Annotated in this window: 214 protein-coding genes, 2 tRNA genes, 1 pseudogene and 2 other annotated features (2 of these 219 running past the window's edge); of the genes and pseudogenes, 160 read left to right on the forward strand and 57 right to left on the reverse strand. The window is 39.4% G+C overall.

Annotated features, from left to right (window positions below; translation table 11 throughout):
• The 19 genes from DBT50_RS03880 to ald all read left to right on the forward strand — a co-directional run.
• Positions 1–730, forward strand: partial view of a phage major capsid protein gene (locus DBT50_RS03880; protein ID WP_111853322.1) — the 3' portion only. Its footprint begins 182 nt before the window's first position; the window shows 730 of its 912 coding nt (coding positions 183–912); its start codon lies off the left edge, out of view; the stop codon is at positions 728–730.
• Between the two features lie 16 nt (positions 731–746).
• On the forward strand, positions 747–1,142 hold the full coding sequence (locus DBT50_RS03885; RefSeq protein WP_111853323.1) for a phage Gp19/Gp15/Gp42 family protein: 396 nt from the start codon (positions 747–749) through the stop codon (positions 1,140–1,142).
• Positions 1,129–1,467 (forward strand): hypothetical protein, encoded by a 339-nt coding sequence (locus DBT50_RS03890; protein ID WP_111853324.1) that lies wholly within the window; start codon positions 1,129–1,131, stop codon positions 1,465–1,467. The genes DBT50_RS03885 and DBT50_RS03890 overlap by 14 nt, the downstream gene beginning before the upstream one ends.
• A complete protein-coding gene (locus DBT50_RS03895) occupies positions 1,460–1,717 on the forward strand; it encodes a hypothetical protein (RefSeq protein ID WP_111853325.1) in 258 nt (85 codons plus the stop codon). Before DBT50_RS03890 ends, DBT50_RS03895 begins: the two co-directional genes overlap by 8 nt.
• On the forward strand, positions 1,714–2,058 hold the full coding sequence (locus tag DBT50_RS03900) for a hypothetical protein (RefSeq protein WP_111853326.1): 345 nt from the start codon (positions 1,714–1,716) through the stop codon (positions 2,056–2,058). Before DBT50_RS03895 ends, DBT50_RS03900 begins: the two co-directional genes overlap by 4 nt.
• A 4-nt stretch (positions 2,059–2,062) precedes the next feature.
• Positions 2,063–2,629 carry a phage tail tube protein gene (locus DBT50_RS03905; RefSeq protein ID WP_111853327.1) on the forward strand — a complete coding sequence of 189 codons (567 nt, stop codon included), beginning with the start codon at positions 2,063–2,065 and terminating at the stop codon, positions 2,627–2,629.
• On the forward strand, positions 2,629–2,892 hold the full coding sequence (locus DBT50_RS03910) for a hypothetical protein (RefSeq protein ID WP_111853328.1): 264 nt from the start codon (positions 2,629–2,631) through the stop codon (positions 2,890–2,892). Before DBT50_RS03905 ends, DBT50_RS03910 begins: the two co-directional genes overlap by 1 nt.
• A gap of 98 nt (positions 2,893–2,990) precedes the next feature.
• Positions 2,991–3,284: a DUF5361 domain-containing protein gene (locus tag DBT50_RS03915; protein ID WP_224783875.1), complete on the forward strand. Its 294-nt coding sequence runs from the start codon at positions 2,991–2,993 to the stop codon at positions 3,282–3,284.
• The gene (locus DBT50_RS03920; protein WP_111853330.1) at positions 3,281–5,734 is read left to right on the forward strand and encodes a phage tail protein; all 2,454 of its coding nucleotides are present in this window, start codon (positions 3,281–3,283) and stop codon (positions 5,732–5,734) included. The genes DBT50_RS03915 and DBT50_RS03920 overlap by 4 nt, the downstream gene beginning before the upstream one ends.
• Positions 5,735–7,393, forward strand: coding sequence for a distal tail protein Dit (locus DBT50_RS03925; protein WP_111853331.1), 1,659 nt, complete (start codon positions 5,735–5,737; stop codon positions 7,391–7,393). It begins immediately after the preceding gene.
• Positions 7,390–12,081 (forward strand): phage tail spike protein, encoded by a 4,692-nt coding sequence (locus DBT50_RS03930; RefSeq protein ID WP_111853332.1) that lies wholly within the window; start codon positions 7,390–7,392, stop codon positions 12,079–12,081. Before DBT50_RS03925 ends, DBT50_RS03930 begins: the two co-directional genes overlap by 4 nt.
• On the forward strand, positions 12,082–13,974 hold the full coding sequence (locus DBT50_RS03935; protein ID WP_111853333.1) for a DUF859 family phage minor structural protein: 1,893 nt from the start codon (positions 12,082–12,084) through the stop codon (positions 13,972–13,974).
• Positions 13,974–14,408 carry a hypothetical protein gene (locus DBT50_RS03940; RefSeq protein WP_111853334.1) on the forward strand — a complete coding sequence of 145 codons (435 nt, stop codon included), beginning with the start codon at positions 13,974–13,976 and terminating at the stop codon, positions 14,406–14,408. The genes DBT50_RS03935 and DBT50_RS03940 overlap by 1 nt, the downstream gene beginning before the upstream one ends.
• Positions 14,398–14,610: a hypothetical protein gene (locus tag DBT50_RS03945; RefSeq protein ID WP_111853335.1), complete on the forward strand. Its 213-nt coding sequence runs from the start codon at positions 14,398–14,400 to the stop codon at positions 14,608–14,610. The genes DBT50_RS03940 and DBT50_RS03945 overlap by 11 nt, the downstream gene beginning before the upstream one ends.
• Positions 14,611–14,647: 37 nt before the next feature.
• Positions 14,648–14,947, forward strand: a complete 300-nt coding sequence (locus DBT50_RS03950; protein ID WP_111853336.1) for a hypothetical protein — start codon at positions 14,648–14,650, stop codon at positions 14,945–14,947.
• Complete coding sequence (locus tag DBT50_RS03955; protein WP_111853337.1) at positions 14,948–15,154, forward strand: phage holin; 207 nt, start codon at positions 14,948–14,950, stop codon at positions 15,152–15,154.
• 47 nt (positions 15,155–15,201) lie between these two features.
• Positions 15,202–16,575 carry a peptidoglycan amidohydrolase family protein gene (locus DBT50_RS03960; protein ID WP_111853338.1) on the forward strand — a complete coding sequence of 458 codons (1,374 nt, stop codon included), beginning with the start codon at positions 15,202–15,204 and terminating at the stop codon, positions 16,573–16,575.
• 15 nt (positions 16,576–16,590) lie between these two features.
• Positions 16,591–17,634 (forward strand): hypothetical protein, encoded by a 1,044-nt coding sequence (locus DBT50_RS03965; protein WP_111853339.1) that lies wholly within the window; start codon positions 16,591–16,593, stop codon positions 17,632–17,634.
• Between the two features lie 380 nt (positions 17,635–18,014).
• Positions 18,015–19,118, forward strand: coding sequence for an alanine dehydrogenase (gene ald, locus DBT50_RS03970; protein ID WP_060778112.1), 1,104 nt, complete (start codon positions 18,015–18,017; stop codon positions 19,116–19,118).
• Between the two features lie 69 nt (positions 19,119–19,187).
• Here ald and DBT50_RS03975 read toward each other — a convergent pair whose 3' ends face one another.
• Positions 19,188–20,015, reverse strand: coding sequence for an undecaprenyl-diphosphate phosphatase (locus DBT50_RS03975; protein ID WP_111852595.1), 828 nt, complete (start codon positions 20,013–20,015; stop codon positions 19,188–19,190).
• A 104-nt stretch (positions 20,016–20,119) separates the two neighbouring features.
• On the reverse strand, positions 20,120–21,133 hold the full coding sequence (locus tag DBT50_RS03980) for a lactonase family protein (protein WP_111852596.1): 1,014 nt from the start codon (positions 21,131–21,133) through the stop codon (positions 20,120–20,122).
• 100 nt (positions 21,134–21,233) lie between these two features.
• Between DBT50_RS03980 and DBT50_RS03985 the strand changes: the two genes are divergently transcribed.
• The 11 genes from DBT50_RS03985 to DBT50_RS04035 all read left to right on the forward strand — a co-directional run bounded on the left by DBT50_RS03985 (position 21,234) and on the right by DBT50_RS04035 (position 31,903).
• Positions 21,234–22,478 carry an AI-2E family transporter gene (locus DBT50_RS03985; RefSeq protein WP_111852597.1) on the forward strand — a complete coding sequence of 415 codons (1,245 nt, stop codon included), beginning with the start codon at positions 21,234–21,236 and terminating at the stop codon, positions 22,476–22,478.
• Between the two features lie 139 nt (positions 22,479–22,617).
• The gene (locus tag DBT50_RS03990; RefSeq protein ID WP_111853340.1) at positions 22,618–23,973 is read left to right on the forward strand and encodes a Mur ligase family protein; all 1,356 of its coding nucleotides are present in this window, start codon (positions 22,618–22,620) and stop codon (positions 23,971–23,973) included.
• Complete coding sequence (locus DBT50_RS03995; RefSeq protein WP_111853341.1) at positions 23,970–24,617, forward strand: type 1 glutamine amidotransferase; 648 nt, start codon at positions 23,970–23,972, stop codon at positions 24,615–24,617. Before DBT50_RS03990 ends, DBT50_RS03995 begins: the two co-directional genes overlap by 4 nt.
• Positions 24,618–24,772: 155 nt before the next feature.
• Positions 24,773–25,393, forward strand: a complete 621-nt coding sequence (locus tag DBT50_RS04000; RefSeq protein WP_060778118.1) for a thymidine kinase — start codon at positions 24,773–24,775, stop codon at positions 25,391–25,393.
• Positions 25,394–25,408: 15 nt separating this feature from the next.
• A complete protein-coding gene (prfA, locus tag DBT50_RS04005; RefSeq protein ID WP_111853342.1) occupies positions 25,409–26,491 on the forward strand; it encodes a peptide chain release factor 1 in 1,083 nt (360 codons plus the stop codon).
• On the forward strand, positions 26,475–27,353 hold the full coding sequence (gene prmC, locus DBT50_RS04010) for a peptide chain release factor N(5)-glutamine methyltransferase (RefSeq protein ID WP_111853343.1): 879 nt from the start codon (positions 26,475–26,477) through the stop codon (positions 27,351–27,353). Before prfA ends, prmC begins: the two co-directional genes overlap by 17 nt.
• Position 27,354: 1 nt before the next feature.
• Positions 27,355–28,386 (forward strand): L-threonylcarbamoyladenylate synthase, encoded by a 1,032-nt coding sequence (locus DBT50_RS04015; RefSeq protein ID WP_070558093.1) that lies wholly within the window; start codon positions 27,355–27,357, stop codon positions 28,384–28,386.
• Positions 28,387–28,458: 72 nt separating this feature from the next.
• Positions 28,459–29,676, forward strand: coding sequence for a serine hydroxymethyltransferase (gene glyA, locus DBT50_RS04020; RefSeq protein ID WP_111853344.1), 1,218 nt, complete (start codon positions 28,459–28,461; stop codon positions 29,674–29,676).
• Between the two features lie 35 nt (positions 29,677–29,711).
• On the forward strand, positions 29,712–30,353 hold the full coding sequence (upp, locus tag DBT50_RS04025; protein ID WP_060778123.1) for a uracil phosphoribosyltransferase: 642 nt from the start codon (positions 29,712–29,714) through the stop codon (positions 30,351–30,353).
• A gap of 54 nt (positions 30,354–30,407) precedes the next feature.
• The gene (gene murA / locus DBT50_RS04030; RefSeq protein ID WP_070558088.1) at positions 30,408–31,721 is read left to right on the forward strand and encodes a UDP-N-acetylglucosamine 1-carboxyvinyltransferase; all 1,314 of its coding nucleotides are present in this window, start codon (positions 30,408–30,410) and stop codon (positions 31,719–31,721) included.
• Positions 31,718–31,903, forward strand: coding sequence for a DNA-directed RNA polymerase subunit beta (locus DBT50_RS04035; protein ID WP_111853345.1), 186 nt, complete (start codon positions 31,718–31,720; stop codon positions 31,901–31,903). Before murA ends, DBT50_RS04035 begins: the two co-directional genes overlap by 4 nt.
• A gap of 74 nt (positions 31,904–31,977) precedes the next feature.
• On the opposite strand, the gene rnjA is transcribed toward DBT50_RS04035, so the two are convergent.
• From rnjA to trhA, 3 genes are all read right to left on the reverse strand, one after another.
• Positions 31,978–33,651: a ribonuclease J1 gene (gene rnjA / locus DBT50_RS04040; protein WP_111853346.1), complete on the reverse strand. Its 1,674-nt coding sequence runs from the start codon at positions 33,649–33,651 to the stop codon at positions 31,978–31,980.
• Positions 33,651–33,869, reverse strand: a complete 219-nt coding sequence (locus DBT50_RS04045; protein WP_060778127.1) for a DNA-dependent RNA polymerase subunit epsilon — start codon at positions 33,867–33,869, stop codon at positions 33,651–33,653. The genes rnjA and DBT50_RS04045 overlap by 1 nt, the downstream gene beginning before the upstream one ends.
• Before the next feature lie 133 nt (positions 33,870–34,002).
• Positions 34,003–34,680, reverse strand: a complete 678-nt coding sequence (gene trhA, locus DBT50_RS04050) for a PAQR family membrane homeostasis protein TrhA (RefSeq protein WP_111853407.1) — start codon at positions 34,678–34,680, stop codon at positions 34,003–34,005.
• Between the two features lie 174 nt (positions 34,681–34,854).
• On the opposite strand from trhA, the gene DBT50_RS04055 reads away from it, so the two are divergent.
• Positions 34,855–36,012, forward strand: a complete 1,158-nt coding sequence (locus tag DBT50_RS04055; protein WP_111853347.1) for a YcjF family protein — start codon at positions 34,855–34,857, stop codon at positions 36,010–36,012.
• Positions 36,013–36,131: 119 nt separating this feature from the next.
• Here DBT50_RS04055 and DBT50_RS04060 read toward each other — a convergent pair whose 3' ends face one another.
• The 3 genes from DBT50_RS04060 to DBT50_RS04070 form a co-directional block, all read right to left on the reverse strand.
• Complete coding sequence (locus DBT50_RS04060; RefSeq protein ID WP_111853348.1) at positions 36,132–37,727, reverse strand: ABC1 kinase family protein; 1,596 nt, start codon at positions 37,725–37,727, stop codon at positions 36,132–36,134.
• Positions 37,728–37,938: 211 nt separating this feature from the next.
• A complete protein-coding gene (locus DBT50_RS04065) occupies positions 37,939–38,205 on the reverse strand; it encodes a hypothetical protein (RefSeq protein WP_111853349.1) in 267 nt (88 codons plus the stop codon).
• Between the two features lie 20 nt (positions 38,206–38,225).
• Positions 38,226–38,519, reverse strand: coding sequence for a HesB/YadR/YfhF family protein (locus tag DBT50_RS04070; RefSeq protein WP_111818648.1), 294 nt, complete (start codon positions 38,517–38,519; stop codon positions 38,226–38,228).
• 202 nt (positions 38,520–38,721) lie between these two features.
• On the opposite strand from DBT50_RS04070, the gene DBT50_RS04075 reads away from it, so the two are divergent.
• The 3 genes from DBT50_RS04075 to DBT50_RS04085 are packed head-to-tail and all read left to right on the forward strand — an operon-like array spanning position 38,722 to position 41,604.
• Positions 38,722–39,477 (forward strand): acyl-[acyl-carrier-protein] thioesterase, encoded by a 756-nt coding sequence (locus DBT50_RS04075; RefSeq protein WP_111853350.1) that lies wholly within the window; start codon positions 38,722–38,724, stop codon positions 39,475–39,477.
• Between the two features lie 15 nt (positions 39,478–39,492).
• Positions 39,493–40,425, forward strand: a complete 933-nt coding sequence (coaA, locus tag DBT50_RS04080; RefSeq protein WP_111853351.1) for a type I pantothenate kinase — start codon at positions 39,493–39,495, stop codon at positions 40,423–40,425.
• 12 nt (positions 40,426–40,437) lie between these two features.
• The gene (locus DBT50_RS04085) at positions 40,438–41,604 is read left to right on the forward strand and encodes an AI-2E family transporter (protein WP_111852608.1); all 1,167 of its coding nucleotides are present in this window, start codon (positions 40,438–40,440) and stop codon (positions 41,602–41,604) included.
• 114 nt (positions 41,605–41,718) lie between these two features.
• On the opposite strand, the gene DBT50_RS04090 is transcribed toward DBT50_RS04085, so the two are convergent.
• A complete protein-coding gene (locus tag DBT50_RS04090) occupies positions 41,719–43,518 on the reverse strand; it encodes an ABC transporter ATP-binding protein (protein WP_111853352.1) in 1,800 nt (599 codons plus the stop codon).
• On the reverse strand, positions 43,508–45,244 hold the full coding sequence (locus DBT50_RS04095) for an ABC transporter ATP-binding protein (RefSeq protein ID WP_111853353.1): 1,737 nt from the start codon (positions 45,242–45,244) through the stop codon (positions 43,508–43,510). The genes DBT50_RS04090 and DBT50_RS04095 overlap by 11 nt, the downstream gene beginning before the upstream one ends.
• Positions 45,245–45,627: 383 nt before the next feature.
• On the opposite strand from DBT50_RS04095, the gene DBT50_RS04100 reads away from it, so the two are divergent.
• The 6 genes from DBT50_RS04100 to DBT50_RS04125 all read left to right on the forward strand — a co-directional run bounded on the left by DBT50_RS04100 (position 45,628) and on the right by DBT50_RS04125 (position 50,124).
• Positions 45,628–46,635, forward strand: a complete 1,008-nt coding sequence (locus DBT50_RS04100; protein ID WP_070558060.1) for a uroporphyrinogen decarboxylase family protein — start codon at positions 45,628–45,630, stop codon at positions 46,633–46,635.
• Positions 46,625–47,479, forward strand: coding sequence for a transporter substrate-binding domain-containing protein (locus tag DBT50_RS04105; protein WP_064293130.1), 855 nt, complete (start codon positions 46,625–46,627; stop codon positions 47,477–47,479). The genes DBT50_RS04100 and DBT50_RS04105 overlap by 11 nt, the downstream gene beginning before the upstream one ends.
• A gap of 158 nt (positions 47,480–47,637) precedes the next feature.
• Positions 47,638–48,330 carry an amino acid ABC transporter permease gene (locus DBT50_RS04110; protein WP_070558058.1) on the forward strand — a complete coding sequence of 231 codons (693 nt, stop codon included), beginning with the start codon at positions 47,638–47,640 and terminating at the stop codon, positions 48,328–48,330.
• A 4-nt stretch (positions 48,331–48,334) separates the two neighbouring features.
• A complete protein-coding gene (locus DBT50_RS04115; protein WP_070558056.1) occupies positions 48,335–49,024 on the forward strand; it encodes an amino acid ABC transporter permease in 690 nt (229 codons plus the stop codon).
• 12 nt (positions 49,025–49,036) lie between these two features.
• Positions 49,037–49,774: an amino acid ABC transporter ATP-binding protein gene (locus DBT50_RS04120; RefSeq protein WP_111853354.1), complete on the forward strand. Its 738-nt coding sequence runs from the start codon at positions 49,037–49,039 to the stop codon at positions 49,772–49,774.
• Between the two features lie 134 nt (positions 49,775–49,908).
• Positions 49,909–50,124, forward strand: a complete 216-nt coding sequence (locus tag DBT50_RS04125; RefSeq protein WP_111853355.1) for an ATP-binding cassette domain-containing protein — start codon at positions 49,909–49,911, stop codon at positions 50,122–50,124.
• Between the two features lie 72 nt (positions 50,125–50,196).
• Here the strand turns inward: DBT50_RS04125 and DBT50_RS04130 are convergent, their stop codons facing one another.
• Positions 50,197–51,828 (reverse strand): ABC-F family ATP-binding cassette domain-containing protein, encoded by a 1,632-nt coding sequence (locus DBT50_RS04130; protein ID WP_111853356.1) that lies wholly within the window; start codon positions 51,826–51,828, stop codon positions 50,197–50,199.
• Between the two features lie 191 nt (positions 51,829–52,019).
• Here DBT50_RS04130 and DBT50_RS04135 point away from each other — a divergent pair, with 191 nt between their 5' ends.
• On the forward strand, positions 52,020–52,667 hold the full coding sequence (locus tag DBT50_RS04135) for an HAD family hydrolase (RefSeq protein WP_111853357.1): 648 nt from the start codon (positions 52,020–52,022) through the stop codon (positions 52,665–52,667).
• Between the two features lie 105 nt (positions 52,668–52,772).
• On the opposite strand, the gene DBT50_RS04140 is transcribed toward DBT50_RS04135, so the two are convergent.
• Together DBT50_RS04140 and DBT50_RS04145 are read right to left on the reverse strand one after the other, a co-directional pair.
• Positions 52,773–53,342, reverse strand: a complete 570-nt coding sequence (locus DBT50_RS04140; protein ID WP_111853358.1) for a low molecular weight protein-tyrosine-phosphatase — start codon at positions 53,340–53,342, stop codon at positions 52,773–52,775.
• Positions 53,332–54,240: a Cof-type HAD-IIB family hydrolase gene (locus DBT50_RS04145; protein ID WP_111853359.1), complete on the reverse strand. Its 909-nt coding sequence runs from the start codon at positions 54,238–54,240 to the stop codon at positions 53,332–53,334. Before DBT50_RS04145 ends, DBT50_RS04140 begins: the two co-directional genes overlap by 11 nt.
• Positions 54,241–54,347: 107 nt before the next feature.
• On the opposite strand from DBT50_RS04145, the gene DBT50_RS04150 reads away from it, so the two are divergent.
• Complete coding sequence (locus tag DBT50_RS04150; protein ID WP_111853360.1) at positions 54,348–55,022, forward strand: uracil-DNA glycosylase; 675 nt, start codon at positions 54,348–54,350, stop codon at positions 55,020–55,022.
• Between the two features lie 4 nt (positions 55,023–55,026).
• Here the strand turns inward: DBT50_RS04150 and DBT50_RS04155 are convergent, their stop codons facing one another.
• On the reverse strand, positions 55,027–55,461 hold the full coding sequence (locus tag DBT50_RS04155; protein ID WP_111853361.1) for a BlaI/MecI/CopY family transcriptional regulator: 435 nt from the start codon (positions 55,459–55,461) through the stop codon (positions 55,027–55,029).
• A 13-nt stretch (positions 55,462–55,474) separates the two neighbouring features.
• Positions 55,475–56,434, reverse strand: coding sequence for an alpha/beta hydrolase (locus DBT50_RS04160; protein ID WP_111853362.1), 960 nt, complete (start codon positions 56,432–56,434; stop codon positions 55,475–55,477).
• A gap of 165 nt (positions 56,435–56,599) precedes the next feature.
• Here DBT50_RS04160 and DBT50_RS04165 point away from each other — a divergent pair, with 165 nt between their 5' ends.
• A complete protein-coding gene (locus DBT50_RS04165) occupies positions 56,600–57,760 on the forward strand; it encodes an ATP-grasp domain-containing protein (RefSeq protein WP_111853363.1) in 1,161 nt (386 codons plus the stop codon).
• 222 nt (positions 57,761–57,982) lie between these two features.
• Here DBT50_RS04165 and DBT50_RS04170 read toward each other — a convergent pair whose 3' ends face one another.
• Entirely contained in the window at positions 57,983–60,451 is a 2,469-nt protein-coding gene (locus tag DBT50_RS04170) for a transglycosylase domain-containing protein (protein WP_111853364.1), read from the reverse strand.
• Between the two features lie 7 nt (positions 60,452–60,458).
• Positions 60,459–61,067, reverse strand: a complete 609-nt coding sequence (recU, locus tag DBT50_RS04175; protein ID WP_070558038.1) for a Holliday junction resolvase RecU — start codon at positions 61,065–61,067, stop codon at positions 60,459–60,461.
• 292 nt (positions 61,068–61,359) lie between these two features.
• Here recU and tig point away from each other — a divergent pair, with 292 nt between their 5' ends.
• The 21 genes and pseudogenes from tig (at position 61,360) to DBT50_RS04280 (ending at position 84,727) form a co-directional block, all read left to right on the forward strand.
• Positions 61,360–62,640 (forward strand): trigger factor, encoded by a 1,281-nt coding sequence (gene tig / locus DBT50_RS04180; RefSeq protein ID WP_111853365.1) that lies wholly within the window; start codon positions 61,360–61,362, stop codon positions 62,638–62,640.
• Between the two features lie 113 nt (positions 62,641–62,753).
• Positions 62,754–64,010, forward strand: coding sequence for an ATP-dependent Clp protease ATP-binding subunit ClpX (gene clpX, locus DBT50_RS04185; protein ID WP_111853366.1), 1,257 nt, complete (start codon positions 62,754–62,756; stop codon positions 64,008–64,010).
• Between the two features lie 171 nt (positions 64,011–64,181).
• On the forward strand, positions 64,182–64,784 hold the full coding sequence (yihA, locus tag DBT50_RS04190; RefSeq protein ID WP_111853367.1) for a ribosome biogenesis GTP-binding protein YihA/YsxC: 603 nt from the start codon (positions 64,182–64,184) through the stop codon (positions 64,782–64,784).
• Positions 64,785–64,896: 112 nt separating this feature from the next.
• The gene (gene dnaG / locus DBT50_RS04195; RefSeq protein WP_111853368.1) at positions 64,897–66,762 is read left to right on the forward strand and encodes a DNA primase; all 1,866 of its coding nucleotides are present in this window, start codon (positions 64,897–64,899) and stop codon (positions 66,760–66,762) included.
• A complete protein-coding gene (gene rpoD, locus DBT50_RS04200; RefSeq protein ID WP_070558029.1) occupies positions 66,763–67,968 on the forward strand; it encodes an RNA polymerase sigma factor RpoD in 1,206 nt (401 codons plus the stop codon).
• Between the two features lie 183 nt (positions 67,969–68,151).
• On the forward strand, positions 68,152–69,516 hold the full coding sequence (locus tag DBT50_RS04205) for an aspartate kinase (protein WP_111853369.1): 1,365 nt from the start codon (positions 68,152–68,154) through the stop codon (positions 69,514–69,516).
• Positions 69,517–69,745: 229 nt separating this feature from the next.
• A complete protein-coding gene (locus DBT50_RS04210) occupies positions 69,746–70,480 on the forward strand; it encodes an amino acid ABC transporter ATP-binding protein (RefSeq protein ID WP_111853370.1) in 735 nt (244 codons plus the stop codon).
• Positions 70,481–70,728: 248 nt separating this feature from the next.
• The gene (gene mreC / locus DBT50_RS04215; protein ID WP_111853371.1) at positions 70,729–71,667 is read left to right on the forward strand and encodes a rod shape-determining protein MreC; all 939 of its coding nucleotides are present in this window, start codon (positions 70,729–70,731) and stop codon (positions 71,665–71,667) included.
• A 14-nt stretch (positions 71,668–71,681) separates the two neighbouring features.
• A complete protein-coding gene (gene mreD / locus DBT50_RS04220; RefSeq protein WP_111853372.1) occupies positions 71,682–72,203 on the forward strand; it encodes a rod shape-determining protein MreD in 522 nt (173 codons plus the stop codon).
• A 72-nt stretch (positions 72,204–72,275) separates the two neighbouring features.
• Positions 72,276–72,488, forward strand: a binding site (T-box leader).
• Positions 72,489–72,657: 169 nt separating this feature from the next.
• Positions 72,658–73,362 (forward strand): annotated as a pseudogene (locus DBT50_RS04225) (amino acid ABC transporter substrate-binding protein); the annotation flags it as partial.
• Between the two features lie 39 nt (positions 73,363–73,401).
• Positions 73,402–74,031 (forward strand): amino acid ABC transporter permease, encoded by a 630-nt coding sequence (locus DBT50_RS04230; protein WP_258455471.1) that lies wholly within the window; start codon positions 73,402–73,404, stop codon positions 74,029–74,031.
• A gap of 27 nt (positions 74,032–74,058) precedes the next feature.
• Positions 74,059–74,730 carry an amino acid ABC transporter ATP-binding protein gene (locus DBT50_RS04235; RefSeq protein WP_111853374.1) on the forward strand — a complete coding sequence of 224 codons (672 nt, stop codon included), beginning with the start codon at positions 74,059–74,061 and terminating at the stop codon, positions 74,728–74,730.
• A 288-nt stretch (positions 74,731–75,018) separates the two neighbouring features.
• On the forward strand, positions 75,019–76,098 hold the full coding sequence (locus DBT50_RS04240; RefSeq protein WP_111853375.1) for a carbamoyl phosphate synthase small subunit: 1,080 nt from the start codon (positions 75,019–75,021) through the stop codon (positions 76,096–76,098).
• A 42-nt stretch (positions 76,099–76,140) separates the two neighbouring features.
• Positions 76,141–79,317: a carbamoyl-phosphate synthase large subunit gene (carB, locus tag DBT50_RS04245; protein ID WP_111853376.1), complete on the forward strand. Its 3,177-nt coding sequence runs from the start codon at positions 76,141–76,143 to the stop codon at positions 79,315–79,317.
• Between the two features lie 47 nt (positions 79,318–79,364).
• The gene (locus tag DBT50_RS04250) at positions 79,365–80,279 is read left to right on the forward strand and encodes an aspartate carbamoyltransferase catalytic subunit (RefSeq protein WP_111853377.1); all 915 of its coding nucleotides are present in this window, start codon (positions 79,365–79,367) and stop codon (positions 80,277–80,279) included.
• Positions 80,279–81,577 carry a dihydroorotase gene (locus DBT50_RS04255; protein WP_111853378.1) on the forward strand — a complete coding sequence of 433 codons (1,299 nt, stop codon included), beginning with the start codon at positions 80,279–80,281 and terminating at the stop codon, positions 81,575–81,577. The genes DBT50_RS04250 and DBT50_RS04255 overlap by 1 nt, the downstream gene beginning before the upstream one ends.
• Positions 81,570–82,481, forward strand: coding sequence for a dihydroorotate dehydrogenase (locus DBT50_RS04260; protein ID WP_111853379.1), 912 nt, complete (start codon positions 81,570–81,572; stop codon positions 82,479–82,481). Before DBT50_RS04255 ends, DBT50_RS04260 begins: the two co-directional genes overlap by 8 nt.
• Before the next feature lie 87 nt (positions 82,482–82,568).
• Positions 82,569–82,651 (forward strand) — a sequence feature (ribosomal protein L21 leader region).
• 15 nt (positions 82,652–82,666) lie between these two features.
• A complete protein-coding gene (rplU, locus tag DBT50_RS04265) occupies positions 82,667–82,975 on the forward strand; it encodes a 50S ribosomal protein L21 (RefSeq protein ID WP_013668659.1) in 309 nt (102 codons plus the stop codon).
• Between the two features lie 2 nt (positions 82,976–82,977).
• Entirely contained in the window at positions 82,978–83,313 is a 336-nt protein-coding gene (locus DBT50_RS04270) for a ribosomal-processing cysteine protease Prp (RefSeq protein ID WP_070558008.1), read from the forward strand.
• A gap of 18 nt (positions 83,314–83,331) precedes the next feature.
• Positions 83,332–83,613, forward strand: coding sequence for a 50S ribosomal protein L27 (rpmA, locus tag DBT50_RS04275; RefSeq protein ID WP_111853380.1), 282 nt, complete (start codon positions 83,332–83,334; stop codon positions 83,611–83,613).
• Between the two features lie 73 nt (positions 83,614–83,686).
• Positions 83,687–84,727: a class I SAM-dependent methyltransferase gene (locus DBT50_RS04280; RefSeq protein WP_111853381.1), complete on the forward strand. Its 1,041-nt coding sequence runs from the start codon at positions 83,687–83,689 to the stop codon at positions 84,725–84,727.
• Positions 84,728–84,788: 61 nt separating this feature from the next.
• Here the strand turns inward: DBT50_RS04280 and DBT50_RS04285 are convergent, their stop codons facing one another.
• From DBT50_RS04285 to DBT50_RS04300, 4 genes are all read right to left on the reverse strand, one after another.
• On the reverse strand, positions 84,789–86,588 hold the full coding sequence (locus DBT50_RS04285; RefSeq protein WP_111853382.1) for an ABC transporter ATP-binding protein: 1,800 nt from the start codon (positions 86,586–86,588) through the stop codon (positions 84,789–84,791).
• Positions 86,588–88,315: an ABC transporter ATP-binding protein gene (locus tag DBT50_RS04290; protein WP_111853383.1), complete on the reverse strand. Its 1,728-nt coding sequence runs from the start codon at positions 88,313–88,315 to the stop codon at positions 86,588–86,590. The genes DBT50_RS04285 and DBT50_RS04290 overlap by 1 nt, the downstream gene beginning before the upstream one ends.
• Before the next feature lie 14 nt (positions 88,316–88,329).
• Complete coding sequence (locus DBT50_RS04295) at positions 88,330–88,761, reverse strand: MarR family winged helix-turn-helix transcriptional regulator (protein WP_111853384.1); 432 nt, start codon at positions 88,759–88,761, stop codon at positions 88,330–88,332.
• A 117-nt stretch (positions 88,762–88,878) separates the two neighbouring features.
• Complete coding sequence (locus DBT50_RS04300) at positions 88,879–89,238, reverse strand: YolD-like family protein (RefSeq protein ID WP_111853385.1); 360 nt, start codon at positions 89,236–89,238, stop codon at positions 88,879–88,881.
• Between the two features lie 343 nt (positions 89,239–89,581).
• Between DBT50_RS04300 and DBT50_RS04305 the strand changes: the two genes are divergently transcribed.
• The 3 genes from DBT50_RS04305 (at position 89,582) to DBT50_RS04315 (ending at position 91,646) form a co-directional block, all read left to right on the forward strand.
• The gene (locus tag DBT50_RS04305) at positions 89,582–90,322 is read left to right on the forward strand and encodes an esterase family protein (protein ID WP_111853386.1); all 741 of its coding nucleotides are present in this window, start codon (positions 89,582–89,584) and stop codon (positions 90,320–90,322) included.
• A gap of 177 nt (positions 90,323–90,499) precedes the next feature.
• Complete coding sequence (locus tag DBT50_RS04310; RefSeq protein ID WP_111853387.1) at positions 90,500–91,378, forward strand: DegV family protein; 879 nt, start codon at positions 90,500–90,502, stop codon at positions 91,376–91,378.
• A 183-nt stretch (positions 91,379–91,561) separates the two neighbouring features.
• Positions 91,562–91,646: transfer RNA gene (locus tag DBT50_RS04315), tRNA-Leu, on the forward strand.
• 547 nt (positions 91,647–92,193) lie between these two features.
• Here the strand turns inward: DBT50_RS04315 and DBT50_RS04320 are convergent.
• The 20 genes from DBT50_RS04320 to DBT50_RS04415 form a co-directional block, all read right to left on the reverse strand.
• A complete protein-coding gene (locus DBT50_RS04320) occupies positions 92,194–92,469 on the reverse strand; it encodes a hypothetical protein (RefSeq protein WP_224786503.1) in 276 nt (91 codons plus the stop codon).
• A 113-nt stretch (positions 92,470–92,582) separates the two neighbouring features.
• A complete protein-coding gene (locus DBT50_RS04325; protein WP_111853388.1) occupies positions 92,583–92,810 on the reverse strand; it encodes a hypothetical protein in 228 nt (75 codons plus the stop codon).
• 18 nt (positions 92,811–92,828) lie between these two features.
• The gene (locus DBT50_RS04330; RefSeq protein WP_111853389.1) at positions 92,829–93,056 is read right to left on the reverse strand and encodes a histidine kinase; all 228 of its coding nucleotides are present in this window, start codon (positions 93,054–93,056) and stop codon (positions 92,829–92,831) included.
• Between the two features lie 28 nt (positions 93,057–93,084).
• Entirely contained in the window at positions 93,085–93,252 is a 168-nt protein-coding gene (locus DBT50_RS04335) for a hypothetical protein (RefSeq protein ID WP_181566101.1), read from the reverse strand.
• 722 nt (positions 93,253–93,974) lie between these two features.
• On the reverse strand, positions 93,975–94,469 hold the full coding sequence (locus DBT50_RS04340) for a hypothetical protein (protein ID WP_111853390.1): 495 nt from the start codon (positions 94,467–94,469) through the stop codon (positions 93,975–93,977).
• A gap of 23 nt (positions 94,470–94,492) precedes the next feature.
• Positions 94,493–94,858 carry a hypothetical protein gene (locus DBT50_RS04345; protein ID WP_111853391.1) on the reverse strand — a complete coding sequence of 122 codons (366 nt, stop codon included), beginning with the start codon at positions 94,856–94,858 and terminating at the stop codon, positions 94,493–94,495.
• 21 nt (positions 94,859–94,879) lie between these two features.
• Complete coding sequence (locus tag DBT50_RS04350) at positions 94,880–95,314, reverse strand: ArpU family phage packaging/lysis transcriptional regulator (protein WP_111853392.1); 435 nt, start codon at positions 95,312–95,314, stop codon at positions 94,880–94,882.
• Between the two features lie 155 nt (positions 95,315–95,469).
• A complete protein-coding gene (locus DBT50_RS04355) occupies positions 95,470–95,739 on the reverse strand; it encodes a hypothetical protein (RefSeq protein WP_111853393.1) in 270 nt (89 codons plus the stop codon).
• On the reverse strand, positions 95,726–95,998 hold the full coding sequence (locus DBT50_RS04360; RefSeq protein WP_111853394.1) for a hypothetical protein: 273 nt from the start codon (positions 95,996–95,998) through the stop codon (positions 95,726–95,728). Before DBT50_RS04360 ends, DBT50_RS04355 begins: the two co-directional genes overlap by 14 nt.
• Positions 95,999–96,011: 13 nt before the next feature.
• Positions 96,012–96,254 (reverse strand): hypothetical protein, encoded by a 243-nt coding sequence (locus DBT50_RS04365; protein WP_111853395.1) that lies wholly within the window; start codon positions 96,252–96,254, stop codon positions 96,012–96,014.
• Between the two features lie 11 nt (positions 96,255–96,265).
• Positions 96,266–96,508, reverse strand: coding sequence for a hypothetical protein (locus DBT50_RS04370; RefSeq protein ID WP_111853396.1), 243 nt, complete (start codon positions 96,506–96,508; stop codon positions 96,266–96,268).
• Between the two features lie 11 nt (positions 96,509–96,519).
• Positions 96,520–96,768, reverse strand: a complete 249-nt coding sequence (locus tag DBT50_RS04375; RefSeq protein WP_111853397.1) for a hypothetical protein — start codon at positions 96,766–96,768, stop codon at positions 96,520–96,522.
• A gap of 301 nt (positions 96,769–97,069) precedes the next feature.
• Positions 97,070–98,554 carry a DNA primase family protein gene (locus tag DBT50_RS04380; RefSeq protein WP_111853398.1) on the reverse strand — a complete coding sequence of 495 codons (1,485 nt, stop codon included), beginning with the start codon at positions 98,552–98,554 and terminating at the stop codon, positions 97,070–97,072.
• Complete coding sequence (locus DBT50_RS04385; RefSeq protein WP_111853399.1) at positions 98,547–99,485, reverse strand: primase alpha helix C-terminal domain-containing protein; 939 nt, start codon at positions 99,483–99,485, stop codon at positions 98,547–98,549. Before DBT50_RS04385 ends, DBT50_RS04380 begins: the two co-directional genes overlap by 8 nt.
• A gap of 9 nt (positions 99,486–99,494) precedes the next feature.
• Complete coding sequence (locus DBT50_RS04390; RefSeq protein WP_111853400.1) at positions 99,495–99,866, reverse strand: hypothetical protein; 372 nt, start codon at positions 99,864–99,866, stop codon at positions 99,495–99,497.
• Between the two features lie 156 nt (positions 99,867–100,022).
• Positions 100,023–100,307 (reverse strand): MerR family transcriptional regulator, encoded by a 285-nt coding sequence (locus DBT50_RS04395; RefSeq protein ID WP_111853401.1) that lies wholly within the window; start codon positions 100,305–100,307, stop codon positions 100,023–100,025.
• A gap of 12 nt (positions 100,308–100,319) precedes the next feature.
• Positions 100,320–100,724, reverse strand: coding sequence for a hypothetical protein (locus DBT50_RS04400; protein WP_111853402.1), 405 nt, complete (start codon positions 100,722–100,724; stop codon positions 100,320–100,322).
• Positions 100,725–100,820: 96 nt separating this feature from the next.
• Positions 100,821–101,120 (reverse strand): type II toxin-antitoxin system RelE/ParE family toxin, encoded by a 300-nt coding sequence (locus DBT50_RS04405; RefSeq protein WP_181566102.1) that lies wholly within the window; start codon positions 101,118–101,120, stop codon positions 100,821–100,823.
• Positions 101,104–101,430, reverse strand: a complete 327-nt coding sequence (locus tag DBT50_RS04410) for an AbrB/MazE/SpoVT family DNA-binding domain-containing protein (protein ID WP_111853404.1) — start codon at positions 101,428–101,430, stop codon at positions 101,104–101,106. Before DBT50_RS04410 ends, DBT50_RS04405 begins: the two co-directional genes overlap by 17 nt.
• 126 nt (positions 101,431–101,556) lie before the next feature.
• Complete coding sequence (locus tag DBT50_RS04415) at positions 101,557–102,177, reverse strand: Rha family transcriptional regulator (protein ID WP_111853405.1); 621 nt, start codon at positions 102,175–102,177, stop codon at positions 101,557–101,559.
• Positions 102,178–102,801: 624 nt separating this feature from the next.
• Between DBT50_RS04415 and ltrA (DBT50_RS04420) the strand changes: the two genes are divergently transcribed.
• On the forward strand, positions 102,802–104,190 hold the full coding sequence (gene ltrA, locus DBT50_RS04420) for a group II intron reverse transcriptase/maturase (RefSeq protein WP_224785078.1): 1,389 nt from the start codon (positions 102,802–102,804) through the stop codon (positions 104,188–104,190).
• Positions 104,191–104,407: 217 nt separating this feature from the next.
• Here ltrA (DBT50_RS04420) and DBT50_RS04425 read toward each other — a convergent pair whose 3' ends face one another.
• Both DBT50_RS04425 and DBT50_RS04430 read right to left on the reverse strand, forming a co-directional pair.
• Entirely contained in the window at positions 104,408–104,608 is a 201-nt protein-coding gene (locus tag DBT50_RS04425; RefSeq protein ID WP_111853480.1) for a hypothetical protein, read from the reverse strand.
• Between the two features lie 126 nt (positions 104,609–104,734).
• Positions 104,735–104,941 carry a helix-turn-helix domain-containing protein gene (locus DBT50_RS04430; protein ID WP_220091904.1) on the reverse strand — a complete coding sequence of 69 codons (207 nt, stop codon included), beginning with the start codon at positions 104,939–104,941 and terminating at the stop codon, positions 104,735–104,737.
• Between the two features lie 111 nt (positions 104,942–105,052).
• On the opposite strand from DBT50_RS04430, the gene DBT50_RS04435 reads away from it, so the two are divergent.
• The 7 genes from DBT50_RS04435 to glgA all read left to right on the forward strand — a co-directional run bounded on the left by DBT50_RS04435 (position 105,053) and on the right by glgA (position 113,950).
• Positions 105,053–105,847, forward strand: a complete 795-nt coding sequence (locus DBT50_RS04435) for a helix-turn-helix domain-containing protein (RefSeq protein ID WP_111853481.1) — start codon at positions 105,053–105,055, stop codon at positions 105,845–105,847.
• A 70-nt stretch (positions 105,848–105,917) separates the two neighbouring features.
• The gene (locus tag DBT50_RS04440) at positions 105,918–107,066 is read left to right on the forward strand and encodes a tyrosine-type recombinase/integrase (protein ID WP_111853482.1); all 1,149 of its coding nucleotides are present in this window, start codon (positions 105,918–105,920) and stop codon (positions 107,064–107,066) included.
• A 423-nt stretch (positions 107,067–107,489) separates the two neighbouring features.
• Positions 107,490–107,870 carry a lactoylglutathione lyase gene (gloA, locus tag DBT50_RS04445; RefSeq protein WP_111853483.1) on the forward strand — a complete coding sequence of 127 codons (381 nt, stop codon included), beginning with the start codon at positions 107,490–107,492 and terminating at the stop codon, positions 107,868–107,870.
• A 250-nt stretch (positions 107,871–108,120) separates the two neighbouring features.
• Positions 108,121–110,109, forward strand: a complete 1,989-nt coding sequence (glgB, locus tag DBT50_RS04450; protein WP_111853484.1) for a 1,4-alpha-glucan branching protein GlgB — start codon at positions 108,121–108,123, stop codon at positions 110,107–110,109.
• Positions 110,110–110,183: 74 nt separating this feature from the next.
• Positions 110,184–111,323, forward strand: a complete 1,140-nt coding sequence (locus DBT50_RS04455) for a glucose-1-phosphate adenylyltransferase (RefSeq protein WP_111853485.1) — start codon at positions 110,184–110,186, stop codon at positions 111,321–111,323.
• Positions 111,310–112,464, forward strand: coding sequence for a glucose-1-phosphate adenylyltransferase subunit GlgD (gene glgD, locus DBT50_RS04460; RefSeq protein ID WP_111853486.1), 1,155 nt, complete (start codon positions 111,310–111,312; stop codon positions 112,462–112,464). The genes DBT50_RS04455 and glgD overlap by 14 nt, the downstream gene beginning before the upstream one ends.
• 43 nt (positions 112,465–112,507) lie before the next feature.
• A complete protein-coding gene (gene glgA, locus DBT50_RS04465; RefSeq protein ID WP_111853487.1) occupies positions 112,508–113,950 on the forward strand; it encodes a glycogen synthase GlgA in 1,443 nt (480 codons plus the stop codon).
• A gap of 62 nt (positions 113,951–114,012) precedes the next feature.
• On the opposite strand, the gene DBT50_RS04470 is transcribed toward glgA, so the two are convergent.
• Positions 114,013–114,324, reverse strand: coding sequence for a hypothetical protein (locus DBT50_RS04470; protein WP_070560310.1), 312 nt, complete (start codon positions 114,322–114,324; stop codon positions 114,013–114,015).
• A gap of 107 nt (positions 114,325–114,431) precedes the next feature.
• Here DBT50_RS04470 and DBT50_RS04475 point away from each other — a divergent pair, with 107 nt between their 5' ends.
• The 18 genes from DBT50_RS04475 to DBT50_RS04560 all read left to right on the forward strand — a co-directional run bounded on the left by DBT50_RS04475 (position 114,432) and on the right by DBT50_RS04560 (position 135,778).
• Positions 114,432–114,962: a GDSL-type esterase/lipase family protein gene (locus DBT50_RS04475; protein ID WP_181566150.1), complete on the forward strand. Its 531-nt coding sequence runs from the start codon at positions 114,432–114,434 to the stop codon at positions 114,960–114,962.
• On the forward strand, positions 114,962–115,672 hold the full coding sequence (locus tag DBT50_RS04480; RefSeq protein ID WP_111853489.1) for a tRNA (adenine(22)-N(1))-methyltransferase: 711 nt from the start codon (positions 114,962–114,964) through the stop codon (positions 115,670–115,672). Before DBT50_RS04475 ends, DBT50_RS04480 begins: the two co-directional genes overlap by 1 nt.
• Positions 115,662–116,786: a Nif3-like dinuclear metal center hexameric protein gene (locus DBT50_RS04485; RefSeq protein WP_111853490.1), complete on the forward strand. Its 1,125-nt coding sequence runs from the start codon at positions 115,662–115,664 to the stop codon at positions 116,784–116,786. The genes DBT50_RS04480 and DBT50_RS04485 overlap by 11 nt, the downstream gene beginning before the upstream one ends.
• Before the next feature lie 23 nt (positions 116,787–116,809).
• Positions 116,810–120,418 (forward strand): PD-(D/E)XK nuclease family protein, encoded by a 3,609-nt coding sequence (locus DBT50_RS04490; RefSeq protein ID WP_111853491.1) that lies wholly within the window; start codon positions 116,810–116,812, stop codon positions 120,416–120,418.
• A gap of 2 nt (positions 120,419–120,420) precedes the next feature.
• A complete protein-coding gene (addA, locus tag DBT50_RS04495) occupies positions 120,421–124,269 on the forward strand; it encodes a helicase-exonuclease AddAB subunit AddA (RefSeq protein WP_181566151.1) in 3,849 nt (1,282 codons plus the stop codon).
• A gap of 74 nt (positions 124,270–124,343) precedes the next feature.
• Positions 124,344–124,414 (forward strand) — tRNA-Gly (locus DBT50_RS04500).
• A 466-nt stretch (positions 124,415–124,880) separates the two neighbouring features.
• A complete protein-coding gene (gene ltrA, locus DBT50_RS04505) occupies positions 124,881–126,269 on the forward strand; it encodes a group II intron reverse transcriptase/maturase (protein WP_224785078.1) in 1,389 nt (462 codons plus the stop codon).
• A gap of 96 nt (positions 126,270–126,365) precedes the next feature.
• Complete coding sequence (locus tag DBT50_RS04510; RefSeq protein WP_111853180.1) at positions 126,366–126,956, forward strand: ribonuclease H1 domain-containing protein; 591 nt, start codon at positions 126,366–126,368, stop codon at positions 126,954–126,956.
• A gap of 22 nt (positions 126,957–126,978) precedes the next feature.
• The gene (gene lspA / locus DBT50_RS04515) at positions 126,979–127,428 is read left to right on the forward strand and encodes a signal peptidase II (protein WP_111853181.1); all 450 of its coding nucleotides are present in this window, start codon (positions 126,979–126,981) and stop codon (positions 127,426–127,428) included.
• 4 nt (positions 127,429–127,432) lie between these two features.
• Positions 127,433–128,380: an RluA family pseudouridine synthase gene (locus DBT50_RS04520; RefSeq protein ID WP_111853182.1), complete on the forward strand. Its 948-nt coding sequence runs from the start codon at positions 127,433–127,435 to the stop codon at positions 128,378–128,380.
• A 93-nt stretch (positions 128,381–128,473) separates the two neighbouring features.
• A complete protein-coding gene (locus DBT50_RS04525; RefSeq protein ID WP_013669734.1) occupies positions 128,474–128,692 on the forward strand; it encodes a YneF family protein in 219 nt (72 codons plus the stop codon).
• A 98-nt stretch (positions 128,693–128,790) separates the two neighbouring features.
• The gene (locus DBT50_RS04530; RefSeq protein WP_111853183.1) at positions 128,791–129,447 is read left to right on the forward strand and encodes a lysophospholipid acyltransferase family protein; all 657 of its coding nucleotides are present in this window, start codon (positions 128,791–128,793) and stop codon (positions 129,445–129,447) included.
• 979 nt (positions 129,448–130,426) lie between these two features.
• Entirely contained in the window at positions 130,427–131,392 is a 966-nt protein-coding gene (locus DBT50_RS04535; RefSeq protein WP_111853184.1) for an ABC transporter substrate-binding protein, read from the forward strand.
• A 669-nt stretch (positions 131,393–132,061) separates the two neighbouring features.
• Positions 132,062–133,111, forward strand: coding sequence for a PTS transporter subunit IIC (locus DBT50_RS04540; protein ID WP_111853185.1), 1,050 nt, complete (start codon positions 132,062–132,064; stop codon positions 133,109–133,111).
• 279 nt (positions 133,112–133,390) lie between these two features.
• Positions 133,391–133,930 carry an energy coupling factor transporter S component ThiW gene (gene thiW / locus DBT50_RS04545; RefSeq protein WP_070560286.1) on the forward strand — a complete coding sequence of 180 codons (540 nt, stop codon included), beginning with the start codon at positions 133,391–133,393 and terminating at the stop codon, positions 133,928–133,930.
• A gap of 111 nt (positions 133,931–134,041) precedes the next feature.
• Positions 134,042–134,578 carry a hypoxanthine phosphoribosyltransferase gene (gene hpt, locus DBT50_RS04550; RefSeq protein ID WP_070560285.1) on the forward strand — a complete coding sequence of 179 codons (537 nt, stop codon included), beginning with the start codon at positions 134,042–134,044 and terminating at the stop codon, positions 134,576–134,578.
• A 190-nt stretch (positions 134,579–134,768) separates the two neighbouring features.
• Positions 134,769–135,452: an AzlC family ABC transporter permease gene (locus DBT50_RS04555; RefSeq protein ID WP_111853186.1), complete on the forward strand. Its 684-nt coding sequence runs from the start codon at positions 134,769–134,771 to the stop codon at positions 135,450–135,452.
• Complete coding sequence (locus DBT50_RS04560) at positions 135,449–135,778, forward strand: branched-chain amino acid transporter permease (protein WP_111853187.1); 330 nt, start codon at positions 135,449–135,451, stop codon at positions 135,776–135,778. The genes DBT50_RS04555 and DBT50_RS04560 overlap by 4 nt, the downstream gene beginning before the upstream one ends.
• Before the next feature lie 83 nt (positions 135,779–135,861).
• On the opposite strand, the gene DBT50_RS04565 is transcribed toward DBT50_RS04560, so the two are convergent.
• Entirely contained in the window at positions 135,862–136,815 is a 954-nt protein-coding gene (locus DBT50_RS04565) for a pyridoxal-phosphate-dependent aminotransferase family protein (protein WP_318602892.1), read from the reverse strand.
• Between the two features lie 349 nt (positions 136,816–137,164).
• On the opposite strand from DBT50_RS04565, the gene DBT50_RS04570 reads away from it, so the two are divergent.
• On the forward strand, positions 137,165–137,953 hold the full coding sequence (locus tag DBT50_RS04570; protein WP_318602893.1) for an enoyl-CoA hydratase/isomerase family protein: 789 nt from the start codon (positions 137,165–137,167) through the stop codon (positions 137,951–137,953).
• A gap of 72 nt (positions 137,954–138,025) precedes the next feature.
• Here DBT50_RS04570 and DBT50_RS04575 read toward each other — a convergent pair whose 3' ends face one another.
• A complete protein-coding gene (locus tag DBT50_RS04575) occupies positions 138,026–138,973 on the reverse strand; it encodes a LysR family transcriptional regulator (protein ID WP_064292385.1) in 948 nt (315 codons plus the stop codon).
• 220 nt (positions 138,974–139,193) lie between these two features.
• Here DBT50_RS04575 and fabG point away from each other — a divergent pair, with 220 nt between their 5' ends.
• The 53 genes from fabG to DBT50_RS04840 all read left to right on the forward strand — a co-directional run bounded on the left by fabG (position 139,194) and on the right by DBT50_RS04840 (position 201,530).
• Positions 139,194–139,931, forward strand: coding sequence for a 3-oxoacyl-ACP reductase FabG (gene fabG, locus DBT50_RS04580; RefSeq protein ID WP_013669418.1), 738 nt, complete (start codon positions 139,194–139,196; stop codon positions 139,929–139,931).
• Between the two features lie 77 nt (positions 139,932–140,008).
• On the forward strand, positions 140,009–141,349 hold the full coding sequence (locus DBT50_RS04585) for a GntP family permease (RefSeq protein ID WP_070560277.1): 1,341 nt from the start codon (positions 140,009–140,011) through the stop codon (positions 141,347–141,349).
• Between the two features lie 36 nt (positions 141,350–141,385).
• Entirely contained in the window at positions 141,386–142,963 is a 1,578-nt protein-coding gene (locus DBT50_RS04590) for an acyl CoA:acetate/3-ketoacid CoA transferase (RefSeq protein ID WP_013669534.1), read from the forward strand.
• A gap of 50 nt (positions 142,964–143,013) precedes the next feature.
• The gene (locus DBT50_RS04595) at positions 143,014–144,261 is read left to right on the forward strand and encodes a thiolase family protein (RefSeq protein ID WP_070560275.1); all 1,248 of its coding nucleotides are present in this window, start codon (positions 143,014–143,016) and stop codon (positions 144,259–144,261) included.
• Positions 144,262–144,455: 194 nt separating this feature from the next.
• A complete protein-coding gene (locus tag DBT50_RS04600; RefSeq protein WP_070560273.1) occupies positions 144,456–147,674 on the forward strand; it encodes a DEAD/DEAH box helicase in 3,219 nt (1,072 codons plus the stop codon).
• 37 nt (positions 147,675–147,711) lie between these two features.
• Positions 147,712–148,926 (forward strand): CapA family protein, encoded by a 1,215-nt coding sequence (locus DBT50_RS04605; protein ID WP_083300517.1) that lies wholly within the window; start codon positions 147,712–147,714, stop codon positions 148,924–148,926.
• A gap of 13 nt (positions 148,927–148,939) precedes the next feature.
• Positions 148,940–149,518 carry a sugar O-acetyltransferase gene (locus DBT50_RS04610; RefSeq protein WP_070560270.1) on the forward strand — a complete coding sequence of 193 codons (579 nt, stop codon included), beginning with the start codon at positions 148,940–148,942 and terminating at the stop codon, positions 149,516–149,518.
• Positions 149,519–149,692: 174 nt separating this feature from the next.
• Positions 149,693–150,478, forward strand: a complete 786-nt coding sequence (gene rpsB, locus DBT50_RS04615; protein WP_060778203.1) for a 30S ribosomal protein S2 — start codon at positions 149,693–149,695, stop codon at positions 150,476–150,478.
• Positions 150,479–150,625: 147 nt separating this feature from the next.
• The gene (tsf, locus tag DBT50_RS04620; protein ID WP_060778204.1) at positions 150,626–151,501 is read left to right on the forward strand and encodes a translation elongation factor Ts; all 876 of its coding nucleotides are present in this window, start codon (positions 150,626–150,628) and stop codon (positions 151,499–151,501) included.
• Between the two features lie 82 nt (positions 151,502–151,583).
• Positions 151,584–152,300 carry a UMP kinase gene (pyrH, locus tag DBT50_RS04625; RefSeq protein ID WP_013669226.1) on the forward strand — a complete coding sequence of 239 codons (717 nt, stop codon included), beginning with the start codon at positions 151,584–151,586 and terminating at the stop codon, positions 152,298–152,300.
• 4 nt (positions 152,301–152,304) lie between these two features.
• A complete protein-coding gene (gene frr / locus DBT50_RS04630; protein ID WP_013669985.1) occupies positions 152,305–152,865 on the forward strand; it encodes a ribosome recycling factor in 561 nt (186 codons plus the stop codon).
• A 252-nt stretch (positions 152,866–153,117) separates the two neighbouring features.
• Positions 153,118–153,858, forward strand: a complete 741-nt coding sequence (locus DBT50_RS04635) for an isoprenyl transferase (protein WP_070560268.1) — start codon at positions 153,118–153,120, stop codon at positions 153,856–153,858.
• A gap of 15 nt (positions 153,859–153,873) precedes the next feature.
• Positions 153,874–154,665 carry a phosphatidate cytidylyltransferase gene (locus DBT50_RS04640; protein ID WP_111853188.1) on the forward strand — a complete coding sequence of 264 codons (792 nt, stop codon included), beginning with the start codon at positions 153,874–153,876 and terminating at the stop codon, positions 154,663–154,665.
• Positions 154,666–154,677: 12 nt separating this feature from the next.
• Positions 154,678–155,940 carry an RIP metalloprotease RseP gene (rseP, locus tag DBT50_RS04645; RefSeq protein WP_111853189.1) on the forward strand — a complete coding sequence of 421 codons (1,263 nt, stop codon included), beginning with the start codon at positions 154,678–154,680 and terminating at the stop codon, positions 155,938–155,940.
• A gap of 51 nt (positions 155,941–155,991) precedes the next feature.
• Positions 155,992–160,305 (forward strand): PolC-type DNA polymerase III, encoded by a 4,314-nt coding sequence (locus tag DBT50_RS04650; RefSeq protein WP_111853190.1) that lies wholly within the window; start codon positions 155,992–155,994, stop codon positions 160,303–160,305.
• 202 nt (positions 160,306–160,507) lie between these two features.
• Positions 160,508–160,819, forward strand: coding sequence for a P-II family nitrogen regulator (locus tag DBT50_RS04655; protein ID WP_049776761.1), 312 nt, complete (start codon positions 160,508–160,510; stop codon positions 160,817–160,819).
• 24 nt (positions 160,820–160,843) lie between these two features.
• Positions 160,844–162,304 carry a DUF1538 domain-containing protein gene (locus DBT50_RS04660; RefSeq protein WP_060778210.1) on the forward strand — a complete coding sequence of 487 codons (1,461 nt, stop codon included), beginning with the start codon at positions 160,844–160,846 and terminating at the stop codon, positions 162,302–162,304.
• Positions 162,305–162,336: 32 nt separating this feature from the next.
• Complete coding sequence (locus DBT50_RS04665; protein WP_258455388.1) at positions 162,337–162,996, forward strand: P-II family nitrogen regulator; 660 nt, start codon at positions 162,337–162,339, stop codon at positions 162,994–162,996.
• 106 nt (positions 162,997–163,102) lie between these two features.
• On the forward strand, positions 163,103–163,576 hold the full coding sequence (rimP, locus tag DBT50_RS04670) for a ribosome maturation factor RimP (RefSeq protein WP_111853191.1): 474 nt from the start codon (positions 163,103–163,105) through the stop codon (positions 163,574–163,576).
• A 12-nt stretch (positions 163,577–163,588) separates the two neighbouring features.
• Entirely contained in the window at positions 163,589–164,956 is a 1,368-nt protein-coding gene (gene nusA, locus DBT50_RS04675; RefSeq protein WP_111853192.1) for a transcription termination factor NusA, read from the forward strand.
• Positions 164,957–164,967: 11 nt separating this feature from the next.
• Positions 164,968–165,264 carry an RNase P modulator RnpM gene (gene rnpM / locus DBT50_RS04680; protein WP_070560258.1) on the forward strand — a complete coding sequence of 99 codons (297 nt, stop codon included), beginning with the start codon at positions 164,968–164,970 and terminating at the stop codon, positions 165,262–165,264.
• Complete coding sequence (locus tag DBT50_RS04685; RefSeq protein WP_070560256.1) at positions 165,257–165,538, forward strand: L7Ae/L30e/S12e/Gadd45 family ribosomal protein; 282 nt, start codon at positions 165,257–165,259, stop codon at positions 165,536–165,538. The genes rnpM and DBT50_RS04685 overlap by 8 nt, the downstream gene beginning before the upstream one ends.
• A gap of 71 nt (positions 165,539–165,609) precedes the next feature.
• The gene (infB, locus tag DBT50_RS04690) at positions 165,610–167,874 is read left to right on the forward strand and encodes a translation initiation factor IF-2 (RefSeq protein WP_111853193.1); all 2,265 of its coding nucleotides are present in this window, start codon (positions 165,610–165,612) and stop codon (positions 167,872–167,874) included.
• Between the two features lie 21 nt (positions 167,875–167,895).
• A complete protein-coding gene (gene rbfA / locus DBT50_RS04695; protein WP_013669767.1) occupies positions 167,896–168,249 on the forward strand; it encodes a 30S ribosome-binding factor RbfA in 354 nt (117 codons plus the stop codon).
• An 811-nt stretch (positions 168,250–169,060) separates the two neighbouring features.
• Complete coding sequence (locus DBT50_RS04700; protein ID WP_111853194.1) at positions 169,061–170,026, forward strand: ABC transporter substrate-binding protein; 966 nt, start codon at positions 169,061–169,063, stop codon at positions 170,024–170,026.
• An 81-nt stretch (positions 170,027–170,107) separates the two neighbouring features.
• Positions 170,108–170,992, forward strand: a complete 885-nt coding sequence (locus DBT50_RS04705; protein WP_111853195.1) for an ABC transporter permease — start codon at positions 170,108–170,110, stop codon at positions 170,990–170,992.
• Positions 170,993–171,008: 16 nt separating this feature from the next.
• The gene (locus DBT50_RS04710; RefSeq protein WP_111853196.1) at positions 171,009–171,815 is read left to right on the forward strand and encodes an ABC transporter ATP-binding protein; all 807 of its coding nucleotides are present in this window, start codon (positions 171,009–171,011) and stop codon (positions 171,813–171,815) included.
• 88 nt (positions 171,816–171,903) lie between these two features.
• Positions 171,904–173,385 carry an aldehyde dehydrogenase family protein gene (locus DBT50_RS04715; RefSeq protein WP_111853197.1) on the forward strand — a complete coding sequence of 494 codons (1,482 nt, stop codon included), beginning with the start codon at positions 171,904–171,906 and terminating at the stop codon, positions 173,383–173,385.
• Between the two features lie 203 nt (positions 173,386–173,588).
• Positions 173,589–175,379, forward strand: a complete 1,791-nt coding sequence (gene recQ / locus DBT50_RS04720) for a DNA helicase RecQ (RefSeq protein WP_111853198.1) — start codon at positions 173,589–173,591, stop codon at positions 175,377–175,379.
• Positions 175,380–175,393: 14 nt separating this feature from the next.
• A complete protein-coding gene (gene truB / locus DBT50_RS04725; RefSeq protein ID WP_111853199.1) occupies positions 175,394–176,305 on the forward strand; it encodes a tRNA pseudouridine(55) synthase TruB in 912 nt (303 codons plus the stop codon).
• A 27-nt stretch (positions 176,306–176,332) separates the two neighbouring features.
• Positions 176,333–177,289 (forward strand): riboflavin biosynthesis protein RibF, encoded by a 957-nt coding sequence (ribF, locus tag DBT50_RS04730; protein ID WP_111853200.1) that lies wholly within the window; start codon positions 176,333–176,335, stop codon positions 177,287–177,289.
• Between the two features lie 310 nt (positions 177,290–177,599).
• The gene (hrcA, locus tag DBT50_RS04735) at positions 177,600–178,670 is read left to right on the forward strand and encodes a heat-inducible transcriptional repressor HrcA (protein WP_060778223.1); all 1,071 of its coding nucleotides are present in this window, start codon (positions 177,600–177,602) and stop codon (positions 178,668–178,670) included.
• Between the two features lie 4 nt (positions 178,671–178,674).
• Positions 178,675–179,337: a nucleotide exchange factor GrpE gene (grpE, locus tag DBT50_RS04740; protein ID WP_111853201.1), complete on the forward strand. Its 663-nt coding sequence runs from the start codon at positions 178,675–178,677 to the stop codon at positions 179,335–179,337.
• Positions 179,338–179,358: 21 nt separating this feature from the next.
• Entirely contained in the window at positions 179,359–181,176 is a 1,818-nt protein-coding gene (gene dnaK, locus DBT50_RS04745) for a molecular chaperone DnaK (RefSeq protein ID WP_070560238.1), read from the forward strand.
• A gap of 71 nt (positions 181,177–181,247) precedes the next feature.
• Positions 181,248–182,408, forward strand: coding sequence for a molecular chaperone DnaJ (gene dnaJ, locus DBT50_RS04750; protein WP_060778225.1), 1,161 nt, complete (start codon positions 181,248–181,250; stop codon positions 182,406–182,408).
• 217 nt (positions 182,409–182,625) lie between these two features.
• Positions 182,626–184,446: a translation elongation factor 4 gene (gene lepA, locus DBT50_RS04755; protein ID WP_181566078.1), complete on the forward strand. Its 1,821-nt coding sequence runs from the start codon at positions 182,626–182,628 to the stop codon at positions 184,444–184,446.
• Between the two features lie 69 nt (positions 184,447–184,515).
• Positions 184,516–184,737 carry a type 2 periplasmic-binding domain-containing protein gene (locus DBT50_RS04760; protein ID WP_060778226.1) on the forward strand — a complete coding sequence of 74 codons (222 nt, stop codon included), beginning with the start codon at positions 184,516–184,518 and terminating at the stop codon, positions 184,735–184,737.
• Positions 184,737–185,078: a type II toxin-antitoxin system PemK/MazF family toxin gene (locus DBT50_RS04765; protein WP_070560232.1), complete on the forward strand. Its 342-nt coding sequence runs from the start codon at positions 184,737–184,739 to the stop codon at positions 185,076–185,078. The genes DBT50_RS04760 and DBT50_RS04765 overlap by 1 nt, the downstream gene beginning before the upstream one ends.
• Before the next feature lie 101 nt (positions 185,079–185,179).
• The gene (locus DBT50_RS04770; protein WP_111853202.1) at positions 185,180–186,250 is read left to right on the forward strand and encodes a baeRF3 domain-containing protein; all 1,071 of its coding nucleotides are present in this window, start codon (positions 185,180–185,182) and stop codon (positions 186,248–186,250) included.
• A 248-nt stretch (positions 186,251–186,498) separates the two neighbouring features.
• Positions 186,499–188,181 (forward strand): formate--tetrahydrofolate ligase, encoded by a 1,683-nt coding sequence (locus DBT50_RS04775; RefSeq protein WP_111853203.1) that lies wholly within the window; start codon positions 186,499–186,501, stop codon positions 188,179–188,181.
• A 72-nt stretch (positions 188,182–188,253) separates the two neighbouring features.
• The gene (locus DBT50_RS04780; protein WP_111853204.1) at positions 188,254–190,170 is read left to right on the forward strand and encodes an ABC-F family ATP-binding cassette domain-containing protein; all 1,917 of its coding nucleotides are present in this window, start codon (positions 188,254–188,256) and stop codon (positions 190,168–190,170) included.
• A 74-nt stretch (positions 190,171–190,244) separates the two neighbouring features.
• The gene (locus DBT50_RS04785; RefSeq protein WP_111853205.1) at positions 190,245–191,186 is read left to right on the forward strand and encodes a thymidylate synthase; all 942 of its coding nucleotides are present in this window, start codon (positions 190,245–190,247) and stop codon (positions 191,184–191,186) included.
• Between the two features lie 41 nt (positions 191,187–191,227).
• Positions 191,228–191,728 carry a dihydrofolate reductase gene (locus DBT50_RS04790; protein ID WP_111853206.1) on the forward strand — a complete coding sequence of 167 codons (501 nt, stop codon included), beginning with the start codon at positions 191,228–191,230 and terminating at the stop codon, positions 191,726–191,728.
• A gap of 18 nt (positions 191,729–191,746) precedes the next feature.
• Entirely contained in the window at positions 191,747–192,379 is a 633-nt protein-coding gene (locus DBT50_RS04795; RefSeq protein ID WP_111853207.1) for a YpmS family protein, read from the forward strand.
• A 1-nt stretch (position 192,380) separates the two neighbouring features.
• Positions 192,381–192,602, forward strand: coding sequence for a YozE family protein (locus DBT50_RS04800; protein ID WP_181566073.1), 222 nt, complete (start codon positions 192,381–192,383; stop codon positions 192,600–192,602).
• Positions 192,603–192,620: 18 nt separating this feature from the next.
• Entirely contained in the window at positions 192,621–194,237 is a 1,617-nt protein-coding gene (locus DBT50_RS04805) for a S41 family peptidase (protein WP_253286021.1), read from the forward strand.
• Positions 194,238–194,254: 17 nt separating this feature from the next.
• The gene (gene lepB, locus DBT50_RS04810) at positions 194,255–194,782 is read left to right on the forward strand and encodes a signal peptidase I (RefSeq protein ID WP_111853209.1); all 528 of its coding nucleotides are present in this window, start codon (positions 194,255–194,257) and stop codon (positions 194,780–194,782) included.
• Between the two features lie 72 nt (positions 194,783–194,854).
• On the forward strand, positions 194,855–195,736 hold the full coding sequence (ylqF, locus tag DBT50_RS04815; RefSeq protein WP_258455386.1) for a ribosome biogenesis GTPase YlqF: 882 nt from the start codon (positions 194,855–194,857) through the stop codon (positions 195,734–195,736).
• Complete coding sequence (locus DBT50_RS04820) at positions 195,729–196,505, forward strand: ribonuclease HII (protein WP_111853211.1); 777 nt, start codon at positions 195,729–195,731, stop codon at positions 196,503–196,505. Before ylqF ends, DBT50_RS04820 begins: the two co-directional genes overlap by 8 nt.
• Positions 196,506–196,554: 49 nt before the next feature.
• Positions 196,555–197,439 (forward strand): DNA-processing protein DprA, encoded by an 885-nt coding sequence (dprA, locus tag DBT50_RS04825; RefSeq protein ID WP_181566074.1) that lies wholly within the window; start codon positions 196,555–196,557, stop codon positions 197,437–197,439.
• Between the two features lie 87 nt (positions 197,440–197,526).
• The gene (gene topA / locus DBT50_RS04830) at positions 197,527–199,617 is read left to right on the forward strand and encodes a type I DNA topoisomerase (protein ID WP_111853213.1); all 2,091 of its coding nucleotides are present in this window, start codon (positions 197,527–197,529) and stop codon (positions 199,615–199,617) included.
• Positions 199,618–199,782: 165 nt separating this feature from the next.
• On the forward strand, positions 199,783–200,712 hold the full coding sequence (locus DBT50_RS04835; protein WP_111853214.1) for a tyrosine-type recombinase/integrase: 930 nt from the start codon (positions 199,783–199,785) through the stop codon (positions 200,710–200,712).
• On the forward strand, positions 200,709–201,530 hold the full coding sequence (locus DBT50_RS04840) for a GTP-sensing pleiotropic transcriptional regulator CodY (RefSeq protein WP_013669685.1): 822 nt from the start codon (positions 200,709–200,711) through the stop codon (positions 201,528–201,530). Before DBT50_RS04835 ends, DBT50_RS04840 begins: the two co-directional genes overlap by 4 nt.
• A 30-nt stretch (positions 201,531–201,560) precedes the next feature.
• Here the strand turns inward: DBT50_RS04840 and plsY are convergent, their stop codons facing one another.
• On the reverse strand, positions 201,561–202,172 hold the full coding sequence (plsY, locus tag DBT50_RS04845; protein WP_181566075.1) for a glycerol-3-phosphate 1-O-acyltransferase PlsY: 612 nt from the start codon (positions 202,170–202,172) through the stop codon (positions 201,561–201,563).
• Positions 202,173–202,314: 142 nt separating this feature from the next.
• Between plsY and parE the strand changes: the two genes are divergently transcribed.
• The 8 genes from parE to DBT50_RS04885 all read left to right on the forward strand — a co-directional run bounded on the left by parE (position 202,315) and on the right by DBT50_RS04885 (position 215,018).
• Positions 202,315–204,390, forward strand: coding sequence for a DNA topoisomerase IV subunit B (gene parE / locus DBT50_RS04850; protein ID WP_111853215.1), 2,076 nt, complete (start codon positions 202,315–202,317; stop codon positions 204,388–204,390).
• The gene (gene parC / locus DBT50_RS04855) at positions 204,380–206,836 is read left to right on the forward strand and encodes a DNA topoisomerase IV subunit A (RefSeq protein WP_111853216.1); all 2,457 of its coding nucleotides are present in this window, start codon (positions 204,380–204,382) and stop codon (positions 206,834–206,836) included. Before parE ends, parC begins: the two co-directional genes overlap by 11 nt.
• 132 nt (positions 206,837–206,968) lie before the next feature.
• A complete protein-coding gene (locus DBT50_RS04860) occupies positions 206,969–207,904 on the forward strand; it encodes a manganese-dependent inorganic pyrophosphatase (RefSeq protein WP_102723018.1) in 936 nt (311 codons plus the stop codon).
• 379 nt (positions 207,905–208,283) lie between these two features.
• Entirely contained in the window at positions 208,284–211,067 is a 2,784-nt protein-coding gene (locus DBT50_RS04865; RefSeq protein ID WP_253286068.1) for an AAA family ATPase, read from the forward strand.
• 3 nt (positions 211,068–211,070) lie between these two features.
• A complete protein-coding gene (locus tag DBT50_RS04870; RefSeq protein WP_111853217.1) occupies positions 211,071–211,697 on the forward strand; it encodes a hypothetical protein in 627 nt (208 codons plus the stop codon).
• A 649-nt stretch (positions 211,698–212,346) separates the two neighbouring features.
• Entirely contained in the window at positions 212,347–213,300 is a 954-nt protein-coding gene (locus DBT50_RS04875) for an ABC transporter substrate-binding protein (protein ID WP_258455384.1), read from the forward strand.
• A gap of 4 nt (positions 213,301–213,304) precedes the next feature.
• Positions 213,305–214,195: an ABC transporter permease gene (locus DBT50_RS04880; protein ID WP_111853218.1), complete on the forward strand. Its 891-nt coding sequence runs from the start codon at positions 213,305–213,307 to the stop codon at positions 214,193–214,195.
• Between the two features lie 13 nt (positions 214,196–214,208).
• Positions 214,209–215,018: an ABC transporter ATP-binding protein gene (locus DBT50_RS04885; protein ID WP_111853219.1), complete on the forward strand. Its 810-nt coding sequence runs from the start codon at positions 214,209–214,211 to the stop codon at positions 215,016–215,018.
• 70 nt (positions 215,019–215,088) lie between these two features.
• Here DBT50_RS04885 and DBT50_RS04890 read toward each other — a convergent pair whose 3' ends face one another.
• Positions 215,089–215,778 carry a MurR/RpiR family transcriptional regulator gene (locus DBT50_RS04890; RefSeq protein ID WP_111853220.1) on the reverse strand — a complete coding sequence of 230 codons (690 nt, stop codon included), beginning with the start codon at positions 215,776–215,778 and terminating at the stop codon, positions 215,089–215,091.
• A gap of 218 nt (positions 215,779–215,996) precedes the next feature.
• Between DBT50_RS04890 and DBT50_RS04895 the strand changes: the two genes are divergently transcribed.
• From DBT50_RS04895 to folK, 4 genes are all read left to right on the forward strand, one after another.
• Positions 215,997–217,868, forward strand: coding sequence for a flavocytochrome c (locus DBT50_RS04895; protein ID WP_111853221.1), 1,872 nt, complete (start codon positions 215,997–215,999; stop codon positions 217,866–217,868).
• A 30-nt stretch (positions 217,869–217,898) separates the two neighbouring features.
• Positions 217,899–219,233 carry a GntP family permease gene (locus DBT50_RS04900; RefSeq protein ID WP_111853222.1) on the forward strand — a complete coding sequence of 445 codons (1,335 nt, stop codon included), beginning with the start codon at positions 217,899–217,901 and terminating at the stop codon, positions 219,231–219,233.
• A gap of 243 nt (positions 219,234–219,476) precedes the next feature.
• Positions 219,477–220,310 (forward strand): dihydropteroate synthase, encoded by an 834-nt coding sequence (folP, locus tag DBT50_RS04905; RefSeq protein WP_111853223.1) that lies wholly within the window; start codon positions 219,477–219,479, stop codon positions 220,308–220,310.
• A complete protein-coding gene (gene folK, locus DBT50_RS04910) occupies positions 220,307–220,780 on the forward strand; it encodes a 2-amino-4-hydroxy-6-hydroxymethyldihydropteridine diphosphokinase (RefSeq protein ID WP_318602908.1) in 474 nt (157 codons plus the stop codon). Before folP ends, folK begins: the two co-directional genes overlap by 4 nt.
• Before the next feature lie 582 nt (positions 220,781–221,362).
• Here folK and DBT50_RS04915 read toward each other — a convergent pair.
• The 3 genes from DBT50_RS04915 to DBT50_RS04925 all read right to left on the reverse strand — a co-directional run bounded on the left by DBT50_RS04915 (position 221,363) and on the right by DBT50_RS04925 (position 224,650).
• Entirely contained in the window at positions 221,363–221,779 is a 417-nt protein-coding gene (locus DBT50_RS04915) for a hypothetical protein (protein WP_070560177.1), read from the reverse strand.
• A 132-nt stretch (positions 221,780–221,911) separates the two neighbouring features.
• On the reverse strand, positions 221,912–223,501 hold the full coding sequence (locus tag DBT50_RS04920) for an ATP-binding cassette domain-containing protein (protein WP_111853225.1): 1,590 nt from the start codon (positions 223,499–223,501) through the stop codon (positions 221,912–221,914).
• Positions 223,502–223,780: 279 nt separating this feature from the next.
• The gene (locus DBT50_RS04925; RefSeq protein ID WP_070560174.1) at positions 223,781–224,650 is read right to left on the reverse strand and encodes an LD-carboxypeptidase; all 870 of its coding nucleotides are present in this window, start codon (positions 224,648–224,650) and stop codon (positions 223,781–223,783) included.
• A 317-nt stretch (positions 224,651–224,967) separates the two neighbouring features.
• Between DBT50_RS04925 and DBT50_RS04930 the strand changes: the two genes are divergently transcribed.
• On the forward strand, positions 224,968–225,507 hold the full coding sequence (locus tag DBT50_RS04930) for a DUF924 family protein (RefSeq protein WP_070560172.1): 540 nt from the start codon (positions 224,968–224,970) through the stop codon (positions 225,505–225,507).
• A 158-nt stretch (positions 225,508–225,665) separates the two neighbouring features.
• Here DBT50_RS04930 and DBT50_RS04935 read toward each other — a convergent pair whose 3' ends face one another.
• The 6 genes from DBT50_RS04935 to DBT50_RS04960 all read right to left on the reverse strand — a co-directional run.
• Positions 225,666–226,412: an alpha/beta hydrolase family protein gene (locus DBT50_RS04935; protein WP_318602910.1), complete on the reverse strand. Its 747-nt coding sequence runs from the start codon at positions 226,410–226,412 to the stop codon at positions 225,666–225,668.
• 16 nt (positions 226,413–226,428) lie between these two features.
• Positions 226,429–227,100 (reverse strand): ABC transporter permease, encoded by a 672-nt coding sequence (locus tag DBT50_RS04940; protein WP_070560168.1) that lies wholly within the window; start codon positions 227,098–227,100, stop codon positions 226,429–226,431.
• Positions 227,101–227,103: 3 nt separating this feature from the next.
• Entirely contained in the window at positions 227,104–228,060 is a 957-nt protein-coding gene (locus DBT50_RS04945; RefSeq protein ID WP_070560166.1) for an osmoprotectant ABC transporter substrate-binding protein, read from the reverse strand.
• A gap of 2 nt (positions 228,061–228,062) precedes the next feature.
• Positions 228,063–228,704 carry an ABC transporter permease gene (locus DBT50_RS04950; protein ID WP_070560165.1) on the reverse strand — a complete coding sequence of 214 codons (642 nt, stop codon included), beginning with the start codon at positions 228,702–228,704 and terminating at the stop codon, positions 228,063–228,065.
• 2 nt (positions 228,705–228,706) lie between these two features.
• The gene (locus DBT50_RS04955) at positions 228,707–229,882 is read right to left on the reverse strand and encodes an ABC transporter ATP-binding protein (protein WP_111853226.1); all 1,176 of its coding nucleotides are present in this window, start codon (positions 229,880–229,882) and stop codon (positions 228,707–228,709) included.
• A gap of 238 nt (positions 229,883–230,120) precedes the next feature.
• Positions 230,121–230,686: the end of a 5-methyltetrahydropteroyltriglutamate--homocysteine S-methyltransferase gene (locus DBT50_RS04960; protein WP_111853227.1), read on the reverse strand. The gene runs 571 nt beyond the window's last position; only the last 566 of its 1,137 coding nucleotides appear in the window; its start codon lies off the right edge, out of view; the stop codon is at positions 230,121–230,123.

Below are 230,686 nucleotides of genomic sequence, written 5' to 3' on the forward strand. Positions count from 1 at the left end.
GAAGACTGAGGGGGGCATGTCCTTTGAACCTATCACAATCAAGCCTATCAAGGTAGAATATGGGGCACGTTTCTCAGATGAATTTCTATATGCTACACAAGAAGCCCGCATTAATTTCTTACAAGCCTTTAATGATGGTTTTGCTAAGAAGTTAGCTAAAGGTATCGATTTAATGGCTATCCTTGGTATTAACCCACGGACTGGAGCAACAGCAACAGAAACCATTGCTAATAATTATTTTGCTACTAAGGTAACTAAGAATGTAGATTACAAAAAAGGTGATGATCCTGATGAAGCTATTGCAACTGCCATTGGAAAAATCCAAGAAGATGATGAGTTCCCAAGCGGGTTAATCTTAGGCCGGACTTTAGCATCTGATTTATCACAAGTAACCGTAGACAAAGCAGGAAAAGGGGTTAAGCGGTATCCTGAATTAGCGTGGGGCGCAAATCCTGGCAGTTTAAACGGTATTTCTACCCAAATTAACAATAACCTAGCTTATGGCACGTCTAATAAACTGGCGTTACTTGGGGACTTCAAGGGAGGCTTTAAATGGGGCTATACCAAACAAATTCCACTGGAAATCATTAAATATGGGGACCCTGACAACAGCGGCCGGGACCTTAAAGGGTATAACCAAGTTTATATCCGTGCTGAGGCATATCTTGGATGGGGTATTCTTGACCCTAAAGCCTTTGCCTTTGTGTCACAATCCTCAACAGCATCTTAGTTTAGGCGGTGATTAGATGAGCAAAGCTTTTGCTACCGTAGATGATGTGACTAAACTTTTTAGAGAATTAACCATGGAAGAGTCTGAACGTGCGGAGGCTTTGCTGCCAGTTGTTTCAGACTCTTTGCGGGTTGAAGCTAAAAAGGTAGATCGCAATCTTGACGAGATGGCCAAAGATGAGGCTTATGCCAATGTCTTGAAGTCAGTAACCGTAGATGTAGTGGCCAGAACGCTAATGACCTCTACAGACCAGGAGCCAATGACTCAGACCACAGAATCAGCTATAGGCTATTCTTGGTCCGGGTCTTTTTTAGTTCCGGGCGGAGGTTTGTTTATTAAAAATGCTGAGCTGGCCAGGTTAGGACTCAGGCGGCAAAGATGGGGGGCTTTTGATATTTATGGGACACATTAAAGGGGTGCCAGTTGTATTAATTACCCAAGTGGCCAATGGGGTAGATCCTTTTGGCCAACCCATTTACGAAGAAAAAGAGATTGTAGTGGACAATGTATTAATTGCCCCAACTCTAAGCCAAGATGTCCTTAATCAGTTAAACATTACTGGTGATAAGGCAGTCTATACTTTAGCAATTCCAAAAGGGGACCAAAACCAGTGGCAAAACCAAAAAGTTAAGTTTTTTGGTAAGACCTGGCGAGTGATTGGAATGCCTTTAGAGGGCATTGAAAGCATGATCCCCTTAGATTGGAATAAAAAAGTGATGGTGGAAGCCTATGGGTAAGTTTAAATTTAAGCTTAATAAATCTGGCGTTAGGGAGCTGATGCAGTCGGGAAACATGCAAGGTATTTTAAGTGAGCATGCTAACCAGGTGGCCAAAGTGGCCAACAGCAGTAAGGGCGGTTATGAGGTCAGCAGCTATATTGGCCGGAACCGTGCTAATGTCAGTGTCTATGCTAAAACTGTTAGAGCAAAAAGAGACAACTCTAAAAACAACACTTTATTAAAAGCGCTAGGAAGTGCTAAGAAATGATTGAATTAGTAATTAAAAACCAGCTTGAAAAAGCTTTGTCAGCCCCAGCCTACCTGGAATATCCAAATTCTAAGCAAGCTGGGGCTTTTATTGTTTTTGAAAAAACTGGCAGCCAAAAAAGGAACAGGCTAGTCAGCGGCACTTTTGCTTTTCAGAGTTATGCAGACAGTCTATATAAAGCGGCTGAATTAAATAACCTTGTAAAAAAAGCAGTAGAGGACCTGGAGTGGCTACCTGAAATTGCCAGTGTAAAGCTAAGCAGCGATTACAATTTTACAGACACAGAAATGAAGAAATACCGCTATCAAGCGGTTTTTGAAATTAAATATTACGAGGAGTGAGAACATGGACTCAAAAAATGTAACTTATGGTAAGCCTAAAGTAGGCGGGGCGATTTACTCAGCACCTGCTGGGACAGCTTTGCCAACTGATGCAACTACTGCCTTGCCAGCAGTCTTTAAAGACCTTGGCTATGTTTCAGAAGATGGAGTAAGCAACTCAAATACACCGGACTCAGACACCGTAAAGGCCTGGGGCGGGGACACTGTTTTGGTTATTCAAACTGAAAAAACTGATGAATTTACTTATACATTGATTGAAGCAACTAATGTGGAAGTGCTCAAGGAAGTTTATGGGCCAGACAATGTGACCGGAACACTCAAAGACGGCTTGACTATCAAAGCTAACGCCAAAGAGTATAAGCCCCATGTGCTAGTTATTGATATGTTACTAAAAGGCGCAGTTAAGCGGATTGTGATCCCTAACGGCGTTATTAAAGAAATCGGAGATATTGAATACGGCGATGAAGATGCCGTAGGATATGAAACCACAGTAACATGTACACCAGACACCAACGGGAATACCCACTATGAGTACATTAAATCAACCGAAAAAGTAGGGAGTGCAGGCTAATGATTAAGGGAGTTACTAAGACAGGTTTTAGATATAGTTTTGACGAGAGAATTTTAAAGGACTTTCGCACGCTTAGACTCTTTAGAGAAGTAGACAAGAACCCTTTATATACGCCCGACCTTGTTGATGCCATTTTAGGAAAAAAACAAGCTGAAGCTTTAGTAAATCATGTTGCAAAAAGGAATGGTGGGTTTGCGCTTGATGAAAAAGTAGGCGCAGAATTAGCGGATATTTTGAGAAACACAAAAGTAAAAAAATCCTAACCCTTGCTAGCTACTTAGAGGCTGGTGAGGATGAGGTTATATGTGACCTGGCACAGTACTATCATATTTATGATTATGAGCAGCTACCTTTAGACAAGGTGGCTGTTTTTGTTGCTGGGCTGCCGGAAGAATCAAGAATTGTTAAAAAGCTAAGCGGTCAAAAGCTTAGTTATGACAGTCTTTTGCTAACATCTATTTTTGACCAAATCAACTTACTACTTTGGTCTAAGACTAAAGATGGGCAAAAAGGCAAAAACCGGCCTGACTCATTGACCAAAGAAATTACCGGTAAAAAGGAAGAAAGCAAGGTAACTGCCTTTACAAGTGGGGAAGATTTCAAGGCGGCTAGAGAAAAGATGATCAAAGAGTTAGAGAGAGGTGAGGTTAAGTGACCGACCTAGGGAAAGCTTATGTACAAATTGTCCCGTCTGCAAAAGGAATATCGGGACAGATCAGAAATGCGATACAGCCCGATATGGAATCCACTGGAGAAAGTGCTGGCCAGACTTTAGGTTCTAAGCTTATGAGTGCTGCTAAGAAGGTCTTAGTAGCTGCTGGAATTGGAAAAGCTATTGCCGCCTCCGTCATGGAGGGCGGGAGGCTAGAGCAGTCTATAGGCGGTGTTGAAAAGCTTTTTCAAGGGTCAGCCGATAAGGTAAAAAACTATGCAAAAGAAGCCTTTAGAACTTCTGGAGTATCTGCTAACCAGTATATGGAACAAGTGACCGGCTTTAGTGCTAGCTTGATCTCAAGCTTGGGTGGTGACACCGAAAAAGCCGCAGATTTAGCAAATACAGCGCTTGTGGACATGAGTGACAATGCGAATACCTTTGGTACAAGCATGACTGACATTCAGAATGCTTATAGTGGTTTTGCAAAACAAAATTACACCATGTTGGATAACCTCAGACTTGGCTATGGGGGCACTCAACAGGAGATGCAAAGATTACTTGCTGATGCTGAAAAATTGACGGGAAAGAAATTTGATATTCAAAATTTTGGCGATGTTGTCGAAGCGATCCATGCAATTCAAGAAAATATGAAGATTACAGGCACAACAGCAAATGAGGCTTCTCAAACTATTGAAGGCTCTTTTAACATGATGAAAGCTGCTGCAATTGATCTTCTGGGGAACTTAACCAAAGGCGATTTTCAAAATATTGGTCAATCCATGAAGAACTTAATTGAGTCTGCTGTTATTTTTGCTTTTGGAAATTTACTCCCTGCAATAGGTAATATTTTTTTACAATTACCAGAAGCAATTATGGCTGGCTTAGCCACTCTAGGCCCTATCTTGCAATCTGGAGCTGCTAACCTTATGCAACAGTTTGGCATTGGCTTAAGTGCTAATTCGCCTTTAAACACATTTTTACCGGAGTTACAGCAATCTTTTCAGCCAGTAATAGAATCTATTCAAACGGCGTTAGGGCAAATACCTGGATTTTTTGGTAGCATGCTAGAATCAGTTTTACCAATAATCGAAAGTATTGCTGGGGCTTTAGGTAAGTTAAAATTTGATGGAATAGCTGACCTTGTACAATCTATCTTACCTGCTATTCAAAACGCTTTTCAGACTTTCATGGGGATTGTAGGACCGGCAATTGGTCAAGTGGCAGAGTCCTTTGCTAATCTATGGAATGCAGCGCAACCATTAATCTCAGCCTTAGCGGACGCTCTTATGCCAGTGTTTGAGGTGGTCGCCTCTTTCCTAGGCGGAGTAGTCAAGGGAGCATTGATGGGCTTATCTGGAGCTTTTGACTTGATAACTGTAGCTGTTCAGATCTTGACACCAGTTGTTCAATTTTTGGTGGATGCATTTAATTTCATTTCGCCAGTGTTGTCTAAGGTTGCCGAGTGGATTGGGGTTCTGATTGGTCTGTTTGCCAATTTTGGGTCTTCTGGGACGTCCCTAAAAAGTATTATTGTTAGCGCTTGGGAAAACATGCAAACAAGCTTGTTTATTGCTAAGTCAGCTTTTTCAGATGTTATCAGCGGAATAATTAACTTCTTCAAAAATCTTGGTAATGCTGGCTCAAGCTTGAAATCAGCAATAAACGCAGCGTTTAACGCTATCAAGGCCTTTATTTCTTCTGCTGGATCAACAATTAAAAATGCAATTACCGGAGTTATTAATTTCTTTAAAAACCTTGGCAACGCTGGATCTGCTTTAAGATCAGCGATCAGCAGCGCTTTTAATGCGATTAAAACAGCAGTTTTTTCTGCTGGATCAGCGATTATAAGCAAGGTTGAAGGTATTAAGAATATATTTACAAGCCTATGCAACATTAATTTATTTAGTGCGGGAGCAGCAATTATGGAAGGTTTCTTAGACGGTTTGAAATCCATGTGGAGCGCAGTTACCGACTTTGTGGGAGGTATAGCGGATTGGATCCGTGACCATAAAGGACCTATCCAATATGACCGCAAGTTATTAATTCCTGCTGGTCGTGCGATCATGCAAGGGCTAAATAATGGTTTGCAAGATAGCTTTAAGAGTGTAAAAGCTACCGTTAATGGTATGGGTGACCAACTATATAACGCTTTTGCAGGTACTACACCTTTACTAGATGTTGGTTTTAACCTCAAATCGCCTTATGACCTATCAGACATTGACCGCTTTAATGTCAGTGGTAAATATACCCTGGATAGTGCAGAGGACCGAGCAAGGCAACTGGATCAAAAGCTGGATAGTATCAACGAAAATCTCATTAAATTATTGGCTAAAGATACTGATGTTTATATTGATAAAGAAAAAGTTAGTGCGGAAATTGATGAAGTCAACCGGGCTAAAAATGAGATGATGGAAAAATATGATCAAAGAAGAAAGGGGCTGCTCATTTAGATGAAAGCTTATGATATTGAAGTAGATGGCCAAAGTTTAAAAGGCCTAGTAACTATTTTAGATGTTGAGCGGACTATGGGGCCCCCTCAAAAGAACAGAGGGATCTCAGTAAAGCTATTTATTAAGCAAGATGTCATGAAAGTGATTGATGTGCTTAATAAATTACTTACTGGGAGCATCCAAACTTTTGTCTTTACTGATCAGCCTGACCGCTATTGGCTGGGGAGAGTCAAGGAAAAGATAACACCGACTGACTCAGTCAAAAATAGCCGGCTTACTTTTGAAATAGTAGTGCCAACTGGTGTGGCTTATGCCATTACACCTAAAGAAATTGCTGTTAAAAATGCCACCTCAGTGATGATTAGAAATGATGGCACAGACGATATTTACCCGCAGTTTGACTTTATGCTTAACGGTGAGACCCACATGCTGGGTCTATCGAGTAGTAAGGCTGCTTACCAATATGGGGTAAGCGCTCAGGATAGCCCAATAAAAGAGCTTAAAATTAGCCGTACAGCCACCACTGCTGGGCATATTGACTATCGCAAGCAGGCGCTGATTAATAATGTGTTTGACGATTGGCACGGCTGGCAAGAGGCTGATGCCTGGGACTGGGGCCAAAGATGGCACAAGCGGGGTAATTTTACCCTTGGCAGCCAGGGCTTTCCTACACCAGTTAATGGCCAAGTAACAGTCGCTGATTGGGCCACTCACTGGCAAACCGGCGAAAGAATGGCCGACTGGGTTAAGGGCCAAACTTTCCAAGTGTCGCAAACTAAAAATGTCCGACAAGCCAGCAGTAAAAAAGCATATTTATTGGTTAACCGTGGCCAATATTTAGGCTGGCTGCTAGAGCAGGACATTAAAGGCACTAGATCCAACAAAAATGCCTTAGTCCCTAACTATGGGTCACCTAGTGCCTATAAGTGGACGGGGCCAGCTATGCAGCACAGCTTAGATTCCCAATGTACTGACTGGACGTTAAGTTATTGGCACTACTTCAAGCTATCAAGTGCCAACGAGGCAGGAGCCTTTTTTGTTTCCGTTCGTAGCGGAGATAACGAAGTAGCTAGCGCCTTATTTAGTGCCCACCAATACAATTGGTCAGTATGGCAACAGTTTAGCGCTGGTGGCCAAGGATTGCCCAATGATAACTATGACCGCTACATGGCCAATGATTTTCATGGCCGGGTGATGATCAGCAAAAGTGGGCCTCACCTAAATTTTGAAATTTGGAATGACCGAAAAAATGTCAGGTACTCAAAGAGCTATTATGTACCAGATATACAATCCTTGCGCCCTGACAAAGTCGTCTTTTGGTGTGGTCGGTATAGTACCAGTGCACCACCTAAAGAAAACCTTGTCGACAGTGTGGAGTTTGAGGGTACTAATACCAAGGTATGGGTAGAGCCAAAAACTGAGACCATTACCGATGTTATGAACGTTCCTGACTATGAATACACATTTCATTCAGGTGACATGGTCAGAATTAATATGTCTGATAATCGTGCCTATGTTAACGGCCGGCCAGAGCTAAAGCCGATCGCTTATGGTAGCCGTAACATAAGCGTTCCGCCTGGAGAACATGAAGTGATTATTACTAGTGATAGTCTGACTAAACCCGATGTAATTTGTAGGTATAGGGAGGTGTTTAGATGATTTTTTTTACAGATAGGCAATTTAACACAGTGGCCATTGCAGATGCTGATAGCCCTGCCGGACTAAAACTATTAGATGATGATTTAAACATGCAGGTCAAAACTGGGACCTCCTTATACACCGCCATCCTAAAGAAGAACCATCCCTCAGTTGCTCAGGTGACTGAGGGTTGTTTTGTTTTTGTCCCCGATTTTAAAAATCGTCTGATAGTCCTGGAAATTATGGAGCTGGAAGACTATGACAATAAAAAGAAAATCATAGCCGAAGATGCCGGCCTTGATCTGCTGAATGAGGACACAGGCCCAATCAAAATGAAAGGCACAATTAAAGACTTCTTTAATGCTATTACTGGGGACAGCGGTTGGGAGATCGGGCTTAACGAGGTAAGCGATAAAAACATTACCTTGGAATATACAGGCACGGCCACCACCACCAAGCGGCTAACTGAAATTGCTGGACGCTTTGATGCAGAAATTAGCTATAGCTTTGGCTTTAAGGGTAATCGCTTAGTGCATAAGTATGTCAATTTTCACAAGAAGAGGGGCAAAGAAGTAGGCGAGCGCTTGGAGCTTGGCAAGGAAGTTAAAAGCATTAAGCGCAAAGTATCAATCACTGATCTATGTACAGCGGTTATTGCTACTGGACAACCTCACAAGGAAAAGATTAAGACTGAAAAAACCGTCACTGAAAAAGTTACTATTGATGATAACAACCCTGAACAAAAAAGCGGACCACCTGAAAAGCTCAAGAAGTTTATTGAGTGGTTTAAGGCCAGAGAGGGCAAAGTATCGTATAGCATGTACTCAAGGATGGGGCCTAACTCCTATGACTGTTCAAGTGCCGTTCACTTTGCGGCCAAGCATGCTGGGCTGATCCCTGGCAATCACTATATCGGTAGCACAGAAACCCTTTTTGGTATGAAAGGGACCTACTTAGACGAGATTAACCGCAATCAGATCAGATATGGGGATATTTTTGTTGCTGGTGTCCAAGGCGCTAGTGGTGGTGCTGGTGGTCATACTGGTGCAGTCATTGATGATAGCCATATTATCCACTGTAACTATGGATCTAACGGCATTGAGACAACACCAATTAATGGCCGTACTGGAGGCCCACCAGTGCGCTGGTTTCGCTGGAGAGATGCAGGAGAGCCAACTAATAGCCAACCCGCTAAGTATTGGACTAATAGCGATGTAACCAGGCATGACTTAGGTTATACCTTGCCAGGTATCACAGCGGAGCAGATTAACAACTGGGTTCGCTCAGTGAGTCCAAGCAGTGCCTTTAATGGCCAAGGAAATGTCTTTATTGAGTCCCAAAAGCAAAGCGGCCTTGATGCAAGATACCTTGTGGCTCACGCTGCCCTAGAAAGTGCCTGGGGTAATTCAAACTATGGCCGCAATTACCATAATTACTTTGGTATTGGAGCCTTTGACTCAAACCCTGATAATGCCAAAAACTACAGTAACCCTGGTTTAGCTGCTGGAATTATTGGCGGGGCTAACTGGATTGCTAAAAATTACTACAATGGCCAATGGAAGCAAAGAACCTTGTACTCTATGAGGTTTAACAACAATGTGCACCAATACGCAACAGACCCATCATGGGCAACTAAAATTGCCAATATCATGAAAGGGTCTGAGCGTTTTGTTAAGCCAGTATCATCCACTAAGCAGGTTAAGGAAGTCCAAAAGGTCATCACAGAAGAAAAAGAGGTTGAAAAAGAAACCAACCTTAAAGACTTTAGATATGATGACGGCCGCTTTTATACCACAGGTGGCGGCCACTTATGCGACCGCGAGACCGGCAAAATCTGGTCAAGGCATAGTAATAGCGATGAGGGTTATATTGTAAGGCGGTATGACTCACAGGCAACCAGCGAAAAAGCGTTATTTGATGAAGCTTTACGCTTTTTGAAGAACCACAACACGCCAAAGGTGGAGTATGAGGTAGCCTTAAATGACCTGCCAGAAAATGTAGATATTGGTGACACCGTTAGAATTATCGATAACGAAAGCAACCCGCCTTTATACTTAGACGCTAGATTGGTAGAGGTCACCTTAAAATCTGACCGGCCTAACCGTCCTAAAGTGGGCAAAGCGGTCTTTAGCAATTATGTCGAGAAAAAAGCAGGAATTACTAGTCTTTTAATCGACTTACAAGAGGCCGCTAAGTCTAACCGCTTTAAGTGGGAGAGTCAGCCATATACTATGGCCATTGACTCAAGTTCAGGCAGTCTTTTTAAAGATGGTGTTTTATCAACCACTTTAAGGGCCAATGTCCGGCGCTTAGGCATTGACCAAACAGCGGTCATTGAAAGTTTTATCTGGGAAAGAGTTTCCCAATATCCTGACAAGCTCACTAAGACAGATGCAGAATGGAATACAGCCCATAAAATTATCGGGGGTAACCAGTTAGACCTAACTGCTGAGGATGTCGAGCTTGAGGCCACATTTACATGTTCAGCCATGCTTGATGGTGTCGCAGTAGCGGTAGCCACCTATACCATTAAAAACTTAAATATTGGCATTTATAAGCAGGAAGCTGAGCCTCAAAATGCAAAATATGGCGATATTTGGCAATTTGATGATGGCCAACGTCACTGGAAGCGAGAATACCAAGGAAACGGAAAATGGGTTGACACAGTCACTAAAAGAGACCTTGACAAGATCCAACTAATGCCAGGCCCTCCTGGGGCCCCGGGTAAAGACGGTGAGCGTGGACTACCAGGGAAAGACGGGCGAGACGGAGCTGACGGAAAAAACGCTTATGTTCATTATGCTTATGCTGATAGCGCAGATGGGAGAATTGGCTTTACTTTAACCGCCACTCCTGGAAAGAAATACATAGGCATATACGCTGACCATACACAGGCGGACAGCAAAGACCCGAAAGCCTATGAGTGGTCGCTATTTAAAGGCCAAGACGGCGCACAAGGACTACCAGGTAAAGCAGGGGCTGACGGCCGCACACCGTATGTACATTATGCATGGGCTAACGACGAGGACGGCCACTATGACTTTAGCACATACAATAGTGTACAAAGGGAATTCATGGGAACGTGTGTTACCTATAGCAAGGACGACCCCGAAGATCCGAAGATGTATAGTTGGGTAAGAGTTAAGGGGGAACCTGGTGACCCGGGAGACCCTGGGAAACGAGGCCCGCAAGGTGTACAAGGGCCTCAAGGAGCGCAAGGGCCAAAGGGAGACACCGGAGCAACTGGAGCCCCTGGCCCGAGAGGCCCACAAGGAGAAAAAGGCGCAACTGGTGCTCAGGGTCCAACTGGTCCACAAGGCCCAAAAGGGGCTGATGGTGCAAGAGGTCCCCAAGGTCCTCAGGGGGCTACTGGACCACAAGGGCAAAGAGGCCCGCAAGGATCACCAGGACTACAAGGCCCACCAGGAAAAGACGGTATCACAACCTATACTTGGGTTAAGTATGCTGAGGATGCTAACGGCAAAAACATGTCTGACAATCCTGCTGGAAAGTCATACTTGGGCTTAGCTCAAAATAAAACCAGTCAAACCGAGTCAAACAATCCCAAAGACTATACTTGGATCTATACCAAGGGGGAAAAAGGTGTACCTGGCCAACCTGGGGCTAGAGGGCCACAAGGTCAAACTATGTACACCTGGATCAAGTATGCAAACAAACCCACCGGACAAGGTATGTCCGATCAGCCAGACGGTAAGAAATATATAGGGATTGCCTATAATAAAACGACACCAAGCAAATCAACCAATGCTGGAGACTATGCTTGGTCTTTAATGCCGCAAAATATTGAAATTGGTGGGAGAAACCTAATTCTTGATAGTAAGAAAAATGTTTCTAATTCAGACTATCCTTTAATTAATTTCAACCTGGCGGAAGACCTTATAGAGCAGGAGACCTACACTTTAACTGTTAATGCAGAATTAGCCAGTGAAAAAGAAAATTTTGCCCTTTATGACTCTTTGGGCTGGGGTGGTCAAATTACCTTGACAAAGATCAGAGATAGTATTTACCAAGGGACCTTTAAATATTCACCGTATAAAAATCATCCTCAAGGACTTAAAGCTGACCCTAGAATGGTGCGATTATATCCCTTGCCGGCCAATAAAAAAGGTGTTTCATCCTATCACTGGGCTAAGTTAGAAAAAGGAAATACCGCCACCGATTGGACACCAGCCCCAGAGGATGTGAATGACAGAATTGCTGCCAAGGCCTCACAAAATACCGTAGACGAGCTACAGAAAGCACAGTCAGCCCTACATACCTTGATGGAGCAATTTCCAAGCCCCGAGAGTCTGAAAGACTTATCAACCCAATTTAGTGATTTAAACGCCTATGCCAAGCAAATTGAGACCGCAGTGGCCTCAAATAAAACTGATCTCTTGGACCGCTTTAAGATCATGGAGTTACAGGTAGGATCAGCCCAAGCCTTTTTACAAGCTGTTAATAGACAATTAAGTTTTGGGGAAGAAGGTCTGATGCTTGGTAGTGAGGGCAGCGCCTTAAAAGTCGTGATGGACAATGAAAGATTATCATTCCTGGACTCAGGGAAAGAGGTGGCCTATATCAGTGGCCAAACATTATATATCTTGTCTGGGGTATTTATATCATCCTTAGCTGTAGGTAATCACAAGTTTGAAAAGCAAGCAAATAGTAAAATTCACACCATTGTAAGTCTTATAGGAGGTGCATAGATGGCTACATTTATAGGAGGTAAGGGCAATCTAAGGCCTTACCTAGAAATGGAAGTTGATGTAATCAGTCAACAGGTTGAAAACAACCGATCACAGCTTAGAGTCCGGCTATACTACAAGCAGGACAGCGGGACCATCCAATATAGTGCCCACTATGCTGGGGCTATTAATGTGGATGGCCAAAATTTCCCATTTACTGCTAATGTGGGGATCTACCGGGCTGGCCGGCACCTTTTGAGGGAGCAATGGCTATGGGTTGCTCATAATGAAGATGGCACAAAGTCAATTGATGTCAGCGGTAATTACAACTTTAATCTAACCTTTAATGGGGCTTGGATTGGTAATTTTGGTGTTAGTGGCAGAATGGACTTACCAAAGATTGCTAGGTCAAGTGGGTTAAAGATTACTAACACCAGTGGCCAGGCGATAAGCATAGCCCCGGTAGGTAGCGTTATCCGTTTTAATATTGACCGGTCTAATAGTAATTACAGGTATACCTTGAGATCTAACTTTTACGCTATGGATGTTGCCATTGCTGACAAGATCAGTAGTACAACATATGATTGGACTATTCCTACCTCTTGGGCATCTAAATTTACAGAGGCCACCAAGACATGGACCACCTTTTATGTTGATACTTATAACGGCAATCAGAAGCTAGGGACCACACAAGCTACCCTAGATATTTCAGTACCCGACAATGCTGGGCCGACAATTTACAGCTTTCAAGCCGTGGACCTAAGCGGACAGACAAAACAGCTTTTTGGCCAATTTGCCCAAGGTCGTAGCCAAATCCGCTTTGATGTGAGTGCTGCCACTGATTACAGTGCCACCATACGTAGTTATTCAATAACTTTTGATGGCCAAACCTATTCAGACATTAGGCATACTTTTATACCGCAAAATAGCGGCCAATTGCCGGCAGTAGTTACTGTTACAGATAGCAGGGGTAAAACAGCAACCAAGACAATTAATGTTAATGTCATGGCTTACAATCCTCCTAAGATTCAGCTTTTTGCCCCAGCACGAGCAGGAGGCGGCACTAACTCTACTGTACAAGCCCTACTGTCTTTAAAAGTTGCCGATATACAAGTAGGCGGCCAATTTAAAAACCAAGCAAGTGTCAAGATAGAGTACAGGCCTAAGGGCACCGCCTCTTGGACTTTGGGCTATAGTGGGCAGCTTAACCAAGCCAGCTTTAGCACAACGGTAACGGCGGGCACAAACATAGACATTGGTAAAGCTTATGATTTCCGCTTAACGTTAACAGACAAGATCAGTACTGCTATTTCAACTGCTGAAATTTCAACTGCTAAGGTGGTCGCTTGCTTTAGTGATGTAGGTATGGGTATTGGAAAAATTCCGGAAAGTGGCCGGGTACTGGATGTTGGTGGTGATACCTTTATTAATGGCACACTATATACGCTTAAAAACGGTCAATATATATCTATTTCTAACGAAAATAGTTCGTGGGCACATTACAACACTAGTGCACCATCTGGACATTTTTTTAATAAAAATCTTTCTGTTAGGGGGGATGTTTTCGCAGGCCCTAACTACAATGAAAAGTTGATGAAAGTATCTGATGTACAATCAGGCTCTAATGCCAACGGTAACTGGGTAAGATTTCCGGATGGTACTCAAATTTGTTATAAGTTTGGTCTTTCCTTAGCTTCTGGATGGACTGACTACAAAGCAGCAATTTGGACATACCCAGTAGCTTTTTCCAGTTTGCCAGTAATTACAGGCACAGTACATGACAATCAATATACTGATATGACCATTTCTAACGTTTCAAAAAATACCGGGCAAATTCAAATCAGATCTAGAAATAATGACTATGGAACAGGAAACGTTTTAATATCTGCCATGGCCATTGGGAGGTGGAAATAGTGCAAGTGCAATATAGCCCGCAAATTAGCGGGCAAACAGTAGATTATACCTTTTACGACAACGACAAGCTTAAAGCAGTCATTGATGGTAAAGAGCAGGTGTTTGACTTATCAACTGTAGAGGTAGGAAAAGCCTATCAGCCAATCTTTCCTATTATGGATGCTTTCCGGACAGAACAAGGCCTGATCCTATCGTTATTTAAGCCGATTACACTAGAGGCAGACGAGTCCGAGAGCTTTCCCAAGGCTTTTGAACCCACTACCGATGGAGAACTTGCGGAAAAGGGCATACAGCTGGAATTGCTGGGCCCACCGCCTAAGACTCAACTTAGTGAGCTTGACCGGCTAAGGGCAGAAAATGCAATGCTGAAAAGGCGTATAGATACACATGATGCAGTGATGTTTGAGTTAACAGGAGCTATCTATGGTAAGTAGATGGCTTTTTTTATTGCTTTATTTTTTCAGTAAAAAGGAGGTGAAAAAGATGTTGATTACATGGTTAGCGGTTTATATCGTGACAGGGTCCGCAAAATTTGAGGACATTCCAAGCGTGTTAAAGCCAAAAGTATATGCCGAGCTTAAAAAGCAAGGATGTGAGTTTGTAGCTGGTGACTACCGGCCAGAGGGAGAAATTTAGATAAAGATAAAAGGGAAAGGATGAAAGGAGGTCAGCTATGCATCTATTTATTGACTTAGCGCTTTTCGTCAAGGAATGGTGGCCACTGGTCACCTTTTTTGTTGGTGCAATTTATGCTGGCTATCAAGGAGTTAGAACCATAAATGATACCTTGGTTGATATTAAGCATGAGCTAAAAGTATCTAATGACAGGATCAGCGAATTTAAAGAGCAATTAATTAAAGTGTGGTCAGAATTAGATAAGCATGATGCCCGGCTAGATAACTTGGCCACGGAAAGCGTTAGGCATAACGAAAACATTAAAACCTTATTCAAAGGCGGGAAAGGGGGTGAATAGATGGATTTCAAAATGAAGAATAGCACTTATGACACGCTGAAATGGATCATCTTAATTGTGGCACCAGCTTTAATGACCCTGGTTAGCACTATTGGCGGCCTTTACGGCTGGCCACAAACAGAAGTGACCGTAGCGGTCATTGGGGCAGTAACCACTTTTGCTGGTGCAATTACAGGAGTATCATCCAAAAATTATAACGACAAATAGACTAAGGGGCTTTGGCCCCTTTTTATTTTTGTAAAGGAGGTAAATCAATGGGATTTATTGAAGATGTAGCGCCTTACGCTCAAAAGTACAGTAAGAATATTTTTCCATCTGTAACCATTGCTCAAGCAGTTTTAGAAAGTGGCTGGGGCAAGTCACGACTGGCCCAAGACTATAATAACTACTTTGGTATTAAAGGTGATGGGGTAGTCCTACCCACCTTGGAAGATGATGGTAGCGGTAATTACTATCAAATTAAGGACAGCTTTAGAGTCTATGACGATTGGGGCGGTGCTTTTAAAGATCATGATGCTATCTTTGAGACAAGTCCTAAGCTGATGCATATCCCAAAAGCCAAAACACCAGAAGACCAATGCCGGGCTATGGTAGGGTCTTATGCTACTGATACAGCTTATGCCGATAAATTAATCAGGATTATTAATGCCAACAACTTAAAACAGTATGATCAAGGATATGACAAAGGGAGTGATGATGTGGGTATCAATTTACAAGCAGCAGTAGATTATATGTATAGTCTGGCCAATCAAGGAATTAATTATTCCATGTATGGCTCACGGACTGGTTCAGACGGTACAGGAGACTGCTCAGGCACCGTATACACGGCTTTAAGACAGGCTGGGTGTTCTGATGCCGGTTGGATCTTAAATACCGATAGCATGCATGATTGGCTTGAGCGCAACGGCTTTGAGCTTATCGCACACAACCAGGCCTGGGATGCTGTTATGGGGGATGTATGTATTTTTGGGACTAAAGGAGCAAGTGGCGGCGCTGCTGGCCATGTAGTCCTCTTTGTGGATGCCTGGAATGTTATTCACTGTAACTATGCTAGAAATGGCGTAACGGTCGATAATGAGGCCGTGGTTTGTCCTTACAGCATGGGCTGGTATGTATACCGCCTGAAAGACTTTAAGCCTGAGGCACCGGCTAAATTTGAGCCTGGTAACAAGGTAGACCTGCAAGAATACGCTACCCATTTCCAAATTGGCGAGAAGATTGCGGACCATGTTAAAGGCAAGACTTTCACGGTTAAAGAGGTTAAAGCCGTCAATGCTGCCAACTCAGACTGGGCTTATTTGTTGGCCGACGATACAAGCTATTTAGGTTGGATCCTAGAGCAAGACTTGGCTAAACATATCGAAAAAACCGACAAGTTCCAAATTGGCGATAAAGTCAAACTTAGAGGAGACAAAGCTACCCACTGGGCTGGTATCTACACTGACTTAGTCCGCAATGGTGGCCAACCAGTATCAGAGCGGGACATTGATAAAGGCTTACAAGATAAAGCTTTCCAAGTAACTTGGTTAGGTGATGAGCGGACTGTAGAGCTTGCCTTACTCAAAGAGGATGGCACTCAAGGGCAATACAGATATATTGCTTATGATTGGGACTTAGTTGACTACTAAAAAAAGGAGAAATACATGGGCAAAAATTTAATTTTACAAATCGTTAATAAAAATACTGGATCAACCTTAAAACAAGGGGATACCACTACTTTAAAATATCAACTAAAAGATGCTAATGATGAAAATCTGAACATTGAGGGCAAGCCGGTTCAAGTGGCTTTAGTGCAAGGGAACAAAGTGGCTTATTCTACAGATACTACAGTCGAAAAAGATAATTTAGTGCACTTTAAAATTAAAGACATTTTACCTGATGGGCGGTATTCCGTGGAAATGATTGTTAGTTACTCTAATGACGAGTTATACATTTTCCCATCTGATGATCAAGAGCGCCTAATTATTACTAAGTCCGCTGTTGGCTTACTTAATAAATTAACTACTACTAAAGAGTTTTTCTTAACCGCTTTGACACGGCGAGTAGATGAATTGCTAGCAAGTGAGGAATTTGTTAATAAACTAGCCTTAGGAGGACGCGGTAAGCCGGAAAAATCAGAGCCGGCTATTATCTATTCAAGTACACCGCCAGAAGATACAAGTAAGATTTGGGTAAAAGATGATATTGAAATGCCTGTTTTTGATAATTATGTTGGCGAGGCTGCTGTGACAAAAGATTGGTCACATATAATAGGTTTTTATGTAGGTGACGATTTATATCAAGCATTACCAATGCTCAATGAACTTCCTACAATTGGTGATAAGAAACCTTCGTTATTAATTAATACAACAACAGCAATTTCAATTCCAACTTTTGAAGAAAATGCATTGTATGCTGTTTACATTAGAGGTATTAAATTTCCAGCAATCTTTAGGAATTTTAGAACTGGGACCTATAAAAATGAAAACTATCTATACGCTTATTCTGACGAAAGAATAGATTTTAAATTTCTTCAAAAAAATTATGTGACCATACCAGGGTTGTCCACTCCTTCTAATGGATGGAATTATGCTGATTTTTTCTTCGGTGAAAATGTTGATTTCAAATTCTACAGCAAGTCGGATGTCCACTACGACAGTGCTGTCCATGTCTACAACAAGCGCCAACAAGAATGGCAAAAGATATAGTAATCAGAGTAGGGGCCTTCGTGGCCCCTTTATTTTTTTGTCCATTTTTAAGTAAAAGACAAAATAGGTCAGGAAAAAGTTATAGAAAAAAAGCACCCTACAAAGGTGCTGACATGCTGGCTTGGCAATTATTTTTATGTAAAAAAGTTATAGAAAAGTTATAGAAAATTGGGCAAAAAATAGAAATTATTAGCAGTTATTAGAAAAGAGCAAATTTTAGAAATGCTGATTTAGCAATGATTACACATTATTAGCAATCATAAGCATTTAATTTGTTAATAATCACATATTTGATATACTGAAGTCAGTTGGAAATTGGGAGGATCAGCTCTGATCCTCTAACTGTTTTGAGTCAAATATGTGAATGGAGGCTTTGTATAATGAGAATTGGTGTACCTAAAGAAATCAAGAATCATGAAGATCGGGTGGCGATGACACCGGCCAATGCCTTTAACCTTGTCCAAGCTGGTCATGAAGTGCTTATCGAAAGCTCAGCTGGTGTAGGTTCTTCATATGAAGATAGTGAATATGAAGAAGTAGGAGCTAAGATCGTAAGCTCTGCTAAAGAAGCATGGGACGTTGATATGGTGGTTAAGGTTAAAGAACCCCTTGAATCTGAATACCAATATCTCCGTGAAGACTTAATTGTGATGACCTATCTGCATTTAGCGGATAACGAACCTTTGGTGGATGCTTTAATTGAAAATAAAACCACAGGTGTAGCTTATGAAACCATGGAGTTAAATGGAAAATTGCCTTTACTTAACCCAATGAGTGAAGTGGCTGGACGGACTGCTATTCAAGTCGGTGCTCACTATCTTGAAAAAACTAATGGTGGTAAAGGGAAACTTTTAGGTGGTGTGCCAGGAACACAAGCCGGGAAAGTGGTTATTATCGGCGGCGGTAATGTTGGTTATAATGCCGCTCGGATGGCTGTTGGCTTAGGCGCTAATGTAACTATTCTTGACTTGAATCCAGCACGTTTAGGTGAATTAGATGACCTCTTCCAAGGTCGCGTAAATACATTAATGTCCAATGCTTATAACATTGCTAATGAAGTAAAGGATGCTGATGTAGTCATCGGCTCCGTTCTTATTCCTGGACGTAAGGCACCAATTTTAGTAACGGAAGATATGGTGAAGACCATGGAAGAAGGTTCTGTTTTAATCGACGTTGCTATTGACCAAGGTGGTAACTTTGAAACTTCTGACCATGCAACGAACCATGATGATCCTGTATATACTAAACATGGTATTGTTCATTATACCGTTGCAAATATTCCAGGAGCTGTACCAAAGACAGCTACAGAAGCATTAACCAACGCTACCATGACTTATGTTCAACAAATTGCTAATTTAGGTATTGAAGAAGCTGCTAAAGCTAACCATACAGTATTTACTGGGGTGAACACCTACAAGGGTGAATTAACTAGCGCCGATGTAGCTGAAACCAGTAAGCATGATTACAAAGAGTTAAAATTCTAATAGTCTTTAGGTAAAGTAAAAAGAGAGGCTGTGAAAACAGTCTCTCTTTTCGTTTAGTCATTTTAGTGATTATTGAAAAATAGCAAAGAAGATAATTACTATAATTCCTAAAGCAATCCGATACCAACCAAAGGCTTTAAAATCATTCTTTTGGACATAGCGTAGTAAGAAGCGAATCGTTAAAATCGAAACAATGTAGGCGATGACCATTCCTAAGATTAGTAGGAAGCCTTCCTGACTGGAAAAGCGAAATCCGTCGAGGAATCCCTTAGTTAGTTTTAAGAAAGTCATTCCGAACATAATGGGAATACTCATAAAAAAGGAAAAATCGGCAGCAGTAGGGCGGGAGGTTCCTAAAATCGTTGCTCCTAGGATGGATGAACCAGACCTTGAGGTCCCAGGAATGACTGATAGGGCCTGGAAGAGTCCAATTTGAAAGGCTTTTTTGTAAGATAAGTCTTGAGTTGAATGGACGGTTATAGGGCGGTTTTTATTTCGATTTTCAACGACGATGAAGGCAATTCCGTAAATAATCAGTGCAGCAGATACTACCACCCAATTTTGGAAATGTTCTTCTGCGAAGTCGTTAAATAAAAGACCAATAACACCTGCGGGAATACAGCCAACTACCACCTTAAACCAAGTTTCCCAAGTCTGCTTTTTCTCTTCAGCACTTTTTTGACTTGAAAAAGGATTTAAGCGGTCAAAATAGATCCAAACAACGGCTAAGATTGCCCCTAATTGGATAACGTATACAAAAATATTCCAAAATTCCGGTCTAAAATCCATGGAAATAAATTCTTCTACCAAAATTAAGTGGCCAGTACTACTAATCGGCAACCATTCGGTAATTCCTTCAACAATTCCCATGATGAAAACTTTGATAATATCTAACATTAAAATAAACGCATCCTTTCACTAGCATTTTTGTAATATAGCTAAAATACGAGGTCTTGACTAGGCCTAGGCGTAATTTTTAGCTTTTTTTAATTTGCTTAAGTCTATTGGACGCAAACAATTTCATTGAGGGGACAGCTAACATTGAGTGGGCTTAACTGTCCGGTATAGTGGTCACGTTTAAAGAAGGCCACTTTCTTCTCTTTTTGATGTCCTACAATAACGTGACTTTGGTTAGCGTCAAAGTTAAAATCACGTGGAAAGTCTCCACCAGAAGGAATGGATTGAATATGAATTAATTGAGAACCATCTTTAGAAACTTCAAATACTTCTAGGCTGTTGTAACCTCGATTGGAGACATATAAGAAGTTTCCATCTTGGGAGATACGAATTGCAGCACTACTATTTTCACCGCTATAAGTCTCTGGTAAACAATTCACCCGGTCGACAAAGGAAAAGTGCCCCTCATCATAAGTCAAAATATCGATGGTGTGTGAAAGCTCACCAATCACATAAAGAATGTCTTCTTTAGGGTGGAAAACTAAATGCCGGGGACCAGTTCCTGCTTGACATTGGTAGGAGGCTTTTTCCTGTAATTGGCCCTCTTGGTCAAATTGATAGCTGATCACACTATCTGTCCCTAAGTCACAGGCTAGGTAGTATTTGCCATCTGGACTGGTGTTAAAATAATGGCAGTGAGAGCTTTCTTGGTTGGGGTGAGGCCCTTGGCCAGTCCGGCTGATTATTTGTTGGAGCTGTAATTGACCATCACTTTGTATTTTTATAAGCGCCAATGTTCCTTCATGGTAATTGGCATTGAGTAATAATTGGCGCTCTTCATCTAGAGCGAGGTAACAGCCGTTATGTTCCAAGAAGGCACAGTGATCAACAAAAACGAAATGCTGGCCTTCTTTTCGATAATGGCTGACTCCAGGGCTCGGTTGGTCAGTGAGCGTATAGAGTTCTTTACCATCAGTAGAAAGAGCCAGGTAAGTTGGATTTGATTCAGAAATTATTAATTCATGGCCTTTAATTTCCTCATGATGACTATCCCATTTTAGTAGATGGATGCCTTGGTTGTCTTGACGTGTATAGCCAGCTAAATAGATCTTTTCCATAATAATCTCCTTTACAATCTCTGATATATTAAATTTTACACTATGTTAATTTATTTAGCGAACAAGTATGGTAAAATCATTTGGAAAAGTAGGTGTTTATATGTCTCAAAACAAGCAGAATACAGAAATAAAAAATAAGGATAAAAAGCAAAATAAGCAAGGCTTTTCCTGGCTAAAAATGCCCGATATCGTTAGTCGTGTCCTAGACAATCGTTATGTATCGCTATTAGTCATTTTAATCTTATTCGCTTTATTTATCCTATTATTAACCCAAATCGCTTTTGTCTTTACCCCAATTATTGAATTTATCCAAACAATAATCTTACCCATTATTTTTGCTGGGGTCTTTTACTACTTGTCTTCACCCCTAATTAATTTTCTAAGGAAAAGGGGCTTGAATTCGTATTGGATAGCTGGAATTGTGCTCCTGGTACTGGTTTTAATCATTCTATGGTTAATTTCATTCATTCCTAATTTAATTGATGAAGCCAAACATTTAATCGGCAATTGGTCAAATATTTGGGCCCAGTACCAGTCAGAAATTGAAAATATTATCTTTGGTCGCTGGTTCGAGAGAAGTCAGGAGACTTTAGCAGAATACTTAAATAATTTTAATCTAAATCAATTTAACCTTAATTGGCGCGAGCTCATGAATACGACCTTGTCCAGTATTGGTTCTGTTTTCGGTGTGATTACCCGGGTGATTATTGCCTTAGTGACAGCACCAATTATCTTGTTTTATTTGATTGCTGATGGTGAGAAATTTAGGGATAATTTTGCTTCCTTTATTCCAGTGAAGATTCGTAATAAGACCATGCGGCTATTGGCGGATATGAACCAGCAAATTTCAGCCTACGTCAGAGGGCAAATCTTTGTAGCAATTGCGGTAGCAGTGATGTTTGCCATTGGTTATGCCATTATCGGCTTAAATTACGGGACCATCTTAGCGGTTGTTGCGGGGGCTTTGAATGTTATCCCCTATGTAGGGTCTTTCTTTGGTATTCTTCCGTCTTTGATTGTTGGTTTAGTTCAAGATCCTTTTATGGTTATCAAGGTACTGATCGTGTTTGCTATTGAACAAACCATCGAAAGTCGGATTATTTCCCCACTCATTTTAGGCAGTAATTTGAATATTCACCCAATTACCATTATGCTTCTACTAATTGCTGGTGGAGACCTCTTTGGAGTGGTGGGAATTATCATTATTATTCCGGTTTATGCCGTTTTAAAGGTGATTTTCACCTATATCTTTGAATGGTATCGGGAAGTTTCGGGCCTCTATGAAGAAGATTTGATTCAAGAACGGGAATTAAAGGAGCCCCTAGTCGACCAAGACCATAAATAATAACCTTAGTGATCCTGGTCAGACCTTTTATTGACGAAGAAAAAGTTAAGCAAATTTCTTAGCTAAGCGATCTAACTCGATAGCTACAGGAAAATGAATTTGAAGATGTAAGTAAGTAAAAAGAGGAGAGTAGCTTTTAATGACATTGCGTTCACAAGTTGCCAAGCATAGCGCCCGCTTGGTACAAATTTTACTCAAGAAATTAACCAAAGGCGGATCCAGTTTGCCAGGAAAAATTGCTAAAAAATTGGATCCGGCTATTTTAGCTGAACTGGGCAAAAATTACCGGGTAGTTATCATTACCGGAACCAATGGTAAATCAGTTACCACGGCTCTTACCGTTAATATTTTGCGGCAAAAGTATGATGAAGTTTTAACCAATGATACCGGTTCAAACCTAGAACAAGGGATTATATCCACTTTCTTGAATGCTAATTCCAAAGGGCAAGGGGATAATATAGCTGTTCTTGAAGTTGATGAGGCCAGCGTTCGCCACATTACCGAGTATATTAACCCGGAAGTGATCTTAGTAACTAATCTATTTAGAGATCAGTTGGACCGCTTTGGGGAGATTTATGCGACCTTCGATTACATTTTAGAGGGCGCTAATAAGAGTCCCAAAAGCTTGCTCTTGATGAATGGTGACGCGCCAATTTTTGCGTCACGGGACTTTCATCATAATGTGGCTTACTTTGGTTTTAGTAATTCGGATAAAACGACTGATAAGATGGCCCATTATAATACTGATGGGGTCCTATGTCCCCGCTGCGAGCATATCCTTCACTATCATATGATTACTTATAGTAATTTAGGGGATTATTTCTGCCCTAATTGTCAGTTTCACCGACCAAGCTTAACTTATTCAGTGGACCAGGTGGATAAGTTAACGCCAGAAGCTTCGACATTTACTATTGAGGGCCAATCCTTTACCATCCCCGTCGCGGGCCTTTATAATATTTATAATGCCCTAGCGGCTTATTCAATTGCTCGTTATTTAGGACTAAGTCAATCAGCTATTCAAGAGGGCTTGCAAGGGGCTAAGCGGATGTTTGGGCGTCAAGAAGCCTTAACCATTCATGGCAAGGACACCCGTATTAATCTCATTAAGAACCCGGTTGGTTTTAACCAAATCGTTTCTTTATTGGAGTTAGACCAAGAAGAGTTCTCTCTACTAGTTCTTCTCAATGATAATCCTGCTGATGGACAGGATATTTCTTGGATTTGGGACGGCATGTTTGAAAATATCGCCCAATTACCTAACCTTAAAGCTACGGCGGTAGGGGGCATACGGGTAAAAGACCTTAAAGTTCGGCTGCAAGTGGCCGGTTTTGATGAAGACCACTTGAAAGAACTTTCTAATTCGCAGGAAGCCCTTCAATGGATTGCATCTGTCCCCAGCCAAAAAGTCTATGTTTTAGCCACCTATACTGCCATGCTCGATTTTAGACGAGAATTAGCTGACCAACATCTTGTGAAGGAGCGGATGAAATCATGATCTTTAGAATTGGCCATCTCTATGGCAATTTAATGAATACCTATGGCGATAATGGAAACCTGCTTATGCTCCAGTACCTTGCCAAGGAAAAGGGACTTCAGGTAGAAAAAGAGATTATTTCTATTGATGATACCTTAGACAGTGACCGCTATGATTTTATCTTCTTTGGCGGCGGACAAGACTATGAGCAATCGGTAGTGAGCCGTGACTTGCAAAATAAGAAAACAGCCTTGCTTGATTACATCGAAAGCAATAAGGTGCTGTTAGGAATTTGTGGGGGCTACCAACTCTTGGGAAATTATTATCAGACCACTAATGGGGAAGAGTACCCCGGTATTGGAGCCATTGATTTCTATACTAAAAGCTATCCAGAACGTCTGATTGGAACCACAAAAATGCATTGTGATCGTTTTGATGAGGACTATGTGGGCTATGAAAACCATGCTGGCCGGACCTATCTTGCTTCTGGCGTAGAGCCTTTGGGGCGGATGGTTGAAGGCTATGGGAATAATGATGAAGACCAGGTGGAGGGAGTTATTTATAAGAATACCTTTGGCTCTTATTTTCACGGGCCTCTATTAGTTAATAATCCCCATTTGGCTGAAAGATTGATTGATCTGGCCATCGATCAAAAATCGCATTAGGTGGACACTGGTGGATGAATGCATCTGCCAGTTTTTTTATGAGTAAAAACAGCTTCAGTGGCCATTAGTTTTAGCTTTTAAAGTTTAGCTGTTTGTTGACTATTGACTTGACTAAAGTTATTATAAATAATTGAGAATAGTGAGGTATAAAATCCATGGCACAGTTATTTTATCGATACGGGGCAATGAATAGTGGAAAATCTTTTGAGATCTTAAAAGTTGCCCATAATTATGAAGAACAAGGTAAACCTGTCAAAGTAATGACTAGCGCGATCGATGACCGGTCAGGGACCATCGGCGTTATTTCGAGTCGAATAGGAGAAGACCGTGAGGCCTATAGTATCGATCCTGATACTGATATTTTTTCCTATATTGAATCTGAAAATGAAAAGGAAAAAATCTACTGTGTCTTAGTTGATGAAGCACAATTTTTAAGTAAGCAGAATATTTTTGATTTGGCCAAAGTGGTCGACCAGTTAAACATACCAGTAATGGCATTTGGCCTAAAAAATGATTTTCAAAATGAACTTTTTGAAGGCTCCCACTATTTGTTAATTTTGGCTGATAAAATAGAAGAAGTAAAAACAATTTGTTGGTTCTGTGCTAAAAAAGCAACAATGAACTTACGAATTCATAATGACAAACCGGTATATACTGGTGAACAAATTCAAATTGGTGGTAATGAATCTTATTATCCAGTATGTCGTAAACATTATAACCACCCCCCATTAGAAGATGGGAAAATCGCAGTTCATCGTGCATCATTATGCCAATAAGGGAAGGTTGATTAAATGTTAGAAGAGCAATTAGATACTTTTATCGCTCGTTATCAAGAGCTTGCTGAACTTTTAAGTGATCCAGATGTGATTAATGACCATAAACGCTTCCGAGACCTAGCTAAGGAAGAAGCTGATCTACGTCCTAAAGTAGATACTTTTAAGCACTATAAGGAAATTGTTTCAGGCATCGAAGACACTGAAGAGCTGATTAAAGAGACATCCGAAGAGGACATGTTAGAGCTGGCTAAGAGTGAACTCGATCAATTAAAAGCTGAGCGTGATGATTTAGAAGAAGAAATTAAGGTTTTAATGTTGCCTAGTGATCCTAATGATGACAAGAACATTATTATGGAAATCCGTGGGGCAGCTGGTGGGGATGAAGCCCAATTATTCGCAGCTGACCTCTTTGAAATGTATTCGCGCTATGCAGAATCCCAAGGCTGGCATGTTGAAGTCGCTGACGCCTCATCTAATGACTTAGGGGGCTATAAAGAAATTATTCTTCAAATTTCAGGGGACAAAGTCTATTCAAAATTAAAATATGAAAGTGGTGCTCATCGGGTGCAACGGGTGCCTAAAACCGAATCCCAAGGTCGGGTCCATACCTCAACAGCTACGGTTGGCGTCATGCCTGAATTGGAAGACTTAGATTTTGAAATTGATGAGAAGGATATTAGAACCGATATCTACCGCGCTTCTGGTGCTGGTGGGCAACACGTTAACAAGACCAGTTCAGCGGTACGGATGACCCATATTCCTACTGGGATTCAAGTCGCTATGCAAGACCAACGTTCCCAACAACAAAACCGGGAAAAAGCGATGCTTATCTTACGGTCTCGGGTCTATGATTACTATCAATCACAAGAGCAAGATGAATACGACGAAAAAAGAAAGAATTTAGTGGGAACCGGGGATCGTTCTGAGAGAATTCGGACCTATAATTACCCACAAAACCGGGTAACCGATCACCGGATCAACTTAACTTTACAAAAATTAGATCGCATTATGGGCGGCGAATTAGATGAAATTATTGACGCCCTAATTCTTGCTGATCAAGCGCAAAAATTAGAGGAACTCAATGAAACGACCATCTAATCAGCTACGATTTATAGAAGCTCAGCAATGGGCTTCTTCTTTTTTGGAATCAAACAGTAAGGACCCAGCCATTGCCTATCACCTTTTATTAGGCATGATGGATTGGGATGTAACGACTTGGTATCGTAAGCAACAAGATCAAATGGATCTAGTGACCATGAGAAACTACCAGGAAATGTTGAAAAAAATAGTCGATGAGGATATGCCTTACCAGTATTTACTAGGGGAGGCATGGTTTTATGGCTACCGCTTTCATGTCAACGAGGCTACTTTGATTCCTCGTTTTGATACGGAGCGTTTGATTGATTGCGTTCACTCCTTAAGAGAAACACGCCAATTGGTCAAACAAGCTGATGTCTTAGATTTAGGAACAGGATCCGGGGCAATTGCAGTCACTTTAGCTAAAGAATTCCCTGATTTGAATTTGACAGCGGTTGATATCTCTTCAGATGCCCTGGCAGTTGCTAAGGAAAATGCTTATTTTCACCAAGTCACTATTGAATGGATCAAGGGCGATATGCTGGATGCAGTAGCTCAGCGAAAATTTGATCTGATTATTTCTAATCCGCCCTATATCAGTGAAAATGAAATTGATGAAATGGGGTCGGACGTCTTAAAGTATGAGCCGAAGCTAGCTCTCTTTGCCAAAGACGATGGTTATTATTATTATAAGCAATTCGCCCGCCACATCCAGTCCTTTATGAAGGCTGACGGGATCCTATTAATGGAATGTGGAAGTCACCAAGCCGCTAAGATTATCAGTCTCTTTAAAAAGTCAAATCCTAAGGCTGAAGTGAAATCGATTAAAGATTATAATGGTATTGATCGAATAATCTATGTGCAATGGAAGAAGGATAAATAAAATGATTACCAAGCGCTTTACATTTGAACAGACTGCTCAGGCAGCAGAATATTTAAAACAAGGCCAATTGGTTGCCTTCCCTACGGAAACTGTCTTTGGTTTAGGAGCGATTGCGAATAACGAAAGGGCAGTGGCTTCTGTTTATCAAGCTAAGGGGCGTCCTAGTGATAACCCCCTTATCGTTCATGTCTGCCGTAAAGAAGATTTATTTCGTTATTCTAATATAGTCAATGAAGCGCAAGCTGCAATTGCTAAAAAACTGACTGATCAATTCTGGCCGGGGCCTTTGACCTTGATTGTTCCGACTAAGGTTGGAATTTTTGGCCCAACCGTTACCGGGGGGTTAAAGACAGTGGGCATTCGGATGCCCGACCACGACTTCACCTTAGCAGTCATTAGAGAAACAGGTTTTCCGATTGTGGGACCATCTGCTAATTTATCAGGTAAACCGAGTCCAACGACGGTTGACCATGTTTTACATGATTTTGATGGTAAAATCGCGGGAGTATTAGATAGTCAACCTACCCATATTGGCGTGGAATCGACGGTGCTAGATATTAGTAATCCTGAAGAATTGGCTATTTTAAGACCAGGTGCGATCACCTTAAAAGATTTACGGAATGCCTTACCGGAGCAAAGAATTATCGATGCCACCCAGCAAATTGCTGAAGATTCTAAGGAACATCCCAAGGCACCTGGGATGAAATATCGCCACTATAGTCCCCATCAAGAAGTCATTGCCATCAGTCATGACAAGCTCCTTGAACTTATTGCTTCGAAGCAGGGATTATCTCCTGAGAGTGCGGTGATCGCTAGCGATGAAATATTGAGTCACTTAGATGCTGACCTGCCTACTTTTAGTTTAGGGACTAATGAAGCAACAGCTACCCACCTTTTATTTGCGGGGTTACGGGCCTTTGATGATAATGATCAAATTAAAAGATTATATGTTGAATTATTAGCTGATACAGAGGCCAATACCGCTTACCGTAATCGTTTACTAAAAGCTGCCAGTAAAAAGATAGAATCGTAAACATCTATCACGATCTATGGTAAAATCGACTTAGTATCAACAGATACGATCTGTATTGAAAGAAGTGAGATAATGGATGAAGTTTTTACCTTAATTGATCAAGAAAGACAGCGCCAAGAAAATGGTATCGAGTTGATAGCTAGCGAAAACTGGGTATCTAAGGATGTTTTAGCCGCACAAGGGAGTATTTTAACCAATAAGTATGCGGAAGGCTATCCAGGAAAAAGATACTATGGCGGTTGTGAGGTCGTTGATAAGATTGAACAATTAGCCATTGATCGCGCTAAGAAATTATTTAACGCAGACTTTGTGAACGTCCAGCCTTATTCTGGTTCGGGAGCTAATATGGCCGTTTATGATGCCCTCCTTAAAGCAGGGGATACGGTTTTAGGAATGAATCTGACCGATGGTGGGCATTTGACCCATGGCTCTCCAGTTAATTTCTCTGGACGGCGCTATCATTTTGTTTCCTACGGTGTCGATCCCGAAAGCGAACAGCTGGATTATTCCGCTATTCGTCAAACTGCCTTGGAGGCAAAGCCAAAAATGATTGTGGCAGGATATTCTGCTTACTCTAGAAAGTTAGACTTTAAAGCCTTTCGCCAAATCGCTGATGAAGTTGGGGCCCTTTTAATGGTCGATATGGCTCATTTTGCTGGTTTGGTAGCAGCTGGAATCCATGAAAATCCAGTTGATTATGCTGATGTAGTGACTTCAACTACCCATAAAACCCTGAGAGGTCCCCGGGGAGCGATTATTCTAACCAATAATCCTGACTACGCTAAAAAAATTAATAGCCGAATTTTTCCTGGTAACCAAGGTGGTCCCTTACTCCATGTGATTGCTGCTAAGGCGGTCGCTTTTCAAGAAGCTTTAAATCCTGACTTTAAAGATTATATGGAAAACGTAGTGATCAATGCCCGGGCCATGGCTAGCGAATTTAGTAAAGCTGGTATTCATGTGGTGTCTGGTGGAACGGATAACCACTTAATCGCTTTTAGAGTCAGTGACTTTGACTTAACGGGTAAAGCCGTTGAAGAGAAGCTTGGTCAAGTCCATATCACGGTCAATAAGAACACCATTCCAGGTGAAACTTTGCCGCCTACCCAATGCAGTGGCATTCGCATCGGGACACCAGCGATAACGACACGTGGCTTTACCGCAGATGTTTGTCGCTTGCTGGCACAATTGATTGTTCAAGTTGTCAAATATTTTGATGATGATCAAGTCATTGCCAAGGTTAAGGAACAAGTTAAGCAACTGACCCAAAAATATCCGCTCAGTGAGTAAAGTAGGGAAATAGATTTAAAAAGAAGGAGTTTCTTATGAACAAAGAAGGATTACATATTGTTAACCACCCCTTAGTACAACACAAATTAGCGATTTTACGCGATAAAGACTTAGGGAGTAAGGACTTTCGTGAACTGGTTGATGAAATCACGGTTTTTGTTGGTTATGAAGCGACACGTGACTTGCCATTAAAAGAAGTTGAAGTCGAAACCCCGATTACAAAAACGACTCAAAAAATGATTACTGGTAAAAAGATGGCCATTGTTCCTATACTTCGGGCTGGCTTAGGTATGGTTGACGGAATCCTATCTTTATCACCAGCCGCTAAAGTAGGCCATATTGGTATGTACCGTGATGAAGAAACTCTAGAACCACACGAGTATTTCTTTAAAATGCCTAGCGACATTGAAGAACGTCAAGTACTTGTTGTAGACCCCATGTTAGCAACAGGTGGATCAGCTATTCTAGCCATTGAGGCCTTGATGAAACGCAATGTTTCGCCTGCCGATATTAAGTTCTTATGTATGGTTGCTGCTCCTGAAGGGGTAGAAGCTTTACAAGCAGCTCATCCAGAAGTGGAAATTTATACAGCAGCTCTTGACGAAAAGCTCAATGAAGATGGCTATATTGTTCCTGGTTTAGGGGACGCTGGTGACCGCTTGTTCGGTACCCTTTAATTTAAGGAAAAAGTTTCGTTAGAAAGCATAGGAAAATGGATGGTGTCTAAATAAATGGAAACGATGGTCGTTAAAGGCGGTCAGCGCTTAGAAGGAACTGTACAAGTCGATGGAGCCAAAAACACGGTGCTTCCTATTTTGGCTGCAACATTATTAGCCGAAGAAGGAAAAAGTGTTATTGAAAATTGCCCTTTATTTTCTGATGTCTATTTGATGAATAAGGTTTTAGATTACCTTGATGCTCAAGTGGACTTTGATGAAGCAGCTGGAGTGATAACAGTGGATGCTAGTGGGGCTATCCAAAGTGAAGCGCCCTTTGAATTTGTCAGTAAGATGCGCGCCAGTGTCGTCGTTATGGGACCTTTATTAGCTCGCTTAGGTTGTGTCAAAGTGGCCATGCCAGGGGGTTGTGCTATTGGCTCACGTCCCATTGACTTACATATTAAGGGTTTTGAGGCCCTGGGAGCTAAGGTGACGACCGAAAATGGTTATATTGAAGCTCGTTGTGATGAATTAGTCGGTACTGATATTTACCTGGACTTTCCTAGTGTAGGAGCAACTGAAAATATTATGATGGCGGCAACTTTAGCCAAAGGGGACACCATTTTAGAAAATGTTGCTAAGGAACCTGAAATTGTTGACTTGGCTAATTTCCTCAACCGTATGGGGGCAAGGATCTCTGGGGCAGGTACCGATATCATCCGAATTCGAGGCGTTGAGTCCCTGCATGGTACCCAGCATGCCGTCATCCATGACCGCATTGAAGCGGGAACATTTATGGTAGCTGCAGCAGTCACTGGGGGCAATGTCCTGGTTAAAGACGCGGTAGCAGAACATAATCTTCCCTTAATTTCTAAATTAAAGGAAATGGGGGTTCAAATTGAAGAAGAAATGGAAGGAATACGGGTTATCGGCCCGAAAGAATTAAAGGCCACAAATATAAAAACCATGCCCTATCCCGGTTTTCCGACAGATATGCAGGCCCAATTCAGCATTGCCCAAGCCATTGCCCATGGAAGTTCAAAATTAGAAGAGACTGTTTTTGAAAATCGTTTTATGCACTTAGAAGAATTAAGACGAATGAACGTTTCTTTTAATATTACCAGTGATACTGCAACGATTGATGGCCCTAACCACTTACAGGGAGCAGCAGTTGTGGCAACTGATTTACGTGCAGCAGCGGCTCTTATTATTGCTGGTTTAGTGGCAGAGGGCATTACTAAAGTAAGTAAACTAGAGTATCTCGATCGTGGCTACGCTAATTTTGACAAAAAATTGCAAGCTTTGGGAGCTAAGGTTATTCGGCTTGATCTTGATAAATATAGTCAGGAAGAAATTGAAAGCCGCTTAGATGAGGTTGGATCATGAACAAGGAGCTTTTAGTCAGTCGATTTAAAAACATGTTTAAGTGGTTACTTATTTGCCTTTTAGGAATGGTCCTCTTATTTTTAATTGGATTATTACCTGGTTATGGTATTAGTAGTGACCACCAGCTATTTAACGTCTTTAACCAAGATGTTTGGAACCATCTATACGCTTTCTTTCAATAAAAACTAAATGAAAAGGAGCGACTTCAGTGAAAGATTATTCACTGGAGTCGCTCCTTTTTTACTTGCTCATTAGCTTAAACCGGCATGATAACAGGTAGAATCATTGGATTACGTTTGGTACGCTTGTGTAGGAAAGGATAGAGAGCATTTTGAATACTGTCACGGAGTATTTTCTCATTGACTTCCTTTCCTGAGTTGAGATGACCAATAACCGTCGTTTGAACAACCTTTTGGGCATCTTTAATTAAGTCGCCAGATTCACGCATATAAATAAATCCACGTGAGACAATGTCAGGACCTGCAACTAATTCGTTATTTTCAAAGTTAACGGTAACGACAACGATGACGATACCATCCTCGGAAAGATTATGCCGGTCACGGAGGACAATATTACCGATATCACCGATCCCCTTACCATCAACATAGACAGCATCAGCAGGTACCTTACCAGCCTCTCGCCAGGAGTCTTGGGTTAGGGCAGCAACTTGTCCATTATCATGGATGATGACGTTTTCTTCAGGTACACCAACAGCTTGGGCAGTTTCACCATGAACACAAAGCATGCGGTACTCCCCATGAACAGGCATAAAGAATTTTGGCTTCATTAAGCGAAGTAATAACTTTTGTTGTTCTTGACTAGCGTGTCCCGAAGTATGGACATTATTAATCTTGCCATGAACCACCTCAGCACCAGATTCTAATAACTTGTTAATCAGATTATTGACGCTGGATAAGTTACCAGGAATAGGGGAAGAAGAAAATACGACGGTATCTGTTGGGTGCAAGGTCACTTGCCGGTGGGTGCCATTAGCAATCCGACTTAGGGCAGCTAGTGGTTCCCCTTGAGACCCTGTACACATAATCATGATCTCGTTATCCGGATAGTCATTAATTTCTTTTGCTTCAATGAAGGTACCTTCAGGAATATTAAAATAGCCAATTTCTTGGGCATTACGGAAGGCATTCTCCATTGAGCGTCCAAATACGGCAATTTTTCTGCCAGTGTTGACTGCTATTTCTATGGCCTCACTTAACCTGGAGATATTAGAAGCAAAGGAAGCAAAAATGATTCTGCCTTCGATTGGTGTCATAATATCTTTCAATGAATTGGACACATAGTGTTCAGACATGGTCCAACCAGGAACTTCAGAGTTTGTTGAATCAGCTAATAGGAGTAAGAGTCCCTCATCACCGATACGAGCCATTTTGTGCAAGTCTGCATGCTTACCAATTGGAGTGAAATCGAATTTATAGTCTCCTGTGAAAGCAACGGCTCCAACGGGAGTCTTCACTAAAATCCCCTTGGCGCCAGGAATTGAGTGGTTTACTGTGAAGAATGAAACGGAAGTTTTATCAAAATTAATCACAGATTCATCATCGATTTCATGTAAAATCGCATCACCTAATAAACCATGTTCTTCTAATTTGCCTCGAATTAAAGCCAGTGCTAATTGATCAGCATAAATGGGAAAATTCACTTGTTTTAATAACCAAGGAATTCCACCAATATGGTCTTCGTGGCCATGGGAAACAAAGATTCCTTTTACCTTATCCTTATTCTCAATGAGGTAGCTATAGTCTGAAATCACATAATCGATGCCAAGTAATTCATCATCAGGAAATTTAACCCCATTATCCATAATAATGATTTCGTCTTGGTATTGGACCACGTACATATTCTTCCCAATTTCGCCAAGACCACCAATGGCAAAGACATAAACTTCATTATCTTTTACTTCAAAACTCATTATTTATCAAACTCCGTAAGATGAAAATCTGGGCTTTTTTGTTCATAGGCCAGATGGGCTTCATCTAATGCTTGGATGTGTTCAACGAGATAAGGGGTATTTTCTCGTAATTGTTGGCGTACATCGATAATGCTATCGGACTCGATATAGAGTGCTTGAGTTTTTTCACGAACAGGTGCTTCGTTAGCTTTTTCTTGATAAGTCACCTTAAATATCATAAAATTCTCCTTTTCTAGTATAAATTAGCTTGTTTATTGGAATTGAATCAATATCGCTTGTTCTATTTTAGCATAATGACAGAGCTTTGCCTAAATAAAGTTGTTCTAGCAAGTTCCTGCTTCATTAGGCGAGTTAAACATAAAAATAAATCGATATAAATTGGCAGGCGGTCCCTAATAGAACAAATAGGTGCCAAATGGTATGAAAATAGACATATTTATGATCGAAACGATAGAAAGAAGTCCCTAGCGAATAAAAAAGTCCTCCGGCTAAAAGCCATAGAAGGCCAGCTAGAGATACCGACTGGATGATCGGGTAAACAATAAAGACAGCTAGCCAGCCCATACTTAAATAAATGTAGGTTGAGTATTTTTTCAACCAATGTCGCTTATAGATTTCACAATAAAGACCTAGGGCTACAATTAACCACTCAATGAAGAAAATTAGCCAGCCCAGGGGGTTGTTTAAAGCAATTAAACAAAAGGGGCTATAGGAGCCAGCAATGAGAAAATAAATACTGCAATGATCAAAAAAGCGGAAGATTGGGGCTACCTTGGTAAAATATAGAGCATGGTACATGGTTGAGAAGAAATATAAGTTAACCATCGACAAGCCATAAATGGTGTAAGCCATTAGCCGGTTAAGTTCTTGAAAATGGAGAGCTTTGCTAATTAAAAGTCCCGTACCAATTAAGGCTAGCAGTAAGCCAATGCCATGGCTAATCGCACTAAAAATTTGACTTGTTACTTGATAGGATCGCGAATTCAATATCTGGTGATTTGAAAACAAGAGGTTTGGTTGCTTTTCCATGGTCATCCTACTTTCCATTAAGCTCACTTTATAATTATATAATAACACAAATCCTTAATCGGTGTTGGAGGAAGAAAATGTGGACTTTGTCTTGCAAGCTTGAGTTAAAGTCGTCCTAATTTATCTTTAATAGCGTCTTCTGCTATAATTGTAGGGAACTGAGGAGGTAGCAGAATGGCATTTAATCCTAAAAACTTTGATTTTTCACTGGCAGACGATTTACTCAACCAGGCCGGCGATACTATTAATGAAATGGAAAAAATTGAAATTCTCGTCGTTGGAAAAACTGGTGTGGGTAAAAGTACTTTAATTAATAATATCTTTCGAGAAGAACTGGCTAAAACGGGCGTAGGAAAACCCATCACCCAACATATTCAAAAGCTTAGTAAAGAAGACATGCCCATTAATTTATATGATAGTCGGGGACTAGAGCTTTCAAAAGAAGTACAAAAGCAAATTAAAGAAGAAATTAATGCTTTACAAACTGATCTCACTAAAGAGGGCAGTCATTTACACGCAGCTTATTACTGTATCAATGCGAATTCTCAACGGATTGAAGAAATGGAAATTGACTTAATTGAGCAGCTCGCTGACCATATGCCAGTTATTGTCGTTTTGACCCAATCAATTGGTGAAGCAGGTGATACCATGAAGGCTTATATTGAAAGTCTTAATTTACCTATCCAGGGTGTCATTCCAGTCATGGCAGCCGATTACAGAATTAATGACCAAGTCACTATTGAAGCTTTCGGCTTGGAAGACTTACTTAATTTAACTTTCTTAGTTATTCCAGAAAACGTTCATCCCGCTTTTACCAATGCTCAACGGATTGATATTAAACGGAAGGCCAAGGCTGCTCGCCGTTGGGCAAAAAAGTCAGTAGCCATGACTTTTGGAGTCGGTTTTTCCCCGATTCCTTTCTCTGACGCAACTTTGCTCGTGCCAATTCAAATTACTATGCTAGCTAGGATAACAGCTATTTTCGGCATCTCTATGCAAAGTAAGCAAGTCATTAGTATTCTAGGGGCAGTGATCGGGACTGGTGGGGCGACTTATATCGGGCGAACCATTGCCTCAAACTTGGTGAAGTTTATTCCAGGTTTAGGATCTGCATTAGGGGGTCTGATCTCAGGATCGACTGCTGCTATGGTGACGACTGCTTTAGCGATGTCCTATATTGAAGTATTAACCATTATTGCAGAATCGGAGGCTAAGGGTGAAGAAATTTCGCTTGAAAGTCTTAATAAATTAATGAAAACGCACTTTAGAAAACGCCTAAGACGCGGGAAGAAAGATAAAGACTTTCAAGATGTCGAAGACATGAAAGATTAATCGTCATGTGAAGAGCGTGAGACTAGTTTTTATCGATTGACTAGACATGTTAAAAGAATAAAAGAGGAAAACCAGGAGGATGAGCCAAAAGCTCCATCCTCCTGGTTTAATATTACCTATTATTTTTTTCGTGAACGAACAAAGGAATAGAGCAGGTAAAGCCCCAGGACTACTCCCATGACAAAGAATAGTAGGGCGATATTGCCGGCATAGTGGCTATTGTTTTGGGAAACGATAAAGCCGGATGAGATGATTATTGCTGACAAAATGAGGGCTGTAACAATTCGGTTAATGATCTGATTAAGTTCTTTAGTTAACTCTTTAACTTCTCGCATGGAGATATTTATTGTCGTACGGCCCTTAATGAATTCAGAGAGAGCCTGGTTGGCTTGCTGGGGGAGAGAAATACCCGACCGCAATAAACGAGTGGATTCGCGGAGCAAGTGATCCTTGTTGAATAAATGACTCTGCTCTAATAAGGAGTGATGGAAGGTAAAATCCATAAAAATAGACATAAAATCAAATTCAGGATTCAAGGATTCACAGATGCCTTCTAGGATAATCACGGTTTTACTTAATTGGACGAACTTAGTGGGAAAAGTTAACTTATATTTTAAGGCAGTTTTCATGACTTCTTGAAAAATTTCTCCCATATCAATCGCTTCCAGGCCAGTGGTGAGGTAACGCTCAAATAACCACTGAACGTCCTTATACAGACTATACTGGTCAGTGATCCGAGGTCCCTTACAGATGATCTGTAGGAGGCGGACTAATTCATCAATATCCTTAAAAGCGAGGGCCTCTAATAAATTAATTAATAATTTTTGATCGGAGGAGGAGAGTGTCCCCATCATTCCTAGGTCAATAAAATAAATTTTTTCCTGACTAATAAGAATATTGCCGGGGTGAGGGTCGGCATGGTAAAAACCATCCTCAAATACCTGGTAAAGAAAAGAATAGACCAGCTTTTCGGCGATATTATTCAAGTCATAGCCCATTTGTTTTAACTTTGAGACATTACCAATAGAAACCCCCGCAATATAGTCCATAACCAATACTTTGTGGGTGGTTAAATCACCATAATAGTTGGGAAGGCCAATTAAGGAACGCTTGTCATGGTTGCTTTGAAAACGTCGCATATTATTTGCTTCATTTAAGAAATCCATCTCTAAAAGACTCTGCTGGCGAATTTCCCGGAGAATAGCCACTGGATTGGAGATAATATTGGTGAAAATAGTAGGGATTTTATTGATAACGTGAATGAATAAATCAATATCGGAGATTAATTGCTCTTTGATTTGGGGACGTTGGATTTTAACCACGACCTCTTGACCAGTCTGTAATTGGGCCCGGTGGATTTGGGCAATCGATCCAGTAGCTAGGGCTTCTTTAGCAAAACTTGCGAAGCATTGGTCAGGAGCTTCTCCTAATTCTTCTCTAATAATTAGTTCGGCTTCTTGGTAAGAAAAGGGAGGGGCAGAGTGTTGTAGCTTTTGCAATTCTAAGATGTAAGGTTCTGAGAGGAGGTCGTTTCGAGTGGAGAGTATTTGACCAATTTTAATGAAGGAAGGCCCCAAGGCTTCAAAAGCCTGTCTTAAATTTTTAGCACTTTCCTGGACATCCAATTTTTTAAAACTGCGCTGGTAAACTTCTCCAAAACCAAAGTTAGCTAAAACTTGAATGATTTCACTTAAGCGATGTGTTCTATTTGCCATGCGATCACTTCCTAGAAAAATGGGGTTAAATAATTACTCGGCCCAGTCTTGTTCTAGTAAAAGTAAAAAGTCTCAATGAGCTGATTAACTCTTGACTGACGTCTAAGCCAAATATTTATCCTTGAATTCTGATTAATCAGTTATATTCTATGGCGATTCAGCCTTATGAAAAAACGCTTACCCTTAGATAAGCGTTCAGAAAACATTTTTCTTAGATCTCATTTAATTTTTCTGATAACTGATTCACTTGGTCAGATAAATTATCAACTTGTACTTGCAAGGATTCGATTTGTTCTGAAAGAGATTGTTTTTGAGTTCGGTCGGTAAAGCTACGTTTTAAGTCTTCAGTCAGTTCTTTACCTTCTTGGACGGTTATTTGTCCCTTATCAATGGCTTGTTTGATCATTTCTTGAGCTTTTTCTATGGTTAGGCTAGTTCCACCAACAGCAGCTAAAAATAATTTTTTTAGATTATCCATAATTACATTGCCCCTTTTAATTAGTCATCAACAAAAGTAAATAATAATTTTTCTTCTTCTTCATCGTAGTCAACTTCTAGAGAGTGATCATTGTAAAACCAAGCATCATCTTCTTCAGCAAAGAAGGTTATGCCATCGATTGTTTCACTTACCAGGATTTTTTGTGGTTGACTGACTTGAACCATTACCGACACACCTTCATGAATGTTGGTTTTTCCATAGACTTTACTGGTGAAACGGACAGCATCCCCGGAACCTAAATCCATATCTTCTTTGAAAAACTTTAATGCCTGATCACTAATTCGAATTTGCATATTTTCACTCCCCTGTATCTTTAAACTAGCTCCATTATAGATGAAAAGAGAATACTTGACTAGTCAAAGGCTTGGGGGTCAAAATGCCTGAGTTTATTAGAGCTTTTCTTATTTTATTATTTATTTATAGGACAGTTAAATGCTATAATGGAAGTCGATATATTCTAAATGTTCAAGTACAATTTTGTGAAGAAGGGGTTCAATGGCAGCGTCTTATCAAAAAGATATTATTATCAGTCAGGATCAATGTGATCAAGAAGGTCGTATTCAAATTAAGAGCCTCATTGCTCTCTTTTTAGCCCTCTCTGCTGACCACGATCAAGCCCTCAAGCAGGCCGGACTTTGGTCGTTGGACTCGCGTTATATCTGGGTAATCGTTGAAAATCACTTAAGTATTAACCGTCTAGCAGAATGTAATGAAACTGTCACTGTGACTACAGAGTTGACAGGGGCTAACGCCTTCTTTGTAAAAAGAAGCTTTAGCTTAGTTGATCAAGAAAGAGCCCTTTTAGCCAAGTGTACCATGGTATATACTTTGATTGATTTTGTCAGTCGTCAAATCGAGCGGGTTGATACGCACTCTTTAGATGCCAAACTAGGGATTGATGTTAGCAAGCGCATTCGTTTGAATAAAATTAAATTTTCACCAACAGAAGATGCCGATTTGCTAAGTGAATTCTTGGTTGATCATCAAGCGATTGATCAGAATAAGCATGTTAACAATTTAGTTTATTTGGATTGGATATTTAGGCAAGTGGGTCAAGAATTTATAGAGAGCTGGCAGGTGAAAGATTTGATCATCAGCTATAAACACGAGCTCTATGAAGGGGATCGTGGCTGGTTAAAATCAGAAATCAACCAAGCAGGCGATAAGCAGTTATTGACCAAGCATAAGATTGTATCCTTTGATGATAATATTCATGCAAGTGTTGAAATATCTTGGAATAGAAAAGACTAGTAAGGGGTTTAGGGAATGGCTTTCAATAATATGTATCATATTATTGATCGTGACGATTGGCATGCTTATCGTGACGAAATTACATCTGATATTAATGTGAAATTAACCGAGAAGCAATTAGAGGCCTTGCTGGCTTTTAATGATCATCTGACTTTAGAAGATGCTAATGATATTTATCAGCCTCTCACACAATTAATTAGTATATACTTTAAAAATTATCAAAGATTGATTAGTGAACGCAATCAATTTTTAGGAATCAATGATAAAATACCACCTTTTATTATTGGCATATCGGGAAGTGTTGCCGTTGGTAAAAGTACTACGGCGCGTCTATTGCAACTCTTTTTATCGCAATTTTTTCCCTATTTAGATGTTGAATTAATTACTACCGATGGTTTTTTATATCCTAATGAGCAATTAGAACATTGGGATTTAATGCACCGTAAGGGCTTCCCGGAAAGCTATGATATGCATGAATTAAAGAAGTTTTTCATGGCTGTCAAGAGCAATAAGCAGCGCCTCAAGGTGCCTTTGTACTCTCACGAAAGTTATGACCGACTTAATGCCTACCGGGAAATTAAATCGCCCCATATTTTAATTGTTGAGGGGATCAATGTCTTACAATTTGTCGGGTCAGACCAGTTTTTTATTGGTGAATATGCTGATCTGTCTATTTATGTTGATGCCGATACTGAATTAATTGAAAAATGGTATATGGAACGTTTTATTTTACTTCGTGAAAATGCCTTGAAAGACCCCGATCACTATAACCAACGATATAGTAAGATGTCATTAGACGATGCTTTACGTTCAGCTAAACGGACTTGGGAAAACATTAATTTAGTTAATTTGGAAGACTATATTTTACCCACTCGAGATCGGGCAGACATAGTTATTCACAAAATAGAAAATCACTATATTGATTCAATTAGAATGCGACGCTATTAGGAGAAATGAAAAATGAATTTTGAAAAGAATTGGATAAAAGTTTTTAGTGGAATAGCCATTCTTTTGGCGGTCCTTTGGATAATGAATAATTTAAATATTATCAGTAATTTTATGGGCCAGATTCAAAATGTAATTAGTCCATTCTTAGTTGGGGCAGCAATTGCCTTTATTCTATCGATTCCGGTAAATTATATTGAAAAATACTTAAAAAGAATCGATTATTTTAAAAGGCATCGGAAAACCTTGCGTGGTTTAGCCATTGTTCTTTCCTTGATTCTTATCGTCTTATTGATATACTTTTTAATTTTCTTAGTCTTACCTGATTTTGAAGATACGATCACTTCATTCATTTCCATCGTGCCTACAACCATTAGTCAAGTCATCTCGAAGGTCATGCGTTTTATTGACCGTCATCCTGAATTAGTGACTTATATCCAACAATTGGATATCAATTTAAATAATTTAGCCCAAAGAGCCATCGCCTTCGTGCAATCCTTAGCTACCAATTTGCTTTCACAAACCTTTACCATCGGTATTGGCCTGGTGAATAGTCTGTTTAACTTATTTATTTCTTTGGTTTTTGGGATTACTGTGGTTTCGGCCAAGGAAACTTTAACCAGACAGGTAAAGAAAGTCATCTATGCCATTTGTAATTTACCTTGGGCAAATTACTTAGTCAATGTGGGAAAGTTAGCCAATGATGTTTTCACTAATTTTGTTAGTGGCCAGGTTCTTGAAGCTTTTATACTCGGAATTATGGTTTATATTGGCATGTTAATTTGTCATTTTCCTTATGCTTTAACTATTTCAGTGATAATGGGGGCTTCGGGTTTGATTCCTATTTTTGGAGCAATCTTCGGAGCAGTTGCTGGGGCCTTGCTAATCGTTGTGACTAGTCCGACCAAAGCGATCTTATTTATCATTTTTATAACTGTTGTGCAACAACTGGAAGGGAATATTATTTATCCTCGTGTTGTTGGGGGAAGCGTTGGTTTACCTGGCTTATGGACCCTAGTCGCTGTGACTGTCGGCGGTGCCTTCTTTGGCTTACCAGGAATGTTACTCAGTGTCCCTACGGTATCGGTAATCTACCAACTCACAGCAGCTACCATTAATCATCGACTCGATCTGAAAGAGTTAGATATCGAAACCTGGAGCGCAGAAATCGATCCTAAATAAGAGCAAAAGGCTGGAACAAAACTTCCAGCCTTTTTCTTATACAATATTTTAATGGTTTTTAGTGAAGCTAGCAGCAAGAAAACTTATAGTCATCGTTATTAAAAAATGAATTCGCTAATAGCCCATGTGAATTTCTGCGGCACTTTCTTGGTTAAATTGGCTATTGTAAAGATCCGCATAGAAACCGTCTTTAGCCATGAGACTATCATGGTTACCGTGTTCGATAATATCACCATTTTTCATGACTAGTATGATGTCGGCATTACGGATGGTTGATAGACGGTGGGCAATGACGAAGCTGGTCCGGTTCTCCATGATACGGTCCATTGCAGATTGAATTAATTGCTCTAAGCGAGTATCAACCGAGGAAGTTGCCTCATCGAGAATGAGAATATCAGGATCAGATACGATCGCTCGGGCGATGGTCATGAGTTGTTTTTGACCTAGAGAAACATTACTTCCTTCTTCGTTAATTTCCATATCATAGCCCCCAGGTAGGGTACGAATAAAATGATCAACATTGGCTATCTTAGCAGCATCAATCACTTCATAATCACTGGCTTCTAGATCACCAAGGCGAATATTTTCACGGATAGTATCTGTATAGAGCCAAGCATCCTGTAAGACCATCCCAATATGGCTTCTCAAATCATGTCGGCTGATATCTTTGATATTAATGCCATCAATCTTAATGGACCCGTCCAGGACATCGTAGAAGCGCATGAGCAGGTTAATCAGGGTGGTTTTACCTGCTCCAGTTGGGCCAACAATGGCAACTGTTTGACCAGGTTCTACGGTAAAGGAGACATCGTGCATTAAGATATTATCCTCATCATAGGCAAATTTCACATGGTCAAAGCTAACTTGTCCTTTAATTGTTAGAGGAAGATGTTCAGTCACTGGTTTTTGGTAGACCTCTTCTTCGCCAAGGAAGGTGAAGATTCGCTGACTGGCTGCTACAGCACTTTGAATCACTCCGATGAGTTGGGTGATAGTTTGGATGGGTTGGTTAATTTGCCAGACATATTGAACAAAGGCTTGTAAGTTACCAATGGTTAATTGTTGGATAAAGACGAAATAAGCACCGAGACCAGTGATTACAATATAGGCTAAATTAGAAATAAAGCTTAAAATGGGTTGGAGAATTTCAGCTAGGAATGCGGCTTTAAAGCCAACTTCTTGCAGATTTTGATTACGTTTTTCAAATTCATCAACCGACTCATTTTCTTTGTTATAGACTTTTATTTCGGTGTAGCCGGATAATTGCTCTTGGGTATAGCCAAAGAGGTGTCCCAAAGCATCTGCTTGTTTTTTAAAGATTGGTTGGGAGTAATTCAAAATAGATTTTGCACTCAAGTAAGTAATAGGCATAGAGATGACACTAACTAAGGCCAGCTTCCAATGCAATATAAACATACTGATTAAGGCAAAACTAATTTGTAAAACGCCGGTTAATAGGGGAAGAACTGATTGCTGGAGGGCATTGGATAAGGTATCCACATCGTTAGTCATTCGGCTAAGAATATCTCCCGTTTGATTTTTATCGAAATAGGAAACTGGTAGGCGATTTGCTTTATGACTAATGGCATTACGCAAATCATAAATCGAATGTTGCACGACATCAGTTAACCAGTATTGACTGAGGTAAAAAGAACCATGGTAGAAGATCCCTCGTAGAAAGTAAAGGGCCATGATCTTTAATAAGTAGTCATAGTTAATGCCAGCTCCTGGCACATTATTCATGATGGCTAATATATTTTTAGAGATTTCAGTAATTGCTAAGCCTAGGACAATCGGTTCAAGGACATTTGATAGACATAGAACGATTGTACAAATAACACTTAAACTGAACTTAAAGCGGTAGGGAGAAATAAAGTGCCAGAGACTCTTCATTAATTGACGATTATTCTCCATATTCTAATTCCTCCTTGGTAAGTTGTGACGAAGCAATTTCATAATATAGCGGAGATGACTTTAATAGTTCCTTGTGGGTGCCTTTTGCGGCGATTTGCCCATGGTCTAAAACGATAATTTGATCAGCATTGATGATGGTACCGACTCGTTGGGCAATAATAATTGTTGTCGCGTCTTTCGTTTCTTCCTTAAGCGCTTGGCGTACAGCAGCGTCAGTTTTATAATCCAGCGCGGAAAAACTATCATCAAATATATATATTTCCCGGTCCCCAATAATTGAACGGGCAATGGATAGGCGTTGGCGCTGGCCACCTGATAAATTAGTGCCGCCTTCGGTCAATTCGGTGTGGTAACGAGTCGCTAGCCGATTGATAAATTCACTAGCCTGTGCGATCGAAGTCGCGTGGTCCATGTCTTCCTCGTCCGCATCAAACTTACCATAGCGAAGGTTGGTGGCAATTTGACCAGAGAAGAGATTGGCCTTTTGAGGGGTATAACCAATTTTTGAACGTAATACTTGCAAGTCTAAGTCGCGGATATCGATACCATCGAGCTTAATTTCACCACTGGAGACATCGTAAAAACGGGGGATTAACTTTACAATAGTTGATTTCCCTGAACCCGTAGAACCGATAAAGGCGATGGTTTCACCAGCCTTTGAAGAAAAACTAATATCTCTTAGAACTGGTTCGTCTGCATCAGGATAGGCAAAATCGACATGGTTAAATTCTAAGCGTCCACTACCATCAGTCTCCATAATCGGATTTTCAGGGTGAGGGACGGTTATTGGTGTATGCATGACTTCATCGAGCCGCCCTGCTGAAACAACTGCTCGTGGATACATCATGAAAATATTAGCAAAAATGGTTAAGGAGAAGAGGGCTAGCCATACGTACTCAATAAAGGCGACTAAGGTCCCTACTTGAACACTCCCCCTAGCGGCAAAACCGGCACCAAACCAGACGATTAATATGATAGTAATATTCATGATTAAAGAAAAGAGAGAGGGCGTAATGGCCATGGTTTTAAACAGACGACTAGAGTATTGCCGGTAAGTATGGTTGACTTCTTCAAAACGTTCTTCGAAAAATTGTTCCCGGTTAAAGGCACGAACGACTCGAGTACCAGTAATATTTTCTCTGAGAATCCGGTTAATACTATCTAAGGTTTTTTGTTGGGCACGGGAAATCGGTAAGGTTAACCAGGCAATAATGATAATCATGGCTACTATCATAGGAGCCACGGGAAAAACATACAAACCTAATTCGGGCGAAGTCCGTGTGATCATATAAATACTAATAATGATCATCACTGGTGCAGTTGCCAAGGTCCTAAGCGTCATTTGAGTAAACTGCATGAGGATAAAAGCATCGGAAGTCATCCGGTTGGTTAAAGAGGGTACCCCGTAATCTTGAAACTCGTGATGAGAAAGCTTAAGCATTTTTTTAAATAAATCATTACGCAAATTCATTGTCATCATCGTTGACAACTTACTAATAAAATAAGAACCAAAAATCTGTCCAGCAATCCCTAAACAAGAAATAAAGAGCATAATTGCTAGGAAAAAGTAAAGGTTGGATAAGTCACCTGGTATTAATGCGTTATCAATAATCATTGCTAACATGGTCGGTAAACCCAGGTTAACCACTGAAAACATCAACATACCCAGGAAGATAAATATTAACTCTTTCTTAAAGGGTTTGATATAAGACCAAATATATTTCATAAAAACTCCCCTCAATAGATAAATCATTTACCATCATCAAAGACGATAGAAAAATTAGACAATAATTGTTTTCACACTAAATATATAATAAAAAAAGAAACATTGATAGCCCCATTTATTTGCCTCTCAGTATAGGATTATGCCTAACTTGGAGGTCTTTTTATTGTAATCAACTCAAGGAGCCGGCGAACATATTTGATCGAGCGGGAGTGTATCAGATTTGATCGAAAGATAGATTATCATTTTTAACTTAAAACTATTGATTTTTAGGTCGTCCCTAACTAATATTAAGTCAATAAAAAATATAACTTACAAAAAATTAGTTAAACTTCAGTTTTATTTATTTGAGGAATTGGAGTTTTACTAGTAAGGAGGAAAACAAAATGAGTAAGAAGGAATTAGTAAAAACAGTCTTTGATGGCCATCAAGCTGAGCGAACACCGGTTGGTTTCTGGCACCACTTTGTAGAAGATGTTTACCATGCTAATGCGTTGAAAGATGATCAAATCAAACCAGCTAATTTAGCTGGCCACCAACAATTTCTTAAGGACATTGAGCCTGACTATATAAAGATAATGACTGATGGTTATTTTCAATATCCTAATGAAAAGTTACAAAAAGCTGAGCATTTATCGGAAGTTGGAGAAATTGAACCGCTAGCAAATGATGATCCTTGGATTCAAGAACAAATTCAGTTTGCCAAGGAGGTCGAAGCCCTACACAATAACCAATTGTATAGTTTTTATAATATTTTCGGTCCATTAACTACCTTCAAAATCTTATATGATGACCAAGATGAACGTGTCAGCCGGTTCTATCAGGAAGATCCTGAACTTTTCGCAAAAATTTTAAAAGTCATTGCGGGAGATATTCAAAAGGTCATTGAAGGAATCTTATCAGAGACTACCGTTGACGGGATCTATTACTCTACTCAAGATTTACAAACCGATGATTTTACTGACCAAGACTTTATTGAACTGGTTAAGCCATTGGATACTGCTTTATTAAATCGTGCTAAAGAACTTAAACCTCACCATATCCTCCATGTTTGTGGTTACTTAGGCGCCCATAACCGATTAGAAAAATTTGCTGACTATCCAGCCAGTGCGGTTAATTGGGCAACTGGGCCGGAAAAATTATCGATTGAAGACGGCAAGAAGATCTTTAAAGATAAGGTTGTTGTGGGTGGTTTCCAAAATACAGCAGATGACCTCATCTACAAGGGAACAGAGGAAGAAATTAAGGCTTATACCAAGCAATTAATTAAAGAAGCTGGTGATACACCTTATGTGATTGGCGCAGATTGTACCATTCCAGCAGATACACCAAGAGAACATTTTGAATGGGTTCGCCAAGCAAGTATAGAGGAGGCAGCTGAAAATGAAAAATAAAAAATTATTTATCGGTATTTTAGTGGCGGTAGTCGTTGTATTAGCCAGCTTCTTAATCAGAAACCGAAGTAATGAACCAAGTAAAGAAAATGCACGCAATGTGAAGGTTGCTTTTTGGCAAAATTATTATCCCTATAATTTCGTGAATGATAAGGGCGAAGCCGATGGTTATGAGGTTGCCGTTTTTAGAGAAGTTGAAAAGAAGTTGCCTCAGTACCACTTTGACTTTGTCCCAACATCTAATGAAGACTTACTCATTGGCTTAGAGTCAGGTAAGTATGACGCAGGGATTAAAGGATGCTGGTATACCGATGAGCGGGCTAAGAAGTTTATTATTCCGAAAAACTATCATGGGGCCAGTGTGATTGGGCTGACCATTCGTTCTGAAGATAAGGATAAATATAAAAACATCGATGATTTCGCTAAGGCTAAGGGGAGATTAGTTCCTATTTCGCCACAAAACGGTCAATATGATGTGATTCAAGATTATAATAAAAAGAATCCTGATCATCCTATTGATTTGGTTCCTGCTGATCAATTTGACTTATCCGATGCCTATGGTTGGGTGCTTGAAGGACGTTATGATGCTTACTTCTCTATTGACCTATCCTATAAAAAGTCTGTAGAAGATGAAGATGGTCCTTACCATGATAAAGCTGATCAATTGACCTACGTGACTTATAAAGGGATTCCAATCTATCCATTATTTGAACGGACTGATGAAAATGAACAATTAGTCAAAGATTATGATCAAGCGATTAAAGAACTCCGTGAAGATGGTACATTAGAAAAATTATCCCAACAATACTTAAATAAAAATGTATTTGATTATATTAAAGATTAAAATGGCAATCTGATGTAAGACGAGGATGTGTTACTTAGCCCTGATTAAGTCTAGATGAAATGAAGTCTTCTGAATAATTATTTTCAGAGTAAGCAGTCAGTTCAATCTAAGTTAGCAGGGCTATTGCCATTCACTGACTAGTGTAGAAAGGAGATAATATGGTTAATTTTGATGTAAAATCCATATTCCCTTTATTTAAGGAATTGATACCATTTATACCAGTATCATTATTTATATTAATTATTTCCTTTACCCTTGGCAATTTACTAGGAGTTATTCTAGCTTATGGCTTAGAGGCAAAGCAAAGATGGTATCAGCAAATAACGAAGTCTTATATATTTATTATGCGCTGTACGCCACCGATAGTGATGATATTTCTAGTATTTTATGGGTTACCCCAGCTATTGAAGTGGTGGCTTAAGATTAACATTCATGATTTCTCACAAGCAGTCTTTGTCATTATTGCCTTAACTTTGCTATATGGAGCCAATATTTCTGTTGTGTTCAAAGCAAGTTATGATGCGGTCAATAAGGGACAAAGGGAGGCTGGCTTAGCTTTGGGCCTGTCAGAAGCTAGGACTTTCTTTAGAATTATACTGCCTCAAGCCTTAAGGATTGCCCTACCAAATATTGGTAACTCGACGGTTTCTTTATTAAAAAACACTGCCCTAGCTTATACCATTGGATTAATTGATGTCATGGGGGCAGGACAATTATTTATTAATCGAAATATGGGTAATTTTTCCTTAGAAACTGATTTGGCAGTAGCCATTATCTATTGGATTATTGCTGGATTAATTATGGTTTCTATTCATCTAGTAGAAAAAGAAATTTCTAAAGGGGAGGTATAGGGCGATGAATTGGGATTTTATTATTGATACATTTTTTGCTTCCTTAAAAGGAATTCCTGTGACCCTTAGTATTATGCTGGTAGCGGTATTATTTTCTATCGCCCCTGCTTTATTGTTTGCCTTAGCTTTACAGAGGGAGCTGCCAGTCATTAGTAAGTTTATTCAAGTTTACTTAGCGATCATACGTGCTACTCCCTTAATTGTTCTTATTCTGTTCTTTTACAGTTTACTGCCTAGTCTTTTAAATCAATTCACCAATTTAATTCATGTTAAGGTGGACGTCTTTAATTTTAATCCGATTATCTATGCCTACATTATCTTCTCCTTAATTGCGCTAGCTTCCTTAACCGAGATTTTTCGCTCTGCTTTAATGGCTGTTGATTATGGCCAGTGGGAGGCAGCCCTAAGTGCCGGTTTAAGTCCTTGGAAAAGTTTTGAAAGAATTATTTTTCCGCAATTGCTTAAAGTTGCTCTACCTTCATTTATTAATTTGATTATTGAACTGGTTAAGGGAACTTCTTTAGTTTTTGTGATGACGGTGCAAGATATCACAGCTATTGCAAAGACGGCAGCAGCCTATTCCTATAATTTTACCAGTGCTTATATTGTTATCTTTGTTATTTATTTAATACTTTGTGGCTTAATTCAATATCTTGGACAGGTCATTAATAAGTATTATCTATCCCATGCCTAGGAGTGATTAATGATGTTGAATGTTAAAAATATCCACAAATCCTTTCTTGGTCAAAAAATATTGAAAGGAATTGATTTAACGGTTGATTCCGGAGATGTGATTGCTATTTTGGGCCCTAGTGGGTCAGGAAAGACCACCCTTTTACGGTGCTTAAACTTCTTAGAAAAGGCAGATCATGGTGAATTTGGCCTCTTAGGAAAGCATTATGACTTAAGCAAAATTACTCGAAAAGAAATTTTGAAGATTAGACAACATATTGGTTTTGTTTTTCAAAATTATAATTTGTTTAATAATAAAACGGTTTTAGAAAACCTGCTAGAACCCCTGGTTACAGCGCGAGGCTGGGCTAAGGATGAAGCAGTTGCTCGAAGTGAAGAAATCCTTGACTGGGTAGGGATGGCTAAACTCAAGGATCGCTATCCTAATCAACTCTCGGGAGGACAACAACAAAGAGTGGGGATCGCTAGAGCAATCGCACCTAGTCCTGATCTCATCCTCTTTGATGAACCGACTTCAGCTTTAGACCCGGAATTAGTCGATGGGGTTTTAAATATTATGACTGAACTTGCTAAAAAGGGAACTACCATGGTCGTTGTGACCCATGAAATGTCCTTTGCTAAGAATGTTGCTGATCATATTATATTTATGGAGCAGGGAGAAGTGATTGAAGAGGGGGATCCTTACAGTTTCTTTAACGCTCAGAAAAATCAAAGAGTACATAAATTCCTCAATGTCTTAGATCGCTTTTAAGATGATGAGGTCATCAGAGGGCCGCAATAGCTTATTCGATTAGCTATTGCGGCTTTTTAGATGAAACTATTCTGTTTATAAAACGTCTATTTTGTCATAGGTCTCTTTGATTAATGTGGTGACTATACGGCTATGTGGATGATGTTTTAAACTGGATTAGCAAACTGGCTGACCAAGGCACGACCATGGTGGTAGTTACTCATGAAATGTCCTTTGCCCGCCATGTCGCTGATCACATTGTCTTTATGGGCCAAAGAAAAATCATTGAAGAAAATGATCCGCTTACTTTCTTTCAGAAATTCCAAAGAGAAATAATCCAAGATTTTCTTGAGGCAATCGCTAGCTACTAAATGAGAAGACACTCAAAAAGCCCAAAGGTTTATCAAGTCCTTTTGGGCTTTTTGAATGTTATTATTCACTTGTTAATCTTGGTATAAGGCGTTAACTCTGGCTTGAGTATCTTCATTGTTTAAATATTCTTCATAACCGGTATCAATCCGGTCAACCAAGCCGTTAGGACTGACATGAATCACCCGGTTAGCAATGGTTGAGAGAAATTCTCTATCGTGGGATGAGAATAACAGGACGCCTTTAAAGCGGATTAAGCCATCATTCAAGCTGGAAATCGATTCCAGGTCAAGGTGGTTAGTCGGATTATCCATAACCAGGACGTTAGCCTTAGACAGCATCATTTTAGAGAGCATACAGCGGACTTTTTCGCCCCCAGATAGCACATTGACGTGTTTATTCACGTCATCACCGGAAAAGAGCATGCGACCTAAGAAGCTTCTCAAGAAGGTATTGTCTTGTTCTTCGGGCGTCTTAGCGTATTGGAAGAGCCATTGTAATATTGATTGGTCACTATTTTCAAACTCTTTTGAGGTGTCACGCGGCAGGTAACTTTGACTGGTGGTAACCCCCCACTTGAAGCTACCTGAATCCGGCTCCATTTCACCCATTAAAATTTGGAAAAGGGTAGTAACAGCGACATCATTGCGACTGACAAAGGCTACCTTATCATCATTTTTCAGGTGGAAGGTAATATTGTCTAACACTTTGACGCCATCGATTGTCTTAGAGAGACCTTCAACGGTTAAGACGTCATTACCAATTTCACGTTCTGGTTCAAAGCCAACATAGGGATACTTACGGCTAGATGGTTGAATATCATCGAGCTCGATCTTATCCAGCATTTTCTTACGAGAAGTTGCTTGCTTTGATTTGGAAGCATTGGCTGAGAAACGGGCGATAAAAGCCTTTAATTCTTTGACCTTTTCTTCCTTTTTAGCATTGGCATCGGCTTGTAATTTGGCTGCTAACTCACTGGATTGCTTCCAAAAGTCATAGTTCCCCACGTAAAGTTTAATTTTACCAAAGTCAACATCACAGATATGGGTACATACTTGGTTTAAGAAATAGCGGTCATGGGAAACCACGATAACTGCATTAGGAAAGTTAATAATATATTCAGCTAGCCATTCGATAGAATCCGCATCTAAACCATTGGTTGGTTCGTCGAGTAAGAGAATATCAGGATTTCCAAAGAGGGCTTGAGCTAAGAGTACCTTAACTTTATCGCGTTCTTCGAGTTCACTCATCAGTTGATAGTGTTTGTCTTCTGCAATTCCTAAACCTTGGAGTAATTGAGAAGCTTCGGATTCAGCCTCCCAACCGTTCATTTCCGCAAATTGGGCTTCAAGTTCACCGGCGCGAATACCATCTTCTTCACTGAAGTCACTTTTTGCATAAATGGCATCTTTCTCTTCTCTTATTTGGTAGAGTTCTTTATTTCCCATGATGACTGTATCAATTGGGCTATATTCTTCAAAGGCAAAGTGGTCTTGGTTCAAGACCGAAATGCGCTCATTGGCTTCTTTACTGACTTCACCAGTAGAAGGGGCAATTTCTCCCGATAGGATTTTAAGGAAGGTTGACTTACCGGCCCCATTGGCACCGATGATACCGTAGCAATTTCCGGGATTAAATTTTAGATTGACATTGTCATAAAGTTTGCGGTCAGAAAAATGTAGGCTAACATTTGAAACTTGTAACATGATGATTCCTCACTTTTTTTGATGATCGAGTAGTTTCAGTCACTCATACTGACTAATCATAACGAATTAAAACTTTGATTGCAAACAGTAAATGAGAAGAAAAAGCTCTAATTTGTCCTGATAAGGGCAGTGTGATATGATAAAAAATGTAAGCGATTTATATAAATACATGGAATGAAGGAAGTGACCCAGTGAAATCAGTTGTTATCTTTGATATGGACGGAACCTTAATTGATACAGAATCTGTCTATCTTAAGGCCTATCAAGAGGTTTTTCAAGCGCGAGGAATAGAATTTACCGATCAGGAATACATTGACCAGCATGCTGGTCGAACAGCAGCAGCCTGCTTACAGGCCCTAGTGGAAAAAACGGGCAGCCAAGATTTAGCCAAAACGCTTTTCAATGAAGCTGAGCAAAGATTTGTTGAAATTGAGGCTGAATCCGGTATCGACAATAAAGCCGGTTTACTAGAGACTCTCGAGGCTCTTAAAGACATGGAAGTTACCATCCATGTGGCTTCTTCCAGTAACCGCTCAGAAGTGATTTCTAGGTTAAAAGGAGCTGGAATTAGTTCATATATCGATGGGTTTACTTCTGGGGATGAAGTCACACATTCTAAGCCTCATCCTGAAATCTTTTTAAAGGCCTTAGAGAAGACGGGGCAAAGTAAGGATAGTGCTTTAATTATTGAAGACTCCGTAGCGGGGGTTGAAGCTGGTTTTCGTTCGGGAATCGATACCATCATGGTGCCTGACTTAGTCGCAGCTAGTGAGAAAAATAAGGCGCAGGCGCTTGCCATTGTTGACCGCCTAGACGATATCCTTAACTATGTCAAATAAGCTGACTAAAGCACTTTGCTAGCAGGATGAGATATCAGTAAATTGAATAATTTTAGTCTATTTTATGCAAAAGCGACAGGGTTCTAATTCCTGTCGCTTTTGTGTTTATTGAATTTTACTATCACTGGCTGATTGATTCATTGTATTATTTTGGAGGTAGTGAATAATTTTATCAGTTCCTCGGTCAATTTGTTGGTAGGTGGTTTGAAAGTCTTTGGTTAACATCGGATCATCAACGTCAGCTTGGTCTTCAAGAAAATGAGAGAAGGGGACGATTTTAGCAAAATAACTTTCTCCCAGACGCTCTCTAGTGGCATCATAGATAGTAGTATCCATACAGATAATCAAGTCGAAACGCTTAGCATCCATGGGCTTGAGAAGGCGACTCTTTAGTCCATGATAGGGTATGTGATGTTCCTTGAGCAGCTGTATTACACGAGAATCCGCCTTATCACCATTGCGCCAATTTTCAATGGAAGCGGAATCAACTTTTATGGACTGCGAGAAGTGGGCTTGCTTAATTTTTTCACGTAGCAGGGCTTCTGCTAATGGAGAACGACAAATATTAGCCAAACACACAAAAAGTATGCTTTTGCCTTTTGGGGCAATTAATTTTTGCCAGTTAGACTTTAGCCGCTCTTTAAGCTTCTGCCAGTTAGGGGACTTAGTCGCCATAGGGTGCTTTTTCCCATTGTGTATTAGTCTGACTCAAATCCAGGGCTTTATAGATGGCATCAGCGACCCCGCCTTCGTTATGAGGACCGGTGACATAGTCAGCAATTTCTTTAACGGCGGGATCAGCATTAGCCATGGCGAAGCTATAGCCAGCCATTTCCAGCATTTTTAGATCATTCAAATTATCCCCAATAGCCATGATATTTTTAGGATTATAGCCATGGGCTTGGCAGTACTTGGCGACAGCCCCACCTTTATTGGCTGTCTTAGCTGAAATTTCCAAGTTTGACTTAAAAGAAGAGGTAATATAAATGTTATCATAGCGCTGACTTAATTCCTGCTGAATCGGGTGGAGGACTTGCGGTCCCTTTTCATGAATAAAGACTAATTTGAGGATGTGCTGGCCTTCTTTTTCAATGAGGTCAGTTAAATCATCAATATATTCAATTGAGTTAACCTCATTCGATTGGCTGGCCCGACTAAGGGTTTCTTCAAAGCTCAATTCAGGAGACATTCTTTGAATCATATCTGCAATATAATGAAGGCGTTGGTGCTTTGAATTGGAGTAGACGTTCTTTGAAGTCATGGCTTCCATGTAATAGCCATGTTCACGTCCATAGAGAATAATCTCTTTAGCGACTTGGTCATCTAAGTCAATTTCATACTCTACCTCACCTTCTCGGTCAAAAAGAATAGCACCATTTAAACCGATAATCGGGCAACGAATACCAGCTTCGTCTAATAGTACCTTGGCTTCGTGGAAGTTTCTTCCGGTAGCAACGATAAATGGGATACCTAATTGGTAGGTATGCATGATGGCCTCACGATTGCGTGGATGGATGTGCATGGTCCCGTCCAACAATGTTCCGTCCATATCAGAAACAATTAATTCCAGCATAAAAATCTCCTTTTTTATAAAATCCGTTATAACTATGGCTATTGTAACATTTTAAAAAATGGTAGACTAGGTATAAGTTAAGCGATGAAGGAAAGGGGAAATCAAGCGTGCATACAATCATTAATAACCAATGGCAAGAGGCCTTAGATCCAGTTTTTGAAAGTCCTGCTTACCAAAGATTAAGAGAGTTTCTAAAAGATGAATATCGTAATCAGGTGATCTATCCAGATATGTGGCACATCTATGAGGCCTTTAAGTTAACCTCTTTTGACCAGGTAAAAGTCGTTATTTTGGGACAAGACCCTTATCATGAACCCCATCAAGCCCATGGACTAAGCTTTTCGGTACAGAAAGGGGTAGCGATTCCGCCTTCCTTAAACAATATCTACCAAGAGCTAAGCACTGATGTTGGTTTTCAACCTGTTCATCATGGAAATTTAACTGAGTGGGCCGAGCAAGGGGTCCTATTATTAAACTCTGTTTTAACAGTACGTCAAGGGAAGGCCCATTCACATCGCGGACGGGGCTGGGAAGAAGTCACCGACTTTGCTATCCAACAATTAAATAAGCGTAATCAACGGGTTGTCTTTATTTTATGGGGGAATGCGGCTAAGTCGAAGAGACGATTTATCGATGAAAATAAGCATGCCGTTCTAACTTCTGTTCATCCTAGTCCCTTATCGGCATATCGGGGCTTCTTTGGTTCTCGACCCTTTTCGAAGGCTAACCAGCTCTTAATTGAGAGTGGGCAAAGTCCAATTAATTGGCAACTCAGTGAATAAAAAATTACCCAATATCTTTGTGACACTCGCATTGGCCAGGGATGCAATGGCAAGTGACAGTTGGGACAAGTTCTTTATCCTTTAGGGCTTGGAAAATATTGTCTTGCATGCCTTGGTCCAGGTCACTTTGTTGGATCATGTCAATGATTAATTGGTCGGCGTGGGTGCGACAATGTTGCTTGAGTAAATTATTAATATCAGCCACTTGGCTACTTGCTTCAGAAATTAGAGGATGGTAGAGGTACTGTCCTCCTTTTTTTTCAGTCGCTAGATAGCCTTTATTGACTAAACGATGTAAGAGGGTTTTGATGGTTGTGGGTTTCCAACCCGTCTTTTCACTGAGGCTATCGATTACAAAACGACTGGTGGTTGCTCCTTGAGCCCAAATCACCCGGAGAACTTGGTGCTCACTGTCGGTTATGGAGTTTTTCTTAGTCATATGTTTCACTTCCTTAGAAAAAATTACTTGAATTTGCTTGTTTGGGCAGGCAATGTTGACTTATCCAAGTCAGAATATCACGGTAAACGACTTCTTCATTGGCATAAAGAAAAAGTTCGTGACCACGTTTTTCATAAATTTGAAAAATGACATCTTGAAAATGAACTTGCTCCAATTCCTGGTAGGCGCCAGAAAGTTTTTTGCTTGGACCTAGCAAAAAATCATTGGCCCCATTCATAAAATACAGGGGGAGATGGGGGTCAATCGTCTTAGCCCAACCTTTTTTGGTAGCGGAGTCGACTAACCTAATTAAATGCCAAAAGCCATCATTAGTAAAAGGAAAACCATCCAGGGGATAGTCTACTTTTTCTGGTTGAGGGTACCAGTATTTCAAGATCCGTAAATCGCGCTCACTAGGCCGACGTTTAAATTGGGTAAAAAGACCACCAAATAAAAATCGGTGCAAAAAGAAATTGGTCGCTTGCGGACGACTAAACTTGGTCAATAGGGGGCTCAATAATTTTCCCAATTCAATCACACAAGAATGATCGGCGCTACCGGAGAGAATGGCTCCGGAGACCTTGTGACTGTATTTTTGTAGGAAAAGCCGACTGATAAAAGACCCCATGGAATGCCCAATCAGGAAATAAGGAACATTGGGATTCACTGCTTTGACGTCGCAAATCACCCGGTAGAGATCTTCTACCAGAATTAACTTCATATTATAGGGTCCAAAATAGCCCAGGGAGTCATGGGCTTTGGCATAGGGGCCATGCCCGACTTGATCATGGGCAATGAATGTGATCCCTTGAGACTGAAACCATTCTCCCATGGGCTGATAGCGGAGGGCACTTTCAGACATACCGTGTACATAGTGAATGATGGCCTCGGGATGGTCTGCTGTCCAGCTGTAGTAATCTAAGGGGTGTTTATCGGGATGGGAAGATTTTAAATTGTGATGTTCTTGATACATGGTCGAATCCTTTCTCTTGTGGCTACTATTATATAGGAAATTTTTTAGAAGGTAAAAGTTAGGCTAGTCAGACAATTGCCTTGCCTATTATTGGCGTTCGTGGTAAATTTAACTATTAATAAGCCAACTTGTAGTAATCCTCATTTTAAAAGGAGTTTGATAATTATGAATTTTGTCTATATTTCCCCATATTTTCCTCAAAATTTCCAAGAATTCGCTGTTAAACTTCATCAAAATGGTGCAACAGTATTGGGCATTGGGAGTGAAGCCTATGATATCCTACCAGCCTCCCTTAAAGAAGCCCTGACGGAATATTACCGAGTGGATAATTTAGAAGATACTCTAGCTGTGAAGAAGGCAGTGGCCTTTTTCTTCCATAAATATGGTCCCATCGACCGGATAGAATCCCAAGAAGAATATTGGTTAGAACTAGATGCTCAATTACGTGAGCAATTCAACATTGTTGGGATGAAACCAAAGGAAATGAAAAAAATAAAACACAAATCAGAAATGAAAAAATACTTTAAGAAGGCTAAGTGCCCAGTAGCTAAGGGACGTTTAGTTAGAACTAAAGTTAGCCTGAAGCGGGCAGCTAAGGCCTTAGGTTATCCAGTTGTTTTAAAACCAGATGTTGGAGTAGGTGCTGGTAATACTTACCGAATTGATAACGATAATGACTTGGAAAAATTTGAAGCCCAATGGGACCACACGACGCCTTACTTTATGGAAGAGTTTATTGAAGGTGGGCAGTTATGTACTTTTGATGGATTATTGGACCAAGAAGGAAATATTGTTTGGTATGGAAGTCTAACATATGAAGAACCGACCTTGGATTGGGTCAATGGTGACCGTGATGGAGTCTACTGGATTGAAAAAGAAGTCGATCCAAAACTCAAAGAAATTGGCGAAAATGTCGTTAAAGCCTTTGGAATTAAGGAGCGTTTCTTCCATATCGAATTCTTCCGGATGCCGGATAATTCTTATCTGGGAATTGAATATAATAACCGTGCTGTTGGTGGCTTCGGTCATGATGCCTATGACTACGCCCATAGTATTGACTTATATGATATGTATGCCAAAGTTGTTTTAGGTAAAGAAATTCCTGCTAACCCCAATAATTCACGCTATTGTGTGGTGACATTTAGACAGGCAGATAAAAATTACCAACATTCAGTTGCTGACATTAAGGAACGCTATGCTAATGATTTTAAAGCCGTTAAAGACCTACCTAAGGTCTACCATGATTTGTTAGGTAGTCAGTTATTTGCTATCCTATGTGACAATGACAACGAGCGTCAAGCAATTACGGATTACATCCGTGCCTAGCGTCAGCTTATTCTTCCTAACTAGAAAAGAGAATATAAGAGCAGAGCTAAAAAGAGCTGGTTTCAAATGTAATGACTCCAAAAGTTAGATGCTTAGTCCGACTTATTGGAGCCACCATAAAACACCAGCTCTTTTTTTGATGAATTTTCTTTACTATTAAAAGTCAGAAAAAGCCCCCAAAGTCACTTTGGGGGCTTTTATCGTTATTAGAGTTTCTAGGCTTTAACTGGCATTAGGCAGTCCACTATCGCCTCCCGACCTGTAAATGGTCCGTCGACTATAACCTTCTCCTTGGCTATTTCCTGGACTCACACTAGGTTCTCTTTGAGAGCTTGGTGTTTCTCTAGGTGGGTTTTGTAAACCAGATTCATTGCCTCGATCTGTGTTAGGTGCATCCTCTTTTGGATAGGGTGAGGTCGAATCTTCAATCTCAGATAATTCACTATCTGAGTGACTTTCCTCCACTCTAGAATGACTACTTTCTTCGATTTGACTTTCACTTTCTCTTGAAATGTAAGTTTCGACTTCTTCGCTACTTTCAGAGTAAGAATTGGAGTCAATATCGATAGTGGTTTGTCTGCCATAATTTTGCTTAAGTTCTTGATATAATTCATTATTGACTAAGTCTCGTACACTATGACCAGCGCCTGGATTAGCTAAGCGGAGTGGTTTTGAGCCAAATATTAAATCAACTGTATGGACGGAGTCAGGTTGGGTCCAATCGCTACTTGGATTTCTACTTTCTAAGTGATCCATTACTTGCCGGTATAGGCGATCCGCAATTTGCTGTTGAGCTCTCGTTAAGTAACCATTTTCCTGGTAAGGCTCATCATGCCCAGTCCATACTGTTACTGTATGGTTTTTGGTGTAACCGCTGGCCCAGTGATCGGGGACAGCTCCGGCTGGAATATTCAATTGGCGAACTTGGTCATCCGTGTAATTGGTCGTCCCAGTTTTACCAGCCTCATGGATATTAGGATTATGAATCCAGGAAGATAAACCTGATTTAAAGGTATCTTTTAGGACAGAGGTTAGCATGTAGGCCGTGGAATCTTTCATCGCTTCATGCGATTCACCTTGAACATCAACTTCTTCTCCGTCTGTAGTAATGAAGTAATCAACGGCTTTAGCTTCATTATATTGACCATTATTCCCCATTGCAGCATAGGCAACGCTTAATTGTAAGGGAGTCATTTCTCCACCGATAGCATTGGATTCAACCAGACCTTTGCCATCATTCAAAGTAATTCCTAACTTCTTTAGAAATTCGTCGGCACGTTCTGGACCAACATCTTGGAAGACTTTGATAGCAGGGATATTTCTTGAGTTCTTTAAGGCCGTTCTTAAGGTCATGGTTCCTTGATATTGACGGTCCCAGTTATAAACTTTGGTGCCACTTGAGTATTGATAAGGTTCATCTTTTTCAGTTTGACCTGGTGAATAATTTAAATATTCAAAGGCAGGTCCATAGGCAGATAAGGGTTTTATGGATGAACCGACACTACGATTTAACTGGGTAGCCCGATTTAGTCCCAATTGGTTTTCTAAATGGCGACCCCCGAATAGGGCAATGATATGACTATTGCTGGTGTCTAGAACGGATACCGCTGTTTGGATATTATCATTATCGAAAAGTAAACCATTGCTATCTTCAGCAGTTTGATGTAGGAAAGTTTGTGCTTGCATATCCAGATGAGTATAGACTTTTAAACCATCGGAGTAAAGGTCGTAGCCTGCCGCTTTAACGTCGGCAGCGACTTGCTGAATATAGGAGTCCAGCATCAATTTCTGTTGATTATTGGTATCAATCTGTTCATTAAGCGGGAGTAACCCGTGATCGATGGGCTGGTTAATCGCTTCTTGGTACTCTTCTTGAGTGATGGTGTTATTATCTAACATGGTGTAGAGCACGGTATCACGACGCTCTTTGGCTTTATCAGGATTATGGTAAGGATCGTATTCATTTGGTGCTTGCGGCATCCCGGCTAAAAGCGCAGTTTGATCTAGGCTCAGCTCGGTTAAAGGCTTGCCATAATAGATATTTGCGGCGGTACCAATACCGTAGACACCATTAGCCATATAAACCTTATTAATGTAGTATTCAAAAATTTCCTGTTTAGAAAATTGTGATTCTAACTGTAAGGCCAACCATAACTCTTGGACCTTTCTCTTATAGGTTCGATCCGATTCATTTGTAGAGAAAACAGATAGTTTCACTAATTGTTGGGTAAGGGTAGAACCGCCTTGGGCAATCCCACCTGCTCTTAGGTTGGCAAATAAGGAGCCCATAATACGGATAGGGTCGACACCGCGGTGTTTGAGAAAGCGACGATCTTCTATTGAAGTCACTGCGTCAAAGGTTTCTTGAGAGATTTCATCGCCTTCGACAATAATCCGCTCATTTTGACTGGTTTCAAAGACTTCGTTTCCTTGGTTATCATATACGACAGAGGCTACTGAACCTTGTAAATCGCCTTCGCTAATTTCTGGTGCTTGGGCAATCCAGATCAGGGCAATAATAGCTAAAATAATAAAGACACTGCCCACAGCGCCAAGGCCAATCAGTAATATTTTCTGCCACAAGGGCTTATTGTTAAAATTATTATTTTTTCTTTGTCGTGTCTTTTCCTCTTTATTTAAGCTAGAGGTACGCCTTCTATTATGGGGATAATGAGTAGACAAAAGAGTCACTTCCTTTTTAATTGTTATTTTGTAAATACTTATCCAGAGCAGCTAAATAATCGAGGGGAGGTTGGTATCCGATTTTAATCAAATAACCATGGTTTTTGATGCGTTTGAGACTAATTGAAGCTTTTTGCCCCTCTTGAAAAGCTTGCCAGTCCTCTAATAAAGCACTAAGCGGGTATAGATAGCTTTGCGACAAGGTGGTGAAATGTAAGATAACAAAACTTATACCTCCTTGCTGACTACATTTTTCCATGTGTTTAATCTGATGGTCATGGAAGTTATTGAGGGGAAAACGGGTTTTTGTTTTTGTTTGCTTGGCTTCAAAATCAATATACCTGCCTTGGTAGACTCCATTATAATCAGTGGTTGAGGCTTGTCGGTAGTAGGCCTCCGTGATTTTAGCATGTTGACGATTGGGATAATCGACATGGACCACTTGTATAGGCGTTGGTTTTTTATGGATAACTGCCAAGTCATGAGATAGATACCAGGCATTGGAATCATTTAACATGTCCTCCAGCAACATGCCTCTTTTAGCATAAATTGTCTTTGGCTGACGTCTTGAATGCTTATTCAGCGAGGGAGCTTTATGGTACTTCTTCCCATTGGGATAATACATGACCTACCTCCTCTCAAACCATTAATTTATTATAGCAAAAATTGGCATTATTAAGAGAAATACATCCTCTATTTAATATAATTATAATATAGGCAATCTTTTTATCAATGCACAGTATGGATATGCATCTAAAGATATTAAAGACTAGCCTGTAAAATTGCAATGAATAAGAATTATTTTGCGATAAATTGGACAAAGCCCTGGAATTAGTGTAATATATCTGAACGTGTAGATTAATCTTAAGGATTAATTCTTGATTTAGAAATTTATTTATAGTTAGGGGAATGACCGCATGTCAGTAAAATTTGAAGAAACAGCGACAAATGAAGGTGTTTTACACTTTACCGTTTCTAAAGAAGATGCTCAAAAAGCTTTAAAACAAGCATACAACCGGGTTAAAGGAAAAGTTAATATTCCTGGTTTCCGTAAAGGTAAAGTAAGTTACCCAGTTTTTGTTAAAATGATTGGTGAAGAAGCCTTATATGAAGATGCTTTAAACTATGCCTTACCACAAGCTTACGCTAATGCCGTAAAAGAAGCTGATTTGGATGTTGTAGGCCAACCTAAATTTGATGTAGAAAAAATGCACAGGGGTGGTTCTTGGAAATTAAAAGCTGAAGTAGCCACCAAGCCTTCAGTTTCTTTAGGCGATTACAAGGACTTAACTGTTGACAAACAAGACCGTGAAGTAACTGATGAAGATGTGGATAACCGCTTAAAACAAGCCCAAGAAAACTTAGCAGAACTTTCCATTAAGGAAGGAGAAGCTCAAGAAGGCGACACCGTTGTGATTGACTATGAAGGTTCTGTCGATGGGGAAAACTTTGCCGGGGGTAGCGCAGAAAATCACTCCCTAGAATTAGGTTCAAATTCTTTTATTCCTGGCTTTGAAGACCAATTAGTGGGTTCAAAATCTGGAGATGAAGTAGAAGTAAAAGTCACTTTCCCAGAAGAATACCACGCTGAAGATCTAGCTGGTCAAGACGCTATTTTTAAAGTGAAAGTTCATGAAGTAAAAGAAAAATCAGTCCCAGAACTTGATGATGAATTTGCTAAGGATGTTGATGACGATGTTGAAAGCTTAGACGAATTGAAGGCTAAGTATCGTGAACAACTTCAAGAAGCTAAAGACCAACAAGCTGATGAACAAGTGGAAGACCAAGCAATCCGTCAAGCTGTTGACAACGTTGATTTTTCTTCTGTTCCTCAAGCAATGATCGATGAAGAAGTTAACCGTCAACTAGACCACTACTTGAATGAAATGCAACGTCAAGGGATTAGCCCTGAAATGTTCTATCAATTAACTGGTACTTCTGAAGAAGACTTACGTCAACAATTTGCTGAAGACGCCGATACTCGGGTAAAAACCAATTTATTATTAGAACAAATCATTGCTGAAGAAAACATTGAAGTGAGTGAAGAGGATATTGCTAAGGAAATTGAAAACCTAGCAGAAACCTATAATATGGAAGTTGAAGCCGTTAAGAACGTGGTTACTGAAGATATGCTCAAACATGACATTGAATTAAAACAAGCCATGAACTTAATTACCTCAACAGCTAAAGAAAAATAATCTGAACAGCTATTTTCAAAAATAGGTCAGAAATCGAGTGGGAGGTCGCATTAATTGACTTCACACTCGTTTTTTGTCACAATACATTAGATAGAGAAGGAGGAATGCGTAGAATGTTTAATGACGATAACGATAGCAATATCCATTGTTCCTTTTGTGGAAAGTCACAAGACCAAGTGACCAAGTTAATTGCAGGACCGGATGTTTATATCTGTGATGAATGTGTGAAACTCTGTCAAGAAATTATTGAAGATGACTTAAACGTTCAATCAGATAACCAAGAGTTTATCGTGAACCCTCCTAAGCCAACTGAAATCCGTCAAATTTTGGATGATTACGTGATTGGACAGACAGATGCCAAAAAGGCTTTATCTGTGGCCGTTTATAATCACTATAAACGTATTAACAGCAACCAAATTAAGAATCAAGACGAAGATAATGTAGAATTACAAAAAAGTAATATCTTATTAGTTGGTCCAACTGGTTCAGGGAAAACTTATTTAGCTCAAACTCTAGCCCGCATATTGAAAGTACCCTTTGCTATTGCGGATGCCACGAGTTTAACTGAAGCAGGTTATGTTGGAGAGGACGTTGAGAATATTCTCTTAAAACTGCTACAAGCAGCTGATTTAGATGTGGATAAAGCTCAACAAGGTATTATTTATATTGATGAAATTGATAAAATAGCAACCAAGGCGGAAAATGTTTCTATTACCCGCGATGTCAGTGGTGAAGGGGTTCAACAGGCCCTCCTGAAAATTCTAGAAGGAACGGTTGCTAATGTTCCTCCTCAAGGTGGACGTAAACATCCCCATCAAGAGTTCATCCAAATCGATACTACTAATATCCTATTTATTGTAGGTGGGGCTTTCGATGGAATTGAAAATATCATTAAGGAACGTACTGGCCATAAAGTAATTGGCTTTCAAGCAACTAAGACGACAAAAGCTGAAAAGCATGACCTCATGACGCAGGTGATTCCTGAAGACTTACAAAAATATGGCTTAATTCCGGAATTTATCGGGCGTTTACCCATTATTGCTAGTTTAGATGAATTGAATGAGGAAGACTTGGAACGTATCCTGACAGAACCTAAGAATGCTTTGATTAAGCAATATAAGCAGTTATTAGCCATGGATAATGTTCAGTTAGAGTTTACTGATGACTCCTTACGGGCCATTGCTCAAAAAGCTATTGACCGTAAAACTGGAGCGCGGGGATTAAGGTCCATTATTGAAGAATCGATGTTAGAAGTGATGTATGATATTCCTAGTCGTGAAGATGTTTCTAAGGTTATCATTACTGAAGAAGTCGTTAAAGATCATGCAAGTCCCGAACTCTATGACCAAGACGGTCAGTTAATTGCCTAATGAATTAATTGAAGAGGGGCTGTGACAAGAGTCACAGCCTCTTTCTCAATGCAGTCCCTTATTTAAGCAAGTCATAAGTCGCCTAAACCTGTAGTAAGCTTAGGTAAATTTACTTTTTACGAAAGAATCTCAAGCTCACCTAAGTCTGTTTTATAACGTAAGGAGCACCTCATGATACAAGCACAAAATATTGAATTTATGCTAAGCGCCGCCAGTCCTAAACAATATCCAGATCCAGACCGCCCAGAAATTGCTTTAGCTGGTCGGTCCAATGTGGGGAAGAGCAGTTTCATTAATACCATGACCAACCATAAAAAGATTGCTCGTATTTCCAGTAAGCCTGGGAAGACCCAGCAGTTAAATTATTATAATCTTGATAATAGTCTTTACTTAGTTGACGTTCCTGGCTATGGATACGCCAAAGTAAGTAAAACGGAACGAAGTCGCTGGCAAAAACAACTGGCAGATTATTTTATCCAACGGGAAAATTTAGAAGCTGTCTTTCTTTTGGTAGATTTTAGACACCGACCGAGTAAAGATGATATCAATATGAAAGATTTTCTTGACCAGTGTCAGGTACCGTATTTTATTATTGCGACTAAGGCGGATAAGGTGAAGAAAAATCAATGGCAAAACCACCTGCAAGCTATAAAAGAAGATTTAGACTTGGTGACTGAAGATCAAATTTTACCTTATTCTTCTGCCAACCGTGAGGGGCGTGATGAGGCATGGGAAGTCATCAATGCCTTATTGGCTGGAGACTATGACGAATAGCTATTGTTTGAAAAGAAATATCTGACAATATTTTCGCTCTTATCTTGCATTCAAAAATTATCTTCACTATAATTTACTCTGATATAGCCAGTGGAGAAAGTGGGAGGATACAATGGCCTTTATACCTGAGGAAGTTATTGATCAGGTCCGCCAAAATGTTGACATTTTAGATATTATTGGTCAGTTTGTGGATCTTCAAAAGCGAGGAAAAAATTACTTTGGCAAATGTCCCTTTCACGATGAAAACACGCCCTCATTTACTGTAGAAGCTAATAAGCAATTTTATAAGTGCTTCTCCTGTGGTAAAGGTGGCAATGTCTTTAATTTCCTAATGGATTTAGAAGGATATAGCTTTCCTCAAGCTGTAAAAGAAGTGGCTCAATTAGCTAATCTTAAGTTGGACTTTAATTTTGACCAGCTAGACCCAGGGACCAGTGTCCGTCAGTATAATGAAGAAGAGCAAACGCTTATCGATATCCATGAAGAGCTGGCAAATTTATACCATTATTTATTAATGAATACCAAAGCTGGGCACCAAGCTTTGACCTATTTAGAAGACCGAGGGTTAAAATCGGAAACCCTAGTCCAATATCACATTGGTTGGTCTCCCTACGATGGCCAGTTAACTTTCAACCATGTAAAAAACAAGGGATATGACAGTGAAGCAATTGTAGCTAGTGGCATTTTTGTGGGTGATGGCCCGGAAAAAATCGATCGCTTTAGGGGACGTATTGTATTTCCTTTACGTGATAAATTTGGTCATGTCTTGGGCTTCTCAGGAAGAATTCTTGAAGCCGATAGCGCTAATTCGCAGGCTAAATACTTAAACAGTCCAGAAACACCGATTTTTAAAAAAAATAATTTTCTATTTAACCTTGATTTAGCCCAAGACAGCATTCGCAAGGAAAAGGAAATTATTCTTTTTGAAGGCTTTATGGATGTCATTCATTCCTACCAGGCCGGGGTCAAGCAAGGCGTCGCTTCTTTGGGAACCAGTTTAACTGATCGTCAGATTCAAGTCCTCTATCGCAGCTCACGCCAACTTTTGCTTGCTTATGATGGTGACAAACCCGGTTTAAAGGCAAGTAAGCGGGCGCTTGAACACATCGCCCAGCAAAGTCCGAGTATGCGAGTTAACCTGCTCATGTTTCCAAGTGGGATGGATCCTGATGAATTTATTGGTCGCTATGGTGAGCAACGCTATCAGCAATTTATTCAAGAGCAAAGAATGACGCCGATTGCTTTCTATCGGCACTTCTATCAGCAAGAGTTTTCTTTAGCAAATGACCAGGGGAAGATCCAATACATCAAGGCCATGCTAGCTGTTATTAGCCGCTTATCTTCCACAATTGAGCAAGATGTCTACTTACAGGAATTGAGTGAAGACACTGGGGTTGATAAACGTTCGCTTCAAGCCCAACTTCACTTTGAGCAGGAGACCGGACAGCGAGAAGAGCAGTTTTCTGAAGTTAGCCGCGAGGAAGCAGAAGTCCAACTGGATAAATTCCCCTTAAAAAAATATTCCAGTTTACAGCGCTTTGAGTTACAATTACTTAACCGACTACTAACATCTGAGAATGCTTGGTATTTAATCAAAAATATTGATGGAAACTTTCATTTTGAAAGTAGTAGTATTGAAAGTGTCTATCTTTTACTATGGGCCTACCGGCAAAGTGAAGGAGAAAGTATTGATATTGGGAATTTTTATCAGACCCTTCGCTCTGATGCCGATAGGCGGATCGTTATTGACGCTCAGGCGATGAATCTTCCGCCTGAGTGTACTGGTCAGGAAATTAGCGATTTAATTTATCAAATAAAAGATAAGAGTCATTATCAGGACCAAATTAGGCAAATCAACCGGGATATAGCGGATGCTAAGCAAATTAATGATTATGCTAAAATTAGCGATTTAAATCAACAGAGAATACAAATATTGCGACAAATGAAACTGTCAAAAAAGAAGTCAGGAGAGATTTAATTGAGCAAAACGACCGACAAGCAGGAAAAAACTTTAAAACAAGCCAGTCAAGAATTACTTAATGAGAAGAAAATATTGGGCTCTATTTTATATACTGAGTTAAGTGATAAAATTGCTCAACCCTATTCTTTGAATGATGAACAAATGGATCAGCTTATTGAAAAATTTGAAGACGGTGGCGTAGCCGTTGTTGATGAAGATGGGGGCCCAACTAACCGTCAGTTACAAAACGAAGCGCTTAAGATGCAAGAAGACGATGAAGAATCTGAAAAAGATATTGATCAAATCTTAGATGAAGAAGAAAAAACTAAGAAGAAAGATAAAAAAGACAAAAAAGATACTAATAAGTCGACTTCTTCAACGAGTTCAAAGGTAAAAACCAATGATCCTGTACGTATGTATCTTAAAGAAATTGGCCGAGTAGACTTACTGACAGCTGATGAAGAGGTTGCCCTTGCCAAAAGAATTGAAGCCGGAGATCCAGTTGCCAAGCAAGAGCTGGCCGAAGCCAATCTCCGTTTAGTCGTGTCGATTGCTAAACGTTATGTCGGTAGAGGTATGTCATTTTTAGACCTGATCCAAGAAGGAAATATGGGCTTAATGAAGGCAGTAGAAAAATTTGATTATACCAAGGGTTTCAAATTTTCCACTTATGCCACTTGGTGGATTCGTCAAGCGATTACCCGTTCGATCGCTGACCAAGCCCGTACCATTCGTATACCGGTACATATGGTAGAGACTATTAATAAATTAGTCCGCATTCAACGGCAATTACTCCAAGAACTCGGTCGCGAACCCACGCCAGAAGAAATTGGTGCGGAAATGGACCTACCTACTGAAAAAGTGAGAAACATTATGAAAATCTCACAAGAACCAGTTTCCTTGGAAACCCCTATTGGTGAAGAAGATGATTCCCATCTTGGCGATTTTATTGAAGACAATGATGCCATGCAGCCAGATGAATATACTAATCAGGAATTGTTAAAAGAACAACTCAATGAAGTGCTGGATACTTTAACTGATCGGGAAGAAAATGTCTTACGTCTTCGTTTCGGTTTAGAAGATGGTCAAACTAAAACGTTAGAACAAGTCGGACAACAATTTGGGGTGACTCGAGAAAGAATCCGTCAAATTGAAGCCAAGGCCTTACGTAAATTACGCCACCCAAGTCGTCTCAAACAATTAAAAGATTTTCTAGAAGACTAAAAGCAACTCTGATAATAGTAATGGCATTCAAATGTTGGATCCTTTTCCAATGCTTGAATGCCTTTATTTTATCCTTCGCTTTTTTAGATCACAATTGAAAGGAAAATGATCACTGTTGAATCCAATTATTAATCATGCTATCTTTAGATCAATTAGTTCATTCTAGAAGGAAGAGATGTCTTAGTGAAAGTAGTAAAATTCGGTGGTAGCTCTCTAGCTAATGATAAGCAAATAAAAAAAGTGAAGAATATCATCGCCAGTGATAAGGACCGAAAAATTATTATTGTTTCTGCACCTGGAAAGCGTTTTGATGGGGATATAAAAGTGACCGATTTATTAATTGAGTTAGCCTCACAGACACTAAATGGCAGCGTGGATACCTCCCAAACCTATAAAGAAATCGTTGAAAGGTATCGCGATATGGCAGAAGCCTTAGAAATACAAGAGCCAGTCATTGATGAAATCAAAAAATCTTTAAATGACATCCTCAATATGGATAAAAGTCAACCGGAATACTTTATCGATGCCCTCAAAGCGAGTGGGGAAGATAATAACGCTAAATTAATCGCGGCCTATTTCAGAACTTGTGGCTTGAAAGCGAGTTACATTAACCCTGGTGAAGCGGGTCTGATTCTTAGCGATGAACCCGGCAATGCTAAGGTCTTAGCTGAATCCTATCTCAATTTAGCAAAATTAAAAGAACGTGATGAAATTTTAGTTTTTCCTGGCTTTTTTGGTTACACCAAAGAAGGTAAGTTAGTCACTTTTTCACGTGGTGGTAGCGACATTACCGGAGCTATCGTTGCCAATGGAGTGGGGGCCTCTATGTATGAGAACTTTACTGATGTTGATAGCATCTTTGTTGCTAGCCCGGCCCACGTTCACAACCCGGTTGGAATCAGCAATTTAACCTATCGAGAAATGCGTGAACTCTCCTATGCAGGCTTTACTGTGGTTCATGACGAGGCATTGTACCCTGCTTTTGCAGAAAACATTCCCGTCGTAGTCAAAAATACCAATAATCCAGAAGCCCCTGGGACAATGATTACGGAGAAAAAAATGACTGAAAATAAATGGCCAATTGCTGGTATCGCTAGCCATGGTGGATTTGCTTCTGTTTATATTACAAAATATATGATGAATCGCGAAGTGGGTTTTATGCGCCGAGTATTAAGCGTTTTTGAAGAATACGACTGTAGTGTAGAGCATGTGGTATCAGGGATTGATGATATTGACGTTATCTTTAAAGAAGAGCAACTTTCCGCAAAAGAATTAGATGAACTGCTTTTAGCGATTCAAACACGCACAGCAGCTGACAAGGTCGAAAAAAGAGAGAATCTTTGCCTCTTGATGATTGTTGGTGAGTCCATGCAATCAAGTATCGGGATTACCGCCCGGGCAACTAAGGCCCTCAGTCAAGCTAACATTAATTTAGAAATGATTAACCAAGGGTCTAGCGAAAACAGTGTGATGTTTGGCATCAAGGAAAATAAAGAAGCAGAAGCTGTACGGGCAATTTATGATGAATTTTTTGATGCAAAAGACTAAGCCACTTGTTAGGTTTAAAGGTAAACAGAGAAGCCACTAAAGAAGTCGAATTTGTTTTGGCTAAAAATAATTTTACGGATGGATTTATCACTTATTTAAAAAAATGCTTGCTATCTTAGAAGGAATAGGCTAAAGTAAGTAACAATAAATGTTACTAATACTTTGATAAAAAAGATTAGAAATTCTTTAGTCTTTTTTATTGGCCTAACTTATGAAAGGGGTTACTCACATGGCTCAAGCAAAAGTAGTGATTCAAAACCTAAAGAAGAGTTTTGATGATAATGAAGTTCTCAAAGATATCAACTTAGAAATCAGCGAAGGTGAAGTGGTCTGCATCATCGGTCCTTCGGGTTCAGGGAAATCTACTTTATTGCGATGCATTAATCGTTTAGAGACGATTGATGGGGGTAGTGTGGTAGTCGATGGTATTGATATGTCTGATGAAAGTATCGATATCGACAAGGCGCGTGAAAATATCGGAATGGTTTTCCAACAATTTAACCTATTTCCGCATATGACTGTTAAAGAAAATATTACTCTAGCACCCCTCCAATTAAATAAATTAAGTCAAGAAGAAGCTGACCGAAAAGCCCTTGAATTATTAGATAGTGTCGGCCTTAAAGAAAAGGCTGACGCCTATCCTAATTCCTTATCTGGTGGTCAAAAACAACGGGTAGCCATTGCTCGGGCCTTGGCTATGGATCCTGACTTAATGTTATTTGACGAACCTACCTCAGCCTTGGACCCAGAAATGGTTGGTGACGTGTTAGAAGTCATGAAAGATCTTGCTAGACAAGGGATGACCATGGTAATTGTGACCCATGAAATGGGCTTTGCTAAAGAAGTGTCTGACCGTACCTTGTTTATGGATGGTGGTTACATTGTCGAGTCAGGTAAACCAGAAGACCTATTCAATCATCCCCAACATCAACGGACCCAAGATTTCTTAGAAAAGGTACTCTAATCAATAAAACAGCTGACCTTGGAGTTAGCATGAACTAGTGGAGTCATTTAGACAAGAATATTTTTATTTAGAAGAGAGGCGGAGTCATTATCCTGGCCTCTTTTTTTAATTTAGGAGGAGAAGAGTAATTCCGGCTTTTCAAGCGATGGTAAAAAAATTATAATTAAACAGGAAATGATTATAATTCTGATTAATGAATGGTACAATATTACTACTATTGATTTACGACTTGGAAAGGATGGAGCAAATTGCGCCAATTTTTTGAAAATAAAAAACTTGTGGTTGTGCTATTGAGTGTTATTAGCTCGCTTAGCCTGATTGCTTTTTCCACCTTTGGACAGGAAAGTTTACCCCAACCCATGACCTGGGTGAATGACTTTACTGCAATGGTAGCTCGCCTGATATCGACCCCAACAAATTCCATCATGCAATTTGGCGATTCTGTGACTAATTTACAGAACACCTATCAGGAAAATCAGCAATTAAAAAAACAACTGTCCACTTTACAGAGCTTAGAAGCTCAAAATACGATTTTAAAAGAAGAAAATAAGCAAATGACCAATCTTTTAAAATTGAAACCGACCCTGGTTGGTAAGACAGTAATTGCAGCTTCAGTCATTTCCAGAGCTCCTGAGAATTGGTTAGATAAGTTGACTATTGATGTAGGTTCTAACAACGGGGTCAAGGAAAACATGTCAGTCATGACTGACTCAGGTCTCATTGGCCGGGTTTCTGAAGTTGGTCCAACTAGTGCAAAAGTGAGCTTAGTCACTTCAGACCAAGAAGATGCGGTGGAAATTGCTGCTGGTGTCCAATCGGATGATGGGATATTTTATGGGGTGATTGACCAATACGATTCAAGTCATAACCGCTTAATTGTCAATCAAATTCCTAAGGAAGCTAAAATAAAAGAGGGGAATCTGGTAACCACAAGTGGTCTGGGAGGCGTTTCTCCAGAAGGTTTAATCATTGGAAAAGTGGCTAAAATGGAAGATGATGAATTCGCCTTAGCTAAACGTGTCTATGTCGAGCCAGCAGCGAATTTCAATGATATCCGTCATGTCTTTGTGATTATGTCTCAAAGAAGTGAACCAGATACAGAAAACCCTAATGCGGCTGAAGAAATTCCAGGGGCCAAGCACCAAGCTCAAGCCAGCCAAGCTGGGGCAAGTAATCATGCAAATTAGGAGGAGAGAGTGATATGTTTGATTATATACGCTATCATTTAACCCTTCCCGTTTTCTTAATTTTTGTTTTCTTACTGGATGGCGCTTTAGTCAATGTCTTACTAGCCAGTGTTGATACCTACGCTTATCAAATTATTCCCAGTCTTTTACTGATTAGCTTAACCCTGATTCCCTTATACTATGACCAGCCAAGAACGATTTACTTGATGGCTTTTATTATTGGTTTTCTATATGATTCATACTATAATGGAATTCTAGGGATTAATTTATTTCTGTTCCCAGCAGTCGTTTACTTATCCTACCAGGTAAAAAATCGCTTTCCCTTGAATTTTTATAGCATTTGGGTCTGGGCTGTGATCATGTATCTTTTATATCACAATGTGATTTATTGGCTCTATCGGATTTTACGTATTCACGGGGACACTTATCTTAAGTTCTTAGCTAGCTTTTTAGGGCCCTCCCTATTATTTAATAGTTTAGTGATTTTTCTGCTCAACCTGATTATTTATCGCTTAGTAAATTGGGTTAAGGGCTGATCCTTATTGGGTTTTAAAAATAAATAAATCTTGCTAAATACAAATAATATCAGTATAATGAAAATTAATATCATAATGACAGAGAATGGAAGAGGCTAAAACCTTTCTTTTAAAGAGAGTCTGGCTGGTGGAAACAGGCAAAGAAACTTTAGCTACACACCCAGGAGTTAATAGTTTGAAAGACTATTCGCCTAGCGAGCGTTACATCGCGATGTTACTAACATCATGAGGCAATTATTGTGAGGTAGTTGCGAAAAAAGGTGGAACCACGAAAGCGTCCTTTTCGTTTTGAACGAAGAGGGCGTTTTATTTTTTATTAAAAGAAAAGGAGGAGTTTGTCATGATAGCAGGATTCGACTTGAAAAAGTCTTGGATGGTTATTGCTTTAGTTACTATTTTGGGGTTGGTGGCAAACCACCATGTTGAAGCTGAAGAGACAGCTCCTCAAGAACGGATGGAAGCAGTTGAAGAGGGACCAAAAAGAGGCGATAAGGTCGTCATTGGCCTAGATGATACCTTTGCTCCTATGGGATTCCGTAATGGGCAAAATGAAATTGTTGGTTTTGATATTGACTTAGCCCAAGCTATTGCTGAGATTTACGGCTGGGAGCTCGACTTTCAGCCGATTGACTGGGCAATGAAAGAAACCGAATTGAATAGTGGTAATATTGACTTACTTTGGAATGGTGTCGGAATTACCCCTGAAAGAGAAGAACAGATGCTCTTTTCACAGCCTTATTTGGAAAGTCCTAATATCGTGATTACTAAAAAGGAAAGCCCAATCGAGGAACTTTCCGATTTAGTCGGAAAAACGATATCGACCCAGTCTGGCTCGACGACAGCTGAAGACATTAAGGATTGGCCCAATCAACTCTACCAAAAGCTGGCGCAAAAACCGGTTCTCTATTCCAGTTATAACGAGGTTTTTGCTGATTTAGATTCCGGTCGTGTTGATGCTGTGGTCACTGATTATACTTATGGTCACTATATTATGGAGGTTCGTGGGGAAGAAAAATATGATTCCTTTGTGGACCCTAGTAAGGAGCCTGAGCAAATGGCAGTCGCGATGCGAAAATCTGCTAGCGGTATTAAGACAATGATCGACCAAGGTCTTGACCAAGTAAAGGCTAACGGAAAATATGATGAAATTGTCGCCAAATGGTTTGGAGAAAACCGCCAAGTGGCTAGCCAGGAGAATATTATTCAAAAAATACTTCCCTCCCTGTGGAGTGGTTTTAAACTTACCCTTGTCTTATTTGCCTTGGTACTGATACTTAGTCTCCCATTAGGTTTTCTTATCGCCATTATGCGCGTCTTTAGTCCCAAGCTGATTCAATGGTTAATTGAAGGCTATGTCTTTATTATGCGAGGGAGTCCGCTCATGTTACAACTGATGATGGTTTTCTTCGGCCTACCGTATTTAGGAATTAATTTGGATCGCTTTACCGCAGCCCTTATTGCCTTTGTGATTAATTATGCCGCTTATTTTGCGGAAATTTTTCGGGGTGGGATTACTTCCGTACCCCAAGGACAATATGAAAGTATCAAAGTCTTAGGGATTGGCTGGCAAAGAGGATTTCGTCGCATCATTTTACCCCAAGTGATGAAAATAACCCTACCATCTGTCGGTAATGAAGTGATTGCCTTAGTTAAGGATACTTCATTAGTCTATGTGATTGGCCTTGGAGAATTGTTACGGGCTGGTTCGATTGCTGCTAACACCTATGCAACCATTATTCCTTATCTGGTTTGTGGGGTGTTCTATTTAATCTTCACTGCCTTTGTGACCCTTGCCTTGCGTAGAATCGAATATCGGGTGAGCTGGTAGTCCAGCGATGAAAGAGGAGGGATTTTAATGGCCTTAATAGTTTCTAATTTAAAAAAAGCTTACAACGGTAATATGGTGATTGATCAATTCAACTGCCGGATTGATCCAGGAGAAATTGTTATTTTACTGGGCCCATCCGGAACCGGGAAAACGACATTTATGCGTTTGATCAATAACTTAGAAAAATGTGACCAAGGGAATATCGCCATTGGGGACCGGGTCCTCTGCCAAGAGACTTCCCAAGGGGTTCAATACAGTGATAAGGCCAGTCAACGCCGTTATCAAAACGCTATTGGTATGGTCTTTCAAAATTACCAATTGTTTCCTAATTTTACAGTATTAGACAATGTCTTAGAAGCACCTATCGCGCAAAAGTTAGCACCAAAGTCCGACTTGCTCGATCAGGCCATGTTTTTACTAGATAGCGTGGGCCTAAAAGATAAGGCCAATGCCTATCCATCTACCCTTTCAGGAGGGCAGAAGCAAAGGGTTGCTATTGCTAGAGCCATGATGCTGTCACCAGAGATCATTTGTTTTGATGAACCGACTTCAGCCCTTGACCGCGAGTCCGCTAATCAGGTAGGAAAGTTAGTTCAAGCTATTGCTAAACAAGGGAAGGGCATTTTAGTGGTTACCCATGATACCCAATTTGGCCAAGATTTTGGTACTCGGATTGTTTCTTCTGAAGAATTTAAATAAGCCATCTTAATTACTTATTATTATTTTTGGGAAAAGGATTGCCAAGTAATCAAAGATTGTGCTATAGTATAAAAAAATTGAATTTGCCTTTAAACCTGTCCCGTGAGGCAGGCAAGGAGACTTATATAAAAAGGGGATTAGTCTATACATGACTAGTCTTTTCGTCGAGCCTCCTTGTATAGGAGGCTTTTTTAGTGGAAAAAAGTGGATAAAAGAGGCTTGTTCAGTTTCTATCGACTAAAAATAGGCGTTAAAAGGCTCCTGTGAGAGCTAACGAAAGGATAAGAAATGACAAAAAAGAGATTAATTTTAGAAGATGGTAGTGTCTTCGAAGGAGAAGGCTTTGGTTACGATAAAGAGGTGATTGGTGAGCTGGTCTTTAATACGGGAATGTCTGGTTATCAAGAATCCATCACTGACCAATCTTACGCTGGTCAATTATTGACCTTTACTTATCCCTTAATTGGTAACTATGGGATTAATTATGATAACTATGAATCCTTAAATCCTTCATGTGTTGGTGTCATTGTTCATGAGTGGGCTAGACGTCCCAGTCATTGGAAGTCTCAAATGAATCTCGATACCTTCTTAAAACAGAAAAAAATTCCTGGCCTAGCTGGTATTGACACTCGTTTATTAACCAAGAAAATCCGCAAGCATGGGGTTATGAAAGCTTACTTAACCAGTAAAGAAGAACCCCTGAGTGATCTATTGGCAGTCCTAAAGAATACAGAACTTGATCAAAAATTGATTCAAAAAGTCTCCACCCAAGCGGCTTATCCGATTCCTGGTCAAGGTTACCGGGTAATCGTGATGGACTTTGGTTTAAAACACTCGATCTTAGCTGAATTATCCAAGCGCAATTGTCAGGTGACAGTGGTTCCATATGATACCAGCTTGGAGGAAATCACCGCCTTAGCGCCTGATGGAATTGTCTTATCCAATGGACCTGGTGACCCTGACGATTTGCCTGAAGCATTAGACACCATCCGTGAATTAGAGAAGCGTTATCCCTTATTTGGAATCTGCATGGGCCATCAACTGTTTTCAAAGGCAAATGGGGCCAAAACTTATAAGATGAAATTTGGTCACCGTGGTTTTAACCATGCCGTTAGGGAACTTGCGACTGGTCAAATTAACTTTACGAGTCAAAACCATGGTTATGCTGTCAGTCGAGAAGATCTACCAGCAGACTTAGAAATCACCCATGAAGAGATTAATGACCATACTGTCGAAGGGCTTCGTCACAAAAAGTACCCCGCCTTTTCGGTGCAATACCATCCCGATGCTTGCCCTGGCCCCCATGACGCTGACTATCTATTTGACAGCTTCTTAAAGTTAATCGAAGAAAGTAAACAAACAAAATAGTCTATTTAAATCTAATCAGTGAGTTAGAAAATAGGAGGAAATATGACAAAACGTAATGATATTAAAAAAATAATGGTTATTGGTTCTGGCCCGATCGTGATTGGTCAGGCAGCGGAATTTGATTATGCAGGAACTCAAGCTTGCTTGGCTTTGCGCGAAGAAGGTTATGAAGTGGTCCTAGTAAACTCTAATCCAGCGACCATTATGACTGACCGCGAAGTAGCCGATAAGGTTTATATGGAACCGTTGACTTTAGAATTCTTAACTCAAATTCTGCACCAAGAACATCCTGATGCTCTCTTACCTACCCTAGGGGGGCAAACAGCCTTGAATATGGCTATTGAACTTTCCCAAGCTGGTGTTTTAGAGGACTTAGAAATCGAACTCTTGGGTACAGATTTAAAGGCAATTAACCAAGCTGAGGACCGGGAACAATTTAAGGAACTGATGGAAGAATTAGGTGAACCGATTCCTGAATCCAAAATCGTCCACCATGTCGATGAAGCTATCGCCTTTGCTAATGAAATTGGCTATCCGATAATTGTCCGTCCCGCCTTTACTCTAGGAGGAACTGGTGGGGGACTTTGTGACAATGAGGAAGAATTAGCGGAAATTGCTGAACATGGCTTATCCCTATCTCCGGTTCACCAATGTTTGATTGAACGTTCGATTACCGGCTACAAAGAAATTGAATACGAAGTGATGCGGGACAGCCAAGACAATGCCTTAGTAGTATGTAATATGGAAAATTTTGATCCGGTGGGTATCCATACTGGGGATTCCATTGTTTTTGCACCATCACAAACTCTTTCCGACGAGGATAGCCAAATGCTCAGAGATGTGAGCTTAAAAATTATTCGGGCCCTCGGGATTGAAGGTGGCTGTAATGTGCAATTAGCCTTAGATCCGCACTCAGCTAACTATTATGTGATTGAAGTTAACCCTCGGGTGTCACGGTCTTCAGCCTTGGCTTCTAAGGCTACTGGTTACCCTATTGCTAAACTAGCCGCTAAGATAGCTGTTGGTCTGACCCTCGATGAAATGATCAATCCAGTCACTGGTTCTTCCTATTCCATGTTTGAACCTGCTTTAGACTATGTGGTATGTAAGATGCCGCGCTTTCCTTTTGACAAGTTTGAACATGCTGATCGTCATCTGGGCACCCAAATGAAGGCAACTGGGGAGGTTATGGCGATTGGTAGAAATATCGAAGAAAGCCTGCTCAAGGCTTGCCGGTCATTAGAAATTGGCGTGATCCATAATGAAATTAGTGACTTTGCTGACTTAGATATGGATACCTTAGCTGAAAGAATCAAACATCCCCAAGATGATCGTTTCTTTTATTTATCTGAAGCGGTCCGCCGTGGGGTAGATATTGATTTGTTAAACCAATGGACTGGGATCAATCCTTTCTTCCTTGATAAGCTCTTAGTTATTGCGGAATTGGAAGAAGAATTAAGCCAAAATGTAGGGGATCAGTACAGCTTGCGCAAGGCCAAGGTAAAAGGCTTTTCCGATGTAAAAATCGCTGAACTATGGGACTGGACGCCAGAAGAAGTGAGAAAATATCGCCTTGAGACTGGCATTCTGCCAAGTTATAAAATGGTTGATACCTGTGCAGGGGAATTTGAATCGCAAACCCCATACTTCTATTCCACCTACGCAGAAGCCAACGAATCCCAAGTTTCTGACCGTGAAAAAGTCATTGTCTTAGGGTCGGGTCCTATTCGTATTGGTCAAGGGGTTGAATTTGACTATGCCACGGTCCACTGTGTTGAAGCGTTAAAACATGCAGGCTATGAAGCCATAGTTATTAATAGTAATCCAGAAACGGTCTCCACTGACTTTTCGATATCGGACAAATTATATTTTGAACCCTTAAGTTTTGAAGATGTGATGAATGTTATTGACTTAGAGCGGCCTAAAGGGGTTATTGTTCAGTTCGGTGGGCAAACAGCGATTAATCTGGCTTGGCCACTGGCTAGAGCTGGAGTGAAATTACTGGGAACTCAAGTAGAAGATATTGACCGCGCAGAAGATCGTGATCTTTTTGAACAATTGATTCATTCTTTAAATATTCCTCAGCCTAATGGGAAAACGGTAATGAATGAAAGTGAAGCGGTCAAGGCAGCCAAAGAAATTGGTTATCCTGTTTTAGTACGTCCTTCCTATGTCATTGGTGGTCGGGCTATGGAAATTGTCTATAGTGAAACTGAATTACATAAATATATACAAAGCGCTGTTGAAGTTAGTGAGGATCATCCTGTCTTAATCGACGATTACCTCCTCGGTATAGAGTGTGAAGTTGATGTGATCTCAGATGGTGAAGATGCTTATGTCCCAGGCATTATGGAACATATTGAACGCGCCGGAGTGCACTCGGGAGATTCCATTGCTGCCTATCCACCTCAAAACCTAAGTGCATCGGTGCAAGCAACCATCATTAAGTACAGTCAGGAATTAGCTAAATCCTTGCACTGCGTGGGCTTAATGAACATTCAATTTATCGTCCAAGGCGAGAAAGTCTATGTGATCGAAGTCAATCCAAGAGCCAGTCGGACGGTGCCATTCCTCTCTAAGGTAACTAATATTTCTATGGCTCAAGTCGCTACCCAATTAATTCTTGGTAAAAAACTTGGCGATTTGATCGATCTTAGTTCGCCAAAAGAAGCAGACGGGGTCTATATTAAGGCACCGGTCTTCTCCTTTAATAAATTGGCCAAAGTAGATAGTTTACTAGGTCCGGAAATGAAATCGACAGGTGAAGTCATTGGATGTGGTCGTAGTTTAGAAGAAGCTCTCTACAAGGCCTTTGAGGCTAGTGGCTTACACCTGCCACAGTTTGGAAACATTCTCTTCACCATTGATGATCTTTCGAAGGAAGAAGCCTTGACCCTGGCTAATGGCTTTAAGTGCTTAGGGTATGAAATTTTAACGACTACGGGTACTGGCCAATACTTTAGCAATAATGGTCTAAAAGTAAAAGCTGTGGCTAAAATAAGCAGTAATGAGGCAAATAGTATTCCTAATTTAATTGAAAATGGCAAGATTCAAGCCATTATCAATACTGTCGGTGGACAAAAAGAAGCTGGTGAGGATGGTCAAATTATTCGTCAATTAGCTATTGAACATAATATTCCACTGTTTACCACCTTAGATACTGCTTTAGCCATGCTGAAGGTACTACAAAGCCGCAGTATTTCAACTCAAGCGTTATAAGATAGACAAGAATCGTTAAACTTTAGAAAAATTTTAGGGGGATAAGAATGGAACATTTAACCAGTGTACAAGATTTAAGCAATGAAGAAGTAATGGAGCTTATTAGACAAGGGGAAACTTTTAAAAATAGTCCAGTAGCGGTTCATCCCCAATCCATTACTATGGCTAATTTGTTTTATGAAAATTCAACTAGAACACATATGAGTTTTGAGCAGGCAGAACGGCGCTTGGGTTATCAAGTCTTACCCTTTGAAGTGAGTCAGAGTTCGGTCAATAAAGGCGAAAGTCTCTATGATACCGTTATTACTTTAGAAGCTATTGGAGCTAATGCATTAGTTATTCGCCATTCTCAAAATGAGTACTATCTTGACCTATTAAAAGAGCTTAATAAGCACCACCATAAAATCCACCTAATTAATGGTGGTGATGGTAGTGGCCAACATCCGAGCCAATGTTTACTAGATATGATGACTATCTATGAAGAGTTTAAGCACTTTGATGGTTTGAAGGTGGCTATTATTGGTGACATTAAAAATTCACGGGTAGCTCGCAGCAATGCCCAATTACTCAACCAATTGGGGAGTCAAGTATTCTTTTCGGGGCCAGAAGCCTGGTATGATCCTCAAATGGACCAATATGGCTGCTACCAAGACATTGACCAGTTAATTGACCAAATGGATGTGGTGATGCTCTTACGGGTCCAACATGAAAGACATTCTGATGACCCATTGGAGAAGAGTTTTGACCCCAAGCTTTACCATGAGAAATATGGAATTAATTTAGACCGTTATCAAAAGCTACAAGACCATGCTATATTAATGCATCCAGGTCCTATTAATCGTGACGTTGAACTGGCTAGTGAGCTAGTAGAATCAGAAAAGAGTCGCTTTGTGCAACAAATGGAAAATGGCGTTTATATGAGAATGGCTATCTTAAAGAGTGTGATTGAGGGTGAGAAATAATGAAAGTCCTAATTCAAGCAGGTAAGGTTTATAGTCAGGGTTCGTTGACGACTATGGATATTCTTATTGAGGAAGGAAAGATCCAAGCTCTGGGTCAACACTTGGTCGACCAAGATGAAGTTGATCAGGTGATTGATGCTTCAGGCTGCTTGGTGACTCCAGGCCTTATTGATATCCATGTCCATTACCGAGAACCAGGTTTTGAAGACAAAGAAACGATTGCTAGTGGTAGCCGGGCAGCAGCTCGCGGAGGTTTTACTAGCGTATGTACCATGGCTAACACCAATCCTGTTCCTGATACCCCTGAAAAACTTAGCCAGTTAATTCAAAAGAATCAAAGTGATGGTGAGGTAAAGATCCATCAATACGCTCCCATTACCAAGGATTTAACCAGTGACCAAGTTGTTGATATTCCTGCGATGAAGGAGGAGGGTGCTTTTGCCTTGAGTAATGATGGACATGGCGTCCAATCTGCTGCAACCATGTATCAAGCGATGCTAGCAGCCAAAGAGCAAGGCTTAGCCGTTTGCGCTCACCTAGAAGACCGTTCCTTATTTAATAATGGCGTGATCAATGCAGGAAAGGCTGCAGAGCGTATGGAACTTCCTGGAATTTTATCAGTGGCTGAAAGCAGTCAATTGGCTAGAGATATTGAATTAGCTCGGGCAACAGGGGTTCACTACCATGTCTGCCATGTGTCTACGGCGGCCAGTTTAAATTTGATTCGCCAAGCCAAATTGGATGGAGTGAATATTACTTGTGAGGTTGCTCCCCACCACCTTCTCTTCCATGATGGCAATATCTTAAAAGATGATGCGAATTATAAAATGAACCCGCCATTGAGAAACTCATCAGACCAAGAAGCCCTAGTCCAAGCCTTAAATGACGGGACTATTGATTTGATCGCTACAGACCATGCTCCCCATACCGAAGAAGAAAAGAGTCAAGGCTTCTTGAAGTCCCCCTTTGGAATTGTTGGTAGTGAAACAGCCTTTATGAGTTTATACACGCTATTAGTTAAGCGAGGAAAACTCAGTTTAGAAAGGCTTATTGCCCTAATGACTGACCAACCTCGTCAATTATTCCATTTAGAGACAGCAGGAACCATCTGGCCAGGGCAAGCTGCTGATATTAGTATCTTTAATCTCGACCGTCCTTATCAAGTCAAGGCTAGTGACTACGCCTCAAAGAGTAGTAATAGTCCCCTAAATAACACTAGTTTATACGGACGAACCGAATATTGTTTAGTTGATGGAGAAATTGTTTATCAAGCTGAGGGAGGAAATAATAATGAATAATATCCAAGTGGAATTACCCGGTTTATCCTTATCTAACCCCTTAATGCCCGCTAGTGGGAGTTTTGGTTATGGTGATTTCTCTAATTGCCAAGACCTCGATTTAAGTCAATTAGGCGCCTTAGTGATAAAAACCACCACTTTGGAAGCTCGCGAAGGCAACCCTGATCCTAAGATGTGGTGGAATGATGAATACAGTCTTAATGCAGTAGGTTTAAAAAATCCAGGAATTGATGTGGTTATCAAGGAAAAACTTCCTCAGCTCAAAGAAAAATATCCTAGCTTGCCCATCATTGCTAGCGTGGGAGGAAATACAGTTGAGGACTATTGTCAAGTCGCCCAATTATTTGATCAATCCGGCTTAGTTAACGCTCTTGAAATTAATATCTCTTGTCCGAATGTGAAAAAGGGCGGCCTTGCTTTTGGTAAGGATCCTCAATTTGCTAAGGAATTAACCGAAAAAATTAAGTCCTTAGTTGACCTACCAGTATACGTTAAATTGTCCCCCAATGTCGATGACGTGGTGGCTATGGCCCAAGCCTTAGAAGAAGCAGGTGCAGATGGCCTAACCATGATCAATACCTTACTCGGAATGGGCATTGATATTAAAGAAAAAAGGCCAGTTCTAGGTAATGGCTATGGGGGAATCTCAGGACCGCTCTTAAAACCCTTGGCTTTAAGAATGATTCACCAAGTCCGCCAACAAAGCCAACTGCCTATTATTGGGGTGGGCGGCATATGCACGGTCGATGATGTGATTGAAATGTTTATGGCCGGAGCTAACGCCGTCCAAGTGGGCTACCAACACTTTAAAAATCCTGGAATTTGTATTGATTTGGCTAAAGAATTACCGTCTCGTTTAGCAGAATTAGGCATTTCGAGCTTAACAGATATCCAAGTAATTTAAATTAAAAACACTGGTAAAAGCTAAGGATTTTCCCTTGACCTTAGGGCTTAATTTTGCTAAACTACTCTTGTTGTATTTCTGTAAGCACCAGAACTGCAACCGCGCATCGATAAGTTGAAGTATCAAGTATGATTATTTGGTCACTTATCTTGGCGAGTCTAAGTAATTATAAGGAGGTGCATTGCATGTACGCTGTTATTAAAACAGGTGGAAAGCAAATTAAAGTTGAGGAAGGTTCAGTAATCTTTGTTGAAAAATTAGATGCTGAAGCAGGAGATAAGGTAACCTTTGACGAAGTAGTCTTTGTTGGTGGTGAAAGTACTAAAATTGGTACGCCATTAGTAGAAGGTGCCTCAGTTGAAGGGACTGTTGAAAAACAAGGTCGCGAAAAGAAAGTGACTACCTTCAAATACCGTCCTAAAAAAGACTCTCGTTCTAAACAAGGTCATCGTCAACCTTATACTAAAGTAACAATTGATTCAATTAAGGCTTAAGTATGATTCAGGCAAAGTTTAAATGTAAAGATGGAAGCTTTGTAAGTATGACAGTGCTAGGACACGCTTTATCAGGGGAATATGGCCATGATTTAGTGTGTGCTGCGGTGTCAACTTTAACTTTTTCCCTGGTGAATAATTTGGAGCGTTTGACACAAGTTGCTCCAATTGTTGACTTAGATCCAGATGGGGGTTATCTCTATTGCGAAATTCCCGCTGACTTGGATGATAACCAAGCCCAGCTTGCTGAAGTCTTATTTAAAAGTTGCTATTATGCCTTAAAAGATGATGTTAGTGCCAGTCAACCTGACTATCTTCAGGTATCTTTAAATAAGTAAACAAAGGAGGAACCTAACATGTTAAAATTAGATTTACAATTTTTCGCCCACAAAAAAGGTGGCGGTTCCACAGCTAACGGCCGTGACTCACAAGCTAAACGTTTAGGAGCTAAACGGGCAGATGGCCAATTTGTGACAGGTGGATCAATTCTTTACCGTCAACGTGGTACCCATATTCATCCAGGTGTAAACGTTGGACGCGGTGGAGACGATACTTTATTCGCACTATGTGATGGTGTGGTTAAATTTGAACGTAAAGGTCGTAACAACAAACAAGTTTCTGTATACCAAGAAGCTTAAGCAGACGACGTAAGAGGCTGAGACAGTTGTCACAGCCCTTTTTTATTATATAGACAATTAAAAGGAGTAGGTTATGGATACCGAAGGAATTAAATCAGCCTTTACATATTTGCATGAAGCGACCGAAAAAAGTGCTCAGGCTTTGGAGATGACCTATGTTGAGGCTATTCATGAAACATTACAGAACCTATTACTAGGATCAGCCCAGCAAATTAACGGAGCACCTGATGATCAAGTGATTAAGGATTTAAATAGTCTCTATCAAAAAAGTCAGTGGCAGGCTTTAGACCAGGAAACCAAGCATAATATCATCCAATGGTTATTGATTGAAGGAGTAAAGAAGCAAGAAATACAAGCTAACTATCAAGCAACTCCAGATGCCATTGCCTTAATTATTGGCTATCTGGCCTTTCGATTAGTTGAGTCGAATCAAAATTCGCTAGAAAAGTCTATCAATCTTTTTGATCCCTGCTTTGGCACTGGTAATTTATGGTCACTGGTGGCGAAGACTTTTACGGACCAAGACTATCAAGTCCTTGGGGCCGGAGTTGATAATGATGACTTGATGCTATCTATTGGCGAAAAGGCCATGGCCTTGCTTGGATTAAGTCCAAAACTCACCCTTGCTGATGCTTTGGGAGATTTATTGGTTGATCCCTGCCAGGTCATTATTGCTGATTTACCGATAGGCTATTATCCTCAAGACCAAGTCGCCCAGACCTTTAAGAGCGGGGTAAAATTTATTGAGGAAGGCTCCCATGCCTATGCCCATTACTTGTTAATTGAGCAGGGGATTCATTATTTAGAGGACAATGCTTGGGGCTTGTTCTTAGTCCCCAAATCTACTTTAACCGATCCAACGCTTCCGCAATTAATGCAAGGAATAAATGAAACAGCTTATTTGCAAGCCTTTATTAATTTACCCCAAAGTCTTTTTCAAAATGAGTTTTCGCAAAAAAGTATCCTGATTGTCCAAAAACAAGGAGACCGGGCCAAGCAAAGTGACCAGGTCCTTATTGGTAATATTCCTGATTTTAAAGCAGTTGACGACATGAAACAATTTACTTCACAATTTAATGATTGGTTAGACAAGCATATCGTTAATGGAAAATAATATATAGAAAAAGCTCAGTCTACTTTTTACTATGACACAGTAAAAGAGACTGAGCTTTTTGTTAATCTTCTTGGAATTGGGCACTATACAAGCCGTAATAGAAGCCTCGTTTTTCCATTAGACTTTCATGGTTACCTTTTTCAATAATTCTTCCTTGGTCCATAACAATAATTTGATCAGCATCCTGAATCGTACTTAAACGGTGAGCAATCACAAAACTGGTTCGTCCTTTAAGTAATTTTTCGGTTGCTTTCTGAATTAATTCTTCAGTACGCGTGTCGATACTTGAGGTTGCTTCATCTAAGATTAAGATATCTGGTGTGGCTACTAGGGCACGGGCAATCGTAATGAGCTGTCTTTGTCCCTGAGAAATATTTGAAGCATCTTCATTAATGATGGTGTCGTAGCCATCAGGCAATTTCCGAACAAAGTCATCGACATGGGCGGTTTTAGCCGCTGCATAAACTTCTTCCTCTGAAACAGATTGGTTATGATCACCGTATGCGATATTATCATAAATACTTCCGTTAAATAGCCAGGTATCTTGTAAGACCATTCCCATTTGTTTACGAACATCCTCGCGGGAATAGTCACGAATATCTTTACCATCAATTTTAATACTACCTTTATCGACATCATAGAAGCGTTCTAATAAGTTAATTAGAGTCGTTTTACCAGCACCAGTAGGGCCAACGATAGCAATAGTTTCGCCCTCATTAACATCCAAATTATAATCTTTTAAAGTGTAATGGTCTTCATCATAACCAAAATAAACATTGTCAAAGATTACCTTTTTATCAGTATCAATAACGGAGTAGTCGCTATGGGTTACTTCCATTTCCTCCAGATCCAGGAATTCAAATACCCGTTCAGCGGAAGCTAGAGTACTTTGAATTTGGTTAACGATAGTAGCAAGGTTGGAAATGGGTTGGTAAAGTTGTGGGTTGTATTGTAAGAGGGCTTGGACGTCCCCAAGTGGTAGACGGCCTTGTAAAATCTCTATCCCCCCGACAAAAGCAATTAAGACGTAATCTAAATTACGGATAAAGTTAACCATGGGATAGAGAAAACCAGAAAAGAATTCGGCCCGTTGTGAGGTTTTATAATAAGCATCGGTTTCTTCTTCAAATAGATCGCGCTTATGACCTTGTTGGTTGAAAGCACGAATTTCAATTTGACCATTATAGTCTTCCTCAATATGGTCATTAATGCTTCCTTGAATTCTTTGCCGGTCAGCAAAGAGTCTTTGAGTTATTGGTGTGATGCGGCTGACTAGGAAAACAGCAAATAGAACAGTTAATATCATAAGCCCCCCAATTTTGGGACTGATCATGAGGATCATCGTTACTACACCAATTAACTGGGTAATGCTCATAATAGTTTGAGCAATATTTTGTTGCAGGGTACGGGCAATATTTTCAATATCATTGATGGCCCGGCTCAAAATTTCACCGGTCGATAAATGATCAATGGTACTAATTGGAAGCTTATTCAATTTATCTCGCATGGCTTGGCGGAGATTAGCAATTGTTCCCTGTACGGCATGTGACAGTAAATAATTTTGGAAGTAACGGCCAATACTAGTGGCAATATATAAGGCAGCGACCACTAGAAGCACACGGAAAATCCCGGTAAAGTCAATCTTATAGCCCATTTGTCCATTCATTTCTTGTAGGCCTTGGCTGACCCCTTCAGCAATCAAGGTCGTTGCTTGTCCTAAAATTTTAGGCGCAACGGTTTCGGCTATCGTTGCTGCCACCGAAAGGATTACAACCGCAATGAATGATTTTTGATAGTGACCGAAAAATTTAAAAAGACGTTTAAGGGCTTTGCTAGTTGATTTTGGTGTACGTCTTCCCATTATTCACTCACCTCCTTGAGTTGTGATGACACGATAGAAGCATATAAAGGCGAAGTTTCCATTAAAGTATCATGGTTACCTAAGCCAGCCACACTCCCATTGTCTTCTAAGACTAAAATTTTATCAGCATCTCTAATTGTAGAGACCTTTTGTGAAATAATAAGGGTAATTTTATCCTTGGCGTACTGACTCAGTGCCTGTCTTAGGTTGACATCTGTTTTAGCATCTAAGGCAGAAAAGGAGTCATCAAAGATTAAAATAGCCGCATCCTTCATCAAGGCTCTGGCGATGCAGAGACGTTGTTTTTGCCCTCCTGAGAAATTTGAACCGCGTTGCTCGACTCGGTGGTCAATGCCATCGGATAAGTTTGACACAAAGTCAGCAGCTTGAGCAATCTTTAAATTTTGCCAAATTTCTTCATCACTAGCCTGCCCCTTACCAAATTCTAAGTTAGAGCGAATATTTCCTTTGAAAAGGTTGGCCTTTTGAGGAACGTAGGCGATATAGTCACGTAGAGCATCAAGATTATAGCTTTCAATTTTTTCGCCATTAATCTTGATGTCGCCACTAGAACGTTCATAGAAGCGCAGGATGAGGTTAGCGATGGTTGATTTTCCCGAACCTGTCCCGCCAATGATTCCTAAGGTTTCCCCAGCTTTGATAGAGAAATTAATATCGGTTAAAACATTAGATTCTGCCCCTTGATAGCTGTAATTGACATGGTCAAAATCTAGTTTAGCTTGCCGCTTAGGATCAAAAGCCTTGCCACCATCAGCAGGGGAATGAATTTTTTCAGGAGCATCGAGGACTTGGTTAATCCGTTCAGCTGAAACTTGGGCTCTTGGGATGAGAACAAACATCATGCCGATAAAGGCAAAGGATATTCCCATAATGGATGTATAGGAAACAAAGGAAAGAATAACCCCAATGCTGAGTTGTTGGTTGGCGACTAAATGCCCCCCGAACCAGTTAATATAAATCGTGGTTAGGTTCAAAATTAAGAGTAGTGCAGGGAGTAGGAAAGCTAAGCGAATTTGGGCACCAACAGCCGTTTGCCGATAGTCTTCATTGGCCTTAGCAAAGCGCTTGGATTCATAGTCACTCTTATTAAAGGCGCGAATGACGCGAATACCAGTTAGTCCCTCTCTAAAGATAAGGTTCATATTGTCCACCTTGGCTTGCATGGCGCGGAATAAGGGGGAGGCGAAATAGAGGACTAAGGCTAAAGAGATAATAACTAGGGGAATGGTAACCAGATAGGTTTGACTAAGTAAGGCGCTTGCTCGGTAGGCCATCACTAAGCTAGCAATAAGCATAGCCGGAGCCAATAGAAACATTCGTAAGACCATCATTGTGGTCAATTCAATTTGCATAATGTCACTTGAGCTCCGAGTAATCAGAGAGGCACCACCAAAATGATCGTAAGTATCTTTCGATAAGCGTTGTACTTTAGCGTAGATGGTATCTCGTAAATCTTTTCCCAGTCCTTGTGAGGCTTGTGAAGCAAACCAGATATTTGCTAGGGCAGAACCAACAATGATTAGGGTGACACCTAGCATCTGGATAGCAATTCGGGTAATGGCTGAAAAATCCCCAGGGACAATCCCTTGGTTAACTAGGCCAGCGGTGAAAGTTGGTAAGACTAATTCAGCAAGCCCTTGGGCAAATGCAAAGAAGATACTAAGCAAGATTAAGTGTATGGGGATGCGTTTTAGTATTTTTAACATAGGCGACTCCTTTCTTATTTTTGTTCTTGTAAATTATTGTGAATACGGTTGAGTAATTCTTGGATTCCTTTTTTTTCATTTAAGGAAAAATTGTTAGTCACAATTTCTTCAAGTTGGTCAAAAATGCATTTGATTTCTTTAGCCAGTTTTTCTCCCTGTGGCGTTAAGAACAGGTATTTCTTTTGTTCATTCCCGGAAATTTGTTTGCGATAAAGATAACCTTTACTTTCTAGACTAGTCACAATATTACTGGTCGTAGCATGGGGTTTATCCAAATAATCAGCGAGCTCTTTTTGGATGAGCTGGGGATGGAGATGGATATAATAAAGACTCTTGGCTTGAATGATATTTAGATTAGCTTTTTTAACCTGTTTGTCGATATAGCTTTTTTCTAAAGTCGCTACCTGAAAGAGTAGTGTACTTAGGTGGTCTTTGGCAAACTCCATAGTAACTCCTTTCTAAGCATTTTATTTTTAAAAATGTCCATTTATCCATGATAATCATTTTTACTTGTATTTACAAGTAAAGCGCTTAGGCTTTTAGAAATCGATAAAATAATCCAATTAATCTAGAATGATCTGGCAAGATTTAAGGAGAGATAAAGGAATTGTTTCTTGGTTCATCAGAAAATACTCGTGGTCTAGGCTATGTATATAACCATGTAGTAATCGATAGTGGCCATCTGAATCGACTTCATTCAAAACAATGGTGCAGGGGAGTTGACTATTCAAGGCCAGAAAAAGTTTCTGGCGGAGTTCGGTCAAAGTCATTTGCTGGCTAGTCAAGGCTTGGGGATGGACTCTGCCGTAATTTTTTTGTCTTGATCGTAAGGCTTCTCGGTGTTCAGATAGGAACATGCTCTGCCATTTGATCATGGATCGATAGGCATGGGGGAATTTTTTGTGCTTCGTTTGCTCGGGCATAGAATCATTTCCTTATATTAGCTAGTAAATAATCATATGGTACTATCTCTTAATATAAGAACATACGTTCTTATTGTCAACTGTTCCACCTAATGAGCAGGGACTGATTGATTGTTTGCCAAATATTGTCTAATCCTAATAATCTCGATTTAAAATGTGCTATACTATGAGGAAAACTATCCAGCTGATAAAAAAATGACTGATCTTCTAGCTTAGCAGATAAGTCTACCCTTAGCAATGCTGGCAATTTTGTTAATGAGTGAAGCGATGCTTAAGGCAAGTCAAAATTAATTGATTTTCGCTCTACTAATCTGATACTTAGGTGAATATTAAGGAGACAGTTATGAATTTTGAAAGCTATACCCACTATGGGCACAATATCGGACGGAATATGTCAATTAATCGTTATGGACACGCTGGGAAGCCCTTTTTGGTCTTTCCCTCTTCAGGCGGCTCTCATAATGAATATGCTGATTTTGGGATGATTGAGGCCTGCCAAGCCTGGATTGACAATGGTAAGGTGCAATTCTTTACCTTGTCCTCCTATGATGATCAGAGCTGGTTATCCAATAAATCTGGTCATGATATGGCCTTAGCCCAACAGGCTTATGATCGTTATTTTATTGAAGAAGCCCTGCCTTTAATTAAGCGTGTTTCGAATTGGATGGACCCCATGGGCGCAACCGGTTGCAGTATGGGTGCCTACCATGCCATTAATACTTTTCTAAACCACCCAGATGTAATTGACACTGTGATTGCTCTAAGTGGAGTATATGATGTTCGTTATTTCATGAAAGGCTACCAGGACGATTTTGAAATTTACCATAACTCACCAGTCGATTTCCTTTGGGGGCAAAATGATCCTTGGTTTATTGATCATTACCGCCAAGGCGATATCATTGTATGTACAGGACTCGGCCCCTGGGAAGAAGATGGTCTACCAAGCTTTTATAGCTTAAAAGAGGCCTTTGAATGTAAACAAATCCCAGCTTGGTTTGATACTTGGGGAGAAGATGTGGCCCATGATTGGCCATGGTGGCGCAAACAAATGCCATATTTTCTGCAAGTTTTGTATCCCCTATGATAAAGACATTGAATGGGGGAGAAACAAATGCCATTAAGGGTGAACTTTAAATGCTATCAATAATAATTGGCTAACCGTCTCTTATAGACAATGGTCTTTACTTATCGAAATTGTTTTTTTGTGCTAGTATAAGATAATTAAATACCCATTTTATATAAGGAGGAAATTGAGTAAATTATGAAGGCTGCTTTTATCATTGATAGTACGGCATCACTTCCCGATAATATGAAGAATTTAGCCAATGTCATGGAAGTGGAATTATCGGTACGTTTTCCTGATGGGGAGGTCTTTGGTGACACGACAGATATTGCGGAAAGCGAGCGCTTTTACAACAAATTAGAGACCAGTGAGGAACTGCCAACCTCTTCGCAACCTCAACCTGTAGAATTTTATCGTGTCTGTGACCAGCTAGTGGAAGAAGGCTATGACACAGTTTTTGGTATTTTCCTTTCCTCTAAAATAAGCGGGACCTTACAGACTGCCCATATGATTTTAGAGGAGTATGCTGATCACTTTAACTCTTATATTATCGACTCTAAGGGAACTTCTATCCAAATGCTTCACATCTTAAAAGAGGGAATGGCAATGGTAGAAGAGGGGCGGCAGCCTGAAGCTATAGCGGAAGAAATGCAATGGATTGCTGATAACTCCCGTGTCTATGTCATGTTAAAAGACTTGAAAAATATTGTTAAAGGCGGACGAGCAACTTCCTTTCAAGCAGCCTTGTCTACCATGCTAAGAGTATTTGTTATTTTATACTTCAATGAAGCAGGTGAAGTGGTTTTATTTGATAAGGTTAGAACCAAACGTAAGGTGATTAAGCGCTATATTGAACTCGTTCAAGAGGCAAAAGATCGCTATCCTGCAGGGCTAAAATTAGCTTTTGCTCATGGGAATGCCCCTGAGGAAGTCAAAGAATTTGAACAAGCAATTTTAGCTGAATTTCCTGATTTAGATTATATGACGACTTATTTGACCCCTGTTTTAGGGACCCATGGAGGCCAAGGATGTATTGGCATGGGAACGCTAGCATGTCGTCGCCCACAAGGAGAATAAGAAACAGAGAGCCCGAGTCTATACTCGCGGCTCTTTTTTTATATCATTGGATCACTTAATAATTACAATTATTAAAGCTATGGGATATTTGGTGTTAGTAAGATCTTTCTTTTGCCAAAAAGGATAAAAAGGCCTTGACAGAAGAGTGTCAATTAAGTTATGATATATGGGTAGTCAAATTTAGCGGTCATGGCGGAATCGGCAGACGCGCTACCTTGAGGGGGTAGTGGGAGTAATTCCCGTGGAGGTTCAAGTCCTCTTGGCCGCATAGAATATATTTAAAGCGTGTCAAACAGATTTAAAAGTGTTGATATAACAGCACTCTTAATCAATTTGAAACTATTTAAAAACAGTCAAATCAAAAGTAAATCGTACAAATCTCGTACAAGTTTTTAGCCCTCTGCCAAGGGGTTTATAGAAAAGAATGAATGAGCGGTCATAAGAACCGCTTTTTTTATTGCGCTTCTACCCTGTTTTAACTACTTAGAATATATTTATACCTCCTAAGCCTTAAAACGCCTGTAGCGGTCTTTATTTTAATCTGAGGGCATGTTTTGGACATAAGAAAAAGCCCATCAAAGGGAATGACTTTATCAACTTAATAACCGCTATTATTAAGTTAGTCACAACCTTGATAGACTTGATAAAAAGTTTTTATTAACTTTTGAACGGGGGCTAAATTGCCCCCAAGCTCTTACTTTAATTATATCACGATAGGAAACAAGCGACAATATAGCTACTTACACTAACGACTTCGCACGATTAACGCACGATTGTTGGCGTAAAAAAACCGCCGTTCACATCAGCGGTGGTGGTTACTTACTTAAATATTTTTTTCTGTATTCTTCAACTTTTCTTAATCGTTCTTCTACAACTTTTTTGCTTTCTTCTGTTTCTGGTTGCCAGCTCTCAGCATTATATCTAGCTTGAATAATCGCACCAACTTCTTCATCAGTAAGTTTACTTACATCTTCTGCCATATTTGTCACTTCCTTTTCATTAAAATTTGAATAATTAGCATCCCACAACTTTACCATTTCATCAACGGTCTTATTAAATTTGCCATCTAACACTAACTTTTCATTGGCCATGTTTTCCACCTACCTTAATTTATAATTTACACCAACATTATAAAACAATTTCATCAGCTGATTTACTTCGTTGCCTTTAATCAATTTTCTTGCTTCGTCAGTGAGCGCTATTTTTAACACCATGCAACCATACCAGATTCTTTATAGTTACCATTTTCATCTGTTACCCCTTGAAGAAAATGTCCTATACACTCAAAAGAGCTTTTTGGGTTTACTTTCTCTTTTACTTCCCATGTTTCGGGGTTAAATATTACCCAGCCTTTGTTTTCTTCTTTTCCTTCAGGGTAGATTTCATAATGGTAAAATCCGTCTACGCAACTTATTAAATTAAATGTGAGCATGAATTTCTCCTCGTATGGTTAGTGATTAGTCTTTTCAATAATTTTAATTTTCAGACCGTCAGATGATAACTCAACATTATAGCCTTGCTTTTTTAGACGCTCACAAGACATTTTATTAATCTTTTTCCATCTTTCTTCTACACTTTTGCGATCTTCTTCGGTTTCCGGTTGTAAGCTTTCGGCATTATACCTTGCTTGAATGATCGCACCAACTTCTTCATCAGTAAGTTTATTTACATCTTCCATTTTTTTACTCCTACTAGCTGAGTAGTAATTAGCCGCCGTGTTTTTGCAGCGTTTTAACGGTCTCTTTAAGCTTCTTTTTACGCTCTGCGGCCAACCTACGCTGTTCTTCTGTCTCTGGCTGGCGCGTTTCAGATTCTAGCCTTGCTCTATAGGCTTCTTCTAGCTCTTGCCTAGTGGGCTTTTTGACTTTTTTCATGGCACTTTCTCCTTTTTAGACTTTAATTGTCCTATATTTGTTCTTTTAGATTCTTTTCACGAAAAAATATGTGCAATAGACGGCTGAATGACGGCCGGCCATGGGGTGGGGGAGGTATCCCCCCCACCTACTGAGTCAGCCACCTACAGATTTTTAAAAAATATTATTTATGATTACATTCATTCAAAAAAAGAAAAAATTATTTATTTTTTATATTTTATTTTTAATTTCTACTTTGCCTTGAAGCTTAGCCAGCATAGGTTAGAGCCTTGTCCTCGCTAGGGTTCAGCCATCCATCAGACTGAACAAGCATTTACTTTATTATATCTAAATCTTAATCAGCGTTCCAAGTAATCATTGATTAGATTAATTGATCATAGTTATTAATATTAGCAGCAACATTTATTAGTTGGTTGGCCTATCTAATCATCTACCTATCAGCCAATAGATCTAAGCTTTGCTGTGAATATAATAGCTTATCTGTATCAGTTAGTTATCTTTATCTATATCAATTGCTTACCCTTATCAATATGAATTAGCCCACTGGTTAGTCTCTAGGGTCTAGATAGTAGAGGCAGGCAGGTAGGTAGGTAGGTAAGTGGACTGTATGGCAGGGGGACTATTCAAGGTAGAGGGGTAAAAAGAAAAGGGGGCGGTAGTTAACCGATCCCCTCTGACTTCTCTTAATCTACCTACTATACTTTCCACCAGTAGCAATTACTTTAGCGCCATGAAGCTTCGATAAGGTTGTCGGCCATCTGAGCGTATGGGTTTTGACGGTTATGGAAGTCATAGAAATTAGGCTCAGTGGACTTCATAGGTGCCTCAGGTTGTGGTCTGCTGTCTAGGGTGTCTCTTAGTAGTTGAACATCTGCTGCGATCTCTTCGGCTGTTTCCCCCTTAACATACTTAGCTATATTAGGGTTAAGCCCATACTCTGCCAATGTTTTGACCTTAGTATTATTGATCTTCTCTTGGCCTAACAAGTCTTGGCTTTCAGTCAATGCCTTTTGATAGGTTGAAAGCTCCTCGGCCTGTGTGGCTACGGTGTCTTCAAGGGTGCTGTTGGCTTCCTTGAGCTTTTCCAACTCGGAAACTTTCTCAGCACGAACCCTATATTCTTCCTTAACTTGATCTAGGGAATTATGGTATTCCCCTAGGATGGTGTTAATGGCTTCTTTGTCCAAGCCAAACTGTTTTAGAAATTCTCTATTCATGGCTATTATCTCTTTCTATGAGCCTATTTCGCTGAGTTAATAAGGTTTTCGGCCATATTAGCATAAGCGTCATGCATTGCCCGTTCTTCCGTGGTTTTCTCGTTGTAAGTTAGTCCAGCTTCTTTGAACGCTTTCCGTTGAGCCAAGACTTTTCGGTCATGTTCCCGGTCAGCCTGTTCTTTTGCTAGGCGGTCACTTTCCACTTTCATAGCGTCAGCTAAAAATTGGCGGTTCTTTTCTTCCTGCTCCTGCATTTTTTTAATCTTAGCCTTTTGGGCTTCTTTGTAGGCCTGATATTCTTTGGCCGCTTCTTCCTCAGCAATTTCCATGTAAACCCCTAAATCAAGTGTACCTGGCTTGTTTAAAATTTCATCTCTCAAATCGTTCATTATTAATTCTCCTTTTCTTTTTTAATTCCAAGTAATACGATCGTTTTCATTCTCAAAGCATAATAGCTCACCTCCTTTAAAGGCCTCTGCGAATTGAATTTGAGCCTTTCTCAATAATCTATAAAAAGTGGATTCAGAATAGCAATATTCAATATATATCTCGGTATTTTTAAAGTGCTTAATATACTTTTTTTCTAAAATTTTCCCTAGCTCGGGTTCTACTAAATCGATTGCATTTTCAATTTCCAATACTTTGGCTTTAGCCTCTTCCCTGATCTCTATAAGATCCTCGGAATAATTACCAGCATTTTTTACATGCTTTTCGGGGGTGTATCTATAGTTAGCTACTAACCGGCCTTGGTAGCCACTAAGGCGCCTTAAACGGTCATAACCACTTAACAATTTATTGACCTTTTTAGCTGTTTTTTCTTCATCAACTGGCGGAATATAATACATTGCCTAGCCCCTCTCTTGCTCAAAATATGCTATAATTGGTATAGCCTACTTGATCTCGTGGGCTTCTGCTAATAATTAATTAGATATTCCTTTCTAAACGGGCTTATTATCCATGATGATAAGCTTTTTTTATACCCCGATTTAGTCAAGGCCATTTAATTGAAAAATCCCCAATTCTTCATAAGCTCATAGGCAGAACAATCGATCTCAGTATTTTCTTTGATCTTCCATAACTTATCCTCACTAATGCCGCCAGCTAGGAAACGAGTTATAGCATAGTACAAGATCATCACATCTATTTCGGTCTCTGCTAGGGTCTTACTTACTTCATCTTTTGAAGTGTCCGTTAGCGATTGAACACGGTCATTAATATAGTTGTCTGCAAAACAATCAAGGCGGGATTCTAATTCTCTAAAACTTAACATCTTGGTTGCCTCCTTTAAAAATGCCTACTTCTTTCATTACCTCAACAGCCCCATCGTCTAATATTGGCATACTAAGCATTTTTTCAAGCTCAGCCTCAGAATTTTCCCCGTTAAGATAGCCAGCCACTAAGTCCATAACCGCAAAAAATGTTATTTCTTTTTCTGCTAGTGCTTCGGCTATAGGGCGCTTGGGTAGGTTGATTATGTCGTCTGTGCGGCTAATAACGTACTTTTTAATAACATTTTCTGTTGCTTCCATGTTCCTGACTCCTTTATAAAATGCCTACTTCTTTAAAAAGGTCTGCTGCTTCTGTTGGCATACCTGCAGAATAGGCATACTTTTTAAGTTCTTCTTTAGGTAAATCACCATTAAGATAGTCAATCACCGTACCTACTAAACCAATCATTTCTATTTCTTGGTTTGCCAATAATTTAGCAACAATGGGGGCTGGTTGCTTTGCCAAGCCTGCCACTCGATTTTCAATATATTTATTAATCATTTCTTTTTCGTCCATAAGATCCTCCTCTATAAAATCCCAATTAACTTCATTAGCGTTTTAGCCTCTCTGGGTATGCCCATTTCAGCATTAATCGCTTCAAGTCTTTGCCTGCTGATTTCCCCTGATAGATACAGGTCAATCGATTGGGTAATTACCGCCATATCATATTCATGTTGAGCTGCCATGCCTGCCAACATTCCTTTAGGGTACTCAAGGAATTGGCTGCCTCTTTTTTGCAAATAGTGGTCTCTCATTTCCAAACTATCCATTTTAGACCTCCTTAAAACTCAATAATGCCAACTTCTCGCATAAGGTCATAACCTTGTCTGTCGATCCCGTTTTGATCATTGATTAACTCAAGCTGATCCTTGGTAATGTCTCCCTCAATGTAATAAATGATCCCCTGCATGGTCATAATCAGATTAAATTCTTGTTCTGCCAGCATATATGCCCCGTCTCCTTGGGGGCGATTAAGTAATTGCTTCATCCGCTTCTTGATATATTCATCTTTTATTTCTAAAACATCCATTTTTAGGTCTCCTTTGGTTTTTAATGATTGTTAATGATCTATTTAGGGGGGTGTGTCCCCTGTCTTGTCCCGGTTGTTTTTAGGGGAAAATTGCCCCCAAATCCCTTGATAGCAAAGGCTTTAGAGCTATCCCCAAAAAATGTCCCGGTTCTTGCCAACTTGTTATATATATATATTATTTATTTACTATAGTTATACTTAAAAAGAAGCGGGACATAGGGGACATATATGTTAGATTATTGATTTATCGCTATTTCTAGCGTCCCGCCTCAAGCGGGTCAATACGGGTCAATGCGGGACATTATTCAGACTTGAGAATAATTCTTATTGGATTCCTCCCCTTGGCATAGGATTGAATTTCCTCAGGCATATTTTCTGACTCAGTGACATTAATTCGCTGTTTGGCTAATTTATACTTATTACCCGTTAACCGTTCTAAGATCTCAATAAATTTAGTCCAAAAACCATAGGGTAGGGGGCTATAGTTGCCCATCTCCTCTTTATAGGCTGTTAAGGCATGCTTAATAAAATTGTTTGGCACTTTCCCCAACTCATGATAGCCACTGGGGATATACTCATCGTTAATGAAGCCCTCTATAAAGTCATTGGCTCGGCGATACTTGGCAATTTCTTTCTTAACCGCTTCTGGCTCAATAAAGTGGGTAAAATCCAACTCAATAGCTGTTTTTAGGACGTATTCTAAAACAGCCTTGTCTTTTAGGTAGACTTCTTTAATGTTGGGATCGTTCTTTTCGCCGTTAAAGTCAGCATTAAAAGGGATCAATAGTAACCGTCTATACCAACCTGTGGATTTGTTCCGGACGTTGGGCATACCGTTTCCGCTAAATAAGCAAAACATTTTTAAGGTGGCCATAAAAATGGGCTTCCTTTTTTCCTCTATCATAATGGGATCTCCGGTGGCTATACTCATAAGATCTGAGATACTATCGACATATTTATTAGAGATATCGTCCCCTATGTTGCAGACTTTCCCTATTAGTGCCTCTTTCCCAAATTGGCTGCCAAAATCAGGCGGTTTTAAGGCGCTAACATTCTTCTTGCCAATAAGATTTATTAATAGTTGCTGAAATGTGCCTTTACCACTATTTCCGCTACCAATGAGAAAACCTATTTTGTTGCGGGTATGATTAGGGTTCAGGGCTTCATTGATAACCTGCCATAGTAAGGTAACGACTTCTTCATCACCACAAGCAATAGACAGCAACCACTTATCAAAGTCAAAGCCATTGATAATGGGCTTAGTGGCCAAGGGATTGTAGTTGGTGGCAATCTTGCTGGTAATGGCATAGTTAGGGCTAAAGGGTAGTAACTTATGCTCTTTGAGTGAGTAAATGCCATTATTAACGGGGATCAGGTCACGGCTAGAAAAAGGCTCTATGAGGGGCACTCTGATTCTTAATTGCCGGATAACCTCGATCCAATGCTTAGACTTATATTTTTCTTCTTCTAAACAATTAATCAGCCTACTAATTTCATTTTCACTTGAAATATAAAGGCCTTGTTCTGGGTCATAGTAAGCTAGCATAGCCCTGTCACGGTCATTACCTATCAAAATACAATGGACATGTTGCATAAACAGTTTTGCCCCTGTTCCTTCGTGTAAAAAGGGGGCGCTTTTATTTTCTTCTTGGTGATCAGCCCGCCATTTAGCCCCTGCGGCTTTGAGTGCTGAGCGGATCTCTTCCATGGTGCTGGGTGCTTTCTCCTTAGGAGGGTTGGTTAGTTTTCTGGCACGTCTAAGCACTTCATCAAATTCATCAGTCATCTACTGGTTCACCTCGCTTTCGTTCTTCTCGTGATAAAACGCTATTCATTACACCAACTAATTCTTGATCAGATAAGGGCGGTTGAGTGAAGCGTTGATTCCAATCTTGGCAAATAGAAATGCAGCATTCTGGGCTAACATTGGCTTTTAGAAGCGTTCCAAAGGCTTTAGTGAAAAAGTTATTGCGGCCGCCTTGAGAAATTCCGGAATAAACTTCCTGTAATAGCCGGGGTACTTTACCAATATAGCGGCCATTCTCATAGGGGCTATAAGTCCTTTTAATTTCAAAATTAGCTTGTTGCTCAGAACGATTTACAGGCACTTTCGCACCACTTAGCTGGGTAATTACCTTGTATTCACCGTGTAGGCCGTTATCTACCGGCATGCCCATTAGGCGGCTAAAGTCGCCACTACTTGGGTCAATGGGTAAACCTAACTGTTCAAAGTGATCAATAAGCGCCTGAGTGGTTGCCTTGCATTCTTGTTTAGTCATGGGCTGGCTAGGCTCTAAAATGACCCTTATTCTGGCATGCTGGGGCTGGCTGTTGATTGTTGGATAGATGATATACTTTAGTCCCTCAAGCTCTTTTAGAAGCAGGCTAAGGGCTTTTTCATAAGCCAGCGGGGCATATTTAAGTTGATTGTTAGGGTCAGCGTTGGCCTTAGGCTCAATATCCAAAGTGATCAATGACTTATTTATGGTTTGACTGTCTGAACGCTGTGAGCCTTGAATTTGGCCACTAAAGAAGTAAAGACAGTTATTAAGCTTGATTTCATCAGGAACGGGCTTGTCACCGTCTGGCTTGGATTGAATACCCTCTAGGTGTTTGATATTGTTTTGGCAAAGATAGGCCAAGGTTTCAAAGTCACTACCATTAGAGGGGCATTCTTTTAGCTGGTTGTTCTTAACTCCTGTAGTCGTGTAGATCATGGCAGCCACCTAGTAATCAATGCCCAAGGCCTCAAGGTTACTTATAACTTCGGTCTTACTGTGGCTATTGGACAGCAGGCAATAGATAGCCTCTAGGGTCTCACCTTGGCGCTTAATTTGATTTTGGAAATCTTCATCAAGTTCACGTTGAAACTTTTCCAATTCATCATAATATTCAGGCTTAACTCTATTAGCATGTGTGGCTAAACTGATAAGATCGTCTATTGTTTCTTGCTTTTTGATTGTTGATAAAATGGGATCTAAGGCGCTGGCTACTTGGCTTAGGTGTTCTGTTGTCAAGTAACAAGTGACTTCTGGTTCTTGTAACGTAATATCTTGGGTTATAATTTCTTTAAACAAACCTTTTTGAGTGTTTTCCATAATGATTTACTCCTTTAAAATCCTATTGCGATGGGCTTTGTAGATCTGTTATAATGGACGTATAAAAGATTACTAAAGTATCTTTTTAATTCCGAAAAAATTTCGGTTCATAAAATCGTCCTTAGCGACTTATGGTTAGACCATGAGCCGCTTTTTTTATTGGTAAGGGTGCGCTCTAATGAAGTCATTTAAAACGGATCTCTCAACATACACTTTGTTACCAAGCTTATTAAGTGGTAGGCCTAATTCTCTGTGCCATTTCTCGGTTACCGTATTCCGGCTGGTACTGTATAATTGGGTGACTTCATCAATTGTCAACATTTCCTTATTAATAGCCAAATCTCTCTTGAGGTCTTCGGCCAGCTGGTTCAGATAGGGCTTTAACTGGTTAACGAAATCTTTTGAAGCACTAGGGTCTAATTGAATTTGAATATCACTCATTTTCTTTACCTCCTATACCTTAGCCAGGGCTTTCATGGCCACCTGGATAGTATTAGTCTTTGCATTTAAAACAGTCGTGTCATTTTCGGTCATGGCCAATTCTTTTAGCAGATAATAAAGTTCCCAATACTCTGCGGATTGTTCTTGGCTCTTAATCCAAATAGGTTCATCAGCTCTTTTTAAGACCTCTAGGCCGTGCATGGCGCTGTCCTTTACCGTAAAATCAATATAGCCTTGGCTCTTTAGGCGGTACATTTTAGGCCGTGCCACCTCAGCAGACGGGTAGCCAAATTTGTCGGCTACTTCCTGAAAAGTAACTGTTGAATGACTACCAAAGTAATTGAGCATAGCCTCCCGCCTAGCTGCGGCCTTTTCCCTCTGGTTCATGGTATCGGTTTTCTTAGTTGATTCTGTCATAGTGATTAGCTCCTTTAGCATTATATTTGGGCATACAAAAAGCCCTCATCAAATCAATGATAAGGGCTAAGTGTTTTTGGCTGGGATAGGTCACTATTATGGTATCTTACGTGTTAACTCCTTATAGAAATTCTCACGGCTTCCAACTTGGATGATTTCAACCGTTACAATGTCTTCATGGATCGTGTAAGCTATGCGGTATTGTGCCTTTTGGTAGTAAATTGGCCGGGTATAAATATCTTTCAAGCCGCCTTTTTTGCGATCCCCACAATGGGGGTCTTTGGCTATAACTTGGTAAATTTCCTGACCGATTAACTTAATTAGGCGCTTATCTTTTAACTTCTTGAGTTCCCGCTTGGCGCTGTTTCTGAAGTAGATTTTATAGTCCAAACTCACGGTTAAAATCCTCTTCAGTCATCTGGCTAGATGGCTCGTCCATCAGCTCATTTAAGCGGTCTTCCATGAGACTCTTCCGGTGTTCCATTTCCTTAATAATCGCCTCGCCGTCCGTATAGCCGTCTTTGATAATGTCTGTTAATAATAAAGCGTCAAAATCATCAACAAAGCGGGGGGCGGTGTCCACTCGCTCAAAGAATATTCCATCTTCTTGCAAGTGGGGCGTAAAGCTAGCCCCCTCAGCTATGTTAAAGGCTTTTGGGATGGTGACCATTAAAGAATTCCCTTGTTTTCTGGCTTTAACTACCATGGCTTTCACTCCTTATTAGTAATTATTTAAGTAATTACATTATAATTAAATTAAGCCCGATAGTCTACACTTAGCCCTTATCTATTTAATTTTCAAAGAACTTTATTTTATTGTTATTACTCAGATCTACGCTGCCAATAAGTTGGCTTTAATTTCTGAATAGGTCTGTTGCTGCTGTAAGCAGATAATCGCCTGTACCTCTTTTTGGCGGTATAGGTTTAATTGCTCCGCTGTCATTAGCTCTAGGGTGGGTACTTCCTTAGAAGCGCCATGCTGTGCCCTTAGTTGCCTTGGGATCAAACCAGTGACCACCTGGCAAAGGAGACTAGCTATATTCATGTAAGAATGTGGATTTTTATATATCCAATTATCTATGGCTTTATTGAGCTGGGAATGGTAAAGCTTTTCAATTTCCCGCTTGACCTTGAACCGGTTGAGCTCTGCCCTCATAGAAAAGAACGCCTTAACTAAATCCTTTTTAAAAGCTCTAACTGGCTTTGTGTTATCTAGCCAAGTTATAAGCAGCGTTGCTTGAGGTTCGGTTAATCGGTAGTCTTTCGTTGGTCGTCCTCTGCCCTCAGTTAATTTATGGATTTCAAATCCAATAATTCCAAAGTCTTCTAAATCCTCTTTATAGGTTCTAATTAGTCGGGTAACGGTGTGGTGTTGCACCTCAGCACATTCAGCGATAACACTTGATAAGGTGTAAGGTTCACTGTTTTTATTTTGGATATAAACTAGCTGCATAGTGGATTCTCCTTCCTAAGAGTGGATTTAAAACCCAAGCTCTTGTATAATAAGTAGGTAAAATTATTTAATAAGGTATATTTGAAGAGCTGGCCATGCTTGTGGCCTGTACTTCTTACCAATGCACTTGGCTGGTGCTCGTTTTTAAATAATTTTCTGGTTTTTGTTGAAAACGGTGGGCGAAAGCTCAGCGTTTTTTTTGTTGGTGCGCCTGGCATGGGCGACAACTCGGTGGTGAAAGTCCACTACAGGCCTTTGCAGTAGGAACTGTTAGCCAATGACAAGGGTGTCCACCGTGAGGTGGAATCTGAAGGAAGTTGGAGGCAAATACTTGCACTGACGTACAGAAACTTCATAAAGAAAGGCTGTCAAAAGATGGATGAGCTTGCCAGACAAAGTGAAGTCCAATACTGCACGAATCTGAGACAGTAGATGAAGCAGTGACATGAGTAGAAAGTTGTCGTTCTTACCCAGGGAGATCTCACAGACGGCGCAGGAGTCCCCTTATAAGAAGCCGGTCGAAAAAGGTTTACTGTGAGAAGTCAGCCGAAGTCATAGTAGTTTCCAGAGGAAACGAAGGACTGAACAATATCCATGTTTATTTAGATGGGAGGTAGCTCAATTATGGGAAAAGCAGAAAAGTTGCGGAAGCAACGCAGCCTACAGAGGAATAAGGTGGAACCTGAAAAGTATGTAGATGTGCTTAGTGGTAGAGCTATTGAATATATGAAAAGACATGATGGGTCTCTAATGAGTCTCGTTGTCAGAGAAGAAAACCTCATGCGAGCAGCTCAATTAGTTCGTAAGAACAAAGGAGCAGCTGGTATTGATGGTGTTTCCGCAGAAGCTGCGGAAGCTGAAGTAAGAAAGTATCTTAGACCCTTACAACAGAAATTGATGAATGCAACATATAAACCTCAACCGGTCAAGCGGGTAGAAATTCCCAAAGCCAATGGAGGAGTTCGTCGATTAGGTATTCCTGTGGTCAGGGATCGCATTGTTCAACAAGCCATTCGACAAGTGATTGAACCAATCATAGATCCTCAACTATCACCTTATAGTCATGGCTTTCGTAAAGGCAAGAGTGCACATAGTGCACTGAAACAATGTGTCGACTATTACGAAACAGGCTATAAAGTTGTGGTTGATTGCGATCTAAAGAATTGTTTCGATAATTTTAATCAAGATAAAATGATTCATTACTTGGAACAAATGGTAAAAGATCCAGCGATATCACGTATTCTTAGACGTTTTATGAGTGCAGGTGTTATTGATATGTCTGGTCAATTTATTGACAGTCATACGGGTACCCCTCAAGGGGGTGTTATTTCACCGCTTCTATGTAATGTTTATTTAAATGAATTGGATAGAGAATTAGAACGTCGTGGACATCGTTTTGTACGTTACGCAGATGACTTTGCGATTTTCGTCAAATCTAAGCGAGCAGGAGAACGTGTGCTAAAAAGTATTACTACTTACATTGAAAAAGATCTTCGATTAACCGTTAACCATGAGAAAAGTCAAGTGGGTTCGCCAACCCGTTTAAAATTCTTGGGTTGCCTTATCAAGCCTACCCGAAAGGGTTGTCGTTTTCGTCCGACGAATGAAGCGAAGAAGAAATTCAAAGCAAAGTTAAAACGTCTGACAAGTCGAAAGCGACCAGGTACCTTTAAAACCATTGTAAAAGAGATCAACCAAGTCACACAAGGTTGGATCAACTATTTTGGAGTAGGCTATATTAAAACCTATATTGAAGAGATAGAACAATGGTTAAACCATCGCCTAAGGCAACTCATTTTGAAGCGATGGAAAAACTGTCGAACGAAGATTATACGCCTCATGCGGTTGGGATTGGATAGTGAAAGCGCGAAGCGTATTGCTTTCTCACGCAAGAAGTATTGGCGTCTATCCAAGACACCGGAGGTGCACTACGCTCTGACAACAAAAAGACTCCGTCAGTGGGGATTAAAATCATTAACCCTCCTGGCGGAGTCTGCCTATTTAAGATATTGAACCGCCGTATACGGAACCGTACGTACGGTGGTGTGAGAGGTCCTCTGTCCGACTAACGGACAGAGTCCTACTCGATTGTTTTTAATGCCTACTAATATTGATAAAAAGGGGCTTTTTTATAAATAGATAGGCCTAAGAGCCTACCAAAATGGAAAGTAAGCGATATTTTTCAAATTAGGGCTACTTTTCACTTACTAATAGGCTTAAATGCCCATTTTTATAAAATATTGCCATCTGTGTAGATCTCAAAGGCATGTTCTGGCCAATGCTTTTGGATATAAGTTAGATAGCCATACTGTGCCTCCTGTCGGGTAATTCGGGAATGTTGAAGTAAATCTAATTCCCGGTTGTAGCGCTCACTTAGCATTTTGTTGTCTTTGTCACTTAAAAATTCAAAGTTTAATTTTTCTGAAAACATGGTTATGTTCTCCTTGTCTTTAATGTCTTCATTCACTCCTATAAGCCCCGTTGGCGTGGGTTTATTTTTTATTGACTTATAGAATTTCTGATTAACTGTAAATTTATGCGTAAAAATTCGTAAATATTAATTAAAAAAAATTGATTCAACTGTTATAGTAGGATCCTTGGTGGAAACTACCTTAGTAAATTTTTCCATTTCGCTTTTTTTAAATTCAGATAATCCCCTTTCTTTTCGACTATAAGCATCAAGTGATAGATCAAGATACTTCGCCATTTGAGATTGGTTCATATTCATAGATTTTCTGTAAGCGGAAACTTTATTAATTTTCATTTGATCAACTCCTTTCGCTAAAAATATATCACGTAAAAATTCGTAAATCAAGTATTTTTTACGTTTTTTTACTAGTTATTATGCTATTATATATTTTAAAGAGGTGAAACAATGGACATCAATAAAGATAAAGTAGGAAAGCGCATAAAAAAAATTCGTACTGATCGCGGATGGTCTTTAGAAGTTTATGGCGAAAAAATTGAAGATCCTCCTGTTAAACCTGGAATAATTTCAAGGTGGGAGAACGGCAAATCGTTGCCAAATAATCAGCGTATTAAAGCCATAGCAGACATTGGCGGTATCACGGTAGATGAGCTATTACATGGAAATCAAAAAGACCGATTATTTAACCTTTTGTGTAGTGCGATAGATGAGAATTCAGAACTCTATTCTATAGCTCTTATAGATAAGATAATTAAATTTTTGAATTTTTATGATAATTTGATAGACAAAATGCTTTCAATAGGTGACTCTGAAACGTCTTCCAAAATTGAAGAACAAGCGATAATCAGCTTTTTTCATAATAACTTAGATAACTTTATAAAATACACAAAAGATTTAGGTTTTAATTTAAATTTTGATCAGCCAGAACAAATAATTAACAAATTTATACGCTATGTTGATTTAGCTAGTATGAGGGCAAAAGAAACATATGAGGGAGCAGAAGCGGTAATTCAGAATGCTTTAGAGTCCATTAATCCTTATTTGTACACAAAAGATACTTTTGAGGAATTTATTAATGATGAGGACTACATTAAATGGTTTAAAAATAAAAGTGAAGCTGCCGAAAAATATTTCATATCTAAACTATACGAAAATGTTCAAGAAACAGTTATTGAAGTGGGAAAGAAATATTGGGACTATAGGATAGATATTATGAACGATGAAGAAGATCAAAAAGAATAGCCACTAACTGACAAATTCATTCTTTTCTACAAGCCCCGTTGGCGTGGGTGCTGGGAAAGGATTATCTATCATGATTAAACAATATACCAATAGTAAAGGCACATTTTGGGAGGTACGGCACTACCTCGGTAAGGACAGCGAAACTAATAAAGACGTTCGGTTGAGTAAAAGGGGATTCAAAACAAAAAAGCAAGCCCAGGACTACCTCAAACAAGAACAATACAAGTTTGATAGTGGCCTGAGCTCGCCTATTGATAAAAATCTTACTGTTAACCAATTATATCAAGAATGGCTTGAACAGTATAGATTGGACGTTGAAGAAAGTACGCTAAGAAATACTGAGACCTATTTTAAATTGCATATTCTCCCGGCTTTTGGTGATATAAAAATCAATCAACTAAAGACTTCTACCATTCAAAAAGAAGTTAATGTTTGGTATCGAAAATTTCAAAAGCACAGAAAAATTTTTAATTACTTAAAACGTCTTTTGAATTATGGGATTAACATGCGGTATTTAACGGTAAATCCATGCGACACGGTCATTATACCTAAGAAAAAGCTTTCTTATAATTGTCCAACTCGTGATAGGGATTTCTATACCAAAGAAGAGCTGTCTATGATTATGTTAGCCTTAGAAGAAAAAGCCCCCTTAAAATGGCTTTGCTTCTTTCGTCTGCTTGCCTATGCTGGTTTAAGACGTGGGGAGGCTTTAGGGCTTCAATGGCAAGATATAAGCTTTAAGGAGTGCACAATTTCCGTTAAAAGAGCACTAAAACGTCGCAAACAAGGTTTATATATTGGCGCTACTAAAAACAAACCTAGTGTAAGGACAATAGACATTGACCAAGAAACGCTGGCTATCCTCAAAAAGTGGCGCACCAGTCAACAAGAATACTTTTTAAAGCTAGGTTACAATATACTTGATTCTAAAACGTTCCTTTTTAGAAAAGAAAAGAAGAATTTTCCCATTAGTGATTCTTCACCTAGAAACTTTTTCTTTAAATTTTGTCAAAAAAATGGCCTGCCCTATGTTAATATTCACGGATTTAGGCATACCCATTGTTCTTTACTTTTTGAAGCAGGTGTTAGCATGAATGATGTCAAGGATCGCCTTGGCCATGGGGACATTCAAACAACAATGAATGTTTATGCCCATGTGACTCCTACCGCTAGAAAAGAAGCTTCTCAAAGGTTTGCTAAATTCATGGAAATTAGGTAGATCGTACAAATATCGTACAAGCAAGAGAAATATAGTGTCTATTAATTGCTAAAAACATTGATATAACAGCAATTTTAAGAGAAATTAACTTCAAGTCCTCTTGGCCGCATAGAATATTTTAAAAGCATGCCAAAAGGCTTATAGAAGTAAATGATTGAGCGGTCGAAGGACCGCTTTTTTTATTGCTTTCTATCCCGCTTTTAAACCTATTTATCTATTGAGCTTTCAAACACCTGCTAGTAGCTTTTATGTTAGATTACGCTCTTTTTTAATACTTGGAAAGAAAATATAAGAACTGAGTTAAAGAAACTAAGTTTAAGCTAGTAAAAGTGTTTGGATAGCAGCTTTACTTTGAAAATCTTAGTGAGATAGGGTAAGATTAAAGCATATATAAATGTAGCAAATATAGAAGGGATGGAAGCAATGAAAGTTGATCATACTTGTGTGCGGGTGAAGGATTTAGAATCCTCAATTGCTTTTTATCAAGAAGCTTTCGGATTTGAAGTGGTTGATAAAAAGGATTTTCCGGATAATGAATTTACCTTATGTTATATGGCCTTACCAGGCTCCAGCTGGCGTTTAGAATTGACCTATAACTATGACAGTGATGGTTATGATCTTGGGAATGGCTATGGACATATTGGCTTATTAGTTGATGACGTCAAAGCTATTCATGACCAACATGAAGAAAAAGGTTACGAATTGACTGATATTTCTGGCTTACCTGGAATGGATCCTTTCTACTATTTTGTGACTGATCCTGATGGGTATAAAATTGAAGTGATTCAGGATGGAGTCTTATAGACGATTTAAATAAATTCCTTGTTTAATAGGATACTCTATGATAGACTTATTTCATGCGATGAATCGACATCAACATGGCATAAGATAAGTCCATGTAGTGTTATAGAGAGTACACGGTTTATTGTTTAAACCACTACAGGAAGTAGGTACTTGGTTAATGAGTGATGTGAACACTGATTAACCCTTAGTCTAGGGAAGGCGAGGAGAAATCTCCTCGCCTTTTTTGTATAGAAAGATAGGGGTGAGATAGATGTCTAATCAAGAATTAAGTATAAAAAATATTGAAGACAATATGTATTTCTTTAATAAAGGAAAACATTATCATGCTTATCGCTTCTTAGGAGCCCATAAAATGGCTTCATCTCCTCAAGACGGTTATCGCTTTACCACTTGGGCTCCCCAGGCCAAATCAGTGGCGATTGAAGGCGATTTTAACCAGTGGCAGCCGCAAGCGCTAGAACGAGTCGGAGAAACTGGTGCTTGGACAACAGTTATTAAGGAAGCTGCTGAGTGGGATTTATACAAATTTGTCATTGAAGGGCGGGATGGATTGGTTAAAGAAAAACAAGACCCTTTTGCCTTTGCTAGTGAGGTCCCACCTAAAACTGCTTCAGTTATCCAGGATCCCACGAATTATAGCTGGAATGATGAAAAATGGCTCCAAACTAGGCGGCAAAAAAATCTTTACCAGAGCCCGATTAATATCTATGAAGTCCATCAGTCCTCTTGGCAACGTCATGCGGATGGTAGGGCTTATAGTTTCGATGATTTACGCAAGGAGTTAATTCCCTACGTTAAGGAAATGGGCTATACCCATATTGAATTTATGCCGCTGACCGAACATCCACTTGAAGCCTCATGGGGCTACCAAGTCAGTGGTTATTACTCCATTGCTGGCCGTTATGGACATGACTTTGATCCACTAAAACGTTTTGTGGATGCAGCTCATCAAGCAGGAATTGGAGTCATCATGGATTGGGTACCTGGTCATTTTGTGATTAATGATGATGCCATGGCTAACTTTGATGGTGGGCCGACTTTTGAATATAGTGATCCCAGGCGAGCTAAGAACATTCGTTGGGGAACCCTGAATTTTGACTTAGGAAAAAATCAAGTCCAAAGTTTTCTCATATCCAATGCTATCTATTGGCTAGAAGAGTTTCATTTTGATGGCTTACGGGTGGACGCGGTTTCTAACATGCTTTATCTTGACTACGATGAAGGGGACTGGACACCTAATATTTATGGTAATAATGTCAATTTAGAAGGAGTCGATTTTATACGCCGCTTGAATAAAGAAATTTTCCTGCGTGACCCCTCATATTTAATGATTGCTGAGGAAAGTACTGCTTGGCCAGGAGTCACCCAGTCGATTGACCAAGGTGGTCTTGGCTTTAATTTCAAGTGGAACATGGGCTGGATGAATGATACGCTCAAATTCTTTAAGCTTGACCCACTCTCGCGCTCCTACAATTATCGGTTAATTACCTTCACCTTCATGTATATGTTTGATGAAAACTTTATTCTGCCTTTTTCCCATGATGAGGTCGTCCATGGAAAAGAATCCTTACTAGGGAAGATGCCAGGGGATAACCGTTACCGTCAATTTGCTAATTTGCGGTTAATGGAAGGTTATCGGATGGTATATCCCGGGAAGAAATTAAGTTTTATGGGCAATGAAATTGGTCAATTTTTAGAATGGCGTTTCTATGAAGGCTTAGAATGGGAGACCTTGTCCAGGGAATATAATTTGGAGTTTCAAGATTACATTTCCACATTAAATCAGTTATACTTAAGTGAGAAAGCGCTTCATCACTATGATTTATCAGCTAAAGGCATCATTTTTCTTGAGGCAGATAATCCTGATGAAAGCATTGTGGCTTTCATCCGCAAAGGGGAAGAATTAAGTGATTGTGTCATCTGTATATTTAATTTTACCCCAGTTGAACGCCACAATTATCGACTGGGTGTGCCTTTGCCAGGCAGTTACCGAATATTATTAAATAGTGAAATGAAAGAATTTGGCGGTAACTGGCTTTACCAGAAAGAGATCTTCCAGACCGAAGACAAAGCACACCAAAAACAAGACTATTCAATTGAACTTGTTCTGCCGAGTCTATCACTTTTACTACTAGTACCAGACACCATTGATGAAGAAGCTTTGGCCAAATTGCAAGCGAAAGCAGCCAAAGGCAATAGTCAGCAAACAAGTAATCAATTAAGTAAATTCAATTCCTAGGCCGTATAGTGCTGTAGAAGGCTGGGAAATAATTTTTATTTCAGAGAGGAGGGACGAGAGTAATCTCGTAATTTATGAAAAGTGAAATGTTAGCTATGATTTTAGCTGGTGGTAAAGGGACTCGTTTAGGGAAACTCACCCAAGATATCGCTAAACCCGCTGTCCCTTTTGGGGGAAAATACCGTATCATTGATTTTCCCTTAAGTAATTGTGCAAATTCAGGTATTACGACAGTAGGAGTGATGACTCAGTATGAACCGCTCGTTTTAAATGACCATATTGGTAATGGAGCGCCTTGGGGGTTGGACGTTAGTGATGGCGGGGCAGCCGTTTTACAACCTTACTCAAGTAGTGAAGGGGAAAAATGGTTTAAGGGAACAGCCAATGCGATTTATCAAAATGTAGCCTTCGTCGATTCACACCAACCTAAATATGTCCTCATCCTGTCTGGTGACCATATTTATAAAATGAATTATGAAGCCATGCTTCAAGAACACATAAAGAACGAAGCTGATTGTACGGTAGGAGTCATCCCCGTTCCAATGGAAGAAGCTTCCCGTTTTGGCATTATGAATACGGATGAGGCCGGCCGCATTGTTGAATTTGAAGAGAAACCGGCTGAGCCTAAGAGCAATTTAGCTTCCATGGGGATTTATATTTTTAATTGGGACTTATTACGCCAATATTTGGTAAATGACCCTGAGAAAATGGAAGACTTTAGCCATGATGTTATTCCTGCTTATCTTGAAAACCAAGAAAGACTTTACGCCTATTCTTTCCATGGTTACTGGAAGGATGTTGGAACCATCGACAGTCTCTGGGAAGCTAATATGGAATTCTTAGAGCCTAACCATCCGCTGAATATTCGAGAAGATACCTGGCCAATCTTTTCAAAAGTTGCGGTTGCCCCTCCACAATTCATGTCAGAAGAAAGTCATGTCGAAGATTCAATGATTTGTGATGGAACAATTAATCGTGGAAGCATTAAAAATTCAGTCATTTCGCAAAATGTCACGATTGGCAAGGGAAGTCTGATTGAAAATAGTGTGATTATGTCAGGAGCAAAAATTGGCCAGAATGTAGAAATTAAGTATGCGATTCTGGGTGAAAATGCTGAAGTGATGGATAATACACGTTTTGTTGGTGAAGTACATGATATTCAGGTGGCTGGATATGAAGAAATAATAGGGGGTAGTGAGCATGGTTCAAAATAAAGTTTGTGCAATATTAAACTTAACTGAAAATGATAACGATCTTTACCCATTGACTAAGCAACGTCCTATTGCCATGTTACCTTTTGCTTGCCGTTACCGCTTATTAGATTTTGCTCTATCTAGTATCACTTACGCTAATATGCGTTCGGCAGCCCTCTTTATCGGCCGGTCAGGTCGCTCAGTCTATGACCATATCCGTAGCGGAAAACCTTGGGACTTGGACACTTATCGGGGTGGCATATTTACTTTCTCACAAATGGAGCATAAACAAGCGCTTTATGAAGCAGCTAGTCGCCGTGGTGATTTTTATGATGATCATGAGACTTTTATTAATCGCTCGCACGCGGATTATGTTTATGTTGCCGGTTCACGTGTTTTAGCTAATGTGGTTATTAGCGACTTAGTTGAAGCCTTAGAAGATTCTGACGCTGATATTGCCCGCCTATATACCCGTGTCCCTCGCCAAATGATAGAATACCATCCCAATGAGCGGTTGGTTAGCTTGGATGAAGCAGGCTATATTAATGAATTACAAGTTGAGGGGGTTACCCCAATTGAAAGTGATACCGTCCTATATGATATGAACATGTCCATCGTACCAACTAAAATCATGTTAGAAATTATCGAAAAGGCAGAAAGCCAAGACATCAATCAAAACCTTGATGACATTTTGATCCAATTTCTTTCAGATTATAAGACGGTTGGGGTTGAACATCATGGCTATATTGCTAATATCGATTCGATCAATGCTTACTACCAAGCAAGTATGGATATGTTAGAGGCAGAAGCTTATACCGAACTCTTTCAAAATAAACAGAGTATCTATACCAAGGGACACAATGGGGTTCCAACATTTTACGCTAAAGGAGCTGACGTTAAGCATTCCCAATTAGCAACGGGCTGTGAAATTTTTGGGACGGTATTCCATTCCCAACTATTTCGTAAGGTCGTGGTGGAGGCTGAAGCTGAAGTTAGTCACTCTATTATCCTGCAAGGCTGTAAAATTGGTAAAGGAGCTAAGGTTTCCTATGCCATTTTAGATAAGAATGTGACCGTTGAACCAGGAGCAGTTATTGAAGGAAAACCTGACGATTTAATTGTTATTGGTAAGCATGAAGTTATCAAGAGATCTGACTTCTAAGCTTTTTTGTCAGGTGATTGGAAGACTTAGAAAAGAGGACATGATGAAGGTTTTATTTGTTTCTGCAGAAGCAGCTCCTTTTTTTAAATCAGGGGGGTTGGGCGATGTTTCCTATGCCCTACCTAAGGAATTACAGCGCCAGGGGGTAGATATTCGTGTCGCCCTCCCTTATTACACGCTCATGCCAGAAAAATATAAAGAAGATGTCACCGATTTAATGCACTTTACTGTCGACATGGGTAAGAAGAGAGCCTATGTTGGTATTAAATATTTACAATTAGAAGGGCTAAGCTATTATTTTGTCGATAATTTAGATTATTTTGATCGCGATTCCCTCTATGGTTATGGTGACGATGAAGAACGTTTTGCCTTTTTCTCCCTAGCAGTTATTGAAATGATGGAGAAAATTGATTTCATCCCTAACGTCATTCATGTCAATGACTGGCAAAGCGCCATGATTCCAGCCCTCTTAGTTGATCGCTATCATTGGGTAGAAGCCTATAAGAATATTCGCAAGGTATTAACCATTCATAACTTGCGCTTTCAAGGCTGGACGGACCGAGAAAATTTAAAAAATTATTTCAATACCACTGATAGCCTCTTTCATGATAAGGGTGTGAGACAAAATAACCGGGTCAATTATCTAAAGGGAGGGATCAACTTTAGTGATATTGTCACTACTGTGAGCCCTAGCTATGCCCGGGAGATCCAAACGCCTGAATTTGGGGAAGCTTTAGATGGCACGCTTCGAGCTAATGCTTTTAAAATTCGCGGGATAATTAATGGCATTGATTATGATTTGAATAATCCGCAAACAGACCCTGCCTTAGTCAAAAACTATAGCATGGATACAGTGCGTGATGGGAAGGCAGCCAATAAGGCCTTCTTACAAGAACGGGTTGGGTTAGAGGTTAATGCTGACCGGCCCCTTCTGGCCGTGGTGAGCCGTTTAACTGATCAAAAGGGCATGCAATTACTAGAAGCTAAGGCTGAAGAACTGTTGCATACCACTTCAGCCCAATTCCTCATTTTAGGGACAGGTGACCAGCGCTTCGAGCATTCTTTCCGTTACTTTGAAGACCAATATAAGGGCCGCTTTTGTGCCTATATTGACTTTGATACTCAATTAGCTCAGCAAATTTACGCCGGGAGCGACCTCTTCCTGATGCCGAGTGCCTTTGAACCTTGTGGGCTTTCGCAAATGATTTCAATGCGTTATGGCACTTTACCCCTGGTTCATGAAACTGGTGGCTTAAAGGATACGGTTATCCCTTATAATCAGTTTACTGGGGAAGGCAATGGTTTTAGTTTTAAACGTTTTGATGCCGGGGATTTTTCCAACATGGTCCACTATGCGCTTGGCGTTTACTACAACCAAGAAGAAGCCTGGCATTATCTGATTCAACATGCCATGACTCGTGATTTCCGCTGGAAAAAACCAGCTAAGGATTATTTAACGATTTATCAGCAACTCCTTAATGAATAATGAGAAAAGCAATACAGAACAAAAGGCCAAATTCAAGATGATCACTCGAATTGGCCTTTTTCTTATCTATGATTAAGGAGTTCTTGCCAGCTATCAAAATCGCTATGTTGACGGACGAATTGGTTCATCAAATAGGAATCTCCCTCGTTTAACTGATCAGCGGCTTGTAGAGGAAGTGGTGCCTGCAATGAAAACTCTTCAAAGCTATCAAAAGAGGTATACTTTCTAATAAAGTCTTGGCTTAAATAAATACTTGCTTTCTCCTCAGCTTGGTCTTCGGTTTGGTCTTCCTGACGAGGATTAGCTGGTTGGATTAAACGGTCAAATAAGTCGTCGATACTTTCCATTTCTTCTTTTTTAAAGCGAAATCCCATTGTGTATCTTGCCTCCTTAGGAATAAAGTAATTTTTAGATCATTATCATTATACGCAAAGTTTGCTAAGATAAATAGAGAAATTACGATGAAAGGTTGACAATGCAAATGACTAAACTCTTATTTTATGGTCACTCAGTTTTAGCAAAATTTCCCTTCGCTCAGATTGGAGATATAAAAATTGATAACCGGGCCGTGAGCGGCAGCATTGCCGAAGAAGGTTACGATAAGCTAATCAAAAATAATGATTTAAGTGAAGATTATGATACCATTTTATTAATGTACGGGATTAATGAATTATGGCAGGGCTTAGGTATCGAGAATCCGACCTACTGGATTGAAAAGAATGTCGAATTTTTTAGCCAGCATTATCCTAAGTCTCAGCTGATTTTATCCCTAGTGATGCGAAATCTAAGTGAAGATCCCTCGGTGTCCAATGTGCTCATTGATCGTTTAAATGATAAGTTAAGACAATTTGATAATAAATATTCATTAACTTATTGGGATTGGCAAGGATTTTACGACGCAAATAATTATTGCCGACCTGAGCTAACCATCGAGGGGGTCCACCTGACTCAAGCTGGCTACCAGTTGTTGGCAGAAGGCATCGAGAAAACCATAAGAAGAGGAGTTAAGTAATGACCAAAACACTCTCCAAACGACTGAAAGGAATAGCAAATTACGTTGAAAAGGGAAGTTATATAGCAGATATTGGTTCAGACCACGCTCATATTCCGATTTATTTATTAGACCAAGGACTGATTAAGGGGGCTATTTGTAGTGAAGTCGCTCAAGGACCTTATGAGCGGATGTGTCAAGCCGTACTTGATAATCACTATGGCGACTTAGTATCTTGCCGCTTGGGAAATGGTTTAGCCACCTTAACAAAAGAAGACCCAGTCGATACGGTTATAATTGCAGGTATGGGGGGAAAGCTCATTCATGAAATTTTGCTCGCTGGTGAGGATATTTTGTCGCAATTAGACTATCCCAAGTTAATTTTACAGGCAAATATTGATGAATACCTCTTGCGCCAATGGTTATTGGATAAAGGCTACCAAATTGTAGGGGAAGAGATTTTAGAAGACGCAGGAAAAATTTATGAAATTATTGCTGCCGAATATGTCGGAAAGGCCCCTGCTCTCAGTGACAGCCAACTTTATCTAGGACTTTATACCAAGAATAGTAATCCAGCTATTTTTAGGAAAAAGTGGACCCGGCGCCAACACAAGATAGAGAGCATTCTCCAACAAATGAATGGGGAAGCGCTTAGCCAACGACGTCAGCAATTTAGTCAACTGTTAGCAATGATCAAACAAGCCTTGGAGGGTGATAGTGATGACCAATAAAGTAACCGTCAGCGACCTTGTCCAGTATTTTGAAAACCGTTTTCCTACTGCCTATGCGCTTGAAGGCGATCCTATTGGCTTACATTTTGGTTCTTTAGATCAAGAGGTCAAGCGGGTTTTAGTGACTTTAGATGTCCGTCCGGAAGTGGTTGAGGAGGCCATAGCGAAACAAGTTGACTTTATTTTTTCCCACCATCCGGTAATATTTAGACCAGCAAAGCGCCTCAGCGAGGATGATCCCCAACAAGCCATGTATGCCAAGCTGATTAGGCACCAAATTGCCGTCTACAGTGCTCATACTAATCTTGATAGTAGTCAGCCTGGAATGAATGATTGGTTGGCTGAACGTTATGGGATAGAAAATGCCGAGGTTTTTGCCGCTCATTACCATGAAAAAAATTACCGCCTGGTCACTTTTTTACCCAAGGAGAGTTTGCCTGCCTTCAAAGAGGCGCTTAGTGCCTATCCTCTTTCTGTTATTGGAAATTACCAGCATTGTTTCTTTCAATGGACTGGTCAAGGAAGTTTTATTCCTGTAGATGGAGCTCAACCAAAAATTGGTGAAGTAGATCAAGAAACTGAGCTTGAGGAAATTGCCCTGTCCCTAACTGTCAAGGAAGGGGAAAAAGAGAAAGTTTGTGACTTGGTAAAAAAATACCATCCTTATGAAGAAGCGGTCGTTGAAATCTATGAGAAGAATAATGATTATCAAAGTATTGGTATGGGTAGAATTGGGGAATTAAAAGAGAAAATTTCCTTTAAAGATTATGTGGAAAAAATTAAGGATCTTTCTCACTTAGAAGGCATTCGCTTTGTGACTAGGGATGACAAGGCCCTCGTTCACCGGGTAGCCGTATTAGGTGGGGCAGGTTCATCCTATTATCAAGCAGCCAAGGTTGCTGGGGCTGATGTTTTTATTACGGCTGATGCGGATTACCATACTGCCCATGATATCTATGAAAGTGGCCTGAGTCTAATTGACCCCGGTCACCATATGGAAGCTATTTGTATTCCCTATGTCCTAGACGAGTTGACCCAGTGGAGCCAAACCAATCATTTTGGCCTGACTGTCTTTCCTTCTGAGGTCAACACTGATCCTTTTCATTTCTTGTAGGAGTCTATTAAAGGAAGGTTAGCATGCGTTTACAAATCACACGTATTTTAGAAACTAAGGATAATCGTGAGGGCACATTGAGAGATATGGCAAGCTTCTTAGCGGCTGATCAAAATCACCGGGTCTTTTATTTAGTTCCCGAACATATGAAGTTTGATATGGAGAAAATTATTCTTGATAATATCCAAACTTATAAAAGTAAGCCTGCTAGTGATAACGGGGTTGCTATGATGCGCTTACAGGTCTTTTCTTTTAAACGACTGGCCTGGTATTTTTTAGAACAAAACCAAGAGCCCATTCAATCAGGATTAGATGATATTGGCCTAATGATGCTGATCAAGCAAATCTTAAATGACTTGCAGGAAGATTTACTTATCTTTCGCCGCGAAAGTGGCTATATTGGGTTTCAAGAACAATTAACCCAATTGTTTAAGGAATTTGACCAGGGGAATATCAGTAGTCATCGTTTAATTGAAATCTACCGTACAGTAGAGGCAGAGGCGGATGGCCAAGATCCCCTATTAGACAACCAATTAGACAAATTAAGAGAACTTATTCTTATCTACCAAAGCTTTGAAAGCAAGTTATCCGATCAAATTCTTACTGAACAGGCTCTTTACAAACAATTAAAGCATTACCTGACGACGACCGATTTATCACAGGTCAGAGTGGTTGTTGATGGCTTCTATCGCTTTACTGCTAATGAATTTGATATCCTTGGCGACTTATTGGCAGCTTGCGACCAGGTAGAAGTGATATTAACCCTTGATAGTCAGAAGACGCTGAAGAGTGAGTTTCAAGGGCAAGATTTATTTAGTTTGAGTCGGCAAAGCTATAATAAGTTAGTCCAATTAGCCAAAGCTATCGATTGTCCCCTGATGCTTGATCGTGTGGGTAAGATTAATGAACAGTTTGATCCAGGCTTTTACTTACTTGACCAGACCTTAGTCAAGGACTGGTCGAATGACAAGGCAGCCTACGCTACTATTTCCAAAGAAGAGCAAGATCAAGTTAAAAATCTGATCCAAGTGTGGTCCTGTCAAACCCCCTATATTGAAGCAGAACAGGTGGCTAACCAAATTTATCATTTAGTCAGTTGTCAAGCTTATCGTTATCAGGATATTCAAATTTTGACTAGGGACTTTGACCAGGTAAGAGAACAGCTTTTGCCTTATTTAAAGATGAATAATATTCCCTATTTCCTTGACGATAGTGAATCCATGGCAGACCATCCCTTATTCTTATTCATCGATGCGCTTATTCGTATTTACCGCTATGATTGGCGTTATGAGGATATCTTTAATCTGTTACGGACGGAATTGTTATTGCCCTTGCATGATTCTGATGACCCTTGGTCTGAAGTTGAAAGTTTCCGTCGAGAAGTCGATCTCACAGAAAACGTGGTGCTACAAAATGGCTATGAGGGTAAACAATGGTGGCAAAAGGGGGTCACTTGGTCATATTTAAGGGTGGATGATTACGGGCAAGTGGTTGCTAGTGAATCAGATCAAGAAACTCAGGAAATTGCTAATCAAGTCAAAGCTTTTCTAGCAGAAGCCTTAGATGGCCTTTTTACAGCTTTTGACCAAGCAAGTAATAACCATGACGCTTTGCTGGCTCTCTATCAATTTTTAGTCCACTATCAGATTCCTGAACAATTAATGCTTTGGGCCCAAAATAATGCCCTAAATAACCGTTTAGATGAGGGACGACACCACGAACAAGCTTGGCAAGCCTTTATCAAAGTGCTTGATCAATATGACCGCTTATTTAAAGACCAAAGCTTTAAGATTCAAGATTTTCAAGAAGTTTTGGCCAGTGCCTTTAACCAGACAAAATATAATATGGTTCCCCCAACCTTGGATTCAGTAACAATTCGAGGAATTGACAGTCAACGTTCAGAACATAAAAAGGTAACCTTTGTTATGGCCTTGACCAAGTCTAATTTACCTAAGGCTTATCAAAACCATAGTCTACTGACTGATGAAGATCGGGAGGTTTTAAATCATTATTTTACCCCCAATGAAGGCTTGAACTTAAGTAGCCAAGTCAAGACAAATAATGAAAAATTTATTGCCTATAAACTCTTTTTATCTGCTAGTGAACGTTTATATTTATCTTTTCCCTATAATCAACTAGGAGATAAGGCCACAGATATCTCTCCTTATTTAACATATTTAATTGATCGCTTTGACCTCGAAGTTTGGGATAAAAAATCACTAGCCTTGCCAGTGTCTGAGAAAGACTCTCTAGTTTTTGGCAACTGGCGTAGTCAATTGCATTATTTGATCCAAGTTTATCAAGGCAATAAAAGTAAGCACTCGGCGATTTCAGATCGATGGGAAGTACTCAAAGATGCACTGAGCCAAGAGACTAAGAGTCGGGACTATAGCTTCAGAGCACTTCAAGGACTAAACCACCAAAATAAAGTGGTCAATTTAAGTTCAGAGGAAGCAAAGGCCCTATATGGATCTCAACTGGCGGTATCCGTCTCAAGCTTAGAATTGTATAATAAGGATCCTTTTTCTTACTTTTTACAGTACGGTTTAAAGTTAAGAGAGCGACCCATCTTTAAAATTGATGAGCGCCTGACAGGAAGTTATTTCCACCGGGTACTGCAAGAATATTATGACCTAAAGAAACAGTCGGATGACTCCTTTGATGAACTATTTTCTCATGCGCTCAATACCACGTTAAAGGATCCAGCCTATGATATTTTTTCGGCCAACCAGTTCTATAATTACCAATTAAAACAATTAAACTTTAACCTTAATCGTTTTATCAAACAATTTGATATAAAAATGAATAAGACCAAGTGGCATAACTATGCTAATGAAGCAAGTTTTGGGATGAAGGCGGATCAATCCTATTCCTTTAATCTTTCTGACCAGACTAGGGTTCACCTGCGGGGAATTATCGACCGCATTGATACTTTTAATTGGCAGTTTAAGGGGCAAGATTACTTAGTTAGTCAAATCACTGATTATAAATCAGGGGCAAGGGCAATCAATCTTGGCGATATATTCCAAGGGACTAATATCCAGCTATATACTTATTTATTAGTCTGTTTGGAAAAATTTCAAGCCCAGTATCCCGATAAAAAGATCATTCCCTTTGGAGCCTTTTATCAAAAAGTGACTGCTCCATTGAAAAAGGTTGAAAACCAAAGCGAATATTCTGAGATGATGGCGAAAAATGCTAGCGGCACGGTTGATTTAAGTCAAGAATTAAAAAGTAATGAATATTTCCTAGCTAGCCAGCAACTACTCGAGGACATTATGAAAGCGGGCTATGATGGGGAAGACTTGTATGCTTATGGACTGAAAAAAGACGGAGATTTTGATAAGAATAGGTCACGAAAAATATTGACTTTAAAAGAATTCCAAGCCCTATTAGACTATATAAAAGAAATTATTTATAACAGTTCAGAAAATATCATGAGTGGTGATATTCAATTGCGTCCCCTGGAAGATGAAAAATACCTTCCCTCGACAACAGCCTATAAAAGTATTGCCCAATTTGATTTAACCGAGCCAGGCAAACACTATCGAGACAGATTAAAGCTCTCTAAGGAAGCCTTTTTCCAAATGATCGCAAATGAATTCAATGAGACAAGTGAGGAGGAAGAATAAGGGTGGAAATACCAATTAAACCGCAAAATGCAACTTATACGGACCAACAATGGTCTGCTATTCATTTAAACCAGCATAATTTATTACTTTCGGCCTCAGCTGGCTCAGGAAAAACCCGGGTATTGGTTGAGAGAATTATAAATCAAGTGAAAAATGGGCGTAAGCTATCAGAACTCTTAGTGGTTACTTTTACAGAATTAGCAGCTAAGGAAATGAAAGAACGTATTGAGAAAAGCTTAAAAGATGAAATTAATCGGGAGCTGGATAGTCAAAAAAGATTTCACCTCCAAAGGGAAGTTCAGGCCTTGCCCCAAGCGAATATCTCGACCATTGATGCCTTTTGTCGGCAAGTGATCAATCGCTACTATTATTTAATTGATCTGGACCCCAAATTTCGCCTAGTGACCGATGAGACGGAATGGTTACTCTTTTATGAAAAAGTTTGGAAAAAGTTAAAAGAAGACCTTTTAGACCGTGAAAGTGATATTTATGGCGATTATCATGATGAATTTGTGATCCTCAGCAATAATTATTCAGATGGCCGTCAAGCTAGTGATGATAAGCTTAGCCAGTTAATTTTTGCTTTGTATAATAAGGCACGGTCTCACGCCAACCCCAAGGGCTGGCTCCAAGAAGCTTTAAAGTATTATCAAGCTGACAAAACATACTCTCAAAGCAATTTTTACCGTCAGGAGCTGGTCCCTTATTTATCCCAGCTACTGGAAAATCGCTATATCAAAGCCTTTACTGACTATGAAGAAAGCATTCCCAGTCAAGGTCTAGCAGGAGATGAAAAAGGCGAAGGCATTCAGAAATTAATTGCCGGCATCCAAGAGCAAAAGCAGTTTTTTATCCATTTAAAAGACCTGCTAGAAAACAAGGACTATCAAGCAGCCTATGAGTATTTTAATGACCGCCCCAAATTCGCCTTCATTAACTACAAGGTTAAGGCCAAGTCTCCAGCTATGGATCAAAAAAAGGCCCTAAGATCTGCTTATAGTCAACTGCTAAAAGACTTGCAATTAAATGCTAAAATCAACCAGACTGACCTCTATAAATTTTTAGCCTTTGATGAAGAGACCACAAATAAAATGCTTGAAGAGAGCTATGACTTAGCTACAGCCATTGTTCATCTTTGTCAGTTATTCATTGACCGCATGCAAGCAAAAATGCTTGAAGAAAAGCAGCTGGATTTTCAAGCCATTGAATTATATACCTATCAAATTCTAAGTCCGACTGATCCTGACAAGAATGAAGCCCTGCTTTATTATCAGTCCCGCTTTAAAGAAGTCATGGTCGATGAGTATCAAGACGTCAACGGCCTGCAAGAGGCGATCATTCAAGCGGTTAGTCAAGAAGGTCGGTCCCATAATCGCTTCATGGTAGGGGATGTGAAGCAAAGTATCTATCGCTTCCGCTATGCCGACCCTAAATTATTTATGGACAAGTACCAGCGCTATGCTAACTTTGACGAGCAAACGCCGCCATTTGAGAAGCCTTCTTATCGAATCAATCTAGCGGAAAATTTCCGTAGTCGCCCTGAGATATTAAGCTTTGTCAACTTTGTCTTTTCTCAATTAATGGACGAAAAAATCGGTGGAGTCGACTATCTTTCTGAAGGACAGTTAAGTGTAGGAGCCACTTGGTACCCAGACCTAGAAGGCTATGAAACGGAAGTCTTTTTAGTGGAAGAAAATGAGGATTACCGTCAAAGCTTAGATAGCAATCAAGAACTGTCTCGAACCGAACTCCAAGCAGAAGTGATTGCCCAAAAAATAACTTCACTCCTGCAAAAGGGCTTTAAGGTTTATGATAAGGATGCAAGTAGTGAAGATAAGATGCGCCTGCTACGCTATAGTGATATTGTTATTTTGGGGAGTAATCGTACTTTTTATCAAGATTTAGAAAATATTTTCAGTCAATACGATATCCCGATTATGCAAGATAAAAAGCAAAATTATTTTCAACGAACTGAAATTATGACTATGGTGGAGCTGTTGAAGTTAATTGATAACCCTTATCAAGATATTCCTTTGGCAGCAGTATTACGGTCACCAATTATCGGCTTGACTGAACCAGAAATGGCTCAGATACGCATGGCTGAGCGGGAGGGGGGTTATTTTGATGCGGTCCAATCTTATATTGAATCTCACCAAAATGAAAAGGATAATGACCTGCTCGATAAACTCCAACAACTGCTCGATTGGCTCCGGTCCTGGCGCACTTTCACCAAAGAGCACTCGATCGCCCAATTAATTTGGCAAATCTACCAAGATACAGGCTATTTAGACTATGTGAGTGGGATGAATAATGGTTTACAACGTGAAAGCAACTTACACGGCTTATATAAAAGGGCCTATGATTTTGAGGAAAACCAATTTAGGGGTCTTTTTCAATTTATCCGTTTTATTGAAAAAATGCAAGAACGTGAGAAAGACTTAGAAAGTCCCCAAACCATCGATCTCAATCAAAATGCAGTCCAATTAATGACCGTCCATGCTAGCAAGGGACTAGAATTTCCGGTTGTTTTTTACTTTAATATGGCTAAAGGTTTTAATGTCGACGATTTAAAGAATGAACTTTTGCTTAATGACCAAATAGGTATTGGGGTTAAAGTCAGAGACCGTTTTAATGGCATCAGCTATAGCAACCCGATTCGTTTATTGGCTGAACACTACGAGCGTCTTGAACTTAGTGCAGAGGAACAACGTAAGTTATATGTGGCCCTAACCCGGGCTGAGCAAAAACTTTATCTAGTAGGCGCGACAGAAGACCGAGATAAAACTTTTGATCAATGGATTAAATGGGCCGACTTGAGTCAAAAAAATCAGGTTATCGATGAGAGTCTACGCGCTATTTCTAATCAAAGCGATAATATCCAAAAATGGATCGGAACTGCAATTGCCCGCCATCCGGATTTTAGAAATAAAAGTCATTATGACCAGGCGCCTCAATCCAGCTATCAAAGCGTGACTACGGATTTTCATATCCAGGTGATCAATGAGGAAGAACTCTTAAACCACACAGCCTTTCAAAATATTCAACTTGCGCCTGAAAAGGCAAGCGTTAAGACGGAGAATCTTCAAACAGAAATCATATCATCGCCCTTGGATTATGACTATCCCTATCAGGCAGCTAGTCAGACGAGTAGTTATCAGTCAGTGTCGGAATTAAAGCGGCTGTTTGAGGAACCAGAAGATGGCCGTCAAATGCAGTGGCGCTATTCAAATAGTCAGAGTGAGGCAGTGCAAGGTCTGCGATTTACTCCGAGTCACTATCCCGCCCCAGAATTTATTCAGAGTCAAACCACGCATAGTCCCAGTGAGCATGGCTCAGCCATTCATTTACTCCTACAAGCGATTGACTTAAAGGCTATGCCAAGTTTCGATTCACTAGCTGCAAGCTATAAGGACTTAGTTGATAAGGGTCTACTCGAAGAAAGCAGTTTAAGTGAAGCGGATCTACAGCAGCTATTAGCTTTCTTTGAAACGACTATGGGTAAAAGAATTATTCACCCTAAGAGCCAAGTTTACCGGGAACAGCCTTTTTCCTATTTACTGCCTTATCGCCAACTAAAGTCTTCTACTGGGCTAGCCCTCAATGATAAGGTTCTCATTCACGGAATTATTGATGGATTCCTCATCGATGAAAATGACCAGGTATGGCTGTTTGACTATAAAACCGACCATATTGGCTATTTACCCGTTAAAGAGCAAAGGCAAGTCCTGTTGAAACGCTATCGGGTCCAAATGTCACTTTATAAAAAAGCTTTAACTTCAATTTTAGAACGACCGGTAGATTATGCGGTCTTAATAGCCCTTGATTCTTTAGAGACTTTCCCGGTGGAATAAAAATTAAATAAATCTTGCTTTAGAGGGGATAAACATGCTATAATAACTTTTGTTGAAAAGAGCATGTTTGTTCTGCGGGTGTAGTTTAGTGGTAAAACTGCAGCTTCCCAAGCTGTCGTCGCGAGTTCGATTCTCGTCACCCGCTTTATATTGACTATTAAAGTGAGACTAGCTTGTCTCACTTTTTATTTGGTGCGCCTGGCATGGGCGACAACTCGGTGGTGAAAGTCCACTACAGGCCTTTGCAGTAGGAACTGTTAGCCAATGACAAGGGTGTCCACCGTGAGGTGGAATCTGAAGGAAGTTGGAGGCAAATACTTGCACTGACGTACAGAAACTTCATAAAGAAAGGCTGTCAAAAGATGGATGAGCTTGCCAGACAAAGTGAAGTCCAATACTGCACGAATCTGAGACAGTAGATGAAGCAGTGACATGAGTAGAAAGTTGTCGTTCTTACCCAGGGAGATCTCACAGACGGCGCAGGAGTCCCCTTATAAGAAGCCGGTCGAAAAAGGTTTACTGTGAGAAGTCAGCCGAAGTCATAGTAGTTTCCAGAGGAAACGAAGGACTGAACAATATCCATGTTTATTTAGATGGGAGGTAGCTCAATTATGGGAAAAGCAGAAAAGTTGCGGAAGCAACGCAGCCTACAGAGGAATAAGGTGGAACCTGAAAAGTATGTAGATGTGCTTAGTGGTAGAGCTATTGAATATATGAAAAGACATGATGGGTCTCTAATGAGTCTCGTTGTCAGAGAAGAAAACCTCATGCGAGCAGCTCAATTAGTTCGTAAGAACAAAGGAGCAGCTGGTATTGATGGTGTTTCCGCAGAAGCTGCGGAAGCTGAAGTAAGAAAGTATCTTAGACCCTTACAACAGAAATTGATGAATGCAACATATAAACCTCAACCGGTCAAGCGGGTAGAAATTCCCAAAGCCAATGGAGGAGTTCGTCGATTAGGTATTCCTGTGGTCAGGGATCGCATTGTTCAACAAGCCATTCGACAAGTGATTGAACCAATCATAGATCCTCAACTATCACCTTATAGTCATGGCTTTCGTAAAGGCAAGAGTGCACATAGTGCACTGAAACAATGTGTCGACTATTACGAAACAGGCTATAAAGTTGTGGTTGATTGCGATCTAAAGAATTGTTTCGATAATTTTAATCAAGATAAAATGATTCATTACTTGGAACAAATGGTAAAAGATCCAGCGATATCACGTATTCTTAGACGTTTTATGAGTGCAGGTGTTATTGATATGTCTGGTCAATTTATTGACAGTCATACGGGTACCCCTCAAGGGGGTGTTATTTCACCGCTTCTATGTAATGTTTATTTAAATGAATTGGATAGAGAATTAGAACGTCGTGGACATCGTTTTGTACGTTACGCAGATGACTTTGCGATTTTCGTCAAATCTAAGCGAGCAGGAGAACGTGTGCTAAAAAGTATTACTACTTACATTGAAAAAGATCTTCGATTAACCGTTAACCATGAGAAAAGTCAAGTGGGTTCGCCAACCCGTTTAAAATTCTTGGGTTGCCTTATCAAGCCTACCCGAAAGGGTTGTCGTTTTCGTCCGACGAATGAAGCGAAGAAGAAATTCAAAGCAAAGTTAAAACGTCTGACAAGTCGAAAGCGACCAGGTACCTTTAAAACCATTGTAAAAGAGATCAACCAAGTCACACAAGGTTGGATCAACTATTTTGGAGTAGGCTATATTAAAACCTATATTGAAGAGATAGAACAATGGTTAAACCATCGCCTAAGGCAACTCATTTTGAAGCGATGGAAAAACTGTCGAACGAAGATTATACGCCTCATGCGGTTGGGATTGGATAGTGAAAGCGCGAAGCGTATTGCTTTCTCACGCAAGAAGTATTGGCGTCTATCCAAGACACCGGAGGTGCACTACGCTCTGACAACAAAAAGACTCCGTCAGTGGGGATTAAAATCATTAACCCTCCTGGCGGAGTCTGCCTATTTAAGATATTGAACCGCCGTATACGGAACCGTACGTACGGTGGTGTGAGAGGTCCTCTGTCCGACTAACGGACAGAGTCCTACTCGATTATTTAAAAGGAGAGATAATGTGAAATACTATGCGGTAAAAAAAGGGCGGAAAACTGGAATTTTCACTGATTGGCCATCTTGTAAAAAAGCCATCGATAAGTACCCCAATGCCGTCTATAAATCCTTTAGTAGTCAAGCAGAGGCGGAAAACTTTTTAAGTGATCAAGGTAGTCAATCTGTCAAGGTCGATTCCAATGACCAAGTTCTAGCTTATGTTGATGGCAGTTTCATGACTGCCAATAATCGTTATGGTTTTGGTGGCATTCTCATTTATCAAGGCGAAGAATATACCTTTTTTGGTGGCGGAGATGATCCTGAATTAGTCAAAATGCGCAATGTCGCTGGGGAAATGATGGCCAGTATGCGGGCTGTAAAGGCGGCAATTAAATTAGAAGCTAAAGCAGTCCTTATTCATTTTGATTATCAAGGAATTGAAAAATGGGTCAATGGTGATTGGCAAGCCAAAAATGACTTTACTCAGGCATATCGCCAATTCATGTTAGATAAAGAAAAAGAAATTAAGATTCATTTTGTTAAGGTCAAGGCCCACTCAAACGATCATTATAACGATATTGCTGATCAGCTTGCTAAGAAGGGTGCACTTAACTAAAATAGGTTAAAGGAGTTCTATCATGTTTTTTTATCTCTTAAGCATTATCTTAGTGATTATTGATCAAATGATAAAAGCGTGGACGGTGAATCATATCGCCTTAAATGAAACGATCCCTTTTATTCCTAATCTTTTATCCTTACATTATTTACAAAATCGTGGGGCAGCCTGGGGAATGCTTGCTGGTCATATGTGGCTATTTATTCCCATTACTTTACTCGTTAGTGGCCTAATCATTTATTATTACCACCATGACAATGTCCGCCATCCCTTATATGTGGCTAGTTTATCCTTATTGCTTGCAGGGGCTGTAGGAAATTTTATTGACCGTGTTCGCTTGGGCTATGTCGTGGATATGTTTAAACTAGAGTTTATAGATTTTCCCGTTTTTAATTTTGCAGATACTTGTTTAAGTTTGGGAGTAATTTTCTTTATCATTTACTTATTATTCTTTGAATCAAAAGAGGAGTGATTTCATGCTTGAGAAAAGCTATGAATATCATGATGATCAGAGTCTGCGTTTGGATCGTTATTTGAGTCAGCGTTTAGATAGTTATAGTCGTAGTGAGATCGCCCAATGGATTAAAACGGGTCAAGTGAAAGTGAATAAGCAAATAGTTAAGCCCAGTTACCGTTTAAACCCTATGGATAAGATCTCCTTAGCGGTTGAGGAAGAAGAGAAACTTCCTATAGTGGGAGAGTCAATCGATCTAGACATCGTTTATGAAGATGAAGATTTGTTAGTGGTTAACAAAGCCAAAGGAATGGTCGTTCATCCCTCCAAGGGTCACTTAAGCGGAACCTTGGTCAACGCCTTATTAGACTATGCCCAAAAAAATCATTTTACATTGAGTGACTTAGGCGATTATTATCGGCCAGGAATTGTTCATCGGCTGGATAAAGATACCAGTGGTCTAATGGTAGTCGCAAAATCAGACCAAGCTTATCAAGCTTTGCTGGAAGACTTGGCTAATCATCAAGTGGATAGAAAATACCTGGCTCTTATTTATGGTCATTTACCGGATAAGCAGGGGACGATTGATATCCCCTTGCGCCGTCATCCTAAAGACCGGATGCGCTATGTGGGCGATCCATTAGGTAAAGAAGCAGTGACCTATTTCAAGCAAATCGCTCAAGTGGAAAATTATGCCTTGCTGCGCTTAAGCTTGGAAACTGGTCGTACCCACCAGATCAGGGCCCACCTAGCTTACCTAGAGCATCCTGTTGTCGATGACCCACTCTACGCCAAAGCCTATCAGCAGCGATTTTTTAGTCAGCAGGGACAATGTCTCCATGCCTATGAACTATCATTCAATCATCCGATCACTAAAGAAAAACTTCGCTTTCAGGTTAAGCCGCCTAAGAACTTTATGACCATATTAGATAAGGTCTTACCCAACTATGATTTACACTTGGAGGAGTAAAAGCCTCGGAGCTTATCATTTTCTTAAACTTGGCAAGTCAGATAATTTTTAGTACAATTAAAAAGATGTTTATATAGAGGGGGGAAATCATTCATGTCAAATTTCGCTTGGATTATTATTATCATTATTACTTTGATTATCGGTATGATCTTAGGTTTCTTTATTGCTCGTCGTTATATGATGAACTATTTCCAAGATAACCCACCAATTTCAGCTGATATGATTCGGACTATGATGGCACAAATGGGGCAAAAACCATCCGAAAAACGTGTCCAACAAATTATTAATTCTATGAAAAAAACGAAAAAATAAACTTTAGGAGGTTGGAGGAATTCCAGCCTCTATTTGTTTTATGCTTTTTTAAAAGGCTAGCTTAGCTGATGCTTGAAAATCCTAGCGAGGTGACAAAAATGTGGTTTTATAACTTTATGGCTTACTTGGTTAAAGGCTTAATTCGAATTGTCAATGGAAAACCAGAACTTTCCTATCATGAGGACTATGATCCTGACCAACAATATTTAATTGTTGCTCCCCACCGTAGTATACTTGATCCGGTCATTATCGGCATCCATACCTTACCTAAACCGGTTCATTTCTTAGCCAAACAGGAGCTATTTTCATCTGCCTTGGTGAATTGGTGCTTAGACCACTTGGGCGTTATGCCAGTCGATCGAGAAAATCCTAGCATGGCTTCCTTAAAATCGGCAGTAACAGAACTCAAAAAAGGTGAAGATAACGTTGGACTTTTTCCTACTGGATCCCGTTATTCGACAGAAATTAAGGATGGGGCAGCTGTATTAGCAAAAATGGGCAAAGTTAATATTTTACCTGTTGCCTACCAAGGACCGATTCATATTTCTGGACTCTTTTCAAGAAAGAGACAAAATCGGGTAAAGTTCAGAGTGGGAAAACCCATCTATTTGCCTGCTGGTAAGAAATTATCAAAAGAAGAACTCAAGGAAATCGACCAGCAAATTGGGCAGGCTTTTCAAGAAATCGATCGGGAAATTGATCCTAATTATCATTATGACCTTGAAAAAGCTATTCGAGAGCGAGATCGTAAATAAAAAATCCTATTGTGGCTAGGTTAGCGTTGTGCCTAGGTAAAATTTAAAAGCGAGAGAATAATTTTTCTTTGTCAAATAGTATTAATGAAAATTTTTATAGTTAAAGTCATAGCTCAAAAAGTTATGGCTTTTTTATTAAGATTATTAATATAGATTATCTTTAAACATATTTATATCACCTAGGTAAGAAATGATTTGAAGAAAAGAATTGATTCACTAAAAACTATTGTTTAAACGCGTTAAAAATTAATCCAGTCAGTCAGTTTTCATATTTTATTTTGTAGAGCTCCAAATGATAGCATTAAACCACTCTATTGGAATAGCAATGGGTTTGGTCCTTTATAAACAATTTAAAAAGGGAAAATTGTAATGGCCTAAGTCTCAGAAATTTAAAGCAGATTTCAAAGCGACAGTGGTAATGTTACTCGGTTGCTTACCATTTCTCGATTTTTGATACGCTTAAGTATAGAGAATCACTGTTTATTTGACTTACTCATCTTTATGCACCTCATATTACAGCTTACTTTTAGCAAATAAAATCTTATATTTTAAATTATAAGTTGACTTTATCTTTAAAAATATTTATTATTGTTTTAACAGCTTAAGAAAGGAGCATGTAATTATGTTAGTTAAATATCTTATCAACCAGAGCGCATGCTCTTCTTATCAAAATGTACGATTTTACTTTAGCTATTTTAGATAGCGTTTGTACTATGAAACATCATAGATACAAACGTCAAACTTAAGTTTGTATCTATGATGGCTAAGGATCTTAAGCGTGTCTAGCCCTCATAGAATGGATAAATTCTATCTGGGTGGCACCACTATTAATATATGCTATTATTCAGCCCATTTAGTTTTTTCCATACTAGGTGGGCTTTTTTTATACCTTTTGGGGGAGTGATAGTATGGAAGGTCCGTTTAACAGTCAGAAAAAATAGAAAGTTAACCGTTTTATATCGAATAATGGAGGAAAATCATGAAAAAATATTTACGTTATCTAGCAGCAGGTCTATTAACCTGTACATTAGCCGCTTGTTCAAACCAAGGCAAGGAAGGTAGTAAAGATAAAGTCGATGTGGGTATCATTCAATATATGGAACACGACTCCCTACAAAAAGCTAAGGAAGGTTTTCAAGATACTTTGAAAGAGGCCGGTTATGAAGAAGGCAAGAATTTAGAGATTGAATTCCATAACTCCCAGGGTGACCAGTCAAACTTGCAAAGCATTACCCAACAATTAAAGGGTAAAAAGGACCTGATTTTAAGTATTGCTACTCCAGCTGCACAAGCCATGCTCAATACTGACAAGGAGACCCCACAATTATTTACGGCAGTGACTGATCCGGTCGGTGCTAAATTAGTTGAAAGTAAGGAAAAACCCGGTAAAAATATGACCGGCACTAGTAACATGACCCCGGTTGCTGATGTTGTTAACTTATTATTAAAAGCTGATCCAAGCATAAAAACGATTGGTATCTTGTATAACTCAAGTGAAATGAACGCGCAAGTTCAATATGAACAAGCCAAGGAATATATCGAATCAAAGGGCGTAAAGGTCGAAAGTATGACAGTGACATCAACTAATGAAGTTCAACAAGCGACTAAAATCTTAGCAGAAAAAGTAGATGGAATTTACCTACCAACCGATAATACCATTGCTAATACCATTCAAACCATTGGTAAAGTCCTAATGGAAACCAAGACACCATCAGTTGCTGCTTTCGATGCCGCTATCGAAGGTTCCCTATGTGCCTATGGGGTAGACTACTATAAATTAGGCCAACAAACTGGAAATATGGCTGTAGATATTTTGAAAGGAAATAAAAAACCAGCAGACATTCCAGTGGAATCTTCTAAGGACATGGTCATTAAGGTAAATGATGAAATGGCTGCTGCCCTGGGAATGAACAGTGAGGATTTGAAGGTTCGTTTAAATGGATAGTGAATAAAATTATTTAGAAAAATGAAAGATAAATAGCCAGACAAGATGTATTTAGAAGAAGTCAAGAAAAATGGGCTTAATGATATCTAGAGTTTTGCAAATAGTATATAATCTATCCTGCAAATGGGGATAGGTTACTTTTAGAATCATAGGTTAAGCCGCCGTATTGGCAGAGAAAACTTCTCACTAGGGTGCTTTCTCTCTTATATTATTAGCCAATTAAAGTCATTTTCATTAAAAAAGAGTTTCGATTAACAGTTAATTAAGAGAGCAAGTGGTTTAACAAACTCGTTTAAAATTCTGGTCTTTCCTTATGACCCCTAGCTGAAAGTATTCTAGTTTCATTCAACAAATGAAGCAAAGAAGAAATTCAAAGTGAAGTGAAAACGTCTGACCTGCGTAAACGACCATGTATCTTAAAAACTCTTATAAAAGAAATCATTCTGGTAACAATGTATATTGCTTTGTCATATAAGAAGTATTGGCGTATATCTAAAATCATTGGATCATGTAAATTAGGGCAGCCAAGTGCTGCCTTTTTTAGTATTAATATATAATGTAAAAGTAAATAATCTTTTTATTTAATTGGCATCTTAGTAAAATTCCCAAGATTTTATCATGTTTTCATGATAAGATATTAAAAATACTTTAAAGCAGGAAGGTTAATTTATGCAGAATTTAAAAATTAAGGATATCTTTAATCAAGTTTTAAATGGGGCATCAACAGGTATTGTTATCGGTTTGATTCCTAGTGCCATATTAGGCGCATTAACTCGGTCTTGGCTTAGTACGCCAGGCTTTTTGGCTGACTTTGCTGGCTCTATTCAAGCCTTTCAATTTGCCGTACCTTTTTTAGTCGGTCTATTTGCGGCATTGCAGTTAAATATGAAGGGCATGGAAACTGCAGCATTAGCAGGAGCTGCTTTTTTAGGGAGTGGGGCAGCTCGCTTAGTCGATGGGACTTGGGCACTTAAGGGAACGGGAGACTTAATTAACACCATTATCACCGTCTTTATTGCTGCTATTTTTATTAAACTTTATAACAATCGATGGCAAAGTCTCAACATTGTGGTTCTTCCTTTACTGGGAGGAATTTTACCAGGTTTTATTGGTCGTTTAATCCTACCCTTGGTTAGTCAACTGACTTTACTTTTAGGCCAGGGGATTGCTCACCTCACAGAGATTCAACCATTAATTATGGCTATTTTAATCGCTATTGCCTTTGCCATTATTATCGTTACGCCTTTGTCTAGTGTGGCGATTGCTTACGCGGTATCCATTAGTGGTCTAGCGGCTGGGGCAGCTAACTTAGGAATTGTAGCGGTTGTATTTACTTTTCTCTATGCCTCATCGCGGGTTAATAGTAATGGAATTACTTTTTCATTATTATTTGCTGGTCCAAAATTGTTTATGGCCAACTACTTACAAAACCTAAAAATGACCCTACCCATTGTGATTAATGCAGGGGTAGTAGGGCTGTTTGGGTATCTATTTAATATTCAGGGGACTACAGAATCAGCTGGTTTTGGTATCACAGGTTTGTCTGGACCGATCAACGCTTATTATTTTATGGATGGTAATGTCGTGGTTAATATCCTGGTCCTCTGCCTAACCTATGTGGTAGTGCCTTTGGCGATTTCTATTATTACTCATCAGACTTTTACCCGTATGGGGATTTATGATGAAAGTATTTATGTTTACCATGCGCCAGAACACTAAGAACGGATAGTGAGAGGTCAGTACATTTGAGAAAGAGAGTCTGGGACAAAAGTCTCAGGCTCTTTTTAAAATGCGAACTATCTAATCAAAACGTGTTCCAAAAGATAGGTGAAAAGGCTTGTTTAATTTTTATTTGTGACATATGATGAGTAGGTAAAATACTATTCATTAGGGGAGCCACGGCTGAGAGGATTTATATCGACCCTGTAACCTGATCAAGGTAATGCTTGCGTAGGTAGTCTTTTTTTGTGCTCTCCTTTATCTTTTAGGAGGGATTTTATGAGTAAAAAATCAAGTCCATTGATTTTAGTAACGGTAGCGATGTTTGTGGCCATTGGGGTGGTAATTTCACCGATTTTTCGAGTCGAGGGCTTTGCTCCTACTGCCCACTTTGTTAATGTGGTTTGTTCGGTCTTATTGGGTCCTTGGTATAGTTTATTAAATGCTATTCTGACTGCAATTATCCGGATGAGTCTTTTTTCGGTGCCTCCGTTAGCGCTCACTGGCCAAGTTTTTGGTGCTGTGCTTTCGGGAATACTATATCGTCTCTTTAATGGCTCTATCCTTGCTTGTGTAATTGGTGAAATTATCGGTACCGGGATTATCGGAGCTATTGCTTCCTATCCAGTAATGGCGCTTCTATTGGGAAAAACAGGAATTACTTGGCTGTTTTATGTTCCTAGTTTTCTAATTGCAACAATTATTGGTGGTGTCTTAGCTTATTTTTTCTTAGCCACCTTGCGGCAAACCGGTTTGCTTTATAAAATGCAAAAACGCCTAGGAGTCAATGTTTATGACTCTTCTAAGAAAAAGGCTTAAATTCGTCATAGTTAAAGCTAAAGTTTTCAATTTTTTCTGCGCCTATAGCTATTATCTGTTATTATAAGATCACGAGAGTGAATAAGAGATTAGAGAATTAGGAGCTTTTTAATGGATAATTTAATGGAAGAAATACTTATTCCCCAAGCGGAATTATTAAAACGTATCGAAGAATTAGCTAAGGACATTGCCGAAGAGTATCAGGATAAGAATCCTTTACTGGTTTGTGTCTTAAAAGGGGGCATGCCCTTTATGGCTGATTTAATGAAACAAATGGATATCCTTCTTGAAATTGACTTTATGGATGTTTCTAGTTACGGTGATGCCTTTGAATCCAGTGGCGAAGTAAAGATAATAAAGGATTTATCGGTCCCTGCAAAAGGGCGTCATATCTTATTTGTTGAAGATATTGTAGATACCGGGAGAACTTTAAGTTATCTGTATAAGGTCTTAAAATCCCGCCAGGCAGCTTCCATAAAAACCGTTTCTTTATTAGATAAACCGAGTCGACGCAAAAAGGACTTTCAGGCTGACTGGATCGGCTTTGAAATTCCGGATAAGTTTGTTGTCGGTTATGGCCTAGACTATAAGGGCCAATTGAGAAACTATCCTAATATTGCTGTTTTAAAAGAAGAAGTCTATTCTTAACCACATATTCTTACTTATAAGAGAAACTGGGCATTTGTCCCAGTTTTTCTTATTATTAGCTAAGTGAGCTAAGGCTATCAGGACTGATTGGAAAAGATCATGACTGGATGAGCTATCTGTGATTTATTTTCCTTTACAACTATATTATCCTGTAAGATAGAATCATTTAACGTAGAAAAGAGGTTTGTAGATGAAAGAAGCGCTAAAATTTGCCTTTCCCAAAACGATCCCGATTATGATGGGGTATTTATTCTTGTCATTATCCTTTGGTTTATTAGCAACGAGTTCAGGAATTCACTCCTGGTTAACTATTTTAATGAGCCTACTTGTCTATGGGGGCTCGATTCAATTTGCCGGCATAAATGTCTTATTGGGAGCCTATGATCCCTTTGCCGCTTTTATGCTAGCTGTTATGGTGAATGCAAGACACATGTTTTACGGCATTACCATGTTAGAAAGTTATCAGTCCCTAGGTTGGAAAAAATACTATAGTATTTTTGCTTTGTCTGATGAAACCTTTTCACTGACAGCTTCGGTTAAGGTTCCCGATCATATTGACAAGTCTTGGGTCTACTTTTTGATCAGTTTATTAGACCAGCTTTACTGGATTATTGGAACAGTTCTGGGGATTTTCTTAGGGAATTTTATCAGCTTTAGCTTAAGAGGAATTGAGTTTATTTTAACAGCCTTGTTTGTAAGTATTTTTGTCGACCAATGGCAAGGAAGCGCTAACCATAGGCCACAAATCCTTGCCCTAGCTACTGGCTTAATTTGTTTATTTATTTTCGGCCCCAACAGCTTCTTGATTCCTGCAATGTTAATTATTATTGCTATATTCTTTTTTATTTTTATACGTGAGGAGGAAGAAAGATGAGCTTTAACCAACAGCTATTAACGGTTATTCTATTGGCTTTGGGAACAGCCTTAACCCGTTTTATTGTCTTTGTGGTTTTTTCGAAAAACCAAGTTCCTCCTCGCTTTGTCACTTATTTGGGTAAAGTCCTTCCTGCCGCTGCTATTAGCCTCTTAGTGGTTTATTCCCTACAATCAAGTACCCCCTTGGCTTATCCTTATGCCCTGCCTGAACTGATTGCTATCCTTGTGACAATCCTGCTTCAGGCTAAGACTCAGCGCTCTTTATTGAGTATTGCTGGCGGGACCCTGTCTTATATGTTCTTAGTTCAAGTGGTTTTCTCGTAATTCTTTAAAAATTAAGCTAGGGAAGAGTTAATAACATAATGTAATAAAAAATGGAGATTCACTTTTTATGAATCTCCGTTTTTTTAATAATTTTTAGCAATGTCACTTAACATAAACTTTTCTTCTAGCTCGCCTTGGTATTTTATACCTAAATGATGAAAGGCTTTGTCTAGGGCATGGTACATTTTTTGGAAATATTTGACTTCCATATTACTTCCCATATGGGCAATTCGCAGCAGCCTTTCGCCTTGGGGATCATCACCTTTAGTAATTAAAATACCTTCGTCCCTTACTAATTTCATCACATCCAGGCTTGAAACTGATTCAGGGAGTAAAACACTGGTTAATGTATTTGAGGCATGGTCTTTAGCATATAGTTCAAAACCGGCTTCTTTAAATAATTGTCGGGTAGCTTCAGCCCATTTTTGATGCTTGTTGGCAAAATCACTGTCAATCACTTGTTGAATAGCTACATCCATGGCATAAATGGCCTGTTCATTCATTGTATAAGGAAAGTCGAAATGCGGATCGTCAAAGCTGAGATAAGATTGGAAATTGGCGTAAAAGCTAGGGATAGGGGAATGACGATTTTCCATATGCTCTATGGCACGTTTGGAAAGGGTGACACTAGCCAAGCCTACAGGAGCGGAAAAGCATTTTTGACTACCACCTAGTAAGACATCCACTTTAGCTTGGTCAAAGTTAATATATTCTCCGCCAATTGCGGAAACTGAATCGACTATAGAAAGAATATTATAGCTATTTAAGATTTGACCGATGCCATGAATATCATTAGTGATGCCGGTGGGGGTTTCACAATGGACGAAAGTTGCCACCTGAAAATCGTGGTCGTTTTCTAGAAAGGCTTTTAAGTCATTCAAATTAATCCCACGGCGCCAGTCACTTTCATAGAGCACTACCTCTGCCTGAACAAAGTTGACAAAGTCTTGAAAACCTTGACCATAAACCCCGTTACTAATCACCAAAACCCGGTCTCCTGGTTGGATGATAGAATTGACAGCAGCTTCCAGAGCCAATAGGGCTTCACCCACCATAAAAAAGAGACAGCTTTGGTATGTAATAACTGTGATATCTGGTTTTCAACTTGACGTTGATATTGGGTGTACTTGTGGTCAATATCAGGATTAGTTTTTGCTTGACCATAGGCTTTAAGAACGGCTTGGGAGATATGAGTGGGTCCGGGACACAAGTTTAACATACGATCATACCTTTCTAGTGAGTAATCATTATCTCAAGTATAGCAAACATTTGACATAAAGAAATAGTTATCGCTATACTAAAGAAAAGGAATTTGTGAAAGGGCTTTCTGCGTGAGATAATGTAGTTGTGAAAACAAACACAATATTTTTAGAAGGAGTGACTCAAATGTCAGTTGTTGAGACTAAAGTTGAGAATAAAGTGGGGAAAATTATTCTAAGAAATGACCCGTTAAACATCTTGGAAATGGAACACTTACAATTGATTGAAGACGCTGTTCATGAAATGGATAACAACGATGAAGTAAGTGTTATTTACTTCACAATGGTTATGCAAAAAGAAGGAAAAATCTTCTCTGCTGGGATGGATCTCGATGAAATGCTAGCAACTCAAGAGGAAGAAAACGGAATTGAAAATTACTGTAAAGTGTCTAAACGTAACTACTCCTGCTTCTACTGTGCTAAAAAACCCGTAATCTATGTTTATGATGGCATTGTTCGCGGTGGCGGTTGTGAAATGTCACTCTTTGCTGACTATCGGATTGCTGGTGAAAAATTAAATATTGCCTTACCAGAAATCGGCATCGGTATTATCCCAGGTGGGGGCGGTACCCAAACACTTCAACGTTTAATTGGTGTTGCTAATGCGAAATCATTAATTTATACCGGTAGACCATTGAAGGCTGAAGAAGCTAAAGAAGTTGGCTTAGTTCAAAATGTCTTTCCATCTGACAGCCTGCAAGAAGAGGCAACTAAGATTGCTGAAAAAATGGCTAAGAATTCCCCACAAGGTTTACAAGCAGCTAAACGTGCCATTAATGATGGCGCTCACCTACCTATCGATGAAGCTTTAGCCTTTGAAACCGAAGTCTTTATTGATAACTTCAAAACTGAAGATGCTGCTGAAGGGATTAAAGCTTTCAAAGAAAAACGGGAACCTAACTACAAAAATCGTTAGTCATTTAGAAATTAAGGCGTAGCTTACAAGCGAAAAGCTCCCCAAACTTTGTATAAGTCGGGGAGCTTTTTATTAGTCTTTATTGGTGGAGAAGGTAAATTTTGGACTGAGTTCGCGAAGAATATCCGTTGATGATCGAATAAATTCAACGATGGTTGGTGCTAGAGAACGATCTTGACGATGAGAGAATACATAGTCACACTTAAAAATATCACTATCAAAAACAAAGACGTTACAGTCATTAAAAGTTGGCCAAGACATCCCTGTAACTGGTACAAAGGTAGCCCCTACTCCTTTTCTTGTTAAACCGACTGCCGAATAGACAGTGGAAGTTTCCAAAATGACATTTTGTTTTAGCCTTTTACGATTATAAAATAAATCCACTAAGCGTCTTAAGCCAAAATTATGGGGAAGTAAGACGAGGGGGAGATTATCTAATTTTTCAATATCGTAGGGGAAATGGGTGATCTCGCTTCCATATTTCTCTTGGTAGAGTGGGTTATTTTTAGGGACAATCAAATACATCTGGTCGCTATAGACATAGTGGTGTTGAAAAGCATTGTTTTCCATAGGAGCCATTTCAAAAGCGATATCAATCATGTGATTTTCGATTAAAGAATCAATGGTATCGGCATCCTCTTCATAAAATTCAAATTTAATTTCGGGATTTTTATCAAGAAAGGGTGGAATAATTAAAGGCAAGATACTACTACCTAGGGCCGGATTAATTCCTAGTTTAATTTTCCCTTTTTTGTTTTTTGAGATCATATCAAATTCACTTAGCATATCGAGGTCGATTTCATGCTTTCTGCGCAAATGGTCTAAATAACGTTCACCGGCATAAGTGATTTGAACCGAACGCGGTAAACGAGTGAAAAATTCTAATCCATACTCACCTTCTAAACGACTTAACATTTTACTTAAATAAGGTTGGGAGACATAGAGTTTTTCAGCAGCAGCAGTGATATTACCTTCGGCGACAATTGTTTCCATGAGTACTAAGGGTGTTATGTTAGACATTTTTAGAAACCTCCAAATAGTCAGTGCATGCTTAACGGTGTGTATAGTATAGCATAATTTACCAGCTATAACAATATAGTTATTGATAGCGCTTTCATCTATTATTTCTATTTTCATTTCTTTTCCGATATAATAAGCATGTAAAAGAAATGGTTTGTAGTTACTTAGCTTGTTATAACTATAAATTAATACATTAGCTATTTCAAAGGAGGAAGATCGAATGTTTAACGATCAAGTTGTTGTAGTTACTGGCGCAGGCCAAGGTATTGGTGCTGAAATCGCTAAAGAATTCGCTCAAGATGGTGCTCAAGTAGTCATTGTTGATTTCAATGAAGAAACTGCACAAAAGACAGCAGAAGCCATTAATGAAAATAATGGTAAAGCAGTTGCTTATCAAGCAGATGTATCTGATTTCGACCGTGCTGAGGAAATTATTGCAGATGTTGTTGAAAAATACGGAAAAGTTGACGTCTTAATCAACAATGCTGGTATTACCCGTGATGCTTCATTGAAGAAAATGACTAAAGAACAATGGGATCAAGTTATTGCAACTAACTTAACAGGTGTATTTAACTATTCTAAAGCAGCATTTATCCGTATGACTGCCGCAGGGTACGGACGTATTGTTAACGCGTCTTCTTTAGCAGGGGTCGAAGGTAACTTCGGTCAAACCAACTATTCCGCTTCAAAAGCAGGTATTATTGGTATGACTAAGACAATCGCTCGTGAAGGTGCTGCTAAAGGTGTGACCGTTAATGCCGTTGCACCAGGTTTCATTGAAACCCCAATGACCGATGCTATTCCAGAAGAAATCAAACAAAATATGATTGATGGTATTCCAGTAAAACGTATTGGTTATCCAAAAGACATTGCCAATGCAATGAAATTCTTAGCTTCACCAGATTCAGGTTATATCACTGGTCAATTACTACAAGTTAACGGTGGTATGAACATGTAATGTTGCTCGCTGCATAAAAATTAAAGGAACGGTTAACCGTTCCTTTAATCATGTTTTTTACAGCAAGGAGAAAATATATGGAAATTCTTGGCGTAATCGGTATATTTCTTGCGATTATCGCAATTATTTATTTATCAGTTAGAGGATTAAACATTGTTATTGCTGCTCCTCTAGCCACATTAATTGTTATTCTAACCAACCAAATGGACATCTTTGGGTCATTAATTGGTGATGCACCTTCTTATATGACCGGTCTTGCAGGTTTCTTAATTAAAAACTTTGCGATTTTCCTATTAGGCGCAGTTCTGGCTCAATATATGGAAAAAAGTAATGCTACAGTTTCGATCGCTAACTGGGTTTTGGCCAAAGTTGGTTTAGATAATCCCTTTATTGTGCTAGTAGCTTTCGCTGGTATTGCAGCAATATTAACTTATGGTGGGATTAGTTTATTTGTGGTTATGTTTGCCTTAGTCCCATTAGCTCGACCAATCTTTAAAAAGTTAAATGTGAATTGGTCCTTATTACCTATTCCACTATTCTTGGGAATGGCAACCGTAACCATGTCTATGCTACCAGGGACACCTTCAGTTCAAAACGCGGTACCAACGACTTACTTAGGGACTACTTTAACAGCAGCTCCTGTGTTGAGTATGATTGGTGTTATTACTGTGGTTGCTTTTGGACTGACCTACTTAAAGTTTCAATTAAATCGGAGTCTAGCTAAGGGAGAAACTTTCTATTCTTATTTAGGTGAAGGGGAATCAGTTGGAGAAGAAGCTGACCTTGACGCTGAAACAGATGAAGAAAATATCCCTCCAATTTTATTAGCCATTTTACCATTGGTTACTTTAGTTGCGATTATTTTAATCTTCAGTGATGTGCCGAATATTATTTTGATTGCTTTAACTGTGGGTATCTTATTAAGTGCCTTCTTATATCGGAAATATTTACCAAAACAAACTTCATTATTGAATGATGGAGCTAATAGTGCTGTCCCATCAGCCTTTGCTACCTCAAGCTCAGTAGCTTTTGGATCAGTATTAACCAGTGCTCCTGGCTTCAGTGTGGTTCAAGATGCGATTATGTCTATTCCAGGTAACCCTTTAATTGGACTATCTGTAGCAACTGCTTTACTTGGCGGGATTACAGGTTCTAGTTCTGGGGCTCTGGGGATCGTCATGCAAAACTTTGCACCAACGTATTTAGAGATGGGAATTGCGCCTGAATTGATTCACCGTATTGCAGTTGTTGCATCAGCTGTGATTACAGTGGTTCCTCATTCGGGAGTGACAATCACCTTTAACAACTTGACTGGCTTAAGTTTAAAAAATGCTTTCATGCATCAGTTTATAATGGTTAATGGTGGTCACTTGCTTGCCTTAATCGCTATGTTAATTGCTTCAACAATTTTATATTAAGAAAAGAAATGTATTTATAGAAAAGGAGAGAGATAAATGGGTAAAAAGAAACCAGTTATTTCAAGACGTGAAGCAGCTGATTTAATTAAAGATAACGATCTATTAGCTACTTGTACTTTTGGTTTAGGGGGCCTACCTGAAGACTTACTAGTAGGGGTTAAAGAACGTTACGAAGAAGAACAACATCCCAAAGACATCACTTTCATGTGGTCATGTGGTATTGGTAACAACAAACCTGGCCGTGGTGCTGACCACTTATTAGCAGATGGTTTGGTAAAACGTATCATTGCTGGTCACGTTGGTTCTTCACCTGGTATGGTTGATAAGGTGGTTAATAACGAAGTTGAAGCCTACTTATTACCACAGGGTGTATTTACTCAACTATATCGCGCTATTGCTGGGAACAAACCTTTCTTAACTAAAGTTGGTTTACAAACTTATGTTGATCCTCGTTTAGAAGGGGCTAAAGCAACTGAAAAAACCACTGAAGAACTTATTGAACTAGCGGAATTTGGTGGCGAAGAATGGTTGAAATATCCAGATTTTGATATTGACGTTGCCTTTATCCGTGGATCATTTGCTGATGAAAAAGGGAACATGAACGTTGAAGATGAGACCTGTATTCTTGAACAACTTGAATTAGCAATGGCTACCAAGAAAAAAGGTGGTACCGTTATTGCTCAAGTAAAACAAATTGTTGAAAACAACTCTCTAGATCCTAAGAGTATTGTGGTACCAGGCGGTTTAATTGACTATATTGTGGTAGCTGACCCTGAATATCACTACCAAACCATGGGAACCTACTACAGTCCAGAATTAGCTGGAAAAATCAATGTTCCAGTGGACAGCGTTAAACCTGCACCACTTTCATCACGTAAGGTCATTGGTCGTCGTGCAGCTATGGAATTGCAACCTGATTCTGTGATTAACTTAGGTATCGGTACGCCTGACATGGTGGCTTCTGTTGCCCAAGAAGAAGGCGTTGCTGACGAATATGTGACAACTCTAGAGATGGGTATCTGGGGTGGTAGTGCTGCTGGTGGCTTAGACTTTGGTGCTTCACGTAATGCTGATGCTTCCATTGCTATGGCTAACCAATTTGACTTCTACGATGGTAACGGTTTAGACCTTTCTGTATTAGGAATTGGGCAAATTGACCAATATGGTAACAATAACGTTACAAAATTTGGTCCTAAAGTTCCTGGTCCAGGTGGATTCATTAATATTTCTCAAAACACTAAGAACCTTGTCTTTGTAGGTACCTTAACTGTTGGTGGTAAATCACACATCGAAGACGGTAAATTAGTCATTGATGAACAAGGTCGTGGACCTAAATTCTTGAAAGAAGTTGAACAAGTAAGTTTCTCTGGTAAATATGCTCAAGAAAACGACCAAAATATCTTATACGTCACTGAACGTGCTGTCTTTGACTTACATGAAGGTAAAGTTCGTTTAATTGAAATTGCACCAGGAATTGACCTCCAAAAAGATGTTCTCGACCAAATGGAATTTGAACCTGAAATTGCCGAAGACTTGAAAGAAATGAATCCTGATATCTTTAAAGAAGAATGGGGCGGCCTTAAAGAAATTATTGATGCAAAATCTAAAAAATAATTAGATATGTTGTATAATAAAGGCCTTGAAATTAAAGGAGGATTTAGTGAATGTTAAAAGCTAAAAATGAAGAAGTTGTTTTTGTTGGTGCCGCACGGACTCCTGTTGGTGCTTACCTAGGCGACTTAAAGACAGTACCAGTTGATGAATTAGGGGTGATTTCTCTTACAGAAGCTGCTAAACGTGCTGGTGTTGCCGTTGAAGATATTGAAGAAGTTATTGTTGGTCATGTCACTGGATCACAAACAACCAATAATTTAGGTAACATTATCGGAATTGATGCAGGAGTAAAAAATACTGCAACAGGTATGACTATTAACCGTATCTGTGGATCAGGTATTCAATCCGCTGTATCAGCCGCACAAGAATTACTATTCTCCAATAAAAGTATTATTGCCGCTGGTGGGGTAGAATCTTTATCTCGTGCGCCTTTCTATCTACCAGAATCCGCTCGTTATGAGGGGTTAAAGGGAGGCAATAAACCTTTAATTGATGCTAACTTAGCTGGCCATAGCTCTGCTTCTGGTAAAGATTCTGGTGTTAACCACATGGGGAACACTGCAGAAAATGTTGCTCGTAAATACGGAATTACTCGTGAACGCGCTGACCAATTTGCAGTAGAATCCCAACGTAAAGCTGCAGAAGCTATTGAAAACGGACGTTTCGCTCAAGAAATCATTCCGGTAGAAGTTAAAGGACGTAAAGGAAAAGTTAACGTCGTAGAAAAAGACGGCCATCCACGTCCAGGAACATCGATGGAATCATTAGCTAAATTACGCCCAGCCTTTGAAAAAGATGGTATTGTTACTGCAGGTAATGCTTCTGGATTAAATGACGGTGGTGCTTTTGAAATTATGACCACCAAATCAGTTGCTGAAGAACGTGGCTTAGAAATCATGGCTCGCGTCGTTGACTACCAAATTGCTGGTTGTGACCCTGCGTACATGGGCTTAGGACCGGTTCAAGCGATTAAAGACATTCTTGCGCGTCAAGAAATGGACCTTAAAGAAGACATTGATATCTTAGAAATTAATGAAGCCTTTGCAGCTCAAACTATTGGTTGCTTGATTGAACTTGGTATTGAAGAAGATACTGACTTCTACAAGAATCATTTCAACCCACATGGTGGTGCAGTTGCTTTAGGTCACCCATTAGGCATGTCTGGTGCACGTATCATTACATCTCTATTGTATGAATTCAAGAACCATCCAGAATACCGTTACGCGATTGCTTCAGCATGTATCGGTGGTGGACAAGGTATTGCTCTCTTACTTGAAAACGGCTACTACCAAGGTTAATTTAAATCATTAGCTTAAAATATAAACTCCTAGGGACTCCTCCTAGGAGTTTTTCTTATTTGTAGGATCTAAATCTTAATAATGACAGGTTTCTACATATGCGTTAAAGCTGGATATTCTATTCACTTTTACGTTGGTATGGTATAATGAGTTAATTCAAAGAAGTTAATTATTTATAAAAAGTGGGTGAATTTATGCGTTGGAGTATACCAACAAAAATGATTGAGGAAGGTAGGCAGCTAGTTAACCAGGACCGTGTGCTAAAAGTGATTCCTAATGAAAATGAAGCTATTTGGCGCGCAGAAGTTCTTGACGATGAAAAATACATCGTTATTTTAGATGGAACTGGTAAAGAAGAAGATATTTGTCGTTGTATCACCTGGCAACAAAAATCTTACTGCCCACATACTGTTGCAGTGGAATTGTTTTTACGTGACCATGATGTGGTGCGTGCCATGGCATATTCCAAGAAACCTCTATTTCATTATCCAGAAAATGTGATGGACCAGCATCCATCAATCGATAAATTACTCACTTCCTACCGTGAAAGAATGGATTACAAGCTCAGTGACCAGGATCAAGTCAAGACCTATCGTTTAAAGGTTCAATTCGAAATTTACGATATGACTGGACTCCAATATCAATTATCGAGTGAAAGACTCTTCTATTTAAGACTAAAAGTCGGTTATGATCAACTTTACTATGTCCAAGATTTTACGGATTTTTATCGACAACTTTTAAATGCGGGCTCATATCGGCTCTCCAACCGCCACGATAAGGCGGTCTGGCTCATGAAAGAAGCCTTTAATGCTGATACTTATGACTTGCTTTACCAATTAGCTTTGATTAAGGAAAATAACAATCACCGCCTAGAAGCAGGATTAAATATTTCGACATCTCACCAAAGCCCCCAACGAGATTTCTTATCTCAGAAGCAATTGGCCATGTTGATAGATTTTTATCAAGAGCACAGTGAATCAAATCAAGATGGCGACAATATCCAATTTTATCTCGATGATGACTTAGTTGAGCTTAACTTTTATCAAGACAAACGGCCAGTCTTACTTGAACTCCAGCACAAGGATGGAAATTACCTAGTGATCATGAATCCTAGGATGCGCTTATATAAGTTCTACCAAATGATCTTCGATGGCTACAATCTCTATAGAATTGAAGCTGACCAAAGCTATTTTGATGATTTAGAATTGTTGCAAGGAACATTTGCTGACCATTCCTACCAGTGGCAGCTTAGTGCGGATGAGGTTGAAGAGTTTATTTCTTGTTTTGGCTACCAAATTCTTGCCCATGGTCTTATCAATAATATTGTATTGTTAAGTTTCGCCTCAGGAATGGGACCATTGAAAGTAGAGATAGCCCTAGATGTCAGTGATCGTCTCTTACAAGCTGATTTAATCTATCATTATGGCCAGTACCAGTTATCTGATACTCCAGGAGAAAATATTTTGCCAGAAAAGGGTATTATCTTAAGAGATATTAAGGGCGAAATTCAATCCGAGCAACAACTTATCAAATTAGCCTTTGAAAAATCAGATAATCAATTTATTAGTCAATTTGATAATTTTAATCAAACCATGGAAGCTTTAAACGATTGTCAGAAATTCTTCCCTGATGAATGGACGGTGACTTATAGTCAACAATTAGAGGAATGGCAAAATAACGATAAGCAATTAAAAGTAGAAACTGGTAAAAATGAAGAGAATCGCTTCTTAACGATTAATTTCACCCTGGATGATGTTGATGACGATGAAGTCAATGAAATTTTAAAGGCTATCGAGCAAAACGACCAATACCTGCAGTTAGATAGTGGAAAAATTATTGATTTGAAGAAAATCATTACTCCTCAACAGAATAAGATGTTAAAACAGCTGCGTTCTGGCAATACGCATTGGGAAAATGGGGGGCAAGTTCCTGCCTACCAAAGTCTAAAATATGCAGATGCCTTAGGCCAGGCAGTGGATTTTGAACAATTCTACCAAGATATCATCCACCCAGCTCGGTCAGATTACCAAAGCAATCCAGGCTTAAAAACTGAATTAGCTCCTTATCAAAAATATGCTGTTCAGTGGTTAGGCCAATTGGCTAAATATAACCTAGGTGGGCTATTAGCTGATGAAATGGGACTGGGGAAGACTGTTCAAACAGTGGCTTTCCTGTTGGATTACTTTGATAAACTGCCTCAAGCCAATGTGCTCATTTTAGCGCCAGCTTCTGTTATTTATAATTGGAAATATGAAATTCAACGCTTTGCTCCAGAGGTGAAGGTTGTGGTATTAGATGGTAGTGTTGAGGAAAGAGAAAAAATTCGTCAGGAAAATCCCAAGGCCATCTGGATTTGTTCCTACCATTCCTATCGTAATGACCAAGAAGCCTACCACCAAGAATATTTTGATGTCTTGATTCTAGATGAAGCTCAAGCACTCAAGAATGAACGGACGGTTTTATACCAATCAGTTGTTAACCAGGACAGCGGCATGCGGATCGGATTATCAGGGACTCCTTTAGAGAATAATTTAAATGAGTTTTGGGCTTTGATGCAAATGATCTTACCGGGTTTACTGCCACAGAAGAAAGAATTTCAGGCCATGTCCATTGAAAGCATTCGTAAATTGGTTAGCCCCTTTGTCTTACGTCGAACCAAACAGGAAGTTCAATTGGAATTGCCTGATAAGTCCGTACATAATCGCTATGCTAGCTTAGAATCAAATCAAAAGGCGGTTTATCTTGCTTACTTGGAAGATATTCGCGATCGCCTGAAAGATAATGATGGCAATGGTTCTCACAAACACATGGAAATGCTTGCTGCCATCACCCGCTTGAGACAAATTTGCTGCCACCCAGCCTTAGTTAATTCTGACTACCAAGGAACGAGTGGAAAATTTGAATATTTCAAGCGGATGTTAGAACGGGCCTTAAGTAATAATCGTAGAATATTGGTATTTTCACAATTTACATCGATGCTAGCGATCATGCAGGATTATTTAGACCAAGAAGCGATTAACTATTTTATTATTGAAGGGAAAACCAATAAAGAAAAACGCCAAGATCAAGTCAACCGCTTCAACCAAGGTGAAGGATCCGTCTTTTTAATCTCCCTAAGAGCTGGCGGGGTAGGAATTAATCTGACCGGTGCAGATACTGTCTTTCTTTATGATCTGTGGTGGAATCCCTCTGTTGAAGAACAAGCTATCGGCAGGGCCCACCGAATCGGTCAGACCAAAGATGTTGAGGTTTACCGATTCATTACCGAAGGAACGATTGAAGAGCGCATTGCTGAATTACAAGAAGAAAAACGCCATCTTTTCGATGAACTCTTCCAAGATGAGGAAATGGGAGAAAGTTCCCACTTAACCATGGATGACTTGCGCTTTATTTTAGATATGCCTGCAAGTTAAAAGTGAAACGTCAAGTATAAAATAGAGGAGGTAGATGATGAATATCAAAGGACTGTTAAAAGCGCTTTTAGGTGTTTTCTTTGCCCTACTAATTGTCATTTCAGGAGCATTTCTTTATCAAGAATTAAAGCATTCTAAGGATGGCCAAAGCTGGGAGTTTAGCTTAAATCCTAAGAATAATTCTTCAAAAACAAGTAGTGCGCGCATTTTTTGCAATGGGGACCTACTTTACCACGATATCGTTTATTGGTCTGCTGAGCAGGGAAATGGGACTTATGATTTTAATAATAACTTCCGTTACGTTAAAGATTGGTTAGGCCAGGGAGATTTGGTGATTGGTGATTACGAAGGCACCATCACACCAGGACGTGAGCTAACCGGTTATCCCATGTTTAATGCTCCGGTGGAAGTCGCTTCAGCTATAAAGAACGCTGGTTATGATGTGATGGCCTTAGCAAATAATCATATTTTGGATATGGGGTCAGAAGGTGTGGCTTCAACTCAAAAAGCCTTTAATGATTTAGGGATCGATACGATCGGAGTATATACTAAGGCACCACGTTCCACTGATCAACTCTTAATTAAAGAGGTCAATGGCATTAAAATAGCCATTTTGAATTATGCATATGGCTACAACGGTATGGAACAAAATCTCTCCAAGAAAGAATATGAGGCTTCCATGAGTGATCTTGATGAAGAAAAAATGAAGGAAGAAATTAACTTTGCTGAGCAAAATGCGGATATAACCATTGTTATGCCGCATATGGGTATTGAGTACCAGTTACAACCTAATGAAGAACAGAAAGCTCTCTACCATAAGATGATTAACTGGGGAGCTGATCTCGTCTTTGGGGGCCATCCTCATGTCATTCAACCAAGTGAAGTGGTCAACCATAATGGTGAAAATAAGTTTATTATTTATTCCATGGGGAATTTCTTATCTAATCAACGGATCGAAACCGTTGACAACCCTTGGACGGAAAGAGGGGTGCTGATGGATGTTAGCCTGACTAAGCAGGGAGACACCACCAAAATTGACACTATTCAAGCCCATCCTACCTGGGTTAATCGCACTCCTAATGGCAAAAGAGGGCACGGCTTCGATCTATATGATTACACAGTTTATGTCTTAGAAGATTGGGTTCAAGGCGGGAAGTATTATGGTCAATTAGATCATGCGACTCAAGCCAGAGTTGATCGCGCTTACCAAGAAACGCTTGACCATGTCAATTTACAATTGCCTAAGGAATGAAAAGGAAGGTAAAATGTCTGAACGCGAAAAAATGAAAGCTGGTCAATGGTACGATGCTAATTATGATGAGGAGCTATTAGCTATGCGGCAAAAGGCTCAAGGCTTAGCTAAGAAATATAATGATTGTCTATCCGAAGATTCTCAGCAAAAGGAGGCCTTCTTACGACAATTGTTTGCTCATTTCGGGGATAAGTCTCAATTACTGGCGCCTTTTTACGTGGACTATGGCTTTAATGTCAGTATTGGTGATGATTGCTTTATCAATTACTCTGCCTACTTTATGGATGGTGCACCAATTAGTTTAGGAGACCACTGCTTTATTGGCCCTTTTTGCGGTTTCTATACGGCACAGCACCACCTACAAATTAAAAAGCGTAACCAGGGCCTAGAGCGGGCTCTTCCAATTAAAGTTGGGGCAAACTGTTGGCTAGGAGCCAATGTCTCGGTGATGCCTGGCGTAAGTATTGGTTCTGGTGCAGTGATTGGAGCTGGCAGCGTGGTAACTAAGGATATTCCGGACAACGCCCTAGCTGTCGGGGTGCCGGCTAAGGTGGTTCGTTATATTGATCAAGATGAAGATTTAGCGGATTAAATTGAAAATAGCCTTATAGGCCTTGTATTCTACTTGATAATGATATATAATAGCTCAGTATGTGTTTAACATATATTTATTTCACACTGCGTGGATTGAAACGCCAGGTGCTCTAGCATGAGTAGCGTTTCTTGGAAGCGTAGGCGGAAAAATAACCAAATGGAGGTAATAGATATGTCACAAGTGACTATGAAACAATTATTAGAAGCAGGGGTTCACTTCGGTCACCAAACCCGTCGTTGGAATCCTAAAATGGACCGTTACATTTTTACCGAACGTAATGGCATTTATATTATTGACTTACAACAAACTGTCAAATTATTAGACAAGGCTTACAACGTGGTTCGTGATATTGCTGCTAATGGTGGTAACATCTTATTTGTTGGAACCAAGAAGCAAGCACAACAAGCCATTGAAGAAGAAGCTTTACGTTGTGGTCAATACTACGTTAACCATCGTTGGTTAGGTGGTTTGTTAACTAACTGGGACACCATCCAAAAGAGTATCCAACGCATGCGTGATATTGATCGTATGGAAGAAGACGGTACTTTTGATGTTCTTCCTAAAAAAGAAGTTTCTGAATTAAATAAAGAACGTGAAAAATTAGAGAACAACCTTGGTGGTATGGCTGATATGCCTAGCTTACCAGATGCAATTTTTGTGGTTGATCCACGTAAGGAAGAAATTGCAGTTAACGAAGCTAAGAAATTAAACATTCCAATCATTGCTATGGTCGACACTAACTGTGACCCTGATGATATTGACTATGTCATCCCTTCAAACGATGACGCCATTCGTGCAATCCGCCTAATTGCAAGTACTTTAGCTGACGCTGTACTTGAAGGTAACCAAGGTGAAGATGACGAAGATGCAAGCGAAGAATTAGCAACAGACGAAGATTTAGAAAAAGTTGCTGCCCAATTTGCTAGTGAAAACGAAGAAGCAGAAGGCCAAGAATAATCTAAATCGGTTGCAGTAAAACGCTAAAAATAGTAAGATATAAAAGAGTAGATAGCTATCTTCTTAGGTAACTCAAGCTTCAAGTAGCTTTTACTTATGAGATAGCTATTTTTTTGAAATGAATTCACTCTAGGAGGAAAATAAAATATGGCAATTAGTGCAAAGTTAGTTAAACAATTACGTGATCAAACTGGCGTGGGTATGATGGACGCTAAGAAGGCTCTTCAAGAAACTGATGGGGACATCGATAAGGCTGTCGATTACTTACGTGAATCTGGTCAAATGAAAGCTGCTAAGAAGGCGGATCGTGTTGCTGCTGAAGGTTTGGCAAAGATTTATATTGAAGGCAATACTGCAGCTATTTTAGAAGTAAATACTGAAACTGATTTTGCTGCAAAAAATGACAAGTTCACTGAAATTATCGATGAAATTGGACATGCCTTAGTACAATATAAGCCACAAGATATGGAAGAAGCTAAGGAAAAAGTTGAAATTAACGGCGAATCCTTAGAAGACTACCTTACTCAAAAGACTGCGATTATTGGTGAACGGATTAACTTCCGTCGTTTCACTGTTTTTGAAAAAACTGATGACCAAGTGTTCGGACAATATGTCCACATGGGTGGGAAAATTGCTACACTTGTTTTAGTCAATAGTTCTGATGACCAATTAGCTTTAAATCTTGCCTTACATGTTAGTGGGATTGCACCTAAATATGTTAGTGAAGAGCAAATTCCCCAAGAAGAACGTGATCATGAACGTGAAGTCTTGACTGAACAAGCTAAAAATGAAGGTAAGCCTGAAAAGATTATTGAAAAAATGGTTGAAGGTCGTATGCACAAATTCTATGCTGAAGTTTGCTTAAATGACCAAGACTACTTACTCGATGACAGCATGACTGTTAAAGAATTATTAGACAAAGAAGATGCTTCTGTAGAAGATTTCCGTCGCTACGCTGTTGGTGAAGGAATTGAAAGAAAAGAAGAAGATTTCGCAGCTGAAGTTCAAAGTCAAATGCGTTAATCATCCAGCAAATACTTTGTTGGAAAATACTAATAGGTTGGGTTAAGCCCAGCCTTTTTATTAGAAGGTTAAGGAGCGAATCATGTCTACAAAATATAAACGTATCGTTTTAAAATTGAGCGGGGAAGCCCTAGCAGGCGACAATAATTTTGGAATTGACCCTAAAACAATGAAAAAAATTGCCCAAGAACTCAAGGATGTCTACCAATTAGGGGTTGAAATAGCCATTGTCTGTGGTGGCGGAAATATTTGGCGTGGAAAAACGGGCGAAGAAATTGGTATGGAACGGGCCCAAGCAGATTATATGGGGATGCTAGCTACGATAATGAATGCCCTAGGCTTGCAAGATGCCTTAGAAAACTTAGAAGTGCCTACCCGGGTTCAAACTTCGATCGAGATGCGACAAATTGCTGAACCTTATATTCGTCGCAAAGCCGTGCGCCATTTAGAAAAAGATCGGGTAGTCATCTTTGCTGGCGGAACAGGGAATCCATATTTTTCCACAGACACAGCTGCTGCTTTACGCGCTGCAGAAATTGAAGCGGACGTTATTTTAATGGCTAAAAATGGAGTAGACGGTGTTTATACAGCTGATCCAAAAGTCGATCAAAATGCAGAGAAATTCTCAGAGCTTTCTCACACAGAAGTGATTACCAAGGGCCTACAGGTCATGGATGCAACAGCAAGTTCTTTGAGTATGGATAATGATATTCCGATTGTCGTCTTTAACCTTAACGAGCGTGGAAATATTCGTCGTGTTGTTGAAGGGGAAGAAATCGGAACAACGGTAAGGGGTTAGGATAATGGATATTAATAACTTGTTTACGGAAACAAAAAACCGTATGAAGAAGAGCGAGCAATCATTGCAAAATGAACTCGGCAAGATTCGTGCTGGTGTAGCCAATGCCAGTTTATTGAATGGTATCTACGTCGAATATTATGGGGTTGATACGCCTTTAAATCAAATCGCATCAATTACCATTCCAGAGCCAAGAATGTTAATGGTGACACCATATGACCGGAGTGCCTTAGACAATATTGATCGTGCCATTCAAATGTCGGATATAGGTATAGCTCCTACTAATGATGGGGAAAAAATTCGTTTAGTCATTCCTGCGCTAACTCAGGAGCGTCGTCAAGAATTGTCTAAGTTAGTTGGTCGTGATTTAGAAGACGCCAAAATTGCAATTCGAAACATTCGTCGTGATGCTAATGATACCATTAAGAAAGCAGAAAAAGACGGAGAAATCACTGAAGACGATGCTCGTCGTAATGAAAAAGAAGTCCAAAAAATTACTGATGAAGTAACTGAACGTTTGGAAAAAATTGCTAGCGATAAAGAAGATGAAATTTTAAATAGTTAATCCTTACTTATTGCTTGAATTAGTGACTTTTTATTCCTTCTTTATATTTTAAAGAGGTGAATATGAAGTCACTTTTTCTTTTATTAAGTCCTATTGTTAGCGATTAGAATTCAGCGAGATACTCTTAAGTAATTCTTCCCGCTTTTTTCTCCTTACATGTTAAAATAGGTATTAATTTGAGAAATGAGATTTACAAAATTCCTGACTAATCGGTACAATATAACTAGTATTTATATTTGAGGTGGAAACATTATGAACGAAACGCATCCTTTTGATCCTAATTTAGAAATTCCCCAGCATGTTGCAATTATCATGGATGGTAACGGTCGTTGGGCGAAGGAACGTGGTCTAAAGCGTACTGATGGACACCATGAGGGCCTAAAAGCCATTCGCCGCGTCGCTGTAGCGGCCAGTCAAATCGGTGTCAAGATATTAACTGTATATGCCTTTTCTACCGAAAATTGGAAACGCCCTCGTAGTGAAGTGTCTTATCTCATGAAATTGCCTAATTTAATGGAAGCAGAACTCTTGCCCGAATTGATAGAGAATAATGTTCAGGTTAAAATTATGGGGAATAAAGGCTCAGTGCCTAAATACACTATCCAATCTATTGAAAATGCTATAGATAAGACTAAGGATAACACTGGCTTAATCCTCAATATTGCCTTTAATTATGGGAGTAGAGCTGAGATAGTTGAGGCGGTAAAGGAAATTGCCGGTGAAGTTAAATCTGGGGATTTAGATCTTGACTCGATAGATGAAGACACGATCAGCCATCATCTCATGACCCAACAACTTGCACCTTACAATGACCCTGATTTTTTAATTCGCTCGAGTGGGGAAGTCCGGTTAAGTAATTATTTACTTTGGCAATTGGCCTATAGTGAAATGTATTTTATTGATACTAAGTGGCCTGATTTTGACAAAAAAATCTTTTTATCATGTATTGGCGAATACCAAAGCCGTCAAAGACGCTATGGGGGCCTAAAATAGAATGGATGTATGACTATGAAGACGCGTACGATTACTGCAATTATCGCTTTAGTAATTTTTATACCTTTCTTGCTTATTGGGGGAGGGTATTTTGAAGCTTTAGTTGTCTTGTTAGGAATCGTTAGTTTGAGTGAATTACTAAAAATGATGAATGTCCCGCTTTTTTCTTTTGAGGGGCTAGTTACCCAGTTGATGATGTTAGTTGTCTTACTGCCAGACCGGGTCTTATCTTTTGTTCCCCATTCTCTAACGGTAATGGATCTCTTCTATGCTGGAATCATTTTTTTGTTTATAGCCATGGTTTATTTTCCTGAACAGATGGATTTTAAGCGCCTATGTGCTTTAGCTGTCTCAGCCGTTTATGTAGGTATTGGTTATCATTATATGATTATGACACGACGGTTAGGACTTTTTGCTGTCATTTTTGCTTTTGGTATTATATGGTTTAATGACAGTTTTGCTTATCTAGCAGGCGTTCATTTTGGCCGCCATAAGTTAGCGCCTAAAATATCACCTAATAAAACCATCGAAGGCTCGATAGGTGGGATATTGGCAGGGATCATCTATAGTCTTTGCCTCAATTTTTTTAATGGTAGTTTGAATCTGCCACTCCTTTCAGTGGTTATCTTGGCGATTGCTCTTTGTCTCTTGGGGCAATTTGGCGACCTCATTGAATCAGCCATTAAACGCTACTTTAAAGTGAAAGATAGTGGAAAAATACTACCAGGACACGGAGGCTTACTGGATCGATTTGATAGTCTATTGATTGTTCTGCCAATGTTCCATTATTTAGTGGCATTTTTGTAGTAAGGAGTTTCTATGAAAGCAATTATCGTTTTTATTATTATTTTCAGTGTTATCGTGATATTCCATGAATTTGGCCACTTTATCATGGCTAAACGGTCAGGGATTATGGTTCGTGAGTTTGCTATTGGTATGGGTCCACGTATTTTTCATTATGAAGGAGAAGAAACCACTTATACCCTACGTCTTTTACCAATTGGTGGCTATGTGCGTATGGCTGGTCTTGAAGATATGGATGAAGTCATCGAACCAGGGCGACAAATTAAAGTCGGTTTTAATGATGATCAAGTGATTGATTTAATTTGCTTAGACAGTAATGAGGAAGATATTGAGGCTCTACCGTTGGAAGTGATGGATAGTGACTTGTCTGAGGCTATGTATATTCATGGGGTTCCATTTGGTGAAACTGAATCCAAAAAATATTCTGTTAGCTCAGAAGCTTATATTTTGGAAGAAAATGGTAGCCTAGTGAAAAATGCTCCGCTTGACAAGCAGTTCCAATCAGCCCCTTTAATTAACCGCCTGTTAACTAATATCATGGGCCCAATGAATAATTTTATTTTAGGTATCCTAGCCTTTATCCTTATCGCCTTTCTTCAAGGCGGTGTTTATACCAATGCTCCAATATTAGGGGAGATGGTTGAAAACTCAGCTGCTCAAGAAGCGGGATTAGAAAGCGGAGACCGGGTCATCAAGATTAATGATGAGAAGATCGATAGTTTTACTGACATGCAAAAAATTGTCAGTCAACACCCGGGTCAAGAAGTCAATTTTACCGTTGAACGTGACCAAGAGCAAAAATCTATCGCTGTTCAAGTAGGAGCGGTCGAAACAGATAAAGGTCAAAAAATCGGGCAAATCGGAGTACGTGCACCTCAAAATAAGTCCTTTGGGGCTAAGATCGCTTATGGATTTAAAGCGACTTGGGCGATTGTCGTTGGGATTATTAGCGCAATAGCTTCCATGGTCGTTAATGGTTTTGATATTAATAACTTTGGTGGTCCGGTTTATATGTACCAGGCGACCTCTCAAACTGTAGAAGTCGGCTTTATTGCTGTGTTACAATTAATGGCTTATCTGACTGTGAATTTAGGCATAGTGAACCTCCTGCCTTTCCCAGCCCTTGATGGGGGCAAGGCCTTCCTCAATATTATTGAAGCCATACGTGGGAAAGCTTTAAGTGTGCGGACAGAGGGAATTATTAATTTGATTGGTTTTGTCTTATTAATGGTCTTAATGATTGCCGTGACCTGGAACGATATCTTACGATTATTTTAAATAAAAAGAGAAGCCCTTTTGAGGGTTTCTTTATTTTGAAGGGAGAATGAAATGCTTTCTAACGAAGAGATGTTTCAAACTTTACTTAGGCAAATGCATTGGCAGAGTGATGATGAAAATATTAAGCAGGGGTCTATTGAAGAGGTGATTGTTCACCAAGTCTCTCGCTGCTATCAATTCAATATTCGTTTCCCAGAACGCTTACCTTTTTCTGCTTATCAGCTTTTTTACGCCCAACTGACCAATACTTTTCAAGCCATAGCCAAAGTAAAATTGAAAGTTATTATCAGTCAAGTAAGTACAGCTAGTGACCAAGAAGTGAGTGCTTATTGGCCCGTGATTTTGGAATGCTTGAATTTGTCAGATGGCATGGCTCAACAAGTTTTATATGCTAATCCTCCTAAAATTAACCAGGGGAAGATGTTCCTTTATGTAGAAAATGACCCCATTCGCGAATATGTTGAAACTAACTACGTTCAGGCGATCCTGGATTGCTATCAGCGCCACGGCTTCGATAAGCTAAGTCTGAAGGTTATTGTTGATCAAGCTAAAGCGAATGAGCGGCAAGAGCAATACCAGTCTAGACGTCAAGCGCTAGAGAAGGAAGAACAAGAAAAAGCCAAGCTTGTCCAGGAGCGTAGTGAGCAAGCCCCTTCAAATGCTAAGCAAGTTAAATCTCCAGATCAAATTCGAATCGGTCGGTCTATTCCTAGTGACCAAGTTCAGATAATGAAAAGCTATACTGAAGAGCAGCGTCGTGCGGTAATGGAGGGTGTCGTTTTTGATGTTGAGATACGGGAATTAAGAACCGGGCGCTGCATTCTTGTCTTAAAAATGTCAGATTATACTTCGGCCTTTATTGTACAAAAATTCTCTAATAGTGACGCTGATATTGCCATCTTCAATAGTATCAAGGAAGGTATGTGGCTACGTGTCCGAGGTGATATCCAAATGGATGACCGTTTTGCTAGAGACCTCGTTGTTAATGCACGTGACCTGGAAGCCATTGAAAAGGAACCACGTCAAGATACCATGCCAGAAGATCAAAAACGGGTAGAGCTTCACTTACACACGAATATGAGTGCCCTGGATGCTACGAATTCTGTGACTGATTTTGTCAAGCAGGCGGCCGCATGGGGGCACAAAGCTATCGCTGTTACTGACCATGGTAATGTCCAGGCTTTTCCTGAAGCTAGTCAAGCAGCTAAAGACACTGGAGTCAAGCTGATTTATGGTATGGAAGCCTATGTCGTTGATGATGGAGTTCCTATTGCCTATAATCCCGGCCACGTCGAATTAGAAAATGCGACTTATGTTATTTTTGACGTGGAGACAACCGGTTTATCGGCAGTTTATAACACGATTATTGAAATTGGTGCGGTAAAAATGCATAAAGGCAATGTGGTCGGAGAATTTTCTGAGTTCTTAAATCCGGGCCATCACTTATCTAGTTTTACCACCGAATTGACAGGCATTACCGACAGTATGGTAGCTAATGCTCGTCCTGAACCCGAAGTGATGCAGGATTTCTTGGATTTCTGTCAAGGAACGATTTTAGTCGCTCATAATGCCAGTTTTGACGTTGGCTTTATTGATGCTGCCTATCAAAGAAATGGCTTACCTACCATAGAAAATCCAGTGATTGATACCTTGGAATTAGCTCGCTACCTTTACCCACATTTGAAATCTTTCCGTTTAAACACCTTGTCCAAGCATTTTAACGTCTCTCTAGAACACCACCACCGGGCGATTTACGATGCGACTTCAACGGGTGCTTTGGCATGGATTTTTGTTAAGGAAGCCAAAGAATCTCATGATATGGTTTACCATGATCAGTTGAACCGTGATATAGGTCAAGGAGACGCCTATAAAAAGGGACGCCCCTTCCATGCGACCATCTTAGCCAAAAATCAAAAGGGGCTTAAGGACTTATTTAAATTAGTGAGTGCCTCCAATGTTGACTATTTTCACCGAGTTCCGCGTATTCCCCGCTCGCTCTTAAAGGAACATCGTGAGCATCTATTGATTGGTTCCGCTTGTTCAGAAGGAGAAGTCTTTACTGCTGCCATGCAGAAAGGAAAGGAAACCGCTAAGAAATTTGCTGAGTTTTACGATTACCTCGAAATTCAACCCAAAGCTTCTTATGAACCTCTCTTACGCAACCAAGATATTATCAATAATGAGGCTTTAGAAAATATCATTAACGATTTAGTGGACATTGGTGATGAACTTGGTATTCCAGTGGTAGCGACGGGAGATGCGCATTATCTTAACCCCGAAGATAAGATTTACCGGGAAATTTTGATCAATTCGATAAAATCTAACCGCTCTAAATATTTTCCTAGAGCCCATTTTAGGACGACCAAAGAAATGCTTGATGATTTTGCCTTTTTGGGTGAAGAGAAAGCCTTTGAATTAGTCGTTACTAATTCTAATGCCATAGCTGATTCTATTGAATTTGTAGAACCTATTCACGACAAGTTGTATACTCCTCATATCGATGGTGCTGAAGAGTCCATTCGTAATGATGCTTTTACTAAGGCTCATGAAATTTACGGGGAGAATTTACCTGAACTGATTGAAGAAAGATTAGAACGGGAATTGGACAGTATTATTGGTAACGGTTTTGCAGTGATCTATTACATTGCGCAAAAGTTAGTGTGGAAATCGAATGAGGATGGTTATATTGTTGGTTCTCGGGGGTCAGTGGGCTCTTCCTTTGCTGCCACTATGTTAGGTATCACTGAAGTTAATCCTCTTCCCCCACACTATGTCTGCCTGAACTGCCATTACAGCCATTTCTATACCCATGGCGAAATTGGATCTGGTTTTGACTTAGAAGATAAGGATTGTCCCGAATGTGGTCAGCCTTTGTCTAAGGATGGTCATGATATTCCGTTTGAAACCTTCTTAGGTTTTAATGGGGACAAGGTACCTGATATCGACCTTAACTTCTCCGGAGAATACCAAGCCCAAGCCCACAACTATACCAAGGTTCTCTTTGGGGAGGACCACGTATATAAAGCCGGAACCATCTCTACTGTTGCTGATAAGACCGCTTTTGGCTATGTTTTAGGTTATGATCGAGACCATAATTTAAACTTAAGGCAAACCGAAAAAGATTTTCTCGCCAAAGGGGCTACCGGGGTAAAACGAACAACTGGACAACACCCGGGTGGGATTATTGTTATTCCAGAAAACATGGACGTTTATGATTTTACCCCGATCCAATACCCTGCCGATGAGCAAACAGCTGATTGGCGGACCACCCACTTTGATTTCCATTCCATTCATGACAATGTCTTGAAATTAGACTGCCTGGGTCACGATGATCCTACGGTTATCCGTAAGTTACAAGATCTTTCGGGAATTGAGCCGACAGATATCCCAATGGATGATCCCGAAGTCTATAAACTATTTAATGGAACCGACTCCCTTGGGGTGTCTCCAGATCAAATTTTTTCCAAAACCGGAACCCTGGGTATTCCTGAATTTGGAACGCCTTTCGTTAGACAGATGCTAGAAGCTACTCATCCCAGCACTTTTGCTGAATTATTACAAATTTCAGGTCTATCTCATGGTACTGATGTTTGGCTGGGGAATGCCGAAACCTTGGTTAGTGAAAAGGGCATGGAATTAAAGGATGTTATTGGTTGTCGGGACGACATTATGATGGATTTGATTCATATGGGAGTTCCTAAAAGCGATTCTTTCCAAATTATGGAAAAGGTAAGAAAGGGGAAAGGGCTGTCACCTGAACATCAAGCGATCATGAAAGAACATGAGGTACCAGAATGGTACATGGATTCCTGCGAAAAAATTAAGTATATGTTCCCTAAAGCCCATGCGGCTGCTTATGTGATTAATGCCTTGCGAGTAGCTTGGTTCAAAGTGCACCATCCTATCTGGTACTATTGTGCCTATCTCAGCGTCAGGGCTGAAGATTTTGATTTGAAAGCCATGGCAGGCGGTTTAGAATCGAACAAGGACCGTCTTAAAGAGATAAAGGCTAAGGGTAATGATGCCAGTGCCAAAGAAAAGGCCCTACAAATTGTGCTAGAATTAGTCAATGAAATGTGGGAGCGTGGTTTGAAATTTAAGATGGTTGATTTAGAGAAATCAGACGCCAAAGACTTCGTTATCGAAGGAGATGATACCTTAATTGCGCCATTCCGTGCTGTTTCTGGACTAGGTGTCAGCGTGGCTCAACAAGTCGTTAAAGCCAGAGAAGAATCTCCTTTCTTATCAAAAGAAGATCTGAAGATCCGTGGTAAGGTCAGCCAATCAGTTATCGATCATTTAGATGAGTGCAATGCACTAAATGGCTTACCGGAAGAAAATCAATTATCTTTGTTTGACTTTTAGAAAAAGGGAAAACTTATTATATAAAACAGGGCTGTCTAAAGGGGTAGCCCTGTTTATTTATTATAAGTTTGATCTAGCCTGCCAGGATGCCTTTTACTAGCTAATCGCTAGATTGCTATGTTACGATCAAAGTAAACTTATTTTTATTTGTTCATATTCACTTTTAAAGTGACTGAATCTTTTGAAGAGAGGAGCTGTTATGATGCAAGAAATGATTATTACCATTGTTGACCATAAATATGGTCGCGATGTGATCAAAACTGCCCGGGAAGCGGGAGCTGTCGGAGCTACTGTCGTTAAGGGACGTGGAGCGGGTTATAAAGATTATGAAGCCGCTTTTGATGTCACCATCGAAGAAGAAAAAGATATTGTCTTAATGGTGGTAGATAGTGAAAAGGTAAGTGCCATTTCCCAGGCTATTGTTGAAAAAATGAACCTAAGATCACCAAATTCAGGAATTACCTTTTCCCTACCTGTCAATAATACGACCGGTTTATTGCGTGAAATTGAATAAAATCTGAAAGAAAGGAGAGCGTCTATGGATGTTTTAATTGATAGTTTTAAAGAAACAGCTTACTCGGTATTACCTGTGGTGGCAATTGTATTAGTGCTATCATTTTTTGTGGTTGATGTGCCGGCTAATATGTTGCTCGCTTTTATTATCGGGGCGATTTTACTCATGTTAGGGCTGACGATTTTTCTAACTGGTATTGATGTGGGGATGACCCCAATTGGAAATCACTTAGGTCACTATGTTGCCGGAAATAGCTCGGTTAAGGTCATTGCAGTAATCAGTTTTATTATTGGTTTTGCAGTGACTATCGCTGAGCCAGACTTATTGATACTGGGTCTGCAAATTCAAGAGGCGACTTCAGGTGCCTTGAGTCAGCAACTAGTCGTCTTATCAGTCTCTATTGGTGTGGGGATCATGATTGCATTTGGAGTATTTCGACTCTTGAAACGAATTGCTTTAAAGCATTTCTTTGCACTTGTTTACGGAATTATTTTAATACTAGCTATTTTTTCTGAAGATTCTAACATTGCTATGGGCTTTGACGCTTCTGGCGCGACTACAGGGGCATTAACCACTCCCTTTATTTTAGCCTTGTCAGGTTCCCTTGCCCAAAGGATGGGGGGAAAGGACGCTGAAGACAACGCCTTTGGTCTGGTTGGCGCCATGAGTACTGGGCCAATCTTAGCGACCCTTTTACTGATTCTATTATCGCAAAGTAATATTCAACCAGCTGAATCGGTGGTTGAACCGACACAAAATGTGTTTTATGCGATTGTATCCAGTTTTCTGCCGACTCTAGTTGAATCGATTATTGCCCTTATCCCGATTGTTCTCTTATTTATCTATATGAACTGGAGACATTTCCAACTTGATAAAGAAGAATTGATGGATATTTTTAAAGGAATTATTTATACGGTGATTGGTTTAACTATTTTCCTAGTTGGTGTCCATGAAGGTTTCATGGATATGGGGAAATTCCTTGGCCAAGCCATGGCTGAAAGAGGAAATCTATGGTTAATTATTACTGGATTTATTCTTGGTTTAGTTGTTGTCCTCGCTGAGCCGGCTGTCCATGTCTTGGGAGACCAAGTTGAGGATGTTACGGGTGGATATATTCCTAATAAAATCCTTATGATTGCACTCTCCATAGGGGTGGCTCTAGCAGTTGGTTTGTCCATGTTACGAATTTCCAGTGACCAGTTAATGGTCTGGCATTTCCTCTTACCTGGTTTTGCCTTGGCCATCCTCTTGTCTTACCAAGTCCCTAATCTATTTACTGGGATCGCTTTTGACGCTGGTGGGGTAGCTTCTGGTCCGATGACAGCTACTTTTATTTTAGCCTTTGCCCAAGGAGCAGCTGACTATCTCCCCAATGCAAATGCATTAGATGCCTTTGGTGTGATTGCTTTTGTTGCTATGATTCCAGTGATCATGGTAGAATTACTCGGATTAATATTTAAGATTCAAACAAAGACAAGTGATTAAGTATAAGCGCTGATGGAGAAAGGGGAATAAAAGTGAATAAAGAACCAGTTTTATTTTTAGCCATTGTTAAAGAAGGGATGGCTAGCCGTTTATTGAAGCGCGCCAAACAAGCTGGTGCATCAGGTGGAACGATTATTAGAGCCTACGGGACTGTTCAAAGCAACTTATTGCGGTCCTTGGGTTTACAAGGAACCGAACGTGAAATCTTTTTAACCATTGTTCCAAAAGAAAAAGAAGCGGAAATCCATGCCCATTTAGAAGATGCCCTTAAATTAAAGAAAAAGGGGACAGGTGTCCTATTTTCTTTTGATGTATCTTCTTATTTAGGCAATCAAAACCATAGCTATTTCTTTAATGAGGCAGACCAAAAAAACAAAGACCAGCTCCTGGTAACCATAGTACAAAGGGATTTAGCTGATCAAGTGGTTGATGCTGCCCGTGACGAAGGGGCTAAGGGAGCAACGATTTTACATGGTCGTGGAAGTGGCGCCCATGAAAAATCCAGCATTTTTTCCATTCAAATTGAACCCGAAAAAGAAATTGTTTGGATGGTTCTTCCCGCCAATAAAATTAAACAAGTAACAGATAACATTTCAGAGACAATGAAAATTACGGAGCCAGGCCATGGGCTAATTTTTTCCTTGCCGATCTCAAGTGTCAGTGGCTTGATTGCTCAGGGGAAAAAAGGCTAGCTATTGCTAGTTAATGAAAAATATGTTAAAATATTAGTGTTGTTATAGGAAGGAAGGAGTGAGCGCTAGCGCTCACTCTTTTTCATGAGTAGAAAGTGAGGGAAGTATGGCTAAAGTTACTGACCAAGTGAAAGCATTAATTGAAGCTGATATTAATGAAATGGGATATCAATTATTTGATATCACTTTTTCCAAAGAGGGTAAGGATTGGTATTTACGCATCTACATAGATAATAATGACGGCATAACGATCGCTGATTGTGTAAAAGCAAGTGAAAAGATTTCTGAAATCTTAGACAATGTCGAAAACGACCCTATTCCCCAAGCTTACTACCTAGAAGTATCTTCTCCTGGAGCGGAACGTCCTTTAAATAATGATAATGCCATCCAACAAGCAATTGGTAAATGGGTTCATTTAAATTTCTACCATGAAATTGATGGTAGCAAATTTGTTGAAGGACGCCTTTTAGAAGCTAGTGAACAATATTTTACTTTAGAAGTAAAAGATAAGACCCGACGTTTAGTTCAAGACTTTCCGCGTAAAAGCGTGTCTTTAATTCGTTTGGCAATAGAATTTTAAAGAGGGATAGAAATGAGTAAACAACTAATTCAAGCCTTTGAAATGTTAGAACAAGAAAAAGGTATATCAAAGGATACCATTATAGATGCTGTGCAATCAGCATTGGTCTTTGCTTACAAGCGAAATTTCGACCAGGCACAAAATGTCGAAGTTGTTTTTGATGAAAAAAAAGGGAGTTTCCACGTTTATTCTGTAAAAGAAGTGGTGGAAACCGTGATGGACTCTAATTTAGAAGTATCCCTAGAGGATGCTTTGGAAATCAATCGGGGTTACGAAATTGGCGATAAAATTCGCTTTGAAGTCACCCCTGAGGACTTTGGGCGTATCGCAGCACAAACAGCCAAGCAGGTCATCACCCAACGTTTACGTGAAGCAGAACGTGAAATCATTTATGAAGAATTTATCGATTATGAAGATGACTTGTTAACTGGGACAGTGGAAAGACAAGACCGGCGCTATATCTATGTGAATTTAGGTAAAATTGAGGCAGTTTTAACCCCTGAGGGACAAATCCCTGGAGAGTATTTCCAACCCCATGACCGTATCCAAGTTTATGTGGAAAGGGTTGAAAATACTACAAAAGGGCCTCAAATTTACGTGAGTCGTACTCATCCTAATATGCTAAAACGCTTATTTGAGCAGGAAGTGCCAGAAATCTACGATGGAACCGTTGAAATTCGCGCAATTGCTAGAGAAGCAGGCGATCGGTCTAAGCTAGCTGTTTATTCTAATGACCCTAATGTGGATCCAGTGGGGACCTGTGTGGGGCCTAGAGGTAGCCGGGTGCAAACAGTGGTTAATGAACTAAAGGGTGAAAATATGGATATTATCGAATGGGATGAGGATCCTGCGGTTCTTATTGCCAATGCTTTAAATCCAGCTGATGTTCTCGCTGTTCATTTTGTGCCTAATGAACAGGCTTGTGTAGTCGTTGTTCCAGACAATCATTTGTCTTTAGCCATCGGTAAGCGAGGGCAAAACGCTCGTCTAGCAGCTAAGTTAACGGGTTATAAGATTGATATTAAGTCTGAAACTGAGTATGAAGACTATCAAGATTCTGAAGAATACAAAGAAAAATTTTTACAAGATCAAAATCTTGAAGCTGAGAGTGAAGAAGTCGAAAGCCTCTTAAACGATGTTAACGCAGGGGAAGAACTCATGAGTGATCCGGCTGCCTTAGCCTCTGATTCTCTAGTTAGTGAGGAAACTGATCCTTTATTATCAGAAGTTTCAGCAGATGACCAAGCTGGTTTCGAAAATTACGATGAAGAAAATATCCATCCTGATGATATGGAAGAAATTGTTTCAGATGTTGAAGAATCCGATGAAGTGACATACGATGAATTGTTGGATGAAGGTCAAGATCTCGAAAAAGAATAGAGGGGATATTTATGAAAAAGCGCAAAATACCGATGCGTCGGTGTGTGGTGTCTAATGAGCAATTTCCAAAAAAAGAGTTAATTCGGGTTGTCCGTACACCAGAGGGCGAAGTTGCTATTGACCCGAGTGGGAAAATGAATGGACGCGGTGCCTATGTAGCGACCGACCCTGACATAGTTCAAAAGGCATGGGATAAGCACCTACTGGACAAGCACTTGGAAGTTAGCATTGATGACGCTTTTTATAATGAATTAAAGGATTACGCTGATCATATGAAAGCTAGAAAAGAGCTATATGGCAATGAATAAGCGCTTAAATCTTTTAGGGCTTGCCCAGGTTGCCGGTGGCTTGATCAGTGGAGAAAGCAGCGTTATTGAAGCCGTTCAAAAGGGTAAGGCACTTCACGTCATCGCAGCGACAGATTTAAGTGAGCGTTCATTAAAAACCATTAAGAACAAATGTGATTTTTACCAAGTTCCCTTGAGTTTAGAATTTACCCAAGCAGAGATAAGCCAAGCCCTCGGTAAGAAGCGGTCAATTTGCGCTTTTACTAATCAAGGCTTTGCTAAAAAATTTAATTGATTGTGTTTCAAGTGATATTTCTTATAGGAGAGAACAAATCATGAAGCGATAAGATTAAGGAAGGTGATGACATGTCAAAAAAACGTGTCTATGAATATGCAAAAGAAAAAAATATTTCTAGTAAGGAGTTATTAGCTAGTGCTAAAAAGGCTGGATTATCCTACACTAGCCATATGTCTTCGATGACAGATGAAGATATCCAAACCATGGAAAAGTATTTTGCAAAGGGAAAAAGTCAGCCTAAGCAAAAAGAGTCTAGCCAAGAGAAACAAGGTAATAAGCAATCTCAGTCTGAAAAAGCTGGTAAAAAACAAGAAAAGCATAATCATAACAAAGGCGAGAAAAAACCAGCGAATAAGCAAGAAGAAAAAGGCCAAGACCATAAAAAGAAGGACGGTCAATCCGGCAAGAACAGCCAATCAAACACTAATAAAAAGGCCAATAAGAAAAACAATAAAAAGAATCGCCGTAAAAATAACAAACAATCAAAATATGAGGACAAGCATTTAAAACATAATCAACGTAAAAAAGTCCAACATAATAATTCTTCGGCTCCTAGCCGCAAGAAAAAAGAAAGCCCAGAAAAAATTGAATTTACTGATGGCATGACCGTTGCTGAGTTAGCTAAAAAAATCAAAAGGTCTCCAGCTGATATTATTAAGAGTTTGATGATGCTTGGTGTTATGGCCAACCAAAACCAAGATTTAGATTCAGATACTATTCAATTAATTTTAGCTGAATATGGCATTGAAGCTGAAGAAAAGGTTATCATTGATCCTACTGACTTCGACCATTATTTTGAAGAGGCTAAAGAAGAAAAAGCGGATAATTTACAAGAACGTCCAGCCGTTGTAACCATTATGGGTCACGTTGACCACGGGAAAACTACCTTACTAGATTACTTAAGACACGCCAACGTGGTTGAAGGGGAAGCTGGTGGCATTACCCAACATATTGGTGCCTACCAAGTCCATGCTAATGACAAAGAAATTACCTTCTTAGATACTCCGGGGCACGCGGCCTTCACTACCATGCGTTCACGTGGAGCTGACGTTACCGATATTGTCGTCATTGTTGTAGCAGCTGATGATGGTGTTATGCCACAAACTGTTGAAGCCATTAACCATGCTAAGGCCGCTGAAGTACCTATTATCGTAGCAGTTAATAAAATTGATAAACCACAGGCCAACCCTGACCGCGTTAAACAAGAATTAACCGAATATGAGTTGATTCCAGAAGAATGGGGCGGCGATACCATTTTTGTTAATATTTCAGCCAAGTTTGGTGAAAATATTGATGAATTACTTGAAATGATTCTCTTAGTGGCTGAAGTTGAAGAACTAAAAGCCAATCCTAATCGCAACGCCCTTGGTTCTGTGATTGAAGCGGAATTAGATGCCCATCGTGGTGCCGTAGCGACTATTTTGGTTCAAGAAGGGACTTTACACCAAGGAGACGCTATTGTTGTAGGAGACACTTATGGACGGGTTCGTACCATGACTAACGACCAAGGTCGTCGGATTAAGTCAGCAGGTCCTTCAACACCAATTGAAATTACCGGTTTACAAGAAGCTCCTCAAGCAGGCGACCGTTTTGTGGTCTTTGATGATGAAAAGACTGCCAGAAATATTGGTGAACGTCGTGCCCAACAAGCTCAAGAATTACGCCGCCATCAAACCCATAAGGTCACCCTTGATAACCTGTTTGATACCATTAAAGAAGGCGAAATGAAGACCGTTAATATTATTATTAAGGCCGATGTCCAAGGTTCTGTTGAGGCTATTGCCTCCAGTATGAAGAAAATTGATGTTGAAGGCGTTAAGGTTGATATTATTCATGGTGCTGTCGGTGCCATTAACGAGAGTGATGTATCCTTAGCGGCAGCTTCCAATGCAGTTATTATTGGCTTCAATGTCAGACCAACGCCAACAGCTAAAACCCAAGCCCAAGAAGAAGAAGTCGAAATTCGTCTTCATAACGTGATCTACAACGCGCTTCAAGAAGTTGAAGATGCAATGAAAGGTCAGTTAGATCCAGAATATAAAGAAGAAATTACGGGTTATGTAACGATTCGGGAAACCTACCATGTTTCTAAGTTAGGAACTATCGGTGGAGGTTATGTCACGGATGGATATATCGAAAGAAACAGTAAAATTCGCTTAATTCGCGATAATATTGTTATCTATGAAGGTCAATTATCTTCATTACGCCGTTTCCAAGATGATGTTAAACAAGTTAACAAAGGCTATGAATGTGGATTGATGATTGAAGACTATAATGATATTAAAGTTGACGATCAAATCGAAGCCTACCATATGGTAGAAGTGAAGCGTTAATATTTAACAAGGAGTGGTTTTATGTCTACGAATCGTCGCGTAGAGCGAGTTAGCCAAGAAATCTTACGCGAAGTTAACTCGATTCTGCGTAAAGAAGTGAAAGATCCTCGTGTCAAAAATATTACCATTACTGATGTTGATTTAACTGGTGATTTACAAAACGCTACCATCTATTATTCCACCTTATCCGATTCACAAAGTGAACATGAAAAAGTGCAAAAGGGACTTGATAAGGTCAGTGGCTTAGTACGTTCGTTGTTAGGTCAACGCTTACGTATTTATAAGACACCAGAAGTTGTCTTTAAGCGGGATGAATCGATCGAATATGGTCAACGTATTGACCAGTTATTGGCTCAGTTAAATAAAGAAGATTAATATTCTTAGAAGAGACTGTGACAAGCGCGTCAAAGAGCAAGACCGTTGGAAGAAAAATGTGTCAAAATTTTCAAAGAGATTTTTCCACCATCTTCTTCCAACGAAAGCTTGCTCAGCGCTTGAAACATATTTTGAAAAGAGGCTGTGTATCTGTAGGCCTCTTTTTTCTTTTAAACTGAAACTTAGAAATGAAATTTTAATAAAAGACTAGCCGAGTGGATTAAGAAATCAGAGCTTGTTTTGAAATAATGATCAAGATCGATCAAAATAATAGATCGATTTTAAAAAAATATTCTCCAAGAATACCCTTAAATAAGTCTTTTCGCTCTTTTATTTAAAAAATCAAATTTAAAAATCTAGAAAATATAAACTTATATTTTAAATTAAGAGTTGACTCTGCCTTAAAAATTGTTTAATATTACTTCAACAGCTTAAGAAAGGAGCATGTGATCATGTCAGTTAAATATCTTATCAAGCAGAGCGCATGCTCTACTTATCAAAATGTACGATTTTACTTTAGCTATTTTAGATAGCGTTTGTACTATGAAACATCATAGATACAAACGTCAAACTCAAGTTTGTATCTATGATGGCTAAGGATCTTAAGCGTGTCTAGCCCTCATAGAATGGATAAATTCTATCTGGGTGGCACCACCATTAATATATGCTATTAATAAGCCCATTTAGTTTTGTCCAAACTAGGTGGGCTTTTTTTATACCTTTTGGGAGAGTGATAGTATGGAAGGTCCGTTTAGCAGTCAGAAAAAATAGCAAATCAATTGTGTTTATTTAGTTTTATGGAGGAAAAATGATGAAAAAATATTTACGTTATCTAGCAGCCGGTCTATTAACCTGTACATTAGCCGCTTGTTCAAATCAAGGCAAGGAAAGTAGTAATGATAAGGTGGATGTGGGGATTATCCAATATATGGAACATGATTCCCTACAAAGAGCTAAGGAAGGTTTCCAAGATAGCCTGAAAGAAGCCGGCTATGAAGAAGGAAAGAATTTAGCGATTGAATTCCACAATTCCCAAGGCGATCAATCGAACTTACAAAGCATTACCCAACAATTAAAGGGAAAAAAGGACCTGATTTTAAGTATTGCTACTCCAGCTGCACAAGCCATGCTGAACACTGACAAAGAGACCCCGCAATTATTTACGGCAGTGACTGATCCTGTCGGCGCTAAATTAGTTGAAAGTATGGAAAAACCGGGTAAAAATATGACCGGTACTAGTGATATGGCTCCTGTCGGTGATGTTGTTGATTTATTATTAAAGGCTGATCCATCCATCAAAACCATCGGGATTTTATATAACTCAAGTGAAGTAAACTCAGAAGTCCAATATGAACAAGCCAAGGAATATATTGAATCCAAGGGCTTAAAGGTCGAAAGTATGACGGTGACATCAACTAATGATGTCCAACAAGCGACTAAAATCTTAGCAGAAAAAGTAGATGGAATTTACCTTCCAACAGATAACACGATTGCTAATACCATTCAAACGATCGGTAAAGTCTTAATGGAGACCAAGACACCATCCGTAGCCGCTTTCGATGCTGCTATTGAAGGTTCCCTATGTGCCTATGGGGTAGACTACTATAAATTGGGACAACAAACCGGGAATATGGCAGTGGATATTCTCAAGGGCGATAAAAAGCCTGAAGAAACTCCAGTAGAAATGTCTAAGGACCTAGTCGTTAAAGTAAACGATGAAATGGCTGCTGCCTTGGGAATGGACAGTGAAGAATTGAAAGCACGTTTGAAGGAATAGTAATCAAAGCGATCAATAATTATTAAAGGAAATGAAAGTTAAATAGCCAGACAAGGCATATTTAGAAGAGGTGCAAAAAGAATGGATTTAATGATATCTAGTGTTTCGCAGGGAATGATGTGGTCAATTTTGGCCATTGGGGTATATATTACTTTTAGAATCTTAGGCTTAGCCGACTTATCGGCTGAGGGGAGTTTCCCTCTGGGGGCGGCAGTCTGTGCTAAATTATTAGTCAATCAGGTACCCCCTTTATTAGCGGTTCTAGCAGCACTTCTAGCAGGCGCTCTGGCTGGCTTTCTAACTGGTTTCATGACCACAAAGATGAAAATACCGGCCCTCTTAGCAGGGATCTTAACCATGACCGGCCTTTACTCCGTTAACTTAAGAGTTATGGGACAAGCCAACACCCCCTTATTAGGAGAAAAAACCTTGTTAACTTCCTTAGAGAACTTAGGCTTATCGACAACATGGTCACCATTTTTACTAGGCTTATTAACCGTCATGGTTATTGTTTTAGGACTTGTGATTTTTATGGGCACTGAGTACGGATTGAGTTTAATTGCAACTGGTGATAATGCCTTAATGGCAGAAGCTAACGAGATTCGAACGGACCACGTGCAATTAGTGGGCTACATGATTTCCAATGCCTTGATTGCTCTATCGGGGGCTTTAATCGCTCAGTATAACGGCTATGCTGACCTATCAATGGGAACCGGAACCATCGTCATTGGTCTAGCTGCCATTGTGATTGGCGAAGTCTTATTAAGCCAAGTAAAATTACCAAGTCGTTTATTGTCAATTATTTTGGGTGCGATTATCTACCGAGTAATTATCGACTTAATCATGAAATATATTCCGATTTTACCAAGTGATATCAAGATACTATCCGCCATAGTCTTAGCAATTATCCTATGGGGCCCACAAGTAGAATGGAAGACTAAGAAAAGCGCTCATTTAAATGATTAAAGAAAGGAAAATGATCATGAATGAATTAGTTCAATTAAAGAATTTAAATAAGGTATTTCAAACGCAATCGAGTAAACCCCATCAGGTCATTAAAGATTTAAATCTTTCGATTAAAGATAACGATTTTATTAGTGTTATTGGCAGCAACGGCGCAGGAAAATCAACCATGATGAATCTTATTGCCGGAACGATTCCCTTGAGCTCTGGACAGATTTATTTAGACGACCGTGAAATTTCTGCTTTACCAGCTTATAAACGCGCAAAAATGATTAGTCGGGTCTTCCAAGACCCACAAATGGGCACAGCGAAATCCCTTAGCGTAGAAGAAAACTTAGCCATTGCTTATAAGCGAGGACACAAGCGCAGCTTTCAAACATCTATTACAAAAGATATGCGCGAAGAATTTCGCTCCCGTTTAAGTACCTTAGGCATGGGATTAGAAAACCGTATGCAAGAACAGGTAAGCTCATTATCAGGGGGCCAACATCAAGTCTTAACTTTACTTATGGCTGTCTTACAAACTCCAAAACTATTACTTCTTGACGAGCATACGGCTGCCTTAGATCCGCGCACAAGTGCAATGGTAATGTCTTTAACCCAAGACTTGGTCAGCGAGTATCAATTAACTACTTTAATGATCACCCATGATATGAATGATGCGCTAACTTATGGCAATCGTTTAATCATGCTTCATGATGGCCAAGTAGTTGTTGATATCTCTGGAGAACAGAAAGAAAATTGTAGCATTGACGACTTACTACAACTCTTCCATCATAATGTCGGTGAAAGTCTCAATAATGATGAGTTATTATTAGCTAATTAAGTAAAGCCGAATTCTTTTAATGAAAGCGCTTTTTAGGTATACTGAGATTACATTTTTAACTGTATTTTGAGATGAAAGGGAGATAACAATGGATATTAAGGACCTTAAACTTGAAAAGCGTTATCAATTGTTAATTGATGGTGAATGGACTAATGGCAGTGGGCAAGACACGATTGAAGATTTTAGCCCGGCAAATGGCGAAAAATTAGCTGAAATTACCGATGCCACTGAGGAAGATGTCAATCAAGCTGTTGCCACTGCCCGTCAAGCCTTTCCTAAATGGGGAAGGACGGATGTCAAAGAAAGAGCCAAAATTCTTAATCAAATTGCTAAAGTTATCGAAGATAACCAAGAGCGTTTGGCTTTGATTGAAACGATGGATAATGGTAAGCCGATTCGAGAAACCCAAGGAGCTGATATTCCTTTAGCAGCTGACCATTTTCGTTACTTCGCTAGTGTTATTCGTAGCGAGGAAGATAGTTTTAAAATGTTAAACGACAATACCTTATCCATGGTTCTCCGGGAACCAATTGGCGTTGTCGGCCAGATTATTCCTTGGAACTTTCCTTTTTTAATGGCGGCCTGGAAAATAGCGCCAGCTTTAGCAGCAGGGGATACTATTGTATTAAAACCCTCCTCTTCCACTTCTCTAAGCGTTTTAGAGTTAGCTAAATTAATCAATGATCTTTTACCCAAGGGCGTATTAAATATTATTACTGGGAGTGGTTCAAAGAGTGGCGAATACCTCCAACACCATCCAGATATTGATAAAATCGCCTTTACCGGGTCAACTTCGGTTGGCCGCCAAGTAGGGATTTCAGCAGCTGAAAACCTCATCCCAGCTACCCTGGAATTAGGCGGAAAATCGGCCAATATTTTCTTTGAAGATATGGATATGGAACAAGCCTTAGAAGGAGCTCAATTGGGTATCTTATTCAATCAAGGGGAAGTATGCTCAGCAGGATCACGAATTTTAGTGCAAGAATCGATTTATGATGAATTTATCGGTCGCTTAAAAGAAGAATTTAAAAAGGTGAAAGTTGGTTTGCCTTGGGAAAAGGACACCCAACTAGGTGCCCAAGCTAGTCAAGCCCAACATCAAAAGGTGAGCGAATACATTCAAGTAGCTTTAGCTGAAGGAGCTGAAATTATTACCGGTGGTCATTCAGCTTCAGAAGGAGACCTTGAAAAGGGCTATTATTTTGAACCCACTTTATTATTAGCAGACAACAATATGCGGGTGGCTCAAGAAGAAATTTTTGGTCCCGTTGCTACTGTGATTAAATTTAAAGATGTCGAAGATGCCATCCGTATTGCTAATGATAGTGATTATGGTTTAGCAGGCGGTGTTTTCACTAAAAACTTAGACACAGCCTTTAAGGTAGCTCGTGGAGTAAGAACAGGACGAATTTGGATTAATACCTATAATAGCTTTGAAGCTGGGGCACCATTTGGGGGCTACAAGGATTCAGGGATTGGTCGAGAAACTCATAAAATGATTCTTAATGCCTATACTCAAGCGAAAAATATCTATATTAATTTAGCTGATGGCAGATCAGGCATGTATTAATCATTGTCTAAGTTGATCGAAACAGTCCTAGAAAAGCTAATTAAATAGTAAAACAACAAGGACTAGAAAGTGCTACTTCACTTGCTTAAAGAGACAAGTTGTAGCACTTCTAGTCTTTTTTCTTTGCATCTTAAAGGTGAAATATCCCTAAGCCTCTAGAAAATTTGTTATAATAAAAAGACGTGATGGAGAGGGAGGTTTCTATGCTAATTGAGCATGCTTTGGAAAAATATTTTGGCTATAAAACGTTTCGCCCCGGACAAAAGGAACTCATTGAGAGTATTCTAGCTGGTCGCGATAGTTTGGGGATTCTACCCACTGGCGGAGGCAAATCAATTTGCTATCAATTACCTGCTTTAATCTTACCTGGTATTACTTTAGTAATCTCTCCTTTAATCTCATTAATGAAGGACCAAGTAGATAGTCTTAATGAACATGGAATTCATAGTGTCTATCTCAACTCCAGTCTATCCAGTGAGGATTATTTTGCTGTCCTGGATAGGATCAATTCTGGACAAGTCAAGCTGATTTATGTATCACCAGAAAGGTTAAAGAGCGAGTCTTTTCTACAATTAGCGAATGACTTACCCTTAGATCAAATAGCTATTGATGAAGCCCACTGTGTTTCCCAATGGGGACACGACTTTAGAGCCTCTTACCGAGAGATTGCTAACTTTATTGGTCTGTTAAATCACCGACCGGTTGTGAGTGCCTTTACAGCCACAGCTACCAATCGGGTTCAACAGGATATTATTCATCAATTGGCTCTTGAGAACCCCTATGTCCTCATTAATTCCTTTGATCGTCCCAATCTGACTTTTGAGGTTATGGAACCAGAATCCAAGAAGAAGACTGTAATTGATTTAATAGATAAAGAAGAAGCAGCTATCATTTATGCTTCTTCTCGAAAAACTGTTGACCGTTTGAGTGAATGGCTAAGAGACCAAGGACTTCCGGTGAGCGCTTATCATGCGGGAATGAGCCCAGCAGACCGTATGGCTTCGCAAAATGACTTTATCTATGAGCGTACTAATATTATTGTGGCAACCAATGCCTTTGGGATGGGAATTGATAAACCTGATGTTCGGCGCGTGATCCATTATAACTTGCCCACTAATTTAGAGAGTTACTACCAAGAAGCAGGCCGGGCAGGCAGAGACGGCTTGCCGGCTAGAGCCATTCTTCTCTACAGCCCCAAGGATATCTTGACCGCTAAATTTTTAATTAGTCAAAGCAATGATCCCACTAGTGAAGGTCGCTTAAATGATATGATTAATTATGCAACGACCTCTTCCTGCTTGAGACAACACATTTTAGCCTACTTCGGTCAGGAAGCTCCTGACCATTGCCAAAATTGCTCCAATTGTTTGCAGCAAGTCAAAAAGATTGATGTCAGTCGAGAAGGACAAATGATCCTCTCTTGTATTGTTAGAATGGCTTATCCTTATGGCATGACCCTAGTCACAGATGTTTTAAAAGGTAAAAAACTCCAAAAAATTAAAGACAAACACTTTGACCAATTATCAACCTATGCTTTGTTAAAAGACATGAATGAGCAAACAATTAAGAATATTATTTCTCAATTAATTTCTGAAGGGGTCTTGGCGGTTAATGAATATAAGGGACTTAGCCTTACGGAAAAGGCGCTCCCAATTCTAAAAGGAAATAAGTGCCTTTATATTAAAGAATCTGCCTATATTCGATCAGAAAATAAACCGAAGACTAGTCAGAAAGCTCAATCATTGACTGATCATTTATCGCCAGAAGATGAAGAATTATTTGAAGCACTTCGTGAATTACGCTATAGTTTAGCTAGTGAAGAAAATGTTCCTGCCTATATTATTTTTAATAACCAGAGTCTCCTTGATATGGTGGAAATAAAGCCTAAGAACTATCAGGAATTTCTTGATATTAGCGGAGTAGGTCCAGTAAAGGCAGATAAATATGCAGATGACTTCTGTCAGTTAATCGAAGATTTTGTAAGTATTAAATAATAGGAGGTGAAGCCATGGATGGCATAATTCCTTTATGGAAGGAAAGAGGGATGACTAGTCACGATTGTGTCAATGCCTTACGAAAATTGTTAAAGACCAGGCGGGTGGGCCATACCGGTACCTTGGATCCCAATGTGAGTGGCGTATTGCCAATTTGTGTGAATAAGGCGACAAAAATGGCTAATTGGATCACTGATAAGCAAAAGGTCTATCAAGGAGAAATTACCTTAGGTTTTCAAACAGAAACAGAAGATTTGGACGGAAAAATTGTTCGCCAAACGCCTGTGAAGGAAGCTGTCGATGGACAGCTTATTCAAAAAGCTATGGATAGCATGTTAGGTACAATTACTCAAGTCCCTCCCATGTATTCTGCTGTTAAGGTTAACGGTCGAAAGTTATATGACTATGCCCGCCATGGTGAGAAGGTTGACCGCCCGAAAAGACTGGTTAATGTCTATGAATTTGACCTTATAAAGCCCTGCCGATACGATCAAGACCAGCAAGTGCAAAGTTTTAATTTTCGCGTCCGTTGTGGCAAGGGGACCTATGTGAGGACCCTTGCTTCAGACTTAGGAGAGGCACTAGGCTATGCTGCGACCATGACTGACCTTAGTCGGATAGCCTCGAGCCCCTTTACCCAATCACAATGCTTTACTTTATCTGAAATTGAAGATCAAATTAGTCAAGGAAAAAATGATTTTATTTTTCCCATCGATTTTTTGATCCAAGACTTAGTTCATATTGAGATTAGTGGCAAATTAGAAAAACTCGTCAGCAACGGGGCGGTTTTAAATAAAAATAATTTGGCCGAAGAATATCGAGACCAATTGCCGGTAGCTTTTTATGGCCAGCAAGGACTCATGGCTATTTATGGACAACATCCTAGTGATGAAGAACAAATGAAACCGTTAAAAATGCTGATATAACTGATGACTTTAACAATGAGGTGTCTTATGCAAGTAATAACCATTCATCATCCCATAGATCAGAATCTTAAAAATAATGAGGGCATCGTTTTAGCTTTGGGTTTTTTTGATGGCGTCCATCGTGGCCATCAAGCAGTGATTAAAGCTGCAAGGAAGGAAGCCTTCAAACGCAAGCTTCCATTAGCAGTGATGACATTTAATATTTCACCTTTAATTGTTAATCAAGACATTCACCCTAATCAAATGAAATACCTGACGCAAAATCAAGAAAAGATGCTTTTACTTGAGACTTTTGGGGTAGATCGGGTTTACTTAGTTGATTATACCAGTGCCTTTTCTAATCAAAGCCCCAAAGCTTTCGTTGATAATTATCTAGTTGGTTTAAATGCTAAGGTAGTTGTTGCGGGCTTTGATTATACCTATGGAGCTAAAGCCATAGCCAATATGAAAAACTTGCCAGACTATGCTGAAGATCGCTTCAAAATTATTGAAGTCCCCGTATTGAATGAAAATAATAATAAAATTGCTTCCAAACAGATTCGTAAGGAGCTGACTGAGGGATCACTGGAAGAAGCCAACCAGGCTCTAGGCTATCCTTACTTCTTCCGTGGTTTAGTTATAAACGGCTTTAAACGAGGCCGTACCCTAGGCTTTCCAACGGCTAATATCTATACCCAGGCCAGTACTTTAATTCCCAAAGTTGGTGTTTATTTGGTTCAATGTCAAATCAACCATCAGCTATTCTGGGGGATGGCTTCCATTGGATATAATGTCACTTTTGGTGATGATAATGACAAGACCATTGAAATTAACTTGTTTGATTTTGAATCAGAAATTTATGGTGAAGAAATGCTGGTATTTTGGTACGAATATTTACGGGGTGAAAAGAAATTCTCTAGTGTAGAGGCTATGGTGGAACAGTTGAATCAAGATAAAAGTGACTGTCTAAGTCGTCTACAAAAATATGAAAATTATCAAAATTAAATTCTCTAAAAAGTTGGTGTTGATTTTGCCAACTTTTTTATTTTGTCATTTTTTATGCGGCTAGGGACCGATCCAAGGTAAAGGTTGAGTCGCTAGTAAGTTATCTATCACTGCCAGCTGTTATTACTAAATAAGGGCTATCTTTTAACTTTATCTATGAAATCGTTTTGCTAAAGATCAAAATAGGAATTGTAATGACTAGGAAATTCTTTGAAAAACAGTTTGACTTTTATTGACATATGCACTTAACCATGTTAGTATATAGATATGTTAGCAGAAGGAGCTGTCAAGTGCTAAAAGAGGTGATAAGATGTTAAGTAAAAGACAAATTATTGTTTTAAAAGCGATTATTGACGCCTATAGTCAAAGTGAAGAACCGATTGGCTCTAAATCGATTCTAAAACTGACTGGCCTTGAGGCAAGTTCTGCAACTATTAGAAATGATATGGCAAAACTTGAAAAACTTGATTTGATTAAAAAGATGCACTCGTCTTCCGGAAGAGTGCCCACTGAAGCCGGCTATCGTTTCTACATTAATTATATTCTTCCCAAGAACGGTGGAATTATCGATAGTGGTTTAAGTGAAGCGGAAAATGAAAAGGTGAGTGAAATATTTCAATCACCTTACTTGGCCTTAGATGAAATTGTCAATCGCTCAACTGAACTTTTAGCTGAGCTAACTAACTATGTAGCGATTTCTTTAGGACCTGACGCTTACCATTATCACTTAGCTGGCTTTCGCTTTGTACCGGTAACTAGCCGGCAAGTGATGCTTGTCTTAGTGACAGAAGAAGGTACAGTGGAAACGCAAATCTATCGTTTGCCAGACAGTGTATCTATGGAAGCCTTAGAGGATATGGCAAATATAATTAACCGTGATTTAATTGGTTTAAGTCTTCCTAGTGTTCTTGTACGCCTGAAAAGTAACTATATGTCCTATTTTGATGAATCAATTCGACGTTTACTTTATGAAGGAAGTATAATCGAAGATTTACTAAAAAAAATGGATGCTTCACGCGTCTTTGTTAAAGGTAAGGCAAATCTTTATAACCATCTCTATCAAAGTGATGCTTATCAACAGGTAGAGAATTTAAATCGTCTATTTGCTAACCCTAACTTATTAGATACACTCATTGATCCTGGTGATCAAGGGATTCAAGTGAAGGTAGGTAAGGATATGCAGGCTGATGGCCTCAATCATTTATCTATTATGGCTACCAATTTTGTTGGTGGTAATAATGATCAACAAACGATTTCTGTGGCTATTCTCGGCCCAGAAAATATGTCTTACCTGCGTATGGCTCAACTATTTCAAGGTGTGAGACTACAGCTCAATCACTATATCGATTCATATTATAAAAATGATAAAGAGGAGGGGTAAACAGATGAGCAAAGTTCATGATAAGAACAATCAGGATGTTGACCCAGAAAATATAACTGAAGATGAAAAGTCAGTCCAGGATAAAAACAAGGCTCAAGATTTGAAACAAAATCAAAATAATAAAGCCGATAAGGATAATGAGTCAGAAAACCTGGCTGATGATGAGAAAAATAAAACCGCAGAAGAAGATAAAGAAGTCCATGAGAATGAAAAAGAGAGTGAACTTCAAAGTATAAAGAAAGAACTTGAAGACAAAAATGATCAAATTCTTCGCTTATCTGCGGAAATTAAGAATATTCAAAGAAGAAATAATAAGGAAAGACAAGATGCTGCTAAGTACCGTTCCCAACATTTAGCTGAAAAACTCTTAGGTGCAGTTGATAACTTAGAACGGGCCTTGACTATTGAAGCAGATGATGAAGCCAGTCGCAGTATGAAACGCGGCATTGAAATGGTACTGGAAAGTATTCAAAGTGCCTTTAATGATGAAGAAATTAAAACGATTGATCCTAAAGGTGAAAAATTTGATCCTAACTTCCATCAATCCGTTTCATCTGTCCCTGCTAATGACGGTCAAGAATCAGATACTATAGTTGAAGTCTATCAAAAAGGCTATGTCATCAAAGACCGTGTCTTAAGACCAGCTATGGTAGTCGTTGCACAATAATAAAAAAGGAGATAATAAATAATGAGTAAAATTATAGGAATTGACTTAGGAACTACAAACTCTGCCGTTTCAGTATTAGAAGGTGGAGAACCAGTAATCATTACTAACCCAGAAGGCAATCGTACTTCACCCTCTGTAGTAGCTTTTAAAGATGGCGAAATTCAAGTAGGAGAAGTCGCTAAACGCCAAATGGTGACAAACCCGAATACAGTTGCTTCGATTAAACGTCATATGGGGGAATCCGGTTACAAGGTTCATGTCAATGACAAAGATTACACCCCAGAAGAAATTTCTGCTATGATCTTACAATACCTAAAAGGTTACGCAGAAGATTACTTAGGAGAAAGTGTAAGTAAGGCTGTTATTACTGTGCCAGCTTACTTTAATGACGCTCAACGTCAAGCAACCAAAGATGCTGGTAAAATTGCCGGCTTAGAAGTTGAACGGATTGTTAACGAACCTACTGCAGCTGCTTTAGCTTATGGTTTAGACAAAGATGATAAAGATGAACAAATCCTAGTCTTTGACCTAGGTGGCGGGACCTTTGACGTTTCTGTCTTAGAACTCGGTGACGGTGTCTTTGAAGTCTTATCTACTGCCGGCGATAATAAATTAGGTGGGGATGACTTTGACCAACGCATTGTGGATTACTTAGTTGAAGAATTTAAGAAGGATAATGGGATCGATCTTTCCAATGATAAAATGGCTATGCAACGTCTCAAAGATGCTGCAGAAAAAGCGAAAAAGGATTTATCCGGAGTTACTTCTACACAAATCAGCTTACCATTCATCTCTGCTGGTGAAAGTGGCCCATTACACTTAGAATTAACCTTAACTCGGGCAAAATTCAACGAACTTACTGATGACTTAGTTGACCGGACCACTAAACCCGTTCAACAAGCCTTAGCTGACGCTGACTTATCCAAGTCAGATATTGACCAAGTGATTTTAGTTGGTGGTTCTACCCGTATTCCGGCAGTGGTTGACCATGTTAAAGAATTAACTGGCCAAGACCCACACCGTGGTGTTAACCCTGATGAAGTGGTTGCTATGGGTGCTGCTATTCAAGGTGGTGTGATTACTGGTGACGTTAAAGACGTTGTCTTACTCGATGTTACTCCACTATCCTTAGGTATTGAAACCATGGGTGGGGTCTTCACCAAATTAATTGATCGGAACACGACTATCCCAACCTCTAAATCCCAAGTCTTTTCAACGGCTGCAGATAACCAACCCGCTGTAGATATCCACGTTTTACAAGGTGAACGTCCTATGGCTGCTGACAACAAGACTTTAGGTCGTTTCCAATTAACCGATATTAACCCAGCTCCTCGTGGTGTTCCTCAAATCGAAGTGAAATTTGATATTGACAAAAACGGGATCGTTAATGTTTCAGCGACAGACAAAGGCACTGGTAAAGAACAAGCGATTACCATTCAATCTAATTCCGGTTTAACCGATGAAGAAATTGACCGCATGATGAAAGATGCTGAAGCTAACGCTGAAGAAGATAACAAGCGTAAAGAAGAAGCAGAATTGAAGAATGAAGTTGAACAAATCATCCATCAAACTGAAAAAACTACTAAAGATGTTGAAGGTAAAGCAGATCAAGCAGATATTGATAAAGCCAACCAATTAAAAGACGAATTAAAGGCTGCCCAAGAAGCTGGAAATACTGATGAGATGAAGGCTAAGAAGGACGAATTAATGGAAGTTCTGCAACAATTAACGGTAAAACTTTACGAAGCTAACCAAGCAGAGGGCCAAAATGAAAATCAAGATAATAATGATGATGGTACCGTTGAAGGTGACTTCGAAGAAGTAAATGACGATAAATAATCGACTATAGTAGGCTTGTCCCTGGCTTAAGGCAGGGACAAACTACTGTATCGAGGATAAGGGGGTAAAATATGGCTAAAGGAGATTACTATGACATTTTAGGTGTCAGTAAAGACGCCAGCCAGAAAGATATCAAGCGTGCTTACCGTAAACTAGCAAAAAAATACCATCCTGATTTAAACCATGATCCCGGTGCTGAAGAAAAATATAAAGAAGTAACGGAAGCATATGAAGTTTTAAGTGATGAAAACAAACGGAAACAATATGATCAGTTTGGTCATGCTGGTGCAAATGGTGGCTTCGGTGGCTTTGGCAATGGAAGTTATCAATCCTACTCAGGACAAGGTTTCTCTGGCTTTGAAGATATCTTCGATCAGTTCTTTGGTGGTCAAGGTGGCTTCGGTGGCTTTGGCTCGTCTGCTAGCCAACGGTCTAGGACTGCACCTCGCCGTGGGGATGACTTACAATACACCATGGATTTAAGCTTTGAAGAAGCTATCTTTGGTAAAGAAGAAACGATCTCATATAAACGCGAAGAAGCTTGCCAGGTTTGTGAAGGCTCTGGTGCTAAGCCGGGAACGTCGAAGAAAACTTGTCCAACCTGTAATGGACAAGGGGTCGTTCAACAAGTAAGAAATACCCCATTTGGACAAATGGCTAGTCAAACCACCTGTAGCCAGTGTCAAGGTGAAGGTAAAATTATCGAAGACCCATGTACTAATTGCCAAGGAAGCGGTCGAGAAGAGAAGACCCATACGGTTAAAGTGAAGGTTCCAGCAGGTGTCGAAGATGGGCAATCGATTCGTCTTTCCGGACAAGGTTCAGCTGGCTACAATAAGGGTCCAGCTGGGGACCTCTATGTGGTTTTCCGTGTAGCTAAAAGTAATATCTTCCAACGCAAAGGGTCACAAATCAGTATTGACTTGCCTCTAAACTTTGCCCAAGCCGCTCTGGGTGATGAAGTTGAGGTTCCAACCGTTCACGGCAAAGTGAACCTTAAGATTCCTGCAGGTACACAAAGCGGAGATACTATCCGCTTACGGGGTAAAGGCGCTCCAGTTTTAAATCGTGACCGCAATGGAGACCAATTAGTCAATATTAAGATCATTACACCTAAACATCTCAATGACAAACAAAAGGCTGCTCTTCGTGACTATGCAAAGGCATCAGGAAATAATGTCACTGAAGAAGAGAAGAATTTCTTTGATAAAATTAAAGATGCCTTTTCATAAGCAAAATGAGGTTGAATTTTTTAATTGATTTTAATCATCTAAAAACCGTAATCTTCTTCCTAGGAAGGTTACGGTTTTTGCTTTAGCTTTACTAGAACTTTTTAATGGTTTGTTTTAGATATCATCTGATCTCTCCATGGCTATATGTTATAATGAAGGGTGAACTCTTTATAGATTAGATAAGGAAGTGAGCAAACGAGTGACAAAAGCAATTGATATGAATGAATTAAAAGAAAGACAGAAACGCATTAGAAATTTTTCGATTGTGGCCCATATTGACCACGGTAAGTCAACCTTAGCTGACCGTATTTTGCAAAAGACTGGGACGGTTTCTGACCGGGAAATGCATGATCAACTACTTGATTCCATGGATTTAGAGCAAGAACGTGGCATCACTATTAAACTAAATGCCGTTGAATTAGAGTACCAAGCAGAAGATGGCCAAGAATATATCTTCCATTTGATCGATACTCCGGGGCACGTCGATTTTGCCTATGAAGTATCACGGAGTCTGCAAGCCTGTGAAGGGGCGCTTTTGGTGGTTGACGCGGCTCAAGGGATTGAAGCTCAAACTTTGGCAAATGCTTATTTAGCAGTGGATAATGATTTAGAGTTAGTGCCAGTCATCAATAAGATCGATCTACCTGCAGCTAATCCTGAATATGTTAGAACTGAAATTGAGGATATTATTGGTATTGATGCGAGCGAGGCGGTCTTGTGTAGTGCTAAGACTGGGATTGGTATTGAGGAAATCCTGGAACAAATTGTGACTAAAATACCTGCTCCCCAAGGGGATATCGAAGCGCCTCTCCAGGCATTGATTTTCGACTCCGTCTATGATTCTTATCGGGGAGTCGTTCTTAGTGTGCGGATTGAAAACGGCATAGTAAAACCTGGTGATACCATTGAATTAATGAGTAATGGTAAGCAGTTTGATGTCACTGACCTAGGAATTATGTCGCCTCACCCCATTAGTCGGGATTATTTAATGGCAGGGGATGTTGGCTATATTACTGCAAGTATCAAGACTATCCAAGATACTAAGGTGGGCGATACTGTGACTTTAGCGGATCGTCCTGCAGCAGAAGCCTTACCTGGTTATCGTCCCATGATGCCTATGGTATATAGTGGTCTATATCCAGTAGATTCTGCTGATTATGTTGCCCTTAGAGAAGCCTTAGAAAAGCTGCAATTAAACGACGCCTCTCTAACCTTTGAGCCGGAATCATCCCAAGCTTTAGGTTTTGGCTATCGGTGTGGTTTCTTAGGTATGCTCCATATGGATGTTACTCAAGAACGACTCGAACGTGATTTCAACCTTGATTTAATCATGACCGCACCATCGGTTATTTACCATGTTTATAAAACCGATGGGGAAATGGTAGAAGTCTCCAACCCTTCTGAAATGCCAGATAATACCCAAATCGATTGGATTGAAGAGCCTTACGTCCGTGCTGAAATTATGGTACCTAAGGATTTTGTTGGAAATGTCATGGAACTTGCCCAACAAAAGCGGGGAAATTTTGTCAACATGGAATACCTGGATGATATTCGGGTGAATATTATTTATGAAATGCCCCTGAATGAAGTGATTTTTGACTTCTTTGACCGTCTAAAATCCGGCACCAAGGGCTATGCTTCGCTTGACTATCAACTGATCGGTTATCAAAAGAGCAATTTAGTCAAACTCGATATCTTACTGAGCGGAGAACCTGTCGACGCCTTGAGTACTATCGTTCACCGTGATTTTGCCTATGACCGCGGACGTAAACTAGCCGAAAAATTAAAAGAAGTGATTCCACGGCAAATGTTCGAAGTGCCTGTTCAAGCAGCCATTGGGAATAAAATTATTGCCCGCACTACGATCAAGGCTTATCGAAAAGATGTTACTGCCAAGTTATATGGTGGTGACGTCACCAGAAGACAGAAGCTGTTGAAGAAACAAAAAGAAGGTAAGAAGCGCATGAAGGCAGTAGGATCTGTTGAAGTGCCTCAGGAAGCCTTCCTGGCCATCTTGGATATGGATGATGAGAAATAGAGTTAAAGAAAAAAGACTGCTTAGGCGGTCTTTTTTCACCTGAAGAATTAAACATGAGGAGGCTAAGTTTTGGATTTAAAAATTATTCACACTGAAGAGGGGCCTGCTTTACTGCTGCCAAATGAAGAAATATTTAAAGAATATAGTCAATGGACTTTAAAGGAAAATGATGACCAAGAAGATAGCTTTATTTTACTTCCACGGGTAGATAACCCTTATCGTCATGCTTGTGATGGGGAATTTTACCTGGGAGAGGCCTGGGATGATTATGATCATAAGGAGGTGGACTGATGGCCTACCAACCACGGCAAAAAGACATTGTCTGGATTAATTTTAACCCTTCCAAAGGTCACGAAATTCAAAAACGCCGGCCAGCTTTAATCGTTTCCTCCGATGACTACAACCATGCCACCCATTTTGTCATTGTCTGCCCGATAACCAATACAAAAAGGAAACTTAAAACCCATTTAAGACTAAAGGGCTACCAAACTACAGGTCAAGTGATGACCCAGCAAATGTATTCTTTAGATGTGACTGAAGCTGGTGGAAGAGAAATTCAATACATCGAAAGATTGTCTAAGAAAGATTTCCATCTTATTAAACAACTGATTCAATATAATTTTGATTTTTAACCATTTGAGTATTTTAAAGTAAACCTTTCCGTTAGTAAAAAGCCAATATTTATTTTATAGTAGATATAGAAGTTAAAGCGCTTAAGGGAAAGGAGACTACTATGACTGTCGACAAACGTTTATATCGTGTAGTTAAAGCCAATGCTGAAAAGGGGAGCCCGAAAATTTCATTGTATATGCCAACCCATCGAGCTGCTCCAGAAAATCAGCAGGATCCTATCCGTTATGAAAATTTACTCAATGAAGTCAAGACGCAATTAGAGACTAATTATCCCGATAGTGATTGGCAAGGGACTTTTGATCATTTGTCTAAATTAATTGATGAAAAAGTCGATTTTTGGCAAAAAAATAAAGAAGGCTTGGTGATACTAGCTAGTGAACAGTTGATTGAGATCTTTAGATTACGGCAAGAGCAAGAAGAAATCGCCTATGTAGGAGATTATTTCCATTTGGTTCCCTTATTAGCTTACTATGAGGAAGCTTTTGATGTGATTTTGGCCGATATTGCTAAAGACCAAGTCCAATTATACTTAGCTGACCAGTATTCTTATGAACCGACTGAAATTGATGAAATCAAAAGTTCATTTTACGATATTTATGATGATAATGATTCTGAAAACAAACAAACGACATCTAGGGGGCAAGGGTCTATTCATTCTAATCAAAGCAAATCCGCCCAAGTCGAAAGAGATCGTGATAAATATTTCAGCTACCTAGATCAAGAATTCGACAAACTGGCTAAGGATGTGGAAAGAAAAATATTATTAGCTGGAACCAAGGAGAATATTGCTGCCTTTAAAAAGGAAGCTTCATCGAAGGCTTACTTGGATACAGCGATTGAGCAGCCAATTAGCGGCGAAAACCACCAAAGAATTAAAGAGCTTTTAGCTGAGACTCTTTCACCACTAGCCAAAGACAATGTTAGAACCATAGAAGATAAAATTGAAGAGGCTAGGGGAGCTTCTCTCCTTATGGAAGAAGTTGAGGATATTCAGCTTGCCGCTAAAGAAGGACGGATTGCTGAGCTAGTAATATTCTATGGAGAGTCATCGACTTATGCGAGTTTGATTGATAAATTAATCCATCAAACCATTATAAATAGTGGGGAGATTTCAGTTATTCCTGCTAGCTCGGTTTCAGAGACGTCTACTTATGCCTTGTTACGTTATTAGGAGAATGAGCTTATTAATAGGGACTAAGTTTAACTGGATATGAAATTCTGGTGTTGATTGAGGACTTAAATTCCTCATCGACACCATTTTTCTTGGTTAATACCGTAGTTAAAATAGGAGCTCCTTTCCCTGATCGACATAGTCAAAGCTTAAGTTTTTAATTTTAAAATAGAAAATTATTTTCTTAAGGCTCAAGTTAAATTCCTATAGTATAATTTAACTACTAAGCAGTGAAATGAGGTTATAACATGTTAACGGATATCGAAATTGCACAAGCTAATAAGTCTTTACCTATTAAAGAGATTGCCAAAGAAGTCAATTTAAACGAAGAGGATCTGATTCCTTATGGCCATGATAAGGCTAAAATTAACCATCAAGCCCTTGAAAAATTAAAAGATAATAAAAAAGGTAGGCTAATTTTAGTAACATCGATTAATCCTACCCCTGCAGGCGAAGGAAAATCTACCTTGACTATTGGCTTAGGTGATGCCCTAAGACGCTTAGATAAAAAAACCATGATTGCCCTAAGAGAACCCTCACTGGGACCGACAATGGGATTAAAAGGCGGGGCAGCTGGTGGAGGCTATGCCCAAGTTGTGCCTATGGAAGATATTAATTTACATTTTACCGGTGATCTACACGCGATTACTCAAGCTAATAATCTTCTATCAGCAATTATTGATAACCACATTCAACAGGGGAACCAGTTAGGTATTGATAGCCGACGGATTACCTGGAAACGGGTCATGGATATGAATGACCGGGTGCTACGTCATATTGTGGTAGGTCTGGGGAGTCCTGGTAATGGCTATGTACGCGAAGATGGTTTTGATATTACTGTTGCCTCAGAGATTATGGCAATCCTTTGCCTTTCTAGAAATCTTGATGAATTACGTCAACGCTTCGATAAAATTGTGATTGGCTATACTCGAGACCAAGAAGCGGTTACAGTAAAAGATTTAGGCTGTTCTGGTGCTATGGCCTTATTAATGAAGGATGCTATTTTACCGAATTTAGTACAGACCCTAGAACATACGCCAGCATTGATCCATGGGGGACCTTTTGCTAATATTGCCCATGGCTGCAATTCAGTGATTGCAACCGATACAGCTCTTCGTTTAGCAGATTATGTGATCACTGAAGCTGGCTTTGGAGCTGACTTAGGGGCCGAGAAATTTATGGATATCAAGGTTCCTATCTTAGAAAAATCTCCCGATGCCGTAGTTATCGTGGCTACTGCAAGAGCCCTAAAACATCACGGCAATCCTAATTTGGATAAAAATGCCGCTTTAGAGGAAAGACTCGAGGCAGTTAGAAAAGGCTTTGCTAACCTAGGTCGACATATTCAAATTATGAAATCCTACCAAGTCCCTGTTTTAGTAGCTATTAATCACTTTAAGGACGATACTGACGAAGAGATTGAACTGATAAAAGAGCTCTGTCAAAAAGAGGAGACGCCTTCTTACTTGGCAGATGTCTGGGAAAAAGGAGGTCAAGGGGCGCTTGACCTTGGTCAAGCCGTGATCGACTCCATTGATGGAGAGCAAAATACTCACTTCCAACCCCTTTATCAAGCTGATCAAAAGAGTATTGAAGAAAAAATTCAAGTAATTAATCAAAAAATATACGGTGGGGAGGGTGTTGAATATTCAGCCGAGGCTAAGAAACAATTAGCGGCTATTAAGAAAAACGGCTGGGATCATTTACCGATATGTATGGCAAAAACCCAATATTCTCTGAGTGATGATCCTAAATTGCTAGGTGCTCCAGAGAATTTCACCCTACATATTCGTGAGTTAGTTCCCAAGCTAGGGGCAGGCTTCATTGTTGCTTTGACGGGTAACGTTTTAACCATGCCAGGTTTACCTAAGCAACCAGCTGCTCTCAAGATGTCCATTGATAATCAAGGAAAGATTAGTGGACTTTTCTAGCAATTCGCTGACTATGCCCAAGTCTATGAGTTGTGCTAGAATGGAACAGAAGTTAAAAGAGGAGCGATTATTTTGCAAGATTACTTAGCTAAAAATTGGAGTAAAACATATGGCATCAAGCAGTTACTTGATGAGGTATCTTTTTTAATTCGTGAAGGCGACCATATTGCCTTGATCGGCCCCAATGGATCAGGAAAGTCCACCTTATTAAAAATTTTAGCCGGTAAGGATCATTTGGATAGCGGAACGATTGAACATAGTAACGATTATTCCATCGGTTTAGTTAGTCAAAATCCAGACTTAGATGATCAGCAAAGCCTCTTTGAAGCGGTATATTCTGGAGATAGCCCCTTAGTCAAAACAGTTAAAGCCTATGAACAAGCCACACAGGCTCTATCTCAAGATCCTAATGATGAAAAGAAACAAAAGAAATTTTCACATTGGGAAAGCGAAATGAATCGCTTAGATGCTTGGCAGTTAGATACAAATATTCAAACTATCCTTACTAAGTTGGAACTCAAGGATCTCTATCAAAAGGTAGGGCATTTAAGCGGGGGCCAAAAACGCAGGTTGGGATTGGCTAAAGTATTAATTGATGAACCTGATCTTTTATTATTGGATGAACCGACTAACCACATGGATTTTGAAATGGTCAAATGGCTGGAAAATTATATTAATAATTATAAAAAATCAGTGGTTATTGTGACTCATGACCGTTACTTCCTGGATACGGTAGCCCAACGGGTATTTGCCTTAGATAGAGGGAAACTGACTGAATACCAGGGAAATTACCAAGATTACTTGAACAAACGTGCCGTTGAGTTAGATGTTGAAGCCGCTAATCAAGCCAAGCAAAAGAAATTGTATAAGCAGGAACTGGCCTGGATGCGCCAAGGGGCTAAGGCCAGATCTACCAAGCAACAGGCCCGTATTAATCGTTTTAATGATCTTAAAGAGGATTTAAATCAGCACCGGTCTCTTCAAGGTTCCGTTCAACTAGACTTTGATCAAGAACGTTTAGGAAAAAAAGTTATTTCTCTAGAAGACGTTAGTGTGGGTTATGATAGCCGCCAGCCTTTACTTGAAGATATTAATTTACTAATCCAAAATCGGGACCGCATTGGTATTATTGGTGAAAATGGTGTCGGTAAGACCAGCTTACTAAATACCATTGCGGGAATAATCCCTCCTTTAAGCGGACAGATTGACATTGGACCTACTGTTAAGATTGCTTATTTCCAACAAGTTCCTACTGATTTACCAGAAGATAAGCGACTAATTAACTATATTAGTGAAGTTGCTGATGAAATTGTCTATGATGATGGACGTAAACTGTCAGCATCGCAAATGTTAGAAACTTTTTTATTTAACCGGGAAAGCCATGGGCAATTAATTGCTAAATTGTCTGGTGGTGAAAAGAAACGTTTGTATCTTTTGCGATTATTAATGGAACGGCCTAATGTCTTATTCCTAGACGAACCTACCAATGATTTAGATATTGATACTTTAACAGTCTTAGAGGATTACCTGGCTCAATTTCCGGGTGCGATGTTGACGGTTAGCCATGACCGCTACTTTTTAGATAAAACGGTTGATAAATTATTAATTGTTCATAAGGACAAATCTTGTCAACTATTTTTTGGAAACTTCACGGACTATGAAAGTGAGCATAAAGAAAAAGCTAAAAGTAGCCATTCTTCAAAACAAAGTTCAGGACAAAAAGTTGAAGTTACACATAAAAGTAATGACTCTGACACTATTCAAAGCAGTAAGAAGAGAATGACCTATAAAGAAAAGCAAGATTGGCAAGTTATTGAGAGTCAAATCGATCAGTTAGAGACTGATATCCAAAGAATAGAAAATGATATGCTAGCAAATGGATCTGACTACGGAAAGTTATCTGAGTTGCAAAAAGAAAAAGAAGGCAAAGAAAATGATTTGCTAGGAAAAATGGAATATTGGGAGTATCTGAGTGAATTGAAACCTTAAGCTAAGATAGGAGAGTTTTGAGGGAGACTCTGTGGTACTATGAAGCCTTAATATGATTATTGGAGGGAAAAGTAGTGAAGCAATATTTAGACTTGTTACAGACCATTTTAGAAAAGGGCCATGACAAGTCCGACCGGACCGGTGTGGGCACGCGTTCAATTTTTGGTTATCAGATGCGTTTTGATCTTAATGAAGGTTTTCCGATCTTGACAACTAAGAAGGTAGCCTTTGGTCTGATAAAGAGTGAACTTCTATGGTTTTTAAGAGGAGACACTAATATTCGTTATTTATTAGAAAATAATAACCATATTTGGGATGAGTGGGCCTTTGAAAACTGGATAAGCAGTGAGGACTATCAGGGCCCAGATATGACCAATTTTGGTTTGCGGGCAGAAAAGGATCCAGAATTTAAAGCCGAATATTTAAACGTTAAAGCAGACTTTTGTCAAAAGATCCTTAATGATGAAGACTTTGCTAAAGAATATGGTGAATTAGGTAATGTCTATGGCAAACAATGGCGGGATTGGGAAACTCGTGATGGGGGCTCTATCGATCAAATTGCTAATATTCTAGAGCAGCTTAAAAATACCCCTGATTCTCGCCGAATCATCTTATCCGCCTGGAATCCAGAAGATATCCCTAATATGGCCTTGCCTCCCTGTCATACCTTAAGTCAATTTTACGTTAATGATGGCAAGCTTTCCTGCCAACTCTACCAAAGAAGTGGCGATGTCTTTTTAGGGGTTCCTTTTAATATTGCTTCTTATGCTTTATTAACTCATTTAATTGCCCGTGAAGTCGGCTTGGAAGTCGGGGACTTTGTTCATACTTTTGGTGATGTTCATATCTATAATAATCATTTCGACCAGGTAAAAGAACAATTAAGTCGTCAACCTGGTCAATTACCCCAGCTTGAAATAAAAAGTGACAAATCCATGTTTGACCTTGAAAAGGATGATATCGTATTGAATAATTATCACCCTCAGGCTCCGATAAAGGCTTCAGTGGCTGTATAGATTTAGGCTGATTGAAAGTGTATGGATAAAAGGAGGCTATCATGTTAATAGCTATATGGGCCCATGCGGCTAATGGTATTATAGGAAAAAATAACCAACTTCCTTGGCATATTAGCGAAGATATGAAATTTTTTAAGCAAGAAACCCTGCATAAGACTGTAGTTATGGGCCGAAAAACCTTCGAGTCGATGGGCAACCGCCCATTAAAAGAGCGTAAAAATTACATTCTGACCCGTAAGAAAAGCTTGCCGGGGGTTAACGCTAATAATGAGGATCAGGTTCAAATCATTAATCAGATGGATGAGATTATCGAACTAGCAAAAGACGAAAATGTTATGGTTATCGGAGGCGCAGAAATTTACCGCTTATTCTGGCCTTATTTGGATGAGCTTCGTATTACTAATATTGCTGAAAATATTGAGGGGGATACTAGCTTTAATCCTGATCTGAGCCAATTTAGACGCTATGCGGTTGTTGACCAAGATCTTAATAGTGAATCGAATTATCATTACCAGTTCGAATTCTGGGAAAAAAAGAAATGAGACTAGGGAGGTTCTACGGTGGAAAATAAAAAGAAGCAAAGAAATCCATGGAAAATTGCATTCTTAAGCTTGCTTACCTTTTTGGTGATTTTATTTGCTTCTGCTTATTTTTATATCTATCAAAATAGTCAAGCAAATACCTACCAAGACAAAATCCAAGTGAATCAGCCTAAGAATCCTGACCAGGCAATGGTTCCAGTTAAACTAGCGATGACCGTTGACCATCTGGTCCGTCTTCTCAACCAAGAAAACCTGCCTTTTCTTTTGGAAAATAATCAGGACGCGGTCGTTATAAAAGGGAAAATTCAGCTTTTAAACCAATCCCTTGCTTACACCTTAACTACTCGCCCTGAGGTCCATTCCAGTGGCAATCTTAGTTTGAAAGTAGTTAATTTCTCTATACTATCCTTAGATCTTCCTTTAAATCTCTTTTTACCCATTCTTTCCAAGATAATGCCTAGTGACTTGCCTTTAGCTGTTGATACTGCATCAGAATCGGTCATTATTTCTTTAAAAGAATTACTAGCTAAGGAAGGCATTGCCTTTGAAGTTGAAACAATCGATTTGACTAATGATCAAATTGTTTTACAATTAGCAATTCCTGAGCAGAAAATTAGCCAAATCTTAGACCAGTTGGGAGAGAAAGATTAAAGTGAAGCCATTTTATCAATATATTCAAAAACACCGCAATAGTAGTGGGACAAGTCAAGATCCCAAGAGCCAATTGGCTGAATTAATCTATCTTGATGGAGATTTCCCCAAAACTGCTACTGATTTTGCTAGTATTAGTAATTACATTGAGTTAAATAGTCGCTACTCTCAGTGGGTTTCGCTATTCGATGAATTGTGGCAAGCTTATCTCAACAATGACTAATGACTAGGAAGTGAAAATATGACGGATGAAAATAGAAAAACAGAAGATAATCAAGAAAATAATGAAGTAAAAAAAACTGAAGATAGCCAAGTTTCCCATGCTTCAAAAGCTCAAACATACTCTGAAATAAAAGAGAATATTTTTCAAGAGCAGGAAGAAGATAGTGAAAAGGTAAATGATAAAGGACAATTTAGCCCTAAATCATCTTGGACGCGATTCTTATCAAGCTTATTAGTCATTGCTCTAACAGCCATACTGACCTTTTTTGCCACCAATTATTTGACCACAGGACGATTACCATGGCAAATTCACGCTCAAAACACCATGTCTACTCAGGAAATTAGTAAGCTACAAAAAACATTTTCATTAATTACTGATAGCTACATTGGTGATGTGAACCGTGAAAAATTAATTGATGGTGCCTTAAAAGGGATGACAGAAGCCGTTGATGATCCCTATACCACATACTTGCATGGCGATGAATCTTCTCAATTAGACCAAACCATTGAGGCTAATTTTGAAGGCATTGGCGCGCAAATTACAGTAAGGGATAATCAAATTGTGGTCATTAGCCCCATTAAGGGCAGCCCAGCTGAAAAGGCAGGCATACAAACCGACGATATCATTAAAAGTGTTAACGGTGAATCCTTGGAAGGGAAAAACGCCCAAGAAGCGGCTAATATGATCCGAGGAGAAGCGGGAAGCCAGGTTCAACTAGTGATTGAACGTGGTGGCGACCAACAAGAGCTGTCCTTAACTCGAGCAGAGATTCCCTTGCAGACGGTCTATAGTCACAAAATTGAAGGCCATCCCGAAATTGGTCTCATTCAAATTTCTTCTTTCTCTGAACCTACCGCTAAAGATGTCCAGGAAACGGTTAAGAGTATGCGTGAAGAAGGCGTTAAGTCCTTTATCTTCGATGTTCGTGGCAATCCTGGGGGATTACTCAGTTCAGCAATTCAAATTTCAAATTACTTCTTAGCCGACGGAGATACTATTGTTCAAATTGAAGATAGCCAAGGCAATCGGAAGAAGATTCAAGCCGATAAAAGCAAGATGGGGGACTTTAAAATTGATGAACCCAGTGTCATCTTGATTGATAAGGGGAGTGCAAGTGCTTCTGAGATTCTAGCAGGTGCCTTACAGCAATCTGCCCATATCCCAGTCATTGGCAGTCAAAGTTTTGGTAAGGGTACCGTCCAAACAGTGGTCAAATTGGATGATAAGGACCAATTAAAAATAACTTATGCCCATTGGCTAACTCCTGACGGTTCCTGGATTCATAAGCAAGGCATTAGTCCAGATATCGAAGCCCAATTACCAGATTACTCAGAACTTTCCTTAGTTGATGGCAGTCAAAATTACCAATTAGGGGAAGAATCTGATAAAATAAAAAATATCCAAGCGCAACTTAACTTATTAGGCTATCTGGAATCTGATCAAGTACAAGGGAAATTTGATGAACAGACTCAGACAGCCCTGGGGGCTTTCCAAGTAGATCATGAACTTGAAAAAACCGGTCAAGTGAATGATGAAACTGCGCAAGCCTTAACTCGTGCGCTAAGAGACTATATTCTAGCCCACGATACCCAAAAAGATAAAGCTGTTGACTATTTACTTGAGCATGCACAATAGAAGAAGGTTTTAGACTCATGAAGAAATTTCTTAGCGGTATTGGAGAAATCATTATCATTGTAGCGGTTGCCCTCCTACTCTATCTAGGGATTCGCCATTTCATCGGTTTTCAATTTACTGTTAGAGGGGCCTCTATGAATCCCACAACGGAGGACGGCCAGCATCTCATTGTTAGCCGTCTGGGGGATGTGGATCGTTTTGATATCGTTGTATTAGATGCTCCGGATAATAGCGGGGACAAATATATCAAAAGAGTTATAGGTATGCCAGGAGATAAGGTGGAATATCGTGATAATCAATTATATATTAATGACCAAGCCTATGATGAGCCTTATCTCAATGAATTAAAAGCCGAAAATCCCGGAAAATTAGTGACTGAGAATTTTACCATTGAAAAAGTTCCCGAAAATTCCTATTTTGTAATGGGAGATAATCGACCAGTTTCAAAGGATAGCCGTGCTTTTGGGCCAGTAGCTGGTGATCTCATTTACGGAGAAGTCAATTGGAGGATTTGGCCTTTTGATGAAGCCGGCCGAATTGAGTAATAGAATAATTGAATGGATGAGAAGGCAGTTTCAAAGATGTAGCTGCCTTTTCTTATGAGGAAGGTGAAGAAAGTGAGCACAATACAATGGTTTCCTGGCCACATGGCCAAGGCTAAAAGACAAGTTCAAGAACAATTAAAGAGTGTGGATTGGGTAGTAGAAATTCGTGATGCCCGTATTCCCATTGCCAGTAAAAACCCTTTGATTGATCAAATTATTCAACAGAAAAAACGTTTAATTGTCTTAAATAAAGCTGATTTAGCTGATCCGATTCAAAATAAACTGTGGCTAAATCACTTAAGAAACAAAGATACCGATGCCATCGCTATCGACAGTAAAAATAATAAAGAAATTAAGAAGTTACGTCACTACCTCTTGGAAGTAACTGATAGCGAGCGGCAAAAATGGCTAGACAAGGGCATGAAACAAAAAACGATACGTTTAATGGTACTAGGGATTCCTAACGTGGGTAAGTCGACCCTGATCAATCAACTGACCCATAAGAAAACAGCAAAAGTAGGGAATCGCCCTGGTGTTACTAAAGGACAGCAATGGGTACAAATTGATAAAGACTTTTCCTTATTGGATACCCCTGGCATCCTCTGGCCTAAATTTGAAGACCCACTGGTGGGGATGAATCTCGCTCTGACAGGAGCTATTAAAGACACCCATTACTATAGTGATGACATTGCCCTTTATGCCATGCAATTTATGATGGATTATTATATGGAAGAATTTTGTCAGTTCTTTAATTTATCAGAAGAGGAAGCCCAACCGCCTTATCCTGAATTAATGATGTCATTGACAAGTAAAATGGGAATGAAAGATGACTATGAGCGCTTTAGCGACTGGCTAATTCGTGAATTTCGTAGTGGGAAAATTGCGCCAATGACCCTTGATCGTTATGAAGATTATCGACTGGAACAAGCTGAGAAAGGATCGGCTGATGACTAAAGATAAGCTAACCGTACAAGCGATAAAAGACTACCTGAAACAGGACCTATCAGCCATTGATACTGACTTAGTGGCTAGCTGGCGATTAGACCAGCGACAGGGCGTTATCAAGGCTTTAAGCCAGTATGATCGTCGTTTGACTAAGGAGTCAGAGCGTCAAGAACATATACGTTATATGAACCAAATTGAAGCTGACTTACATGCTAAGGGTTTTCAATATATTGCCGGTGTAGATGAAGTCGGACGTGGTCCCTTAGCAGGGCCAGTGGTCACTGCCGCAGTCATTTTAAAGCCTAAGCGGCCCCTGTTTGATTTGCGTGATTCTAAACAACTTAGTCAAGTCCAACGGCAAAACTTAATTCCTCTGATTAAAGAAAATAGTGTCGCTATAGCTATCGATGTTCAAGATAATGAGGCCATTGATCGCTACAATATTTTAAATGCCACCAAACGCTCAATGATGAATAGTATAAGAAAGTTGAGCCCTCAAGCAGAATATGTTTTAATTGATGCTGTCGATTTGTCCTTAGATATTCCTCATAGTAGTCTAATTAAGGGGGATGACCGGGTAAGTGCAATCGCTGCTGCTAGCATTATCGCTAAAGAATATCGTGACCAAATCATGCGTGATTATGCTAAGCAATACCCTGCCTATGGCTTTGACCGCAATGTCGGTTATGGAACCAAGGAACATCTTAAAGCAATAGAGACTTATGGCCCCTGTCCCATCCATCGGAAAAGCTTTGCACCAATTAAGAATTATTTCTAATGAAATTGTCACCCTTTTACGGCTGAATAGGCTACGAAAGGGTGGTTATATGTATGATGAAAGGAATTATCAAGGTGCTAGGCAAGTACTCATTCATTTAACGGAGTCTGCCATAGTGGGTTATGAGGACCGAGTTCAGGTATTTAAAGGCCTATTAGAGAATCCTGATTATCAAGGGGTGCTGAGACATTATTTAAAAGGAAGGAAATATTATCCAAAACTCCTTCGCTTTTTGAGTCATAGGCCTTGGTCTTTCTATCAAAACTATTATGAAAAAGAGAAAATTTTTCCCATCACTTACTTTGACCCTCAATACCCAGACCTTTTAAAAGAAAGTCATAAGCCGCCTTTGGTTTTATTTTGTCAAGGCAATATTGACTGGTTAAAAGCTGACTGTTTGTCTATAGTTGGGGCGAGAGATTGTAGTAACTATGCCCAAAAAGTTATTGATAAGCTGATGCCAAATCTTGTTAACTCTTTAGTTATCGTGAGCGGTTTGGCTCGTGGCGTTGACAGCCTTGCCCACCGCTCCAGTATTCAAAATTCAGGAAGAACCATCGCTGTGATAGGGACCGGTCTAGCTAAGGTTTACCCTAAAGAACACCGCGCTTTGCAAGATTTTATTGCTAAAAATCACCTGCTGGTCTCTCCACTGCCTAGTTTTACCGGGGTAAAAAAGTGGCATTTCCCATATCGAAATGAAGTGATTGCGGGACTGTCTAGAGCCACCTGGGTTGTTGAAGCTAAGAAAAAATCGGGCAGTTTAATTACTGCTAACTATGCCTTACAGGCCAATCGCGAGGTTTTGGCTACTCCAGGTAATATTTTTAGTGTCCGTTCTCAAGGCACTAATGCTTTAATTCAGGCAGGGGCCAAGCTGATTAGCGAAGCGGATGATATCTTAGAGACTTATCGTTATCCTTCTTTTATTTAACAGCTAAAAATCTTATATTTGACAAGGTTAAAAAATTCGCCTATGATATGAAGCGTTTAAATCTCCCAAGAAGAGAGGAGCATATTATTGGCTACAAAAAGAAAGAAAACACCTAAAAAAGATTTAGTGATTGTCGAATCACCAACTAAAGCAAAAACGATTGAAAAATACTTAGGACGTAAATATAAAGTGGTGGCAAGTAAGGGCCACTTACGAGATCTTCCTAAAAGTAAAATGGGAATAGATATTGAAAATAATTATGACCCCCATTATATTACAATTCGTGGTAAGGGAGATACGATCAAAGATCTTAAAAAAGAGGCAAAAAAAGCAAATAATATTTACTTAGCTTCTGACCCGGACCGAGAAGGAGAAGCGATTGCTTGGCACTTAGCCCATATTTTAAAATTAGATCCCAAAGAAGATATCCGGGTCACTTATAATGAAATTACCAAGGATACGGTTAAAGAAGCGATCAACAATCCACGCGCCATCGATAAGGACTTGGTGGATGCTCAGCAGGCTAGACGGATCCTAGACCGCTTGGTGGGCTATAACTTGTCCCCCATTTTATGGGCTAAGGTCAAGAAGGGCTTATCCGCTGGGCGGGTGCAATCCGTTGCCTTAAAAATGGTCGTTGACCGCGAAGAGGAAATCCGTAACTTTGTGCCTGAAGAATATTGGAGCATTGAAGGCGTATTCCAAAAAGGAAAAGAAACTTTCAAGGCCAATGCTTCCAAATTTAAGGGTAAAAAAATTGATCTAAAAAATGAAGATGATGTTAAAGTCTTAATGTCAAATCTCAGCAGTGATCAATTTGAAGTTCAAAATTTGACCAAAAAGCAAAGAAAACGGAATCCGCAAAAACCATTTACGACTTCTTCCCTCCAACAAGAAGCTTCCAAACGCTTACGCTTTAGAACGCGAAAGACCATGATGGTTGCCCAACAGTTATATGAAGGGATTAAATTAGGCAGTGAAGGGACAGTGGGGTTAATTACCTACATGCGTACTGACTCCACCCGGATTTCTGATGGTGCTAAACAAGAAGCCGGCCAATTTATCCAAGACAAATACGGTAAGGAATATATCGGTAAGGGGACTAGCGGGGCCAGCGGACAAGGTGCCCAAGATGCCCATGAGGCTATTCGACCGACTTCTGCCTTTCGTCATCCCGATAGCGTTGAAGCTTATCTCAGTAAAGACCAATTCAAGCTATATAGTCTTATCTGGTCTCGCTTTATGGCTAGCGAAATGGCACCAGCTGTCTATGATACGGTGGCCTGTGATCTGGTTCAAAATGATGTGAGCTTTAGGGCAAATGGATCAAAAATTAAATTTACAGGTTACCTCAGAGTTTATCCGGATAATAATGAAAAGGATAATCTCTTACCAGAACTAGAAAACGGTGAAAAGGTAAAGAGTAAAGAATTAACTCCTAACCAACATTTTACCCAACCACCAGCTCGCTATACTGAAGCAAGCTTAATTAAGACTCTAGAAGAATTAGGGGTTGGCCGTCCTTCTACTTACTCACCAACTTTAGAAACCTTAATTAAGCGCTACTATGTTAAATTAGAAGCTAGACGTTTTGAACCCACTGAATTAGGTGAGATTGTTAATAGTTTAATTTCTGAATTTTTCCCTGATATCGTTGATCCACAATTTACCGCTAACTTGGAAGATGAATTAGACCATGTGGAAGACGGAAATAAGAATTGGATAGACGTCGTTGATGCTTTCTATCAACCCTTTAGTAAGGATATTGAAAAAGCTGACCAAGAAATGGAAAAAATCGAAATTAAAGACGAACCAGCAGGCTTTGATTGCGACGTCTGTGGTCATCCAATGGTAATTAAATTAGGACGTTATGGGAAGTTTTATGCATGTAGTAATTTCCCTGATTGCCGTAATACTAAGGCCATTGTTAAAGAAATCGGTGTGAATTGCCCAACCTGTAAGGAAGGACAAGTTGTCGAACGGAAATCGAAGAAAAAACGGGTCTTTTACGGTTGTTCCCGTTATCCTGATTGTGATTTTGTTTCCTGGGATAAACCGGTGGGGCGGTCCTGTCCTAAATGTGACCATTACTTGGTTGAAAAGAAAAAACGCGGCTCTAAACAAGTGATTTGTAGCAATTGTGACTATAAAGAAGATGTCCAAAAAGGCGATGATTAGAGCTTTTGCTGACAGAATACGAAACCTGATAATCAAAAAGGATTACAGGTTTTTTATTTTAACTCAGTAAAAGGTAAATTAACTTTATAAATGTTTTGAAAATTCCGACAATTACTTGAAAAAAGCCCCTTAATATGGTAGATTATATGAGCTAAGAGGGATTTTATGACTTTTGAAAGTTATCGAAAAAGGTTAAAAGAATATATAAAAGATGAGAAGCATTATAGTGATCAGACCTTAAAGGCGTATTTAAGCGATTTTGACGACTTTGTCTCCTTTCTTAGGGACGAACTACTAATAAGCGATTTCAAGCAGTTAAGCTATCGAGATATTCGCCTCTATTTAAGTCATCTGCAAAGAAAGGGATTGAGTCGTAAAAGTTTAGCTCGTCATTTAAGCAGTTTGAGAACCGCTTTCAATCGTTTTCTTGACCAAGGTCTGGTGGAAGATAATCCTTTTACCTATGTTCAAGCAGCTAAAACGGGACTAAAATTACCCGATTTTTTTTATGAAGCTGAGTTAGATCCCTTGTTTGATGCGGCTAAAGGGCCGCGAGCTCTGGATAAGCGAAATATAGCGCTGTTAGAATTCTTATATGCGACTGGTGCTCGGGTGAGTGAATGTACGAATTTGACTATAAAGCAAGTAGATCTTAAAAATTCTATTGCCTTGCTGCATGGTAAGGGGAGCAAAGATCGCTATGTTCCTTTTGGTTCCTATTGTAAAAGGGCATTGGAGGAATACTTGGATTCTGGCCGACCTGATCTCTTAAAAGGCCATGATCATGAGTATATCTTCGTTAATAGTCGGGGAGAAGCCTTGACTCCATCAGGTGTGACTTATATTTTGAATGATTTAGTCAAAAAAAGCGCCAGTAACCTGGATATTCATCCCCATAAATTACGCCATTCTTTTGCTACCCATCTCCTAAATCATGGAGCTGATATAAGGACAGTACAAGAATTATTAGGGCACTCAAGTTTATCTAGTACGCAAATTTATACCCATATGTCAAAAGAATCTTTAAGAAATAATTATTTGAAATACTTTCCAAGAGCTAAGCATAGTGATGTACATAAGGAGGACCAAGAATGATAGCTGAATCGGTAGAGGGCGTTTTAGAAAAAATTAGAGACATTAATAAGGTTATCCGTGAAGGAAATATTTATGACGATGAGATGGCAGATTTTCCCTTTCAAAAGTTAGTCCGTTACTTAGCGGAAAATTTAGAGGCCAACGCGTATTTAGTATCTGTTGAAGGAGAACTATTGGGGTATTTTGCTATTTATGAGGAAATCAATAGTGAGCGGACCGAAGCGATGATGCAAGCCCACCAACTAGACCCCAATTATTTAGATATTATCTCACCGATCCAAGAAACCAAGTCAAACATTCCAACTTCAGATGACCGGACTATCTTGGCCTTGGAATTTCGTGATAAATTTAACAAAGGCATGACCACTATTATTCCTATTTATGGTAATACCACCAAATTAGGCTATTTAATCTTAGCTCGTCCCTATGAAGACTTTAATTGCTATGACCTGATTCTTGGTGAATATGTGGGGACGGTTCTAGCCATGGAGATGGTGTTTATTAAACGCCGTCGTCAAGAGGAAAAAGAACAGAAAAAACAAGTGGTGGATTCAGCCATTCGCTCACTTTCTTATTCGGAATTAAATGCCTTATATGTTATTTTTAAAGACCTAGAAGAGCCACGCACACGCATTACAGCCTCTAAAATCGCTAAAGAAGAGAATATTACCCGCTCTGTGATAGTAAATGCCCTACGAAAAATGGAATCTGCTGGGGTATTTACTTCCCGCTCTTTAGGAATGAAAGGGACCCATATTGATACTCAGAGTAAAGAAAATCTGGAGTATTTGAAAAAACGTTTAGCGGAAGAAGTTTAAAGCAAAAATCGCGCCAGATGACGCGATTTTTTATTGTTTATTTTTCTTGTACCCTAAACCAAATGGCACTTTAGCTTCTTTACCAGCTAGGATGCGTTTAATATTATCTTTGTGGCGGAAAATGATTAGAAGGGTAATGAATAAGATCAAAATCCTAATCGGAACAGCATAATGAAAAGAAATGATAGAAGCTGCGATCATGGCTATAATGCTCGCTAGACTAACCATTCTAAAAAGATAGAGAACAATGAAAAAGACCGCAATCCCTCCTAAGGAAGCCAGGGGCGCTAGAGCTAAGCCAACACCAAAACTGGTCGCTACGGCTTTTCCACCTTTGAAGTGGAGAAAAAGTGAAAAGGTGTGTCCTAAGATAGCCGCCAAACCAAAAAGCATGCTATCAATATCAGTAAAGTGAGAACTGTAATTAGCAATAAGAACCGGTAGCATTCCCTTTACCATATCGCACAGGAATACCAATAAGCCACCCTTAGGACCAAAGGCACGGAAGGCGTTGGTCGTACCAATATTTCCTGAACCTACCCCCCGAATGTCTTTGTGGTAAAGATACTTACCGATAACCACACCGAATGGAATTGAGCCCAGTAGATATGAAATAAATAGGAAGATAAGATTAATTATCATTAGCTGATTCCTTTCTATTCAGTTATTGGTATTATAGCATAAGTCAAAGGGAGCGTTTGAGCTAGAAAAAAATTTTGCAATTTAATGAAATTAAAGTATTATGGTAAATATGCATATAAATAGGTTAGAGGAGATGCACTGCATGGCAAAAAATTCTAAGGCAACTTATGATGAGTCATCCATTCAAATATTAGAAGGCTTAGAAGCGGTTCGTAAGCGACCAGGAATGTATATCGGGTCAACCGATAATCGCGGCTTACATCACTTGGTCTATGAGATTGTAGACAATTCCATTGATGAAGCTTTAGCGGGCTACTGTGATGAAATTTCTGTGACCATTCATGAAGATAATAGCGTTACGGTAACTGATAATGGACGGGGAATGCCCATTGGTAAACATAGTAGTGGCAAACCAACTGTTGAAGTGATTCTGACCGTCCTTCACGCGGGGGGAAAATTTAGCGAAAGTGCTTATAAGACCTCTGGAGGGCTCCACGGAGTAGGATCTAGTGTTGTTAATGCCCTATCTGATTCCTTAGAGGTTACCGTTTACCGGGATAATAAAAAGTATTATCAAAGCTTTAGTCAGGGCGGTAAGCCTCATAAGCCTAAGTTAACCAGCCATAAAAGTAAGCAGACTGGAACAAGTATTCACTTTCACCCCGACCCTAAAATCTTTGGTGCAACGGAATTTAACAGTGACACCATTAAAGAACAATTAAGGGAAAAGGCCTTTTTAACTAAAGGCTTAGCGATTCATTTTACTGATGAAAAAAATGCTAGCCAGGAAAGCTTTCACTATGAAGATGGTCTGGTCGAATTTATTCATTATTTAAATGAAAATAAAGAAGTTCTCCAAGAGGTCACTTATATTGAAGACAAGGATAAAAGTTCTAATATCGAAATGGAATTAGCCTTTCAATATAATGATGGCTATTCTGAGACCATCTTGTCCTTTGTTAATAATGTGCGCACCCCTGATGGCGGAACCCATGAAACCGCCTTAAAAACTGGGATGACCAAGGCCTTTAATGAGTATGCTAGAAAGGTTAATCTGATTAAACCCAAGGAGAAAAACCTAGAAGGCTCAGATGTTCGTGAGGGCTTTACAGCGGTCATCTCTGTTAGGATTCCTGAAGAAATCTTACAGTTTGAAGGACAAACCAAGGGGAAATTAGGGACTCCACAAGCGCGTTTAGCCGTAGAAAATATGGTCAACACCCATTTATCGATCTATTTATTAGAAAACGGCGAAATAGCGCAGATGTTAGTTCGTAAGGCTCTAAAAGCGCGCCAGGCCCGAGAAGCAGCTCGTAAGGCTAGGGAGGAAAGTCGCCACGGCAAAAAAGGCAAGAGTAAAGAAACCTTACTTTCCGGTAAACTCACTCCCGCACAAAGTAAAAATACCAAGAAAAATGAACTCTTCTTGGTCGAAGGAGATTCAGCGGGCGGTTCCGCCAAGCTAGGGCGGGACCGTAAATTCCAAGCTATTCTTCCGTTAAGAGGAAAGGTTTTAAATACGGAAAAGGCAAGCCTAACCGATATTCTTAAAAATGAAGAACTAAACACCATTATCCATACCGTAGGTGCAGGCGTGGGGCCAGAGTTTGATATCCATGACTCTAACTATGATAAAGTGATCATCATGACCGATGCGGATACTGACGGGGCCCATATTCAAGTCTTACTCTTGACTTTCTTTTACCGCTATATGCGACCCTTAATTGAAGCGGGCAAGGTCTATATTGCTATGCCGCCTTTGTATAAACTCTCCCGAGGCAAGGGCAAGAATGAAAAGATTGCGTATGCCTGGACAGATGAAGAACTCGCCCAAGCGACTAAAAAGTTTGGTAAGGGCTATACCCTCCAACGGTATAAAGGTTTGGGGGAAATGAATGCCGATCAATTATGGGATACCACCATGAATCCAGAAACCCGAACCCTTATCCGTGTCACCCTTGATGACTTATCCCAAGCCGAAAAACGGGTATCTGTGTTGATGGGAAATAAGGTTGAACCACGTCGGGATTGGATTGAAGATAATGTCCAATTTACCATGGATGAAGAAGATAAGTTATTGGAGCACGCCAACCATGAAGAGAATGATGCGATCGAAGCTAGTGAGTTAATCGCTCAATCGGACCAAGTCACAAGTATGAGTGATCAGGAAGGGCAAATGGATTTATTTGATGAAGGAGCTGAAGTGAATGGCGATTGATATTCAAGAATTAAGCCTTGATGAAGTGATGGGCGATCGTTTTGGTCGTTATTCCAAATATATTATTCAAGACCGCGCTTTACCTGATATCAGGGATGGGCTAAAACCTGTCCAACGGCGTATTTTATATGCTATGTACCATGATGGCAATACTTCAGACCATGCTTTTAGAAAGTCTGCCAAAACCGTTGGGAATGTGATTGGTAATTACCACCCTCACGGGGATAGATCAGTTTATGAAGCTATGGTGAGAATGAGTCAAGCTTGGAAAAACCGCATGCCCCTGATTGATATGCATGGGAATAATGGGTCCATGGACGGCGACCCTGCGGCTGCCATGCGTTATACTGAAGCACGATTATCTAAGCTGGCCGATGAACTACTTAAGGACTTAAACAAAGATACTGTCGATACCATTTTGAACTTTGATGATACTGAGGAAGAACCTGTTGTTTTACCTGCTGGCTTTCCTAATTTACTAGTCAATGGCTCACAGGGAATTTCAGCAGGTTACGCTACCGAAATTCCTACCCACAATCTGGGGGAAGTCATTGATGCAGTCAATTACTATATTGATCACCCTAAAGCTAAGGTAGAAACCCTGATGAAGTATCTTCCCGGCCCTGATTTTCCCACTGGGGGTATTATCCAAGGGAAAGACCAGCTGATTAAAGCCTATAAAACGGGTCGAGGCAAGGTAGTAGTTCGAGCACAAACGGAAGTGGAGTCGCTTAAGGCAGGCCGTAAACAGATCGTAATTACAGAGCTGCCTTTTGAGGTCAATAAGGCTGATTTGGTCCGTAAGATGGACGAATTACGCCTCAATCGAAGTATTGATGGGGTCCTGGAAGTCCGTGATGAATCTGACCGATCTGGTTTACGTATTATTGTTGAACTGAAGAAAGATGCTGATGCCGATCAAATTTTACAGTATTACTTTAAGCATACTAATTTACAAATCAACTATAATTTCAATATGGTAGCCATTAACAAGCAACGTCCGGAACAGGTTGGTTTAATTGCGATTATTCAAGCCTATATCGACCATCGCAAAGACGTGGTGAGTCGTAGAACCCAATATGACTTAAACAAGGCTCAAAGCCGCCGCCATATTGTTGATGGTTTGATTAAGGCTATTTCCATTCTTGACCAAGTGATTGCAATTATTCGCAACAGTACTGATAAAAAGGATGCCAAAAATAACCTGATTAATGAGTATCAATTTTCTCAGGCGCAAGCAGAAGCCATCGTCACCTTACAACTCTATCGCTTAACCAATACTGATATTACGGCTCTGCAGGAAGAAAAGTTATCTCTAAATGAAGCCATTAATCAATACCAAGCGATTTTAAGCGATGAAACGATTTTGATGAAGTTAATTCAATCAGAATTGAAGGCTATCAAAAAAGCTTATGCTACTGACCGCTTGACCAAGATTGAAGCTGAGGTAGAAGAAATAAAAATTAAGAAAGAATTTTTAATTCCTGATGAAGAGGTCGTTACTGTAGTAACCCGGGGCGGTTATATTAAGCGCTCTAGCCTAAGAAGCTACCAATCCTCTAATTTCTCTGACTTGGGCTTAAGAGATGGTGACCATGTCTTATACTTAGCTGCGCATTCAACTTTAGATAATTTAGTCCTTATTACTAATAAAGGAAATTATGTTTTCCAACCAGTTTATGAAATGCAAGAACTTCGCTGGAAAGACCTTGGTGAGCACCTTTCTCAACGCATCCCTATTGCTTCCGATGAGAAGATTATCCAAGTCTATCCCTACGCTAAGGATAGTCAAGATACGATTGTCCTTGCTACTCGAGAAGGGATGATTAAACAAAGTAAGCTCAGTGAATTGAAGAAAATCCGGGGCCATAAGAATAAAGCTTCTCAAATTATGCCTTTATCCAGCCCTCTTGATGAAGTGGTTAACTGCTATTTAGTCAATAACCAAAACGATAAGCAAAATGGCGAAGTGATCTTATTTACCGCCTTAGGTTTTAGCCTGCGTTACCAAATCAGTGAAATTAATACGGTGGGTTTACGTGCCAAGGGGGTTATTTCCATCAACCTTAAGGACCAAGACCAGGTGGTTAATTTTGTCTACCAAGACCAGGTGGATGAGGACCAGCAAATCCTCCTTGCCACACAGCGAGGTTATATGAAACGGATACGTTGGCGGGATATTCAAACCATGACGCGGGCTAAGCGAGGGCTGATGGTGCTGCGTGAGGTTAAATCAAAACCCCACCGCTTAGTTCAAGCCCTAGAGGTTGAATCGACCCAAGAAGTCTATGAATTATATACCAGTAATGGGGAATTAAGCCAGATTAAAGCGGTCGATGTTCCCCTCCATGAACGCTATAGTAATGGTTCACAAATTGTTGATGAAGAGCGTTTTGGTGAATTGCTTAATGTCATTCCCCTATATAGAAAAGATCCAGAAAAATAAGTGACCTAATCACTGGATTTACGATTTATTCTATTAACAATTGGGCCTGCTTTTGTTACACTAAATATAAATTTGAAATAATTCTTTTGAATACTTTATTTATACTATTCAGAGTAAAAGATAGGAGTTACTATGAGTAAAATTTTAATTTTTGGCCACCAAAATCCTGATATGGATGCGATTACCAGTGCTATTTCCTTTAGCTATTTATTAAATACCCTAGGTTATGATACCGAACCCGTTGCTTTAGGAGAGGCTAATGACGAAACTAAATATGCCCTAGACCATTTTAATCATGAAGGCCTTCGTGTGATTGAAAAAGCCGGTGATGAAACTGATACCGTAGCTTTAGTGGACCATAACGAGTTCCAACAATCTGTTGCAGATATAAAAGACCTTAATGTCTTTGCCGTGGTCGACCACCACCGGGTAGGAAACTTCGAAACCTCTGCACCACTTTATTACATTGCTAAACCTTTAGGATGTACCCAAAGTGTGATTTATGACCTTTACCAAGAAAAGGGCGTTGAAATCCCTCAACAAATTGCAGGATTAATGTTATCAGGGATTATCTCTGACACCTTACTCTATTCTTCTCCAACCTGTACCGAAAAAGACAAGGAAATCGCTAAAAAACTAGCTGAAATTGCTGGAGTGGACGATGAAAGCTACGGAACCGAAATGCTTAAGGCTGGTGCTAATGTTGATGATAAATCAGCTGTAGAAATCGCTGATGGAGACGCGAAATCCTTTAATATGGGTGGCAAAGAAGTCCGCATTGGCCAAGTGAATGTGGTTGATGCTAACGATGTCATCAAACGTAAGGATGAAGTCCTTAAAGCCATGAAAGAATTACTAATTAATAATAATTACGATGCTTTCTTATTGGTGATCACCAACATCTTAACCAATGACTCAGAAGGTCTATTAGTTGGCGATGATTCCTTAACTAAGAACTTTGAAAAAGCCTTTGATGTAGATGTTACAGACCATCAATTAGCCTTGAAGGGCATTGTTTCGCGTAAGAAACAAATTGTCCCTCCATTAACAGATTCCTTTGAAGGCTAATCTAGTCTTTGATTAAGTATTAAATGAATATAAATAAAATGTCACAATGATAAGATTGTGGCATTTTTTTGTGTGTTGACAGGATTATCTAGGAATTGAATAATTTATTATATATGAAAGTTTATATTTTGGGTTTAAGGAATAGTTTTGGATTTCATACTAATATTATATAAATATAAAAAAAGTTTATAAAAATTTTATTAAAATATAACTCTTATATAAAATTAATGTATAATATTTTCTATACTCCCGTGTTAATTTACTTCTTAATTATGGGAATAGCTCAATAGGCTATTATTTCACGACGTCGATCATTTATGACGTCGGATAAAATATCTTAAAAATAGAAGCATAGATGAACTTGTAATGGAGTGAAAATATGTCATTTTATAAAGTTGGAATAGGCGATGATGCCTGGGATTTTAAAGAAGCCTATAAAAAGGCAAATAATGGCGATACTATCGAATTTGAGCCAAATTATGCTTTAGAGCAATCATATATAACTAGCTTAAATATTGCTAAATCACTTAACTTTATTGGAAATATTGAATCCAAAAGTGATGGGGAACAATTATTTACTAATGCTATTAGAGTACCGATTCTTGTTACGGGTGGGGCGAAAGTAACATTTACTGACTTATGGATTGACCGTGTTTATAAAGATTGTATAGCAATTCATATTTTAAATAGGTCTAGTGTAACTTTGAGAAATTGTATTGTAAATGCTGTGAATAACAGTCAAAAAAATTTGATAATTTCTGGGAAGAGTGGATCTAATCTCACTATGATAGATTGTGCAACCTATCCCCAAAATTCAGATTTTCAGAAATATATAAACCTTATTGATTCTAAAGGAACATTCAGCAATTCAACTTTTTATTCGAACTTATGGTTCGTAGGATCAAAAGTAGATATATCTAATTGCATAATGATAAATTATGGAGGTAGTGTAGTTAGGCCACGTTCTTCTAATTTAACTATTAGGCAATCTCGTATTGAAGGGGGCAGTAAAGAAGGTTATTATCCTGCACTTATTATAAATAATTCGTCCGTAACAGTAGATAGCTCATCAATTATTCAGGAAATGAAAAATGGTGAAAGCTTTACTGAGTCAGTCTGTTCTAGAGATGGATCTAATCTGAATTTTTCTGATTCTTTTGTGAGTTCCATATTTACATACGATTCTAAATTATTTTTGAATTCATTAGAAATCTCTTATATTTTATCTCTTAATGATTCATCACTAGCTAGGATTCAACAGTGTGTTAATTTTCAAGGAAATAATAACGAGAAAATTGATTTGTTAGTAAGGAACAATTCGGCTTTGATTGCTGACGAGATAAAGATTAATCGATTATTTGATCCTAATATTCGAGTTAAGCAAGGTTCGCACTTATATATTAATCAGTTAGACTATGTTTATGGATCCGCATCAGATCTATTTTTGGAAGCAGATGAAACAAGCTATTTCAATCTTTTAGCTGAAAAGCAAGAGCTAACTGAAGAAAAACAAGTTCCTCAAAATCCAGGAAAAGTAGAGAGAAACCCCCAAAATTCCATGGAAAAATTAAATAATTTAGTTGGTCTCACTAAGGTCAAAGAAGAAATTCATAAAATGATTCGGATGGTGGAATTCAATAAGCACAGAATAGCTAAGGGACTCAAACCCCAAAAGGTTGTCCTGCATTCCGTTTTTATGGGAAATCCAGGGACGGGAAAAACAACATTGGCTCGAATCCTAGGGGAAGTCTTATTTGACTACGGTATTTTTAAGGGCGATGAATTGAAATTTATTGAGGTAAAAGAGGCAGACCTTATTTCTGGCTATGTGGGTCAAACTGCTATTCAAACACAAAATATTTTAGACCAAGCTAAGGGCGGTATCCTTTTCATTGATGAAGCTTACACTTTGAATAAGAAAGATGCTAATGTCAATTTTGGGCAGGAAGCGATTAATACGCTTTTAACCTTCATGGAAGATAATCGTGAGGATACGATGATTATTTTTGCGGGCTATACGAAAGAAATGGAACAGTTCCTTAAAACCAACCCGGGCTTAAAATCAAGGGTACCTAATACCTTCCTCTTTGAAGATTATACGGCTGATGAAATTATTGCCATGGGAGAGAAACAGTTAAAGGCAAATGATTATATATTAGAAGATAGCGATTATTATAAGCGGAATGTTTCCAGGGTATACAATGCCTCCTTAGATCGAAGTAATGGACGCTGGATCCGCAATTTTAATGAAAAACTTTATAAGGCCTTGGCTGATCGTTGCTATAAAAATGAACAATTTGAAGATCTTAATACCATCACTAATCAAGATATTGATGAGGTCCTAGGTAAGCATGTCGGTTATGAAGTGAAAACTGGAAAGGATGCCTTTGACTCCTTGAATGAATTGATCGGACTATCAAAGGTAAAACAGCAGATTTCAGATTTTGTGCATTTAGCAGAATTAAATCGTCGTCGTGAAGAAGAAAATGGTGGAGAAGCTAAATTTACCCTCCATTCACTCTTCTTAGGAAATCCAGGAACAGGAAAGACGACTGTTGCTCGTATTCTAGGTGAAATTTTCTATCAAAAGGGAATTATCGCTCAAAAGAAATTTATCGAAGTATCGAGAAGTGATCTTGTCGCTGGCTATGTGGGTCAAACCGCTTTGAAAACGAGAGAAGTTTTGGAATCCGCTTTAGGCGGGGTTCTCTTTATTGATGAAGCTTATTCATTAGCTAATAGTAATGATAATTTCGGCCAGGAAGCTATTAATGAGATCCTTAAATTTATGGAAGACCACCGTCAAGATATTATCATTGTTTTAGCGGGTTATACCAAGGAAATGAATGCATTTCTAAGCACTAACTCTGGCTTAACTAGCCGTATTCCAAATGTTTTTGATTTTGAAGATTACTCTGAAGATGAGATTGTAGAAATCGGACATTTAGGATTGAGCAAGCAAAGTTACAAGTTCAATGAATCACTTTATGGAGAGGTCATTAAAAAAGCTTATGCAGGCTCGAATGACCACAGCAATGGTCGCTGGATCAGAAATGTTAATGAGCGACTGATTAAGCACCTATCTAGTCGAGTAGCAAACGACCCGCACGCGGATATCAACCAAATCACGGATGAGGATATTTTAAAATTATTGGAGGATTAAAAAATGGCAGATAAAGACTATGTTCAACCACCCAAAAAATATGTTAACGTAAATAAGATATATGTTCAGCCGCCGAAAAAAGATGCATCAGTAAATAAAGAATACGTTCAACCCCCCAAAAAGGATGAGCTGTTTACAAATTCAATGAATAATGAAAATATCTATGAAAGTCCCAATAGTAATGAGCAAACATTAGAAGGTCAGGATAAAGGTGAATCTTTTTTGCAATCCATTAAAAACCATCTTGCTCCTGAATATAGGGAGGAATATAACGTTCGCCGCTTTTTTGGCTGTCTCATGGTATTTTTAATTTTGTTCGGTGGGAGTGGCGCAATATTGTTTAGTTTAGGAGGCCTGATTACCTTAGTCTGGACATTTTTGGCTTGGGAATTTTGGCATTATTCCTTCTGGAGTTACAATCGTGGATTTATTAATAACTTTTTACAGAATATTATTTATTTTGGCTCTTTCTCTTCATTGCTTGGGAGGGCTATCCTTCAAAATTTCCTGGTTCTTTTATGGGTCTCCTTTATCGCCCCTATCTCTGGATTTCTCGCCTGGCGGCAAGCAGTAAGGCATCATAGACCATTAACTATAGATAATGAGAGAACAAGAGTCTGGAGAGATTAATTAAAAGTGGCTTTTAATTTACTTATTTTCTTAAAGCATTTTGAAAGGTCTTTGATTTTGATGTCACTAACTATCAAATCGCCTTAAAGGACACTGTTTGGTGTAAAAACAAAGGTAAGTCTATTAAGAGACTCATTTGAAGGATAATTGTCTATTTTTAATTAGACAAGTCAAATTAAAATAAGTAGATTGAAGCTGGCTTTGTCTCAATAAATTTCAAATTGTTTGAATATTAAAACAAGAAAGTCGTTGACATTTATCAATTTCCTGCTTATGATGAATGTATCTTAATAAAAAGGACGTAAGAGAAATGTTAGCAATCCAATTCAATTCGCATATGGTTTTATCTTTAGATATCACCACTAATACATATTACTATAGCTATTTTAGATAATGTTTGTAGCTGTGACACTATCATAGATACAAACAAACGCAAGTTTTTGTATCTATGATGGCTACAGTTTTTATGTGTTCAAGCCATCTGGAATGATAAATTCTAATGGCTTGAGGCGAATTCTTTTGGAATACACTCTCAAAAGGTTCAATTAGTTTTTATCGAAACTAATTGAACCTTTTTTGCTTTTATTAAGACTGTGTTGTTAGAAATAAAGAAAATAGTGATTTTAGACATTAGAAAGAGGAGATTAGGATGAAAAAACAAGTGATGAAAATAATGAGCTTAGGAGCATTAGCTCTTGGACTAATGGGTTGTGGCCAAGGGAAAGAGAACGATCAAAAAGAAATTGGCATCATTCAATACGCAGAACACCAAGCACTGAATGATTCCCATGAAGGTTTCCTAGAAGGATTGGCTGAAGGCGGCTTAAAAGATGGAGAAAAGATTAAAGTCGACTACCAAAATGCCCAAGCAGACCAATCCAATCTCAATAGCATTGCTCAGGGGATGAAAGGACGAAAAGATCTCGTCTTTACAATTGCTACGCCCGCTGCTCAAGCAGCACTCAATGCTGATAAGGAAATGCCTACTTTATTTACCGCAGTCACCGATCCTGAAGCGGCCAATCTGGTTAAATCAAACGATCATCCAGGGACCAATGCTAGTGGGACTAGTGACAGAGCTCCCGTTGAAAAAGCGGTCGACTTGCTCTTGAAGATTAACCCAGAAATGAAGACAGTCGGCATGCCTTACAATTCAAGCGAGGTCAATTCTGAAATTCAATTTACTGCCTTTAAAGAATACGCTGAAAGTAAAGGTCTAAAGGTCGAAGCTCAAACGGTAACCACAAGCAATGAAGTGCAATCTGCAATCACTGCTTTAGCTAAAAAGGTAGATGGTATTTGCTTACCGACTGATAATACCATTGCCCAAACCATTCCTACTATCGGTAAAGTAGTAAAAGAAGAAAAAGTTCCAACAATTGGCGCAGAAAGTGCTCATATTGAGGGTTGTCTTGCGACCTACGGAGTTAATTTCAAACTTTTGGGCCGTCAAACTGCTGAAATGGCCCTTAAAATTTTAGAAGAGGGGGCTGATATTAGTGAGATGCCAGTAGAAAAAGCTAATGAATTCGAATTACAAGTGAATGAAGAAATGGCAAGCGCACTTGGAATCGATACCGAGCAGCTGAAGAAGGGAGAATAGAACAATGGCCATCATTATTTCTAGTATTTCACAGGGCTTGATGTGGACTATCTTAGCCTTTGGGGTTTATTTAAGCTTTCGCATCTTAGATATTGCTGATATGTCTGCTGAGGGAAGCTTTCCTCTCGGGGCAGCGGTATGTGCCAAGCTGATTGTTTCGGGTTGGCATCCCTTATTAGCTACCTTGCTCGCTTTCCTTGCTGGTATGCTGGCAGGATCAGTGAACGGTTTTATGATTAATAAGATGCATATTCCAGCCTTATTATCAGGGATTCTAACCATGACCGGACTCTACTCAGTAAATATCCGCATCATGGGTCAAGCTAATACTCCCTTATTAGGTGAAGCCAACCTAATGGATAGCCTCTATAATCTGGGCTTTAATTCCACAGCTGCTTCCTTAACCATCAGCTTGATTTTCGTCATTTTAGTGATCTTTATTTTGGTTGTATTTATGAATACTGAGTATGGTTTAAGTCTAAGGGCGACCGGGGATAATCCCCTTATGGCGGAAGCCAATGGTATTCGAACTGATCAAATGAAATTAGTTGGCCTGATGATTTCAAACGGTTTGATCGCGTTATCGGGAGCGATTATCTGTCAAAATAATGGTTATGCCGACATTGCCATGGGGACAGGAACCATTGTTATTGGTTTAGCAGCAGTTATAATAGGCGAGGTTATGTGTCGTGATTTGAGCTTTGGTAAGCGCCTAGTAACGATTGCTATTGGGGCAGTGATTTATCGCTTAATTATTGACTTTATCATGCAACAGCAAGTCATTCCTGTCTTACCAAGTGATATAAAAATCTTATCTTCCCTCGCCCTAGCGATTATCCTCTTTGCTCCTTATGCCAAGAGTCAAATCGAGCACAAGACAAAACAAACGCAGTAGAAAGGTGGTTACTATGTCAGAATTATTGAAATTAAAGCAGGTAAACAAAGTTTTTAATATGAATAGTGCTAATGAAAATCATGTGATCAAAGACTTTAATTTGACTATTCATGAAGGGGAATTTGTTTGTGTGATTGGATCCAATGGGGCAGGAAAATCAACTCTATTAAACTTAATTGCTGGAACCCATCCTGTGACTTCTGGGCAGATCTTTTTAAAGGGAAAAGAGATTACTCAAGATCCTGCCTTTAAACGTGCTGGTCAGATTAGTCGGGTTTTTCAAGACCCACAAATGGGCACTGCTCGCAACTTAACCATTGAAGAAAACCTCGCTATTGCTTATAAAAGAGGGGAGAAGCGGTCTTTTAATCTGGCGGTTACTGAAGACATGCGGCAAGTTTTTCATAGAGAATTAGGCCGAATGAAGCTGGGTCTGGATCAACGTTTAACTACACCAGCTGCTAATTTATCAGGCGGGCAACGCCAGGTGTTAACCCTCTTGATGGCTATTTTGCAGAAGCCAGAACTTTTACTCCTGGATGAACATATTGCAGCTCTTGATCCCCGGACCAGTGCTATGGTTATGGACTTAACAGACCAATTAATTTCAGAACATCAATTAACCAGCTTAATGATTACTCATGATATGAACGACGCTTTAAGCTATGGAAATCGTTTAATTATGCTTCATGAAGGGCGAATTGTGGTTGATGTGAGTGGAGACGATAAGAGAAAATTGTCAGTAGAAGATCTAATGGATCTCTTTAAAAAGAGTGTTGGTCATCAATTAGTTAGTGATGAATTATTACTCAATACCAAGTAAAAGAAGCCCATAAAGAGCAGCCCAGTGAATCGCTTACCAATCCACTGGGCTTTTTAGTATTGATTGCTTGTTATCTATCTAATCTTTTCAAGGAATCAGCGATTAATTCCTCAAAATAAATGAGTGTTAGGCCAAAAAAGACTTGGGCTTTATATTCCTTATACCGAAAAATAGAATAGGATTTGGTGTCAATTGTTAATTGCGCATTTTTTTGTAGCTGACCACTCGGATTACCGGTAAATACCACATATTCTACACCGTTCTTATGGGCAAGTTGGGCTAAACGTAGGAGATATTCGGTCTCCCCAGAATGACTAATGAAAATAATAACGGCTTCATCAGCAAAGGTTTTATTGATGAATTCCTCATAAGTATTACTTATGGAGCGAAAACCAAAAGTATTTAAGAGGTCAGACATATAATTGGCTAAGTGTAAGGAAAAGCCTAGACCCATAAAAATAAATAGCTTATCTTGGTATTTTTCAATCATTTTATAAAAAGCATCACCATAGCAATCGATGATTGATTGTTGGCTGACGTGCATTTCTTTTTCACGTTCTTGGTTAAATTGAAATAATAATTCACTATAACCAGAGAAGTTCATTTTTTTGGCTAAATGGATAATGGTTGCCGGGGAAACATAGGCTTTTTCTGCTAGCTCGCGGATCGTTAGCTTGGCATCAGACTGAATTAGATGTTTTAAAATATCAACTTCAGTGTCAGTTAAATGATATTTACTGATAATACGGTCTAATTTCATTTAATTACCTCATTATATTTATTAATAAGTTACATTATAACATTTTTACAAGAATCCATGATAGCGATTACTTTAATCACTAATGGGTTATTTTCTATTTTGTTTATTTTGAAATTGAACATGTTTATATTAACTCCTAAAGTATAGTAACAGCTATTCTTAATATGTTATCCTTATCACGAACACAGGTTATCTATTTATTTTTAGGAGGTATAAAGATGACAAAAGGTCTTTTTGAACCAGGTAGTTATTCTGTTAGAGCAGCAGGACACAATGGGTCTTTACCTATGGAAGTCACCCTGACTGACGATCGCATTAAGAGTATTGAGATTGATACTAGTGGTGAAAGTAAGGGAATCACTTCACCAGTCTTTGAAAGAATTCCTAAAGCAATTATTGAAGGCCAAACCCTCAATGTCGATACCGTCAGTGGAGCGACAGTAACCAGTAAGGGGATTTTGGCAGGTGTTGCCGACGCTATTGAAGCAGCCGGTGGGGACCCTGAAGAATTCCGTAATCGCCCTAAATACCAAGCTGACCAAGCTGAAAGTCCTGATGAAAAAACTGCTGATGTGGTTGTATTAGGTTCAGGTGGAGCCGGTTTATCAGCAGCAATCGGTGCCGTTGATAAGGGAGCTAAGGTCATTCTTCTTGAAAAATTCCCTTCACTCGGCGGAAATACTACTCGGACTGGGGGACAAATTAACTCTGCTGACCCTGAATGGCAAAAAGGCTTTGATGCTTTCCCAGGGGAAGTCAATAACTTAAAGGGAATTTATCAAATGGACGAAGCGGACATCCCAGAAGCCTATCGCCCACAATTCCGTGAGTTAAAAGACGAGCTAGAAAAATACTTTGCTGATATGGAAAACGGAGAAAATTACCTCTTTGATTCAGAAAACCTCTTCTGTATCCAAACCTTATTAGGAGGAACCCGGAAAGACTTAGATGGTCATGTTACCTATGGTAATTACGACTTAGTATCTAATTTAACCCACAAAGGTCGTCAAACTATTGAATGGATGAAAACCAAGGGCGTTGAATTTGATGAAGAGCATGTTACTGAACCTGTGGGAGCTTCCTGGCGCCGTGCCCGTGAACCAATTCCTACTGGTGGTTACGGCTTTATTGACCCCTTGCAAAAATACTTTACCCAACAAGGTGGGGAAATTATTACTGACTGCCAAGCCAAAGAATTACTGGTAGAAGACGGTAAAATTGTTGGTGTGAAAGCTCAATTCAGTAACGGCAATGACTTAACCGTTCACGCTAAGAGTGGGGTAGTTATGGCTACTGGTGGCTACTCAGCTAACTATGAAATGGTCAAAAAATATGATAATTACTGGGGTAATCTTCCTGAAACTATTCCAACAACCAATTCACCAGCTTTAACCGGTGATGGTATTGCAATGGGGTTATCAGTTAATGCAGCTCTAGTAGATATGGGCTTTGCTCAATTGATGCCTAGTGCCGACCCTATTACAGGTAATATCTTTAGTGGGATTGACTGTCCACCTTCCGATTTCGTCTTTGTTAACTTAGAAGGTAAACGTTTTGTTAATGAATATGGGACCCGTGACCAACTTTGCCAAGCAATCTTTGACCAAGGTGGATTGATTTACAATATTTCTGATAAGAATATTGCGGCAACCCGTTTCAATTCTACTGATGAACAACTCGAAAATGATATTAAAAATGATGCTTGCTTTAGAGCAGATACCTTAGAAGAACTTGCTGAACAAATCAATATTGATCCTGAAGTTCTGGTTGATACCATTGAGAAATATAACCAATATGTTGAGGATGGACACGACCCTGAATTTAATAAGGGTTCATTCAACTATAAGGTAGAGGTTCCTCCATTCTACGCGACTCCAAGAAGTCCTGCAACTCATCATACCATGGGTGGTTTGAAAATCAATGTGAATGCCCAAGTAATCAATGAAGATGGTGAAGTTATTGATGGCTTATTTGCAGCTGGTGAAGTTGCAGGTGGTATTCACGCAGGGAACCGTCTTGGCGGAAACGCCTTAATTGACATCTTTACTTACGGAAGAATTGCTGGCGAAAACGCTGCAAGCAATCGATAGTCTTTAGAACAAGGAAAGGTGTATTAACTTATGGAAGCTATTGGTATTATTGGGCTAATTGTAGCCATAATTAGCGTCATTTACCTTTCATTTAAAGGTTTAAGCATGGTAGTGGCAGCGCCACTATCTGCTTTAATTATTATCTTATGTAACCAAATGGATATCTTTGGATCATTAATTGGTCCAGAAAATTCTTATATGGCAGGATTGGCCGGCTTTTTAATTAAGAACTTCGGGATCTTTATCCTGGGTGCTATTTTAGGCCAATACATGGATAAAAGTGGGGCAACTGTTTCTATCGCTAACTTTATTTTAGACAAGGTTGGTACTGAAAGTGCCTATAAAGTGCTGGTAGCCTTAACCTTTATTGGAGCCTTATTAACCTTTGGTGGTATTAGTATTTTTGTGGTTTTCTTTACTTTAATTCCTCTTGCCAGACCGATTTTTAAGAAACTAGACATTAACTGGAAATTATTATCTATTCCGTTATATTTAGGAGCCGGGACCTTTACCATGTCCATGATCCCGGGCACTCCGTCCGTACAAAATGCTATCCCTACAACGACACTAGGCACGAGCTTAACGGCTGCTCCAGTGCTTGGGATTATTTCTACTGTAGTCATGCTGGGCTTTGGTCTATGGTATATGAAATACGAACTCGACAAGAGTCAAGCAAAAGGGGAAGGTTTCTATTCATATCTTGAGGGAGATACGAGTCAGATCGAAGAAGACGTCGTTGAACATTCTGATAATGACCTACCATCCTTTGTGACCAGCATTATTCCTTTGGTTATTTTAATTGCGACTATTATGATTTTTTCAAACGTTGATAATATCATCTTAATTGCCTTAACCATTAGCATTGTCTTATCTGCGTTCTTATTTAAATCTTATTTACCTAAGCAAACAGAAGTCTTAAATGCTGGTGCTACAGGCTCAGTAGGCTCTTCCTTTGGGGCAGCAAGTGCTGTGGCCTTTGGAGCGGTATTAACCAGTGCGCCAACCTTTGACGCAATTAAACAAGCCATCCTTAATATTCCTGGACCACCATTAGTTAGTTTAGCGGTTGCAACTGCTATTCTTTCAGGGGTTATGGCTGCTTCAGGTGCCATTGGGACAGTTATTACCCAATTAGCACCAACTTACTTATCAATGGGGATTCCAGCTGAAATTATCCACCGTATCGTTGTTATTGGTGGTGGAGTAATTACAGTTGTTCCTCAATCAGGAGTTGTCTTAACCTTTAACAATATTAGTGGTTTAGACTTCAAACATGGCTTTAAAGAAGCATTTATTGTAAGTAACGGTGGCTTCTTATTATCCTTAATTGTTACTGTCATTGTGGCACAAATCTTCTACTTGTAAGATTTAACAAGCTTTAAATAGCCCCCAATTAAAGAACAGGATTAGAAAGTCCTGTTCTTTTTCTTTGGTGCGCCTGGTATAGGGAAGAACTCGGTGGTGAAATTCTAGCTTTTCGATCACACTATAAAAATATTCCAAACGATATGCTTTATATGCTATTATTTTATAATACCTAGAAGTCAGTAGTGATTCAAAAAGAAATGCTGAGTCAATGGTGAATATGCTAGTTAAGAGAGGGAAATTATGCATAGTTTTGTTTTAAGAGATGGTAGAAAAATTGCTTTTCATCAAACTGAAATTATGGGAATTATTAATATTACTAAAAATTCATTTTACAAAGAATCTCGTGTTTCAGAAGAAAGTTTAATGCAGAGGGTAGATCAGTTTATTCAAGAAGGTGCCTTTATTTTAGATATTGGAGCAGAATCAACACGTCCCGGTATAGATCCAGTTGATGAGCATACTGAAATTCAAAATATCCAAAGAGCAGTAAGTATGATTAGAGAAAAATATCCTAACATCTTATTGTCTATTGACACTTATCGGGCCACAACGGCGGAAGCAGCTATATTAGCCGGTGCGGATATTATTAATGATATCTCTGGACTCACTTTTGATGAGAGAATGGCTGATGTAGTTGCTAAATATCAAGTGCCTATAATTATTATGCATATAAAAGGCAAACCTAAAGACATGCAAAATGATCCGCATTACGATGACTTAATTACTGAAGTAGAAGAATTTTTTGACCAGCAAATTCAATTGGCCCTTGATCACGGCATTCAAAGAGATAAGATTATTCTAGACCCTGGTATTGGTTTTGGAAAAAATTATGATCACAATGTCAGTTTAATTAAGAATATCGACTTTATGAAAAAATATCAGCTTCCTATTCTTTTGGCAGTATCCAGAAAAACGTTTATCGGTCAACGTCTGGGGGGATTAGAACCTAGTCAGCGTTTGGAAGGGACAATTGCTGTTTCCTGTTTTGCAGCCATGAAAGGAATAGAAATGGTGCGGGTTCACGATGTTAAAGAAAATTTACGCGCGATTCGGGTGATGGAGTTATTTAAATGAAAACAACAGTATATTTAGCTATTGGTTCTAATATAGGAGGGCTCAGCAAGAATCTAGATCAAGCTGTGCAAGCCGTTGATGCCTTGGAAGGCACAAAAGTCACTAAAAGATCAGCCAATTTATCTAATGCTGCTTACGGGGTAACTGATCAGGATGATTTTCTCAATGGGGTTATCGAAATCATAACGGATTTAGCTCCTTTGGATTTATTAAAAGCTATAAAGAAGATTGAAAAAGAAATGGGGCGGACAGAGACTTATCGATGGGGACCACGTCTGATAGATATTGATATTATCTTTTACGGAGACATAGTCTTGGATAGTCAAGAATTGACGATTCCGCATATTGACATGGTCAATCGTGACTTTGTCTTAGGGCCTTTAAAAGAAATCGCTCCTAATAAAAAGCATCCCATCTGCAAAAAGACGGTAAGCGAATTGTACCAAGATTTAATTGATCGTAATCAATAATATATTAGAAGTAGCGTTTATTAGCTAGAATTGCAAAGCAAGCTAATAAACGCTATTTATTGTACTTGAATTAAAGAAGAAGGGAAAACTTTATTAGTTAATTACTCTCGATAATATATATTATGTTAACTAGAAAAGATAAAAAATAAAATAAGCTAAATATATTCAATCTTATGAAGAAAATAATAAAATTTAGTGAATTTCCTTATGAGCAATCTTATGTAGTTAATTCCGTTCGCACCTTAGTATTGCTTCTTGGAGTTCGCTCGCATATGATTAATGGTCTTGGCCAACAATAATTTATGTCTATCTCTACTTGTAGATAAGTATCTTTCAAAGCGATAGCACCATATTTTCTATATAAGACAATCTATTAATTTTTCTTTTAATAGATAATTTTATATCTACAGAATTTCATCAAATCCTTCCTTATTTAGCTTATAGCCTGTAACGAAACGTATAATTCTTCAGCTTTTATACTGAATTTGCAGCAGAATCGCTCTCAATTAAGCTAATTGCCATTATAAAAAGCCTAGATTTCTAAAAGATGCATCTAGGCTTTTTATCGTACAAATCAAATTTTTAATTATTTAAACTTTCCTTTACATAAACATAGGCATACCACTCTAGACCAAATTCTCTAAGCAATAATGTATAAATTGCTTGCCAATGCTTATTGTTCTTCAGTAAATAAACTTGATCAAAAAATTCTTCATTATATTGGTCGGTACCAATAAAGTCGTTCTTCATACCTACTAAATATTTTACGTAGCCATCATCTAACAAATCTAATATAGCTCTTAAATGATTTGCTACAAAATAAGTACCTGTATGATAAGGTAATTTTTTATTATTTTCAATGCCGTAATGTCCAAAGACGCTATTTCTTGACTCTTTAAAGTCCGGATTAGACCAATCTAAGGCTAAAATATGCCAGTCACCATATGTCTCTAGTTTGCAGGGAATATTTAAAGCAAACTGCCCACTAAGATATTTCATTATGCTAGTCACCACCTTGTTTACACTATATTTTTAATATAGATTCTTCCACCCTAGCCTGTTTTATTCTATCAATAAAAGCACAATATAGTTAAGTATACAAAATCTTATAAAGAGATATTCAAGTATTTCTTAACTAGCAAAATAGTGATTTAAATCAATTACTTCATCGAATTGTTTACCTGCCCGATCAATATCAACATGGCTGACATAAATAAGGGTTTTATCTAAATTGATTAGTTTATTTTCTATCTTCATTAAGCTTTCGTAGTCAATACCAGCAGAAAATTCGTCTAATAATAGAATATCTTTCTTCATTAGTAAAGCTCGAGCAAGACAGACTCTTTTATCCTCTCCGCCGGATAGACTGACTTCTCCACTAGAAATCATCATATCTAAACTGTCTTCGTTGGCCCATTGGCTTAACTCAACAAAGTGTAATACTTCAAATAATTCATCATTAGAATAATCATTAGAAAATAAGGTCAGATTATCCTTCAAACTAGCACTAAACACGTGAGGTTGTTGCGGAACATAGCCAATATGTTCAAAAAGATTACTTTCCTTAATAGTCTTAACATCAAGGCCATCTATTTTAACGCTGCCCTTATAGTCACTTTGCTCTCTTAAAATAGCCTTTAGAATTGTTGTCTTGCCAATACCACTCTTTCCTATTAGTAAATACTTTTTATTTTTCTCAAAGGAAACATTAAGTGCCTTACTGTCCTTTCTATTTTTTAAGGAAAATTGATGAAGGGAAATGATATTAAAGTCCTTCACTGTATGACTTGCTTGATCGACCTCTATAAATTCTTGGGAAAGTGCATCTAAAGTCTTTTTACCACTAATATATTTTGTCAGTAAATCAGAAGAAGTATATATAGGAAAGGCAATTCTTGCTAATAATTGAGAGAATGCAATCATTCCCCCTAGTGTGAGTTGACCATGGATAATAAATAGACCACCTATGATCCAAGTCCCAAAATAGAGAAGATTTGAAAACAATTGATTCAAGCTGACAACCGTGTATTGTGATTTTTCAACTTGAACTTGTTTATTTAAGAGATTTAAGGTTCTTTTTTCGAATAATTTTAAAATACTCAATTCCTTATTTGCTACGCGCCAGTCAGTTGATCCTCCAATCAAATCTTGGATAGTAGCTACTGATGAATTGGTTTCCTCGATAAGCTCCTCCTGTTTCTTCTCTAACTTATTTTTAAATAAAAATGCTACAAATAAATTAGGAAGGCTTAGGACAATTGATAAGATAGACAGGATAGGATTAAAGTATAAAGAAACAATAACCGCTACAAGTAGCTGGCAAATGAGATAGCCACCCCAATAAATCGAGTAAAAATAATTGGCTTCGACTTGATTAATTTGTGTGGTTAAGGAAGCTAAAAGTTTATCATTCTTTTCCCCTGTTAGTAAATCAAGCGGTAATCTTTGAATATTTGCAAAAATCTGTTTGCGAAAAACATAGGCTGACTTTTTACTTAATACGGCAGTTAATAATTGCTGGAAATAATAGATCAGCGTTTGAACTAATATAAAGGCAATGGTCAAAAGAGATACGATAATAAATCTACTTTCACCTAAGTTTATAGCATCAATAATAAATTGCATCAAATAGGCTTCACTGACCATAGCTACAGATAATAAACATGTGAGAAAGGCATAGATAAAAATATCTTTTCTTAATATTCTGTAAATAGATTCCATTAAGCTCTCCTTTAATTTTATTGATTTATTTTGGCGCCGTAAAATCGACTTGTCAATAAAAATATAACTTTTTAATCAAATTAAATATCAAGAAAAGTATACTATATAACTAGAAAAATGATTAACTTAGCCCGTTTTTTAAGGTACACCTTGTCCTTTTATAATTATTTATAGTCATATATTAAAGTAAAAAAGCACAATAGAATGTATCTACTGTGCTAGAGTACCCGCTAATTTTATTTTTATGCCATTACAAAATACAGAAGATTTAACCAGTAATTAATCCAATTGGGCATTTAAGGATAGCTCTTGACCGATAATTAGTGGTAATGAATCTTTTTGGTGTCCTATGGCTTCCGTTGATACTAACGGGAGTTCAGGGTTAGTATACTCCTTAACAATATCTATTAGATAATCTCTACCTATTTTACTATCGAATTCGGTAAAAGATCCTAATATTAAACCGCTTATTTCTTCAAAAACAGCTAATTGTTGTAATTGAGCTAAATAAGTTCTTATACGACCTTCCAAGCCAGAAAAACTTTCTAAAAATAAAATTTTCTCCTTTAAATTAGGCCAATAAGAGGTACCTGCTAATTTTAAGAAACAGCGTATGTTACCACCTAATACTAAACCCCTTAAGGAACTCCCCTGAATAAATTCAGAATTTTCCTGGATATATTTGTTGACTAGCTTTTTTGCCTCAGTATCCTTTAATAAACTGGTAAAAGCCTCAAATTGCATATTACTACTTTTGTCAACTAAATGACGTACCTGAAAAAGTACAGAACTTTTACCTGTTTGACTATAGATGGCATTAATGACAGTAGTTAAATCGGAATAACCGAATAATTTGCATGACGAATTTTTAATTGCTTTATAATCTAAATAGCAAATAGTTTCATTAGCAATATCCCCGCCAGATAAGTCAAAGATATAATCAATTGCGGGATTTTTAAAATATTGGTTGACAATTTCAGCGCGTCGTTTGGCATTAACTGCTCCAATTTTAGAGTCACTAAATAAGGCATCCGCTTGGTAGTGCACCTTAATAGAAAGATTTTCTAATAACCTGATTAGGTCGACTAGTGAATCCTTTTGATTATGGCTTAGTCCATTGGATAAGGCAACTAAGGCAATTTCTTGCATAATACTCCCCTATTTCTTATTCTTATAATGATATGCATAGCTTAAACAAATGATTATTGAAAGGATTAAATATAAGACCATAAAACGATTATTTGGCACTCGTGATATTAACATTCCCCATAATATCAAACTTAGAGCAAAAAAAATCTTTTCATACCTTCTAATAATATTAAGTACTTACAGACATGAAATACTAATTTAATTATACCTAGGATTACATTTTTTCGCCAACTTACCAATATTTTTCGTTTTATTCGCTAAAAAAAGCTTACTATGATAAGTTTAATAAAAGCTTAGTTATCTGAGAGGTGAAAAAAATGGATTATAATGATGTACTCGATTTTTGGTTTAAAGAACTTGATTCCAAACAATGGTTTAACGGTGGCAACCAAGTTGATCAGTTAATTATAGATAATTTTTCTAAGTTACATGGACAAGTTGCTGCTGGTGAACATGCAGATTGGCGTCAAGGCGTTGAAGGTAGGCTGGCTGAAATTATTGTCTTAGACCAGTTCTCCCGTAATATTTACCGGAATAGTGGTCAAGCCTACGCTTACGACAATATGGCCCTTGCTTTAGCTCAAGAAGGAATAAGGCATGCCGATTTAAGTGGTCTAACAGTTGAAGAACGTGGTTTCTTCTATATGCCCTTTATGCATTCGGAATCGCTTAAAATTCATGAACAAGCTCTCGAACTTTTTGCTTCTGAGCCCGGTCTGAGCCATCGCTTAAAATACGAAAAAATGCATTATGATATCATTAAAGAATATGGCCGTTATCCCTATCGCAATGAATATTTAGGTCGTGAAAATACTCCTGAGGAAGAGGAATACTTAAAACATAATGATGGCTTTTAAAGCCATGAGCGGAATAAATGCAATATACAAACAAAAGCCCTGACAATAATCAGGGCTTTTTTATAGGACTTAAGTTAATGACTAGTTAAGCCTTACAAACACAAAAAAGGACTTCACCCAGTTGAAATGAAGTCCTTTTCGTATTCTATTCGATTTTACTATATATTTTTTTGGATAAAGTCGACCGATTTCTCAATGATATCAAAAGGAACCCAGTGGTCTTCTTCTTCATAAATCTGATAAGCGATATTAACTTTTTCATTATTCGCCTGTATTTTTGGGATAAGCTGGCGATTGATATCTGTATTTATCCAGTTATCCTTGCCCCCGTTGTAAACAAAGAAAGGAAGGCCCTCTAGCTGATTAAGATGATCGGCTAGGTTCCAGCTACGGATAAAGGATAAGTCTTCATTGACACTTTGACTGGCTTGGTATCGGTTATATAATTGCTCTAATTGTTTAACCGCATCAAGGGAAGCAATGTATTGGACTGCCCCATCTAATTTTTGGCCATACTTAGCAATGATTAAGCCAGTCGTCAGACCTCCCATTGAAGTTCCAAAAATAGCCAGGTGGTCTACACTATAAGCCTCTGTTATGGCCTGAACTAAAAGTGGAAATTCTTCTACATTATGCTTTAAAACGGCTGCTAGGTCATTTGCCATTTGGTATTGGTAATTGTTGGGGCGCCGTTGTCCATGGAGATAGGCATCAGGAATAACCACATGAAAGCCTGCCTTAGCAAAAGCGATGGCTTGGGTTAGAATCGATTCTTTGACATTAGTCCAGCCATGGTAGCCAATAATAAAGTCCTTTAATTCATTTCCCTGCCCTTCCATAAATACCTCTAAGACAGGAATATCAGAAAAGACATTATAACGGACAGTATAATTTGTAGCCGGCATGCAATTCTCCTTTCACTTATTTATTCTTACTTGCATTAGGACTGAGCCGTCTTTCCAGCAATTCCATCAGATAATCAGCCACGATAGACATTAAGGCAATTGGTATTACTCCAGCTAAGATAATACTGGTCCCTTCCGAAGCATTAACCCCCCGGGTTAAAATAGAACCTAATCCCCCTGCTCCAACAAAGGTACCAATGGTAGCAATCCCAATGGCGGTAATGAAGGCATTGCGAATACCCCCTAAAATGACCGGGAAGGCTAAGGGAAATTCAACTTTTAAAATCACTTGCATCTTCGTCATTCCCATGCCCTTACCAACATCAATGATGCCGGCATCGATATTTCTAACCCCAGTATAGGTATTCCGCAAAATCGGCAATAAGGAATAAAGGAAAACGGTTAAAACCACCAGATTTGAACCTAGCCCTAAGTAAAGCATCAATACAGATAGTAAGGCCAGGGCTGGAACGGTTTGAATAATATTAGCGATACTTATCACGATATTGGCCAGTTTTTCCCGTCTAGCAATATAAAAGCCTAGTGGGATAGCCAATAAACAGGCAAAAATGGTGCCGTATAAGGCCATTAGCATCTGTTGAAAGAATTGACTAATGACATAAGAACTATTTTCTGAATAATAATAAAGTAATTGTTGCCATACACTTAAATCCGTAATATCGGCCATGTCTTATTCAACCTCCTTTTTTCTGACTGGTTCTAAGTAAGGTTCTTTGTCTTCAAAATAATTATGACGTAGTAACCATTCCTTAGCGACTGTACTTGGTTCTAATAAGTAATTATCAGCGGTAAAGTTTAGCCGTTGCATTTCTTCGTTACTGATCGCTCCTGCAAGTTTGGCCATGACCTTATCAAGATCAGGATACCTAGCACGGATCTCATTTGTAGCGACAGGACTAGCGTCATAAGGAGGGAATAGGTGTCTGTCATCTTCTAAGACCTTGAGATCTTCAGAGATAATTCTTCCATCGGTTGAATAGCCTAAGGCAACATCAATTTCTTCATTAGCTATAGCTGTGTAAACTAAACCGATAGCCATTGGGTAAAGATTATCAAAATCAAAACCGTAAGTTTGGACAAAGCCATCATAGCCGTCCCCTTCGCGTTCTAGCCAGGAGTTATCGACTCCCACCTTAAAGGTATCGGCATATTCTTCTAAATCGCTGACCTTTTCAAGTCCTAGTTCCTCCGCATCTTCTCGTCTTACCATAAAGGCATAGGTATTGGCAAAGCCATAAGTAGGATACCAGGTTTGGTTAAATTCCTCTTCAAAGCCTTTAACGACTTTCTCAAGCGCGAGTTGGGGATCTGTGATCGGTTCTTGGCCTAATTCACCAGTCAAGCTGGTCCCTGTATAACGAACTGAGGCCACGTTTGCATCTCCGGTTTGGAGGGCAGCGTGGTTCATTGATGAGGAACCTAGGTTAGTAATACGATTAGCATCAATAGGTATATAATGTTCTACCATGCCTTCAACGATGAAGCCCATAATTTCAGCTTCTGTACTTCCTAAACTGGCAATGGTTATGGTATCCGAATCAGCAGCATTAGATAAACCGGGTAAGGAACAACTAGACAATAAGACGACACTGATCAGAGCAATAATACTTTTAATAATACGTTTCATGCTTAAGCCGCCTCCTCTTTTGATGACATTTGAGGTGAGGACCATTGTTCAACTTTCCCCATGATAAAGTCAACCACTAAAGCGAGTATGGTTACTGGGATAGTCCCGCCAAAGATTAGATCAGCTCTAAAGAGGTTTAGACCATTAAAGATCATTTCTCCTAAGCCCCCACCACCGATATAGGCAGCGAGCGTGGTCCAGGCAATCACATAGACCGCTGATAAACGCACCCCAGCCATAATCACGGGTGTAGCTAAGGGAAGTTGCACTTTCCAAATTAATTGCCAAGGGGTCAAACCCATGCCTTTACCTGCATCTAAGAGATCAGCACTTACCGAAGTCATTCCTAAATAAGTATTTCTAAGAATCGGTAATAAGGAATAGAGAAATAAGGCAATAATCGATGGCGTCCTCCCCACACCAAAGAAAGGGATCATTAAGGCCAAAAGCGCCATAGTGGGAATAGTTTGTAAGATACTTACTAAACTAATAAAACCACCGGCATATTTTTGATGTTGAGATAGAAAGATCCCTAATGGAATGGCTACGATGATTCCCAATCCTAAGGAAATGAGGGAAATACTAATGTGCTGGCCTAAAAGTCTTAAAATTTCATCGCCTTCTTGTTGTAAAAATTCAATCATACTTATTCAGTCCCCTCTTCTTGATTGGTGACTGCTTCTTCTGAAGAATCTTCTTCACTATCATCGCCCCAGACACTATCGTAAACAAAGTTAACTAAAGCACTGCGGGTGACAATACCAGTTAATTGCCGGTCACTATTGACGACTGGAATATTAGGCAAAGCTCCTTTTAGGATCCGTTGCATGGTATCTTGGACCAAGTCATCCTCTTGGACTGGATAAGTCCTTTGGTCCATTACCGCACTGACAGAGGCATCACGGGACTGTTCATGAGTAATGGTTTCCAGGCTAATCCTTCCCATTAGATGGCGATAATCATCAATTACAAATAGCGAATCGACATGGTTATTGCGCATAACCCGAATAGCATCGCTAATCGATTTGCCCAAACTAATCATTAAGGGATTTGTGTTCATAATTTCTTTAACCGTGATGATATTGGCCCGAGCCTGCATGAGACGGTCTTCTCCCAAGAAATCGCGGACATAGTCATCTGCTGGATTTTGAATAATATTATCTGGAGTATCATATTGAACCAAATCGCCATCCCGCCAAATAGCAATTCGGTCAGCCAGAGCCAATGCCTCATCCATATCATGAGTCACAAAAACAAAGGTTGACCCATATTCTCTTTGTAAATCCTTGACGAGTTCTTGTAAGGAATCCCTGGTAATGGGATCCAAAGCTCCAAAGGGTTCATCCATTAAAACAATTTCTGGATTCGCAGCTAAAGCACGGATAACCCCCACCCGTTGTTGCTGTCCTCCTGATAGTTCAGAAGGATAGCGGTCAAGGAAATCTTCCGGTAATTCCACCCGTTTTAATAAGCGATGGGCGATTCTTTTGCATTCTTCTTCATCTACTTTGAGTAAGCGTGGTACGGTAACAATGTTATCGTAAATCGTCATGTGGGGCATGAGTCCAATTTGTTGGATGACATAACCAATTTTACGCCTCAAATCAACGGGGTTAAGGTCGGTAGTCTTTTGTCCATTAATTAATATGGCCCCAGAACTGGGGTCATGCATCCGGTTTATCATACGGAGTGCGGTAGTTTTCCCACTACCCGATCGCCCAATAAAACAAACAAACTCACCATCATTAATCGTTAGGGACGATTTCTTTAAGGCCTGGACATTACCAGGATAAATTTTCTCAACCTGATCAAATTCAATCATAGAATCTCCTTCTTTTTGAATTATTATTCCTGTGAATATTTTTCATAGTTTTAATATATCAATAAAATAAAAAGAATACAATTCTATCAGATAAATCCCTATATAATCCAAAAAGCTGAAATTGACTAAAAAGTTCTTCTGTGGTAAATCAATTACCCCTTTCAACTTTTCAATCAACTTCAGCTTCTTAGGCATCGTTGTAATTACTAAGGCTTAGTAAATTTTGGTGAGCGGTAACTTAGGCGTCTTCGCCCCATACTTCTTTAGCAACTTCGATTAATAATTTTATTTTCTTCCATTGGTCTTCTTCACTGATTTTATTGCCAATTTCATTGGAAGAAAAGCCACATTGAGGGCTAATACTTAAATGATCTAAAGGTACATATTGACTGGCTTCTTTAATCCGGTTGATTAGGTCGTCTTTGCTTTCTAATTCAGCTGACTTTGTTGTGACTAAGCCTAAGACGACATGCTTGTCATCAGATACAGTCTTTAGAGGTTCAAAAGTTCCTGCCCGCTCAGAGTCATACTCTAGGAAGTAGGCATGGACATTTTCTTGGTCAAATAAGGGGCTTTGTACGCTGTCATAACCTCCTGAAGCAAACCAAGTTGAGCGGAAATTTCCCCTGCAGATATGGGTATTTATTCTTAAATCGGAAGGTTTATTTGCGATAACTGCATTATTGACGCGGACATATAGGGTTTTTAATTCTTCGTTTTTTTCTTGGCTATATTCACTACCATCGTAATCTTTACCCCCAGCTAAACGTCCCCAAGTACAATCATCAAATTGAACGGTCCGAC

The sequence above is a fragment of the Aerococcus tenax genome, from assembly GCF_003286645.3.
Lineage (GTDB): Bacteria > Bacillota > Bacilli > Lactobacillales > Aerococcaceae > Aerococcus > Aerococcus tenax.

Bases quoted from the DNA above. Each gene is read 5' to 3' on its own strand.
- DBT50_RS03885 (WP_111853323.1), top strand. From the start codon at position 747: ATGAGCAAAGCTTTTGCTACCGTAGATGATGTGACTAAACTTTTTAGA.
- DBT50_RS03890 (WP_111853324.1), top strand. From the start codon at position 1,129: ATGGGACACATTAAAGGGGTGCCAGTTGTATTAATTACCCAAGTGGCC.
- DBT50_RS03895 (WP_111853325.1), top strand. From the start codon at position 1,460: ATGGGTAAGTTTAAATTTAAGCTTAATAAATCTGGCGTTAGGGAGCTG.
- DBT50_RS03900 (WP_111853326.1), top strand. From the start codon at position 1,714: ATGATTGAATTAGTAATTAAAAACCAGCTTGAAAAAGCTTTGTCAGCC.
- DBT50_RS03905 (WP_111853327.1), top strand. From the start codon at position 2,063: ATGGACTCAAAAAATGTAACTTATGGTAAGCCTAAAGTAGGCGGGGCG.
- DBT50_RS03910 (WP_111853328.1), top strand. From the start codon at position 2,629: ATGATTAAGGGAGTTACTAAGACAGGTTTTAGATATAGTTTTGACGAG.
- DBT50_RS03925 (WP_111853331.1), top strand. From the start codon at position 5,735: ATGAAAGCTTATGATATTGAAGTAGATGGCCAAAGTTTAAAAGGCCTA.
- DBT50_RS03930 (WP_111853332.1), top strand. From the start codon at position 7,390: ATGATTTTTTTTACAGATAGGCAATTTAACACAGTGGCCATTGCAGAT.
- DBT50_RS03935 (WP_111853333.1), top strand. From the start codon at position 12,082: ATGGCTACATTTATAGGAGGTAAGGGCAATCTAAGGCCTTACCTAGAA.
- DBT50_RS03945 (WP_111853335.1), top strand. From the start codon at position 14,398: ATGGTAAGTAGATGGCTTTTTTTATTGCTTTATTTTTTCAGTAAAAAG.
- DBT50_RS03950 (WP_111853336.1), top strand. From the start codon at position 14,648: ATGCATCTATTTATTGACTTAGCGCTTTTCGTCAAGGAATGGTGGCCA.
- DBT50_RS03955 (WP_111853337.1), top strand. From the start codon at position 14,948: ATGGATTTCAAAATGAAGAATAGCACTTATGACACGCTGAAATGGATC.
- DBT50_RS03960 (WP_111853338.1), top strand. From the start codon at position 15,202: ATGGGATTTATTGAAGATGTAGCGCCTTACGCTCAAAAGTACAGTAAG.
- DBT50_RS03965 (WP_111853339.1), top strand. From the start codon at position 16,591: ATGGGCAAAAATTTAATTTTACAAATCGTTAATAAAAATACTGGATCA.
- ald (WP_060778112.1), top strand. From the start codon at position 18,015: ATGAGAATTGGTGTACCTAAAGAAATCAAGAATCATGAAGATCGGGTG.
- DBT50_RS03975 (WP_111852595.1), bottom strand. From the start codon at position 20,015: ATGTTAGATATTATCAAAGTTTTCATCATGGGAATTGTTGAAGGAATT.
- DBT50_RS03980 (WP_111852596.1), bottom strand. From the start codon at position 21,133: ATGGAAAAGATCTATTTAGCTGGCTATACACGTCAAGACAACCAAGGC.
- DBT50_RS03985 (WP_111852597.1), top strand. From the start codon at position 21,234: ATGTCTCAAAACAAGCAGAATACAGAAATAAAAAATAAGGATAAAAAG.
- DBT50_RS03990 (WP_111853340.1), top strand. From the start codon at position 22,618: ATGACATTGCGTTCACAAGTTGCCAAGCATAGCGCCCGCTTGGTACAA.
- DBT50_RS03995 (WP_111853341.1), top strand. From the start codon at position 23,970: ATGATCTTTAGAATTGGCCATCTCTATGGCAATTTAATGAATACCTAT.
- DBT50_RS04000 (WP_060778118.1), top strand. From the start codon at position 24,773: ATGGCACAGTTATTTTATCGATACGGGGCAATGAATAGTGGAAAATCT.
- prfA (WP_111853342.1), top strand. From the start codon at position 25,409: ATGTTAGAAGAGCAATTAGATACTTTTATCGCTCGTTATCAAGAGCTT.
- prmC (WP_111853343.1), top strand. From the start codon at position 26,475: ATGAAACGACCATCTAATCAGCTACGATTTATAGAAGCTCAGCAATGG.
- DBT50_RS04015 (WP_070558093.1), top strand. From the start codon at position 27,355: ATGATTACCAAGCGCTTTACATTTGAACAGACTGCTCAGGCAGCAGAA.
- glyA (WP_111853344.1), top strand. From the start codon at position 28,459: ATGGATGAAGTTTTTACCTTAATTGATCAAGAAAGACAGCGCCAAGAA.
- upp (WP_060778123.1), top strand. From the start codon at position 29,712: ATGAACAAAGAAGGATTACATATTGTTAACCACCCCTTAGTACAACAC.
- murA (WP_070558088.1), top strand. From the start codon at position 30,408: ATGGAAACGATGGTCGTTAAAGGCGGTCAGCGCTTAGAAGGAACTGTA.
- DBT50_RS04035 (WP_111853345.1), top strand. From the start codon at position 31,718: ATGAACAAGGAGCTTTTAGTCAGTCGATTTAAAAACATGTTTAAGTGG.
- rnjA (WP_111853346.1), bottom strand. From the start codon at position 33,651: ATGAGTTTTGAAGTAAAAGATAATGAAGTTTATGTCTTTGCCATTGGT.
- DBT50_RS04045 (WP_060778127.1), bottom strand. From the start codon at position 33,869: ATGATATTTAAGGTGACTTATCAAGAAAAAGCTAACGAAGCACCTGTT.
- trhA (WP_111853407.1), bottom strand. From the start codon at position 34,680: ATGGAAAAGCAACCAAACCTCTTGTTTTCAAATCACCAGATATTGAAT.
- DBT50_RS04055 (WP_111853347.1), top strand. From the start codon at position 34,855: ATGGCATTTAATCCTAAAAACTTTGATTTTTCACTGGCAGACGATTTA.
- DBT50_RS04060 (WP_111853348.1), bottom strand. From the start codon at position 37,727: ATGGCAAATAGAACACATCGCTTAAGTGAAATCATTCAAGTTTTAGCT.
- DBT50_RS04065 (WP_111853349.1), bottom strand. From the start codon at position 38,205: ATGGATAATCTAAAAAAATTATTTTTAGCTGCTGTTGGTGGAACTAGC.
- DBT50_RS04070 (WP_111818648.1), bottom strand. From the start codon at position 38,519: ATGCAAATTCGAATTAGTGATCAGGCATTAAAGTTTTTCAAAGAAGAT.
- DBT50_RS04075 (WP_111853350.1), top strand. From the start codon at position 38,722: ATGGCAGCGTCTTATCAAAAAGATATTATTATCAGTCAGGATCAATGT.
- coaA (WP_111853351.1), top strand. From the start codon at position 39,493: ATGGCTTTCAATAATATGTATCATATTATTGATCGTGACGATTGGCAT.
- DBT50_RS04085 (WP_111852608.1), top strand. From the start codon at position 40,438: ATGAATTTTGAAAAGAATTGGATAAAAGTTTTTAGTGGAATAGCCATT.
- DBT50_RS04090 (WP_111853352.1), bottom strand. From the start codon at position 43,518: ATGGAGAATAATCGTCAATTAATGAAGAGTCTCTGGCACTTTATTTCT.
- DBT50_RS04095 (WP_111853353.1), bottom strand. From the start codon at position 45,244: ATGAAATATATTTGGTCTTATATCAAACCCTTTAAGAAAGAGTTAATA.
- DBT50_RS04100 (WP_070558060.1), top strand. From the start codon at position 45,628: ATGAGTAAGAAGGAATTAGTAAAAACAGTCTTTGATGGCCATCAAGCT.
- DBT50_RS04105 (WP_064293130.1), top strand. From the start codon at position 46,625: ATGAAAAATAAAAAATTATTTATCGGTATTTTAGTGGCGGTAGTCGTT.
- DBT50_RS04110 (WP_070558058.1), top strand. From the start codon at position 47,638: ATGGTTAATTTTGATGTAAAATCCATATTCCCTTTATTTAAGGAATTG.
- DBT50_RS04115 (WP_070558056.1), top strand. From the start codon at position 48,335: ATGAATTGGGATTTTATTATTGATACATTTTTTGCTTCCTTAAAAGGA.
- DBT50_RS04120 (WP_111853354.1), top strand. From the start codon at position 49,037: ATGTTGAATGTTAAAAATATCCACAAATCCTTTCTTGGTCAAAAAATA.
- DBT50_RS04130 (WP_111853356.1), bottom strand. From the start codon at position 51,828: ATGTTACAAGTTTCAAATGTTAGCCTACATTTTTCTGACCGCAAACTT.
- DBT50_RS04140 (WP_111853358.1), bottom strand. From the start codon at position 53,342: ATGGCGACTAAGTCCCCTAACTGGCAGAAGCTTAAAGAGCGGCTAAAG.
- DBT50_RS04145 (WP_111853359.1), bottom strand. From the start codon at position 54,240: ATGCTGGAATTAATTGTTTCTGATATGGACGGAACATTGTTGGACGGG.
- DBT50_RS04155 (WP_111853361.1), bottom strand. From the start codon at position 55,461: ATGACTAAGAAAAACTCCATAACCGACAGTGAGCACCAAGTTCTCCGG.
- DBT50_RS04160 (WP_111853362.1), bottom strand. From the start codon at position 56,434: ATGTATCAAGAACATCACAATTTAAAATCTTCCCATCCCGATAAACAC.
- DBT50_RS04165 (WP_111853363.1), top strand. From the start codon at position 56,600: ATGAATTTTGTCTATATTTCCCCATATTTTCCTCAAAATTTCCAAGAA.
- recU (WP_070558038.1), bottom strand. From the start codon at position 61,067: ATGTATTATCCCAATGGGAAGAAGTACCATAAAGCTCCCTCGCTGAAT.
- tig (WP_111853365.1), top strand. From the start codon at position 61,360: ATGTCAGTAAAATTTGAAGAAACAGCGACAAATGAAGGTGTTTTACAC.
- clpX (WP_111853366.1), top strand. From the start codon at position 62,754: ATGTTTAATGACGATAACGATAGCAATATCCATTGTTCCTTTTGTGGA.
- yihA (WP_111853367.1), top strand. From the start codon at position 64,182: ATGATACAAGCACAAAATATTGAATTTATGCTAAGCGCCGCCAGTCCT.
- dnaG (WP_111853368.1), top strand. From the start codon at position 64,897: ATGGCCTTTATACCTGAGGAAGTTATTGATCAGGTCCGCCAAAATGTT.
- DBT50_RS04210 (WP_111853370.1), top strand. From the start codon at position 69,746: ATGGCTCAAGCAAAAGTAGTGATTCAAAACCTAAAGAAGAGTTTTGAT.
- mreD (WP_111853372.1), top strand. From the start codon at position 71,682: ATGTTTGATTATATACGCTATCATTTAACCCTTCCCGTTTTCTTAATT.
- DBT50_RS04235 (WP_111853374.1), top strand. From the start codon at position 74,059: ATGGCCTTAATAGTTTCTAATTTAAAAAAAGCTTACAACGGTAATATG.
- DBT50_RS04240 (WP_111853375.1), top strand. From the start codon at position 75,019: ATGACAAAAAAGAGATTAATTTTAGAAGATGGTAGTGTCTTCGAAGGA.
- carB (WP_111853376.1), top strand. From the start codon at position 76,141: ATGACAAAACGTAATGATATTAAAAAAATAATGGTTATTGGTTCTGGC.
- DBT50_RS04250 (WP_111853377.1), top strand. From the start codon at position 79,365: ATGGAACATTTAACCAGTGTACAAGATTTAAGCAATGAAGAAGTAATG.
- DBT50_RS04255 (WP_111853378.1), top strand. From the start codon at position 80,279: ATGAAAGTCCTAATTCAAGCAGGTAAGGTTTATAGTCAGGGTTCGTTG.
- DBT50_RS04260 (WP_111853379.1), top strand. From the start codon at position 81,570: ATGAATAATATCCAAGTGGAATTACCCGGTTTATCCTTATCTAACCCC.
- rplU (WP_013668659.1), top strand. From the start codon at position 82,667: ATGTACGCTGTTATTAAAACAGGTGGAAAGCAAATTAAAGTTGAGGAA.
- DBT50_RS04270 (WP_070558008.1), top strand. From the start codon at position 82,978: ATGATTCAGGCAAAGTTTAAATGTAAAGATGGAAGCTTTGTAAGTATG.
- rpmA (WP_111853380.1), top strand. From the start codon at position 83,332: ATGTTAAAATTAGATTTACAATTTTTCGCCCACAAAAAAGGTGGCGGT.
- DBT50_RS04280 (WP_111853381.1), top strand. From the start codon at position 83,687: ATGGATACCGAAGGAATTAAATCAGCCTTTACATATTTGCATGAAGCG.
- DBT50_RS04285 (WP_111853382.1), bottom strand. From the start codon at position 86,588: ATGGGAAGACGTACACCAAAATCAACTAGCAAAGCCCTTAAACGTCTT.
- DBT50_RS04290 (WP_111853383.1), bottom strand. From the start codon at position 88,315: ATGTTAAAAATACTAAAACGCATCCCCATACACTTAATCTTGCTTAGT.
- DBT50_RS04295 (WP_111853384.1), bottom strand. From the start codon at position 88,761: ATGGAGTTTGCCAAAGACCACCTAAGTACACTACTCTTTCAGGTAGCG.
- DBT50_RS04300 (WP_111853385.1), bottom strand. From the start codon at position 89,238: ATGCCCGAGCAAACGAAGCACAAAAAATTCCCCCATGCCTATCGATCC.
- DBT50_RS04305 (WP_111853386.1), top strand. From the start codon at position 89,582: ATGAATTTTGAAAGCTATACCCACTATGGGCACAATATCGGACGGAAT.
- DBT50_RS04310 (WP_111853387.1), top strand. From the start codon at position 90,500: ATGAAGGCTGCTTTTATCATTGATAGTACGGCATCACTTCCCGATAAT.
- DBT50_RS04320 (WP_224786503.1), bottom strand. From the start codon at position 92,469: ATGGCCAATGAAAAGTTAGTGTTAGATGGCAAATTTAATAAGACCGTT.
- DBT50_RS04325 (WP_111853388.1), bottom strand. From the start codon at position 92,810: ATGCTCACATTTAATTTAATAAGTTGCGTAGACGGATTTTACCATTAT.
- DBT50_RS04330 (WP_111853389.1), bottom strand. From the start codon at position 93,056: ATGGAAGATGTAAATAAACTTACTGATGAAGAAGTTGGTGCGATCATT.
- DBT50_RS04335 (WP_181566101.1), bottom strand. From the start codon at position 93,252: ATGAAAAAAGTCAAAAAGCCCACTAGGCAAGAGCTAGAAGAAGCCTAT.
- DBT50_RS04340 (WP_111853390.1), bottom strand. From the start codon at position 94,469: ATGAATAGAGAATTTCTAAAACAGTTTGGCTTGGACAAAGAAGCCATT.
- DBT50_RS04345 (WP_111853391.1), bottom strand. From the start codon at position 94,858: ATGAACGATTTGAGAGATGAAATTTTAAACAAGCCAGGTACACTTGAT.
- DBT50_RS04350 (WP_111853392.1), bottom strand. From the start codon at position 95,314: ATGTATTATATTCCGCCAGTTGATGAAGAAAAAACAGCTAAAAAGGTC.
- DBT50_RS04355 (WP_111853393.1), bottom strand. From the start codon at position 95,739: ATGTTAAGTTTTAGAGAATTAGAATCCCGCCTTGATTGTTTTGCAGAC.
- DBT50_RS04360 (WP_111853394.1), bottom strand. From the start codon at position 95,998: ATGGAAGCAACAGAAAATGTTATTAAAAAGTACGTTATTAGCCGCACA.
- DBT50_RS04365 (WP_111853395.1), bottom strand. From the start codon at position 96,254: ATGGACGAAAAAGAAATGATTAATAAATATATTGAAAATCGAGTGGCA.
- DBT50_RS04370 (WP_111853396.1), bottom strand. From the start codon at position 96,508: ATGGATAGTTTGGAAATGAGAGACCACTATTTGCAAAAAAGAGGCAGC.
- DBT50_RS04375 (WP_111853397.1), bottom strand. From the start codon at position 96,768: ATGGATGTTTTAGAAATAAAAGATGAATATATCAAGAAGCGGATGAAG.
- DBT50_RS04380 (WP_111853398.1), bottom strand. From the start codon at position 98,554: ATGACTGATGAATTTGATGAAGTGCTTAGACGTGCCAGAAAACTAACC.
- DBT50_RS04385 (WP_111853399.1), bottom strand. From the start codon at position 99,485: ATGATCTACACGACTACAGGAGTTAAGAACAACCAGCTAAAAGAATGC.
- DBT50_RS04390 (WP_111853400.1), bottom strand. From the start codon at position 99,866: ATGGAAAACACTCAAAAAGGTTTGTTTAAAGAAATTATAACCCAAGAT.
- DBT50_RS04395 (WP_111853401.1), bottom strand. From the start codon at position 100,307: ATGAGTGATATTCAAATTCAATTAGACCCTAGTGCTTCAAAAGATTTC.
- DBT50_RS04400 (WP_111853402.1), bottom strand. From the start codon at position 100,724: ATGACAGAATCAACTAAGAAAACCGATACCATGAACCAGAGGGAAAAG.
- DBT50_RS04410 (WP_111853404.1), bottom strand. From the start codon at position 101,430: ATGGTAGTTAAAGCCAGAAAACAAGGGAATTCTTTAATGGTCACCATC.
- DBT50_RS04415 (WP_111853405.1), bottom strand. From the start codon at position 102,177: ATGCAGCTAGTTTATATCCAAAATAAAAACAGTGAACCTTACACCTTA.
- ltrA (WP_224785078.1), top strand. From the start codon at position 102,802: ATGGGAAAAGCAGAAAAGTTGCGGAAGCAACGCAGCCTACAGAGGAAT.
- DBT50_RS04425 (WP_111853480.1), bottom strand. From the start codon at position 104,608: ATGTTTTCAGAAAAATTAAACTTTGAATTTTTAAGTGACAAAGACAAC.
- DBT50_RS04430 (WP_220091904.1), bottom strand. From the start codon at position 104,941: ATGAAAATTAATAAAGTTTCCGCTTACAGAAAATCTATGAATATGAAC.
- DBT50_RS04435 (WP_111853481.1), top strand. From the start codon at position 105,053: ATGGACATCAATAAAGATAAAGTAGGAAAGCGCATAAAAAAAATTCGT.
- DBT50_RS04440 (WP_111853482.1), top strand. From the start codon at position 105,918: ATGATTAAACAATATACCAATAGTAAAGGCACATTTTGGGAGGTACGG.
- gloA (WP_111853483.1), top strand. From the start codon at position 107,490: ATGAAAGTTGATCATACTTGTGTGCGGGTGAAGGATTTAGAATCCTCA.
- glgB (WP_111853484.1), top strand. From the start codon at position 108,121: ATGTCTAATCAAGAATTAAGTATAAAAAATATTGAAGACAATATGTAT.
- DBT50_RS04455 (WP_111853485.1), top strand. From the start codon at position 110,184: ATGAAAAGTGAAATGTTAGCTATGATTTTAGCTGGTGGTAAAGGGACT.
- glgD (WP_111853486.1), top strand. From the start codon at position 111,310: ATGGTTCAAAATAAAGTTTGTGCAATATTAAACTTAACTGAAAATGAT.
- glgA (WP_111853487.1), top strand. From the start codon at position 112,508: ATGAAGGTTTTATTTGTTTCTGCAGAAGCAGCTCCTTTTTTTAAATCA.
- DBT50_RS04470 (WP_070560310.1), bottom strand. From the start codon at position 114,324: ATGGGATTTCGCTTTAAAAAAGAAGAAATGGAAAGTATCGACGACTTA.
- DBT50_RS04475 (WP_181566150.1), top strand. From the start codon at position 114,432: ATGACTAAACTCTTATTTTATGGTCACTCAGTTTTAGCAAAATTTCCC.
- DBT50_RS04480 (WP_111853489.1), top strand. From the start codon at position 114,962: ATGACCAAAACACTCTCCAAACGACTGAAAGGAATAGCAAATTACGTT.
- DBT50_RS04485 (WP_111853490.1), top strand. From the start codon at position 115,662: ATGACCAATAAAGTAACCGTCAGCGACCTTGTCCAGTATTTTGAAAAC.
- DBT50_RS04490 (WP_111853491.1), top strand. From the start codon at position 116,810: ATGCGTTTACAAATCACACGTATTTTAGAAACTAAGGATAATCGTGAG.
- ltrA (WP_224785078.1), top strand. From the start codon at position 124,881: ATGGGAAAAGCAGAAAAGTTGCGGAAGCAACGCAGCCTACAGAGGAAT.
- lspA (WP_111853181.1), top strand. From the start codon at position 126,979: ATGTTTTTTTATCTCTTAAGCATTATCTTAGTGATTATTGATCAAATG.
- DBT50_RS04520 (WP_111853182.1), top strand. From the start codon at position 127,433: ATGCTTGAGAAAAGCTATGAATATCATGATGATCAGAGTCTGCGTTTG.
- DBT50_RS04525 (WP_013669734.1), top strand. From the start codon at position 128,474: ATGTCAAATTTCGCTTGGATTATTATTATCATTATTACTTTGATTATC.
- DBT50_RS04530 (WP_111853183.1), top strand. From the start codon at position 128,791: ATGTGGTTTTATAACTTTATGGCTTACTTGGTTAAAGGCTTAATTCGA.
- DBT50_RS04535 (WP_111853184.1), top strand. From the start codon at position 130,427: ATGAAAAAATATTTACGTTATCTAGCAGCAGGTCTATTAACCTGTACA.
- DBT50_RS04540 (WP_111853185.1), top strand. From the start codon at position 132,062: ATGCAGAATTTAAAAATTAAGGATATCTTTAATCAAGTTTTAAATGGG.
- thiW (WP_070560286.1), top strand. From the start codon at position 133,391: ATGAGTAAAAAATCAAGTCCATTGATTTTAGTAACGGTAGCGATGTTT.
- hpt (WP_070560285.1), top strand. From the start codon at position 134,042: ATGGATAATTTAATGGAAGAAATACTTATTCCCCAAGCGGAATTATTA.
- DBT50_RS04555 (WP_111853186.1), top strand. From the start codon at position 134,769: ATGAAAGAAGCGCTAAAATTTGCCTTTCCCAAAACGATCCCGATTATG.
- DBT50_RS04560 (WP_111853187.1), top strand. From the start codon at position 135,449: ATGAGCTTTAACCAACAGCTATTAACGGTTATTCTATTGGCTTTGGGA.
- DBT50_RS04570 (WP_318602893.1), top strand. From the start codon at position 137,165: ATGTCAGTTGTTGAGACTAAAGTTGAGAATAAAGTGGGGAAAATTATT.
- DBT50_RS04575 (WP_064292385.1), bottom strand. From the start codon at position 138,973: ATGTCTAACATAACACCCTTAGTACTCATGGAAACAATTGTCGCCGAA.
- fabG (WP_013669418.1), top strand. From the start codon at position 139,194: ATGTTTAACGATCAAGTTGTTGTAGTTACTGGCGCAGGCCAAGGTATT.
- DBT50_RS04585 (WP_070560277.1), top strand. From the start codon at position 140,009: ATGGAAATTCTTGGCGTAATCGGTATATTTCTTGCGATTATCGCAATT.
- DBT50_RS04590 (WP_013669534.1), top strand. From the start codon at position 141,386: ATGGGTAAAAAGAAACCAGTTATTTCAAGACGTGAAGCAGCTGATTTA.
- DBT50_RS04595 (WP_070560275.1), top strand. From the start codon at position 143,014: ATGTTAAAAGCTAAAAATGAAGAAGTTGTTTTTGTTGGTGCCGCACGG.
- DBT50_RS04600 (WP_070560273.1), top strand. From the start codon at position 144,456: ATGCGTTGGAGTATACCAACAAAAATGATTGAGGAAGGTAGGCAGCTA.
- DBT50_RS04605 (WP_083300517.1), top strand. From the start codon at position 147,712: ATGAATATCAAAGGACTGTTAAAAGCGCTTTTAGGTGTTTTCTTTGCC.
- DBT50_RS04610 (WP_070560270.1), top strand. From the start codon at position 148,940: ATGTCTGAACGCGAAAAAATGAAAGCTGGTCAATGGTACGATGCTAAT.
- rpsB (WP_060778203.1), top strand. From the start codon at position 149,693: ATGTCACAAGTGACTATGAAACAATTATTAGAAGCAGGGGTTCACTTC.
- tsf (WP_060778204.1), top strand. From the start codon at position 150,626: ATGGCAATTAGTGCAAAGTTAGTTAAACAATTACGTGATCAAACTGGC.
- pyrH (WP_013669226.1), top strand. From the start codon at position 151,584: ATGTCTACAAAATATAAACGTATCGTTTTAAAATTGAGCGGGGAAGCC.
- frr (WP_013669985.1), top strand. From the start codon at position 152,305: ATGGATATTAATAACTTGTTTACGGAAACAAAAAACCGTATGAAGAAG.
- DBT50_RS04635 (WP_070560268.1), top strand. From the start codon at position 153,118: ATGAACGAAACGCATCCTTTTGATCCTAATTTAGAAATTCCCCAGCAT.
- DBT50_RS04640 (WP_111853188.1), top strand. From the start codon at position 153,874: ATGAAGACGCGTACGATTACTGCAATTATCGCTTTAGTAATTTTTATA.
- rseP (WP_111853189.1), top strand. From the start codon at position 154,678: ATGAAAGCAATTATCGTTTTTATTATTATTTTCAGTGTTATCGTGATA.
- DBT50_RS04650 (WP_111853190.1), top strand. From the start codon at position 155,992: ATGCTTTCTAACGAAGAGATGTTTCAAACTTTACTTAGGCAAATGCAT.
- DBT50_RS04655 (WP_049776761.1), top strand. From the start codon at position 160,508: ATGCAAGAAATGATTATTACCATTGTTGACCATAAATATGGTCGCGAT.
- DBT50_RS04660 (WP_060778210.1), top strand. From the start codon at position 160,844: ATGGATGTTTTAATTGATAGTTTTAAAGAAACAGCTTACTCGGTATTA.
- rimP (WP_111853191.1), top strand. From the start codon at position 163,103: ATGGCTAAAGTTACTGACCAAGTGAAAGCATTAATTGAAGCTGATATT.
- nusA (WP_111853192.1), top strand. From the start codon at position 163,589: ATGAGTAAACAACTAATTCAAGCCTTTGAAATGTTAGAACAAGAAAAA.
- rnpM (WP_070560258.1), top strand. From the start codon at position 164,968: ATGAAAAAGCGCAAAATACCGATGCGTCGGTGTGTGGTGTCTAATGAG.
- DBT50_RS04685 (WP_070560256.1), top strand. From the start codon at position 165,257: ATGAATAAGCGCTTAAATCTTTTAGGGCTTGCCCAGGTTGCCGGTGGC.
- infB (WP_111853193.1), top strand. From the start codon at position 165,610: ATGTCAAAAAAACGTGTCTATGAATATGCAAAAGAAAAAAATATTTCT.
- rbfA (WP_013669767.1), top strand. From the start codon at position 167,896: ATGTCTACGAATCGTCGCGTAGAGCGAGTTAGCCAAGAAATCTTACGC.
- DBT50_RS04700 (WP_111853194.1), top strand. From the start codon at position 169,061: ATGAAAAAATATTTACGTTATCTAGCAGCCGGTCTATTAACCTGTACA.
- DBT50_RS04705 (WP_111853195.1), top strand. From the start codon at position 170,108: ATGGATTTAATGATATCTAGTGTTTCGCAGGGAATGATGTGGTCAATT.
- DBT50_RS04710 (WP_111853196.1), top strand. From the start codon at position 171,009: ATGAATGAATTAGTTCAATTAAAGAATTTAAATAAGGTATTTCAAACG.
- DBT50_RS04715 (WP_111853197.1), top strand. From the start codon at position 171,904: ATGGATATTAAGGACCTTAAACTTGAAAAGCGTTATCAATTGTTAATT.
- recQ (WP_111853198.1), top strand. From the start codon at position 173,589: ATGCTAATTGAGCATGCTTTGGAAAAATATTTTGGCTATAAAACGTTT.
- truB (WP_111853199.1), top strand. From the start codon at position 175,394: ATGGATGGCATAATTCCTTTATGGAAGGAAAGAGGGATGACTAGTCAC.
- ribF (WP_111853200.1), top strand. From the start codon at position 176,333: ATGCAAGTAATAACCATTCATCATCCCATAGATCAGAATCTTAAAAAT.
- hrcA (WP_060778223.1), top strand. From the start codon at position 177,600: ATGTTAAGTAAAAGACAAATTATTGTTTTAAAAGCGATTATTGACGCC.
- grpE (WP_111853201.1), top strand. From the start codon at position 178,675: ATGAGCAAAGTTCATGATAAGAACAATCAGGATGTTGACCCAGAAAAT.
- dnaK (WP_070560238.1), top strand. From the start codon at position 179,359: ATGAGTAAAATTATAGGAATTGACTTAGGAACTACAAACTCTGCCGTT.
- dnaJ (WP_060778225.1), top strand. From the start codon at position 181,248: ATGGCTAAAGGAGATTACTATGACATTTTAGGTGTCAGTAAAGACGCC.
- lepA (WP_181566078.1), top strand. From the start codon at position 182,626: ATGAATGAATTAAAAGAAAGACAGAAACGCATTAGAAATTTTTCGATT.
- DBT50_RS04765 (WP_070560232.1), top strand. From the start codon at position 184,737: ATGGCCTACCAACCACGGCAAAAAGACATTGTCTGGATTAATTTTAAC.
- DBT50_RS04770 (WP_111853202.1), top strand. From the start codon at position 185,180: ATGACTGTCGACAAACGTTTATATCGTGTAGTTAAAGCCAATGCTGAA.
- DBT50_RS04775 (WP_111853203.1), top strand. From the start codon at position 186,499: ATGTTAACGGATATCGAAATTGCACAAGCTAATAAGTCTTTACCTATT.
- DBT50_RS04790 (WP_111853206.1), top strand. From the start codon at position 191,228: ATGTTAATAGCTATATGGGCCCATGCGGCTAATGGTATTATAGGAAAA.
- DBT50_RS04805 (WP_253286021.1), top strand. From the start codon at position 192,621: ATGACGGATGAAAATAGAAAAACAGAAGATAATCAAGAAAATAATGAA.
- lepB (WP_111853209.1), top strand. From the start codon at position 194,255: ATGAAGAAATTTCTTAGCGGTATTGGAGAAATCATTATCATTGTAGCG.
- DBT50_RS04820 (WP_111853211.1), top strand. From the start codon at position 195,729: ATGACTAAAGATAAGCTAACCGTACAAGCGATAAAAGACTACCTGAAA.
- dprA (WP_181566074.1), top strand. From the start codon at position 196,555: ATGTATGATGAAAGGAATTATCAAGGTGCTAGGCAAGTACTCATTCAT.
- DBT50_RS04835 (WP_111853214.1), top strand. From the start codon at position 199,783: ATGACTTTTGAAAGTTATCGAAAAAGGTTAAAAGAATATATAAAAGAT.
- DBT50_RS04840 (WP_013669685.1), top strand. From the start codon at position 200,709: ATGATAGCTGAATCGGTAGAGGGCGTTTTAGAAAAAATTAGAGACATT.
- plsY (WP_181566075.1), bottom strand. From the start codon at position 202,172: ATGATAATTAATCTTATCTTCCTATTTATTTCATATCTACTGGGCTCA.
- parE (WP_111853215.1), top strand. From the start codon at position 202,315: ATGGCAAAAAATTCTAAGGCAACTTATGATGAGTCATCCATTCAAATA.
- parC (WP_111853216.1), top strand. From the start codon at position 204,380: ATGGCGATTGATATTCAAGAATTAAGCCTTGATGAAGTGATGGGCGAT.
- DBT50_RS04860 (WP_102723018.1), top strand. From the start codon at position 206,969: ATGAGTAAAATTTTAATTTTTGGCCACCAAAATCCTGATATGGATGCG.
- DBT50_RS04865 (WP_253286068.1), top strand. From the start codon at position 208,284: ATGTCATTTTATAAAGTTGGAATAGGCGATGATGCCTGGGATTTTAAA.
- DBT50_RS04870 (WP_111853217.1), top strand. From the start codon at position 211,071: ATGGCAGATAAAGACTATGTTCAACCACCCAAAAAATATGTTAACGTA.
- DBT50_RS04875 (WP_258455384.1), top strand. From the start codon at position 212,347: ATGAAAAAACAAGTGATGAAAATAATGAGCTTAGGAGCATTAGCTCTT.
- DBT50_RS04880 (WP_111853218.1), top strand. From the start codon at position 213,305: ATGGCCATCATTATTTCTAGTATTTCACAGGGCTTGATGTGGACTATC.
- DBT50_RS04885 (WP_111853219.1), top strand. From the start codon at position 214,209: ATGTCAGAATTATTGAAATTAAAGCAGGTAAACAAAGTTTTTAATATG.
- DBT50_RS04890 (WP_111853220.1), bottom strand. From the start codon at position 215,778: ATGAAATTAGACCGTATTATCAGTAAATATCATTTAACTGACACTGAA.
- DBT50_RS04895 (WP_111853221.1), top strand. From the start codon at position 215,997: ATGACAAAAGGTCTTTTTGAACCAGGTAGTTATTCTGTTAGAGCAGCA.
- DBT50_RS04900 (WP_111853222.1), top strand. From the start codon at position 217,899: ATGGAAGCTATTGGTATTATTGGGCTAATTGTAGCCATAATTAGCGTC.
- folP (WP_111853223.1), top strand. From the start codon at position 219,477: ATGCATAGTTTTGTTTTAAGAGATGGTAGAAAAATTGCTTTTCATCAA.
- folK (WP_318602908.1), top strand. From the start codon at position 220,307: ATGAAAACAACAGTATATTTAGCTATTGGTTCTAATATAGGAGGGCTC.
- DBT50_RS04915 (WP_070560177.1), bottom strand. From the start codon at position 221,779: ATGAAATATCTTAGTGGGCAGTTTGCTTTAAATATTCCCTGCAAACTA.
- DBT50_RS04920 (WP_111853225.1), bottom strand. From the start codon at position 223,501: ATGGAATCTATTTACAGAATATTAAGAAAAGATATTTTTATCTATGCC.
- DBT50_RS04925 (WP_070560174.1), bottom strand. From the start codon at position 224,650: ATGCAAGAAATTGCCTTAGTTGCCTTATCCAATGGACTAAGCCATAAT.
- DBT50_RS04930 (WP_070560172.1), top strand. From the start codon at position 224,968: ATGGATTATAATGATGTACTCGATTTTTGGTTTAAAGAACTTGATTCC.
- DBT50_RS04935 (WP_318602910.1), bottom strand. From the start codon at position 226,412: ATGCCGGCTACAAATTATACTGTCCGTTATAATGTCTTTTCTGATATT.
- DBT50_RS04940 (WP_070560168.1), bottom strand. From the start codon at position 227,100: ATGGCCGATATTACGGATTTAAGTGTATGGCAACAATTACTTTATTAT.
- DBT50_RS04945 (WP_070560166.1), bottom strand. From the start codon at position 228,060: ATGAAACGTATTATTAAAAGTATTATTGCTCTGATCAGTGTCGTCTTA.
- DBT50_RS04950 (WP_070560165.1), bottom strand. From the start codon at position 228,704: ATGATTGAATTTTTACAACAAGAAGGCGATGAAATTTTAAGACTTTTA.
- DBT50_RS04955 (WP_111853226.1), bottom strand. From the start codon at position 229,882: ATGATTGAATTTGATCAGGTTGAGAAAATTTATCCTGGTAATGTCCAG.